Here is a 228494-nt window from a genome sequence, read left to right on the forward strand (position 1 = left end):
GCGGATCTCCGCCGCCGTCGTCGGCATCCTGATGGTGCTGATCATCACCCGGACCGCCCGCCGGCTGTTCCGTTCGACCGTGCTCGGTTGCATCGCGGGGCTGCTGTTGGCGCTGGACGGATTCCACCTTGTCCTGTCCCGGACCGCCCTGCTCGACATCTTCCTGGCGTTCTTCGTCCTGGCCGCGTTCGCCGCGCTGGTCGTCGATCGGGACTGGTCCCGGCGACGCTGGCTACGGGCCATGGAGAACGGCCTGGACCCGACCCGACCCGGCCGTGCCGGTCGGCCGCCCTTCGAGGTGCCGTGGTGGCGGCTACTCGCGGCGGTGCTGCTCGGCTGCGGCCTCGCGGTCAAGTGGAGCGCGCTGTGGTTCATCCCGGTCTTCGGACTGCTGGTGGTGTGGTGGGAGGTGGGGGCCCGACGGTCGGCGGGGGTACGCCGCCCGTGGCGGGACACCGTCATCGACGAGGCGGGTTGGCTGCTGCTCAGCGGCGTCCTGATCCTGGGCACCTATGTCGCCAGCTGGTCCGGCTGGCTGTCGACCGACGGCGGCTATCTGCGGCACTACCGGGCCGACAACGGCATGTCCGAGCCACCGTTCATCGGGGCGCTGCTCAATCTGTGGCACTACCACCAGCAGGCGTACGGCTTCCACAGCACGTTGGAGGTCGAGCACCGCTACCAGTCGTGGCCCTGGCAGTGGCTGCTACTGGGCCGTCCGGTCGCCTTCTACTGGTCCGACCAGACCGACTGTGGCGCGGCGAGCTGCACCGGTGAGGTGCTCCTGCTCGGTACGCCGCTGCTGTGGTGGTCGTTCCTGCCGGCGCTGGCCGCGCTGGTCTGGCTCGGTATCGCCCGCCGGGACTGGCGGGCCGGAGCGATCCTCGCGGCGGTGGCGGCCGGCTTGCTGCCATGGTTCTACTACGCCATGGAGGGTCGGACGATGTTCTCCTTCTACACCGCGCCGGCGCTGCCCTTCATGGTGCTGGCGGTGACCTACGTGCTCGGCGCGATCGCCACTCCGGCGAACGGCGCGACGGCACCGTCGAGTCCGGTCAACAGTGACCGGCGAATGATCGGCGCGGTCATCGTCGGTGCCTACGTGCTGCTGGTGGCGGTCTGCTTCGCCTACTTCTATCCGATCTTCGTCGGTCAGCCCTTGCCGTACGAGGACTGGTCTGCCCGGATGTGGCTCGGCGGCCGCTGGATCTGATCGGTCGGACGTCGGGCGGCCGGCCCGGATGCGCAGGACCGGGCCGGCGACACCAATGCGGGTGACCCAGACAAGCGGGTGACACGAAAAGCGCGCCCCGATCGCCTGCCACGGGGGAAGCGGGCGATAGGGGCGCGCGAACCAAGCTTAACCACGCAGCCGGTACGGCACAACGGGCGGACCGCAGGGAGTTTGCCCGTTAAGCACCGTACGGAAGAACCGACATAGCACCTTCGGTCTACACTATCCACATTCCAGTGCAAATACGACACGAGGTCGGCCGCCCCGAGGGGACACCTCCGGCCACCCGAGGTCAGCGAAACCGTTGCCGGAGACTGCGTCGGTTCTGTCCCGGCGCGCTCCCGTCGAGTCGCCGACGGGCCGACTCCGATTCCCTGCGCCGCAGTGCGGCCACGTCCCGCAGGTTCAGCACCAGGCCGCGTACCCCCTGCACCTGACGCAGATCGCGACAGCGCACCTCCAGCAGCACATGGCTGCCGTCCGGGCGGCGCAGAATCCACTGCGCACCGACCGCGCGGCCGGCACCCCGCTCGCTGGCGTCGGCGAGGGTCCGGGCCACCTGGGCGTGGTCGTCGGGGTGGATCAGATCACGCCAGTCGGCCAGAACCTGAAGGTCGACACCGAGCAACGGACCACAGGGCGAACTGGCGTACCGGATCCGATCATCGGAACCGACGATCATCACCGCTTCACCGGCGGTCCCCGCGATCAGGTCGAGGTAACGGTCCCGGTCCCGCAGGGCGGCTTCCTCCGCGACCGCCATCCGGTGCACCGCCGACACGGCCTGACCGGCGACCACCTCGACGGCGTCCCGGCTGGCCGCCAGCACGCCGTTCTCGGCGGCGACCAACAGGACCACGCCGGAGCCGGCGGACGGCACCGGGGCGGCCAGGGAGACCATCAGCGTCGCGGGCGCCGGCGTCAAGAGGTCGACCAGGTCCGGATGCAGCAGTCGGGTCGGCATCAGCCGGCTGCGGCGCTCGGCACCGACACCGCCCACCGGCAGGGCGTGGTCGACGACGATCTGCGGACGCCAGCCGGTCGGACCGGCCAGCGCGACGCCCGCCTCGGCGGCCGGGCGGCACACCGCGAACAGCAGCTGGTAGGCGGAGTCGACCGGTAGCAGCCGCGCCACGGAGCGCCGGATCGCGGCGGCCACCTCTTCCACGGTGGTGGCCGACAGCAACAGGGCACCGCTCTCCCGCAACGACTGTTCCCGGCGTATCGCGCGACGATGTCCCAGCACCGAGTCGGTGAACCGGATCACCGCGAGCACCATGGTCAGCGCGGTGACGGCAGCGATGACCAGGTCGACGGCGAGATCGGACGGGCCGCCGAGAAAGGCCCGGAACAGCAACAGGACGGGCACGGTCAGGCAGGTCAGCGTCACCATGCTGACCCGCATCGCCGCGATCTCGTCCGCGCTGGGCCGCGCCGGTGTCGCCAACCTGGCCATACTGTGGTGCAGACCGGCGGCACCCCAGGTCAGATAGAAGGTGAACCATCCCAGCTCGGCCAGGATCCCCGGTCGCCAGCCGTCGCCGAGCTGCGCGACGGTGTAGTAGAGGTCCGCCAGCAGCAGGCTCGCGGCACCGATCGCCAGCAGCAGTACGGACGGGTCGCGCCAGGCCGCGGCGGCCAGTCGCAGCATCACCACGACCACGAGTACGCCGCCGAGGCTCTGCAGGGACAGCAGTACCTTCGCGGCCGTCGGCAGGTCGACCGAGACCAACGCCGGGCCGACCACGAGTGTCCACGTGACCAACCCGGCGACCAGGAACAGGATCAGGGTGTCCAGCAACCCGGCCCGGTCCCGCAGCGCTACCGAAGTGCGGGTCAGGATCAGCACACCCGCCGCGAGCAGTCCGAAGTTGACCAGATAGAGACCTTCGGCGAGCAGGCCCAGGGAAGTGTCGGTGAATCGTGGGGAGAGCTCGTAGCAGACGTCACCGACGGCCAGCACGGCGACGCCGCCGGCCAACAGCAGCCACGGAACCCGCCGAGGTGGACGGTGGTGGTGGATTCCCCAGACCATCGCGGCGACACTGGCGACACCGGTCAGTCCCCACCACAGTGCGGCACCGGCGCGCACCGCGAAGACGGCGACACCGAGACATGCCAGCACCACGAGGTAACCGGTCAGGACGCGCCGCGGCACCGGAACTCCTTCAGCCCCGGGGGCCACATCGGACCAGCTGGACCGTACCGCCCCCGGTTCCCAGCATGAAGGCAGCGACCAGCCGGCACAACATCGCGTCGGTAAACAACCAGCACGACATCGCGCCGGTCGACGCGTCAGCCGCCGTCGACCGGCCGGATCCGCGGCGGCACCGGCCGGGCTCCGGTGCCCGGTATGGTCGCCGCGGCGACGTGGTCGAACATGACCCGGCCGAGCACGGCGTGTGCCTCGACCGCCGGGTGGGTGGCCCCGTAGTTGTCTTCGTCGCCCAGACCATCGGCGAAGAAGACGTACACCAGGGTGGGCGCGCCGTCGGCGGTGAACATGATCCCGACCTCGTGCCGGGCCGCCCCGCCCGGATCGTGGTCCGCGCCGTGCTTCGTGGCGGTCCGGCTGCGTTCGTTCGACGACATCACCCGCCGTACGCCGTCGTGGTAGCCGTCGACCCAGCGCAGGATGCCTAGCAGGAACCGGCAGGACGCGTCGCTGAGCAGGCGGTGGTCGGCGAGCCGGGTGAGCAGGTCGTGGGTCTCCCGGGCGGTCGTCGTGCCGAGGTGGAACGCGTTCTGGTTGGCGACCGGCTCGACCCGGGTGTGGGTGAACCCCTTCGCCGCCAGGATGTCGTTGATCTCCGTCGCCGGTGCGACCCGGCCGCACATCCGTACCGCCGTGTTGTCCGAGACCAACAGCATCGCGGTGAGGACGTTGGCGATGGTGATGTCGTCGCCCCAGACGCCGTGCAGGTGGTAGATGCCGCTGCCGCCCAGGACGAGGTCGGCGGTCAGGTGCAGCTTCTGGTCGAGCCGCAGCAGACCCCGGTCGACCTTGTCGAGTACGGCGGTGGCGACGGCCAGCTTCTGCACGCTGTAGCCGTGAACGATCCGGTCGGCGTCGTCGACGATCACCGGCTGCCACCGGCCGGCCGCGTCCCGCCTGGTCACGTACGAATGCCAGGTGCCGCCGGCCCTGGCCCGTTGCCGCAGATAGCCGCGCCGGATCCGTTCCACCGCGTCGATGGTGCCACCGGCTGATGGAATTCGACCCGACCGCTGCCCGATCCCGGTAGCGTGAGAAAAGGCCTGCGCGGCACGGTGTCCCTCTCCCCCGATCCGCGGTTGCCCGACATCGACCTGCTCGCCCAGCACTTCACCGGCCGGCCCTATGCCGACCGGGAGCATCCGAGAGTCACCGCCTGGCTGACGGTCGAGGCGTACCACGCCTGGGACTTCACCGGCTAACGGCCGAGCCGGCTGACAGCCGAGCCGCGCTCCCGCGCACAACCCGCTCGGCCCGCCAGCGGGTCGGTCCATAGAATTGCCGGTTGGAACCGACCGAGCCGCTGGCTGCCAGATCTCCGGCATGCCGGCCACGACCGACTTTGGGAGCATTTCGTGCTGACGATGCAGGACGCGCTGGCCCGCCTCGCGGCGTACTGGGCCGAGCAGGGCTGCCTCACGGTCCAGCCGATGAACACCGAGGTCGGCGCCGGTACGCTCAACCCCGCGACGTTCCTGCGGGTCCTCGGTCCCGAACCGTGGCGGGTCGCCTACGTCGAACCGTCGGTACGCCCGGACGACTCCCGGTACGGCGAGAACCCCAACCGGGTCCAGACGCACACCCAGTTCCAGGTGATCCTCAAGCCGGAACCGGGTGACGCGCAGGAGCTCTACCTGGGCAGCCTGGCCGCGCTCGGCATCGACGTCACCGCGCACGACGTCCGGTTCGTCGAGGACAACTGGGCCTCGCCCGCGCTCGGCGCGTGGGGGCTGGGCTGGGAGGTCTGGCTGGACGGGCTGGAGATCACCCAGTTCACCTACTTCCAGCAGGCGGGTGGGATCAACCTCGACGTGCCGTCGGTGGAGATCACCTACGGCATCGAGCGGATCATGATGGCATTGCAGGGGGTCCGCCACTTCAAGGAGATCGAGTACGCCCCCGGCGTCTCGTACGGGGAGATCTTCGGCCCGGGCGAGTACGAGATGTCGCGCTACTACCTCGACGACGCCGACGTCGCCACCAACCGGCAGCTGCTCGACCTGTACGCCGCCGAAGCGCAGCGCATGATCGACGCCGGGCTTCCGGTGCCCGCGCACAGCTTCGTCCTCAAGTGCTCACAGGCCTTCAACGTGCTGGACTCGCGCGGTGCCGTCTCCACCGCGGACCGGGCCACCGAGTTCGCCCGGATGCGCCGGCTCGCCGGCGAGGTCGCCCGGCTGTGGGCCCGCCGCCGCGAGGAACTCGGCCACCCGCTGGGCGTCGTGCCACCGGCACCGGCCGGCCAGGCGCACCCGTCGGCCGCGCCGGCCGAAGCGTCGGGCCCGGCCCGGCGGCTGGTCTTCGAGATCGGCACCGAGGAGATGCCACCGTCGGAGGTCCGTTCGGGCCGTCAGCAGGTGGCCCGGCTGCTCGCCGAGCGGCTGGCCGGCACCCGGCTGACGCACGGCCCGATCCAGGTGCTGGCCACGCCGCGCCGGCTGGTGGCGGTGGTCGACGGGGTCGCGGCCCGCGAGCCCGACCACACCCGCACCGTACGCGGTCCGAAGGTCGCCGCCGGGTTCCGCCCCGACGGCACCCCCACCCCGGCGGCGAGCGGCTTCGCCCGGTCGCAGGGTGTCGAGGTGACCGAGCTGGCTCAGGTCGAGATCGGCGGCGTACCGCATCTGGCGGTGCTGCGCGATGAGCCCGGCCGCCCCGCCGCGACGGTCCTCACCGAAGTCCTGGCCGGGGTGGTGACCGGTCTGCGGTCGGCCAAGAACATGCGCTGGCGGGATCCGCAGCTGTCGTTCACCCGGCCGATCCGGTGGCTGCTCGCCCTCTGGGGCGACGTGGTCGTGCCGGTCGAGGTGTCCACCCTGGCCGCGGGCCGGACCACGCGGGTGCACCGGACGGCGGCCGAGTCGACGGTCCCGGTGGCCGACGCGGAGAGCTACCTGGACACCGTCCGGGCCGCCGGGATCGTCGTCGACCCGGACGAGCGTCGCGAGATCATCTCGGCCGCCACCGCCGAGCTCGCCGCCTCCGCCGGCGGGCAGGTGGACCTGGCCGCCGAGGCCGGCCTGCTGACCCAGATCGTCGATCTGATCGAGCAGCCGACGCCGCTGCTCGGCGGATTCGAGGAACGCTATCTGGAGTTGCCCGAGGCGGTGCTCGCCACGGTGATGCGTAAGCACCAGCGGTACCTGCCGGTGCGCGACGCGAAGGGTGCGCTGCTGCCCAGCTTCGTGGCGGTCGCCAACGGCGCCATCGACCAGGACCTGGTCCGGGCCGGCAACGAAGCGGTGCTGCGGGCCCGCTACGAGGACGCGGCGTTCTTCTACCGCGCGGACCGGGAGACGCCGCTGCCCGAGCTACGGGCCCGACTGGCCCGGCTGACCTTCACCGACAAGCTGGGGTCGATGGCCGACCGGGCCGGACGGGTCGGCGGCCTCGCCGTCGAGCTGGCCGAGCAGGTCGACCTGTCCCCGACCGACCGGCAGGCCCTGGCGCGCGCCGCCGAGCTGGTCAAGTTCGATCTCGGCTCGCAGATGGTCACCGAGATGACCAGCCTCGCCGGGGTGATGGCCCGCGACTACGCCGCGCACGCCGGTGAGCCGGCGGCGGTGGCCGACGCGGTGTTCGAGGCCGAACTGCCGCGCAGCACCGGTGACCAGTTGCCGCAGACTCTGCCCGGTGCGGTGCTGTCGCTGGCCGACCGGCTCGACTTGGTGACCGGGCTGGCCGCCACGGTCGGCCTGCCGACGGGCAGCAGCGACCCGTTCGCCATCCGGCGGGCGGTGCTGGGCCTGCTGGCGGTGCATCGCAGCCAGCCGGTCCTGACCGGATTGTCGTTGACCGCCGGGCTCGCGGCGGCGGCCCGTCGGCAGCCGGTGCCGGTCAGCGACGCCGTACTCGACGAGATCGGCGAGTTCCTGACCCGCCGGGTGGAGCAACTGCTGACCGAGGAGAGTCAGCCGGTCGACCGGGTCCGGGCGGTGCTGCCGCACGCCGATCGGCCGCAGCTGGTCGACCGGCTGTTGGCGCAGCTCGACCGGCTCCTCGACGATCAGCAGTTCCGTGACCTGGCCGAGGCGTTGCAGCGGGCGCGGCGGATCGTGCCGGCCGACGTACCGCCGGGCTACGATCCGACGCTGCTCACCGAGCCGGCCGAGGTACGGCTGCACGAGGTGGTCAAGCAGGTCCAGGCCGATCTGGACCACGGCATCGATCTGGACCGGTTCACCGAGATCGCCGGTCGGCTCACCGGTCCGGTGAACGCGTTCTTCGACGAGGTCTTCGTGATGGCGGAGGACCCACGGCTGCGTCAGGCCCGGCTGGGTCTGCTCGCCACGGTCGCGGCGCTCTCGGCCGACGTGCTGGATTGGCCGCAGCTGCGGATGTGATCCGGCTGCGCCAACACAGTTATTCACCCAGAGTCACGTCTTCTTGACGAAGCGCGGTCGACCGACCGGGTGCGTCTGACCACGCCCCATCGCCACCCACTGCCACCATCACCACGTGCGGTTACACGATGACTTCAGGTAGTGGTACCAGCGGTCCCGTCGCCCTCTTCGATCACGCCCTTGACCAGCGGTTTCACCGCGCCGATGGCCCACCTCGGGCCACCGGCGGGAAACCTGCACGCCACCTCGGTTATGAAACTGTTACACAATCAACCCTTGCCGGAAACAGAGCCGACGGTCCCTAATTTGTCCAACGGCTTAACAAATCCCTCGGTGAGCGGGTCGTGGCAGCCCTCTCACCGAGGTCACAGGGACGGCCATCGGCGGGTCGGCCCAGGAAGACCCTGTTCACCAGGACGAGGAGACCACGTGTCCCGAACCCGCCAACGCCATGCACCGCGTGGCCCACTCACTGCCTCCCTACTCTCGCTCACTCTCGCGTCGACCGTCGTTCTCGGCGTACCCGCCGCGCACGCCGCACCGGGCACACCCGGCGGCCCGGCTCAGGCGGCCCCGGCCGTCGAGGCCGCCGCCGACCCGTACTCGGTGCTGGTCTTTTCCAAGACCGCCGGATTCCGGCACGGGTCCATCCCGTCCGGTATCGCGGCAATCCAACAACTCGGTGCCGACAACGGCTTCACCGTCGACACCACGGAGGACGGTGCCGCCTTCACCGACGAGAACCTCGCCAACTACGCGGCGGTGATCTGGCTCTCCACCACCGGTGACGTCCTCGACACCAACCAGCAGGCCGCGTTCGAGCGCTACATCCAGGGTGGCGGCGGATACGCCGGTATCCACGCCGCCTCCGACACCGAATACGACTGGCCCTGGTACGGCGAACTGGTCGGGGCCTACTTCTCCGGTCACCCCGCCAACCAGAACGCCACGGTCAAGGTCGAGGACCCGGCCCACCCGTCCACCGAGTCGCTGCCGGCCGAGTGGACCCGCTACGACGAGTGGTACAACTTCCAGACCAACCCGCGCGGTGACGTCCACGTGCTGGCCAGTCTCGACGAGACCACCTACACGGCCGGTGCCGGCGCGATGGGGTACGACCACCCGATCGCCTGGTGCCGCGACTACGACGGCGGCCGGTCCTGGTACACCGGTGGCGGCCACACCAACGAGTCGTTCGCCGAACCGGAGTTCCTCGACCACCTGCTCGGCGGGATCGAAACCGCCGCCGGGGCACGCGACGCCGACTGTGGCGCCTCGCTGACCGAGAGCTTCGAGAAGGTCACCCTGGACAGCAACACCAGCAACCCGATGGAGCTCGACATCGCGCCGGACGGCCGGGTCTTCTACATCGAACGCGACGGCCGGGTGCAGATCATCAAGCCGGACACCGGCAACACGGTCACCGCGATCGACCTGGACGTCTTCACCGGCAACGAGGACGGCCTGATCGGCATGCGGCTCGACCCGGACTTCGCCGACAACGGCTGGGTGTACCTCTACTACGCACCCGACGACGGCGTGGCCCGCAACCTGCTGTCGCGGTTCACCGTCACCGGTGACACCATCGACCCGGCCAGCGAAGAGGCCGTACTGCAGGTCGACACGCAGCGCAACACCTGCTGCCACGCCGGCGGCACGATGACCTTCGACAGCCAGGGCAACCTCTACCTGGCGACCGGGGACAACACCAACCCGTTCGAGTCGAGCGCCTACACCCCGATCGACGAGCGGGCCGGCCGGCAGGACTACGACGCGCAGCGTACCTCCGGCAACACCAACGACCTGCGCGGCAAGGTGATCCGGATCCACCCGGAGAACGACGGGACCTACACGATCCCGGAGGGCAATCTGTTCGCGCCGGGCACCGCGCAGACCCGCCCGGAGATCTTCGCGATGGGCTTCCGGAACCCGTTCCGGATCGGCGTCGACCTGGCCACCGACACGCTGTACGTGGCGGACTACGGCCCGGACGCCAACTCGGACAACCCGAACCGGGGACCCCGGGGTCTGGTCGAGTGGAACATCGTCGACACCCCCGGCAACTACGGCTGGCCGTACTGCACCGGGACGAACGAGGCGTACAACGACTACCAGTTCCCGTCCGGCCCGAGCGGCGCGAAGTTCGACTGCTCGGCCCCGGTGAACAACTCTCCCAACAACACCGGTCTGACCGACCTGCCGCCAGCGATCCCGGCCACCGTCGACTACGGCTACAGCGGTGACCCGCGTTACCCCGAAATCGGTGGTGGCGGCGCGCCGATGGGTGGCCCGGTCTACCGCTACGACGCCGACCTGGTCTCGGAGCACAAGTGGCCGGCCTACTACGACGGCAAGGCGCTGCTCGGCGAGTGGAACCAGTCCAAGATGTACACGATGCAGGTCAGTGCCGACGGCACCGAACTGATCGACATCAACCAGCTGCTGACCGGTATGAGCATGGTCCGGCCAATGGACTTCGAGTTCGGTCCGGACGGCGTGCTCTACATGATCGAGTGGGGCAGCGGCTTCGGCGGCAACAATGACAACTCGGGCGTCTACCGGATCGACTACATCGCCGGTGCCCGGGCCCCGATCGCGCAGGCCACCGCCAACCCGACCTCCGGGCCGGCTCCGCTGACCGTCGAGTTCTCCAGCGAGGGCTCGCGGGACCCGGACGGTGGCACGCTCACCTACGCCTGGACGTTCGGCGACGGCGGCACCTCGGACGAGGCCAACCCGACCCACACGTACGCCGAGGCGGGCAACTACACCGCGCAGCTCACCGTCACCAACCCGGCGGGACGCACCGCGGTGGCCAACGTACCGGTCACGGTCGGCAACACCGCTCCGACCCTCACCATCGAGTTCCCGCCCAACGGTGGATTCTTCGACTGGGGCGACCAGGTCCAGTACACGATCTCCGTGACCGACCCCGAGGACGGCGAAATCGACTGTGAGCGGGTGCAGCTGCAGGTGCTGCTCGGCCACGACGAGCACGCCCACCCGCTGGACCAGTACACCGGTTGCTCCGGCGTGGTGCAGACCCAGCTCGCCGACGGTCACGGCGCGGAGGCGGACGTGTTCACCGTCTTCGAGGCCACCTACACCGACAACGGCGGGGTCGGCGGCGCCAACCCGCTCACCGGCCGCTCGATCGAGCTGCTGCAGCCCAAGCGCAAGCAGGCCGAGTACTTCACCGCAACCGGTCGGATCTCCGGCGCGACCGGCGGCGGCGACCCGGGCGTGCAGCTGGAGACCACCAGCGACCCGCAGGGCGGCAACCAGAACATCGGCTTCATCGAAGACGGCGACTGGTGGTCGGTCGACCCGGCCAGCCTGACCAACATCGACGAGATCCGGTTCCGGGTCGCGTCGGCCGTCGAAGGCGGTCGGATCGAAGTCCGTAGCGACGCGGCCGACGGCCCGCTGGTCGCCTCGGTCGACGTGCCGGGCACCGGTGACTGGCAGGCCTGGACCGACGTCACCGCGCCGGTCACCGGCGAGCTGGACAGCGGAACGCTGTACTTCGTCGCCCGGGACCCGGCCGGCGGCACCGGTTCGCTGTTCAACGTCAACTGGATGGACTTCCTCGGTCGCGGCGTCACCGACAACGCGCCGCCGCAGGTCACCGTCACCGCCACACCGACGTCCGGCACCGCGCCGGTCACCGTCGCGTTCGGCGGTACGGCGACCGACGCCGAGGGCGACACCCCGCTGGCGTACGCCTGGGACTTCGGTGACGGCTCGACGGCCGACACACTGGAGGCCAGCCACACCTACACCACGCCGGGCACCTTCACCGCCGTGTTGACGGTGACCGACGCCCGGGGCGCGCAGTCCTCGGCGTACACCCAGATCCGGGTGGAGGCCCCGACCACGTCCTGCTTCGGGGCGCGTTCGGACGACTTCCTCGGTGACGCACTCGACCGCGACCGCTGGACGGTGGTCCGGGAGAGTCAGGTCTACTCGGTTGCGGGCGGCTCGCTGCTGCTGCCGACCGGCGTCGGTGACCTGTACGGCTCTCGTAACGACGCCACCGACCTGGTGCTGCAGCCCGCGCCGAGCGGTGCCTGGCAGGCCACTGTCAAGGTCACCCTGCCGGTGACCGCCAACTACCAGCAGGCTGGTCTGCTGCTCTACGGCGACGACGACAACTACGCCAAGGTCGACCTGCTGTACAACGGGTCGCGCCGGGTGGAGTTCATCCGGGAAACCGCCGGAACTCCGCGCAACGAGGGCGCCGACGCCACCGACGCACCCGTCGGTGACACCATCTACCTGCAGCTGACCAGCGACGGGACGAACCTGACGGCGGCCATGTCGGCCGACGGCCAGACCTTCACCCCGGTCGGCCGGTCGGCGGCGCTGGCAGGTATCACCGACCCGCGGATCGGGGTGTTCGCCCTCAACGGCGGCACCGAGGCACCGGTGGTGGACGCGGCGTTCGACTGGTTCCAGATCACCCCGGACGAGCCGGCCGGCCCGGTCGAGGCCTCCGACGAGTTCGACGGCTCCACGCTGGACAAGTGCCGGTGGGACGCCATCGTACGGGAGGACCCGTCCGCGTACCGGGTTGTCGACGGGTCGTTGCAGATCGACGTACCGAACGGTGACATCTACACGGGTGACAACTCCGGACCGACGAACTTCATCTTGCAGACCGCGCCCGAGGGCGACTGGACGATCGAGACGAAGGTCGACGGCAGCCTGCTCAACGAGCAGTACCAGCAGGCCGGTCTGCTCGTCTACGCCGACGACGACAACTACCTCAAGTTGGACTACATCACCGACAACGCGGCAGGTTCGGCGGTCAGCCGGCGGATCGAGTTCCGCAGCGAGATCGGCGCGACGGTCCAGAACCCGCAGCCGCAGGTCAGCGAGCTGACCTCGGGTGTGTGGCACCTGCGATTGTCCCGCGTCGGTGACACCTACACGGCCGCGTACTCGGCCGACGGCACCGAATGGACGGCGTTCGAATCGCTGACCAACACGGCCGTCGGGGCCACCCCGAAGGTCGGGTTGTTCACCCTCGGCGCCAACCAGACGGCGTCGAAGACCGCGTCGTTCGACTACTTCCGGTTGACCACCGAGGCGGTCGAGGAGGACACCACCGCGCCGGTGACCAGCGCGACCGTCACCGCGGCCGGTGAGCCGGTCGACGGCTGGTACGGCGGAGACGTCACGGTCGCCCTGACCGCCACCGACGAAGACGGTGGCAGCGGGGTGACGAGCACCGAGTACGCGCTCGACGACGACACCGAGTGGACCGCGTACACGGCGCCGGTGACGGTGACCGGTGACGGCAGCCACGAGCTGCGGTTCCGGTCGACCGACGCCGCCGGCAACGTCGAGGAGACCAAGTCGGTCACCTTCAACATCGACGGTACGGCGCCGGTCAGCTCGGCGGAGTTCGCTCCGGCGAACGACAACGGCTGGCACGGCGGCACCATCCCGGTGGTGCTCTCGTCGACCGACGCCGGTTCCGGCGTGGCGCTGCTGGAATGGGCGCTCGACGGTGGCGACTGGACGCCGTACACCGAGCCGGTGGCGATCAGCGGTGACGGTGAGCACGAGCTGCTCTACCGGGCCACTGACGCCGTGGGCAACGTCGAGGCGCTCAAATCCGCCGTGGTCAAGATCGACGGCACGAAGCCGACCCTGTTGATCTCCGGCCTGGCCGACGGCCAGCTGTACGGGGACAGCCAGGACGTGCGGGTGTCGTGGGAGGCGGTCGACCCGACCTCGGGGATCGCGACCGTGGTCGGCACGCTCGACGGCCAGCCGTACGCCAACGACACGCTGCAGGTGATGTACGACCTGCCGCTGGGGATGCACGAGCTGACGGTGACCGCGACCGACAAGGCGGGTAACGACACCAGCTCGACGGTCCGGTTCTTCGTCACCACGTCGTTCCGGGACATGCAGGCGTTGATCGACCGGTTCAAGGCGACCGGGCAGCTGTCCAACATCGCGCACCGCAAACTGTCCAACAAGTTGGACGCGGCGCGGCTGTCGGAAGCGGAGGGCAAGGACAAGCGGGCGACGCAGCAGTTGACCGCGTTCAAGGCGCTCGCCGCTGACCCCTCGTTGGTGACCGACACCGACGTACGGGACGTCCTGGTCCGGGACGCCGACGCGATGATCGTCCGCCTCGGCGGCACGGCCACCGCGGCCGGGGTGGCGGCGAACGGCGGTAAGCCGGTCACCGGCGCCGGTCGGCTCGACGAAGATCCGACCCGGGTCGAATCCGACCAGCAACTCTGACGGCACGGGTCCCGTCCGCGGTCCCGCCCAGCCTGATCTCCGGGCGGGACGGGGCGGGACGGGGCCCTTGCCCAAGGTCTCGAGGAGTGCATGATGCGTCTCACCCGTGGAGCGGTCGCCGTGCTGGTCGGCCTGTTGCTGGCGATCCTGCCGGCGGCCGGCGCGGCGCAGGCGCACGACAGAACGCTCAGGCTGGAAGTCGCCGGCGACGGCGCCACCGGAGTGACCGTGCAGGCCACCTACACCGACGGGCACCGGCTCGAGTCGGTCGTCCGGCTGGTGCTGACCGCTACCGCCGAGGGCGGGCGGACCGTGGGTCCGACCCAGCTCGAACCGGTCGGTGAAGGGCAGGGCTTCTACTTCAGCGGCCCGGTCCTCACCCCGGGAACCTGGCAGGTGACGGTCAGCGCGCCCGCGCCCTACACCGGTGCGACGACGGCAGAGGTACGGGCGGTCGAGGGCCAGGCGCCGCCGCCGGCCGAGCTGGCGGAACGGGCCGAAGCGGCGAACGGATCCTCGAGCGGGGCCGGTTGGTGGCGGTGGGCATTGCCGATCGGTCTCGCCGTACTGGCATTGGCCGTACTTGCGGTGGCGGTGTCACCGACTCGTCGCCGTACCGGCGGCAAGGTCTGAACCTGCGGCACGGCCGCACCAATCGCTGAGTCTCACAGCCCGGGTCGTCTTCGTGACGACCCGGGCTTTCCGTGGTCTCCATGACGGATACGGCTTTTGGTCGTCTTCGTACCGGCCGTAGCCGTTGGGCGGTCGGCTGGCGCGACCAGGCCGTCTGGTGGTTCACGGCAGGCTCCGCCATGTCGTCGACCACGCGATCCCGTGGGTGGGCGAACGCCGGCGGGCGCCGCTGCGTAGAATCCGCGTCCGACACGGATACACAGTGGAGTCTAGTGTCCAGACCGGACACGATGACCAACAGGGCTGGAGGGACGATGCGCCGACCTACGGTTCGGTACCAGAACGCGATCATGGACAGTGGCCGGTGGGAGGGATTCCCTTTCCGCGCCGGTGACATCGTGGTCTCGACACCCGCCAAGTGCGGCACCACGTGGACTCAGACGATCTGTGCCTTGTTGATCTTCCAAACGCCGGATCTGCCGCGCAAACTGGACGACATCACTCTATGGCCCGACATGAAGACGCGCAGCCAGGCCGACGTGTTCGCGTTCTACGAGACGCAGCAACACCGGCGCGTCATCAAGACCCACACCCCGTTCGACGGTCTGCCGATCCTCGACGAGGTCACCTACATCGCCGTCGGGCGGGACCCGCGCGACGTCGCGCTGTCCTGGGACGCCCACTTCCAGAACACCGACTACGACGTGGTGCTGAAGATGCGCGGCGAGGCGGTCGGCAACGACGACCTCACCGGTGATCTGACCGACGACGCGCCGCCACAGCTGGAGACCGAGTACGAGCGGTTCTGGGCCTGGATCGACAACCCCGACGTGCAGATCGGCCTGCCGTCGATGCTGCAGCACATGTCGAGCTTCTGGGCGGAGCGGGATCGGCCCAACGTGCTGCTGCTGCACTACGACGAGCTGAAAGCCGACCTGGAAGGCCAGATGCGGGCACTGGCCCGACGGCTCGCCATCGAGGTGCCCGAACAGCTCTGGCCGGAGCTGGTCCGGGCGGCGACGTTCGACTCCATGCGCAGTCGGGCCGACGAGTTCGCCCCCGTGCGCGCGATGTGGCGCGACCCGAAGCAGTTCTTCAACCGGGGGGTCAGCGGCCAGTGGCGTGACCTGCTCGACGACGCCGACCTGCGACGGTACGAGGAGCAGGTCGCCAAGCAGGCCGTACCGGAGCTGGTCGACTGGCTGCACCGGGGACCGATCACGACCGCCGCACCGATGCCCGGCCGCTGAGGCCGCTCGCGGTTCACGACCGTTCACCCGGCCCGGGGCCGCGTTGCGGCGGGGAATTCCCCGCCGCAACGCGGCCCCGGGCCGGACCACATCTGGTCCTGCCGTCTCGCTTTCAGGGCCCCTCCAGCCGCTGGGCGATCCGTTCCAGGGCGGCGAGGTCGGCCGGCGTGAGCCGGTCGACGAAGTGGCGCCGTACCGAGTCGACGTGGGCCGGCGCGGCGGCGGCGAGTGCGTCGAGCCCTTGGGCGGTGAGTTGCAGCAGACAACCCCGACCGTCGGCCGGATCCGGCGCGCGACGCAGCAGGCGGCGGGCCTCCATCCGGGTGGCGTGTCGGGACAGCCGACTGCGTGACCAGCCCATCTTGTCGGCCTGCCGACCCAGGGTGCTGGTGTGCCCGGGCTGTTCCGACAAGGTGCTCAGCACCTCGTAGTCGGGTCCGGAGAGACCCACCACGGCCAGGTCGCGTTCCGTGCCGACCTGAACGGCGACCATGATGCGCCGGAAGGCCCGCCAGGCTCGTTCCTCGTCAGGCCGCAGCCAGCGTACGGCATCGGCCGGCCGTTTCGTTGACATGTAATCAATCTAGCATCTACGCTCGTTTCCATGTCAACGAGCCAACTCCGCGTTCTCGTACTGATCTGCAGCAACCGCCCCGGGGCCCTCGGGCCGACAATCGGGCGGTGGCTCGTCGACGCGGCCGCCCCGCAGGCCACGCGGCTCGGCGCCGAACTCGTACCGGTGACCATCGACCTGCCGTTTTTCGACGAAGAGCAGTCCCCTTCGTCGGGTGTCTACCGCAATGAGCACACCCGCCGGTGGAGCGCGATCGTCGACGCGGCGGACGGGTTCGTCGCGGTCACCCCCGAGTACAACTACGGGATGCCGGCGACCCTCAAGAACGCGCTGGACTACCTCAACGCCGAATGGGCGTGGAAACCGATCGGCTTCGTCAGCTACGGCCACACCTCGGCCGGGACCCGTGCCGTCCAGCACGCCAAGCAGGTGGTGACCACGCTGCGGATGGTCCCGCTGGGTGGCACGGTCGCGATCCGCATCGGCGATTCCGTCCAGGATGGCCGACTGCGACCGGACCCGACCCGCGACGCCGCCGGCGTCGCGCTGCTCGACGAACTGGCCCGCCTCGCCCACGCGCTGCGTCCGATGCGCGAACGCGCGCGAGCCGGGGCCGTGCCCGGCTCGCCGGCCGGACCGCTGCCCGGCTCCTACGCCAGACGGCTGACCCCGGATGACGCGCCGGAGGTCACCGTTCTGCAGCGGTGCTGCTGGGTGGACGAGGCCGTGCTCAACGACAGACTGGACATCCCGGCACTGCACGAGACGCTCGACGACGTACGCGGATGGCTGGCCGACTGGCACACCACCGGCATCTGGCGGGACGGCCGGCTGCTCGGCATGGTGCGGACCCGCGCCGACGGCACAGACCTGCACCTGGGTCGGCTTGCGGTCGTGCCCGACCTGCGCGGCCGAGGCCTCGGCCGATGGCTGCTGCGGACGGCCGCCGAAGCCGCCGGGCCCGACATGCGCCGTATCGTGCTGGTCACCGGCGCCAGGAGCACCCACAACCTCGCGCTCTACCGCAGCGAGGGATACCAGCTGGCGCCCTTCCCCGGCCCCGACGGGACCATCAGCCTGGCCAGGGACCTGCCGGCCGGCCCGGCCTGCGCACAGCCCTGCTCGACGCGCTCGCCGCGCTGAACCCGGTCGCACCGACCCCGCCGACACCGAGGGCACGGTCATCGCAGCCGGCGCCGTCGACGCGATCCTGCGTGCTCCGGTGGCCGTCAGGTGAGCTGTTCGGCCAGCCCGACGATGATGCCCTCAGGGCCACGGACGTAGCAGAGCTTGTAGAGCTCCTCGTACTGTGCGAGCTCGCCGACGAGTTCGGCGCCGTGGGCGCGCAGCCGGGCGACGACGTCCTCGACGTCGTCCACGGCGAACATGACGCGACGAATGCCCAGCGTGTTGGCCGGTGCGTCCTTCGGCTCGGGCCTGATCGCCGTCGGGGTGTGGAACATGGCCAACTCGATCTTGCTGTGGCCGTCCGGGGTCCGCAGCATCGCGATCTCCTGTCGAACATCGTCGATCCCGATCACCCGCTCCACCCACCGCCCCTCGACCGGCCCCCGGCCCTCCAGCTCCATGCCGAGCTCGACGAAAAACGAGATGACGGCGTCGAGATCCTCGACAACGATGAGGACGTTGTCCATCCGCTGGATCGCCATGCACGTCCCCTTGAAGTGTGTGGAGCCACGTTGGACTCGGCCCGCAAAGGTTAACGCAACGCCACCCGCACACAGCACGTCGTGGTGGGAAACCTCGGACAGGGCGGTCATGATCTCCACAGCTGGGCGGGTCGTCCACGCCGTCGGATCCATCCCGGTACGCGGGTCAGCGGCGACGTAGCGCCGGGTCCAGCAGAGCGGGCGGGGTGTCATGCTTCTCGTGCGGAGCGAGGTCGACACCGGGTGCCACGATCCTGTCGATGGCATCGAGCACGTCCGCGGTCAGCACGACGTCGGCGGCGGCCAACTGCGAACGCAGGTGGTCGACGGTGCGCGGCCCGATGATCGCGCTGGTCACCCCGGGGTGCGCGGTGACAAAGCCGAGCGCGAGTTGGATCATGGTCAGGCCGGCGTCGTCGGCGACGGTGGCCAGCCGCTCGACCGCGTCGAGTTTGGCCTGGTTGGCGGGGACGGTGAGGTCGTACATCTGGGGCCGGAAGCCGGATCGGTTGGTGCTGATCTGCCGGTCGGCGCGGATCGCGCCGGACAGCCAGCCGGAGGCGAGCGGGCTCCAGGCCAGCACACCCATGCCGTACTCCTGGATCACCGGTAGGACGTGGGCCTCGATGCCGCGTTGCAGGATCGAGTACGGCGGCTGCTCGGTCACGTACCGGCTGGTCTTGTTGTCCCGCGCGGCCCACTGGGCCTGCGCGATCCGGTAGGCGGGGAAGGTCGACGAGCCGAAGTAGCGGATCTTGCCGGCCCGCTGCAGGTCGGTCAGCGCCGACAGGGTCTCCTCGTCGCTGGTGGTGGGATCCCAGCGGTGCATCTGGTAGAGGTCGACATGGTCGACGCCGAGCCGGCGCAGGCTGTCGTCCAGTGCGGTGACCAGCCAGCGGCGGGAGCTGCCCCGGTGGTTGCGCTCGTCGCCGATCGGCATGGTGGCCTTGGTGGCGAGCACGATGTCGTCGCGGCGACCGGCGATGGCCTTGCCGACCATCTCCTCCGACTCGGCAGGGCCGTACATGTCGGCGGTGTCGATGAGGTTGATCCCGGCGTCGAGGGCGGCGTCGACGATGGCGGTGGCCTCCTGCTGGCTGGTGCTGCCGGCGGTGCTGAAGTTCATCGCGCCGAGCACGAGTGTGCTGACCTCGACGCCGGTACGGCCGAGAGTGCGGTACTGCATGAGGGTGTCTCCTTGATCGGGGTCTACTGGTCTGGCACGCTGGAGCGGTAAGCGGAACAGTGTTCCGCCAAGAACGATACGGAACGCTGTTCCGTTTGCCAAGTGAGAAGTCTGAGGTGACCGCGCGTGATCGACACCGCCAGCTGCGACGGGCCCGGAGAGCAGCCGGCTCCGCCGCGGAAGCGGGCCGACGCCCGGCGCAACCAGCAGACACTGTTGGACGCCGCCGCCGCGGCGTTCGTCGCATCCGGCGTCGACGTGCCGGTACGCGACATCGCCGCCCGGGCCGGCGTCGGGGTCGGCACCATCTATCGCCACTTCCCCACCCGATCCGACCTGATCCTGGCCGTCTTCCGACACCAGGTCGAGTCCTGTGCAAGCGCCGGACCGGGCCTGCTGGCCAGCAGTGACACCCCGTACGCCGCGCTGACCCGATGGATCGACCTGTTCGTGGACTTCCTGGTCACCAAACACGGCCTCGCCGGAGCGCTGCAGTCCGACGACGCCGCCTTCCAGACCTTGCACCGCTACTTCACCGACCGGTTGGTCCCCGCCTGCGCCCAGCTGCTCGACGCCGCCGCCACCGCTGGCGAGGTCCGCTCGGACGTCGACGCCTACCAACTCCTGCGCGGCGTCGGCAACCTCTGCGTCGGCGACGACAGCGATCCCCGCTACGAGGCGCGGCGCCTGGTCGGCCTGCTCGTCGCCGGACTGCGCGTCGCCGAGAGCCGGTCCGCCTAGGGCCGACGCGCCGTCGTCAGTCAGGATGACGCGCCTGTCCAAGGATCGTCCGGGTTGTGGCCGGACGGTACGCTGGCCGCCCGTACGGCGGAAGACGCAGGTAGGGAGGCCGGGATGCCGTTGCCCCGCTGGCTGGCCCGGATCAACAGACGGGTCGTCAACCCGAGGGAGATCCGTCGGGGCGTGCGCCCGGTACTGACGCATGTGGGCAGGTCATCGGGCCGGACGTACCAGACTCCGCTCGACGCCCACCCGCTGCCCGACGGCTACCTTTTCACCCCGCTGTACGGGCCACGTACCGACTGGGTGCGCAACGTGCTCGCCGCCGGGCAGGCCCGCCTGACCGTCAACGGCGAAGAAAAGCAGCTGTCCTCCCCGCGGATGGTGCGCAAGCGCGATGTCTGGCCGCTGCTGCCGCCCGGCACCAAGGCCCCGCCGGGCGTCTCCGACGATTCCGAACTGCTGCGGATGGACGTGGACCAGGCGTACTGACGCCGGACCGTCAGCGCAGACCATCAGCGCAGACCATCAGCGCAGACCATCAGCGCAGAGCATCAGCGCAGACCATCAGCGCAGACCATCAGCGCAGACCGAAGACAGGTCCGCGTGGGGTGAAGGGCAAGCGCGCACCGTCCGGGACGAGGAAGGCGTGTTCGCAGCGGATCCGCAGCACATCGCAGTCACCGTCGGTGATGACCAGGATCGGCGCGGTCGAGGGAAAATCCGCCGCGCCCTCCAGCAGGCGAATCCCGGGCTGCAACACCGTGCCGCCGCGTCCCCGGATCCGGACCCGGCCGGCGATCTGCTCCACCGGCAGATACCCGGCGTCGTACGGGTGGGCGTCGCAGAACACGACGCGCGCGGCCGGCACGTCCCGGGCGGTGGCGTACGAGGCGATCGCACCGAGCGCCTTGCCGAGCAGTTCGTGGTTCATCGACCCGGAGGTGTCCAGCACCACTCCGAAGGTGCACCGGGACACCGGCTCGTCCGACCAGCGCCAGCCCGGGCGCGGGATGTCCGGTGTGCTGGCCTGCCGGCGCGACGGGCGGGCGTAGGACCGGGCCCGTTGCGGCGACGGTACGTACTCGTCGAACCAGTGGGCCAGTTTGGCGTCCCACGGCAGTGGCGGGTGCTGCAGCACCCGGATCTCGGCGACCAGCCCGGCCGGCAGGTGTCCCCGGCCGTCGCGCTGGTGGTAGGCGTACCCGTCGAGCAGCGCGCGCCGGTAGAAGTCGTCCAGGTCGGCCCGGTGGCCGGGACTGCCGGTGTACGGCAGGGGTTCGCCGAGCACGTCACCGAGCCCGGTGCCGCGCAGGGTGGCCAGTTTGCGCAGCCGGCGCAGGTCGGTGGCGATCTGGTCGTAGACCGCTTCGGCGGACAGGCCGGCCAACCGCGGATCGTGCAGCAGGCCGTCCGGCGGATCCCCGACCCCCATCTCGATCAGCCAGCCGTTGACGACGTAGTCGGCGGCCACGTTCCACAGGTACGGATCGCGTGCGCCGACCCGGTCGCCGTGGCGCAGCGCGGCGTGCAGCATCTCGTGCGCCAACACGAACCGCCATTGCGTGCTCGACAGCTGCCGCAGCGGATTGAGGTAGATCTCCCCGGCGGACGGGGACACGGCGGCGATCGTGATGTCCCAGCTGTGGGCAAGGTCGACGTCGGCGACCAGGGTGAACCGAGCCGCCAGAGCGCCGAGCAGCGGATACGACGACAGAAACCAGCTCATCGCCAGGTGCCAGGGCTGGCGGCGGGCGGCCGGGTCGGTCAACGAGGCGCGTGCCCCTCCGGCCACGTCGACCGCGGCCACCGCCGCCGCCGACAGACCGACCGCGAACTGGGCCGGCCAGTCCCACCCCGCCGCCGCCGTCGTCCCACCCGACGTCGTCCCACCCGACGTTGTGCCGGCCGCCGTCGTCCCACCCGACGGCGGGACCAGGTCGGAGGCGTTGCCGCCGGTGCCGCAGCCGACGTACTCCGCCGGTACGCCGGCCTGGCGCCATTGCCGCAGCAGCACCTCCTCGTCGGTGCTGGGCAGTTCGGCCGGCAGCGGCAACGGTTCGGTGCCGAGCTTGACCGCCCGCTGGAACCGGGCGACCGCCAGGCAGGCCACGTCGGCGTACGCCGGATCGGTGGCGTGTCGGTCGGCGGCGAGATGGCCGAACCCGAGGTGCAGCAGACAGTGTGCCAGCACCCACACCCACTGCTCCTCGTCCAGCCGATGCGCGGCGCTGGCCCGGATCTGGCCACGCGCGTCGACCACGGCGATCGCCTTGGCCGCGACGAGCCGGCCGTCGTCAACCAGCGCGGCGTGTGCGCCGGCGGTCTGCCACGGCCCGACCGGGAAGCTGCGCATGGGCGCGAACATCGGATGGCCGGCCAGCCGCCGCCAGGCCGCCGCGAACGCGGCGGCGTTCGGGTCGACCCGCGTCTGCTTCTTCCGGCTCATCGTTCCTTCGTCCCTGGCTCGGGTACAGGCGGCTCAGGTACGGGCGGCGACCAGCCGGGGCAGGTCCCGGCTCACCTCGACCAGGAACCAGGCGGGCAGCACCGGTGCGCCGTCCTCCCCGGTGGCGATGACCAGCTGGGCGCATTCCAGGGAGATCGCCGCCAACTCGACCAGCAGCGCCTTGGCCCGGTGCGCGAACTGCCGCATCGCCGCCGAGGCGTGTTCCTTGCTGGCCGGCAGCTCCTTGACCAGTCGGGCCCGGAACGCTTCGGCCAGGAAGTACAGCACGTCGCGGTCGGTGGCGGCGGCCGGCCAGCCGACGTCGCCCCGGACGACGGCGTCGAGACCGTACCGGTGTCGCACGATCTTCACGTACCCGCAGAACCCGGCCGCGTGCGCGGAGCTCAACGTCCCGGCGGCCAGCAGTCGCAGCGTGTCGTCGGCGATGTCGTCGCCGTAGGAGCGCAGCGCGTCGGAGAGCATGTGCCAGCTGCGCGGGGTGGAGAACACCTCCTCCACCTTGGGCGGATTCACCCACAGGTGGTCGGGGCGTTCGGTCAGGTAGGCGACCACCCAGTGGTGGACGCCGGCACCCACCGCCCAGGCCAACCAGTCGTCGACACTGGCCCGCAGATGGACGTGGACCAGCCGGTTGACCAGTGCCGACGCCATCGGCCGGGCGAGCGCGTTGTCGGTGGCCCGGTTGCCCGCCCCGATCACGATCGAGCCGGCCGGCAACTCGTACGCACCGATGCGCCGGTCCAGGATCAGGGAGTAGAACGCCTTCTGCACCTCCGGCGTGGAGGCGTTCAACTCGTCGAGGAACAGGCAGTACGGCTCGTCGCGGGCGATCGACTCGGGTGGCGCGAATCGGCTACGGCCGTCGCGCAGCTCCGGCACCCCGATCAGGTCTTCGGCGGCGAGCTGCGTGCCGACCAGGGTCACACAGTCCAGGCCGAGCGAGGCGGCGAACTGGCGTACCAGCGAACTCTTGCCGATCCCCGGGGCACCCCAGACGAACACCGGCCGGACCACCGCCACGTGCAGCAGGAAGTCCGGCAGCTGGGCCGGGGTGACGGCGATCGCGGAATGCACACCGATCATGGTGCCCGTTGTCCCGACCGCCGTACATCGAATATCCGGCGTGGACGGTGGCCTGGCCTGACCCCACGGCGAGGGTCGCGTCGTCAGGGCGGGGTGGACTCCCGGCGGTACGCGCTCGGGGTGAAGCCGAGGACGGTACGGAACTCGTTGGCCAGGTGGGCCTGGTCGGCGTAGCCGAGGCGCGCCGCCAACGTGGCCAGCTCGGTGTCCGGGTCGGTCCGCAGCAGGTGCGCCGCCTCCTGCAGCCGCCGCCGGCGGATCATCGTCAGTGGCGGCAGGCCGACGTAGCGGCGGCCCAGCCGCTGCACCGTACGGACCGAGACGTGCAGCCGGGCGGCGATGTCCTCGACCCGCAGCACCTGCGGATCGGTGTCGACCAGTTCGGCCAGGTCGTTGGCGTGCAGCGCCTCCGGGCCGGGCGGCCCGATCGTCGCGGCCAGCCAGTCGGTGAACGCCGCCACCGCGCGGGCGTGCCGTACCGTCGGATCGTCGGTGCCGTCCATCGCCTCGACCACCGCCCTGTGCAGTTCAGGCAGTTCGACGACGCGTGACGTGTCGCGCAGCAGTGCCGGATCGGGCGTGAAGTGCGGCACCGCCGCCGGACGCAGCAGGGCGCCGACGGCCCAGCCGACGCCGGTCAGATCACGGTGGGACAGCCGGGTCGTCGGCCCGGCCAGCTCCACCCCGGCCGGCCCGACCACCAGGTTGCAGGCGGGGAAGGCGATGATCTGCTGCCGGGAGGTGCGGCCCGGCGCGATCCGCCACTCGGGGATCCAGAACCAGCGGACCAGGGCCGCGACCGGTTCCGGCGGCGGCAGCCGGGCGAAGGTCGGCAGCCGGGCCGGGTAGAGAATGCCGCGCCGCGCCGGGCCCACGACCGTCAGGTTACGGCCCGCGACGCCGACGAGTCGCCGGCTGTACGGCCTTCGCCGCCGGCGAGCCGGTCGGCTGTCGCGTATCTTCAAGCACCCTGCCGGCCCGCTGCCTAGGGTCGGCACCATGACCGACACCTTCGCGGCCGCTGACGGCCAGCACACGGCCGCTGACGGCCAGCACACCACCAACGGCACGCCGCACGGCGTCACCAGCCTGACTCCGTTCCTGGCCATCCCGGACGCCCGGGGCGCGATCGCCTTCTACCGGGACGTGTTCGGTGCCCGGGTGGTGGACGTGACCGAGATGGGCGGCATCGTCGTGCACGCGGTGCTCGACTTCGGCAACGGCCATCTGCAGCTCGGCGAGCCGTCCCCGGCGTACGGCATGGTGGCACCGCCGGCCGGTGACGAGGACTGCTACTCGATGGGGCTGTACTGCCCCGACGTCGACGCGACGCTCGCCCGGGCCGTCACGGCCGGCGCGACGGTACGGGAACCGGCCGCGACGTTCGTCTCCGGTGACCGGTTCGCCAGCGTCCGGGACCCGTACGGGGTGCGCTGGTCGATCATGACCCGGGTCGAGGACCTGTCCGAGTCCGAGAGCGCCCGCCGGGTCGCCGAATGGGCCGCGCGGCAGGGCTAGTGCCAACGCCGCTCGGTTAAGCCGTTGCGGCAGCGGTCAAGGGTGTGTCGGTCGGACATGGGAAAGCGGAGTTCCTGTAACGAGGTGAGTCACTCCAAGACGCCTCGAGACCAGGAACTCCGCTTTGGTCGATCAGATTGCCATAACTCGGACGGTGCGGGTAGCCGCAGGTGTGTTCGCGCCGGGTCATCTGGGTGAGTTGACCCAGTTCCTGCCCTTCGAGATGGTCGATGAGGTCCTTGCCGCGACCCGTCGTACCCAGCAGCGGATCCGGCTACTCCCGGCCCGGGTCGTGGTCTACCTCGTCCTCGCAGGCTGCTTGTTCGCCGAACTCGGCTACGGGCAGGTGTGGCGGAAACTGACCGCCGGTCTGACCGGGCTGGATCTGACCGAACCGGCCTCAGGCACGTTACGGGAGGCGCGTCAGCGGCTCGGGTCGACGCCGTTGCGGGCCCTGTTCGATCTGCTGCGCGGCCCGGCGGTCACCACGGCGACGCACGCCGTGCGGTGGCGGGGCCTGCTGGTGACAGCGATCGACGGGACCACGATGTCGGTCGCCGACGCCGAGGCGGTCCGGGTCCGTTACCGCAAACAACGGGGTAACCACGGCGGCGCGGGCTACCCGGCACTACGGCTGAGTGTCCTGCTGACCTGCGGCACCCGCTCGATCATCGACGCCGTGTTCGCTCCACTCGGCACCAGCGAACTCGACCAGGCCCGCTCCCTGGCCCGGAGCCTGGCCGCCGGGATGCTGCTGTTGGCCGACCGTAACTACGCCGCCGCCGACCTCATCCAGACACTCGCCGCCACCAGGGCCGACCTGCTGATCCGCTGCAAGAACGGCCGCCGCCTGCCGGTGATCCGCCGGTACCACGACGGATCCTGGCTGTCGACCATCGGCACGGTACGGGTGCGGGTCGTGGACGCTGAGATCAGCGTCCAGACCATCGACGGCGTCCGCACGGGCGGCTACCGGCTGATCACCACCCTGCTCGACCCACGCACCCACCCGGCCGGCGAACTGATAAAGCTGTACCACCGCCGGTGGGAGGTCGAAACCGCCTACCTGGAGATCAAATCCAGCATCCTCGGCGGCCGGGTCCTGCGCGCGCGTACTCCCGACGGCATCGACCAGGAGGTCTACGCCCTGCTGGTCGTCTACCAGATCCTGCGTAACGCCATGACCGACGCCACCGACAGCCGGCCCGGCACCGGCCCTGACCGGGCCAGCTTCACCACCGCCCTGAACGCCGCCCGCGACCAGGTCACCCACGCCGCCGGCGTCCTCGCCGACACCGTCATCGACCTGGTCGGCGCCATCGGTCGTGCGGTTCTGGCCCACCTGCTACCTGAGCGTCGGATCCGGGTGAAGACCCGCATGATCAAACGCTCGAACTCCAAGTACCAAGCCCGCGGACCCAACGTAGACCGACGCAGCTACAAAGCCACCATAGCCATCGATATAATCACAAACACTTGCTAACCATCCACCCGCCCTAACCGAGCGGCGTTGGGGCTAGTGCTGTGACCACGAACGTTCAGGGTGTTGGTGTCAGGCTGCGCGGGTAGTGGGTTGGCCCCAGCGTTGTTGTCGTTCGCTGCGTATGCGGGCTCGTTCGCGGCGTTGGGCGGCCAGGACGTCGGGATGACGGGCGTTGGCGTTGCGCCAGCGTAGGTATGTCTGCAGCCTCCGGGTCAGGGCGGGGTGGTTGGGGTGGTTCGACCCGGCGATGACGAAGGTGCGCAGTGGCCCGAACTGGGCCTCGATCGGGTTGGCCCAGGAGGCGTAGGTCGGGGTGAAGCAGAGTTCGACCTTGTTCCGGGCCGCCCACCCGCGGATCGTGCGGCCTCTGTGCGCGGAGAGGTTGTCCAGGATGACGTAGATCGGTGCCCCGTCCGGACGGGCGGCGCGGATCGACTTTAGGGCGGCGAGGGTGTTCGCGGCGCTCTTGTGTCGTCGGACGACGCCCCAGAGTTGGTCGTCGCCGACGGAGTAGCAGCCGTGGAACTGTCGGACGCCGTGCAGCTTGTGATAGTTCGCGGGTAGCCGGCGCGGGTGTCCGGCCGGTGCCCATCCGGCGCCGGCCTGCGGACGGATCACCAGGGGCCCGAACTCGTCGAAAGCGAACACCCGGTGCGGGAACCGGGCGGTCACCTCCTCGATGCGGGCGAGCTTGGCGTCCCGGTCGGGGTCGGTGGACTCCTTCCACGTCTTCGTCCGTTGGAAGGTGATCTTGTGTCGGTGCAGGATCTGCCGAAGTCGTTCCCGCCCCACCTGGACGCGACGGGAGGCGTGCGAGCTCAGGTGGTCGGCGAGCTTGCGCACGCTCCAGCGGGTGAACGGCCGCCCCAGCTTCTCGGGGCGGGTGGTGGCCGTCTCGATGATGAACGTCTCGTCATCGGGACTGATCTGGCGGGGACGGCCACCCGCCCACCGAGGGTCCAGGCTGGCCATGCCCATCTCGTTGAACCGGTGGATGACCTGCCGGATCGTGTCCTCGTCGGCCTGTACCAGGCGGGCGATCGCCGGCACGGTGTTCCCGCCGGCCGAGGCGAGCACGACCATCGCGCGTCGCAGTCGGATCGGGGAACCGGTTCCCCTGCGGGTGATTCGCAGCAGCTGCTGACCTTCGTGGTCACTCAACCGCCGTACACGTACAAGATCTGCCACCACCACAGCCTGGCCGTCACGACGTCACCCGGCCGACAGGCCCGACGGCGTGTCATCCAACACCGTGAACGTTCGTGGTCACAGCACTAGGGACAGCGTCCGACGGCGCGTCGCCTGATGCGGCGGACACGGCGGAAGCCGGCAGACACGGCGGAAGCCGGCAGACACGGCGGAAGCCGGCAGACACGGCAGCTGGTCAGCCCCGGGACTTGCCGACCACGGAGCGGGCGATGATCCGGTCGACGCCGGGCAGTCCGGCGGCGGCCAGGGCGAGCCGGCGAACCCGTAGCCACCATTGGCGCTCCGGCACGAACCAGCGCACCCCGCGCCGGGCCGTTCGCTGCGTGTCGGCGACGATCGGCCGCATCGCGGTTTCGTAGCGGCGCAACGCGATCGCCAGCCGGTCGGTGGCGATCACGCGGGCGTCGGCGGCGGCCGTGCGCGGGTCGGCGGCCGTCCGGCCGGAGTGGGCACCGGGGTCGGGAACGGGGGTGGCCGACGCGCGGGACAGCTCGGCGGCGAGGGTCTCCGCCCCGGCGACGGCCAGCGAGGCACCCTGACCGGCGAGCAGGGACACGGCCTGGCAGGCGTCGCCGACCAGGACCACCCGGCCCTGGCTCCAGTGCGGTAGCTCGATCTGGGCCACCTGGTCGTAGTAGAGCTCGTCGGCCGGTGGGCAGGCCGCGAGCGCCTGCGGGGCGATCCAGCCGAGGTCGGCGTACTCGCGCTGGAGGGTGGTCCGGGGGTCGGCCGGCAGCGTCGGATCGGTGACCCGGTGTACGGCGAAGACCGCGACCCGGCCGTCGCGTAGCGCGTAGCAGCCGAGCTGGCGGCGGGTGCTGTCGGTGAGGGCGAATTCGTCGCCGACGGCCTCGCGTACGGTCGGGTCGTCGAACACCCAGGCGGCGGTGTGGAAGCCGAGGTGGCGCAGGAAGTGCCGTTCGTCGCCGAAGGTGAGCCGGCGGACGGTGGAGTGGACGCCGTCGGCGCCGACCAGCAGGTCGGCCCGGTGGACAGTGCCGTCGGCGGTGGTGGCGTCGACCCGGTCGGCGCGATGGTCGACGCGGGTCAGCCGGCTGCCGTAGCGCAGGGCGACTCGTGGGGGCAGGGCTTCGCGGAGCAGTTGTTCCAGGTCGGGGCGCATGATGCTGACGAGTCGGCCGTCGACCAGGTCGGCGAAGCGGGCGAAGCTGAGGCTGGCCCGGCGGTGGCCCTGGTCGTCGCGGTAGGTCAACGCCCGCACCTGGTAGCCGCGCTCGCGCAGGCGCGGCAGCAGCCCCATCCGTTCGATGGCGTCGTAGCCCGGACCGAAGAAGTCGATCATGTAGCCCTGGGTACGCGGAGCGGCTGCTTGTTCGAGGACCGTCACCGACCAGCCGTCGGCGTCCAGCTGGTGCGCTAGGGCCAGGCCGGCGATCCCGGCGCCGCAGACGACGGCTTTCATTCTCGGTCTCCTCCCGCCGCGGCGTCCCGGCCGAGCATCCTGGTGAGCGGTCCGGCGACCGCGTCCGCCATCGGGCCCGGCGACAGCGGACGGTGCAGCATCATGCCGTCGACGGCGGCGACCAGCGCGGCGGCGGTGGACGTCGGATCGACGACCCCGTGGCCGGCGAGCCAGCCGGACAGCCGTTCACGCACGCCGGCGAGGACTCCACTCAGGGCCTGCCGCAGGTCGTCGTGCCGAGCGGCGGCGAGGTAGGTCTCGGCGAACAGCAGTGCGGTCGGGTCGGTGCCGGAATGGCCGTCGAGGGCGGCGAGCATCGACCGTACGCCGGCCTCGGGGGTCGGCGCGGCGGCCAGCAGGGCGTCCAGTTCGCCGGCGAGATCGGTGATCGCGGCGACGGCCGCTTCGGTGAGCAGCGCATGTAGCGACGAGTAGTGGTAGTGGACCAGGCCGGGGGCGACACCGGCCCGCTCGGCGACGCCCCGGGTACTGACGCCGGACCAGCCGTGTTCGGCGATCGACTCGGCTGCTGCTGCCCGCAGCCGGGCCCGCACCTGCCGGCCGCGCTCGGCGGCGGTCCGAACCATCCGGAACCTCCTGTCTGCGGTCGGCCGATCGTGGGTCGGCCGTACGTGACTTATTGGTCGATTGCCCTGGGCGTTTGCCCAACACGATACCAAACGACACGACTCAGCCGAGATCCATCGACGAATAGGAATGAATGTCGATCCCCTCTTCGGGCCTCGTACGGCGTCTGGGCTGCGGCTACGCTCATCGGATGAGCGACCGGCGCTTCGTGGGCTCCGGCGGACTCGCCGGATTGACCCAGGCGGTCCGCGAGTCGCTCGTGCCCCAGACGATCAAGGCCCACGAGCCGGCGGCCTTCCGGGCCCGACTCCGGGACACCGAAATCGGCCACCTGCGGCTCGTCTCGGCCGCGCTCGGCCCGCTTCAGGCACACCGCACGGTCGCACCGGCCGCGACGGGAAGCGTGTTCCTGCTGCTTGGCGTCAATGCCCGGGGAGAGATCCGGCACCGACACGGCCGTGAGCCGATCACCCCGGGCCACCTGGTCGTGGTGCCCAGCTCCGAAGGCTTCACCGTCGAATACCCATCGCCGTCGCGGGTGCTGTTCGTGGTGCTATCCGAGCCGGTCGTCACCGACCGCTACCCGCTGCTGGACGGTCCGATCCGTTCGGCACCGCTGGAACCGGTGGCCGCCGTGCTGGTCCGCCAGCTGCCGCACCTGATGTCGGCCGCCGAGCGCGCGGGCGCGGTCGGACGATCCGGCGGGCCACCCGGCTCGGTCGGACGATCCGGCGGGCCACCCGGCGCGGTCGGACGATCCGGCGGGCCACCCGGCGCGGTCGGACGATCCGGCGGGCGGCCGGCTGAGCCACCTGGCGAACTGCCGGCCGAGCTGCCGGGGATCCTCGACGGACTGCTGCAGCTGACGCTGCGGAGCACGATCGGAGAGACCAGCGGGCAGCCGTTGCCGGCGCTGCGGGTGGCGGCCGAGCGGCTGATCGAGCAGGAACTGGCCCGTCCCGACCGTACGGTGCCGGAGTTGGCCGTACCGCAGCTGGCCGCAAGACTGGCGGTCTCCGTACGGCAGCTGCACCGGGCGTTCGAGCCGACCGGCCACACCGTCGCCGAATACGTCCGGCTACGTCGGCTGGCCGCCTGCGCGCACGCGTTGCGCGACACGTCGATGACGGTGACCGAGCTGGCCCACCGGTACGGGTTCGCGTCCGCTTCCCACCTCGGTGTGCTGTTCCGAGCCCGGTACGGGACCAGCCCCGGTCGGTGGCGCGGATCTGACGGAGACCCGGCACCGCGCTGATATCGCGGCCACGATCGCCGCCCATACCGTCTGGGGCACCCTAGCGGAGGAGACGATCATGCGGTTCGTCCTGATCCACGGATCCTGGCACGACGGCAGCTGTTGGGATGGGGTCCGCAGGCACCTCGAAGCGGCCGGACACGAGGTGTACGCGCCGACGCTGCCCGGCAACGGCGCCGGCGGCGATCCCACGGTCACCATGGCGCGGACGGTCGGCAGCGTCGTCGACCTGCTGACCGACAAGGATCTCCACGACGTGGTGCTCGTCGGGCACAGCTTCGGCGGAGCGGTGGTCCAGGCGGTGGCGGTGGCGGTGCCGCAGCGACTCGCCCGCCTGGTGTTCCACAACGCGTACGTACTCGGCGACGGCGACACAGTGCTACAACACCTGCCGCCGTCGGCGGCGGCCGCCTTCGGATCCCTGGCCACGGCGGACGGCACGCTGATGCTGCCGTACGAGGCGTTCCGCGCCACGTTCATCCAGGACGCCGACGAGGCCACCGCCCGCGCCGCGTACGCCCGGTTGACCCCCGAGCCGTTGGGCCGCTCCGGTGAACCGCTCCCACTGCCCGGCTTCACCGAACTACCGGTGCCGCGCAGCTACGTGTACGCCACCGACGACATCGCGTTCCCGGTCGAGGAGTTCACCTGGCACCCCGGCCAGTCCGCCCGACTCGGGCAGTTCCGCCTGGTGGAACTGCCGGGATCGCACGAGGTCCTGTTCAGCGACCCGGCGGCGCTGGCGCGGGCCCTCGGCGCGGCGGGACAGGCGGACTGAGGCGGTGCGGGAATCGCTGGACGGGTCGGTGCGGGAATCGCTGGACGGGTCGGTGCGGGAGTTGCTGGACGGGTCGGTGCGCGACCTGGCGGCGGCGGTCAACGGCGGCGCGGTCGACCCGGCGGAGATCGTACGGGCGGCAGCGGCCCGGATCGAGGCGCTCGACCCGGGGATCGGCGCGGTGGTACGCCTCGACCCCGACCGGGCGCTCCGCCGGTTGCGTGCCGGTCGACGGGTGACCGGGCCACTCGCCGGCCTGCCCTACCTGGTCAAGGACCTGCACGCCGAGGTCGACGGGTTGCCGCTGGCCCGAGGCAGCCGGTTGTTCGCCGGGCTCGACCCGGCCGGCACCTCGACGATGGTCGCCCGGTTGGAAGCGGCGGGCGCGCTGGTGATCGGCCGGACCAGTTCGCCGGAGTTCGGCCTGAACATCACCACCGAGCCGGTCCTGTACGGCCCGACCCGCAACCCGTGGAATCGGCAGCGCTCACCGGGTGGCTCCAGCGGCGGCGCGGCGGCGGCGGTCGCCGCCGGCATGGTGCCGGCCGCGCACGCCAGCGACAGCGGCGGGTCGATCCGGATCCCGGCGGCGTGGTGCGGGCTGGTCGGGTTCAAGCCGACCCGGGGCCGGAACCCGGCCGGCCCGTACCGGGTAGACGACTGGAGCGGGCTCAGCCACGAGCACGCGATCACGCGGACGGTGGCCGACTCGGCGCTGCTGCTCTCGGTCACCAGCGGGCCGGCGATCGGCGAGCCCTATCCCGCCCCGGCCGACCACACCCGGCCGCGCCCGTCGACGATCGGAGTGCTGGTCGACACCCCGTCCGGGGATCCGGTCGCGCCGGCGTACCTGCTCGCGGTGCGGGAATGCGCCGCCGCGCTGGCCGCGCTGGGGCATCGGGTCGTGCCGCTGCCGGCGGTGGAAGCCGCCGGCCGGATCGGGCCGGTGCTCGGCGCGGTGATCGCCGGGCACCTCGCGGCCACGGTGGACGACCTGGCCCGCACCACCGGCCGCCAAGCCGGGCCGGACACCGTCGAACCAGCCGTGCTCGACCTGATCGAGCGGGGACGGCGGGCCGACGCGACGAGCCAGGTACGGGCCACGTTGGAGCTGCGCCGGCTCGCCGGGGAGTTGGCCGGGGCGCTGGCGACCGTGGATCTCGTACTCAGCCCGACGACCGCTCGCCCGGCCCCGCCGTTGGGCACGCTGCACACCGACCGTACGGCCACCGAGCTGTTCCGGGAGATCTTCACCATCTCGCCGTTCGTCGGCATGTTCAACGTGACCGGCGGACCGGCGCTGAGTCTGCCCTGGGGTCTCGACGATGACGCGATGCCGATCGGGCTGCAGCTCGCCGGACACCCCGGCTGCGACCAGCTCGTGCTCGAGGTCGCGGCCGCTCTGGAAGAGGCCCAGCCGGACCGGGTACGGCTGCGGCGCGACGGGCGTCGCGGCGACGACGGTGCCGGCGTCCGGCCGGCGGTGGACCCACTCGACGCTCGCTGAGGCGGACGGCCGAAGGGCGGGTTCTCGATCTTGCGAGAACCCGCCCTTCGGCGATGCTGCTCTGTGGTGGAGCTGAGGGGATTCGAACCCCTGACCCCCTCGATGCGAACGAGGTGCGCTACCGGACTGCGCCACAGCCCCCTGAACGGGTAGCCCACCGCCCGAGAAACGCCAGCAGTGGACCGGCGACAAGGCTAACAGGTCGGGTACGGCCCACGCGAGGCGAGGGTCAGGACCGGCCGGTGTCGTGACCCCGCCCCGTCTCGGGGGCACGGCCCGCTTCGTAGGCACGGCCACGCAGGCCACCCGTACGCCGGTAGGAGACCGAACCACCGACGCCGCCGCTGGCCGCCGCCGGCAGGTCCCGTGGTCGGTCCAGACCCATCGCGGCCCGGCGTACCACCTCGCGTTGGGCCGCGAGACGGCGCTGGGCCTCCCGACGGGCCGCCGCCCGGCGGGCCTGCTCCCGGCGTACCTCGGCCTGCCGGGCGGCCAGCCAGGCGGCTTCCCGGGCCCGCTGCCGACGGCGTCGCCGCTCGATGACGGCCCGGTTGCGCAGGTGCACCAGGTAGACGGCGAGCAGCAGCGCGGTGACGGCGAAGCTGATCCAGAAGCCGGGGCCGACCACCAGCACGCCGATCAACTCGACCAGGTTGAGCAGGAGCAGCGCCGCGAAGACCCGCCGGCGACGGATCACGGCCGGGGTGTGCCGCCGGGGCTGCTGTCGGCGCTGCCGGGTGCCGCCGGGTGCGACGAGCCGCAGCCGGGCGCCGCGCCGGGCCGGCACCGCCGAGCCGGACGACGGCACCGCCGAGCCGGACGACGGCACCGCCGACGACGGCACGGCGGAGGACGGCACGGCGGAGGACGGCATGGCGGAGGACGGCATGGCGGACGCGGGGACCGCCGACACCGGGGACGACGTGTCGTTGAACGCTGCGGCGTCGGCTGCCGTATCACTGTGCGAGCCGACTCCGGCGCGGATGGTCAGCCGGCGGGCGCGCGGCGGATTGACCGGCCGACGGCCGGGCACGGTGCGACGACGGCGGCGGCGTTGCAGCACCCGCGCCGTCGACAGCGCCCGCTCCGCCACCAGGCGCTCGGTGGCGTCGTACCGGCGGACCAACGCTGGTGCGAGGGCGAGCAGCCCGGCGGCGGCGAGGACGGCGAGGAGCACCGACGTCGGCACCCTCATCCCTCCCGTCACCCCGAGGCAACCAGCTACCCGCACGCGGAACATGAAGGTGTGTTCGGTTGCCGTACCTTCTCGTTACTTGAGGTTACGGGCGTCCGACCAGGAATTTTGTGCGCCGCGCCGACCACGGCCGGCGGAACGGCCTAACGCGCGCTGGTGCGCAGTCGGCGCCAGCGGGCCAGCAAACCGCCTTCTGCCAGGACATCTTCACTGGTCAGCGCGTAGCCGACGTGGTCGCGCCAGGCGCCGTCGATGTGCATGTAGCGACGATGGTAGGCCTCCTCACGGAAACCCAACTTCTCCACTACTCGTCGTGATGGCACGTTCTCCGGCCGGATGTTCACCTCGATCCGGTGCAGCCCGCCGGCGACAAAGGCGTGATCCACCGCAAGGGCCAACGCGGTCGGCATCACTCCGCGTCCGGCCACCGCCGCGTCGATCCAGTAGCCGGCGTAGCCGGAGCAGAAGGCACGGCGGACGATGTTGCCGATATTGAGATGGCCGACCAGCCGCTGCCCGGTCGGCTCGACCAGACAGACCGCGAACGGCATGCTCTCGCCGCGCCGCGCCGCCCGACGCTGATCGCGGTAGAGGTAACGAAACGCGTCCGGCGAGTTGAGCTCGTGCCAGGGACCGGGCGGAGCGGACTCCCAGGGGGCCAGCCACGCCTGGTTGCGGCGACGCACCTCCGACCATTCGACGGCGTCGGTCCGCCGGTACGGACGCAGCAGCACCGGCCCGTCGGTGAGCACCACCGGCCAGCCGATCACGGCCTCACCCATCACCGTTGCCGGTCCAGCAACAACACGTCGACAGTAGAACCAGCGGCGGCGGTCGTCACCCGCTCGCCGAGCACCAGCAGACCGTTCGCCTCGGCCAGACCGGAAAGGGTGAACGGCCCGCCACGCAGCGGCTGGACCGTGTAACCGCCGCCGCGTCGCTCGGCGACGTGCGCCGGGCGGAACTCGCGCAGCCCGGCCGGCGAGGCGACCGTCTCCAGCAGGTGGGCCCGTACGCTCGGGCGGAAGACCGGCTCGGCGCCGGCCAACAGCTGGATCGCCGGACGGGCCAGCACCTCGAATCCGATCAGCGCGGAACCGGGCTCACCGGGCAGGCAGACCACGGGCACCTCCTCTGCTCCGACCGTACCGAAGCCGAGCGACGTCCCGGGATAGAGCGCGACCTCGGTGAAGGTGACCGGCCCCGCCCGGCCGCCTTCGCGTCGCGAGAATATCCGACGGACCATGTCGCCGGGCCCGGTGCCGGTGCCGCCGGTGGTGATGATCAGATCCGCGCGCATGGCCTGGTCCTCGAGCAGTCCCCGCAGCCCCTCCGGATCGTCGTCGCAGATCCCCACCCGGTACGCGAGCGCGCCCACCTCGGCGACAGCAGCGGTGAGCGCGTGCGAGTTCGCGTCGACCACCTGCCCCGGTTGGCTGCTGCGCCCCACGTCCACCAACTCGTCGCCGGTGGCGACGATGACGACCCGGGGGCTCGGGCGGACCACGACGTGCCCGATACCGGTCGCGGCGAAGATCGCCACCATCGCCGGGGTCACGTACGAGCCGGCGCGGGCGAGCACCGCGCCGGCCGGCAACTCCTCACCGGCCCGGCGCAGCCCGTACCCGCGCCGGGGCACCTGGAAGATCTCCACCGCCGCCATGCCCTGGTCGGTCCAGTCGATCGGCACGACCACGTCGGCGGCGATCGGCAACGGTGCTCCGGCCGCCACCGAGAAGCAGGTGCCCGGGGTGAGCCGGACCGGCCGCCAGCTCGCCGCGCCGAGGTCGCCCACCACGTTGAGCCGGACCGGCCGCAGTCGCGCCGGCGGCGCGACGCCGCGGCCGGTCGGGGCGGCCTTGCCGCCCCGACCGGCCGGCGCGATGTCCTCCCAGCGGGCCGCGTAGCCGTCGATCGCCGCCTGGTCGAACGCGGGGAAGGCATGCGGCGCCGCGACATCCTCGGCGAGGAGGTTGCCGTGGGCCTGGGTGAGGTCGAGGTCGAGCGGCGGCAGCGGCCGAATCCTGCGCAGCACGCTGCCCAGGTATTCGGCGAGCGGCGTCAGCTCGTTGAAGGCCGCCTCGGCGTCGGCCGTCGCGGTCATGTAGTGGGCACCCCGGGCGTGTCGGCGACGAACTCGCGCAGCCATGATCGGAACTCGTCGCCGAGCCCTTCCCGCTGGCAGGCGATCTGCACCACGGCCTGCAGATATCCCAGCGGCGCGCCGGTGTCGTAGCGCATGCCCCGGTAGACGATCCCGTGCACCGGCGTCCCCTCGGCGAGCAGCATCGCCATCGCGTCGGTCAACTGGATCTCGCCGCCGCTACCCGGCTTGGTCCGCTTGATCGCCTCGAAGACGCTGCCCGGCAGGACGTAGCGGCCGAGTACGGCGAGGTTGCTCGGGGCGTCTTCGGCGGAGGGCTTCTCCACCAGGCCGGTGACCCGGACGATCTCGGCGCCGTTCTGCACCGACTCGTCGGCCGGTTCGACCGAGGCGATGCCGTACCGCTTGGTCTCGGCCGGCGGGACCTCCATGAACGACAGCACGATCCCACCGGTACGGGCCTGCAGGTCGATCATCGCCGGCAGCAGCGGGTCGTTCTCGTCGACGAACTCGTCACCGAGCAGGACGGCGAACGGCTCGTCGCCGATGTGCGCCTGGGCGCAGCCGACCGCGTGGCCGAGGCCGAGCGGTTCGTGCTGGCGGCAGGTGTAGATGTCGGCCAGTTGGCTCGGCTGGCGGACCGCGTCCAGCCGCTGCTGGTCACCCTTTTCGGCGAGCCGGGCCTCCAGATAGGGCTGGCGGTCGAAGTGGTCGACCATCGAGGTCTTGCCCCGACCGGTGATCAGCAGGACGTCGCTGATTCCGGCCGCCGCCGCCTCCTCGACGATGTACTGCAGGACCGGGCGGTCGACCAGCGGGAGGAGTTCCTTCGGTACGGCCTTGGTCGCGGGCAGGAACCGGGTGGCGAGTCCGGCGGCGGGAATGACCGCCTTGACCGCCCGCCGTCGCGGCCCGGACGTGGGGGTCGTTGCTGGGGTGGCTGCATGCTCCGACATGCCGCGAGACTATCGGCCACGGCTCTGTCGCGGCGGGTGTGGCCCGAAAGACGCGCCGCTGGCGGGCGGCAGTCCACTCTCCGGGGCGCCCGCGCCGCCGCCGGTGGCGGTCGGTCGAACCCGCACCAGCGCCCGCTTCGCTACCTGGAACGTGTCCCGGCCAGCCGCTTTGGCGGCGTACAGCGCGTCGTCGGCCGCGTCGAGCACCTCCTCGCCGGTATCGGCGTGATCCGGGTAAACGGCAATCCCGATCGATACCGTCACCGAGATCGCGGTGCGGTCCCGACCACTCGTACCGGTGTGCGCGTCGACCCGGACCGGGCTGTCGCGGACCGCCGCGCAGAGCCGCTCGGCGACGATCGCCGCACCCCGTATGTCGGTCTCCGGCAGCAGCACGACGAATTCCTCGCCGCCTTGGCGGAAGGCGAGATCGACCTCGCGGATCTCCGCGCGGATCCGCCGGGCGAACTCGACCAGGACGCTGTCCCCGGCGGCGTGCCCGTGTGTGTCGTTGACGTCCTTGAAACGGTCCAGATCAAGCGCGAGTACGGCGAGCATCCGACCGAACCGGGTGGCCCGTTCGATCTCCCGGCGGATCGACTCACGCAGGTGCCGGTAGTTCCACAGCCCGGTCAGCGGATCGGTCACCGACAGCCGCTCGGCTTCCTTGTGCATCCGTACGTTGTGCACCGCCACCGCCGCGTGCCCGGCGAACGTCCGCAGGGTGATCAGGTCCGCGTCGTCGAACTCGTCGCCTCCGAGCCGGTCGTAGACGGCCAGTACGCCGAAGGCGGCCGGTGCGTTCGCGGGCCGCGTGCCGCCGGGCCGGCCCACCGCCGGGTCCATCGACAGTACGCCGGCCTCGGTGCTCCAGTCCGGCACCGAGAACGGCACCGCCACGTACGTCCGGCAGGACGGCTCGTACGCCGACAGCGGCGGACCGTCCCGTTCGATCCGGCCACGACGCGCCTGACCGCTCAGGGCAACCGTGCCGAGCAGTCCGCTGCCGAGCGGCACGTGCAGGACGCCAGGTGTGCCGGCGGACATGCCGGCTGGCGTCCCGGCTGGCGTCCCGGCCGGCGTCCCGGCGGAGACGGCACCGGAGACGGCACCTACCGACGATGTGCCCTCGGCGGCGGTCGTCGTGCCGTTGCCGGGCCGGGCCGGCGTGCTCTCCCCCACGGCTGGATCGTCGGCACCGCCGGAGGTGGTGGGCTGTCCGGCCGACGGGCTGGAGGACTGGCCGACGAGGACACCGGCGACCGGGTCCAGCACCAGCACGGCACCGTCGCGGGCGCCGGTGGCAGCGAGCGCGGTCTGCAGGATGACCCGCAGGATGCGTTGCAGGTCGTGGGTGCTCGACAGGGTGTCACCGAGGATGGTGAGCTGGCCGCGCAGCTGGTCCCGGCTGGCGGTGAGCGCCTGGACGTACGCCTGGGCTTCCCGGGTCATCCGATTGAAGATCGCCGCGAGCTCACCAACCTCGTCCGAGCCGCGTACCGGAACCCGGGCGGTCAGGTCGCCGTCGACGACCCGGCTGGCCGCGTCCGCGAGTTCCGCCAGGGGCTGGGTGGTGGACCGGGCCAGCCACCACGCCGCGATGACGGCGAGCAGTCCGGCCAGGACGATCGTCGCGATCAGGACCGCGTAGAGGCCGGGGAGCTGTTCCCGGGGCGTGGACAACGCCATTGGCAACGGCTGGTCGGCGCCGGGCCCGATCCACCGTACGTGTCGACCGTCGTGGGTCGAGGCGGTACTTCCCTCGTCGAGGCCACTGACGGCCTCGATCACCGCGCTGCGCGCGTCCGCCGGTTCGGTGCTGTGCACGATGGCCGAGCCGGTCGTGTCGCCGAACAGGGTCACCGCGACGCCGCTGGAGGCGGCGAGCCGGGCGACGAAGTCGGCGTCCAGCAGTTGCGCCGCGGCGACCCAGCCGATCATGGTGCCGTCCGGATCCCGCATCTCGACCCGCACGGACACGGCCGGTGCGGACTGTCGTAACCCAGGCACCCCAGCGGCCTGACCGGTGGAATCGGTGGAGATCGTGGGTACTGACGTCGGCTCGGCGGAGGTCGTGGGTGTTCCGGCGGAGGTCGCGGGTGTTCCGGTCGGCTCGGCGAAGCCGTCGTCGGCCCGCCCGACCGGGCAGCCGATCCAGGGCAGCTCGGGAGCGTCGGCGGTGACTGCGATCGGCGTCCCGTCCGGCTCGGTCACCCGGACGGCCGACGCCAGTTCGCGGGCCACCACCTGGTCGGCTGCGGCCTGGGCCTGCTCCGGATCCGACAGGAGGGCCACCGCCCCGGCCGCCGCCTCCAGCTGCCGGCAGAGGGCGCTGATCGAGGTACGGATGCTGGTCGCCGCCAGGTCGAGACGCTCGGTGGAGCGACTCTGCCCGACCGCGGCCACGGTGGCACCGACGAAGAAGGCACCCAGCAGGACCGGCCCGAGCACGACCGAGAGGAATGCAGTGGTCAATCGTCCACGCAGGGTCACTCTTCCCCCAGAGGCTTCTTCACCTGATGGTGCGATGCTGACACAACCCAGATATTTCGCAGCACGTGCCACAGGAGTGTTGGGTGTCGGATTTTCCCGATGGAGCTAATGCCTACTCGTTGCCCAAGGACAGACTCCGAACCGCCATTCTCGCCCGCCGCCGCAACCTGACCGCCGCCGACCTCATTGCCGCCCGCCAGTGCATACATGCTGAGCTGCGCAAACTGGTTCGTCGGTACGCACCGGGCCTGGTGGCCGGGTACGTCCCGATCGGCCGTGAGCCGGGCGGGGCCGACCTGCCGGACCTGCTGGCGGACGCGGTCGGCCCGGCGGGTCGGATCCTGCTGCCGGTCACCCTGCCCGATGGCGACCTGGACTGGGCACCCTACCGGGGAGCGGAGCGGCTCCGACCGGTCGGCCGTGGTCTGGTCGAGCCGGTCGGCGACCGGCTGGGTCCGGCTGTGGTCGCCGACGCCGCGCTCATCGTCGTACCGGCGCTCGCGGTCGACCGGCGTGGCGTCCGGCTGGGTAGGGGTGGCGGTTCCTACGACCGGGCGTTGGCGCGGGCCCGCGCCGACACCCCACTCGTCGCCCTGCTACACGACGGCGAGTTGCTGCCGGAGCTGCCCGCCGAGGCCCACGACCGACGGGTCACCGAGGTGATCACCCCGGCCGGCTGGCGGCCGGTGCCGGCGGCCGAATGAGCTACGGCACACTTTCGCTGGACGAAAACAGGTCCGATGACGCACCATTGGCACTCGAATAGGTCGAGTGCCAATGGCCAGCCACGTTCGGAGGAGACCGTGCCCACCTACCAGTACGCCTGCACCGCGTGCGGACACCAACTCGAGGCGGTGCAGTCCTTCACCGACGACCCGCTGAGCGAGTGCCCGGACTGCGCCGGGCGGCTACGTAAGGTCTTCAACTCGGTCGGCATCGTCTTCAAGGGCTCGGGCTTCTACCGGACCGACTCCCGTGGCGCCGACGGCAAGAACGCTGGCGGCGCGAACGCCTCGCCCACCGACAAGCCGTCGACCGGGAAGAAGGACTCCGCCACGTCGGCCGACGGCGCGGCCACGTCTGGTTCCGGCGGCTCCAGCTCCGGCGGCGGCGCGGGGGCGGCGGCGAGCTCGGGGGCGGGCGGTTCGGCCTCGCCCGGCGGTACGGGCAAGGCGCCGGCAGCGGCCAGTTCGACCACCACCTGACCTGGTACGGCTACCTCGCCGCCCGCAGGGCCAGCACGCTCAGCCCCAGTGCGGAGGGCGCTCGGCGAGCAGCCGTTCGTCGTTGGAGCCGATCTGGTCACCCCAACCATGGTCGGTGTCGTCGACGCTCCGCTCCGGCGGCAGCGGAAGATCGTCATCGCTCAGATCCACCAGGCGGTCGGCGTCCCCGCTACGCCTCTCGGGTACGGACTCGTCGAGATCACGCACGGGTCACAGGATACCCGTACCGGTCGGCCGGCTCGGCCCCCCGCGCCGGCCACGGCGATCCGGTACGCCGTCATTGGTAGCGTCGCCACTGTGAGCACAGATCGCGGCGAGCCCGACGACGGCTTCTGGCGGCGTCCCGCGTCGGCCCCACCGGGTGTCGGTCCTGACCCGGGCACCGGCTCTGGACCGGCGACCGGCCTCGGACCGACCGGCACCGGCGGTGGTCCGGCCGCGCCGACCTATCCCGGACCGCCCGCTGCCGCGCCTCCCCCACCTGGCTGGCGGCCGCCGTTGGTCGTTCGGCCGGCACCGCCGCGATCGTTGCCGCCCCAGGACATCGAGGCGGTGGAAAACGATGAACGCAACGCCCGGACGGTCACCTATGGCGTCGGGATGATCGCTGCCGCGGTACTGGTCATCGTGATCTGTCTGCTCTGCTCGCGGGTGCTGTTCTGAGCCACGTGCTGTGCCGAGCCACACCTGCTGGTCGGAGCCCGGCGGTCAGAAGTTCCCCCACACCGCCTGGGCACCGCTGTCGCCGGCCAGATAGGTGTAGACGGCGGTCATCCCGGCCAGGGCCACGACCACGACCACCAAGGCGATGGTCAGCCAGCCCGGTGCCTTGGTCGCCCGGCCCCGGGCACTGGTCAGGAAGATCAGCAGACCGGTGGCCAGCGCCAGGCCCAGGCTGAACCAGAACGTCAGGTCGCCGTACCGCTGATGCTCGGCGACCTGGTCCAGGATCTGCGCCGGATACCCTCGCTCCACGAGATCCTGCTGGAGTGCCTCACCGGTGGTGGTCGCCAGGCCGGCGGCGATCGGGGCGACGACCGCGAGCAGGGCGACCGCCCAGCCGATCCGGCGCCGTAGCCGGGGCACGAGCCCGTAGACGAGCGCACCGAGGACGAGCAGCGGCACGAACACCACGGCGGCATGCACCACCAGCGGATGGGCAGGAATGCCCTGGATCTCCTCGATCACCGGTCCTCCTCGGATCGTGCCGTGACCACGATAGTCGCCGACTCTATCTTGAACCCCGCTCACCTGCGTGTTTCGATGAAAGGATGTCGGCGGCGGAGCAACTGCGCAGCAGGGGTCTTCGGGTGACCCGGCCGCGCACCGCCGTGCTCGACGTGCTTGCCCAGGGTGGCCACCTGGGCGTCGCCGAGATCGCCCGGCAGGTACGCGGTCGGATCGATTCGGTCTCCACCCAGGCCGTCTACGACGTGCTCGACGCGCTGACCCGGGCCGGTCTGGCCCGACGCATCGAACCGGCCGGCGGCGCGGCCCGTTACGAGGCCCGCACCGGCGACAACCATCACCACCTGGTCTGCCGACGCTGCGGGGAGGTCAGCGACGTCGACTGTACGGTCGGTTCCGCGCCCTGTCTGGAGCCTGGCACCACCCACGGCTTCGACATCGACGAGGCGGAGGTCACCTTCTGGGGCCTCTGCCCGGCCTGCCAGGCCACCGGCGTGGAACGGCTGCCGACGGCGACCAGCAGCGCATGACGGCCAGCGGTACGTGACGGCCACCCGCCACCGGCCGGACCGGTCGGCCGCCACCAGCGAAGACCTCGGGCTGTTCGGGCCGGACTCGGTCACCTGGCGGGTCCACGACGAGCCGATCCTCATCGTCGCCGGCCTCCGCTCGCTCTACCTGCAGGCGCTGCACCCGCGCGCCATCGCCGGCGTCGCACAGAATTCCAGCTACCGGGCGGACCCGTTCGGCCGGCTGACGCGGACCTCGATCTACGTCGCGACCACGGTCTGGGGCACCACCGCCGAAGCGACCGCGGCCGGAGCACGAATCCGCCGGTTGCATTCCCGGCTACGGGCGACCGATCCGGATACGGGGACCGAGTTCCGCGTCGACGAACCCGAGCTGCTGCGCTGGGTGCACGTCGCCGAGGTCGAATCGTTCCTGACCACCGCCACCCGGGCCGGGCTGCGGCTGAGTCCGGACGAGGTGGACCGCTACTACGCCGAACAGCGACGGAGCGCGGCCCTGGTCGGCCTGGACCCGGACAGCGTGCCGGGCAGCGCCGCCGAGATCGCCGCCTACTACCGGCACATCCGGCCCCAGCTGAGGATCACCAAGGACGCCGCTGACACCGCGCTGTTCCTCACCGCTCCGCCCGTGCCCGCCGGGCTGAGCCTGCCGTGGCGGCTCGGCCTCGGGCTTGGCCCGCCACGGCTGGCGTACCTCGGCGTCGCGGCCACCGCCGCCGGGCTGCTGCCGTCCTGGGCCCGGCGCATGTACGGCGGGCTGGGTCTGCCGACCACCGACGTGTGCGCCGCGCTCTCGGCGCGCGGTCTGCGGCTGGCCCTGCGGGCTGTACCGCGCGATCTGGTGGAGGGCCCGCTCCGCAAGGCCGCCCGAGACCGGGCCGGCCGGCTCGACCCGTAGCCGGGCCCGGCCGGCAGCCCGAAGCAGGGGCCCGGCCGGCAGCCCGAAGCAGGACCAGCCGCTCACTCCGGAGCCGGACGCGGTCCCGGCGGATCGTCGACCGGAACCACCGCCGCCGGCCGATCGGCCGGTTCCGCCAGCATCCGTTCCACCGCCGCCCACTGTGGCTGCTCAGGCACCTGCCGGCCGGCGGGGCAGGTACGTCGGTAGTCGCACCAGCCGCAGAGGGTGCTCGGGGTGGTGGGAAACGCGGTGTCGGGATCGGCACCACGCGCGACCGCCTGCTCCGCCGTACCAATGTCCGCAGCGGTCGCCTCGGCCCGGGAAACCTGCCGGGCCAGTGAGTCCTCGGTGTGTTCGAAGGCGCTGACCGTACCGGTCGGCAGGTGGTGCAGCTCCACCCGGCGACACGGGCGGCGGAACACGCGCTGCGCGGCGAAGGCGTAGAGGGCGAGCGCCGACGACCCTCGGGCGTCGTCGTCGGTCAAGGTCGCCCGGCCGGTCTTGTAGTCGACGATGACCGCTTCCGGGCCGCGCGGGCCCGGCCGGGAGTCGATCCGGTCGGCCCGTCCGTTGAAGGCCAGAACGGCGGTCTTCACCGCGACCACCCGTTCGACACCGAGCGGCTCGTCGGTGGGGTCGATCGCCGACAGGTACGCCTCCAGCCACCGCGACGCCTGCCGGAACGCCGCTCGTTCCTGGGTTTCGTCGCGGTAGCCCTCCCGTACCCAACTGCCCTTGAGCAGGGTGGCCGCGCTCTCCGGCCGGCGGTTGCCCGGCGCGGCCGTGAACCAGCCACGTAGCGCGGTGTGCACGCTGGCCCCCAGCGAGTTGTGGGCCCAGGGCGGCCCTTTCGGCGGAGCCGGCCGATCCAGGTAGGTGTATCGGTATCGGCGGGGGCAATCGGTATAGGCCGACAGCTTGCTCGGGGTGCACACGAACAGCCGTTGCGGCATGCCGTCGAACCCGAGTTGCTCAGCCTGGGCCGGTCCGCGGTCGGTTCGGCGTCCAGTAGCGGCAGCGGGCCGGGCGGCGGCCCGGGCGGCGCCGGCCGGCCGCCACGATGCCGGATCGCCTGGGGAGGGAAGGCTTGGCACGAACCGATCCTGCCATCCCGGTCGGACATCGTCGCGGACGGCACCCGACGACGCGATCACCCGGCCGCCAGATAGGACCGGACGAACGCGGCGATCGCGTCGGCGATGAGCTGCACCGCGATCGCGGCGAGCAGCAGGCCGGCGATCCTGGTCAGGACTTCGATTCCGCCCGGGCGCAGTACCTTGACGATGACGCCGGAGAACTGCAATGTCAGCCAGACGACCACCATGACCGCGACGATGCCGAGCGCGATCGCCAGATAGTCGGGTGGGTCCGCCGCACGCTGCACGAACAGCATGGTCGCCACGATCGCGCCGGGCCCGGCCAGCAGCGGGGTGCCCAACGGCACCAACGCGATGTTCGACGTGGACTGTCGGCTCGGGTCGTCGGCCTTGCCGGTGAGCAGTTCCAGCGCCACCAGGATCAGCAGCAGCCCGCCCGCCGCCTGCAGGGCGGGCAACTCGACGTGCAGGTAGGCCAGCAGCGTCCGGCCGGCGACCGCGAACACCACGATCACGCCGAGCGCGAGCGCCACCGCCTGCCAGGCGGCGCGGCGGCGGTCGCGCACCGGCAGCGCACCAGTCAACGCGAGGAAGATCGGCACCATCCCGGGCGGGTCGGTGATCACCAGCAGGGTCACGAAGACCTCGCCGAACAGCGTGACGTTCACCTGGTCAACCTAGCGGCCGGCGGATGACCGGTTCCGGGGCGGGGACGATCGCGCGCCGCCGCCGGGTTGGACGCGGCGACCAGGATCAGAGCGGGGGTACGCCGTACGCCGCGTCGACGATTCGCTCGTACATCTGCGGACCGGTGGTGTACGCGCCCAGCCGGACGGTCTTGTGCGTGCCGTGGAAGTCGGACGATCCGGTCACCAGCAGATCGAGCTCGGCTGCCAGCCGCCGCACGTGCGCACGCTCGTCCGGCGAGTGATCCGGGTGGTCGGCTTCGAGGCCGGCGAGTCCGGCCGCGGCCAGCTCGACGATCAGCGAGTCGGGTACGGTCCGGCCGCGCCGGGTGGCTCGTGGATGCGCGAACACCGGGACGCCGCCGGCGTCTCGGACCAGCCGGACGGCGGTGAAGACGTCGATGTCGTCCTTGGGCAGCCGGTAGCGTTCGCCCAGCCAGTGCGGGGCGAACGCCTCGGTCGTGCTGCCGACCAGGCCGGCCCGGATCAGTGCCTGGGCGATGTGCGGCCGGCCGACGGTGCCGCCGGCCGCGTAGCCGAGGACCTCGTCCCAGCTGATGTCTACGCCATCGGCGCGCAGCAGGTCGACGATCCGCTCGCCGCGTACGACGCGTGCGGCCCGGACCCTGGCCAGTTCCGCCACCAGCGGCGGGTCTTCCGGGTCGAACAGGTAGCCGAGCAGGTGCAACGGGATCGATGGTTCGATGCCGTACCAGCGGCAGGAGATCTCGGCGCCCCGGATCAGGGTGAGCCCGGCCGGCCGGGCCCGGGCCGCGTCGGCCCAACCGCCGGTGGTGTCGTGGTCGGTGATCGCCACGACCCGCAGGCCGGTCTCGGCGGCGGCTCGGACCAGGGCCTGCGGCGTCGACGTGCCGTCACTGGCGGTCGAGTGGGTGTGGAGATCGATCTGTCCGGCACCGTCGTTGTCGGCGGCGGATGTCATCGGAAGTCCGTCAGGGCGCCGTCCACCAGAACCGGATGAGCATCGGACAGGTCGAACATATCGGTCGGGAGCTCGTACCGCTCGACCGCGCCGTCCTGCCCGGTGCTGATCCGGTCGACGTTGATCCGGACCAGTTGCTCGTCGTCGGCCACGTGCACCACCGTCTCCGCGTCGGCCCAGACCGCGGTTCCGGTCAGCCGCGGACCCGCCTCACGAATCGCCGCCGGCTCCTGATCGAACACCTCGCCGAGGTCGACCAGCATGGCGAGTTCGGTTTCGGTCGTGGACCGGGTGTCGGCCGTGCCATTGGCCATCAGCCACCGGCCGTCATGGGACACCGCGCCACGGCCGTCGCTGGTCAACGGCAGGGCGCAGACCGTCTTCGAGGCGGCCAGTTCACGTCGGACGTCGAGCAGGGCCAGGCAGGATCGTCCCGCGACGTCGTTGATCTGGGCGACGATGCTCTGTCCGTCCGGTAGGGAGCCGTAGACGGCGGTTGCCGTCTCGTTCCAGGTCGGCTGGAACTGGCCGCGTCCCGGCCACCAGACGTCGTACCCGGCGGGGTTGTCTTCGCCGTCCGCGCGGGCCATCAGCACCGCGTCCCCGGCGAAGCCGACCGGTCGGGTTTCCGGGGAGACAGCGGTGTGTTCCAGGTCGGCGAGTTCGCCGTCGACGAGCCTGGCGACGGCGACTTCGGCTCCGGTCCGCCAGGCGATCCGGGTGCCGGCCGGGTCGAACACGACTCCGTCGACGCCCGGGAGGACGACCCTGGGGGCGGCCGTGGCGGTGACGAACCAGACGCCGGTCTCGCCGGACGGCTGTTCCTCGACGAGCAGCCATCCGTCCGGGATCCGGCTGGCTTGGGAGACCGCGGCGATCGGCCCGAGGTCGATCCGCCGGCCGTCGCTGGTGTGCAGTCCGTCGGCCAGTACGACGTCGACCGGCGGTACCTGCGCCGCCGCCAAGGGTTGCCGGCGCAGGTCGTCGCTCAATGGCAGCGGAGCCGCTTGGGCGGCTGGTCCGGTGGTGGTGGCGCCGCTGGGCGTGACCATCAGCACCGGTGCTTCGGCGAGGAGCGCGGGAGCGGGAGTGGCCGCTGGCGCCAGCCCGGCCGCCAGTGCGCTCGTCGATCCCGCCAGGCAGACACCGGCCAACGTGGCGGCACCGATCCGGTTGCGGCGGACCCGTCGAGCGCGGCGGATGGCCCGCTCCGCTGGATCGACAAGGCTCGGTGCGCGGACCGTCTGGTCGACGAGACAGTCCCGCAGGGCTCGTTCGAGGTCGTCGGTGGCCACGACAGGTGGACGCCGCCGCAGGGCAGGATGGTTGTCGCGGGTCGGCCGCGAGACAGGCGTCACGGCTGCTCCGAACTGGTGCCCGCGTAGACGGGGAGCGGCAGGACGCATCCGGCGGGCAGGGCCGCCGGCGGTGCGTCGGCGCGACCGTCCATGGTCGCTGGTCTCGCGTTCGGGACCGGGGTCGTACCGCCGTCCGGTGCGGTGGTCGTCGCCGCCATGGCCGGTGCCGCCATGGCCGGCCCGGCAGGCGAGGTGGCAGGTGTCGCGGGGCTCGGTCTGATCGGGACATCCGGCCTGACTGCTACCGGCCTGACTGCTCCCGACCTGGTACGGGTGCTCGGCAGGGGCCCCGTGGTGGTGGCCGAGGCACCCGTCCCGGCGTCGCGGCGGAGCCGGGCGGCGGGGATGGTACGCCGGGCCGCGCCGGACGCCGACGCCCCGGCCGATTCGGCGACCCGCCGACGAACCTCGCCACCCTCGGCGGTCAGCTTCTTGCGTAGCGTCGTGAGAGCCCGCGAGGTCTGGCTCTTCACCGTTCCCGGCGAGATGTTCAGCAGCGCGGCGGTCTGCGCTTCGGACAGATCCTCGTAGAAGCGCAGCACCAGGACCGCCCGCTGTCGAGCAGGCAGGGCCTTGACGTGGCGCCAGAGGACGTCGCGGTCGAGCTGTTCCTGGATCATGTCGGGACCGGCCTGCTCCGGCAGGTTCTCGGTCGGGCGTTCGCCGTGCCAGCGGCGACGCCACCAGCTGGTCGCGGTGTTCACGAGCACCCGGCGGGCGTACGGCTCCACCGCTTCGATCTCACCGAGCCGTTTCCACGCCAGGTACGTCTTGGTCAGCGCGGTCTGCAGAAGGTCCTCTGCGGTCGCCCAGTCCCCAGCGAGCAGGTACGCGGTGCGGAGCAACGCTCCGGAGCGGGACGCGACGAAGTCGCGGAAATCGTCCTCCACCGACCTTTTGGGCGTCACCAGCGGCCTCCCCCGTCACCTGTGGATACCGTACGCCGGGCGGTCCACCGGCAGGAGCCCGCTCGCGGCACGCGTGGTGTGGTGTACAGCATCCGACATCGGACGGATCCGGCTGCGGTGATCGTCCCCGGCTGGTGCGGTCGTCTCCGGTCGGGGCGGTCTCATCCCCCGTCGTCTTTGGCCGCGGCTTCTTCCTTGCTCAGCCGTGCCTCGACAGCCTGCGGCTCGTACATCTCCTCGACGACCCGCAGGTAGAGCTCGTTGGGGTTGGGCAGGTTCTTGACCTCGCGCAGCGCCTGTTCCTGACCGGCGGACTCCAGGATGAACGTCCCGTAGTTGAGGAAGCGACCAAGCGGAGACTGTTCGTATTTCATGTCGGTGACCCGCAGCAGCGGCATCATCGCGACGTTACGGGTGATGATGCCGTTGACCACCATCACCCGTTTGTTGGTCAGGATGAAGCGGTCGAACCACCAGTCCGCGATCTTCCAGCCGACCCAACCGAGCACCCCGAGCCAGATCAGCACGGCCACCGTGGTCAGACCGCCGACGTCCTGACCGGCCAGGAACCCGGACAGGTAGCCCAGGACGAACGTGGCGACCACGCCGACCAGCAGCGGGGTAATCAGATGGATCCAGTGTCGCTTCCACTCGCCCCGGTAGCGTTCGGTCGGGAAGAGGTAGCGCGCCACCAGCGGGGTCGGCTCGTCTTCCAGCGGGAGAACCCGGCGCGGTTGCACCGGCATGCCGGAGGCGTCGGCCTGCAGTCCAGCGATCTCGTCGGCCGAGATGTCCGGCGGCGAGTAGCTGATGATCGGCTCTTCGCGCACCCGGCGGGTGCCGCCGCCAGGATCACCGGCGTAACCGGCGCCTCGCGAGTAGGACGGCCCGTCGGAGTACGCGGGACCGTCGGAGTAGGACGGCCCGTCACCGAAGTGTGGGCCGTCCTCTGGGCGAATCTGCGGAATCGGTTCGGTGTCACGCTGGCGGCGCCGACGTGCAGCTTCGTCGTCAGCGTCGAAGGGCTCAGAGGGGTTGCCCATGGGCGGCTAAGCGACGAGGCTGGTGAAGAAGTCGCCGAAGCCTTGCGCGATGTCGACGATGCCGCCGCCAACCGACTTGAAGACGTCGGCCGCCGAGTCGGGCCGGAACGCGACGAAGAAAATCAAGAACGCGATTCCGCCCCAGGTGAGGACCTTCTTGACCATTGCGGGCCATCCCCCTCCGTGTGGCGCGCCGCGACCCTCGTCCCGGCGATACTAGAATATCAGTCCTTCGTCCCGCAGTGGTGTAGTTGATCGTGGGAAAAGGTGTTCACGCTTTCCCGTGCAGGTACGGCGATGGTGCACCGTACACCAGAGCGGTCGGTGCCTCCTCGGCCAGGTCCCGCAACACCAGGTCCTCCGCCAACAGGTATCCGGCGCTGGCCGGCCACGCCACGGCGCACAACCACAGTCCACGTGCCTCGCCCGCGTACGCGCTGCGGTCCGGATCGGACCCGACCGACCACAGAGGAGTCGGGTGGCCACCGGCCCGTACCTTGGCATGCGGACCGGCACCGGCGAATCTCTCGCCGGTGAGGACCCCGGCCAGTACGTCACCCGGGTCCGGGCCGGGCAAGCCCGCGAAGCGGGTACCCAACCCGATCCCGGGTTCCTCGGCGACCAGCACCAGATCCGCCGGACCGCCGCTGACCGGCGCGGGACCGCTGAACGCGGTCACCGTCGCGCGGACCGCCCCGCGCTCCTCGCCGACCCAGCCGACCCCGGTCACCGTCCAACCCGGCAGCGGCGGCCAGATCGCCCACAGCGGCACCGGTACGGCATCGGTGGTCGCGCCGATCCGGGTCACCACGCTGGTCACGATGTCGGGTCCGATGTGTTCGGGGACGTGCAGCGGTGACACCGGGCCGCAGTCGTCGCACCGCGACTCGGTGTGCATCAGGTCGGGTGCCCGCACCGGACCACCACACCGGGGACAACTCACCATCACGCCCACCTCACCTACGGTGCTCGGCCACGGCCGAGCCGTCAAGCGAACCGGCTTTTTCGGTCTAAATTAGCTACGGGCGCTCCGCGCGCACCGCGTCGGGAGGTGGACCGGCGTGCGTCCGGATCCACGCGTGCATCGCGATACCGCTCGCGACGCCAGCGTTGATCGACCGGGTGGAGCCGTACTGCGCGATCGAGAACAGCAGGTCACAGCCGGTACGGGCGACGTCGGACAGCCCGGGGCCTTCCTGCCCGAACAGCAGGACGCACCGGCGGGGCAACTCGACGCTCTCCAGCGGCCGGGAGCCGGCGAGGTTGTCGATTCCGATCACCGGCAGCCCGGCGGCAGCCGCCCAGTCCAGCAATTGATCAATCGTGTCATGGTGCCGAACGTGCTGGTAGCGATCGGTGACCATAGCGCCACGACGGTTCCAGCGCCGCCGTCCCACGATGTGCACCTCAGCGGCGAGGAAGGCGTTGGCGTTGCGTACCACGGTGCCGATGTTGAGGTCGTGCTGCCAGTTCTCGATGGCGACGTGGAAGTCGTGCCGGCGCTGGTCGAGATCGGCGACGATCGCCTCTCGCCGCCAGTAGCGGTAGCGGTCGACGACATTGCGACGGTCCCCGTCCGCCAACAGATCGGGGTCGTACCGCGGGTCGATGGGCCAGTCGCCGGCCCACGACCCCACCCCGACAGGGTCGACCGCCGGTACGCCCGGACCTTCCGGTCGTCCCGGCGGGTGGGGTGCGCTGCGCTGGTCGTCCACGCTCTGCAGACAGTACGGCCAACGGGTCGGCCCGGTGTCGACCGGGTGCGGGGACCGGATCCCGCCAAGGCGCGATCCCGACAAGGCGCGCACTGAAGACGAAGTCCGGAGCCGGACGGACCCGACGAAAGGGCGTTTCCGAGCCTGGACGCAATGAACGGCGGGGCCCTCCCCGGCACCCGCCGTCCACGCTCTGATGCAGAGAATTCTGCCGGACCGACCATGGTGACAGGAAGACCAGAGACCGAGACGGAAGTCACAGTTATCCTTTTGTGACTTTACTCTACGTGACGACGCCGATCGCTCGGGCATTCGATGACGGCACGTGTTTGCCCTTTTCACCTGGGCACCGAGCAGGGCAGGCCGAGCCCACCCCGCAAATCGACTGGAAACGCTCCCATCACTGTCCGCAGCAGGCACGCAGCAGGCACAACGTGGGTTTTCGCGAACGCCAGACGGGAATGCAGGAGCGCGCCGAACCGTTTCCCCAGCAGGTACCCGAATCACGGACCCGAATCTGGCGATCGGAGACATCGATGGCAACCGTTGAGCTAACCGCGCAGAACTTCGACGAGACGACCACCGGCGACGGCATCGTGCTGGTGGACTTCTGGGCGAGCTGGTGCGGGCCGTGCGTTCGCTTCGCTCCGGTCTACGAACGCTCCTCCGGCAAGCACACGGACATCGTCTTCGGCAAGGTGGACACCGAGGCACAGCAGGAGCTGGCCGCCAAGTTCGACATCAGGTCGATCCCGACCATCATGGCGATCCGCGACGGTGTCGTGGTCTTCGCACAGCCGGGCGCTCTCCCGGAGTCCGCGTTGGAGTCCCTGATCGAGCAGGTACGAGCGCTGAACATGGACGACGTCCGCCAGCAGCTCGCCAGCCACAACCACTAGGTCGCACCGAGACCCGCATCCGGGCCGGCGGGTGAACCCGCCGGCCCGATCGATGTGGACCGACCCCCGATCCATGCGGACCGACCCTGGCGACGGACGCTCGCGTCACGCCGCCGACTCGTACCGCCGACTCGTACCGCCGACTCGTACCGCCGACTCGTCGCCCGTCGCTGGTATCCCTACCGCTCTCCGACCGAGGCCCGGTAGCCGGCGATCGTGGCGGCCAGTACATCCGGGCCGGGACGCGACCAGACCGCCTCGTGGAACACCTCGACCTCGATCGGGCCGGTGTACCCGGCGGCGTCCACCGCCACCGCGAACCGGTCCAACTCGACACAGCCCGAACCCGGGAGCCCCCGGCCCAGCAGGACACCCTCGGGCAAGGGCGTGATCCAGTCGGCGAGCTGGAAGCACGCGATCCGGCCGCTCGCGCCGGCCCGCCCGATCTGAGTCCACACCTGGTCGTCCCACCACACGTGATAGGTGTCGATCACCACGCCGACCGCCGCAGGCGGATACGGATCGGCCAGGTCCAAGGCCTGGCCGAGGGTCGCGACCACGCAACGATCCGCGCAGAACATCGGGTGCAGCGGCTCGATGGCCAGGGTGACCCCGACCTCAAGCGCGTGGGGCACCAGACGCCCGATCGCCTCGCCGACCCACGACCGGGCGGCGTCCACGTCGCGGCCGCTCGATCTGGTCGGCAGACCCGTCGGCCCGACCGGCAGACCACCGGAGACCAGTACCAGCACCGGAGCGCCCAGTTCGGCCGCTTCGTCGATGGCGCGCCGGTTGTCGTCGTACCAGTCCGGCGCGGAGAAGAAGCCACCTCGGCACAGCGACGTCACCGACAAGCCGGCACCACGGACGAGATCGGCGGTCTTCGCCACGCCGTGCGCCGTGGTCTCCTCCCGCCAGAGCCCGAGTCCGGTCACCCCGGCCGCCAGGCATCCCTCGACCAGCTCCGCCATCGGCCACCGCTTGGTGGTGGCGGCGTTGAGCGCGAACCGGGGCGGTGCCGGCGACGCCCGCCCGGTCGCCAGGTCGATCCCGGCGAACGGGTCACTCACCGGTCAGCTCCGGAATGTCGATCCGCCGGCCCTCGCGCGCCGACCGCAGGCCGAGTTCGGCCAGTTGCACGCCGCGAGCACCAGCCCAAAGGTCCCAACTGTACGGTGCGTCCTCGACGACGTGCCGCAGGAACAGCTCCCACTGGGCCTTGAACCCGTTGTCGAACTCCTCGTTGTCCGGCACCGGCTGCCACTGGTCGCGGAACAGCTCGGTCGCCGGAAGGTCGGGGTTCCACACCGGCTTGGGCGTGGTGGACCGGTGTTGGACGCGGCACTCGCGCAACCCGGCGACCGCGCTGCCTTCGGTGCCGTCGACCTGGAACTCGACCAGTTCGTCGCGGTAGACCCGGACCGCCCAGGACGAGTTGATCTGCGCCACGATCCGGCCGCCGCCCGGTCCGGGACGGTCGATCTCGAAGATGCCGTACGCGGCGTCGTCGGCGGTGGCGTCGTAGGGCTGACCCGCCTCGTCCCAGCGGCGGTCTATGTGGGTGGCCACGTGCGCGGTGACGGACGCGACCCGGCCGAAGATCTGTTCCAGTACGTAGTGCCAGTGCGGGAACATGTCGACGGTGATCCCCCCGCCGTCGGCCGCCCGGTAGTTCCAGGAGGGCCGCTGGGCGCCCTGCCAGTCACCTTCGAAGACCCAGTAGCCGAACTCGCCACGCACCGAGAGAATCCGACCGAAGAAACCCCCCTTGACCAGCCGGTCCAGCTTGCGCAGCCCGGGCAGGAAGAGTTTGTCCTGAACGACGCCGTGCTTGATTCCGGCGGCGTCGGCCAGCCGGGCCAGGTCGACCGCTCCGGCCAGGTCCTCGGCGGTGGGCTTCTCGGTGTAGATGTGCTTCCCCGCGTCGATCGCCAGCCGCAGCGCCTTCTCCCGCTGGGCGGTGACTTGCGCGTCGAAATAGATCCGTACGTCGGGGCGGGCGAGCGCCGCGGCAAGGTCGGTGGTCCACTCGGTGAGTCCGTGCCGCTGCGCGACCTCGCGCAGCTTGTTCTCGTTTCTCCCGACGAGTACCAGCTCCGGCCAGAGCCGGGTGCCGTCCCGCAGCGCGAGTCCACCTTGGTCACGGATGGCGAGCAGAGACCGGACCAGGTGTTGCCGGTAGCCCATCCGGCCGGTGACGCCGTTGAGGACGATCCCGATCGTGGTGCGGGACATGCCTCGCCTCCTTGGGTGCTGGTGCTCTCGCACGTTCCGCGCCGTCCGGCGGATTCGGCCAGGTAAGCGCTTTCCCGGCTACGGTACTGGCTATCGCCAATCGTCGGCAAGGGCTTTCCACCGGTTGGCCGGCCGCCACGGTATCCTCACCGCAAGCATCCGGACACCACGCGCGACGTCGCACGGGTTCCGGCCCTGGCAGGCCTCCGGCACCAGATCCCGCCGGGGAAGGAGCGGGAACGTGGCCACTCTGGCGGACGTCGCGAAACGGGCCGGCGTGTCCCCGGCCACCGCGTCCCGGATCATCAACGGCAGCAGCAAACCGGTCACCGAGGCGCTCCGGGAACGGGTCCTCGCCGCCGTCGAGGAACTGCAGTACGTGCCGAACGCACACGCCCAGTCGCTGGCCCGCGCCCACCGCAGCGCGATCGGGGTGATCGTGCACGACGTCTCCGACCCGTACTTCGCCGAGATCACCCGGGGCCTGCAAAGGGTGGCCACCGAAAACGGCCGCCTGGTCATCATCTGCAACAGCTACCGGGATCCGGACAAGGAACTGCAGTACGTCGAACTGCTCCGCGCCCACCAGGTGGCGGCGATCGTGCTCGCCGGATCCGGCTACCACGACGACGCGTTCACCGTCCTGCTGGAAAGCAAGCTCCGGGTCTACGAACGCACCGGTGGTCGGGTGGCGGTGATCGGCCGACACGAACACGCCGGCGACGCCGTGGTGCCGGACAACGAGATGGGCGGCTACCTGCTCGGGGCCGAGTTGTACTCGCTCGGACACACCGACATCGGCGTGGTGGCCGGCCCGAAGCTGCTCACCACCACCACCGACCGGTTGACCGGACTACGCCGGGCAGCCCGGGAACACGGCCAGAAGTTGCCGGCCCGCCGGGTGGCATACGGCGATTTCGACAGGTCCAGCGGAGCCGCCGCCGCCGCGAACCTCCTCGACGCCGAACCCGGCCTGACCGCGATCGCCGCGCTCAACGACTCGATGGCGATCGGGGTGCTCGCCCTGCTGCGGTCCCGGGGCATCGCCGTGCCGGACCAGGTCAGCGTGGTCGGCTTCGACGACATGCCGGTCGCCCGGGACGTGACACCCGCCCTGACCACCGTACGGTTGCCGTTGGCCGAGATGGGCGCCAGGGCGATGACCATGGCGTTGCAGCCCGCCTCCCCGCGACGAGCGGCGCTCGTCGAAGAGGTCGGCGCCGAACTCGTCCGCCGGGACAGCGCCGGCCCCGTCCCGTCCGGAAGATGACGATCGCGCGACCCGACCGCGCGCCACACCTTGCCAACGACTAGAACATGTGTTCGAATAAGACCCATGCGTTGGGACACTCTGGCGGCTCCCCACGACCAGGGCGTCCCTGGCCGGGCAGCGCCAGCGGCTCCACCCCTGCCGCTGGCGCTGCCCCATGCTGTGACCCGCACCTTCGACACCCCCGGCTTCGCCGGGATGACCTTCTACGAGATCCACGCCAAGTCGATCATCAACCAGGTGCGCGGCTCGTCCCGAGTGCCGTTCGAGTGGACGATCAATCCGTACCGCGGTTGCGGTCACGCCTGCTCGTACTGCTTCGCCCGCAACACCCACACCTACCTCGACCTCGACCCGGGGCGCGACTTCGACACCAAGGTCGTGGTGAAGGTCAACGCCGCCGCCCTGCTCCGCCGCGAACTGGCCGCACCCGGCTGGGCCGGCAACCCGATCGCGATGGGCACCAACGTCGACTGCTACCAGCGGGCGGAGGGTCGCTACCGGCTGATGCCGGAGATCATCCAAGCCCTGCGCGACGCCGCCAACCCGTTCTCGATCCTGACCAAAGGCACCTTGATCCTGCGTGACCTAACACCGCTACGGCAGGCCGCCGAGGTGACCCGGGTCAGTCTCGCGATGTCCGTGGGATTCGTCGACGAACCACTGTGGCGGGCGGTCGAGTCCGGTGCCCCGAGCCCGGCCCGCCGCCTGGACGCGGTCCGCGTCCTCACCGACGCCGGCTTCGCCGTCGGCGTACTCATGGCGCCGATCCTGCCCGGGTTGACCGACGGCGAGGAGGCGATCGACGAGACCGTCGCCGCCATCGCACGGGCCGGCGCGGCCAGCGTGACACCGTTGCCACTGCACCTGCGGACCGGCGCGCGGCAGTGGTACGCCGCCTGGCTGGACCGGACCTTCCCGGAGCTCGTACCGAGATACCGGGCCTTGTTCGGCGCGGGAGCCTACCTACCCCAGGCATACCAGCGCGAGGTCGTCGCGCGGGTCCGGCGCGCCGCCCGACGGCACGGCATCCCCACCGGCGGCGACGGCGACACCCGCCAGCCCGGCGACAGTGGCGACACCCGCCAGCCCAGCGGCGACGGTGCCGGGCGGCGCCCCACCGAGGCGACGGCCCGGCGGGCCGACCGGACGGACGGCCGTTCGTCGGCCCCCGCCACCGAGCAACTCGCCCTGCTCTGACGGCCGCCGGTCCACGAAAGCCCGGAACACCGGACTACTCTCGACGGGTGAGGACTCCACAGCAGATCCTGTCCGAGGCACGGACGATCGCGGTGGTCGGCGCGTCTCGTGACCCGGCCAAGCCGGCACACGCCGTACCGGCGCAACTGATCAGCCACGGATGGCGGGTGATCCCGGTCAACCCGTACGTCGACATGATCTTCGGCACGCGCTCCTACCCCAGCCTGGCCGACCTGCCCGAGGCGGTGGACCTGGTCAACGTGTTCCGGCCGGTCCCGGAAGCGATCGAGGTGGTCCGAGCCGCAGTCGCCATCGGCACCCCGGCGGTGTGGTTGCAGAGCGGCATCGCCTCCACCGAAGCCCGTGAGATCGCGACCGCCGCCGGCCTCGACTACGTCGAGGACCACTGCATCGCCGTCGAGCGCGCCCTCGGCGGACTCAGCGCGTAACCTGATCGGGTCGATCACCCGACGGAGGCCAAGTATGAGTCAGCCACAGCAGCCCTATCCCGGCTCGCCCGCCCGGGGCACGAACGTCATGGCGATCCTGTCGCTGGTCTTCGCGTTCGTCTTCGCGCCCGCCGGCATCGTCCTCGGCCACCTCGCCAAACGTCAGATCCAGCAGACCGGCGAGGACGGTGCGGCACTGGCCCAGTGGGGGATGATCCTCAGCTACATCTTCACCGCGCTCGGACTGCTGGCCTGCTGCGGTGGCATCGCCATCGCCGTCTGGGGTGCGGGCGCGAGCACCACGACGTACTGAGGACCGCCCGTCGCCCGGACCCGCACGGGTCCGGTCGGCGATCCCCGAAGCCAGCCAGCACCCGCGACGCGGACGACCGACCGACCAGTCAATGGTCGGCCGTCACCGGTACTGGGCCTCCCGGACGCTGTTGCCGCCGTCCACCACCAGCATCTGCCCGGTGATGTAGGACGCCGCAGGCGAGCAGAAAAACGAGATCGCCGCCGCCACTTCGTCCGGTGTGCCGGGTCGGCCGATCGGCGTACCCATGCCTTGTTTGAGCTCGGTGACCGTCGACGCGGCGGTGTAGATCGTGCCGGGAGCGACCGCGTTGACCGTCACCCCGTCGGCGACCATTTCCATGGCCAACGCCCGGGTCAGACCCACCACACCGGCCTTCGCCGCGGCATAGGCCGCCTCCGTCGGCAAGGCGTTGACCGGGCCGGCGGTAGCGGCGAGGTTGACGATCCGACCCCAGCCCCGCTCCGCCATCCCGCCGATGAAGGCCCGGCTGCACAGGAAGGCGGTGGTGAGGTTACGGTCGATCTCCGCACGCCACTCGTCGAAGCTGAGCTGCGCGACCGGGCGGAGCACCTCCGGACTCGCCCGGCTGGCGAGGCCGGCGTTGTTGACCAGCACCTGTACGTCGCCGAGCTGCTCGCTGATCGCGTCAGCCAACGCGGCCACCTCTGCCTCGTCGGTCAGATCGGCCACGAACCCGGTCGCGCCCAGTTCGGTGGCCCGGTCGTGAATCCGGCGGGTGGTCGACACGATCGCCACCCGCGCCCCGAGTTCACCCAGCCGGCGTGCGGTGGCGTAACCGATGCCGTCTGAGCTGCCGGCCCCGGTGACCAGCGCCACCCGGCCGTCGAGACGCAGCGTCACCGGGTCCGTCACCGGCCCGGCCGACATCCCGGGCGGGTCCGCCGCACCCGGCGCAGCGCCGTCCAGGGCGATCGATCCGCTCGGTACGCCACCCGACGAACCGTCGACGGTGGGATCCGGCGCGGCACCGACACCGGACCGGTCAGTGGCGCGTACGACATAAGCCATGTCCTGATCCTGCCCCTTGTCCGCGCTGCGGGCAATGACACACCGTTGATCGGCCAACCGTCGCCCTCGGGCCATGCACCGGCGGCCGTGGTGACCCCCCGCCGCAGCCGATCGAACGCCCGTCCCGGCCGATCGGGGGGTCCCAGCCGGTCCCAGCCGGTCGAGCCCTACTCGGGCCGGCGGCTCCTGGCAGCGAGCGACTACCCTGATCGCGCAACCCGCCGCTCCGACGGAGAGAGCGCCCATGAGCAACCCCCCACCGCCTGGCAATTGGAGCGATCCGTCCTGGCCAGGTCAGCCCGCCTCCGGTCAGCCCGACCCGGCCGGACCGGTCAGCGGCCAGCCCGGCTACGGCTACGGCTACCCGGATCCTGGCTACTCGCAGTCCGGCGCACCGGAGGCGTACCCCGGTTACCCGCCCGCCTATCCGGGTCAGCCCGGCCCTGGTTACCCGCCCCCCTACCCAGGCCATCCCGGCGGGTACGGCTACCCGATGCCGCCGCCCATGCCGATGAACGGTCGGGCGATCGCGGCCATGGTGATGGGCATCATCGGCATCCTCGCGCTCTGTGGCTATCTGGCGCCCGGCTTGATCGGCATCGTCGGAGCCCTGCTCGGGCACTCGGCCCGCCGGCAGATCCGGGACCGCGCCGCGCAGGGTCGTCCGGAACAGGGCGAGGGATTGGCTCTCGCCGGCATGATCACCGGCTGGATCGCGTTCGGGATCGGGCTCGCCGGGACCGTCGTCATCGCCATCGCCATCGCCATCAGCGTCAGCCAGAGCTGAGCACGCCTCGTACGGACAGGAGCAGGTCACGTGACAGATCCAGACGCCGACAAGGACGCCTCGCCGTCGACGTGGGCGGCATCGGGATCGACCGCCGGTGATGGTGGGTCTCTGCCGTCCGGGGCCGGCGCGGGCCAGCCGCCGGCCGGATACCCGCCGGCCGGCTATCCACCGGCGGGTTACGGCGGATACCCACCGTCTCGGCACACGAACAGCATGGCGCTCGCCTCGTTCATCGTGGCCCTGGTGAGTCTGTTCAGCTGTCCGCTGCTCGGTGCCGTCTCGATTTACCTCGGTCGGCGGGCCCGGCTGGAAATCAGTGGCTCCGGTGAGCAGGGCGACGGCCTGGCCCAGGCCGGGGTGATCATCGGCTGGTGCGCGGTCGGCCTTGCCGTGCTGTCGGTGCTGGTCATGATCGCCTACTTCGCGTTCTTCTTCATGGTCGTCGGAACCACCGCCAGCGCTTACTGACCGTCCGGATGAGGCCGGCCTCAGGCGGGCCGGCCTCAGGCGGGATCGACGGGGTGCGGGTCCGGGTGCCGCCGAGCACCACGATGGCGACGCCGAGCAGCAACAAACCGAGTCCGGGCAGTGCCGCCATCCTGGGTACCTGGCCGAGCCACCACCACGCGATCAGCGCGGCACCCGGCACCTCCAGCAGAATCAACACGCTGACGGTCGTCGCCGGGATCTTGTGCAACGCGTAACTGAACATCGAGTGCCCGAGCAGTTGTGCTCCGACCACCAGACCGATCACGGCCAGCCAGGTCGAGCTGGTGAACCCGGTGAGCGGAGTACGGCTCGCCAGGCAGACGACGAGCAGGACCAGCGCACACACGCCGTAGCAGATGGTCGTGTAGGTGGTGGTGCTGATCGTTCGTCGGGCCTGCTCGCCCAGCGCCGTGTAGGCCGCCGCGAAGACCGCACCGGCCAGCGCCAACAGGTCGCCGGCCACGGCACGGGCGTCGAAGCCGACGTCCGCGCCGGTCGCCAGCGCCGCCCCGAGCACCGCCACGGCGATGCCGATCCAGGTGAGCGCCGGCAACCGCCGTCCCTGGCCGAGAGCGATGAAGCCCTGCCAGACCGGCTGGGTGGCGACCAGTGCGGTGGCGGTCGCCACCGAGGTGAGCTGGGCGCTCGGCATCCAGGTGCCGAAGTGCGCGGCCAGCGCGAGCCCGGCGAGCACGCACCAGAGGGCCCGCCGTCGTCCCTCGGGCCGGGCCAGTGTCCGTAGCTCGGTGCGGCGTCGGACCAGTACGAACGGAGCGACCGCACCGGTGGCCAGCAGGTTTCGCCAGCAGGCGATCGCCAGTGCCGGTGCGGCGGCGTACGCGATCAACGGTGCGGAGGTGGCGACGGCCAGCACCGCCACGGCCGCCGCGCCGCTGGCGAGCAGTTCGGCCCGGCCCGAATGGCCGGGCGGTCTCGGGACGTGCTGGTCAGCGGAGGGCACGGGAAACGATCCTTACAGACCGGCGGTACGGGTCGGACGGCGGTGCGCCTCGGCCGGGGTCGCCGCGTCGGGTCGGGTCGGCCGTCGCGGCGCGAGTCCGGTGACCGGCCGGTCCGCGATCAGGCAGGATGGCAACGTGGCCGATGACTCCTCGACGCCTGCCTCGCCGACGCCTGCCTCCCCGATGCCGGTCTCCTCGACGCCCGCCTCGCCGACGCCGCTGATCGACGAGGCGATGAAAAAGGCAGCGGTGGCGTGGGTGTCGGTCGACCGGGCACCCGCCCGGGTGATGTGGTGCGTACCCGTCGACGGCGCGCTTCATCTCGTCACCGGACCAGGAGAACAACCGGCAGCCGGCCTGGCCCCCGGCGTCCCGACGACGGTCACCTTCCGGGGCGACCACGGCGGCCAGATCGTGACCTGGCCGGCGACCGTGGTCCAGGTCGATCCGAACAGCCCCGACTGGGAACCGATCGCCACGCAGGTGGCCGGCAAGCGACTCAACGCGACCAGCGCAGCGGCAGACCTGGTCGCCCGATGGGCCACCGAATGCGTGCTGTACCGGTTGAGCCCCGCCGGCCCACCGATCGCCGCCGGACCAGACCTGCCGGATGGCTCACTAGTCGCACCGCCGAGACCCACGACGGCCATCCGACCGGTCCGACGGCCGTTCCGGCTGCATCGGGTGCGCCGCCGCTGATCCGGGCTCCGGCGCGACGAGCCGAGGGACCAGCCGAGTCGACAGGTCAGCCGAGTCGACAGGTCAGCCGACGAAGGGCGGTACCGCGATCTGCCCGGCCGCAATCTGGACCACGTGGCCGCCGACGGTGGCCGTCCGGGCCCGGCCACCCAACGCGGTCACCGTACAGTCCAACGTCGACGGCCGACGAAGTTCGGAGCCCTGGCGGACCACGTACCGGGACTGACCGTTCGCCGGCAGTAGGCCACCCGCCACCGCCCACACCCCGAGTCCGAGCGCGGCCGACCCGGTGGCCGGATCCTCGCCCACCCCGGCACCCGGGCAGAAGACGCGGGCCTGCGCCACCGGGCCGTCCGGCTCCCAGGAGAAGACACTAATCTGCTCGATGCCGGCCCGCTGCGCCGCCGACCAGTCGAGCACCGCGCGCGACACCGCCGCCGGCCGTACGGCGAGGTAGTGGAACTCCAGCCCGCAGCCGGCGACGCGGGGCGCAGGACCGGTGTGGTCCGCCGCCGTCAGGCCGGTCGCGGCGAGCAGTCCGGTCGGGTCGACCGGATCACCGAGCGTCGGTTGACCGCCGGCGAGGATCGCGTACCCCGGCTCGGTGAGCCGGACCGGCAGCAACCCGGCGCCGCACTCCTGCACCACCTCGTCGCCGGTCAGCAGCCCGCGACGGGCGGCGGTCACGGCGGCTCCGATACTCGGGTGACCGGCGAACGGCAGCTCCTGCAACGGTGTGAAGATCCTCACCCGGTAGTCGGCGGTCACGTCGCGCGGCGGGAGGAGGAACACGGTCTCGGAGAGGTTGAACTCGCGCGCGATCGCCTGCAACTGGTCGCTGGCGAGGTGCTCCGCGCCGAAGACCACGGCGAGCGGGTTGCCGGCGAAGGGCCGATCGGTGAAGACGTCGACGATCTCGTAACCGAGGCTGGTCATGCCTCGAACCCTACGGGCCGTAGGCTGAACTGGTGACGACGGCGACCAGGGTGTACATCGCCCGGCTCGCCGGGCTCGCCGTCTTCGACCCCAACGGCGACCAGGTCGGGCGGATTCGCGACGCGGTGGTACGGCTGCGTACGACCAACCGCCCGCCCCAGGTGGTTGGACTGGTCGCGGAGATGCCGATGCGCCGGCGGATCTTCCTACCCATGGGCCGGGTGACCGCGATCGATCCGGAGTCGGTGCTGCTGAGTACCGGCACCCTCAACCTGCGACGTTTCGAGAAACGGCCCAACGAACTACTGGTCCTCGAAGACCTGCTGGATCGCCGGGTCCGGGTCGATCCGGGCGATCGACCCGGCACCGTGGTCGACGTCGCGATGGAAGCCAACCGCAACGGCGAGTGGTCGTTGTCGCGGGTGGCAGTACGGGAGATCACCGGGCGGCTGACCCGACGCGGTCAGGTGCATCAGCTCGACTGGCACCGGGTCCGGGATCTGATCGTCCTGCCGGACACGCAGGGCACCGCCGGGCTGCTCGCCGTACTCGATCAGATGCGGGCGGCGGACCTCGCCAACGCGTTGCAGGATCTGCCGGACAGCCGCCGGCACGAGATCGCCGCAGCGCTGGAGGACGAGCGTCTCGCCGACGTGTTGGAGGAGCTCCCCGAGAGCGATCAGGTGGCGATCCTCACCGCGCTCGACCGGGAACGCGCCGCCGACGTGTTGGAGGAGATGGATCCGGACGACGCCGCCGACCTGCTGGCCGAGTTGCCGCCGCCGGAACAGGACGTGCTGCTCGACCTGATGCAGCCCGACGAGGCGGACTCGGTCCGTCAACTCCTGCAGTACCAGGCGGGTACGGCCGGCAGCGTGATGACCTCGGAGCCGGTGATCCTCACCCCGGACGCCACCGTGGCCGAGGCGCTGGCCCGGATCCGGCAACCGCAGTTGCCACCGGCGGTCGCCGCCCAGGTCTACGTGGCCCGTGCGCCGATGGCGACACCCACCGGGAAGTACCTCGGGGTGGTGCACTTCCAGCGGCTGCTCCGCGAGCCGCCGGCGCAGCTGCTCGGCGGCGTGTTGGACAACGGCGTCGATCCGCTGCAGCCCGAGACACCCCTGCTGGAAATCACCCGCCGGATGGCAACCTACGACCTGGTGGCGATGCCGGTGGTCGACGCGGCGTACCGGCTGGTGGGGGCGGTGACGGTGGACGACGTGTTGGACCAGTCGCTGCCTCCGGACTGGCGGGATCGGGACAGCGCCCTCGGCAACGGCAGATCCGCAGGGAACGGGAACATGACAAGCAACGGGAACATGACAAGCAACGGGAACATCACCGGCGACGGAGACCGGAACGCCGATGGCTGACCAGCGCCGTACCGGCCGACTCGACCAACCGCGCGAGACCAGCCGCATCTCACTGCCCCGCTACGACGCCGAGGCGTTCGGCCGGTGGGCCGAGGCGATCGCCCGGTTCATGGGGACCGCCCGCTTCCTGGTCTACATGACCGTGGTGGTGCTCGGCTGGATCGCCTGGAACACCCTCGCTCCGGCCCATCTACGGTTCGACCCGTACACGTTCACCTTCCTCACGCTGATGCTCTCGGTGCAGGCGTCGTACGCCGCGCCGCTGATCCTGCTGGCGCAGAACCGTCAGGCAGACCGGGACCGGGTGTCGTTGGACGAGGATCGGCGTCGGGCCGCGATGCAGAAGGCGGACACCGAGTACCTGGCCCGGGAGATCGCCTCGTTGCGGGTCGCGGTGGGCGAGGTCGCCACCCGCGACTTCCTCCGTTCGGAGCTGAGCAGGTTGGCCGAGGAGCTCGACGAACAGGCGCACCGCCGACACAAGTTGGAACGCCGGTCCGGTAAACAGGCGAAGGCCGGTGACGGGGAGCGGCGACCGTCGGCGAGCGCGACGTAGCATGGCGGTCATGTCCGCGCCTACCAGTACCGTCAGTGAAGCCGTCACCGCAGCCCTGGCGACGGTCGACGATCCGGAGATCCGCCGCCCCATCACCGAACTCGGCATGGTGCGCGCCGCTACGGTCGACCCGGACGGCCGGGTACGGGTGGAGCTGCTGTTGACGGTGGCGGGTTGTCCGCTCAAGGACAAGTTGCGTACCGACATCACCGCTGCGGTCACCGCCGTCGCCGGAGTCACCGGTGTCGAGATCGAGTTCGGCGTGATGAGCCAGCAGCAACGCCAGTCCCTGCAGTCCCAACTGCGGGGCGGCAACGCCGGCGCCGAGCCGGTGATCCCGTTCGCCCAGCCCGGCTCGCGGACCCGGGTGTACGCGGTGGCCAGCGGCAAGGGCGGCGTGGGCAAGTCGAGCGTGACGGTCAACCTGGCCGCCGCGCTGGCGGCGCGGGGACTCGCGGTCGGGGTGATCGACGCGGACATCTACGGCCACTCGGTGCCCCGGATGCTCGGTGTGGACGCCCGTCCGACCCGGGTCGAGGAGATGATCATGCCGCCGCAGGCGCACGGCGTGAAGGTCATCTCGATCGGCATGTTCACCGCCGGCAACGCTGCGGTGGTGTGGCGTGGTCCGATGCTGCACCGGGCGTTGCAACAGTTCCTCGCCGACGTCTACTGGGGCGACCTGGACGTGCTCCTGCTCGACCTGCCGCCGGGCACCGGCGACGTGGCGATCTCGCTGGCCCAGCTGCTCCCCAACGCCGAGATCCTGGTGGTGACCACTCCGCAGGCGGCGGCGGCGGAGGTCGCGGAGCGGGCCGGGGCCATCGCGTTGCAGACCCACCAGCGGCTGGTCGGTGTGGTGGAGAACATGTCCTGGCTGGAGCTGCCGACCGGGGAACGGATGGAAATCTTCGGCACCGGCGGCGGGGCGACCGTCGCCGAGTCGCTCACCCGGACGATCGGTGCACAGGTACCGCTACTCGGACAGATTCCGTTGGACACCCGGGTACGGGAGACCGGCGACAGCGGACAGCCGATCGTGCTCGCTGAGCCGGCGGCGCCAGCGGCGAAGGCGCTCGGCGCGGTGGCCGACCGGCTTGCCGTACGCCGTGAGTCGCTACTCGGCAAGCCACTCGGCCTACGGCCCGCCGGCCGCTGATCTCGCCCGGCCGCTGATCTCGCCCGACTGCTGATCTCGCCCGGCCGCTGATCTCGCCCGGCTGCTGATCTCGCCCGGCTGCTGATCTCGGGCCGGGGTCGCACCGCGCCGAAGGCGGCACCGCGCCGAGGCCGGACCTGGCAGACGGACCGACTCGGATCGCCTCAGGTCGCGTCGATGTCGACCGCGTCCGGCTTGGCCGCGCCGGTCGCACCCGTCGCACCGACGCCCGCCGGCGAGCTCTTCGCCGGGGTCGGCTGCGGCGCGACCGCCGGCACCGAGGCGCTGGAAGAACGCAGATCGGCGGCTGCCGCCACGTCGCGCAGTTCCTCCCGGACGCCGCCGACGTCCTTGCGCAGATCGTCGTAGACCCCTTGGAGTGGCTTGCGCAGCGCCTCCTCCTCGTCCTCGCTGAGCAGATGCTTGCGGATGAACGCCTTGGGGTGCAGGTCTTCGAGCTGGATGTCGGTGCCGAGTTCCCGGCTGAGGTCGCTGGTGGCGCTACGGGCCATGTTGCGCAGGTTGCGCACCATCCGCAAACCGTCCGAGATCACCTGCGGTAGCCGGTCGCCAAAGATGAGCAGGGCGAGCAGCAGGATCAGACCGATCTCCCACCAGTTGAGGTTGTCGAACATGCTCCAAGCCTCCCTGCGCTGCCGTCGAAGGCAAGAGTACGCACGTCGCGGGCCCATCGGGAGGGCCGACCGGATGGTACTTACTTGGCGTCGGCGGCCAACGTCACCGAGGCGGAGCGGGTCTCGTTGCCCCGGCGGTACTCCACCGTCACCACCGAACCCGGGGCGTACTTGCGTACCAGCGCGATCAGGTCGGTCGCCTGGTCCAACGGTCGGCCGTCGATCCGCAACACGACGTCGCCGGCCCGCAGGCCGGCCGCGGCGGCCGGACCGTCGCCGTCCACCGCGGAAAGGCGTACCCCGGCGCCGGGGGTCCGGGCGACATCGGTCACCTGCGCACCGAAGATCGTCCGCCGGGCCGACCCGGTGTCGATGATCTCCTGGGTGAGGCGTTTGGCATGGTTGATCGGAATCGCGAAGGCCAGCCCGATGTTGCCGGCGGTCTCCTCGTCGGCGGCGAGCGACTTGATCACCGAGTTGACGCCCACCACCCGCCCCGCGCCGTCGACCAGCGGGCCTCCCGAATTACCCTGGTTGACGGCGGCATCGGTCTGGATGGCCGCATAGTAGCGCACCTGACCGCCCGGCTCGCCAGCCTGAATGGTCCGGTCGAGCGCGCTGACGATACCCGAGGTGACCGTGTTGGTCAGGGCGAGCGGTGATCCGAAGGCGAGGACGGGATCACCGACCGCGATCGCGTCGGAATCGCCGAACTCGACCGGTGTGAGCCCGGTCTGGTTGACCTTGAGCACCGCGATGTCCGACTCCGGCTCCTGGCCGACGACAGTGGCCTCGGCGGTGGTCCCGTCGCTGAACAACACCGTGGCCCGCGTGGCACCCACACCCACCACGTGATCGTTGGTGATCACGTAACCATCGGCGGTGGCCACGAACCCCGAACCGACGCTCTGCCCTCCCGAGCTGCTCACCTGGACCGTCACCACGCTGGGCAACACCCGGGCGGCGACCCCGGCGAAAGAGTCGGCGGGGCGTTGGACCGGACCCGGCGGGCCGCCGGGTGCCGCACCCAGCGTGGTGCCGACTCCCCCACCGCGTACGGCGAAGGCGAAGCCGAGCGCGCCGCCTAGACTGCCGGCCAGCAGGGCGGTGATGACCGACACCAGTAGTACGGGCGTGAGGCCCCGCCGAGGTGCCTGGTCCGGATCGCTCACCGGTTCGGGCGCGACACCAGAGGCCGGTCCGGCCGTGGGGACGTCGACCACCACCGCCGCCGGCGCGTACGGATCCCGCCACGGGTCGCGCAGGGCGTCCGACCACCAGGGCGACGGGTACGGCGGGCCGCCCGGTGGGGCCCAGGGGCGGTTCGGGGCCGCCACTGGTACGGGCTGTCCCGGTGTGGGGCTCCCGCCGGCCTGGCGCCAGTTCCCGCCGTCGGTCACGATTGCCTCCCTGTCCTTGCCTCAGCGCGAGGGTGCCAACCCGTACGGCGACATCGCTCCGAGTCCAGGATTACACGGATAATCGAAGAACATTCAGCGGTCGCCCGACGGCCGCCCGGTACGGTGCCCGACCGGTCCGCTCCGAACCGGCGCTCTAGGCTCATACCGGCAACCGCCACCGCCCGATCCCCCGCTGGAGGTGCACCATCACCCCGGTCACCCGACCCGTTGCCGCGAACACCGCCCAGAACGCTCAGTTCATCGCCGCCTACGCCACCGAGGACCTGGTGCTGCGCACCGCCCGCAGCCTGGCCGAAGAGGTCGGCCTGCGCGCGGTCAGCCCGGACACCGGTGCGGCGCTGCGGCTGCTCGCCGCCGCCGGGAGTGCTCGCGCGGTCGTCGAAATCGGCACCGGCACCGGCGTGAGCGGGGTGTGGCTGCTGCGGGGGATGCGTCCGGACGGTGTCCTGACCACGATCGATCTGGAGAACGAGCACCAGCGGATGGCCAAGCGGATCTTCGTCGAAGCAGGATTCGCCACATCCCGTACCCGGATCATCACTGGCCGGGCGTTGGACGTGCTGCCCCGGCTCGCGGACGCGGCGTACGACATGGTGTTCGTCGACGGCGACCACGCCGAGTCGGGCGCGATCGTGGAGGCCGCGCTCCGTCTGTTGCGGCCCGGCGGGATCCTGGCGATCAACGGCACCCTGGCCGGTGGCCGGATCGGTGACCCGGCGGCACGCGACGCCGAGACCGTCACCATCCGGGAGTTGCTCAAAGCCGTCCGGGAGTCCGAAGACTGGGTACCGGCGCTGTTGCCGGCTGGCGACGGCCTCCTGGCGGCCGTACGGCGCTGAACCACCCGGGCCGGCGCCGTACGGCGCTGAACCACCCGAACACGCGCCGTACGGCTCGGCGGCGGTCATGCCGCCGGCGCGGCGGTCACCGACGGATCGACGGCGGACAGCCACCGCAGCAACGTGCGAACACCCCAGCCGGTGGCACCCTTGACCAGATCGCCGTCGTCCTCGTCGGACCAGGCGGGCGCGGACATGTCGTAGTGTGCCCAGCGACCCCGCCCCGCCTGAGCGAACTCACGCAGGAACAGCGCGGCCACCACCGAACTCGCGCCCCGGTCCGGGGCGCTGAACAGATCCGCGATCTCACTGCCCAGATATTCGACGTAGTCGGCGGCCAGCGGCATGCGCCAAGCGCCTTCGCCGGCCGCCGCCGAGGCAGCCAGCAGCTCGGCGGCAAGCGCGTCGTCGTCGCTGTAGAGCGCGGCGGTCCGGCGACCCAGCGCCACCGCGTTGGCACCGGTGAGCGTGGCCAGATCGATCAGATAGTCCGGATCCAGCTGGGCCACCGCGTAGCTGATCGCGTCGGCGAGCACCAATCGGCCCTCGGCGTCCGAATTAGTGGTCTCACTGGTCAACCCGCCGTAGTGGCGGACCACGTCGCCGGGGCGGAACGCCGTACCGCTGACCATGTTCTCGGCGAGCGGGACCAGGACCGTCAACGTGACAGGTAGTCGTAATGCCGCCGCGCCCAGTGCGGTCGCCACCACCGCTGCCGCTCCGCCCATGTCCTTGCGCATCAGCCGCATTCCGTCCACCGGCTTGATGGAGATCCCGCCGGTGTCGAAGGTGATGCCTTTGCCGACCAGCACGACGTGCTGGCGGGCCTGCGGCGGCGCCCATCGCATTTCCACCAGTCGCGGACCGGCCGGCGAGCCGGTGCCGACCGCGAGCAGCCCGCCGAAGCCCTCGTCCGCGAGCTGATCAGGCTCGCGGACCGTGAGACTGAGGCCCGGGTACGCGGCCACGGCGGCTCGGACCTGCGCGGCGAACCAGGCCGGGTTCTTGATCGACGACGGGGCGTTCGTCAGATCCCGGGCGAACCAGGTCGCCGCCGTGGTGGTCCACGCCACCCGGAGCGCGTGCCGCGCCGCTTCCGTAGGCGGGTGATCCAGCACCAGCAGTGGGACGTCGGGCTGACCGGCGTGACGGTCCCCGGACTCCGCCGACTCACCCGCCGTCACACCGGTTGTCTCACCGGTTTTCTCACCGGCCCAGGCGGTCCGGAGCTGGTCGTCCGGGTCGAAGCTGTCGGTGGCGGTGAACCGGTAGCTGGCCAACCAGCAGCCCTCAGCGAACCCGCGAACCGCCGTCGGGCCGGCCGAGGTGAGCGCGACCAGACAGGTGCCGGCGGTGGTGCCCGCCGACGCGTCGTCGCGCAGGATCCGGCCGACCGCCGCGCCGGCGGCCCGCCAGCCGGCCTCGTCGCCGGACCCGATCCCGACCAGGATCACCCGGTACGGGGCCTGCCGTGGCCGGTGTAGCAGGACCACTGTGCCGGCACGTCCATCGTGGTTGGACCGGTGGAGCATCGCCGTGGCGTCCGCGCCGAGTTCGGTCGGGCCGCCCTCGACGGTCAGCGCGGGTGGGGTCGGTGCGGGTCGGACGCCAGCGGCACCGGCGACGTGCTCGACCGGCAGGACAAGGGTGTCGGCGGTGACGGGTGCGTCCACCAGCAGACGGATGACGAACACGCCGGGGTTACCTCCGGGTACGAGATGGTTGCTGCCCACGGGTTGCTGCCCACGGCGTACCGGGTCCGCCGATCCGGAACCACCGGACCGACGGACCCGTCAACCGTCGCTATGTCGACCCGTGGTCCGGCAGGGGCCCCGGGTCCGGCTCAGATCAGCCTGCGGCGGCCTTCAGCGCCTCACCGAGCGCGTTGGCCTCGTCCGGCGTCATCTCGACGACGAGTCGGCCACCACCCTCCAGCGGAACCCGCATGACGATGCCCCGGCCCTCCTTGGTGACCTCCAGCGGACCGTCGCCCGTCCGCGGCTTCATCGCCGCCATGTTGTCTCCCCTCAGACTTGCCCCAGGGCCGCTGGGTCTGCCCCAGCCACCTCGTCAGTCTCACCGCTTGCCACTGCCACGGTGCCGAGCAACGATTTTCCCTGATGAACACCGCCGGACCCAAACTGAGCCCACAATGCTGTGACAGCATCTAGCTTATCTTGAAGTGGGCTGTCACAATGTGCGGTCATGCAGGCACGGTCGGCTCTCTTCGACCTGTTCGGTGACCACATCCGCCCGCGAGGTGGTCGCGCGCCCGTCGCTGCGCTGGTCAAGCTCCTCGCCCCGCTCGGCATCGCGGCACCCGCGGTGCGCACCGCAGTGTCCCGGATGGTCCGGCAGGGTTGGCTGCATCCGCTGCGCCTGTCGGCTGGACCAGGCTATCTACTCACCCCGAAAGCCGCCCGCAGATTGGACGAGGCGGCAGCCCGGATCTACCGCACCAGCAAGGTTTCCTGGGACGGCAAGTTCGACCTGCTGGTGCTCGACCCGCCCGGTGGGCGGCGGGATCGACAGCGGCTCTGCGCCAATCTCACCTATCTCGGGTACGGCATGCTCGACGAGCGCACGTGGGTGGCGACCCGGACCGCTGACGAGGTCGACGGGCTGCTGATCGATTACGACGTCCGGTACGAACGATTCACCGCGGCGCACGCCGCCGGGACCGCCGGATCCGCCGCGCTGGTCCGCCGGGCCTGGAACCTGGCCGAGATCGGTCAGGCGTACGAGCGGTTCGTCGAGGAACAGCGCCCGCTGCTCGCTCGGGTCACCGTACGCAGCAGCGACGAGGAGGCGTACGCCGCGCGGTTTCGGCTGGTCCACGCCTGGCGCGGTTTCCTGTTCCGCGACCCGCAGCTGCCGCCGGCGCTGCTGCCGGAACGTTGGCCGGGTTCGAGCGCCGCAGCCTTCTTCGACCGGCACGCCGCCCGGCTCCGGCCAGCCGCTGACCGGTACGTCGATCTCTGCCTGGACCACAGCCAGCGAGGCTGATCGGGCGGCCACCGACCGGTCCTCCCCCGCCCCGACGACACCCGTTTCCTCGACCCTGACGAACACCAGCTGAAAGGTCCCGTCCGTGACTGAACCACTGCTCGTCGACCGTGCCGGCGCGGTCGTGACGCTGACGCTGCATCGCCCCGGCGCGTTGAACGCGCTCGACGTGGCGCTGAAGGAAGCCCTGCTGGAGACGCTGACCGAGCTGGACACCGACCCCGGCTGTCGGGCCGTGGTGCTCGCCGGGGCCGGCCGGGCCTTCTGCGTCGGACAGGATCTGCGGGAACACGCGGAGATTCTCGAATCCGGTGACCGGGAACCGCTGGCGACGGTGCGGGACCACTACAACCCGATCGCGGCTCGGCTCGGCGGCCTGTCGAAGCCGGTGGTGGCGGCGGTCCGGGGGATCGCGGCCGGCGCGGGTGCCTCGCTCGCCATGTTGGCCGACTTCCGCGTCGGAGGGCCGGGGACCAGCTTCCTGATGGCGTTCGCCAACATCGGCCTGGCCGCCGACACCGGCGCCTCCTGGTCGTTGCCCCGGCTGGTCGGCTATCCCAAGGCGGTGGAACTGATGCTGCTGGCCGAGCCGGTGCCGGCGGCCGAGGCGCACCGGATCGGCCTGCTCAACCAGCTGCGCGACGACGACGAGCAGATCCTGCCGGCCGCCCACGAACTGGCCGAGCGGCTGGCCGCCGGAGCGACGGTCGCCTACGGGGCGATCAAGCGCTCGCTCGCGGTCGGCGCGTCCGGCACGCTGGCCGACGCGCTCGCCGCCGAGCTGCTGGCCCAGGACACCTGTGGTGGCACCGTCGACCACCGCCAGGCCACCGCCGCGTTCGTCGCCAAGCGACGTCCGGTCTTCGAAGGCCGCTGACCCGACGGACCGGTCGCCTCAGTCGTCCTCCTCGGGATCCTGGTTGGCCTCGGCGCCGAGCACGAACGCCTGCATGGCGAGTTCGTTTCCGGAGGGGTAGACGAACGTGGGCAACTCGCGCGGGCCCAGCTCACGGACGTACGACCAGAACAGGCGAACCGCTTCCGCCGCCGTCGGCGCCTCGATCGGCAGGTCGATGCTCACCAGCCAGTCACGGCGGTCGCCGGCCGGAGCGAGCCGGCCGGCGAACGAACGGTAGGTGGACTCGTCGACCGGCGTCACCGGTCCGGTCAGGGTCAAGGTGGTCGCCGGCACCGGATCGTCGAAGGCCCGGCAGGTGTAGTGCACGACCAACGGTTGCGGGTCGGCGGCCCGGGTCTCGCCGCCTTCGGTGCCGCCGCCTTCGGTGCCGCCGCCTTCGGTGCCGCCGCCGGCGGGACCGACCCGGCCGAGAGCGACGACGAACGGCTGGTCGCCGCCGGTGACGACCAGCACCGGTGCGCCGAACGCCGGCCGTGGACCGGCATCGAGTCCGGTCAGTTCCAGCGTGTCGTGGTGAAACAGCCGCTCGGCCTCAATCCGCTGGGCGGGAATCACCACCGCCCAGGCGCCGACATCGGAGCGGGCCGCACCGACCACGGCCGGCCCGCCATCGAACTGGCTGATATCGCGCATGACACCTATCTCATCACGCCGGGAACCGGCGGCGGCACATGGCAGCCGGCAAGGTGGTCGTCGACCATGCCGGTCGCCTGCATCAGCGCGTACGCGGTCGTGGGGCCGACGAACCGGAACCCGCGCCGTTTGAGTGCCTTGGCCATCGCGACGGATTCGTCGGTCGTCGCCGGTACTTCGGCGACTGTGGCGGGCCGGGCCGCTCTGGACGGCGGGGCGAAGGACCAGAGCAGATCGGCCAGCCCGGTGGGCAGGTCCAGCGCCGCCCGGGCGTTCGCCACGGCGGCTTCGATCTTGGCGCGGTTGCGGACGATTCCGGCGTCGGCCAGGAGTCGGTCGACGTCGGCGGTGCCGTACGCGGCGACCTTGGCGATCCGGAACCCGTCGAACGCGGCCCGGAACGCCGCCCGCTTCCGTAGGATGGTCAGCCAGGACAGCCCGGACTGGAACGCCTCCAGGGTCAGCCGCTCGAACAGCGCGTCGTCACCGCGAACCGGTCGGCCCCACTCCTGGTCGTGGTAGCCGCGGTACTCGGCCGAGCCGGCTCCCCAGCCGCAGCGGGCCACCCCGTCCTCGCACGTGAGCAGCCCGGTCACGGCAGGTCACCCGCCTCGACCAACCGGCCGAACTTCTTCAACGCCTGGGTCAGGCTCACCTTGGAACCTGGCCAGAGCAACGGCCAGGTGATCCGCCCGGCGACGCCGCCGGGCAAGTGGAACCACTCGTGCCAGACGACCTGGGTACGGTCGTGATCCATCTGCGTGCACCGCAGCACCCCCGGTCCGCGCAGCAGGGTCCCGCAGTGCACCACCCGGACCTCGTACGGTGGGTCGAGCCGGACCACCCGCATCTCGTCTCGCAGCGCCATCGGACCGACCGTGGTGACGGCGACGATCAGACTTCCCTCGCCGCCATCGCCGGAGGCCACCTGCACGTCGGTGAACGGAATCCACTCGGACTGCCGTTCCCAGGCTGTGAAGGCGGCGTACACCCGGTGCGCGGGAGCCCGGACGATCACGGTCGCGGTCACCTCACCCGCGCCAGGAGTCGCGGCCCGGGCCTCCTCCGGCGTACTCATTCGGCGTCGCCGCCGGGTCGACGAGCGGGTGGCTCGGAAACACTGGTGTGGTTTCCGGCAGCTTCCGGGGTGGGGCCTTCGGCCTCGACGATGCCCCGAATCGCCGGCGCCTCGGCCGACCGCTGCGAGGCCGACCGCTGCGAGGCCGACCGCTGCGAGGCCGAACCGTCGGCGTCGGGGGTCGGGCGTACCGGCTTGGCGGGGGTGACCGGCTCGGCGGGCGTGACGGTCACGATCGGACCGGCGTCGTCGGCGACGGTGGCCGGCCCGACACCGCTCGACGGCGGGTGGGCCGACGTGGTCGCCGACAGGGCGGCGTCCCGCGCCTGGCGCAGCAGGTCGGCGTCGTGCGTACGGCCGTCCCGCAACGCGGCGACCTCGGCCTGCAACACCTCGATCAGTTCGTCCTTGTAGCCGATGTCGTACGCGGCGCGCCGCAACGCCTGGTCGACCTGCGCCATCCGGTAACCCCGCAGCGCGGTGTCGAACCGGACCTGGGTGACGTCCTGCTCCAGCAGCGGACGGGTCCCGGGCAGCGGCACGGATCGACCGTCCGGCTCCGCCGGCACCAGCCCGGGGTCGCCACCGGTGACCAGGACGGTGACCCCGAAAACGACCGCGGCGACGGTCACCGCGGCGACCAGAACGAGGAGAAACTGATCCATGACCGAATCGTGACATGCCGCGACGGCGAGGGCGACCCCCCATCGGCGAGTCGTGGTCCGCTGTGGCCGTACCGGCGGGCCGGGCAGGATCGGGCGGTCGGCCCGGCGGCCGGGTGCGGATCCGCACGTTAATCTCGGGAGCCGACGAACGGAAGGTACGTGATGGCAGGCGCGCTACGGCTGGGGCCGCGCATCTTCGCCCCCGGGGAACTCGCCGTGATGGCGATCGTCAACCGTACGCCCGATTCGTTCTTCGACCGGGGCGCGACCTTCGCGGCGGACGCCGCGTTGCGCGCGGTCGGGCAGGCGGTCGCCGAGGGTGCCGACATCGTCGACATCGGCGGGGTGAAGGCCGGGCCCGGCGTGGTCGTGGACGTCGCCGAGGAAATCGACCGTACGGTCGGCACGATCGCGGCGGTCCGGGCGGCCTTCCCCGACCTGGTCATCTCGATCGACACCTGGCGGGCGGAGGTCGCCCGGGAGGCGGTGGCCGCCGGTGCCGACCTGCTCAACGACACCTGGGCCGGAGCCGACCCGCGACTCGCGCAGGTCGCGGCGGCGACCGGGACCGGGTTGATCTGCTCGCACACCGGGGGCACCACGCCGCGTACCCGTCCGCACCGGGCCGCTTTCGACGACGTCGTCGCCGATGTGCTGCGGACAGTCACCACGCTCGCCGAGCGGGCCACCCGGCTCGGGGTGCGCCCGGACGGGATCCTGATCGATCCGGCGCACGACTTCGGCAAGAACACCCGGCACTCGCTGGAGGTGACCCGCCGGTTGGGTGAGCTGGTCGAGACGGGGTGGCCGGTGCTCGTCGCGGTCTCCAACAAGGATTTCATCGGCGAGACGCTCGACCTGCCGGTGGATCAACGCCTCGAAGGGACCCTCGCCGCCACCGCCGTATCGGCGTGGCTGGGCGCCCGGGTGTTCCGGGCCCATCAGGTGGCGGCGACCCGGCGGGCGCTGGACATGGTGGCCGCGATCCGAGGTGACCGCCAACCGGCGGTGTCCCGCCGGGCCCTGGCCTGACCGCGCGCACTGCCGCAGTCTGACCGCGCTCAGGTCCAGCGCAGGACGTTCTTGCGCCAGGCGTAGAGGATGCCCAGGGCGAGCACCCCGACGAAGATCCCCATCTCGGCGAGGGTGACCAGGCCGAACCCGGGCCGGTCGAAGATCACCGCCCAGGGAAAGAGGAAGACCGCCTCCACCGCGAACAGGACGTAGAGGAAGGCGTAGACGTAGTAGCGGATCTGCGCTTGGGCCCAGTCGCCGCCGACCGGATCGAGCCCGCACTCGTAGCTCGCCCGCTTACCCGGTGGGTCGGCCGGGCGTGCCGGACGCACCAGCCGGTTCGCGCCGTACGCGACCGCGAAGAACCCGACGCTCACCATCAACAGCAGCCCGAGCGTCGCGTACGAGCCCAGGTAGCCGGTCACGCCGGTCAGCTTATCGTCTCGGTCCTCTCGTCTCGGTCCTCCGGCCGGGGTGATTCGAGTCCCACCGGGCGGACCCGAGCCGGGGATCCACCCCGATCCGACGTAGGCTTTCAGGAAGATGTGGCGTGGACCGGTGGCCGGTACGGTTGCCGCCGGTACGGTTGCCGCCGGTACGGCGATCGCAGCACCCACCGCGCGGCGGCTCCCCCGCACCGGCGGCCGCCGCACGAGCGGGTCACCGGGATCCGCACCGCCAGCAGAACACGAGGAGGTCAGCTCACGTGGCCAAGCAGGTCCGTCAACTGGATCGGGTGGTCATCCGTTTCGCTGGCGACTCCGGTGACGGAATGCAGCTGACCGGCGACCGGTTCACCTCGGAGACCGCGCAACTCGGCAACGACATCTCGACCTTGCCGAACTTCCCGGCCGAGATCCGCGCACCGGCCGGCACCCTCCCCGGCGTGTCCAGCTTCCAGGTGCACTTCGCCGACTACGACATCCTCACCCCCGGTGACTCGCCGAACGTCCTGGTCGCGATGAACCCGGCGGCGTTGAAGGCCAACCTCGGCGACCTGCCACGCGGGGCGGACATCATCGTCAACACCGACGAGTTCACCCGGCGCAACCTGGCCAAGGTCGGCTACGCGGCCAGCCCGCTGGAGGACGGCTCGCTCGACGCGTACGCCGTACACCCGGTGGCGTTGACCTCGATGACGATCGGCGCGTTGGCCGAGCTCGACGTCTCGAAGAAGGACGCCGAGCGGGCCAAGAACATGTTCGCGCTGGGTCTGCTCTCGTGGATGTACTCGCGGCCGTACGAGTCCACCATCCGGTTCCTGGAGCGCAAGTTCGCCAAGCGCCCGGAGCTGGTCGCGGCAAACATCGCCGCGTTCAAGGCCGGCTGGAACTTCGGCGAGACGACCGAGGACTTCTCGGTCCGCTACGAGGTCAACCCGGCCCGGATGCGGCCGGGCACCTATCGCAACATCACCGGCAACGCGGCGCTGTCGCTGGGTCTGGTGGCCGCCGGCGTCCGGGCCAAGCTGCCCGTCTTCCTGGGTGCCTACCCGATCACCCCGGCCTCGGACATCCTGCACGAGTTGAGCAAGCACAAGCGCTTCGGTGTCGTCACGATGCAGGCCGAGGACGAGATCGCCGCGATCGGTGCGGCGCTTGGCGCGTCGTACGGCGGTGCGCTCGGCGTGACCACGACGTCCGGCCCGGGGGTGGCGCTCAAGGGCGAGACGATCTCGCTCGCGGTCGCGCTCGAACTGCCGCTGGTGGTCGTGGACGTGCAGCGCGCCGGACCGTCGACCGGCATGCCGACCAAGACCGAGCAGGCCGACCTCAACATGGCCCTGTTCGGCCGCCACGGCGAGGCACCGGTCGCGGTGATCGCTCCGCGCTCGCCGTCGGACTGCTTCCACGCGGCGATCGAGGCGGCCCGGATCGCGTTGACCTACCGCACGCCGGTGCTGCTGTTGTCAGACAACTACGTGGCCAACGGTTCGGAGCCATGGCTGCTGCCCGACGTCGATTCCCTGCCCGACCTGCGGGTCGAGTTCGCCACCGCGCCGAACGGCCCGGACGGCAAGGCCTTCCTGCCGTACCTGCGCGATCCGCAGACGCTGGCCCGGCCCTGGGCCATCCCGGGTACGCCCGGCCTGGAGCACCGGATCGGCGGCTTGGAGAAGGCCGACAAGACCGGCGACATCTCGTACGATCCGGCCAACCACGACTTCATGGTGCGCACGCGGGCGGCGCGGATCGAGGCGATCCCGGTGCCGGACGTCGAGGTCGAGGACCCGGACGGCGACGCCCGTACGCTGGTGCTGGGCTGGGGTTCGACGTACGGGCCGATCGGTGCCGCCTGCCGGACGCTGCGTCAGCGTGGCCTGTCGGTGGCGCAGGCCCATCTGCGGCACCTGGCTCCGTTGCCGGCCAACCTGGGCGACGTGTTGCGCTCCTACGACCGGGTGGTGATCCCGGAGATGAACCTGGGCCAGTTGGCGCACGTGATCCGGGCCCGTTACCTGGTCGACGCGATCGGATACAACCAGGTCCGTGGCCTGCCGTTCACCGCCACCGAGCTGGAGACCATGCTGGAAGAGGTCGTCAAGAATGTCTGAGTCCGCACCGAACGGACGCGCCGGCGGTACGCCGGTGGCGCTCAAGCTCACCGCCAAGGACTTCAAGTCCGACCAGGAGGTGCGCTGGTGCCCTGGCTGCGGTGACTACGCGATCCTCGCCGCCGTCCAGTCGTTCATGCCGGAGTTGAACATCCCTCGGGAACGGACCGTCTTCGTCTCCGGCATCGGCTGCTCCTCGCGGTTCCCGTACTACATGAACACGTACGGGATGCACTCGATCCACGGTCGGGCCCCGGCGATCGCCACCGGCCTGTCGGTCTCCCGGCCGGATCTGTCGGTGTGGGTGGTCACCGGTGATGGTGACGCGCTGTCGATCGGCGGCAACCATCTGATCCACGCGCTGCGCCGCAACGTCAACCTGAAGATCCTGCTGTTCAACAACCGGATCTACGGTCTGACCAAGGGGCAGTACTCGCCGACGTCCGAGCTCGGCAAGATCACCAAGTCGACGCCGGTCGGGTCGGCCGACTCGCCGTTCAACCCGCTGTCGCTGGCGTTGGGCGCCGAGGCGACGTTCGTCGCCCGGACGATCGACTCCGACCGTAAGCACCTGCAGTCGGTGCTGCGGGCGGCCGCCGAGCACTCCGGTTCGGCGTTCGTGGAGATCTACCAGAACTGCAACATCTTCAACGACGGCGCGTTCGAGCAGCTCAAGGAGCCGGCCACCCGGGACGACTACCTGATCCGGCTCGAACACGGGCAGCCGATCACGTTCGGCGCGCAGAGCCAGTTCTGCGTGGTGCACCCGCCCGGCGGTTTCGGGCTGGAGGTCCGCCCGACCGACTCGGTGCCGGCCGAGCAGATCGTCGTACACGACGCGACGGTCAGCGAGCCGGCGTACGCGTTCGCGCTGTCCCGGCTGCCGGGTGAGGATCTGCGGAACACCCCGATCGGAGTGTTCCGTCAGGTGCGGCGGCCGAGCTACGACAGCCTCATCCAGGGACAGGTGAGCCAGGCGGTGGCCTCGGCGGACGGTACGCCGGAGGAGCAGCTCGCCGGGCTGCTGCGCAGCGGGGATACCTGGTCGATCAGCTGATCGACGTCGGACCCACCGGGTTACGGTCGTCGCGCACGTAGACCAGCAGGTCTCCGGTCTCCACCTCGACGCTGCCCGGATCGGCGAGCGACACCACCCGGCCGCGCCGGATCAGCGCGATCACCAGCGGCTCCAACTGCCGTGGTGAGAGTCCGACCTCCTCGCGGTTGGCCGAGCGCATCGCCAACGCCATGCCCTGACCCGGGGTGAGCAGGTCCTCGACGACGTCGATCAGCGGCGGTGCCGACGTGGACAGACCGAGCAGCCGGCCGGCGGTGGCGGACGAGACGATGACGTGGTGCGCGCCGCTCTGCTTGAGCAGCGGGGCGTTCTCCGCTTCTCGCGCGGCGGCGATGATCCGGACCTTGCCGGCGGTCAGCTGCCGGGCGGTGAGGGTGACCAGGACCGAGGCGTCGTCGCTGTCCGTGGCGATGATCACCGCTTTGGCGTTCTTCACGTGCGCCTCGGCCAGCACCGACGAGCGGGTCGCCGATCCTTCGATGGCGACCAGGCCGGCGGCGGTGGCCTGCCGTAGGGCGATGCCGCTCTTCTCGACCACCACGATGTGCTGCTTGTCGAAGCCGTTTTCCAACAGGGCCGACACCGCGCTGCGGCCTTTGGTGCCGTAGCCGCAGATGATGACGTGGTCCTTCACGTTCTTTCTCCAGCGGCTCAACCGGAGACTGGTCCGGTACTGCTCGGTCAGCACCTCGAGGGTGGTACCGACCAGGATGATCAGGAACACCACCCGGGCGGGGGTGATGACGAGGACGTTGACCAGCCGGGCGGCGTCGGTGACCGGCGCGATGTCGCCGTACCCGGTGGTGGAGAGGCTGACCACAGCGTAGTAGAAGCAGTCGAGCAGCGAGACATCGTCGCCGTTGGCGTCCCGGTAGCCCTCCCGGTCGGCGTAGACGACGCCGACCACCCCGAACACCAGTGCGACCGCGGCCGCGAGGCGCACGCTCAGGGCCTTCAACGGCCCCTGACGTACGGCGGGAAAGTGAATCACCGCCGGTTCGACCTCGCTTTCATGTCCCCGTTCACGCCCACAACATAGCTGTTTGCCGGGCATCCGCCGGCTCGGCCCGGCCAACCTGACCGGTTCCGCCCCCGCGACGGAAAGCCCAACCGATTTCCACGCCTCAAATCTTGCTTAGAGACATTGCATCGGGACTGAGAGTTGTTGATGCTCTCCGGCGAGTCGCCCAACCGCCAGTCCCGGAGCCGCCAGTGAACCCGCCACGCCAGACCGCCCTTGCCCGCCAGACCGCCATTGCCCCTCAGACCGCCGTTGCCCCCCAGACCGCCGTTGCCCGTCCGACCACCATTGCGGATATCGCACCAGGCACCGTGCTGCGGCTCCGAAAGGAGGACTGGAAGTACGGCGGGCAGAACTTGCTCCTCCAGGTGGAACAGCTGCGACCCGACCTGTCGACCTACTACGACGACCAGTGGATATGGATCATCGGCCGATCGCTCGGGTCGGACGGCACCGGCCAGGAGCGAGTGATCGCACTGGTGCGGGTCGACGCTCTGCCAGCGGCGACCTCGGCGGCCCGGTGACCGGCCGCGACCGTCGATGGGCGAGCCGAGGCGGTACGTCTGTTTACGCACCCGTCGACAAAGCACCGGGCACACTAAAGATCGATGACAGATGATTCGATGAGACTGGGGACACGCTTGTGACCCACCGGTAACAAGCTGGCCCGACGCCCTACCACGGACCGTCCCCGGAGGTAACCGCGATGCCCCGTCGCCTGATCACCCTGCTCACCGCCGGACTACTCGGCATGGTCGCCGCCGTCACCGTCAGCGGCCCGGCGGCCGCCGTACCAGCCGACAAGCCAGCCGTGCTGTCGAGCTGGACCCAGACGAGCGCGAGCAGCTACAACGCATGGAACTCGGCCCGCGCCAACCAGGCCGCCTGGGCGGCGTACCGGTTCGACTGGTCGACCGACTACTGCTCGTCGAGCCCCGACAACCCCTTCGGGTTCGACTTCCGGCTCTCCTGCCACCGGCACGACTTCGGTTACCGCAACTACAAGGCCGCCGGGCAGTTCTCCGCGAACAAGGCCCGCGTGGACAGCGCCTTCTACGAGGATCTCAAGCGAGTCTGCGCCCGCTACGGCGGAGCCTCGAACGCGGCGTGTCTGAGTCTCGCCTGGACCTACTACCAGGCGGTACGGATCTTCGGCGCGCCCATCGTCGATCAGGCCGATCTGGACCGGGCGGCGCGCCTGCGCGCCGCCGGGCCGCAACTGGCCGGCTCGGTGTGACCCGCGCCGGCTGACCGGTAGCGACCAGCGACGCCCGGTCGGTACCGTCGTGCCCGGCCCGGGACGGACCACCTCATCCCGCGCCGGGCACTCCGCCCTCGCCCCGAACCGGCACTCCGCCGTCGCCCCGGACCGGCGCGCCACGGCCCTCGACGAGCCTGCCTGACGCCGACCCGCCGGCGAACCAGCGGACACCCGAGGCGAGATCCGGATGCTCCACCGCCAACGCCACCGCCGCCGCCTCCACCAGACTCATCCGACTGCCCTGGGCGTACCCGTCGTCGAAGGCCCGGTCACCGATCACCGACCGAACCCTGGCCTGCTCCGACGCCCAGTAGGGACCGAACATGCCGGCCGTGCTGCGCAGCGCCGAACGGGTGGCCTGCGCCGCGCCGAACAGTCGGGCGGCGGCCAGCGGATCGCCACCGAGCGCACAGCGCACCGCCATCGCGTTCAAGGTGTCGCAGGCGCGACGGTGGAAGCCGTACCGCATCCGGGACCGCAACGCGACCACCAGATGGTCGTGGGCGGCGACCAGGTCCCGCCGGGCCAGCGCCACCATGCCGAGCAGCATGTCGACGGTCCGCCGGCCACGTTCGGCCGGTCGGGCGGCCTCGGCCGGCCGGGCCGCGGCCAACAACTCGGCCGCCTCGTCCAGCGCGCCCCGATGGCAGAGCAACTCGGCGAGACTGTAGACGGCGAAGATCGCGTCGCCGGCCGTACCGTTGGCCGCCGCCCAGTCGATCACCTCCCGGCAGACCTGCTCGGCCTCGGCCAGCTGGCCGAGATCGATGAGGGAGGCCCCGCGGCCGGCCAACACCCGGGTCAGCAGGCCGGCGTCGCCGACCTGCCGGGCGACCGCCTCGGCGCGGTGCGAAAACCGCAGCTCCTCGCCGAACTCGCCGTCCGCGCCAGCGTGCTGCGAGTGCATGTGGTACGCCGCCGCCAGCTCGGCCTGCGGAACCAGCTCACCGGTCTCGGCGATCCGGCCGTACAACCGGAACAGCCACAGCCGTCCCTCCCGGGCCAGGCCGCGCTCGCGCCACCACTGGTCGAGCCCGCTGGCCAACTGCAGGCCCCGCCGCGCGCTACCGCCGGTGGCGCTCCACCGCAGCGCCGCCCGCAGCTCGTCGGCGAGGGGATCGAGGGCGTACAGCGACAGGGTCACCGGCTGGCCGTCCGGACCGAGGTACGCCCGTTGCAGCGCGTGCAGCGCCCAGTCCACGTGCCGACCCCGGGCGGCCTGTTCCTCCCCCGCCTCGGCCAGCCGGCGGGCGGCGTACGCCCGGATCGGATCCAGCATCCGATAGCTGGTACCGCCGCCGGCCGGTTCCGCCTGGATCATCGACTTGTCGACCAGCACGGCCAGCGGACCGAGCGGATCGTCGTCCAACAGCCATTCCACGGTGCCCAGGTCGACCGGGCCGGCGAAGACCGACAACCAGCGCAGCAGCCGGGCCGCCCGGGGAGCCAACGTCCGGTACGACCAGGTGACGGTCGCCTGCAACGTACCGTGTCGGCGGGCAGCCGTCGGGTCACCGCCGTCCCGGCCCGTGTCGCGGCTGTCCCGGCCCACGTCCCGGCTGTCGCCCCGATCGCCGTCAAGCACACCGAGCACGTCGTCGAGTCGTTCGACGAGTTGCTCGACGGAGAGCACCCGCAATCGGGCGGCGGCCAGCTCGATCGCCAACGGCAGGCCGTCCAGCCGGGCGGCCACCCGTTGCAGCTGCGCCGATTCGGCATGACCCGGACGCTGTCCACCACGCGCCGCGATGGTCCGGTCCAGCAGCAGCGCGACCGCGTCACTGGGAGCACCATCCGGCTCCGGCTCGGCCGACAGTGGCGGAATCCGCCAGACCACCTCACCTGGAACGCCGAGCGGCTCCCGGCTCGTGGCCAGCACCCGTACACCGGGCCCGCCCGCCAGTAGCCGCGTGATCACCTCGGCGCACGGTGCCAGCTGGGCATCGCAGGTGTCGAGGACCAACAGCAACTGGCGGGCGGCGGCGTACTCGACGACCGTGTCGAGGATCGGCCGTCCCGGCTCCGGTCGCAGCCCGAACACGGCGGCGATCGCGAAGACGACCAGGCCCGGATCGGTGACCGTGGCGACATCGACGAACCAGACTCCGTCCGGATGCCGGCCCTGCGGAGCGGCGGCGACTGCGGCCACTTCGATCGCCAACCGGGTCTTGCCGGCACCGCCCGCGCCGACCACCGTCACCAGCCGGTGCCCGGTGACCAGCTCGTCCAGTTCCCGCCGCTCGGCCTGTCGGCCGATGAAGGAGCTGATCTGACCGGGCAGGTTGTGGGTGGTGGCGTCGGCCGTACGGGGCCGTGGGAAGTGGCGTTCCAGTCCTGGCCCGATCAGCTGGAACAGTCGCTCCCGGTCGTCGAACCCACGCAGCCGGTGCAGTCCGAGGTCGAGGAGGGACACCGTGGCCGGCAGTGGATCGGCCGCCCGTGCGGTGGCCGCCGAGCAGAGCACCTGGCCGCCGTGGGCAGCGGCGGCGATCCGGGCGGCACGGTGGACCTCGGGGCTGGCGTACTCACCGCCGATCGGCTCGGCATGCCCGGTGTGCAGGCCCATCCGGACCCGGGGTACGGCCTCGGGCACCGGCCACTCGTGTGCGGCCAGCGCCCGTTGGGCGCGCAGGCACGCGTCCAGCGCGGCGGACGCGTCGGCGAACGCGACGAAGAACGAATCCCCCTCGGTGAACAGCTCGGTGCCTTCGCTGCTGGACAGGATCCGCCGCACCAACCGCCGGTGGTCGCTGAGCACCGGGCGGTAGTCGGGGCCCAGCAGCCGGGCGAGTCTGGTGGACCCTTCGATGTCGGTGAACATGAAGGTGACCAGACCACTCGGCAGAGCATTCGGTGCCGACACCCGTGGAACCTCCGCCCCGCTGGGAAGTCGCATTCATGCTGCCGCAGATCCGCGAACCGGCGTATCGGTGAAATGGTCGGAGCTGATCGCGGCACTGTCCGGACAGGTCAGCTCGGGACGCCGGTCAGCACCCGCAGCCGCCGCCGCAGCAACCACCGCCGCCGGTGGGCGGCGCCACCGGCATCGCGCTTGCCGCGCCCGGGCCGCGCCCGGTGAGCGCGACGGTGGAGAGCAGCTTGACCGTGTCGGAGTGGCCCTGCGGACAGGACGCCGGTGCGCTGGCCTCGATCATCGGACGGTTGACCTCGAAGGTGTCGCCGCAGGCGCGACAGCGAAATTCGTACCGGGGCATAGGAACAGGGTACGGCGGGAACCAGCGACGCCGGGTGGATGGGTAATACTCGAGGCATGGTCGAAGACGGGGCAGGTACGCCGGCGACATACCCGCTGCGGCCGGCCGCGCCCGCCAACGCCGGCGGGTCGACCACCAGCGGCCCCGGATCGACCGCTGACGCGACGGTCCCGACGACCGCTCCCGGCGACACCGGGTCGACCGCCGACGCGACGCCTCCCGTTCCGCCCACGGACGCGCCCCGACCTGGCCGACCGGCCGCTGCTCCCGCCCCGCCCACGGACGCGCCCCGACCTGGCCGACCGGCCGCTGCTCCCGCCCCGCCCACGGACGCGCCCCCGTCCGTCGGTGACTCCTCGGCCGCCGTCGTCGGCCGGCACCGTCGGGAGAACGCGCCGTTCGCCGGCGGCCGGGTCGGCCGGTTCCATCCTCGTCGCCTCCGCCCCACCCGGCAGGGCGTACGTCGGGTCGTCCACTCCGCCCAGGCCTGGTCGCGTCGACCAGCCGGCCGGCTGATCGTGCCCGGTGTGCTGATGCTCAGCTTGATCGCCGGCACCGGAACGGCGGGAGCGGTACTTGTCCCCGCGACCGCTGGCAGCCCCGTCCCGACCGCCGCACCGACGACGGCCGTACCGCGCCCGACCGCCGTACCGCAGCCGCCGACGGGCACCGATCCGGATCTGGTGGACCCCTTCGACGGTGAGCCGAACGGCCTGCCCGACGACGGACTCGATCCCGGTGACCAACGGCCCGCCTCGGTGCTGGCCGGCTGGGCCGCGCAGACCGGCGGCCGGTTGGGGATCCCGCCGGTCGCGATGGAGGCCTACGGCTACGCCGAACTCGTGCTCGCCAACACCTCGCCGAACTGCCGGCTGACGTGGACGACGGTGGCCGCGATCGGGATGATCGAGTCCACCCACGGGACCGCCAACGGCTCCAGATTGGACACGTCCGGACGGGCGAATCCGCCGATCGTCGGGCTTCCGCTGGACGGAGCGGGTGGACGGCAACGGATCGCCGATACCGATCGGGGCACGCTCGACAATGACCTGGCGTACGACCGCGCGGTAGGCCCAATGCAGTTCATCCCGACCACGTGGGAGGAATTCGCGGTGGACGCCGACAACGACGGGGTCGCCGATCCACAAGATATCGATGACGCCAGCCTCGCCGCCGCTAACTACTTGTGTCGAAACGGACGCGATCTGTCTACAGCCGAGGATTGGTGGAGTGCCATCCTTTCGTACAACAACGTCCAGCCGTACGCGCAGGCTGTCTTCGACACGGCCAACGAGTACGGCGTCCTCAGCCGTACTTAACGCAATCACATCGGCACGATTTCTCGGCCGAGCACTTCCGCAACAGGCGAGTTGACGGCAAGCTAGACAAGTGATGGTGCGCGAGTGGGACCCTCGAACCGCGTCGTCCGCCGAGATCTCCTCTCTGCTGGACTGTCTCAACCAGGTATTCCGGACGGACCTCCCGGGCGATCCGCTGTGGCGGCCGAACTACCTGCGGGAATACCTGACCGAGACGATGCCCGGGTCACGCCGCGTCTGTTGGCTGGCCGAGGAGCCGGCCGCCGACGGGTCCCCCCGCATCGTCGGCCACGTCAACGTACTACTGATCGGCGACATCGGCGTCCTGGAGGTCCTGGTCCATCCGGAGGTCCGCCGGACCGGGTTGGGCCGGCAACTGCTCGCGTTGGCCGTCCGCCGCGCCTATCACGAAGGCTTCAGCTCGGTCGGGGTCGAGGTGATCGGCGGAACGTCCGCCATCGAGTTCTACGGATCCCTCGGCTTCGACCGGGAGTTCCGCGAGATCCGCAGCGTCCTGCGGCTTTCCACCGTCGACTGGGCGGCGATCGACAAGATGGCCGGTGACGCCGAGCCGGGCTACCGGGTCGAGTTCTTCCCCGGCGGCCCGCCGGACGAGCTGATCGACGCGTACGCGCAGGCCAAGGCCGAGCAGCGGGTCCTGGAAGAAGCCGGCGAGCTGGACCTGCGGCCGAGTTCCTACGAGCCGGAGCGGTTGCGGGAGAGCCTGGACTGTCTGCACCGCCGGGGCATGAAACCGTACATCGTGCTGGCCATCCACGCCGCCACCGGCGAGGTCGCCGGACTGACCGAGGTCGTCGTCCCGGCCCAGCACCCCACGCGGGCCGACCAGTACGACACCATCGTGGTACGGGCGCACCGGGGACGCGGCATCGACCGGGCGATCAAAGCCCGGATGCTGCTGGAACTGCGCTCCGCCGAGCCGGAGCTGGCCGAGGTGCAGACCTGGAACGCCGAGGGCAACGAGACGATGCTCCGGGTCAACTCGGAGATCGGCTTCCAACCGGATCGGGACTGGTGGGACTGCGGCGCGGACATCGCCACCTTGCTGCGCCGCCTGGAGGCGAAGGGCTGACAGCGGGTCCGCTACCGGATCAGTCCAGTTCCCTCAGCGCGTGGGCGGCCTCGACCGCCCAGTAGGTGAGGATGATCTGCGCGCCGGCGCGCCGGATGGCGGTGAGCGACTCCATGATCACCCGATCCCGTTCCACCCAGCCGTTCGCCGCCGCCGCCTCGACCATGGCGTACTCGCCGGAGACCTGGTAGGCCGCGACCGGCACCTGCACCAAATCCCGGACGGCCGAGAGCACGTCCAGGTAGGGCAACGCCGGCTTGACCATCACCACGTCCGCGCCTTCGGCGACGTCGAGCTCGACCTCCCGCAACGACTCCCGCACGTTCGCCGGATCCTGCTGATAGGTACGCCGGTCACCGACCAGCGCGGACTCCACGGCGTCCCGGAACGGACCGTAGAACGACGAGGCGTACTTGACGGCGTAGGCCAGCAGGGCGGTGTCGGTGTGCCCGGCAGCGTCCAGCGCCTGCCGGATCACCCCGATCTGGCCGTCCATCATCCCGGACGGGCCCAGCATGCCGGCTCCGGCGTCCGCCTGGGCGACCGCCATCTCGGCGTACGCGGCGACGGTGGCGTCGTTGTCGACCGACCCGTCGGCGGCGAGCAGCCCACAGTGCCCGTGCGAGGTGAACTCGTCCAGGCAGAGGTCGCTCATCACCACCGTGACGTCACCGACCTCGGCGACCACGTCCCGGATGGCGACGTTGAGGATGCCGTCCGGGTCGAGGCCGCCGGATCCGGTAGCGTCCCGGCTGGCCGGCACCCCGAACAGCATGATCCCGCCGACGCCGGCCCGGACCGCCTCGGCGGCGGCCTTACGCAGCGACTCCCGCGAATGCTGGACCACACCGGGCAGCGAGGCGATCGGCCGGGGCTCGGCGAGCCCTTCCTTGACGAACATCGGTAGGACGAGTTCGGCCGGGGCCAGCCGGGTCTCCGACACCAACCGCCGCAGGGCGGCCGTACGGCGCAGCCGGCGCGGCCGGATCCGTGGGTACGTCATCGGAAGCGCAGCGCGGTCGGGCCCTGCACCTTGGATCCACGGCGCTGCTTGGCCGGCATCGCGACCAGCTTCTCCCGCAGTTCCACCGCGTACCCGGCGAGCGCCTCCACCAGATCCGGCACCGAGGCGTGCGACGGCTGCACGTCGACCCGCAGTCCGAACTCGGTGGCGGTCTCCGAGGTCTTCGGGCCGATCACCGCCACGACGGTCCGCGCGTGCGGCTTGCCGGCGATGCCGACCAGGTTGCGGACGGTGGAGGAAGAGGTGAACAGCACCGCGTCGAATCCGCCGGACTTGATCGCGTCACGGATCTCGGCCGGCGGCGGAGCGGCCCGGACGGTCCGGTAGGCGGTGACGTCGTCGACCTCCCAGCCCCGTTCGGTCAGTCCGGCGGCGAGCGTCTCGGTGGCGATGTCGGCGCGAGGCAGCAGCACCCGACCGACCGGATCGAGGATCTCGTCGTGCGGGGAGAACTCCGCCAGCAGGCCCTCCGAGGACTGCTCGCCGGCCGGCACCAGTTCCGGCTGGATGCCGAACGCCCGGACGGCGTCGGCGGTGGCCTCACCGATGCAGGCGATCTTGACCCCGCCGAAGTGCCGGGCGTCCAGGCCGTGCTCGGCGAACTTCTCCCAGACGGCGCGGACGGCGTTGACCGAGGTGAACACCACCCAGGCGTAGCGGCCGTCGACCAGGCCCTTGACCGCCCGTTCCATCTGCGCCGGGGTACGCGGTGGCTCCACCGCGATGGTCGGCACCTCGCACGGGATCGCGCCGTAGGCGCGCAGCTGGGCGCTCATCACCCCGGCCTGTTCCTTGGTCCGGGGAACGAGCACCTTCCAGCCGTACAGCGGACGGTTCTCCCACCAGCTGAGCTTGTCCCGCTCGGCGACGCCCGCACCGAGGGTGAGGACGACCCGGCCGGTGAAGCCGAGCGCGGCGGCGACGAAGCTGTCCACGGTAGACGAGGTGGTGTACTGCGTCTCCCCGGTACCGTCACCGGTGACCGCGACGGCGGTGGCACCGGACACCCCGGCGGCCAGCAGTCCGTCGCGGATCGCGGCGAGTTCACCGGCGTCCACCGCGAGGGCGAGCGAACCACGGCCGACCGCGCCGGCGAGGGCGTCGAAGTCCAGGCCGGCCGCGTCGTCGACGTCGGCCACCGTACGGACGCCGGGCAGCGGCACGCCCGCGTAGCTGGCCACTCCCTCGGCCTGGCTCACGCCGGGCACCACCTCGAACGGCACCGCGGTCCGGGCGACCGCCTGCACCTCGGTGACCACCGCCAGATGACCGAACGGGTCACCGGTGACCAGCCGCACCGCGGCCTGCCCGGACCGGGCCGCCGAGATCAGCACCTTGGCGACGTCGCCCGGAGCGCCCTCGGCCGGGCTCAACTGGGTGTCCGCCTTCGCGTTGGCGCGCACGACGGAGAGCAACGTCTCCGGAACACCACGGTCATACACCACCTGGTCGGCCTCGACCAGGGCGTCGTGCGCCCGGCGGGTCAGCAGGCCGGGGTCGCCGGGGCCAGCCCCGACGAACGCGATGTGGCCGGCGAGCTTACGGGTGCGAGTCATCTATGCTCCCCATGTTCTGGGTTGTCGCGCCGGACGGAAAAGGCGCTGAAGGTCGCTGGGTCACGACGCCGGCAGGCGCGGAACCCGGAAGTAGTGGGCCACCGGACGCAGCTCCCGGAAGGATGCTGTCGGCACCAGCGTCGAGCAACTCGGCGGCGAGTGCCTTGCCGATCTCCGCGGCGCCGGCCGGCGGACCGGTGCGGGACAGCCGGACCTCCCGGAGACCGTCCGGGCTGATCACCGCCCCGCGCAGGTAGATCTCGTCGCCGTCGTCCCCCTCGGCGACTTCGGCGTACGCCGCGACCGGTGCGCTGCACCCGGCCTCCAGCGTCGCCAACAACGACCGTTCCGCGGTGACCGCGGCCCGAGTCGGTGCGTGATCGAGCACGCTCAGCAACTCGACCAGGTCGGTGTCCTCGGCCCGGCACTCCACCGCCAGGGCACCCTGGGCAGGCGCCGGCAGCATCAGCATCGGGTCGAGCGTCTCGGTGATCTCGTCGGCCCGGCCCAGCCGGACCAGGCCGGCCCGCGCGAGGACGACCGCGTCGAGATCGGCGCGTGGCCCCCGTACCCGGCCGATCCGGGTGTCCACGTTGCCCCGGATCGGGATGACCGTGAACTGGCGGCCCAGGGCGTGCAGTTGGGCGATCCGGCGCAGCGCGCCGGTGCCGATGGTGGCCCCGGGTGACAACTCGGCGAGCATCCGGCCGTCGCGGGTGAGCAGGGCGTCGCGGGGGTCCTCACGGGCCGGGACCGCGGCCACCTGCAGCCCCACCGGGCCGGCGGTCGGCAGATCCTTGTACGAGTGGACCGCCAGGTCGATCCGACGGGCCGTCAGCGCGTCACGCAACGCCGACACGAACACGCCGACCCCGAGCGTGGCCACCGGCGCCGTGGACCGGTCGCCGGCGGTCACGATCTCGACCAGGTCGACCCGCCGTCCGGTCGCGGCCCGCAGCGCGTCGGCGACCCTGCCCGACTGGGCCAGGGCGAGCGCGCTGCCCCGGGTGCCCAGCCGCAGGGCGGTCACCGGTCACCGTCCAGGTCCGGCACCGACGCCACGTCGGCGCTGTTCGGTACGTCGAGATCGAACAGCCGGCGCAGCAGTTCGGTGTACTGGTCGCCGCCCGGCTCGGCGGCGAGCTGACGCACCCGTACGGTCGGCGAGTGCAGCAGCCGTCGCACCACCCGGTGCACCGTGTGCGCGACCTCGGCCCGTTGCGCGTCGGTGAGATCCGGGTTGCGCTGGGCCAGCCGGCGCAGCTCGGCGCCGACCACGTCGTCGGCCCGGCCGCGCAGCGCGGCCACGGTGGGGGCCACCTCGGTCCCCCGCATCCAGGTGCAGAAGGCGTCGACCTCGGCGGCGACGATCTGGTTGACGGCGGCGGTGTCCACCGCCGCCGGCTCGTCGGTGAGCGCTCCGGCCAGCGCGTCGATGTCGATCACCGCCACGCCGGGCAGCTCCCCGGCGGCCGGCTCGACGTCCCGGGGTACGGCCAGGTCCAGCAGGACCAGCGGGCCGGTCCGGTCGGCGGGACGCCGGCGCAGCACGTCGGCGACGGCGGCCCGGGTGAGCACCGGTTCGGCCGACGCGGTGGCGCTGATCACCAGGTCGACGCCGGCGAGGGTCCGTTTCAGTTCGGCGTACGGCACCGCGTCGGCGCCGTAGGTGCCGGCGAGTCGGACCGCCCGGTCGTCCCGGCGGTTGGCCACCATGATCGGGCCGACGCCGAGCCGCGCGAGCGTGGCCACCGCCAGCGCGCCCATCGCCCCGGCCCCCAACACCAGCACCGGCCGGCCGGCCAGGCCGCCGGGGAGCAGGTCCGCGCCCACCCGCAGTGCCGCGCTGACCACGCTCTGCCCGGCCCGGTCGATGCCGGTTTCGGCGTGTGCCCGCTTGCCGACCCGCAGCGCCTGCTGCATGAGTTCGTGCAGCAGGCGGCCGGTGGTGTCGGCTTCGTTCGCGGCGTGGTAGGCGTCCCGTAGCTGACCGAGGATCTGCGCCTCGCCGACGACCATCGAGTCGAGTCCGGCGGCCACCCGGAAGGCGTGTTCGACCGCCGCCTGACCGTGATGCACGTAGAGGTGCTCGGCCAGGTCGTTGGGCGCTCTGCCGGCACGCTCGGCGAGGACGCCGCAGATGTCGGCGAGACCGCCGTGGAAGCCGGTGACGGCGGCGTAGACCTCGACCCGGTTGCAGGTGGACAGAACAACGGCAGCGCCCACGTAAGGCTGGGCCATCAGCCGGCTCAGGATCTCGGCCAGGTCTGCCGGGGCGACCGCGAGTCGTTCCAAGGTGGCGACCGGCGTGGTCCGGTAGGACGCGCCGACGACGAGAAGGTTCATGAACCGACCGCCTCCGCAGGGCCGGCGGGCAGCGTCCCGCCACCGCGACGAAGTCGGGTCGCCGTCGGCGCATCGGCGGTGGCCGGGAAGCCGCCACCCTCGGTGAGTGCGGTGCCGTCGAGTGCGGTCGTGGTCGGCAGCACTGTGCCGTCGCGCCCGCCGGGCAGCGCGGTCAGCGCGGACTTGCGGTGCTCGTGGAACGACAGGATCTGCAGCTCGATCGCCAGGTCGACCTTGCGGACGTCGACGCCGTCGGGAACGGCGAGTACGCAGGGGGCGAAGTTGAGGATGCTGGTGACACCGGCGGCCACCAGTTGGTCGGCGACCTGCTGCGCGGCGATCGCCGGGGTGGCGATCACGCCGATGGCGATCGACTCTTCGGCGGCGACCTGCGGCAGTTCGGTGATGTGTCGGACGACCAGACCGTTGATCTGCTCACCCACCCGGGTGGTGTCGGCGTCGAACAACGCGGCGATTCGGAATCCCCGGCTGGCGAACCCGGCGTAGCCGGCGAGCGCGTGGCCGAGGTTTCCCACGCCGACCAGGGCGACCGCCCGTCGGTGGGTGAGCCCCAACACGTACTCGATCTGTTCGATCAGCAGGGCGATGTCGTAGCCGACGCCGCGGGTGCCGTACGAGCCGAGATGAGACAGGTCCTTGCGCAGTTTCGCGGAGTTGACCCCGGCGGCGGTGGCGAGTCCTTCGCTGGAGACGGTCTCGTGGCCGGCCTCGGCGAGGGCGTGCAGGGAGCGCAGGTACTCAGGAAGTCGGGCGACCGTTGCCTCAGGGAGGTCCGGCAGCGCCGGACCGGCGTCGATCCGGCCGGACACGCCTGGTTGGCGGTGCTGACTCATGTGTCTCCGTGCGGTGCGATCATGGACCCGCCAGATCCGGCCGGTCATACCGGTGCCCCCTGTGGCGACCGCCGTCACCAGTTGTGCTATCAGGGCTCGTGAGGGTTACAGCGTAGGCGCTTGTGAAGGCGTGCACAAATCGCGATCTTGATAGACCGGCGTGGAACGACCCAGTTCGAAGGGTCTGTCGCCGCGCCGCACCCCGGACAACGGCCAACAGGTTGATTATCCCCCAATTCTGCCTTTTCTGTCGGCACGGCGCGCGCGGGCGGTAGGGCCAGCCTCACCCGGCATCGGCACGTCGGCCGTACTGACCCGACGGCCACCCGCGCTCTAGCGTCAACCCATGACCAGCACCGCGACCGCCCGAGCCGGCACGCCGACCGCGTCCGGCATGATCACCCGCCGACTCGGCAGCGACTCGGTGTTCGTGCTCACCGGGCTGCCACTGGCCCTGGCCAACTTCGTGGTCAGCGTCGTCGGACTCGCGCTCGGGTTGGGCCTGCTGGTGACCGTGATCGGCCTACCGATCCTGAGCGGGGCGCTGCACGCCGCCCGGACCTTCGCCGATGTCGAGCGTCGCCGGATCGCCCCGGTGCTCGACACCCCGCAGGTGCAGCCCCGATATCGCGCCGTCGGCCCCGAGGCCGGCGCCTGGCGGCGGATCATGGTGCCCGTCCTGGAACCGCAGTCCTGGCTCGACCTGGCCTTCGGCATGCTGCGTCTGCCGGTGACGCTGATCGCCGTACCGGTGACGCTGGCCTGGTGGGTCGGTGCCGCCGCCGGTTCGCTCTACTGGCTCTACGACTGGCTGCTGCCGGTCGGGCAGGGCGATGGACTGGCGCCGCTGCTCGGCCTCGGCGACGCTCCGGCCGCCCGGATCGCGCTGCACACCGCCATCGGACTGTTCTTCCTGATCACCCTGCCGATCGTGGTTCGCGGTTGTGCCCTGCTCCAGGCGTGGTTCGCCCGTGGTCTGCTCACCGGCGTCGCCGAGATGCACGACCGGATCACGACGTTGGAGGAGCAGCGGCAGGCCGCCGTCTCCGCCGAGGCGATCGCCCTGCGGCGGCTGGAGCGCGACATCCATGACGGTCCTCAGCAACGGCTGGTCCGACTCGCCATGGATCTCGGTCGGGCCAGGGAACAGTTGACGATCGACCCGGAGGCCGCCGGCCGTACCCTGGACGAGGCGTTGAGCCAGACCAGGGAGACCCTCAACGAGCTCCGTACCCTCTCCCGGGGGATCGCGCCGCCGATCCTGGTCGACCGTGGCCTGCCCAGCGCGATCGCTGCCCTGGCCGGCCGAGGGGTGATCCCGGTCGATCTCGCCGTCGACGCGCACCTCGGCACCGCTGCCGGCCGGCCCGCCGCAGGAGTGGAGAGCAGCGTCTACTTCCTCGTCGCCGAGGCACTGACCAACATCGCCAAGCACAGCGGGGCCACCACCTGCTCGGTCACTGTCCGCCAGGACGGCGACCGGTTGATCGTGACGGTGAGCGACGACGGGGTCGGCGGGGCGCACGTCGCCAAGGGGCACGGGCTCGCCGGCATCGCCGACCGGGTTCGCGCACACGGCGGCACGCTCGTCGTCACCAGCCCGGCCGGCGGCGGCACCGCGATCCACGCCGAACTACCGATGTGACGGGCTGATGGTAGACATGGCACCCATGCGGGTAGTGATCGCGGACGACGCGGTGCTCCTTCGGGAAGGCCTGGTCCGTCTGCTCACCGAACACGGCCACCATGTATCGGCCGCGGTCGGCGACGGGCCGTCCCTGGTGGCGGCGGTCGTCGAGCACCGACCGGACGTCTCGATCGTCGATGTCCGGATGCCGCCGTCGCACACCGACGAAGGACTCCGCGCGGCGGTCGAGGCCCGCCGCCTGGTGCCCGGAACACCGGTCCTGATGCTGTCCCAGTACGTGGAGGTCTCCTACGCCGACGACCTGCTGGCCGATCGGGCCGGCGCGGTGGGCTACCTACTCAAGGACCGGGTCGCCGCGATCGCGGAATTCCTGGACTTGCTCGGACGGGTGGCCGCCGGCGGCACCGTGCTCGATCCGGAGGTGGTCAGCCAACTGCTGGTACGGCGCCGTCGCGACGATCCGCTCCGCGATCTGACGCCCCGCGAGCGCGAGGTGCTCGGGCTGATGGCCGAGGGCCGCTCGAACAGCGCCATCGCCCGCCTGTTGGTGGTCAGCGACGGCGCGGTCGAAAAGCACGTGCACAACATCTTCTGCAAGTTGCAGCTGCCGCCTGACACCGAGCAGCACCGGCGGGTGCTGGCCGTCCTCGCCTATCTGCGGAGCTGAGCGCGCTCACCCGCGACGCCGGCCGCTCGGCCCACGAGGGCCGGCCGCTCGCGGTGGTCAGCGGTACGCGGCCAGCCGTACGGCCTCGGTGAGGCTCTCCGCGACCGGCACGCCACGGGCCCGCAGCCGTTCTGAGTCGGTGATACCGCCGGTGTAGAGAACGCACCCGGCACCGACCTCGTCGGCCGCGTCGGCGTCGTCGAGCGTGTCGCCGATCAGAACGGTCTCGACGGGGTCGACGCCCAGTTCGGCGAGGTGCCGGCGCAGGTGACTGGCCTTGCGGTCACCGCCGACTGCGGCCCGCAGCCCGTCGATGCGCCGGAAGGTCGGCGTCAACCCGTAGGTCTCCACCAGCGGCACGAGTTCGTCGTGGAACCACATGGACAGCAGCGATTGAGTTCCTGACCAGCTCCGCAACGCCCGTTCGGCGTCGGCGGCGAGTGCGCAGGTGGTCAGCCCGGCTCGGTACGCGTCGTGAAATATCTGGTCGAGCCGGCCGAACTCCTCGGCGTCCACGATGCGGCCGAGCACCTGGGCGTAATAGTCGGCGACGGGACGCCGGAACGCGACCCGGTGTTGTTCGGAGGTGAGCACCGGTCCGTCGACCGTGGCCATCGCGTGGTTGGTCGAGGTGACCACCAGCGCCAGGTCGTTGAGCAGAGTGCCGTTCCAGTCCCAGACGAGATGGGTGTGCGCCGCGACCACGTCCAGCAGCCTACCGGCCGGCGCGCCGCAGGTCGTCGAGGAGCCGCTGCTCCTCGACCCGCCAGTAACCGTGTTCGCGGCCGTCGAGCAGGACGACCGGGAGCCGTTCGCCATAGTCGCGCTCCAAGGCGATATCAGCGCTGACATCCCATTCGACCCATTGATCACCAGTCTGCAGCGCCACCCGCTCCAGTGCCTCGCGGGCCACCTCGCAGAGGTGACAACCCGGACGGGTGATCAAGGTCAGTCGAGGCTCGCCCATAGTCTCCCCAGCATGCATCCACGCGACGCGAGTCGAATATCCTACGCCACCTTGGACCACCAGGCCAAAGGCGACACGCAGGACGCCACCTACGGCTTACCGACAATCGTTGCGTCAGGTAACCGACAGCGGACAGCGTGTGCGACGCACTCACCCTGCCTGCGGAAATACTTCGTCGCTGTGTAACGGACTCCACACGCGTGGGTGACGTTGGCCCTATTATCGCCATGGGTCGGCTCACCCGTTTTGCCGTGAGTCGCCACCCCTGCGCCCGAGGAGGCCGCTGTGCCCGTTGACGCACCGCATCAGCACCTCAGGGAGGTGTGTCGGGTGGTGGCGGCGCACGTCGCCATCCCGACAGACCGTGCCGGTGACGGCACCCATCCCACCGAGCCTGGTGCCCGTGCCATCCACCCGGCCGGGTCGCCACGGGCACGAATGGAGGACGCCCAGTGAGTGTCTACTCCCATCTCCCGCACCAGCCGGCGAGCCGGCAGGTGCACGCTGCCCGGATCGCGTTGACCGACGGACTGGAACTGTTACGCGATTCGATACGACGACAGCTCCGCGTCTCGATGCACGACATGCTCAGCATCACGATGCGGGGCGACGGCGGCACCAAACGGGCCAACCAGCGGCCCCAACCGAACGAGGCGCCGGTCCGGCCCCAGCCGAACGGCAACACCACCCCGCTGGGGGCCGGGGTGGCCACTCCGACCCGACCCACCATGCCGACCCAGCCGGGCGGCAACGACGCCGAGACCACGATCCTGCCGGTCATCCCGGATCAGGGCACCCGGTCCGGCGCACCACCAGGTCGGTACCCGGACCGTCCGGATCCGTCCGATCCGGCCCGCGAGGTCTGGGCGCTCGTCGAGCGAGCCCAGGCCGGCGAAACGGAGGCCTTCGGACTAATTTACGACCGGTACGTGGACACGGTCTTCCGGTTCATCTACTTCCGGGTCGGCAACCGGCAACTCGCCGAGGACCTGACCTCCGACACGTTCCTGCGCGCCCTCAAGCGCATCGGCAGTTTCACCTGGCAGGGCCGTGATCTCGGGGCCTGGCTGGTGACGATCGCCCGCAACCTGGTGGCCGACCACTTCAAGTCCGGTCGCTACCGGCTGGAAGTTACTACCGGTGACGTTATGGACGCGGAGCGCGAGGATCGCGGACCGGAGGGTAGCCCGGAAGCCGCAGTCGTCGACCACATCACCAACGTGGCTCTGCTCACCGCCGTCAAGCAACTCAACCCCGAGCAGCAGGAATGCATCGTTCTCCGTTTCCTCCAAGGCTTTTCGGTCGCCGAGACCGCCCGGGCGATGGGCAAGAACGAGGGTGCGATCAAGGCATTGCAGTACCGGGCGGTACGGGCGTTGGCCCGGCTGCTGCCCGACGGATTCCACGGGTGAGCGGACCGTACCGACACGTGTCGCCGGTCACGCTTGGTGATGGATTCTGCCCACCGACCCGTAACCCAACTGATGACTCAGCCGTTTCTTGTGGTGCGACCAGTGGCGCCGTCGATCGGCCAGTCACCGGACGGCGAGCCAGGGCACGTGCGGGTCACCTCCCCAGCGACTCTGGCCGCGGTCGCACCGACAGCGGCGACACCCGTCGCTGAAGCAGTGATCTGCGAAGGGAGGTGTCCGCGATGAGCAAACCCGATCTCTTTCGCCGCCGCCGCGCCGAACGATTCGCACGACTCCTCGACCGGGACGACGGCGGTGGGCGCCACCACGCCCGCGACCCGATGGACGACGACCTGGTCGCGCTCACGGCGCTCGGACGCCACATGTCCGAACTGCCACCGTCGACCGGTGCCCCGGATCCCGAGTTCCGGACCCACCTGCGCGCGGTGCTCATCGCGACCGCCGAGCGAGACGGTATCGGCGCTACCGCGATCGCCCCGAACGGCGTGGCGGCGCGGCCGACCCGTCCGGCGGGATCCACCCGCCGCGCCGCCGGCGTCCTGACCGGAAGCGGCGCGGGACGGGTCCGTACCCGGGCCGCCATCATCGCCACGGTCGCCGCCGGCGCCATCACCGTCTCCGGGATGTCCGCCGCCACCGAGCAGGCCCTGCCGGGCGACACCCTGTACGCGATGAAACGGTCGACCGAACGCGCCCAGCTCGCACTGGCCCACTCCGACCTCTCCCGGGGCCAACTCTTCCTCGGGTTCGCCGAGGTACGAATGGCCGAAGCGGTCACGGTGCACGACGATCCGGCCGCGCTGCGGGCCGTGCTCGACGACATGGACGGGCAGACCCGGCAAGGAGTCCAGCTGCTCGCTTCGGCCGCCACCCAACGCGGTGACCGCCTGCCGCTGGACGCGATCGACGCCTTCGTCGAGCAACAACGAACGGCGCTACGACAGCTCACCACCACCGGCGGAACCGCCAGTCTCGACCGGATCACCGAGTCGCTGGAACTCCTGGAGGCGATCCGCCACCGCACCCGGGCCCTGCGGGACGGCCTGACCTGCTCGGTGCCCGCGATCACCAACTCCGACGCGCTCGGTCCGCTACCGGCCGCCTGCGTGACCGGCGACCAGCAGGACGAAGCTCGCGAACAGCAGCCGACCGGACAATCCTCGCCGACGCCGGCCGGTGAGGCGGCGGCACCACCGGACACCACGGATGTCCCGCCGGCCCCGGTCGGCGTCGCCGACGGCGTACCCGCCGAAGTGCCCACCCACCCGGCGGCGAGTCCCGGCCGGCCGACCCTGGCCGAGCCGAACGTCGGCAGCGCCGAACCCGCCCTGCCGTACACCCCCCGCCCGCCGGTCAAGGACAACCCTGCCGGCATCCCGTGACCAAGCCCGTGAGTGCCGCCTCAAGCAGGGGCGACGGCCTGATCCGGTGACCGGTGCGGCGCGGCCGCACACCGCCGATCCGATTCCGGGGCTTCTGACGACACGGTCAGAAGCCCCGAACCACGTCACCCGCCGGTTAGTCTCGGCGGGGAGGCGGCCGAGCACCGGTCTCGCGGGGGCCGGAGCGCGGACCGCGCGGGACAGCGGCCGGAACGCGGATCGATGCCGCCGGAAGGAGTTCTTGCCGTGACCCGCACTCGAAGGGTGACCATCAGCACCGACACCGCCGGCCACACCACCGGCTGGGCGGCGACCGGTCTGGACGCCGCGCCGAGCGAGCCGGTCGAGCCCGGTGCCGCAGCCTTCTTCGATCTCGACAACACGATGCTGCGCGGGGCGTCGATCTACTGGCTGGCCCGTGGCCTCGCGGCCCGCAACTACTTCACCACCAGTGATCTCGCGCGATTCGCCTGGCGGCAGGCGCGGTTCCGGCTGCTCGCCACCGAGCACGCCGCCGATATGTCGCACGCCCGCGAAGCGGCACTGGCGTTCGTCGCCGGTTGGCGGGTCGACGACGTCGAACGGCTCACCGAGGAAATTTTCGACGAACTGATGGCCCACCGGATCTGGCCCGGCAGCCGGGCCCTGGCTGAGACGCATCTCGACGCCGGCCAGCGGGTGTGGTTGGTGACCGCCGCCCCGGTGGAGATCGGCCGGATCTTCGCCCACCGGCTCGGGCTCACCGGCGCGATCGGCACCGTCGCCGAAGTGATCGACGGCGCGTACACCGGACGGCTGGTCGGTGAGCTGATGCACGGACCCGCGAAAGCGGAGGCCGTCGGCCAGCTCGCCGCCGTCGAAGGCCTCGAACTGGCCAGGTGCAGCGCCTACAGCGACTCCGCCAACGACATCCCGATGCTGTCGTCGGTCGGGCACCCCATCGCCGTCAACCCGGACAGCGCGCTACGCCGACACGCTCGGGAGCGCGGCTGGGAGATCCACGACTTCCGGACCGGTCGCAAGGCCGCCCGGATCGCGGTACCGTCGACGGTCGCCGCCGGCTTCCTGGCCGGGGCGGTGACGGCGGGCCTGGCGATGCGCCGTCGCTGGACGGCCGGTTGACGTCGCCGGACGGCCGGTTGACGTCGCCGGACGGCCGGTCGACGTCGCCGCCGACGAGCCAGGCACCCCGCCACCACGTCGACGTCTCGACAGGAAAGGTCATCGGTGTGACGGTCACCGCACGCCCGGCACCACCGCCAGAGGCGACCATTCGCCCGCCGGGCCGTCATCGGCGGGCACGTCGATGGCACCTGGCTGGTCTGGTCGCCGCGCTCGCGGCCGCCGTCCTCCTGGTCGGGCTGCCGCAGGTCGGGCCGACCACGTCGGCGGAGCCGGATCGGCTGCGGACCCTCGCCGAGATCTGGCCCGACGCCGAGATCATCGAGCTGCCAGCCAACCTGACGGACGGGCCGGCGTACAGCCCGATGCTGTTCCTGGACGGCGCGACCTCGGTGGGCACCGCGCCGAGCCCGGACGGCACGGCGCTGCGCCTGGTGATCCGCCAGCCCGACGGAGCGATCCGCGAGCTACGCCGGCTGCCACTCGCCACGACCCCCCAGTACGGCGGATTCACCGTCGACGGGTCGACGCTGGCCTGGTCGGAGTCGGTGGCCGACGAAGCAGGTCGGGGCCGCACCGAGATGTGGGCGGTCGAATGGGACGGCGCGGCGGCACCCCGGCGGCTCACCACCGACACCGGCGACGTGGTCTTCTTCAATTCCCAGTACGACATGGTGATCGACACCGGGCGGCTGTACTGGGTGGCGGTGGCTCCGGATCCGGAGCCGGCCACCGAGCTGCGGTCGGTGACCTTGGCCGGCGGCGAGGTGACGGTCCGTACCGAGCCGGGTGCCTGGGCGCTGTCGGCCTGGCCGAAGATGGTCAGCGCGGGCAGCGGCGAGACCGGGCCGATCCGGGTACGGGACCTCGACCAGCGGCGGATCCTCGACGTCCCGGCGGGTCCCACCGAGCTGGTCACCTGCGGTCCCACCTGGTGTCGAGTGCTGGTGCTGGCGGCTGACGGGCCGGGCCGGATCGACCTGATGCGGCCGGACGGCAGCGATCGACGACGCATTGGTGACGGTACGGTGACCGCCAGCACGATCGACGTCGCGGTACTCGACCGGTTCGAGGTGTTGTCCCTGTCCTCCGCCCCGACGGCGTTGACCAGCAGCCAGCAGCTGCTCGTCTACGACCTGGAGCGCGACGAGCCGATCGTGGTGGCGGACGAGGTGGGCATGGTGCTCTGCCGTGGTGGGGTGCTGTGGTGGTCGACCGGTGACAACGAGACGACCTCCTGGCAGGTGTTGGACCTGCGTACGCTGCTGAGCTGAGCCGCGATCGGCCGATCAGTCGATCAGCGGCCGAACGGGTCGGGTCGGTCAACGGCCGAACGGGTCAGGTCGGCGTTCCAGCAACCGGTGCAGCGCCTGCTGGATCGTCTCGCGTACCTGGTCGGCGAGGTTGAACACGACCAGCGGATCGTCGGCGTGATCGGCCAGCTGGGTAGTCGGGATCGGCGGGCAGAACTCGATCAGCCACTTGCTCGGCAGCGGCACCAACCCCAACGGGCCCAGCCAGGGAAAGGTCGGGGTGACCGGGAAGTACGGCAGGCCGAGCAGCCGGGCCAGCGGCGCGATGTCGGCGAGCATCGGATAGGTCTCCTCGGCTCCCACGATCGCCACCGGCACGATCGGCGCCCCGGTCCGGATCGCCGCCGACACGAAGCCGCCGCGTCCGAACCGCTGCAGCTTGTATCGCTGGGAATAGGGCTTGCCGATCCCCTTGAAGCCTTCCGGGAAGACACCGACCAGCTCCCCGCCGCTGAGCAGCCGCTCGGCGTCCGGATTGCAGGCCATCGTCCCGCCGAGCTTGCGGGCCAGTTCGGAAACGAACGGCAGCCGGAACACCAGGTCGGCGCTGAGCAGGCGCAGGTGCCGCCGCTCGGGGTGCGCGTCGTACATGATCGCGGAAAGCACCATGGCGTCCAGCGCGACCGTACCGGAATGGTTGCCGACCACCAGGCCGGCGCCCTTCGGCGGCAGGTGCTCCACGCCGAGGATTTCGGCCCGGAACCACTCGCGGTACAGCGCCCGCAGCACCGGCTGGAAGACGCTCTCGGTCAGGTCGGGGTCGAAGCCGAACTCGTCGACTTCGTACTCGCCGGCCAGCCGACGGCGCAGGAACGCCAGTCCGGCCGCGACCCGCTGGTCCCAGACGTCTCCAGGTAGCTCCGGCACCGTCATCCCGACTCCCGCTGGGTGAGGTCCCGCTGGCTGAGGTCCGGCTCGTCGCGATCGCCCACGGTGTCGGCCGACCCGCGATCGACCACGCCGTCGGCCACCCTGCCGGCCATCGCACGAACCCGCCGGATGCCGTCCAGGATCGCCTGCTCGGCGGTACGCAACTGCTCGGCGGCCAGCACGGCCCGGTCGGTGTGGGCGGCGAGAAAGTCGTCGAAGGCGGCCGCGGTGGACCGGGGCAGAAAGCCGAACTCGTCGGCTAGTCGGCTGATGTCCACCACCCGGCCGTGCACGAACAGGTCGATCTGGTCGAGTCCGTACCGCCCCACCCCGAAGGTACGGGTGAAGCCGGCCGCCGTGGACAGGCCCGGCTCCAGGACGGGCAGCGGCACCCGGCCGGCCCGACGGATCGCCTGGGACAGCGTGAGCACACCCGGTCCGGCGACGTTGAACGTGCCGGGGTGGTCCTCGACCACCGCCCGGTGCAGCACCTCCAACGCGTCGTCGACATGGACGAACTGCAGTCGCGGATCCCGTCCGAAGATCGTCGGCACCACCGGCTGGGAAAAGTAACGGGTCAGGCTGGTCTCAGCGGTCGACCCGATGAACGGCGCGAAACGCAGGACGGTCGCGGTGACTTCCGGACGCCGACGGCGAAATCCACGGACGTACGCCTCGATGTCGAGGATGTCGCGGGCGAACCCGCCGCGCGGCACCTCACGCGGCTCGGTCTCCTCGGTGAAGACGGCCGGATCGCGAAACGAGGCACCGTAGGCGGCCGTCGAGGACCGCACGACCAGCTTGCGCAGCCGGGTCGCCTGCTGGCAGGCGGCGAGCAGCTGCATCGTACCGATGACGTTCTGCTCTTTCATCGCCGCCCGACCACCGTGCTGATGGTCCGGGCCGCTCACCACGGCCAGGTGCACGACGGCGTCCGCGTCGAGATCGGCGATGACGCTGGTGGCCGCGCCGGCATCGGCCCGGACATGGTCGACCTCGCGCAACAGCTCCGCGAAGTCCGGTGCTGGCGAGGCAGCGTCCAGCCCGATCACCCGACCCACACTGGGATCGGCGGCGAGCCGCGCGGCGACCCGGGCACCGATGAAACGGCTGATCCCGGTAACCACGACGGTCGGGGACCTCAGCATGCGGCCCTCCCTGTGCCGGCGGGTGACCGGGGTGTACGTGAGCCGGGCGTGCGCCCGGCCACGGTCACTTGCCGAGACGTCGACGCTGGACGCGGGTCTTGCGCAGCAGCTTGCGGTGCTTCTTCTTGGCCATACGCTTGCGGCGCTTCTTGACCACCGAGCCCATACGACAGCCTTCCCAACGAACGTGCGGGTCGATCCGTGCACCGTCTGGCGCGGCGACCACGAGGACCGATTTGGACAACCGGTCGGACCCGCAGGTGGCGGGTTGCCGCACGGGCTGGTTGCCCGCACGAGCGATCGTCCACGCCACAGGAAGTCACGACCGGAGTCAAGCCTATCCCGCACGTGTCATCAGCACCAACGCGGCCCCGGCGATCGCCGGCCGCCGCGCTGGCGCCCCACCTTCGACCACCGCCGCTACGCGGACTCCTGGAACGCTCCCCGTAGATAGTCGTGGACGGCGTGCTCCGGTACCCGGAACGATCGACCGACGCGCACCGCGGACAACTCACCGGAGTGCACGAGTCGATAGACCGTCATCTTCGACACCCGCATCACCTTGGCCACCTCGGCGACGGTCAGGAACTTGACCTCCGACAGCCTGTCCTCGGACTGTGGTGATCCTGCCATGGTTCACCAATCCATCCCATTCCCCGGCGCGTGCCGCCCGGCGGGTCGTTTCCACGCCGCGACGGGCAACGCACGTGTTACCAGTACCGTAACGGGGTAGCTGTGACCGGCGCGATGCGTTCCGTCATTTGATTCTCGCCGCCACCCATCCGAGCATCGTCACGCCTCGTCACGCCTCGTCACGCCACGCCACACCGCACCGCGCCGCTCAGCCGGCGGCCTGTCGTACGTAGTCGACACACGCCTGATGCAGCTCGTCCCAGTCGGCGGCGAACTCCGCGCGGGCCGCCGTGTCGAGACTCGCGTCGTCGTGCACCACCGCCCGGAAGAACGCCAGCACCCGCTCTTCGCCGAACCGGTCTACCAGGTGACGTACCGCCAGATAGCCCACCCCGTACCCGGCACTGACCTGCCAGTCCTCCGCCGCCACCGCCGGTTCCGCCGAGTCGAGCGGGCCCTGCCAGTCCTGCTGCAGCACCAGCCTGCGGACGTTGTCCAGCCCTTCGTAGCGGACCACCGGACGGCCACCGGCGGCGGCGTGTTCGGCCAGCCCTTCGATCAGCCACCAGGCGGACCGGTCCCGGTGGCCGCCGTCGGGCAGCGACGCGGCGTGGGTGAGTTCGTGCCGCAACAGACCGGGCCGCAGGGCGTCGCGCAGATTGGTGCCGTTGAGCACCACCTCGTAGTGCCCGCCGCCGACCGCCACGGCGTACCCGGCGGTCCATTCCGGGCGCTGCCCGCCGTACCAGGCCTGCCACTCGTCCGCACCCGCGTAGAAGATCCGGTACCGGTCCGGCGTCGTGCCGGTCACCGCGTACCGGTCGGCCACCACCGCCGCCTGCTCGGCGTCGCGCAGCAGCTCCGGTAGCAGATCACGGTACGCCGGGGTGGTCGCCACCAGCGTCCGGTTGCCGGTCGCCACGACCAGTTCGCTGATCTCCCAGGGACGCGGGCCGTCCTGCAGGGTGAGCGACGGTTCGACGGCGACCAGCCGCAGCCGGCCGCCCTCGGTGCTCCACCGTTGCCCGACCACGACCGGACTGGTGGTGCAGGACGGCACCACGAAGCAGTGCTGATAGCTGACCAGCAGCCGCCACTGGGTGGGAATCGCCGTCGGCGGTGCGCCGGTCGGGCTTCCCGGCACCGTCGGCACACCGTCGGCCGCTGGCGGGCTCGACGGGTTCGGCGTCGACGGGGTCACCGACGGCCCGACCGTCGCCGACGGCGGGTCGGTGCCCGGTGGTACGGCGGGCGTGCCCGGTGCCGGATCCGGCGAGCCGATCGGCGCGCGTGGCGCGGCCGGCGGCGCGGCCGGCGGCGCGGTCACCAGGCTCGTCGGCGCACCGGACGGCCCGGTCGTCGGCGTGCCGGAGGGTCCGACGCCGGGCGGAGCGGTCGTCGGACCGGTGGGGGTTGCGGTGGGCTGGCCACCGGGCCGCACGGTGGACGGCGCGGTCAGCCCGGCGTTCGGGTCGATCGCGGCGAGGGTGCTGATCGCCGGACGCCAGGCGGTGACCCGCATCGCGCGCAAGGTCCGATACTGGCGGGCGAGGTCCGCACGGGCCTGCGGCTCCGGCCCGACGACCGCCAGGAAGGTCCGCTCGTCGCCAGCGAGCAACGCGGCCGCCTGCTGCTCCAGCAGCGTGCCGAGCTGACTCCGCAGCCAGGCTTCGGTGGCGTCGATCGGATCGCCGGGCCGCGGGCTGGCCGGCGGCGCGGTCACGACGTGACCGGTGGGGTGCGGGACCGGGCGGTCGGGGCTCGGTAGCCGGTCGACCAGGACGACCGCCCCCGCGACCGGAGCCGCGCAGCAGAACACCGTGGCGATGATGCCGACCAGCGGCCAGATCGACCAACCACGGCGCATCGGTGCCTGCTGCCGGTCGGTCACCCGCCGGATGATACGGCCCACCAGGTCAAGCCCTTCCACCTGTGGTTCGGTCCTAACGGGACAGCGAAGGTCAGTCGCGGGACAGCATCGCCCGGCCGAGGAACGCCACGTTGGCCGGGCGTTCCGCCAACCGCCGCATCAGGTAGCCGTACCAGTCGGTGCCGTAGGGAAGGTAGACCCGGACCGTGTAGCCCTCGCCGACCAGGCGTAGCTGCTCCTCCGGGCGTACGCCGTACAGCAGCTGGAACTCGAACTCCTCCGGGGCGCGGTCGAACCAGCGCGCGCGGTCCTCGGCGATCGCTATCAGCCGGGGATCGTGGGTGGCGAGCATCGGGTAGCCAGGTCCGGAGAAGAGGATGTTGAGGCAGCGGACGAACGACTTGTCCACGTCGATCGCCGACTGGTACGCGACCGATTCGGGCTCGGCGTAGGCACCCTTGCAGAGCCGCACCCGCGACCCGGCGGTGGCCAGTTCCCGGCAGTCGGCCTCGGTACGCCGCAAGTAGGCCTGCAGGACCGCGCCCGTACCCGGATGGTCGGCCCGCAGCCGCTGCAGGGTGTCCAGCGTCGCGTCGGTGGTGGTGTGGTCCTCCATGTCCAGGGTGACCGTGCAGTCGACGGCGGCGGCCGCGGCGCAGATCACCCGCGCGTGCTCCGTGGCGGCCTGCTCGTCGAACCGTTGGCCGAGCGCGGAGAGCTTGACGCTGACGTCGGCTCCGGCGGCCAGGCCGGCCCGGTCGAGCGCGTCGATCAACGCCAGATATTCGGCGCGTACGGCGCTGGCCTGTTCCGGGGTCTCGGTGTCCTCGCCGAGGTGATCCACGCTGATGGTCAGGCCGGCGGTGGCGAGCGCGGCACCGGCGTCGAGCGCGTCGTCGATGGTGGTGCCACCGACGAAGCGACGGACCACGTCGCGGCTGAACGGTGCGGTGGCGACCAGCCGTTCGATCCGGGTCGACCGGGCCGCGGCGAGGATGACCGAGCGAAGCATGGGTCGAGCGTATCGTTCATCACTCGCGCCGGCCCGGTCAGCCGAGCAGTCGGGTCGCCGCCCCGGCCCGGTTGGCGGTGCGGCCGAGTGGTCCGGCCGCCGGCCCGATCAGCGGTACGCCGAGTGGTCCGGTTGGCTCGGACGTGCGCCCGTGCGCTACAACGAATGCCGTGGACAGGATCTCTCCCCGCCGGCTCCGGTCGGCCAGCGTCCAGCTGGGCGCCCTCACCGCGCTCGCGCTCACGCTCTCCGGCTGCAACATGGTTTCCGACGACGACTGTGACGACGACCGGTCGATGGGTGCCGGCGGTGCGGGCGGCACCGTCGTCGCGATGGCCGTCTCAGGGCCGGCGGTCTCGACTCGTACCGGCACCGACCAGGGCGAACGCCACGTCCCCGCGATGCTGCCCGATCGGGGCGGCTTCGGTACCCACCTCGCCTCCTGCGGCGGCTGACGATGCGCCGCGAGCTCAGCCGACTTCGCGCGGACTGGGACGCCACGGTACGGGCGCAGGGCCTCGTCTACGTCGACACCGAACTGCCCAGCGGCGGGGTGATGTCCTACTGGGACGAGTCCGCCTGCTACGCGTTCGACCTGGCCGAGGTGTTGCGGCTGGAGGAAGCGACCGAGGAGCTGCACCGGATGGCGGTGGCCGCCGCCGAACACGTCGTCGCCTCCGGCAGGTACGCCGAGTTCGGCATCCCGGCGTGGGCCGCCGACGGGGTGGCCCGGTCGCTCCGCGAGCAGCCACCGACCCTGTACGGCCGGTTCGACCTCTGGTACGACGGCTCCTGGCCGCCGAAGCTGCTGGAGTACAACGCCGACACCCCGACCGCGCTGGTCGAGGCCGCGATCGTGCAGTGGTACTGGTTGGAGGACCTCCACCCGCGCCTTGACCAGTGGAACAGCCTGCACGAGCGGCTGGTCGCCGCCTGGGCGCAGATCAAGACCGGGTTGTACAGCCCGGCGGTGCACGTGACGTGGTCGAGCGAGGAGGAGACCGGCGAGGATCTGATGACCGCCGGTTATCTCGCCGAGACCGCCCGGCAGGCCGGGTTGGCCACCGAGTTGCTGCCGATGCTGGACGTCGGCTGGGACGGCCGGCGGTTCGTCGACGCCGCCGATCAGCCGATCACCACCTGCTTCAAGCTCTACCCGTGGGAGTGGATGCTGGCCGAGCCGTACGGCCGGTTGGCGCTCGATCCCGGTACCCCGACGACCTGGATCGAGCCGGCCTGGAAGCTGCTGCTGTCCAACAAGGCGCTGCTGGCGGTGCTCTGGGAGCTGTATCCCGGCCATCCTTACCTGCTGCCGGCCTATCTCGACGGTCCTCGGGACATGCCGGAGTACGTGGCCAAGCCGCTGCTCGGTCGGGAAGGTGCGGCGGTGCGGATCGTCACCGGATCGGGCGAGATCGTCAACCCGGGCGAGTACGGCGACGAGGGCTGGTGCTTCCAGGAGTTCCGGGCGTTGCCGGCTTTCTCCGGCAATCATCTGGTGCTCGGCAGCTGGGTGGTGGCCGGCGAGTCCGCCGGTGCCGGACTACGCGAGAGCATGGGGCTGATCACCGACGGCTACGCTCGTTTCCTGCCGCACTACGTGGACGCCCAACGCGCGGCGTGAATCGTCTACCGTTGTCGGGTGGACTTCGACGCGTACGCGCGGACCGCGGTTGATCTGGTCAACGCACCCCTGGCCGACCTGGACGATCTGAAGGCCCTGTTTCACGGCGATCACGCCTGGATGCGGGACGAGGTGGCCGAACGGGACGTCGTGTTGTTCCGGCGGGCCAGCAGACGCCTGCGGGACGTTTTCGAGTTCGGGACCACCGGCCGGGACACCGACGCGGTCGCGGAGCTCAATTCGTTGCTGGCGGCCTTTCCGGTGCGGCCCCGGATCTCCGGCCACGAGGGTGCCCGGGACTGGCACATGCACGTGACCAGCCGGGGCGCCTCGGTCAGCGCCGAATATCTGGCCGGCGCTGTCTGGGGGCTGTCGGTCTGGCTGTGTCAGTACGGCAGTGCCCGGTTCGGGGTGTGCGCCGACGCCCGCTGCGGCAACGTCTACCTGGACACGTCGTCCAACTGCTGCCGGCGGTTCTGTTCGGAACGCTGCGCGACCAGGTCACACGTTGCCGCGCACCGGGCGCGTAAGCGGGCCGCCGTGGAGGACGAAGCCGGACTGGCCCGGGTTTCCTGACCCGGTCAGCGTCCGGACCGGGTCACCGGCCGGACGGCGACGGCGGGCCGGTCACGGAGGTCGTGGCCGACGCGGTCAGGTGCCGGCGGGCGAAGGCCAGCGCCTCGCGCAGGTCGGCTTCGCGCACCGTACGGCTGCGCGCGCCCCGGGTGGCCACTTCGACCGCCACGGCGCCACGGAAGCCGCGACCGGACAGCGAGCCCAGCAGTTCGGCGCAGGGTTGGTTGCCCCGTCCCGGGACCAGATGCTCGTCGCGGCCGAGGCCGCTGCCGTCGCCGAGGTGCACGTGATCCAGGCTGGCACCCATCGAGTCGGCCAGCGCCAGCGCGTCGGCCCGCGACGCGGCGCAGTGCGACAGATCCAGGGTGTACGAGTCGTAGCCGACCGCCGTCGGATCCCAGCCGGGCTGGTAGGGGACGAACTCTCGGCCGGCCATCCGTACCGGGAACATGTTCTCCACCGCGAAGCGCAGATCCGGATGGGCCGCCGCCAGGGTCCGCAGACCGTCGGCGAAGGTACGGGCGTAGTCACGCTGCCAGCTGAACGGCGGGTGGACCACCACGGTCGGTGCCCCGAGGGTCTCGGCCAGCACGGCGGAGCGCCGCAGCCGCTCCCACGGATCCGGACTCCAGACCCGTTGCGTGACCAGCAGGCAGGGCGCGTGTACGGCGAGCACCGGCACGCCGTAGTGCTCGGCGAGCCCGCGCAGCGCGCCGGCGTCCTGGCTGACCGCGTCGGTCCAGACCATCACTTCGAGGCCGTCGTAGCCCAGCGCGGCGGCCATCTCGAAGGCGGCTGCCGTCGGCTCGGGAAAGACCGAGGAGCTGGAGAGCAACACGGGGACCGCGAACTTCACGCCGCCCAGCCTAGCCCGGTCCGCACCGGCTCGCCGATCCGCGACCGTCACCCGGGGATCGGCTCCAACCGGGCCATCTGCCGCAGGATGACCCCTTCCCGGAGCGCCCAGGGGCAGATGTCCAGCGAGTCGATGCTTAACTGCCGCATCACCGACTCGGCCACCACCGCTCCCGCCAGCAGCTGATGTCCCCGGCTGGCGCTGACCCCCTCCAGCTCGGAGAGCTCGGTGGGCGGGATGTGCCGGATGAAACCGGTCACCTGCCGCAGTCCGGTCCGGGTGAGCCGGCGGGATGCCCACAGGCCGGCACTGGACGGGGCGGCACCGGCCAGCCGGGCCAGGGTGCGGAAGGTCTTGGAGGTGCCGACCGCCCGGTCCCAGCCCTGCGCCTGCAGCTGCGGGATCAGCGGCCTCACCTGGGCGTCAACGTGGTCGCGCAGCTCGGCGACGAACTCGGCGGACGGCGGGCTGAGGGTGTCCGGGGTGATGCCGAGCCGTTCCCGGGTCAGTCGGCCGGCACCCAGCGGCAACGACTGGGCCAGGTGCGGCTCCTCGTCGACGCCGGCCGCCAGCTCCAGCGACCCGCCGCCGATGTCGAGCACCAGCAGCCGCCCGGCGGACCAGCCGAACCAGCGCCGTACCGCCAGGAAGGTCAGTCGGGCCTCGTCGGCTCCGGAGAGCACCTGCAGGTGCACGCCGGTCTCGGCGCGTACCCGGGCCAGTACGGCGGCCGAGTTGGTGGCGTCGCGTACCGCTGACGTGGCGAACGCGATCAGTTCGCTGGTCTGCCACTCGATCGCCGCCGTCCGGGCCGCCGCGACCGCTTCGACCAGCGAGTCGGCTCCGGCAGCGGTGATCGCGCCGTCCGGTCCGATCTGTTCGGCGAGCCGCAGCAGGGTCTTCTCCGAGTGTGCCGGCCAGGGGTGGGCACCGGGGTGTGCGTCCACTACGAGGAGATGCACGGTGTTTGAACCGACGTCGAGCACACCCAGTCGCATGCGATCACCCTAGGACAACGTGCCGAGTCGCTCGCTCGAGCGGCCGGTGATCAGGTCGCGGCGTAGGCTGACCAGGTGGCACGCCGTGACGAACTCCGCGTACTGGTCGAGGATCCGGACGACCCCCGTAGTCGGGAGGTCGCGCTGGACTTCCCGCGTGAGTGGATCGAGTTCCTGGATCCGGACGACCCGAAACACCTGGTCCGGGCCGATCTGACCTGGCTGCTGTCCCGCTGGACGTGTGTGTTCGGCCAGTCCTGCCACGGCATCATCGCCGGTCGAGCCAGCGACGGCTGCTGTTCGCACGGTGCCTTTTTCACCGACAGCGACGACGAGAACCGGGTCCGGGCGGCGGCGAAGCGCCTTTCTCCGCAGACGTGGCAGCATCACCGGCGGGGGTTCAAGAACTACACCGAGATGGACACCGTCGACGGGGAGACGCCGGCCAGGCGTACCGCCACCCGCTCCGCGGACGGGCCGTGCGTCTTTCTCAACGACGCCGACTTCGCCGGTGGCGGTGGCTGTGCGCTGCACGCGCAGGCCCTTCGCGACGGGGTGCATCCGCTGGAGTACAAGCCGGACGTCTGCTGGCAGTTGCCGATCCGCCGGGATCAGGACTGGACCAAGCGTCCGGACGGCAGCAAGGTGCTGGTGTCGACGCTTACCGAGTTCGACCGGCGCGGCTGGGGCGCCGGCGGGCACGACCTGGACTGGTGGTGCACTTCGTCGCCGGAGGCGCACGTCGGCTCCGAGCCGATGTACCTGTCCTACGAACCGGAGCTGACCGCGCTGATCGGCAAGGCGGCGTACGCCCGGCTGGCCGAGCTGTGCACGGCGCGGGTCCGCCGTGGCCTGGTGGCCGCCCATCCGGCCACCCCGCGCCGCCGGACGCCGACGGCCCGCCGGGCCGACTGACCGATCAACCGGTACGCCCGACAACCAATCGTCGGGTACGCCCGGCGGGGAATCCTCCGGTACGCCCGGCGGCGGGTCGGCCGGCATCCGGACCACCGGGATCAGGGCTCGAACTTGTAGCCCAGCCCGCGCACGGTGACGATGTAGCGCGGTGCCGACGGCTCGGGTTCGATTTTGGAACGGAGCCGCTTGACGTGCACGTCGAGCGTCTTGGTGTCACCAACGTAGTCGGCCCCCCAGACCCGGTCGATCAGCTGCCCCCGGGTGAGGACCCGGCCGGCGTTGCGCAGCAGCAGTTCCAGCAGCTCGAACTCTTTGAGCGGCAACTGCACCGAGTCGCCGTCGACGGTGACCACGTGCCGTTCGACGTCCATCCGGACCGGTCCGGCGCTCAGCGTCGGCACCGACGGCTCGACCGCCTCGGTGTTCTGCCGCCGCAGTACGGCCCGGATCCGGGCGACCAGTTCGCGCGGCGAGTACGGCTTGGTGACGTAGTCGTCGGCGCCGATCTCCAACCCGACGACCTTGTCGATCTCGCTGTCCCGGGCGGTCACCATGATGATCGGCACCCGCGATCGTTGCCGCAGCTCGCGGCAGACCTCGGTGCCGGACATCTCCGGCAGCATCAGGTCGAGCAGCACGATGTCCGCGCCGGTGCGGTCGAACTCGGTGAGCGCCACGGTGCCGGTCGGCGCGACCGACACCTCGAATCCCTCTTTGCGCAGCATGTACGAGAGGGCGTCGGAGAACGACTCCTCGTCCTCCACCACGAGTACCCGGGCCAACTGATTTCCTTCCCTATGTCCGGCCTGATCGCTCAGACCTGCCGAGACTCGGCCGGACCGGCCTCGATCTCAACCGATTCCGGTAACGGTAGGACGGCGTCCGGCGGACTGGCCGGCAACCGCAGGGTGAACGTCGACCCCCCACCCAGCGTGCTGGACACGTCCACCCGTCCGCCATGGTTGGTGACGATGTGTTTGACGATGGCCAACCCCAGCCCGGTACCGCCGGTGGCCCGCGATCGGGCCTGGTCGGCGCGGTAGAACCGTTCGAAGATCCGGTCGACCTCGTCGGGTGCGATGCCGATGCCGTGATCGGCCACGGCGATGTCGACGTGGCCGTCGCCGGCGGACGTCGACACGGTGACCTGGGTGCCGCTGCCGGAGTAGGCGATGGCGTTCTCGACCAGGTTGGCCACGGCCGTGGCGATCTGGGCGTCACTGCCGTAGACCGTCAGGCCCCGCTCACCCTCGACGATCACTTCGATCTTGCGGGCGGCGGCCGGGGTCCGGGTCCGGTCCACCACCTCGGCGATCACCCAGTCGACGGCGACCGGATCGGGGGCGGGTAGCGGCTCGGCACCCTGCAGCCGGGTGAGTTCCAGGAGTTCGTTGACGAGGCGGCCCAGCCGGGTCGACTCGTGCTGGATTCGTTCGGCGAACCGGCGGGCGGCGGCGACGTCCTCCGACGGGTCGGCGACGGCGCTGTCCGGGTCGGTGGCGTCGAGCAGCGCCTCGGCGAGCAGTTGCAGCGCACCGATCGGCGTCTTCAGCTCGTGGCTGACGTTGGCGACGAAGTCCCGGCGGACCCGGGCGACCCGGTGCGACTCGGTGACGTCGGCGGCCTCGATGGCGACGTGGTTTCCGCTGAGCCCGACCGCGCGCAGGTGCACGCCGAGCGGGTCCTGCACGCCGCCCGGCCGGCCCCGGGGCAGGTCGAGTTCGACCTCCCGGCGCACCCCGGTCCGGCGCACCTGGCCGGCCAGGGTACGGATGATCGGGTGGGCGGCGATGCTGCCCGGGGTGGGTCCGGCGCGGAGCAGGCCCATCGCGCGGGCGGCGGGATTGACCAGTACCGGGACGTCTTCCGCGTCCAGCACGACCACGCCGACCCGCAGCGAGTCGACACTCTTGCGGGCCAGCGCGTCGATCAGGTTTCGGTCGGTGGCGGCCAGCCCGACCGGTGGTTGCGCGACGATCGGTGGCCTCCCGCTGCTGGGCGTACGCTCGACGGGCCGGCCGTCGTCCGGCCGGGACACCTGATGCCGTGCCCTCGCTCGCGCCAGGCCCAGCCCGGCGGCGAGACCGGCACCTGCACCGGCGGCCACGCCACCGGCTAGAACCGCCCACTCCACGCAGGCGATCGTAGGGTCATTGTTAACCTCGGCGGCCAGCTGAACAGGACATATCACGCCCGGATCCTCAGATGTTCACACTCCGGTCCGGCTCCGTTCATTCCCGTTCACCTTGGGGTCCCCCGGTCGACCTACGGTGTGGGCGGTATCGGACGAAGCCCGGTCCGGCACAGCACCGCCCCTGACGACGGAAGGTCGGTATGCGCGAGGAGTTCCAGGCCGAGCTGCAAGACATCACCAATCTACTAGTGTCCATGGCCGAAGCGGCTCAGGTCGCGTTGCGACGGGCCACCGTCGCTCTGCTGACCGCCAACCGCGAAGAGGGCGAACTCGTCCTGGTCAGCGACGCCGAGATCGACGCGCTCTACCGTACGGTCGAGGAGCGGGTGAGCGACCTGCTCGCCCGCCAGGCGCCGGTCGCTTCCGACCTGCGGATGGTGATCACCGCGCTGCACGTCTCGGCCGGCCTGGAACGGATGGGCGACCTGGCCGACCACGTGGCCAAGACCGCGTTGCGCCGACACCCGTCGCCCGCGGTGCCGGCCGAGTTGCGATCGGTGTTCTCCGAGATGGCACAGGTCGCCGACCGGATGATCGCGAAGGTGTGCGAGGTGTTGCGCACCCCGGACGCGGACACGGCGGCGGAGCTCGACCGCGACGACGACGCCATGGACGAGTTGCACAGCAGACTGTTCAAGATCCTGCTGGGCGCGGACTGGCCGTACGGGGCGGAGACGGCGATCGACGGCGCCCTGCTCGGCCGGTTCTACGAGCGGTACGCCGATCACGCGGTCAACGCCGGGCGACGAGTGGTCTACCACGTGACCGGCGTCAACCCGGCCGACTGACGGCGGATCACCACCGCCACGACACGACGTGGCACCGGGCCATGGGTACGCACGCACGTTCCGTCGTACCCATGGCCCGGTGTTCCGGGTCAGCGGCTGGTCAGCGGCCCTGGTTGGCGACGGCGGCGACCGCCTCGGCGGCGGCGTCCGGATCCAGGTAGTCACCGCCGACGTTGACCGGGCGCAGCGCACCGTCGAGGTCGTAACGCAGCGGGATGCCGGTCGGGATGTTCAGCTTGGCGATCGCCTCGTCGGAGACGCCGTCGAGGTGTTTGACCAGCGCCCGCAGCGAGTTGCCGTGCGCGGCGACCAAGACCTGCTTGCCGGCCAGCAGATCCGGCACGATCGCGTCGTACCAGTACGGCAGCATCCGTCGTACCACGTCGGCCAGGCACTCCGTCCGGGGCATCAGCTCGGGCGGCAGTTCCCGGTACCGCGGCTCGCCGACCTGCGACCAGTCGTCGTCGTCGGCGATCGGCGGCGGGGGGGTGTCGTAGGAGCGCCGCCAGAGCATGAACTGCTCCTCGCCGTACTCCTCCAGGGTCTGCTTCTTGTTCTTGCCCTGCAACGCGCCGTAGTGCCGCTCGTTGAGCCGCCACGATCGGCGCACCGGGATCCAGCCCCGGTCGGCGGTGTGCAGCGCCAACTCGCTGGTGCGGATCGCCCGCCGCAGCACGCTGGTGTGCACGACGTCCGGCAGCAGGTTGTGCTGCGCCAGCAGCTCACCGCCGCGCCGCGCCTCGGCCTCGCCCTTGGCGGTCAGATCCACGTCGACCCAACCGGTGAAGAGGTTCTTCGCGTTCCACTCGCTCTCTCCGTGCCGGAGCAGCACCAGTGTCCCCACAGTCATGGCCTTCATCCTGCCGGAACCGGCCGTCGGGGGCGCACCGGCCCGCGGTGACGACCACCACGTGGAAAATCCGATGCCCGATCATCTGGCCAGACCCTACGGTGTAAGGCGCTGGATGAATCCAGGTCATTACGTAACGGGGGTGTCGGTTGCTCGGCGCGCGAGCATGGTGGCGAGACACGACCGGCGGCCTGCCCCGGACGTTCTGGTATCTGTGGACCGGCAGCCTGATCAACCGGCTCGGGTCGTTCGCCATCATCTTCCTGGCCATCTACCTCACCTCCGCTCAGGGCCTGTCGGAAACCCAAGCCGGTCTGGTCGTCGGCGGCTGGGGTGCGGGCGGGGCGATCGGCACGCTCGCCGGCGGTGTGCTGGCTGACCGGTGGGGCCGCCGACCGACGCTGCTCACCGCCCACCTCGGTGCCGCCGTCATGCTGCTGGCGCTCGGCTTCGCCGACCAGCTCTGGCAGCTGGCCGGCGCGGCGGTGCTGCTCGGCGCGTTCAGCGAGGCGGCCCGACCCGCGTTCAGCGCGATGATGATCGACCTCGTTCCCGCCCGCGACCGGCTGAAGGCGTTCTCCCTCAACTACTGGGCGGTCAATCTCGGCTTCTCCTGCGCGGCGGTCCTCGCCGGCCTGGCGGCCCAGGTCGACTATCTCCTGCTGTTCGCGGTCAACGCGCTCACGACGGTGATCACAGCCGCCATCATCTTCACCAGGGTGGGAGAGACGCGGCCGGCCCGCCCGGCACCCACCGGGACGATCGCCGATCCCGCCGAGGTCCGGTCCGGCCTCCGCACGATCCTCACCGACCGGGTCTTCGTCGGCTTCGTCGGACTCAATCTGTTACTGGCTCTGGTGTTCATGCAGCACACGGCGATGTTGCCGATCGCGATGGCCACCGACGGGCTGACCCCCGCCGTCTACGGTGGGGTCATCGCCCTCAACGGCGTGCTCATCGTGACCGGCCAGCTGTTCGTCCCACGCCTGATCCGCGACCGGAGCCGCTCCCACGTGCTGGCGCTGGCCGCGCTGATCACCGGAATCGGCTTCGGGCTGACCGCCGTGGCCGACGCCGCCTGGTTCTACGCGATCACCGTGCTGATCTGGACCCTCGGCGAGATGCTCAACTCGCCGTCCAACGCCACCCTGACCGCCGAGCTGACGCCGGCTCCGCTGCGCGGCCGCTACCAGGGATTCCTCTCGCTGTCCTGGTCGATCGCCGCGTTTGTCGCCCCGATCGGCGGCGGATTCGTCCGGGAACACGGCAGCGACGTCACCCTGTGGGTCGTCTGCGGGGTGATCGGCGGCGCGGTCGCGGTCGGCCAGCTCGTGGCCGGACCGGCGCGGGAACGGCGGGCAGCCTCGCTGCGCGTCGGCGAGCACCCGACCGATCCGGACAGCCGGATCGCGAGCGAACGGGAAAGCCGGCGGCGGGAGGCGACGCTCACCCCCGTAAGCGTCGCCTCCACTCACCGCCGGTCTCGGGTGGCGCCGTCCCCCAACGGCCCAAGTGCCACCGATCCCCCGACACCGATGCCCGAACACACGGACCGAACCGGTCCGGTGGCCCCCGGCCATTCCGGGCCTCAGCGCGTAGGACAACCGTAGTTCTTCAGACTTCCCGTACACAACCTGAATTGGTTGTACCGCCAATCACATCATCCGACGGATCGGACAGGTTTGGCGACCGATCACACCTGCGCGTAGCGAAAAATGTACGCTCAGGCATCCTCGCGGTCGGGAGATTCGAGTCTGAAGAAATTGCTCTGCGTACCGTCGGTGCGCTGTTCCTGATAGATGAAGTTCAGCCGACGCTGATCGAACGTCGCAAACCACTCATTCCAGGTGATCGGTCGGAGGTTCGCCCCACCGTAACCGGGAAAGTCGATCCGCAGCACGCTCGGCCGCCCGTCGCGGGGCGTACCGACCGTCGCGGGCTGACCGCCCCGAGCCTCGGCCCACTGCCGGATTGCCTGGTGATCGGTGGTCACCAGGCTGCGCCCGGCGCGTTCCGCGTGCTCCTGTGGCCCGGCGATCCGCTGCGCGTACCGGAGCGAACGCGACGACGATTCACCCGTACGGATCGTGCCGGTGCCGGACGGAGACGACCGAGCCGTACCGGACGCACCCTTCGCGGATGATCGACCATTCTTCGCGCCGCTCGTCCGGTTTCCTGCTGATGTGGTGCCCTTCCGGGCGGACGGAGCGCTCCCGCTGCCCGACGGGGCGCTCTTTCTCGCCGACGAGGTGCTCTTGCTGGCCGATGGGCTGCTCTTGCGAGCCGACCCGGTGCCCGCGCGCGGACTGGCCGAGCTCTTTCCGGCGCTCGACGCGCTCTTGCGGGCCGGTGACGTGCTCTTGCCGGCGCTCGACGCGCTCTTGCGGGCCGACGGCGCGCTCTTGCGGGCCGACGAGGCCGCGCGCCCCCGAGCCGGCGTGGCGCTCTGCCGGGCCGACGGCGATCCGGCCCGGGGACGGGCCGCCTGCTGGGCCCGGGCCGGAGTGCCCCGGCGCATCGACCGAGCCAACGACTTGATCAGATCGCCCTTGCGCAGATTGGAGGTGCCGGTCACCCCACGCCTGCGCAGCTGCGCGCGCAGCTCGTCGACCCGCAGATGGCTCAGGTCGCTCTCCCTGATGGTGCCGTTCGCCGGCCGGATCGTCGCGGTCGCGGAACGGCTGCCCGTACCCCCGGAACGGCTGTTCGCGGCGCGCGACGAGCCGCTCGACCCACGCGACCGCGTGCGGGCCGACTGCGTACGTCCGGCCTGGCTACCGGCACGCTGGTCGCGTCCGCTCGACGCGGCACTACCACGGCGGGTCTTGGCTTGTTGTGGCATGGTCTGCTCACTCCCTTGACAGTCTCCCTGTTGGGGGGCGGCCGGTGACGGTTACGCCACCAATGCGAGCAGTACCCTGCTGGTCCTTTACAAACCCGGATCTTTCGGCTGTGCGGTCTCGAAAAGGTGCGCGAAGGCGGCAAGGTTCGTCAGCGATTCTCCCCGCTTCACTCGCCATTCCCACTCACGACGGATTGCCGTACCGAACCCGATCTCCAGCATGGTGTCGAATGATTCGTCGGCATAGGTGAGCACCGAGCCGAGAATCCGGTCCAGCTCATCCTCGGTCATCCCCGACAGCCCGACGCGTCCGGTGAGGTACACGTCACCCGCGGCGTCGACGGAAAACGCGACGACGTACATCCGGGCGTTGCGTCGCAACAGCCAGGTCCACAACTCCTCGCGCCGCTCGTCCGGTTGGCGCATGACGAACGCCTCGATCCGCAGCGCGTGCTCGCCGACAATCAGATTGCAGACCGTCTTCAACTTCCGCGTGCCCGGCAGGGTCACCGAGTACGAGAACTCTCCGGTGGTTTCCCACTCCAGCTCGCGGTCGGCGCAGACCGACTCGATCAGCCTCGCCACCTCGGCCCGTTCGCTCATGCTTCTCCCTCACCGAGGTGCCCGCTTGTCTCGGGTGCCTAGCTTCTCCCGCTGGCGGAGATGCCGTCAGTCGGGCCGATCAGCACGTCCGTCGGCGGGTCCCGTCAGCGGGTCCGTCAGCGGGTCCGTCAGCCGACACTCGCCGTCAGCGCGTCGGCCTGGCGGCGCAGTTCGGCGGCGACGGCTGCCCGATGTGCGCACACCGCCTCACCGTAAACGGTCAACAGGCCGGCCGCAGTGCGAGCCCAGGAGAACTGCCGGGCGTGCCGCACCGCGCCGAGGCTCAGCCTTCGACGCAGCCGGGGCGTTCCGAGCAGGTTGCCGATCGCCGCCGCCCAATCGTCCGGATCGTGTCCGTCGACCAGGACGCCGCTGCGCCCGTCCCGCACCGCGGTGATCAGGCCACCCACCGCAGCGGCGACCACCGGCGTGCCGCAGGCCTGGGCCTCCAGCGCGACCAGGCCGAAGGACTCGTTGTACGACGGCACCGCGACCAGGTCGGCGGCCTGGAACAGTGCCGGCAGGTCCGGCCCGCCCAGCGGCGGGAGAAAGCGCACCAGGTCGTCGATGCCGAGGCTGCGGGCCAGCTCGATCAGCGCGCTCGGCCGGTCCAGGCCGGTGCCGCTCGGGCCACCGGCGATCACCACGGTCAGGTCGGCGGCGGTCCCCGGGTCACGCCTGCGCAGCGCGGACACCGCACGCAGCAGCACATCCGGGGCCTTCAACGGCTGGATCCGGCCGACGAACGCGATCAGGTGACCCTGTTCCGGCAGGCCGAACCGGCGGCGCCCGGCCAACCGGGCGGCGGCCTCCTGACCGGCCACGGCCGGCCGAAACCGGTCGAGGTCGACGCCGGGCTCGACCACACTGACCCGGTCGGCTCCGGCCCCGTACCAGTCGATCAGCTCGCCGGCTTCGGTCCGGGTGTTGGCCACCAGGTGATCGGCCTCGGCCACCACCTGTTCCTCGCCGACGATCCGGGCGGCGGGTTCGGGGCGGTCACCGTCGGCGAGACGGGCGTTCTTCACCTTGGCGAGGGTGTGCGCGGTGTGCACCAACGGCACGCCCCAACGCTCCTTCGCCAGCCAGCCCACCTGGCCGGAAAGCCAGTAGTGGGAGTGGATCAGATCGTAGTAGCCGGGTGCCCGCGCGGCCTCGGCTCGCAGCACACCGGCGGTGAAGGCACAGAGCTGAGCCGGCAGATCCTCCTTGGGCAACGGCTCCAACGGTCCGGAGATCACCTGTCGCACCCGTACGCCCGGCGCCATCTCCACCACCGGCGGTACGCCGCCCGCCGTCGCTCGGGTGAAGATTTCCACGTCGACGCCGGCCTCGGCCAACCGCCGGGACACCTCGACGATGTAGACGTTCATGCCGCCAGCGTCACCAGTGCCCGGTTGGTCCAGCGGCGAGGTGTGCACCGACAGGGTCGCGATCCGGCGGGGTACCGGCCATTGTTGCGACGTCCGCCGCCCGGCCTCGCCAACCTGCACCACGTCCGCTCCCTTTTCGCCCGACTCCGCGACGCTCGACTCGGGCTTCGCCCGGCTCCGGCTTCGCTCGACACCGTGACAGCCACCGGCAGCAACCGAAACGACCAGTCACATCTTCCCGATCAGATGCGCGGCATGCCCAACTCAGGCCCCATCGAGGTGACGCACCTCTCCCGGCTGCCCGCCGCGCCGGTTCCGCCGACGGCGACAATGGCGGCATGAAGCCGATTGCCATCGTCACCGGAGCGTCCAGCGGGATCGGCGCGGCCAGCGCCCGCCGGCTGGCCGCCGAAGGATTCCACGTGCTCGCCGCCGCCCGCCGTGCCGACCGGCTGGCCGAACTTGTCGCCGGGATCACCAGCGCTGGCGGATCCGCCACCGCGACGACCTGCGACGTCACCGACGACGACTCGGTCGCCGCGCTCGCCCGCGTCGCCGACGAACTGCCCGACGCGGTGACGCTGCTGGTGAACAACGCCGGCGGGGCGCGCGGTCTGGATCCGATCGAGTCCGGCTCGGTCGACGACTGGCGCTGGATGTACGAGGTGAACGTGCTCGGCACCCTACGGGTCACCCAGGCGCTGCTACCCGCCCTCGAAGCCAGCGGCACCGGGACCGTGCTGGTCATCGGCTCGACCGCCGGTCAGACCGTCTACGAGGGCGGCGGCGGCTACACCGCGGCCAAGCACGGGCAGACCGCGCTGGCCGAGACGCTGCGGTTGGAGCTGTGCGGCCGGCCGGTCCGGGTGATCGAGATCGACCCGGGCATGGTCCGCACCGACGAGTTCAGCCTGCTGCGCTTCGGCGGTGACGCGGCCCGCGCCGACCAGGTCTACGCCGGGGTCGCACAGCCACTGGTCGCCGAGGACATCGCCGACTGCGTCGCCTGGTGCGCCACCCGCCCGCACCACGTCAACATCGACCGGCTGGTGGTCCGCCCGTTGGCGCAGGCGGCGCAGCACAAGGTGCACCGGGTGTCGACCGGGTGAGACCGGTCGATGGCCCATCGCCACCCGGCGGCTTCGGCCCTGTCGCCGGCCTGTCGCCAGGCGGCGGCTTCCGGCCAGGCGGCGGTCGGCCGGCCGGCGGCGGTCGGCCGGCCGGCGGCCAACCGTTCGGGGTGATCACCCGGGGCACCACGCACCCCAACCGACTGCGCCGGGTGGACCGGTGGATCGCCGACCGGTGCGGGTCGGTGGTCGCCGACGCGGCCGATCCACTCGTGGTGGACCTCGGCTTCGGCGCCAGCCCGGTGACCACGGTGGAGCTCTGGGACCGGCTGCGGGCCATGATCCGCCCGGACGTACGGGTGGTCGGGCTGGAGATCGACCCGGCCCGGGTGGCCGACGCCGCCCCGGCCGCCGTACCACCGCGCCTCACCTTCGCCAGAGGCGGCTTCGAGCTGGCCGGGCTGCGGCCGGTGCTGGTCCGCGCGTTCAACGTGCTGCGCCAGTACGCCGAGGAGGAGGTCGCCGCCGCGTGGTCGACGATGAGTGACGCGCTCGCCCCGGGCGGGATGCTGGTCGAGGGCACCTGCGACGAGCTGGGCCGGATCGCCAGCTGGGTGCTGGTCGACCGGTCCGGTCCCCGGTCGCTGACCGTGGCGGCCCGGCTGGCCGTGCTGGCCGACCCGGACGTGCCCGGTCCGGCGGTGCTCGCCGAACGTCTGCCGAAGGCGTTGATCCATCGCAACGTGCCGGGCGAAGGTGTCCACGCGCTGCTGCGGGCGCTGGACGACGGCTGGCATGCGGCGGCCGGCTACGCACCGTACGGGCCACGGCAGCGCTGGCTGCGGGCGGTGGCGGCGGTCACCGACGCCGGTTGGCCGGTGCTGGACCGGCCGGCGCGATGGCGGCTCGGCGAACTGACCGTGCCCTGGTCGGCCGTCGCACCCGCCGACTGAGCCGGGCCGGGGCGGTCAGTCGAGGGCGCAGTTGACCAGGATCGGCTCGGGACGCAGCTCGACGCCGAACCGGTCACCCACCCCGGCACGGATCGTCCGCGCCAGGTCGAGCAGTCCGGCGGTGGTGCCGCCGCCCCGGTTGGTCAACGCCAACGTGTGTTTGCTGGAGATCGCGACCGGCGCGTCCGGGCCGGGGAAGCCCTTGCCGAACCCGGCCCGGTCGATCAGCCAGGCGGCGCTGACCTTGAGTGATCCGTCCGCGCCCGGCCAGGCCGCCGGCTCGCCCGCACCATCGACGGTGGCGGCCCGGGCCCGGAACACCCGTGCGGCGGTGGCGTCCAGCACCGGGTTGGTGAAGAAGGATCCCACCGAACGGGTGTCCGGATCGGTCGGGTCGAGCACCATGCCCTTGCCGGCCCGTAGCCGCAGCACGGCGGACCGCGCTTCGGTCAGCGGCACCCGGTCGTCCGGGTCGGCACCGATGGCGCGGGCCAGTTCGGCGTACCGGATCGGGGTGGACAGCTCGCTTCGGACCAGCCGGAAGTCGACGGCGAGCACCAGGTAGCGGTCGTTGCGTTTGAACAGACTGTCCCGGTAGGCGAAGCGACAGTCGGCGGCCGACAGGGCGTACCGGGAGTCGGTGAGCCGGTCGTGGACGTGCACCGCCCGGACGGTCTCGGCGACTTCCTGGCCGTACGCGCCGACGTTCTGGATCGGGGTGGCGCCGGCCGCGCCGGGAATGCCGGACAGGCATTCCACGCCGGACCAGCCGTTCGCGACGGTGGTCGCCACCAGGTCGTCCCACGGTTCGCCGGCCTCGACCCGGATGGTGACGGTGGCCGGTCCGTCGACGGTCGCCGGTTCCTCGCCGATCACCCGGACGCCTCGGGTACGGACCAGCACGGCGGTGCCGGGGAACCCGTCGTCGCCGATCACCACGTTGCTACCGCCGCCGAGCACCAGCACCGGGGTGCGGCGCTGACCGGCGGCGCGCACCGCCCCGACCAGGTCGTCGACGGTGTGGGCTTCGACGAGTCGATCGGGCGGACCGCCGAGAGCGAGCGTGGTATAGCGTGCCAACGGCGTGAGGGCCGTTGGTCGGTCAGCGGATGGCGCATGGGCACTAACGTCAGGCACGCTGTTCACCCTAGGCTGGAAACCAACCGCGCCATGCCACTGGCTGTCGGCTCGACCCGGAGGATCGCGATGAGCAGGCTGCACGGCACCAAGGACTTCTGGCTCGGCGCGCTGCGTGCGGAAGGCCCCGCTTTCCGTACGGCGGTCGCCGAGGCACCACTGGATTCGCCGGTGCCGTCCTGCCCGGACTGGACCGTGCTGGAGCTGGTGCACCATCTGGGTGCGGTGTACGCGTGGGTCCGGGAACACGTGGTGCGGGGCGTCACCGAGCCGCCGGCGGGCCGGTCGGACATGACTGGTCGGCCGACCGGTGACGAGGCGCTCGTCTGGTGGCAGCAGGAGTTCGACGCGTTGGTCAACCTGTTGGACGGGCTCGATCCCGAGTTGCCGGCGTGGAACTGGGCGCCGCAGGCCAAAAAGGCGGTGTTCTGGTCCCGCCGAGTGGCCCACGAGACGGCGGTACACCGGTGGGACGCGCAGACGGCGATCGTCGGGGTGGAGCCGATCGAGACGAAGCTCGCCGTGGACGGGATCAGCGAGGTGCTGGACACCTGGCTTCCCGGGGGTCGGGGGCGTGGTCCACGGCCTGCGTACGGGGTGGTGCATCTCGTCGCCACCGACGCCGAGCAGGAGTGGTACGTGCGGTTGCGCGGCGAGGGCATGGCGTTGCTGGACACCGACACGATCCTGGATTCCGACGACCACCACACCCGGACCGTCGCCACCGGCACCGCCAGTGATCTGGTGCTCGGGCTCTGGGGTCGGATCAGGTTCGACATGCTGGAGGTCTCCGGCGACGCGGCGCTGCTCGATTCGCTGCGCACCGGCTGACCCGATCGTCGATCTCGGTTGACCGGCTGGTGTCGGTAACACCCCGGCAACTTTCTGAGAGCGCTCTCTTGACATTACGTCGGCTCAGGTCCCACTCTCGTGAGAGCGCTCTCACGGACTGGGGTCCGACCAGTCCGAAGCGCGGAATCACCGGCAACCACCGCACCCCACCATACCTGGACCTGGACCTGAGAGGGGTCATTCCATGGGCGCAAATCGATCTCGTCGCCGACTGGCGGTCGCGACCGCGGCGGCCGTCAGCGTGCTCGCCGCCGTCGCCGCCTGCGGCGGCGACGAAGCCAGCGACGACGGCACCATCACCCTCACCGTCGACGTGTTCGGCCAGTTCGGCTACGAAGAGCTCTACCGGCAGTACGAAGCCGACAACCCCGGCATCAAGATCGTCGAACGGGGCACCGGCACCAACCTCGACGAATACTCCCCCAAGCTGACCCAGTGGCTGGCCGCCGGCAAGGGCGCCGGTGACGTCGTCGCCATCGAAGAAGGCCTGCTGATCGAGTACAAGGCCAACCCGCAGAACTTCGTCAACCTGCTCGACCACGGCGCCGCCGAACTCGAAGGCAACTTCCTGCCGTGGAAGTGGGACCAGGCGCTCACCGCCGACGGCAGCCAACTGATCGGTCTCGGCACCGACGTCGGCGGCATGGCCATGTGCTACCGCACCGACCTGTTCGAAGCCGCCGGGCTGCCCACCGACCGCGACGAGGTCTCCGCGCTCTGGCCGACCTGGGAGGACTACATCTCGGTCGGCGAGCGGTTCGTCGAGGCCGACACCGGCGCGTCGTTCCTGGACGCGGCGACCCAGACGTTCAACACGATCGTGCTGCAGACCGCCGGCGCCGCCGAGGGCTACCACTACTACGACTTGGACGACAACCTCGTCGTCGACACCAACCCAGCCGTCAAGGACGCCTGGGACATCACCATGGACATCATCGACTCGGACCTGTCCGGCAAGTACGGCGCCTGGTCCGACGAGTGGGTGGCCGCGTTCAAGCAGGCCAAGTTCGCCACCATCGCCTGCCCCGCCTGGATGACCGGGGTCATCGAAGGCAACGCCGGCCCGGAGGCGGCCGGCAAGTGGGACATCGCCAAGGTGCCCGGCGACGGCGGCAACTGGGGTGGCTCGCACCTGGCGGTGCCGGCGCAGAGCGAGCACCAGGAGGAAGCCGTCAAGCTGGTGAAGTTCCTGACCAGCCCGGAAGGCCACATCGGGGCGTTCGAGGCCAAGGGCCCGCTGCCGTCGTCGCCGCAGGCGCTCGACGACCCGGCGATCCTGGAAGCCGGCAGCGCGTACTTCAACGACGCCCCGATCGGGCAGATCTTCGGTGAGGGCGCCAAGAACCTGAAGCCGGTCTACATGGGCCCGAAGAACCAGGCGGTCCGCACCGAGGTGGAGAACGCCGTCCGCACGGTCGAGCTGGGCCAGCGTACGCCGGCCGAAGGCTGGACCGACGCGGTGAACAACGCCAAGACGGCGGCCGAGAAGTGACCGGGGGCCGGGTGGCGCAGGTCGAGCCGGAGCAGCCGGCCGCCGACGCCACCCGGCCGGCCCGGCGACAGCCGAAGCCGCCACCGGCGCGGCCCCGGCTGTGGCTGGCCCGGCTGGACACCAAAGCCTCGCCGTACCTGTACATCGCGCCGTTCTTCGTGCTCTTCGCGATCTTCGGCGCCTACCCGCTGGGCTACACGTTCTGGGTGTCGCTGCACGACTGGGACCTGCTCGCCGCCGAACATCCCTTCGTCGGGTTCGACAACTACAGCCGGCTGCTCGGCGACGGCGACTTCTGGAACTCGGTGCTCAACACCCTGGGCATCTTCGTCATCTCGACGGTGCCGCAGCTGCTGCTGGCACTGTGGCTGGCGCACCTGCTCAACCGGCAACTGCGGGCCCGTACGTCGTTCCGGATGAGCATCCTGATCCCGAACATCACCTCGACGGCGGCCGTGGCGATCGTCTTCGGCCAGTTGTTCAGCCGCGAATTCGGCATGATCAACTGGGCGTTGGACCTCATCGGAATCGACGCCATCGACTGGCGCAACAACCGGATCGGCGCGTGGGTCGCCATCTCGACCATGGTCGACTGGCGGTGGACCGGCTACAACGCGTTGATCTTCCTGGCCGCGATGCAGTCCATACCGAAGGACCTGTACGAGTCGGCGTCGATCGACGGCGCCAGCCCGGTCCGGCAGTTCTGGTCGATCACCGTCCCGATGCTGCGACCCACCATCGTCTTCTGCGTCATCATCTCCACCATCGGCGGGCTGCAACTGTTCACCGAGCCGCTGCTGTTCAACTCCGGCCCCAACCCGATCCGGGGCGGGCCGCTGCGCGAATCGCAGACCATGACCATGTACATGTTCGAAAACGCGTTCGCGCCGCACTTCAACTTCGGTTACGGCTCGGCGATCGCCTGGATGCTGTTCGCCCTGATCGTCGTCATCTCGCTGATCAACGTGCTGGTGATCCGCCGGCTCGGCAACAGCACCCGGAAGGAGGACTGACCCATGGTCAACGCGACGCCGCCGGCCCCCGTACCGCCGGGCGCTGTCACCCCCGGTCGGGTGGCCGGCCGACGCGGCCGGCCCGGACCGGGTGCCAGCACCCACCTGTGGAGCGCCAGCAGACTGACGTACGCCACCTTGATCGTCGCCGGGCTGATGTCGATCTTCCCGATCTACTGGATGTTCGTGGTCGCCACCCGGTCCAGCGACGCCATGGGGCAGATCCCGCCGCCGCTCACCCCCGGCGGTAACCTGCCCGGCAACATCGAGAACCTGTTCAACAACCCGGACGCCTACTTCCTCACCGGCATGATCAACTCGGCGATCGTCGCCGGCACCGTCACCTTCTCCGTGGTGCTGTTCTCGTCGTTGGCCGGGTTCGCCTTCGCCAAACTGCGGTTCAAGGGCTCCAACGCCCTCCTGCTGGTGATCATCGCGACGATGATGGTGCCGACCCAGCTCGGCGTCATCCCGCTCTACATGCTGATGACCCGGCTCGACTGGAACGACCGGCTCGCCGCGGTGATCGTCCCGGCGCTGGTCACCGGCTTCGGGGTGTTCCTGATGCGCCAGTACGCCAGCCAGGCGGTCAGCACCGAGCTGATCGAGGCGGCCCGGATGGACGGGTGCTCCACGCTGAGGATCTACTGGAACGTGGTGCTGCCGGCGCTGCGCCCGGCCGCCGCCGTCCTCGGCCTGCTCACCTTCATGACCATGTGGAACGACTTCCTCTGGCCGTACGCGGTGCTCAACGATCCGGAGAACCCGACCGTCCAGCTGTCGCTGCGGGCCCTGTCCAACGGCTACTACAACGACATGTCGCAGGTCTTCACCGGTACGGCGCTCGCTACCCTGCCACTACTGATCGTGTTCCTCATTTTCGGCCGTCAGATCATCGGCGGCATCATGGAAGGTGCTGTCAAGGCGTGACGAACTCAAGTGAGCCGACCGTGAACGGACCCGTACGGTTCCCCGACTCGTTCATCTGGGGCGCGGCGACCGCGTCGTACCAGATCGAGGGCGCGGCCCGCGACGACGGACGCGGCCCGTCGATCTGGGACACCTTCTGCCGTACGCCGGGCAAGGTGCACGCCGGGCACACCGGTGACGTGGCCTGCGACCACTACCACCGCTACCGCGACGACGTGGCGTTGATGGCCGAGCTCGGACTGCACACCTACCGGTTCTCGATCGCCTGGCCGCGGATCCAGCCGGACGGCACCGGCCCGGTCAACCCGCGCGGGCTGGACTTCTACGACCGGCTCGTCGACGAGCTGCGCGGACGGGGCATCGAACCGGTCGTCACCCTCTACCACTGGGATCTGCCGCAGACCCTGGAGGACCGGGGCGGCTGGACCAGCCGGGAGACCGCCGAGGCATTCGCCGGGTACGCCCGGGCCGTGCACGCCCGGCTCGGCGACCGGGTCCAGACGTGGACCACGCTCAACGAGCCGTGGTGCTCGGCGTACCTCGGCTACGGGGCCGGGGTGCACGCCCCCGGGCGCGCCGATCCGGCCGCCGCCTTCCAGGCCGTACACCATCTGCTGCTCGGCCACGGCCTGGCCAACCAGGCGCTGCGCGCGGCCGGGGTGTCGACCGTCGGGATCACCGTCAACCCGACGGCGGCGTTCCCGGCCGATCCGACCAGCGACGCCGACGCGAAGGCCGTGGAACTGGTCGAGGATCTGCAGAACCGGATCTTCCTCGATCCGATCCTGCGCGGCGGCTACCCGCAGCGGATCCTGGACCACGTGAGCCGGTTCACCAACCTGGACCACATCCGCGACGGCGACGAGAAGATCATCGCGGAGCCGATCGACCTGCTCGGCATCAACTACTACGCCCCCGCCTACCTGGCGGCCCGCGACGGGGCGCCCGGCGGCGGCGGGGTGTTCCCCGGCACCGAGGGCATCGAGTTCGTCGCCCCGGAGCCGCCGCTGACCGACATGGGGTGGCAGATCCAGCCGTCCGGGTTGACCGCGCTGCTGACCAGACTGGGACGGGACTATCCGGGCGTACCGCTGATCATCACGGAGAACGGCGCCGCGTTCCCCGACCAGCTCGCCGCCGACGGCGACCGGGTCGACGACAGCGACCGGGTCGCCTACCTGGACGGGCACCTGCGGGCCGCGCACGCCGCGATCGCCGCCGGGGTCGACCTGCGCGGATACCTCGTCTGGTCGCTGCTGGACAACTTCGAGTGGGCGTACGGCTACGCCAAGCGATTCGGCATCGTGTACGTGGATTACCTGACCCAGCGGCGGGTGCCGAAGGCCAGCGCGCGGTGGTACCAAGAAGTGATCCGCCGCAACGGCATCGGCTGAGTCGTTGTCGTTCACGTAGGTGGCGGGACCTTGACAGACGGGGAGCAGGCGTGCGCGAGGCCAGGGAACGTCCGACGCTGGAGGCGGTGGCCCGCCGGGCCGGCGTGTCCCGGGCCACCGTCTCCCGGGTGGTGAACGGCTCCACCACCGTCGCCGGACCGATCCAGGACGCGGTCCGGCGGGCGGTCCAGGAGCTGGGGTACGTCCCCAACCTGGCCGCCCGCAGCCTGGTCACCCAGCGCACCGACTCGATGGGGCTGATCCTGCCCGAGACCGCCACCCGGGTCTTCTCCGACGACCAGGTCTTCCCCGGCATCATCCAGGGCGTCAGTCAGGAACTGGAGGCCGCCGACAAGCAGCTGGTACTGATGATGGCCGGCTCGGCGAGCAGCCACGACCGGGTCGAGCGGTACGCGATGGGCCGCCACGTCGACGGCGTCATGTTCGCCTCGATCCACGGCGTCGACCCGATGCCGGGCACACTGGCCCGCAGCGGTCTGCCGGTGGTGTGCAGCGGCCGGCCGATGGGGCAGGTCAGCGCCGGAGTGCCGTTCGTCGACGTGGAAAACGAGGCCGGTGCCGAGCGCGCGGTGCGCTACCTGTTGGCGTCCGGCCGGCGGCGGGTGGCGACGATCGCCGGGCCGCAGGACATGATCGCCGGCGTGGACCGGCTGGCCGGCTACCGTACGGTGATCCGGGCGACCGGCGGCCGGTCGCTGGTCGCCACCGGCGACTTCACCCGCGACTCGGGAGCGGTCGCGATGCGTCAACTGCTCGACGACGACCCGGCGTTGGACGCGGTCTTCGTCGCCTCCGACCTGATGGCCCACGGCGCGATCCGGACGCTGCGCGCCGCCGGCCGGCGGGTACCCGAGGACGTCGCCGTCATCGGCTTCGACGACATCGAGATGGCCCGCTACATGGACCCGGCGCTGACCACCGTGCGTCAGCCGATCCAGGAAATCGGTCGGACGATGGTCCGACTGCTGCTGCGGCTGGCCGACGGCGAGTCCGTCGAACCGGCCGTGGTGTTGCCCACCGAACTCATCCGCCGCGACTCGGCCTGACGCCTCGGCGACGACGGCCCGCCGTCCACGCCACTGGTCTCGGTGGTACCGCACAGCTATCCCGGCTGCCGAAGTCGCCTATGAGGGATGGCTGGCAAGCGAGAGAAGCGCAGGGAGGCGTCATGACCGGCACCGAAGCGTGGATCAGCGCGTTCCACCTCGCCGAGGAACGCAAGCGGCTAGGCCTGACGCAACGCGAGGTCGCCGAAGCATTTTCGATTACGGCAACGATCTCCGTCAGATCGCCTAGGAATGGCACGCGTCACCGCCACTCGACGGTGTCGGCGTCCACTTCGATGACGGTGGGCCGGTCCGCGTCGAGCGCGCGACGGGTGGCGTCGACGAGGTCGTCGATGCCGGTGACCCGCACGCCGTACGCGCCGAAGGCCCGGCCGAGAAGCGCGAAGTCGGGTGTCACGAGCTCGACCCCGACCGGGGCGATGCCGGCCGCCAGCATGCCGTCCCGGATCTCGCCGAACCCGTGGTTGTTGACGACGATGACCGGTAGCGCGATCCGTTGTTCGACGGCGGTCGCGAGTTCGGCGACGGAGAACATCAACGCGCCGTCGCCGACGAGCACGACCACGGGCGCTTCCGGTCGCCCGAGCTTGGCGCCGATGCCGGCCGGGAGCCCGTACCCGAGGGTGGCGTAGATCGTCGGATAGAGCAGCCGCATCGGCGCCCGCGCGGTCCAGTGGTGGGCGGTGCCGTAGTAGGTCACCTGTGAGCTGTCGCCGGCGACGATGGTGGTGGCCGGCAGGGCGGCGCTGAGCGCCTGGTTGAGGGGTGCCCACGGCCCGGCGTCCCGGGCGGCGACGGCCGCCGACGCGTCGCGGGCCTGGCCGGCCCGCGACCGCGCCGCGTGCAGTGTGGCCGGGTTCACCGCTGCGGCGTGGTCGTCGCTCGCGAGTCGCTCGGCCAGGGCGTGCAGCGCCGCGCTGGCGTCAGCGTGCACCGCAAGCGCCGGTACGAGGTTCTTGGTCAGCGAACCGGCGTCGATGTCGATCCTGATGACGGTGCCGGGCAGCTCGGGCCGCCACCCCCACAGCTCCGCGTCGGACAGCGTGCTGCCGACGACCAGGACCGTGTCGGCAGCGGTGAGCAGTTCCTGGGCGGGCCCGAGCCGTACCGACGCACCGACCGACAGCGGATGCGTTTCGTCGAGTACGCCTTTGCCGGTGACGGTGGTGACGACGGGGGCGGCCAGCAGTTCGGCCAGGTGGCGGACTTCGCGCGCGGCACCGATGGCTCCGCGCCCCACGAGCAGGGCCGGCTGGCCCGCTGCGGCCAGCAGCTCGGCGGCGCGGGCCAGGTCGTCGGACGAGGCGGCCGGCCCTGGTGGGGGCGACGGCCGTGGCGGGTGTTGGCCGTCCCAGGCGGCGTCGAGGACATCCAGCGGCACCTCCAGGAACACCGGTCGCTGCCGGGCGGTCCGCCAGCGGGCGAACGTTTCGTGGATGACGGTCGCGGCCTGCGCGGCGCTGTCGACCCGTACGCTGCGTTCGGCCACGCCGGCCATGTGACCACGCTGGTCACGCATCTCGTGCAGGCCGCCGATGTCGGCGCCCTCCTGTCCGCGCGGCGGCCCCGGTGCGACGACGAGCAGCGGGATCGAGTCGGCGTGAGCGGTGCCGACGGCCGAGGCGATGTTGTTGACCGCCGGACCGCTGGTGACGAAGCAGACGCCGGGGTGCCCGGTGGCGCGGGCGTAGCCGTCGGCGGCGTAGCCGGCACCCTGCTCGTGGCGGGTCGTGATGTGGCGGATCGGCGTGTCCGCCAGAGCCCGGTAGAGCTCCAGGTTGTGGGTGCCCGGGATGCCGAAGACGACCTCGACGCCCTCGGCCGCCAGGGCGGAGACCACGGCGGTGCCGCCGTTGCCGGCTTGGCGCGTCTCGGTGCCGGTCCGGCCCGTCTCAGGGCCGGCCGTCGCGCCGACGCCCGTCGCCGCGACGTCGAACGGGAACATGGTCATGGTGGTCTCCCTGCGACTTCATCCGCCGCACACACTTCGGCAGCCAGTGGCCAGACGTGCTTCCCGCAGCTTGCGGTTGTGTTACGTCCTGCGGAACCAGGGCGCTGTGACCAGGTCATTCGGGTCAGCGAGCTCACGTCGGGATCGGAAGGGAGAGCGCGAGCGCCGAGAATGCTCCGCATGTCGTCGCTGAACCTGCGCCGCTCGGTCCGCGCGATCATCCTCACGTCCGACGATCACGTCCTGCTCTGTCGGCACGCCGTCACCGGCCCGCCAGCGGGATTCGTCTGGGCAGCCCTCGGCGGTGGCATCGAGAGTGGCGAGACACCACTCGCAGCGCTCCGTCGCGAATTGTGGGAAGAGGTCGGACTCGCCCTCGACGCCGCCCCGCCCCACGTATGGCATCAGGAGGTCGTCAGGCCCGGGCACCCGCCGGGCTTCGACGGCGCGATCAACGACTACTTCCTGGTCCGTACGGAGGTGTTCGTCCCACGAGGCACTATGTCCGACGACGAACTCGCCGCCGAGAACATCAGCGAACTGCGATGGTGGCCCTTACCCGACATCGTCGACTATCGCGGCCCTGACCTGTTCGGACCCCGCGACCTGGCCACACTGTTGACGGTCCTGGTCGCCGATGGCGCTCCGGCCACACCAGTGTCAATCGGCTAGGGCTTCGCTACCGGGCTGGGCCGAACCAGCGGGTCAGGGCGCCGTGCGGCCAAACTCTTCGGCCCCGAGGTGGCGCTGGCCGCCGGCGCCGAGTTCGTCGTCCCGGACTAAGTTCGCGTCACCGGAGCCAGTGCTAGCATTGCTGTCAGACCACGGACGACGCAGCGATCTGGAGCACGATGATGGCGGCTCTGAGCATCCGAGACCTGGATGATTCCGTGAAGGAGAAGCTCCGTATCCGCGCAGCTCGGCACGGTCGGTCGATGGAGGCAGAGGTCCGCGCGATCTTGACCGCAGTCGTCACTGAGGAGCCGACCCACGCGGATCTCTTCAGCGCACTCACCGAACGGTTCGCGCAACTCGGCGGCGCCGATCTGGACATCCCCGCTCGAGCCTCCCGACCCCGCGCGGCCGACTTCACCGCGCGATGATCGCCCTCGACACCAACGTCGTCTCCGAGCTCATGCGCGCCGAGCCGACGCCCTCCGTTCTTCGGTGGCTACGGCGAAACCCGGCCGGCGGCCTATACACCACGACCGTCACCGTTGCCGAGATCCGTTACGGCATCGCTCGGCTGCCGGAGGGCCGCCGCCGCGAGTCGCTACAGCAGGCCGCCAACGAGATCTTCGCGGCGTTCCCCCGCCAGGTCCTCCCTTTCGACCTGGCCGCCGCCAACGCGTACGCCGACATCGTCTCCGGCCGGGAAGGGCTCGGTAACCCGATCGACGGCTTCGACGCCCAGATCGCCGCCATCTGCCGATCCCGGGGAGCGACCCTCGCCACCCGCAACGCCAAAGACTTCCTCGACACCGGCATCACAGTCGTCGATCCGTGGCAGGAAACTGCAAGCTGAGATGGTCTCGGCGAGCCAGAGGGTCAGTACTGCCGGGATGCGGCGACGATGATCACTCACCGGCGACGAGCCCGGGAAGCCGTGGACGATTTCGTGACCTGAACGCTCCCTCGACGACCGCGATTGTTCTAAAATCGAACAGTGAGCATCGGCGAGCGGGTGGCGGCGGCCCGGGCTGCGGCTGGGCAGACCCAGGAGGACCTGGCCACCCAGGTCGGCATCCAACGCAGCGCTCTAGCCAAGATCGAAACGGGCGATCGACGGGTGTCGGCGCTTGAACTGGTGGCGATCGCTCGGACGTTGGGACGCAGCGTCGAGTGGTTCGTCGAGCCAGGGCCGCCAGCCCTCGTCTCCTACCGCCAGTCTCGGTCCGGGCTCGCGACGCAGCCCATCGACGACGAGTTGGACCGCATCGCCCGCGACGTCGAGTTCGTCATCAGCGAAAGTCCCGGCCTCGCCGACGGGCAGCCCGAGCCCTTTCCCACGCCGGCAACCATGTCGGCGGCGGACAGCCTCGCTGCCGAGGCACGCCGCCTCCTGTGGCTCGATCCCCAGGAACCCGCGCGGGATCTGTCCCGCCTGGTGACCAAAATCGGGCTACTACCCTTCTCCGTACGGTTGGGCGAAGGCGCTGACGCAGCGACCGTACTGCTGGGTGCAGGTGGGGTCAGCGTCATCAACGGCGATCAGAAGGTGGGTCGTCGCCGGCTGGCACTCGCACACGAGCTAGGGCATTACCTGGTCGCCGATCAGTACACCCTGGACTGGCGAGTGGCCGCCACCGAGGCTGATGAGATCGAGGCACGCCTGGACCGGTTCGCGCGCGCCCTGCTGCTGCCCGAGGCCGACCTACGGGAACGGTGGTCCGGGTGGTCGGCGATCCCCGATGAGGTCATGCGAGACACGGCAGTACGGGCCGGCAGCCACTATCAGGTCGACATGGCCACTCTGGCCCGCCGGTTGACCGAGCTAGGCCTTGTCGACCAAGCGGAGGCCGACAGGATTCGTACGGTCCGCACCACCAAGGCGGACATCGAGGAGAAGAACCTGCTGCCCAGCCAGGACCTGGCACCGGTGTCGTTGCCACGCAGCTACACCCGTGCGGTCCTGCGGCTCTACCGGCGCGAGGTCGTCACCCTCGACCGGGCGCTTGGTCTGCTGCTCGGCACGTTCGGCCCGGACGACCTACCCGAGCTGCCCCCGGCGAACGAGGCCGAGATCTGGGCCTTCACCTCGTGAATCCCGACCGACAGACGTACGTCCTCGACACCGGTCCGCTGAGCCATTTCGCTCGCAGCCAGTGGCTCGGCGTGTTGAAGGCGGTCCTCGCAAACGTCACCGTGGTGATACCTGACGTCGTCGAGGCCGAGCTACGCGACGGGACAGCCCGGCATAGCTACCTGCAGATGGTGCTCGACGCCGACTGGGTCGGCGTGGTCCGACTCGATCAATCAGCCCAGATCACCGCCTTCACCTACTACAAGCAGCGGCTCGTCGGATCGGACGGCAGGAACGTCGGTGAGTGCGGAGTTCTTGCCCTGGCCGAAGCCACACCCCGAGCGGTCGCCATTGTTGACGACCGAGTTGCGAGGAACGCGGCGAAGTCACGCAAGGTCGAGGTCCGCGGGACTCTGGGACTGTTGTGTGACGCGATCCGACAGGAGTTGCTCACCGTTCCGTTGGTCTCCGCGCTCGCCGATGATCTCCTGCAGAACTCGTACCGGCTGCCCTTCGGCCCAGGGGATTTCGCGAAGTGGGCCAGCGACGAAGGGCTTCTCTGACCTGCGGGCCGAGACAGCGCGTGAGGGCACTTGGTGGGACCGATCGAGCAGGCACATCAGCCGAGGTCCGGCGGCCGGGCCAGATCACGTGATGGCGCAACTTCGAACTCGACGTCGCCTTCGTTCGGGGACAACCCGATCAGGTCGACGATGTTCCGTGGCGGCCGGTCAACCGCTGGTAGTCCTCGATCGTCAGCAGCACATAACCCGGGCGACCCCGATCGGTGATGAAGACCGGCCCACTGCGAGCTGCGATCTTCGCCCGTCCCGTGTCGTGCTTGAACTCACGACTCCACACCATCGTGACGACCATTGCTACCACCTCCCAACGACCAGCAAGTAGCGATGAGGTAGCACCACCCCGGACCCGTCGCTACGACGGCATGCGCTAGAGTCCGTTCGAGTAGGACTGTGCAGTGAGGATGCCCACCTCCTTGCGCACCGAGGCTGGCAGGTCGCCGCCTCGGCGCGGAGGGAGGTAAGCGCCTATGCAGACACAAACGCAAGGCGACCCGTCGGACAGTGATCCGAAGAGGCTCAACCGACGGGTCAGCGGGCGGCAGATCTCGTGCTGAGACTGCTCAGCCTGGCGGTGCGGCTCCTGGAAGCACTAACTTCCTGGAGCGGCGGTTCGGCGTAACAGCTCGCCGAGCCTGCCCTCGTTTCAAGTTGGCGCTTGATGCGAGGGCACCGTTCACGTAAAACGGATCGTTGAACGATCCGTTATCCGCAGGGCGGAATATCCCACTCGTCGGACGTTTTGTCAACCGGGATCGGTTGACAGTGAGCTCGGCGCACTGGCTACTCGGGAGCAGGACGAGGTGTCGAGCGGGCAGTCACGAGGTCAGGGGTGGGTGGGGAGGTGGGTGACGAAAGTGGACCAGGCGGCGGGGGCGAAGGTCAGCACCGGGCCGGTCTGGTCCTTGCTGTCGCGTACCAGCACCGTGCCGGGCAGGTTGTCGGCGACCTCGACACACGCGCCACCGGCACCGTTGGACCGGGTCGACTTGCGGAAACGAGGGGTGCCGGTCAGCTCCATGTCAGCGCCGCTTTCTCGATCAGGTCGCGGGACTCCGCGATGGGCAGGGCGTGGCTACGGACATCTTCCCACACCTGTTCGAGTCGCAGCACGCGTTGCGGGTCATCGATGGGCTCGCCGCCGAAGTGGGTGTCCAGGTAGCCCACCCTCCGGCCGTGCACTGTGCCGAGCACGAATGGGCCGTTGAGCCCAGCGTACGCTCCGGCGGTCGCCGGCACGACGTGCACCATTACGTTGGGCCGGTCGCAGGCGGCGGCGAGCGCGGTCAACTGCTCCAGCATGACGTCCGGCGAGCCGACCTGCCGGTGCAGCACCGACCGGTCGAGCACCGCGACCAGGTATGCAGGGTTGTCCGCTCGGGTGATGGCCTCCTGCCGGGCCAGCCGGGAAGCGAGCGCGGTCTCGACGTCGTCGACCGGGCCGACGTCGGTGAGCAAGTGTCGGGCGTACGCCTCGGTCTGCAACAGCCCTGGCACGACGGACAGCTCGAAGTAGCGCAGGATGCTGGCCTGCGCTTCGTTTTCGGCCCACGAGCGCAGGAACGGCGCGATCGACTGCCCGCGCGCCTGAGCGGCCAGCCGCTGGATCCGGTCGCCGGTCTCGAAGACGCCGTCGAGGGCCGTGGCGATCGCCGACACCGGGATCAGCCGCCCCGACTCGTAGCTGCCGATCGACGACCCGCTCACCCCGACCAGCGCGCCGAGCTGCTCCTGCGACATCCCCCGCCCGGTCCGCTCCTTGCGGATGGCCTCCTGCAAGTCGATCATTATCCGACCCCTTATCAGATTCGTAGGAACTCTCCGACATTCCTCCGACTCCAACATCTTCCATCGGACCGGATAGATAGTCCAGGGTGGAGGGGTAGCAAGATTGAGAACGTGATCCACGGAGGATGGAGCCCCCGGGGCGCGTGTGAGAACCATTTCACGGTCACAGCCGTCGACCGTCCGGAACCCGCCCGGGAGCCCCCGTACCAGGGCTGATCCGGCGCGCCGGCTGATGGCCGAAACGCGGCCGACACCGCGTTCCCGCAAGCACCACCGAAATGGCGTACGCACGCGTCCCGGGCCGATCACCTGACGGATCGTTGTGTCGTGAAATCGATGACTGCCCTGGTTGCCGTACCGCCGATGAGGGCTGCGGTGATTGGGGCGGGGTGGCCCTGCCGATCGGCAAACGGCAGGGCCACCCCTTCCATAGCCGTCTGATGTCCGAGGGAGGAAATGTGATGCGAGAACTGTGGCGACGGTGGCGCGTCCGGTGGCAACGGCGGCGGATGGCGTCGACCCCACCACACCAATGGCCGAGCGGCAGCGGCGTGTACCGCGTACCCGGAAACCACCGTAACCAGCGACCGGCCGCGTACCGTCCGATTCGGCCCTGGCAGGTCCGCAGCCAGCACTTTCGCACCGCCAGCCGGCGCTCCCACGGACGCGGCCTCGACCCGGCCGACGTCGCCGCGTTCCTCGACCGCGTCGCCCACGACCTCGGCATCCTCTACGCCGAACTGGACCGCACCTACGAACAGAACGACCGGATCAAGGACGCCTTGCGCCGCTGGCAGAGCAGCCACGCGGCCAGCGTCACACCGTCGGGCTATCACTGATCGCCAGACGTCGTCAGCCACATACCCATGATCGTCTATGAGGTCTATTCACAGGCCATCCTGTAGAAGTGCAACCCGATAACACAGGAGATCGTTTCTGTGAAGGTCGCGAGCGGTCTGCGGTAGTCGGTGTGCAGGATCCGCCATGTCTTCAGGTTCGCGACGACCTGTTCCACAACCCAGCGGATCTTGTTGACCTGCCTGTTGTATTCCTTCTGCCATTCCGCGAGCTCGCCACCTTTGGGCTTCTTGTACGGGGTGATCATGCCGTTGCCGACGTAGCCCTTGTCACCGATCCAGTCTCCGGGATTCAGGGTGACGAGGACCCCGGTGTCGTTGATCGCGTACGAGTCGTGGTGGTTGCCGGTGACGGGATCGGAGATCCAGGCGAGCGCGCCGTCGAGGGTGCAGGCGACCTGGACGCTCATGCCCGTGGTCTTGTGCTTGCCGGAGTACAGACAGCGGTGCGTGCGCCATGACCAGCAGGGAAGCAGGGTGCCGTCGACGATGTACTGGTCGGTCGGGCTGAGGTCGTCGGCTGTCGGTACGAACTCCGTCAGCACGCGATCGAGGACCGGGGTGATGCCGGTGACCGCTCGCGAGATCGTCGGCTGGGAGACGCCGTGTGCTTCGGCGATCTCCGCTTGGACGCGGTTGCGACGCATGTAGGTCAACGCGACGACGACAGCGCGGTAGAGACCAAGGACCGGGGGCCACGGCTCCACATCCAGATCCTGGCATTCCGCTCGGACCAGCACGCAGAGGTCGCGGATCTGGTCCGTGGTGAAGCCAGTGGTATGATACATGTTCGGCGGTCCGCTTTTCTTTGTGATGTTGTGTGGTAACTCCATCCTACGGAAGAGCGGATCGTCCTTTTATTGGGGGTCTACTGTAGCGGGTCGGAGGCCTGCTGAATAAGCCTCTATGGACACCATTATCATCGGTCCGATGACCGATGACTTCTACTGCGAACAGGCGCTCAGCGGCAACACCCCGGTCCAGGTCGTGGCCGAAACGGCCCACGTGCTCGCCTTCCACCACACCCGGCCTTTCTGGCCCGTCCATATCGTCGTCATCCCGAAACGCCATATCCCGTCGCTGGTGGACCTGGGTGACGCCGACATCTCCGAGGTTCATCAAGTCCTGGCCGTCGTCCGCGATATCGCGGCACAGGTCAGCGCCGAACACGGCGCGGCTCGCGTCCTGACCAACCTCGGCGCATACCAGGACTCCAAACACCTGCACTTCCACGTCAACAGCGGCGAGCCGTTGCGTCACGACTGACGACGACCGCCGCCAGCACGATCATCATTGACCGACGCCGCTAGCCCGCCTGGTCGCCGAGCAGCCGGCGGGCGACTCGCAGCGCGTCGGCGCCCTCGGTGTCCGAGCCGGCAGCCGCGCTCGCTGCGAACGCTTCGATCTGATCCAGGTGCTCCGGTTGGAGCCCACGATTCGGCAGCGGAGCGATCAGCAGGGCACGCCCGCTGGCGGTGAGTTCCTCGTGCACAGGTCCGCTGGTTGGCGTCTCGGCGTCGTCGGTCCAGATCAGCGGCTGTCCCTGCGCGACGACCTCCCGTGCGGCAGCGAGCTTCGCCACCGCAGCGGTCGACGTGGACATCTCGTGGGTCCAGCTGCGTCCGAGACGAGGCAGGCCGAAGAGACGCTCCACCTGGTCCGCCTCGACGCACCAGGTGCTGCACCAGCGGATCTCGACCGCGCCGGCGCGGTGCATCGACCGGATGCGGTCGATCAGCGCCGGCGCCCACCGCAGCCGGTATTCGACCGCGCCGACGTGTGCGGTGCCGTTGCGCGGCGCCGCGCCCCAGCCGGGGCGGGTCACGTTGACGACTCCGTCGACGTCGAGCAGCCACACAGCTCGTCGCACTGGGTTACCTCCGTAGCGCACCACCCAGGTTTGACCGCACCGTCGTCCGCGAGGTGAGGCTCATCCACGTCACCCGTCGATCGAGACGTGGACCAGCCTCACCTCGGTGTGGGACCGGACGACCAACCCGTGGTGGTGCGCTAACCATAGACTGAGGCGCATGCCGGACCAGCGGAAAACCGTCATCGACCTGGACGAGGAATTACTGGACCGCGCCCGTCGTGAACTCGGCACCAGCACCAAGGAGGAGACGATTCACGAGGCGCTGCGCATAGTCGCCGAACGCGGGGGCCGACTGGCCGCGGTCCAGGAACTCATGTCCATCGACCGGGATTGGGACGGCATCGTCGACGATGGCAATACGCCGACCAGCGACAGAGACGCGATGTGAACGCCTCCTGGAGTTACCCGGGCTCGCGTTGTCTCAGTGAGTCGCGGGGTTGGCGGCGAGCATCGCGCAGAACAGGGCACCCTGCTCGATCGCGTCGTCCAGGGCGACATGCTCGTGCGGGTGGTCGCCGAACCACTCGCGGGGCATGGTCCGCTTCGACGTCGTCCGGTAGCCGGTGCCCAGCAGCGCCATGGCGTACGTCTTGATGTCCAGCGCCGAGTGGGAGAACGGACTCGATCCGGTGAAGCGGATCAGGTACCAGTAGACGAACATGAAGTCGTACGCCGCCGGGTAGCCGATGAACACCGGCCGCCCCGGCAGCTGGGCCAGCCACTCGCTGTAGCGGGCCATCGCCGCCGCCGGTTCCTGCTGGTCGGCCCGGCACGCCGCCCACGCCTCCGGCTGCGTCTCCCACCACGCCATGGTCTGCGGGGCTCCGGTCGCATCGGGCAGGGTGACCAGGTTGGCGCTGAACGTGCCGACCAATTCCTTGCCCGCCGTGTACGCCGCCGAGGCGAAGCTCAACATCGAGTGCGGGCCGGGAATGGGTCCGTCCGCCTCGACGTCCGTGCTGACGTAGATCTCCGCTTGTGCCACATCCGGCACCGTACGCCCAGCCGGTGGCGGGCTGTCGTGCGGTGCCGGGCGTGGGGCGCGGTCGGTCGGTCAGGTCAGGTCAGCTGACGGCGAAGGTGGCCGAGGCGCGGCCGGCGGTATCCGGTACGGCTTCCAGGTAGAGCAGGCCGTCGCGGTGGCGGACGTACTGGCCGGGGAAGTTGACCGACTCCAGCGACAGTTTGCCGGCGTCGGCCAGCCCGGAGCGGGCCATGAACGTGGCGTCCTGCCGGAACAGGTTGGACCCGTCGTTGGCCTCCACCCAGATCTGGTGGTTGCGGTGCCGCAGGTAGTAGCCGGGGAAGTTGGTCGACTCCAGCGAGATGCCGGCCGAGTTGGCCAGCCCGGGCACGACCCGGAACTGCGAGTCGGCCAAATTAGCAACGTTCGCTTCCAGCCGGACCCGGTACTCCCAGTGCCGCAGGTAGCGGTCGGGCTGGTCGTGGGCGGCGAGCCGGATCGGGGTGCGGCCGTCCGGCACCGGTACGCCGAAGTTCGGTGTGCCGTCGGCGTTCCAGTAGATCTTCTGCACCCGGGTACGCCGATTCGGGTCGTTGAGCGGGTCGTAGCCGTTGCCGAGGTAGCGTTCGTAGTTGCGGGAGTGGTAGACGATCACGTCGCTGCCGTCCTCGGCGACGGTGAACGAGTTGTGCCCCGGCCCCCACTGGCCCGTACGGCTGTTGCTGGCCAGCACCGGGTTGGGGCTCTTGGTCCACGACGACGCGTTCAGCAGGTTGCTGCCGGCCGGGGCGGTGAGCAGCCCGACGGCGTAGTTGGCGTCGGTGGCGCTGGCCGAGTAGGTCATGAAGACCCGCCCATTGCGGATGATCACCGCCGCGCCTTCGTTGACCCGGTAGCCGCGGGTCTCCCAGGCGTACGTCGGGGTGCTGATCATGACCGGGGTACCGGTGTAGGTCCACGGGTTGACCATCCGGGCCAGGTAGATGTTGGAGTTGTTGCCGGCGTACTCGGCCCAGGCCAGGTAGCGCACTCCGTTGTGGACGAAGGTGGTGGCGTCCAGCGAGAAGCTGTTGCGGGGCGGCTGGATCTGGCCGCGTTCGATCCATGGTCCGTCGAGCGGGTTGGCGGCGGAGGATTCCAGCACGTACGGGCGGATGGCCCAGATGTCGTCGGCCCGGCCGGCGGCGAAGTGGATGTACCACTTGCCGTCGATGAAGTGCAGCTCAGGTGCCCAGATGTGCGCGCCCATCTCGCCGGTGGCGTGCTTGCGCCAGATGACTCGTTCACTGGCGCTGGCCAGGCCCTGCAAGGTGGTGGCTCGGCGCATGACGATCCGGTCGTACTCGGGGACGGTGGCGACGAAGTAGTAGTAGCCGTCGGTGTGCCGGTGGACGTGCGGGTCGGCGCGCTGCTCGGCGATCGGGTTGGTGAACTGGGCGGTGGGTGGGACCGCCGCGAGTGCGGCCGGGGCGGCGATGACAGCGGTGGTCGTGGCGGTCAGCAGGATGGTGGTTGCCGCCGCCAGCCAGCTGGCCGTGGATCGCGGTCGTCTCATGGTCGTCACCCTTCACACTCATCGTCATCGATTCGATAAGTGTTAGCGTTAACAGGATCGGAGGTCAAGAGGCTGCGTCATCTTGACGAAACAATCCGGCCGGGTGGGGAGTTCCCCACCCGGCCGGATGCCGTCCGATGTGCTCGGCTACTCGCCGTCTCCGACGTGTCCGGTTACTCGCCGCCGAGGTTCACCAACGCCTGCGCGGTCCGGAAGTACGGGTTGCGGCCGAGGTCGCCGACGGTGACGATGCCGAAGGCGTCCTTGAGCAGCTTGGCGTCGCTCTCGCTCACCCCCTTGAGCGCGGCGACCGGCGCGGCCACGATCTCGGTCAGGGACTTGTCCTGGTAGGCCTTGTCGACCAGGGTGGTCAGGTCAGCGGTGACCGGCATTTCTGTCTGTTCTCCTTACGGGTCGGGGCATGACCCGGCCCATGCCGGGCCGGGCCGTCGATCTGTCCACCGCGCGGTTGGTCTACCGCTCGGTTGGTCTACGGTCTGGTTGGCTCATGGCGCGGCGCCCGACGAGGGCGGCTGTCACTCTTCCGGCTCTTCTTCCTCCGGCCCTTCTTCCTCCGGCCCTTCCTCCGGCTCTTCTTCCTCCGGCTCGCCGCCCTGGTCGTCGTCGCCGAACGCATCGAACGCCTGCTCGGCGAGCATCCCGGCACCGAACCCGAGCGCGGCACCACCGACGGCACCGGCGACCACACCACCCATTCCGGAGCCACGGTCCTCGTGCTCACCGTGGTGGCCATCGTGGTGTCCGCCGTACCCGCCGAGCAGTGCGTGCCGCTGTTCCAGCGACTGCCGCAGCCACGAGTCCACCAGGCTGATCCAGTCGATGCTCTCCGCGTCCGCGTGCGCGATCCGATAGTGGCCGTACGAGTCGTGGCCGGGGGTGAACAGTCCGGACTTCTTGTCGAACTCCAGGACCACGGTCACCCCGTGCGGGTCGGCGACGAACGTCAGTTCGATCTGACTGACCCCCGGATACCGTGGCGACGACCCGTACTCGATCTCCTGATAGAACGGCATCGTCTGGGGCGCACCGGCCAACTGGCCGTGCTCCAGGTCGGCCCCGGTGAACGGTAGGCCGAGCGCGGCGAACGCCTCCAGGATCCGTTCCTGCACCGGCAGGGGGTAGACGTGCACGTCATCGAGGTCGCCGGGATCGATGGCACCGCGTACCCAGATCTTGGTACGTAGGCCCATCGTCATGCCGGGCAGCCGCTGACCGTACACATCGGTGACCGGGGTTTCCCAGGGCACGTCGATCTCGAACGGCAGCGACAGGTGCTGGCCGGCGGCCAGCCGAAACTCGCCGCAGACCGGCACCCGGTGGAACTCGACCGTACCGTCGTATTCTTCGTCGTCGGTCTCCATCTCGACCCGGGTGACCAGTGCGACGGTGATCTGGTCGATCTCCACCTCATGGTCGCCGCCGGTGATGTCGACCTGGCCGACCAGGTTCAGACCGGGCCGGGTGCTGGGGTTGGACAAGATGGTGTCGACACTCGGCCCGCCGACTCCGAAGGCGCGGAGCATCCGTTTGAAGACCACGTAACTATCTCTCCCTGGCGGTACGCTGGCGCGTTCCCCGGAGCACGCTGATCGTTGCCGCACAAGATGATCAGATATGTCTATTTTGGAACCGGGGTTGTCGACGATGCTAGCGGGACACCCTGAGAGGTTCCTGAACACCAGATATCAGATACGCAAAGTAATTTTGCGAACACTTCTCGTTGAGTCTCTCAGTAAACTCGCAGGTTGCCGCGACGCCTGCCTGTCTATGCTGAGAACCATGCCGACTACCAGCGACCCTCCCAGTCCGGGCCGCCCCGCCGCTCACGACCCCGCGGCGAGGCGGTGATGGAATGGATACTGCTGGGCGTCGCGGTGCTGCTGATCGCCGCCAACGCGCTCTTCGTAGCCGCCGAGTTCGCGTTCGTCACGGTCGACCGGGCAACTGTGGAGCGGCAGGCCGCCGCCGGTGACCGTCGCTCGGCCAGCCTGCTGCGCGGCCTACGGACCCTGTCGACCCAACTGTCCGGGGCTCAGCTCGGCATCACCGTGACCAGCCTGGTCGTCGGCTTCCTGGCCGAGCCGTCGCTGGCCACCCTGCTGCGCGGCCCGCTCGGACTCACCGGCCTGCCCGACGGCGCGACCACCGCGATCTCGCTGACCCTCGCGCTGATCCTGGCCACCGGCTTCCAGATGATCTTCGGCGAGCTGGTGCCGAAGAACTGGGCGATCGCCGAACCCCTGCGGGTCGGCCGGGTCGTCGCCGGAGCCCAGCGCGGCTTCACCACCGCCGCCGGGCCGCTGATCCGGTTCCTCAACGGTACGGCGAACCGGATCCTGCGGGCGCTCGGCATCGAGCCGACCGAGGAACTCGCCTCCGCCCGTACGCCACAGGAGCTGGCGTCGCTGGTCAGCCGCTCCGGCGAGGAAGGCACCCTGGACGCGGAGACCGCCGAACTGGTCTCCCGGTCGATCGACTTCGGCGAGCGGACCGCCGCCGACGTGATGACCCCCCGACCCCGGGTACGGTTCGTCGCCGCCGACGCGCCCATCGCCGAGGTCCTGCGGCTGGCCGCCGCGACCGGCCACGCACGGTTCCCGGTGACCGGTGACGGCGTCGACGAGGTGCTCGGAGCGGTGCACTTCAAGCACGCCCTCGCCGTACCGGCCGAGCGGCGCGACAGCCGGCCGGTCCGCTCGGTCATGGTCGAGTTGCCCGAGGTCCCGGAGACCGCCGAGCTGGACCCGCTGCTCGCCACGCTGCGCGGCCAAGGGCTGCAGATGGCGGTGGTGGTCGACGAGTACGGCGGCACCGCCGGCATCGTCACCCTGGAGGACCTGGTCGAGGAGATCGTCGGTGAGATCGCCGACGAGCAGGACCGCCCGACCGGCCGACACCAGCAGGTGGCGGACGGTTCGTGGCAGCTTTCCGGCCTGCTGCGCCCCGACGAGGCGGCCCGGTTGACCGGGCTCGACCTGCCGGAGGGCCGGATCTCCGACACCCTCGGCGGGGTGATCATCGAGGAACTCGGCCGGCTGCCCCGGGTCGGCGACACCGTCACCGTGACCGCCGACGACCGGGAGCACCCGGACAGCGACGGGCTGCCGATGCCCGTACCGGTGGAACTGACCGTGACCCGGGTCGACGGCCGCCGGGTCGACCGGCTGCTGCTGCGCCGCACCAACGCGACCGCCGGTGCCGGTGCCGGCACCGGACACACCCGCCGCGAATCGAACGGAACCGGATCATGAGCGACGGCGTGGCGATTCTCATCGGCGTGCTGCTGCTCGCCGGCAACGCCTTCTTCGTCGGCGCCGAGTTCGCGCTGATCTCCGCCCGCCGGACACAGATCGAGCCCCGGGCCGCCGCCGGTTCCCGGCTGGCCCGGCTCACCCTGCGGGCGATGGAGAACGTGTCGCTGATGATGGCCGGTGCCCAACTCGGCATCACCGTCTGTTCACTCGGCCTCGGCGCGATCGGCGAGCCGGCCGTGGCGCACCTGATGGAGCCGGGGTTCGCCGCGCTGGGGGTGCCGGACGCGCTGGTGCATCCGATCGCGTTCGCCATCGCGCTGGCGATCGTGGTCTTCCTGCACATGGTGATCGGCGAGATGGTCCCGAAGAACATCGCACTCGCCGGTCCGGAGCGCTCCGCGATGGCCCTCGGCCCGGTGCTGTACGGCGTCGTCACCGTCCTGCGGCCGCTGATCTGGCTGCTCAACCAGATGGCGAACATCGTGCTGCGGCTGCTGCGGGTCCAGCCCAAAGACGAGGTGACCTCCGCGTTCACCCGGGAGGAAGTCTCCGGGTTCATCGCCCAGTCCCGCCGCGAGGGCCTGATCGACGAGCACGAACACCGGCTGCTGACCGGGGCGCTGGCGTTCAGCGATCAGCCGACCGCGAGGGTGGCGATCCCGCTGGACTCGCTGATCACGGTGCCGGCGAGCAGCACCCCGGTCGAGTTGGAGCGGCGCTGCGCGGACACCGGCTACTCCCGGTTCCCGGTCGTCGACGGCGACTCGACGGTGACCGGCTATGTGCACGTCAAGGACGTGCTCGGCGCGCCGGCGACCGACCGCGACCAGCCGGTCGACGCCCATCTGATCCGGCCGCTGGTCACAGTGCGGGCCGCCCAGCCGATGCGGGACACGCTCACCGTGATGCAGCAGCAGGGCGCGCACCTGGCCCGGGTGGTGAACGCCGACGGACGGTTGACCGGACTGGCCGCGTTGGAGGACGTGATCGAGGAGCTGGTCGGCGAGGTCCGCGACGCCGCCCAGACCGCCAGCCGCTGACCGACGGTCAGCCGACCGATGACTGGCCTCCGGTCGGCTGGCCTCCGGTCGGCTGGCCTCCGGTCGGCTGCCCGCCCGGCAGCGGACCGCCGGTCGGCTGGCCGAGCGACTGACGGGCGAGCAGGGTCGCGCCGGCCACCGCCGCCGGCATGATCAGGACAGCGCCGAGTGGGATCAGGCAACAGCAGAAGACCGCCACACCGAAGCCGATCGCCCGGGGGCGGTTGGTCCGCAGCGCCGCCCGCCGATCGGGCAGCCGCAGGCCTCGCCGGTAGAAGGCGGAGCCGACCAGCTCCAGGGCGAGCCGCCAGCCACCGAAGAGAGCGGCCAGCACCGGCACCACGATCTGACCGACGATCGGGACGAAACCGAAGATGAACAGCGGGATCCCGATCAACACGCCGAACGCGATCAGCCGGGACGAGTCGAGCAGGCTGTGCCACAGCGACCGCCACCAGGGCACGTCGACAGCGTTGGGCACACCGCCGTGGCGTTCCTCGACCCACTCGGAGATCTTCTCGTAGAACGGGTCACCGACGAACAGCGTCACAGCGGTGAAGGTGAGCACGCCGAGCAGACCGCCGAGGGCCAGCAGGGCGATCGCGACGGCGCCGCGTACCGCCTCCTGCGGGCCCGCCGACCAGCCGTCGGCGAACGGGGTGAGCCAGCCGGCGACGTCGACCACGACGTTGACCCAGCCGATGAAGGCGGCGACGAAGAGCGCGCCCGAGATCACCGCGGGGATCAGGCCGAGCAGCACCATCCTGGGGTTGCGGGCGTACGTGACGAAGCCACGCAGGAACAGCCGCACACCGTCGACGAACGAGCGGAACACCCCGCCTTGTTCTTCCACGAGGCGGAAGCCTAGTACCTGACGTCCACGCCGACTGATTCGACAAGTGTCGAACTTGACTGTCGTCGAATCAACCGGCATCGTGATGCTAGTTCGACGATCATCAAGACAACGCGTGCCCGTCCAAGAGGGGATCCATGATCACCGAAGAACTACCGGTCGTCGTCATCGGCGCCGGCCCGGTCGGCCTGGCCGCCGCCGCCCACCTGCACGAACGCCGGCTACCCGCCCTCGTGCTGGAGGCCGGCGACAGCGTCGGCGCGGCCGTACGCCAATGGGGTCACGTCCGGCTATTCTCCCCCTGGCGCTACGACGTCGACGCCGCCGCCCGGCGACTTCTGGACACCGCCGGCTGGGCCGCGCCGGACCCCGAGAACCTGCCCACCGGCGCCGAACTCGTCGGCGACTACCTCGAACCGCTGGCGAAGCTGCCCGCCCTTGCCGCGCGGATCCGCTACGGCGCGCGGGTGGTCGCGATCGGCCGCGCCGGCATGGACCGGGTCCGCACCGCCGGCCGGGAGCAGACGCCCTTCGTGGTCCGACTGGCCGACGGTACGGAGCTGAACGCTGGCGCGATCATCGACGCGACCGGCACCTGGGGCACGCCGAACGTCCTCGGCGGCAACGGACTGCCCGCCCACGGTGAACCGCAGGCAGCACACCTGATCAGTTCCGCCCTGCCCGACGTGCTCGGTGCCGACCGGGCCGAGTACGCCGGCCGGCACACCGTGGTGGTCGGCGCCGGGCACTCCGCCGCGAACACCCTGCTCGCCCTCGCCGAACTCGCCGGACAGGAGCCGGGTACCCGGCTCACCTGGGCCGTCCGGGGCACGTCGATCGACCGGGCGGTCGGCGGCGGCGACGCGGACGCACTCCCCGGCCGTGGTGAACTCGGCACCGGGCTGCGGTCGCTTGTGGAGTCCGGCCGGGTCGCGCTGGTCACCGGGTTCGCCGTACACGCGGTCCGGGTCCTGGACGGTCGTGGCGACGACGGCGGTGCCGGCGGCGAGCCGGGCAGCGGCGCCGTCGGCGGCGAGCCGGGCAGCGGCGCCGTCGGCGGCGAGCCGGGCAGCGGCGCCGTCGGCGGCGGCGGCGATGACGCGGGCGTCGAGGTCGTCGCGGCCGACGGCCGAACGCTGACCGCCGACCTGATCGTGTCGGCCACCGGCTTCCGACCCGACCACCGGATCGCCGACGAGCTGCGGCTCGACCTGGACCCGGCGCTCGGCTGCACCCGGCTGCTGGCCCCGCTGATCGACCCGAACGAGCACTCCTGCGGCACCGTACGGCCGCACGGCGTGGACGAGTTGACCCAGCCGGAGCCGGGCTACTACCTGGTCGGCATGAAGAGCTACGGCCGGGCGCCGACGTTCCTGCTGGCCACCGGATACGAGCAGGTCCGCTCGATCACCGCCGCCCTGGCCGGGGACGGGACGGCCGCTCGCGCCGTAGCGCTGGACCTGCCGGAGACCGGCGTCTGCTCGGCGAGGCCGGCGTCGACGTCGCGCCAAGGGCCGGGCTGAGGTCAATCCGGGTCGTTGAGGAAGCCGGACACCCGCTGTCGCAGGTCGGTCCGATGGTTCCACAGCACGCCCGGCCGGTCGTACACGTGCAGGGTGGCGTCCGGCAGCGCGGCGGCGAGCCGTTCGGCGACCTCCACGGGGTGCAGGTCGTCTCCCTGGGCGGCGATCACCAGGGCGCGGGCGGTGACGGCACGCAGCGCGGCGGGTTTCGGGATCGGAACCGCGCCGGCCAGGTCGACCAGTTCGGCGGCGAGTCCGTCGCGCAGCAGCTGGTCGATCCGGGTACGCAGGTAGGCCCACGCGGCCGGCGTGTTGCGGACCTGCACGGGAGTCTCCGCGGCGATCACCTCGGCCACCCCGGAGACGTCGCCCTCGGTGACCGCCGTGACCAGTTCGGCGAGCCGGTGCCGGGTCGACGCCGGCCGGATGGTGTCGAACACCGCCGGCAGGAAGAAGACCACCCGGTCGAATCGTTCGGGACTCTCGACCAGCAGCCGGCCGAGCGCACCGGCGCCCAGGCTCATCCCGACGGCCCGACGGGCACCGGACAGGTCGGCGACCGCCCGCAGGTCCCGGGCGAGATCGGGGTAGCTCCACGGGCCGGCGGGCGCGTCCGACCGGCCGTGGCCACGGAACTGGAAGAAGATCTTCCGGCCGGCCACGCCGCTACCCAGTGGTCGGGTGGTGGCGATGCCGTGCGCGAGCCCGTGCGCGAACACCGTCCCCGGTTCACCGGAGCCGGTGATCAGCCGTTCCAGCCGCACCCCGTGCGGGGTGGCCACCACCTCGGTCTCCGGTTCCGGCAGCGCCGGCCGCCCGGTCCGGGGAGCCGACGGACCCGGACCGTAGGTGCGTGGGCCGCCGTCAGGAGGTGGCGGCCAACGGAAATCCCTCACCAGGAGCCTTTGCCGTCGGTGATGTCACGCAACCCGACCCGTACGTCCAGCAGGTAGACCAGACCGGCGGCGATCCCGATCAGGCCGAAAAGACTGACCTGGAACAGCAGGGTGAGTAGGAGACAGACGCCGAGGATCGCCAGCCACGCACCCTTGGGCAGGGTGCCGATGGCGGGGAACGCGTCCGACCGCTGGGTGACACAGTGCACCAGGGCGACGGCCTGGACCACGAGTGCGAAGACGAACACGGCCAGGTCAAGTACGTACCGGACGTCGTTGTAGAAGATCGGCGCTGCAGAGCCCATGGACAAAGCTTATGCCGCACGCCCCGGATGCGTGCCACCTGCATCCGGGGCGTGCGGTCACTCGACCTACGTGGCCGAGGGTCGGTTGCGCTTCGCCGGCTTGGCCGGGCCAGCGTCGGTGCTGCCGGTGTCGGTGCCGCCGGCATCGGTGGTGCTGAGGTCGGCGGTTAGGTCGGCGCTGGTCGCGCCGTCGACCGTCGCGCCGTTGGTGGCGGCGGCGGTTGCGGCGGCCGACGCCGTCGGGGTGGCGGCTACCTGAGCTGGCGCCTCGGTGGCCTCCATGTCAGCGTTCACGGTGTCGGCGGCCCGGACCACACCGGTGCCGACGACCCGCTCGCCGTGCGCGACCAGCGTGCCGTAGAGCCGCACCGCCCGCTGTCCGGCGGTCTGGGCTCCGGCGAGCACCGCGTCCCGGTTGCGCGACGCGATGACGCGCAGCCGGTCCAGGTCGGCCCGGCTGGCGGCCCGCTCCCGCAGTTCGGCGGTGCCCTGCACGGCCTTGTCCCGGATGCCGGTCGTGGTCAGGCTGGCCCGGCCGGTCAGCTGGGTCATGGCCACCGGCAGCTTGCGCAGCTTCTGGTACGCCAGGTCACCGGCTCCGGCGACGGCGTAGATCGGTGCGGGAATACGACTTGTCTTGGGCTTCGGCTGGCTCATCGGTTCTCCTCCTCGGCGGCCGGCGGTGCGGCCTGCTCGGTCGTCCCGGCGCGGGGCGTACGGCGCCGGGAACTGGTCTTCGCCGTGGTCGGGGCTGACGGGTCCACTGGTCCGGCCGGTCCGGACTCGGACTGTTCGGCGGCACCGGGGGTGGGCGGCGGGGCGGCGCCGGCTTCGGTGACCGCGACCGACCGCAGAGCCTGTCCCTCAGCGGTGTCGGGGTCTGCCGAATCGACGATCTCGGCGGCGGACGCATCGGTGCCGGGAGCGCCAGAGTCGAGAGTACCGGGAGTGCCGGCGGTGGCCGTACCGGTGGTCGGCTCGCTCGCGTCACCGGGCGTCCCGGCGGCGTCGCCGTGCCGGGCGTTCTCCCGGCGGAAGGTCTCGTAGATCTGGCTCAGCGACTGCTTCTGGGCCATCGTCAGCTCGTGGTCGGCGGCGATCGCGGCGAGCACGCCCTGGCCGTCCTTGTCGTCGAGCAGGCCGGCCCGCAGGTACATCACCGGCGTGGAGACCCGCAGCGCGCTCGCCAACTGCTGGAGCACCTCGGCGCTGGGCTTGCGCAGGCCCCGCTCGACCTGACTCAGGTACGGATTGCTGACCCCGGCCTGTTCGGCGAGTTGACGCAGCGATATCCGTGCGTTGTGCCGCAGGTCGCGGATGAAGCCCCCGATGTCGCGAGGGAGGTCCTTGGGTGTGGACATGCCTCGACGGTAACCCCTGGCGCTTGCAACTGCTAGCGTTTGCTTGCGGGAGTTAGCAGGGTCACCGAAAAGTGGTAGCCCGCCGTATCAGCGGGCACCTAAGCTCCCCGCGATGACTTCCATCCGGGTAGGCGACGCGACACTCAGCTACGACGACGAGGGATCCGGACCACCGGTCCTGCTGCTCCACGCCGGGATCGCCGACCGTCGGATGTGGCGACGCCAGATCCCAGCCCTGCGCGACCGCCACCGACTGATCGCGATGGACCTGCGCGGGTACGGCGAATCCGAGCTGCCGTCGGCTCCGTTCGCCCACCACGACGACGTCATCGGCCTGCTCGACGCACTCGACATCGACCGCGCCGCGCTGATCGGCTGCTCGTTCGGCGGTGCGGTGGCGATCGACACCGCCCTCGCCCACCCCGACCGGGTGACCTCGCTCGCCCTGTTCGGATCGGCGTTGTCCGGACACGACTGGTCCGAGGCGTCCGAGCGACTCTGGGTCGACCTGGTCGGCGAGGTCGATCCGACCGACCTCGACGCGATGGCCCGGGCCGAGGTCCGGTTCTGGGTGGTCGGTCCGGGACGGCGAGCAGCGGACGTCGACCCGGCACTGCTCACCCTGGCCCTGGAAATGGATCGCCGGGCGCTCGCCGCCGAAGCCGCCCTCGGCGGCGTCACCCAACACGAACTCGACCCACCTGCCGCCGCCCGGCTACCGGAGATCGCCGTACCGGTGCTGGTCGCCGCCGGAGCGCTGGACCTACCGGACATCCACCTGTTGGCCGACCGGTTGGCGGCGGAGATCCCCGCCGCCCGGCGGCTGCCGAACGTGCCCGGCGCCGCCCATCTGCTCCCGTTGGAATGCCCCGACCCGGTCAACGTCGCGGTGCGCGAGTTCCTGGCCACGACGGCCTGACACCGTACCGCGAGGGACTCCCCCACATCGACCAAACGGGCTCGCCGCCGGCACCGACGGAACCAGGCTCAGCCGAACGGCAGCGCGCGCAGTGCCCCGACCGGCTGGCCGCCGCCGAGCACCGCCGGCTCCGCCAGCTCGGCCAGGGCCGGGGCGGCCGATTCGTCGTCGGTCACGCCCAACCGGCGCAGTGCCGCGACCACCGGGGGGACCGTGCCCCGCGCACCACCGTCGTCGATCTTGACCGCGATCGCGCCGACGTCGGCCACCGCCACCGCGAGGACACCCTCGGCACCGCTCTTGGCCAGCAGGCCGGGCACCGCCCGCATCAACCGGGCGTCCACCGCGCCGGTGCCGGACATCAGTTCCGGATAGCCGCGCATCGCGTCCGCCACCGTCCGCTCCACCGACCCCGCAGACCCGGTGACCAGCCGGAGAAACGCCCGGGCCAGGCCGGTCAACGACAACGCCAGCACCGGGGCACCGCAGCCGTCGACGCCGACCGCGCCGGCCGGCTCGCCCGCGAACTCCTCGACGGTGGCCCGGATCCGTTCCTGCAACGGATGCTCCGGATGCCAGTACTCCTCCAACGGCCAGCCGGCCGCCCGACAGGTCACCAGCATCCCGGCGTGCTTGCCGGAACAGTTCATCTGCAACCGGGTCGGTCCGCCACCGGCCCGCAGCACGGCCGCCGCCGCGTCGGCACCGATCGGCAGATCCGGCGGGCAGCGCAACGCCGCCTCGGTCAGCCCGGCGGCACGCAACAGCGCGGCGATCCGGGCCAGATGCGCTTCTTCCCCGTAATGGCTGGCGCAGACCACGGCCAGATCGGCCGGATCGGCCAGCCGCAGCCCGCCGCGGAGCATCCCGGCCGCCTGCATCGGCTTGTTGGCCGAGCGGGGAAAGACCGGCGCGGTGACGTCGCCAGCGGACCCGCGTACCGCCCCGCTGGCGTCCAGCACCACCAGGGACCCGTGGTGGATGCCCTCCCGCAGGCCGGATCGGACCACCTCCACCAGCGGGACACCACCGGCGTAGGGTCGCCGGACCAACGGGTCGGTGACGGCTGCTCCGGTCACCCGACACCCACCCCGAGCAGCTCCCGCGCCTGGCGCACCGTCGCCGCCGGACGTTGCGCCAGCTGGGCCAGGCTCACCGCGCGGGCGACCAACTGCATGTTCGACTCGACAGGCTGCCCCTTGGCGTAGTTGAGCGTGTCCTCCATGCCGACCCGCAGGTGGCCGCCGCCGGACAACGCGGCGAGCATCACCGGCACACTGGACCGGCCGATCCCGGTGGCCGAGAACGTGGTTGCCGCCGGCAGGTCCCGCAGCGCCTGTCGGCAGGCCGCCAGCGCGTCGATGGTGCCCGGCATCCCGCCCGGCACCCCCATCACCAGGTCGACGTGTACGTGTCCGCCGGCCGGCAGCCCGTACCGGGACAGCAGCCGCTGCAACGCGGCCAACTGACCCAGGTCGAAGATCTCGTATTCCGGCACGATGCCGCGATCCTGCATCCGGGTGTGCAGCTCGATGATGAACTCCCACCGGTTGAGGAAGACGTCGTCACCGAAGTTGACCGTCCCCATGGTGCAGGAAGCCATGTCCGGACCGGCGTCGAGGACGGCGAGCCGGTCGTCCTCCGAGTCGGTCACCGCCCCGCCGGTGGACAGCTGCACGATCAGGTCGGTCCGCTGCCGCAACGCCGCCACGGTCGCCCGCAGCCGACCCGGATCGAGGGTGGGCGCGGCGTCGTCGTCTCGGACGTGGACGTGGATCACGGACGCGCCGAGAGCGGCGCATTCCGCCGCCGTGTGCACCAGTTCGTCGAGCGTGACCGGCAACCCCGGCACGTCGCTCTTGGCTGATTCGGCACCGGTCGGCGCGACCGTGATCACCGTCGTCGTCATGCGGCGATCCTCGCACACCGCGCCCCCGGTTGATCACGACTCGATCGGGATACGTGGATCGGACCGACTCCCGACCGGGATCCGTGGATCGGATCGACCGTGACCGGTGGGTCAGGGCTCGATCGCCGCCACGAACTCCCCGACCAGCAACACCGCGTCGTCCGGCACGTTGCGCTTGACCACCGCGAGACCGATCATGCCGAGTTCGTAGTGGCGCACCGCAGTGCCGAGGAACCCGACCGTCCGCCCGTCTGCGGTGATCGGCGTACCGGCCGACGGCGGCATGTCGCTGGCCACCCCGTCCAGGTGCACCAGCACCAGCCGACGCGGGGGACGACCCAGATTGTGCACCCGGGCCACCGTCTCCTGCCCCCGGTAGCAGCCCTTGTCCAGGTGGACCGCCGGTCCGAGCAGCCCGATCTCCGCCGGGATGGCCCGGTGGTCGGTCTCCCGACCCACCCTGGGCGTACGGGAGGCCACCCGTACCGCCTCGTAGGCCCACAGCCCGGCCGGCGCGACACCCGCCCCGGTCAGCTCGGCGACCAGCTGCGGCAGGGCGACCCGAGGCACCAGCAGGTCCACGCCGAGCGGCACCCGCCGGGCCCAGCCGCCCGCGTACGGACCGTCGGCGGGCAGGGCGGCGACGGCGTACCGGGCGGTCGGGCGACCGGGGACCGACCCGGCGACGAACTTCGAACCCGGCACCGGCAGCAGGTCCGGCTCGGCCAGCCCGGTGACGCCGAGAACACCGGCGGCGTCGGTGGCGCGCGGACCGACCAGCGACGCCGCCGCCCAGTCGGCGGTCACCTCGGCCGGGTCGACCTGGGTGAAAAACCGCATCTTGAGCAGGTACGCCAGAAGTTCACCGGCCAGCTGCGGCTCGGTGTCCAGCCAGGTGGTGGTGCCGTCCTCGGCGACCATGGCGTGCTGCTCGACGTGCCCGTGCGGGGAGAGCACCAGCAACTCGGTGCCCTGTCCGGCCCGCAAGGTCGCCAGGTGCTGGCTGGTGAGCGTGTGCAGCCAGCCGATCCGCTCCGCACCGGGCACCGCCAGCACTCCCCGGTTGCCCCGGTCCACCAGACCGACCTCGGTGTCCAGCAGCCGCTGCTCCCGCATCGGGTCGCCGTAGTGTGCCGCCACCCCGGCGTCGGATGATCCGGGCTCGATGGCGGCGACGTCGACCGCGCCGGCGATGTCAATCACGACTGTGCTCCGCATTTCTGGCAGGTGCCGAAGAGTGCCATGTGCCCGATGTCGACCTGGAAGCCACGTTCCTTGGCGAGTGCGTCGATCAGCGGCTCGGCGAGCACCGGATCCATTTCCGAGACCGATTTGCAGGACCGGCAGACCAGGTGCACGTGCTGCTCGTCGGTGACCGAGTGGTAGGTCGGTGATCCGTGCGACAGATGGGTGTGGGTGACCAGTCCGAGCTCTTCGAGCAGTTCCAGGGTGCGGTAGATCGTGGTGATGTTGACGCCGGCGGCCACTTCGCGGACCGCGTGGTGCACCTGTTCCGGAGTGGCGTGCCCGAGGTCGTGTACGGCTTCCAGGATCAACTGACGCTGCGCCGTGAGCCGCAGCCCGCGCGAACGCAGCATCTCAGCCAGGGAAGGTTGCGCCACCATTCACATCCTACGTCGTGCCGGTACGGTGATCGCCCGGCGCGCACGCCGGTTGCACCGTCGGTCAGCCGGCGACCCGGGTCAGCCGGGCCGACAGGTGTGGGGAGAGCGGCTGTCCGACCGCGGACATCTCCTGGGCGTAGAGCAACGCCCCGTCGACGATCCCGAACAGCCGGTGTCCGCCGGTGACCTCCTTGGCGGTCGCCGTCCGGACCACCGCGTCGGTGGCCAGTTCCACCTGCACTCCGGTCACCCGACCCAGATGGAGTTCCATCACCCCGGTCGGGTTGATCATCAACGCTTCCAGTTCGCCGGTGCCCCGGCCGTCCGGATCGGTCACCGCCCGCCACCAGCCGAGTTCCCGGCCGGCCGGGCGCACCGGTTGGCTCTGCTCGTCGAGCAGCCAGGCCCGCGACTCGTACTGCAGGAACGGGCGGCCGTCGTGGCTGATCCGGATCTCCTGCGCGTAGTCGAAGTCGTCGATGGTGGGATAGCCGCCCCGTCCCCGACCTCGCCACACCCCGATGTACGGCAGCAGAGCGTTGAGCGCGGGGTGCAGCTTCGGGCCGACCCGCAGGTCGTGGCTCTCCTCGAACGGGTACGGATCCACCGGCGGCGCGTCCAACCACGGCGGTCGTACCGCCTCGCCGGTCGTGTCCGGGCCCTGGGATCCGGTCGCACCGGACGCGCTGCTCGCGCTCATCGATCCTCCACCTCGTGCAGTCGTGTTCGTCGGACGCGAGCGCCGGTCGGCCGGACCGCTCACCGCCGGAGCACTCACCATCGCCCGCGACACAGGCGGACCGCGAGGTAGACCAGGCCACCGGCGAGCGCACCAAAGCCGGCGACCAGCAGGCTGACGAACCCGATCTCGGTAACCATGACAAGGTCATCCTATGCTGGCCGGATGGCTCGCACTCTCGTCGTCAAGGCGACCGCCGGCTCCGACGAACCGGAGCGATGCGCCCAAGCGTTCACCGTAGCGGGCACCGCCGCCGCGGCCGGCGTCGAGGTGTCGCTCTGGCTCACCGGTGAGTCGACCTGGTTCGCCGTACCCGGTCGGGCGGCCGAATTCGAGTTGCCGCATTCGGCGCCGCTGCCGGATCTGCTGGACGCGGTCCTGGCCGCCGGCCGGGTGACGGTCTGCACCCAGTGCGCCGCCCGTCGCGGCATCGGTCCGGACGACGTGCTCGCGGGCGTACGGATCGCCGGTGCGGCGGTTTTCGTCGAGGAGATCATGGCCGAGGGCGTCCAGGCACTCGTCTACTGAGGACCGCCGTACGCGGACGTCGGCCGCGCTGGTCAGCAGCCGGTGGTGACGACCGCCCGGACCTCGCCGCCGTCGGCCTCGACGACGACCCCGCCGAGTCCGTCACGCTGGACGAACAGCGGTGCCTGGTCGGAGAGCACCGTCGTGTCGGGGCGGGCGAGGCTGTCGAGCGCCTCCCCGATCCACTCGGCCGCCTCAGGGCTCGTCACGCCGGTCGCCACTCTGGTGCGCAGCCAGCCACCGGCCGGGCAGGGCACCACGGCCGGCGGTGTCACCTCGACCTGGTCGGCCCCGAGCGCCGCGAGCAGGGTGCCCGGGTGCGACTGCGGCACGGTGTCGGCCGTCGGGGCGTCGTCGTCCACCGGTTGGCTCGGCTGTGGGCGGCAGCCGGTGCTGATCCGCAGGTGCACCACTCCGGGCCCGACCAGTTGACCGCGCACGCTCACGAACTCTCCGGCGTCGGCGACGAACCGGACGTCGTCCGGCGAGTTCTGCCGGGTCCGCGCCGCGTACCGGGCTGGTAGTCGTCGGGCGATCTGATCGAGCAGCGCCGGGCCGTCGTCCGGTGCGGTGTAGGCGGTCAGCATCCGGGTCAGCTGGGCACCCGGCCGGATCGGGGTGATCCGGCAACCTTCGACGATCTCCTCCGGACCGATCTCGATCACCCCCGCCGCGCCGATGGCCGTGGCCAGGTCGGCGACCGACCGATCGGCGACCGGTCGCGCCTCGTCGATGCCGCGCTGTTCCCGTACGGTCGGCGCGTCCTCGCCGGTGGAGACCACCGCGAGGCCGGCGAGCAGGGCGATCCAGAGCACCGCCGCGCCCGCCAGCGCCCAGCGCCGCCAGCGCGGGGGTGGCGGTACGGCGGGCGGCTGCGGCGGGTACGCCCCGAAGGGCGGTCCGGCGGTGGTGGGTGGGCCAGGACTCACCCGGCCATCGTGCCAGGTGCCGGCCAGCGCCCGTAGCGCGCGACCCGGTCGACTCGCGTCCCCGACTGGCGTCCCCGCTTTCGTCCCCGACTCGCGTCCCGTCGTGCGTGCCGACTTGCGCACGGCCGCACCGAGGTCTAACGTACAACCATATGGTTGTAGGTGAACTCGAACCGGCAGCTGCGGACCGCGTCTTCCATGCCCTGGCGGACGCCACCCGGCGCGACATCGTCACCCGGGTGATCCGGCACGAGCAGTCGGTGTCCGCGATCGCCCGGCACTACCCGATGAGCTTCGCGGCAGTACAGAAGCACGTGGCGGTCCTGGAGCGGGCCGCGCTGGTCACCAAACACAAGCGCGGAAGGGAACAGGTCGTGTGCGCCAACCTGACCACGCTCAACCGGGCCGCCCGGCTGCTCGACGCGTACGAGCGGCTCTGGCGGGAACGCGTCGACCGGATCGCGACGATCCTGGCGGAAAACGAAGAAGGGTGAATCGATCATGACAGTGATCAGTTCGATCAAAGACGAAAAGGCGTTGACCCTCACGGTCGTCGCCGAGTTCGACGCGAGCGTCGAACGGGTCTGGCGAGTGTGGTCCGACCCGCGTCAGCTGGAACGGTGGTGGGGGCCGCCGTCCTGGCCGGCGACCTTCGAGCAGCACGAGTTCGTCGTCGGTGGACGCTCCCACTACTACATGACCGGGCCCGAGGGCGAAAAAGCCCGTGGCCTGTGGACGATGACCACCATCGCGCCGCCGCACCGGCTGGAGTTCGAGGACAGCTTCGCCGACGACGACGGCAACCCGTCGACCGACATGGCGCCCATCCAGATGGCCGTCACGATCGAGGCGGACGGCGCGCGGACCCACATGACGATGATCTCGACGTTCGACAGCGTGGAGCACCTGGACAGCGTCCTGGCCATGGGCATGGCGGAGGGGCTCGGCGAGGCGCTCGGCCAGATCGACGACCTGCTCGCCGAGGCCACCAGCTGAACCAGGCCGCGCCTCGCGGCGAGCGCACCGGGGGGTGCCGGTACGGGCGTGACCCGTACCGGCACCGCCGGTAGCGGAACTACCCGGACATGTCCGCCGTGCTCAGCGCACCGTGACGACCGTTGCGCTCGGCCCGGTTCAACCGGTCGACCCGGTCGACCCGGTCGAGGGCGTCCAGCGGATCGAGGGCGAAGGCCGGCTGTCCATTGGCCGCCGCGTCCCCATGTGCGCCGTTCGTCGGACCCGGCGCCGCCGAAGGATCAGCCACCGACGGATCGACCGTCGACGGATCGACCGCCGACGGATCAGCTGTCGATGGATCGGCTGTCGACCGGTCCGGCCCGGCCACCGAGGTCGCGGCGATTGCGCTGGACGCCAGCCGATAACCGACGCCGCGTACGGTCTGCACCTCGAGACCGCCGCCGAGGCTGCGCAACTTGCGGCGCAGCCGCTTGACGGCGGAATGCAGGATCGCCGTGTCCCCGAGATAGGCACCGCCCCAGACGGTGCCGAACAGCCGTTCGTAGGTCCAGACCACGACCGGCGGGCTTGCCAGCCGGGCCAGCAGTTCACGTTCCAGCCGGGTCAACGCCAGGGGTTTCCCCTGCCAGGTGACCAGATGACCGGGCACGTCGACGACCAGGTCGCCGAGCACGATCGGAGCTGCCGGAGCTGCTGTCTCAGTAGGTGTCGGCGGAAAGAGCATCGCTCTCAGCTCCGCCATGTCCGTACAGATGACTACTGTGCCGCAGTCGTCGAGCCGTCGAACCACTCGTTCACGTACCGCGACGTCAGCGGTGACACACACGACCAGTGGCACCTCACCGTTGACCACGCATTCCTCCCCAGGTTGCTGCGTGTCATCAGACAACGCCGTTTAGTCGTCGGAGTCAACAGCGACAGACGCCGATACCGGCCATGCCCGAGTCTCGACCAGGTTCTGTTGGCGTACTGCCCGAAAACTGCCCGACAGACCCCATTGATCACCAACGTTGCCCACTAAACCATGACTCGTAGCCGTCGTGCGAGGACTGTCAGTAGGCCGATTCTCCACACGTATGGCGGAATCCGGGCTTTCCGGTCCGCCGGTTTGGCTGGTCCGGCTGACCGGACCGCCACGAGCATGGGGGGACCCGCGATGGTCGACCTGCCAGACCGCGACACCTCGACACACCATCACCCGAGGCCACACCATCACCCGAGTCCGGAACCGGATCACGGTCGACGCGGACACCGACGTCCCCGACCACACCACGGCCGGCTGTGGAACCGCACCGGCGTCCTGCGTCGCGTCCTGATCGGATGCGCCGCCGCCCTGCTGGCGGCGACCGCCCAACCCGCCGCCGCCGGCGCCACACCCGCCGGCACCCCGACCGCACCCGGCGGCAACCAGGCCGCAGTGATCAGCACCGAACTGTCCGCCAGCCTCGACCGCGACGGCACCGTGGACTTCCTGGTCTACCTGCGGGAACGAGCGGATCTCCAGCGCGCCGCCGACGCCGCCCAAGCGGGTCTGCCCGCCGGCTCGGCCCGCGCGGACGCCCGGGCCGACGCGGTCTTCCAGGAGCTCACCACCACCGCCGAACGCAGCCAACGCTCCCTGCGCGACACGCTGGACGAGCGGAAGGCCCCGTACACCCCGTTCTGGATCGCCAACGCCGTCCACGTCACCGGCGACCGCGACCTGGTCGACGTCGTCGCCGCGCTCCCCGAGGTGGAGCGGCTCGAACCGGTCCGCGACCGTCCACTGCTCACCCCGGAACCAGCCGCCCCGATCGCGCCCGACGGCACGACGCCCGGCGACGCGACGACGAGCGACGCGACGACCGGCGACTCATCGGTCAACGCCGTCGAGTGGAACCTCACCAACATCGGAGCCCCCCGGGTCTGGTCCGAATTCGGCACCCGTGGCGACGGCATCGTGGTGGCCACCATCGACAGCGGCGTCCAGTACGACCACCCGGCGCTGGCCGCCAGCTACCGGGGCGCCGACGGCACCGGCGGCTACCACCACGCGTACAACTGGCTGGACCCCACCGGCATCTGCCCGGCCGGCACCCCCTGCGACAACAACGGCCACGGCACCCACGTCACCGGCACCATCGCCGGCGACGACGGCGGCGCCAACCAGATCGGTGTCGCGCCCGGCGTACGGTGGATCGCCGCCAAGGGCTGCGAGGTCGACACCTGCTCCGACCCCTCGCTGCTCGCCGCCGGACAGTTCGTGCTCGCCCCGACCGACGCCAGCGGCGCCAACCCCCGGCCCGACCTGCGCGCCGACGTGGTCAACAACTCCTGGGGCGGCGGCCAGGACGACCCGTGGTACCAGCAGACCGTCGACGCCTGGGTGGCCGCCGGCATCTTCCCCGTCTTCGCCATCGGCAACGAGGGACCCGCCTGCGACACCGCCAGCTCCCCCGGCGACTACCCGCAGGCCTACGCCGTCGGCAACTACGACGTCAACAACGTGATCGCCGCCCGGTCCAGCCGGGGCCCGTCCCGGGTCGACGGCGCGGTCAAGCCGAACATCTCCGCCCCCGGCACCGCCGTGCGCTCCAGCGTCCCCGGCGGCGGGTACGCGGCGTACAGCGGCACCTCGATGGCCAGCCCGCACGTCGCCGGCGTGGTCGCGCTCGCCTGGTCGGCGGCACCGGCCCTGCACGGCGACCTCACCGCCACCCGGGCCCTGCTCGACGGCACCGCCATCGACACCGACGACACCAGCTGCGGCGGAACCGCCGCCGCCAACAACAACTTCGGCGAAGGCCGGCTCGACGCGTACGCCGTGGTCGACCAGGCCCCGCGCGGACCCGCCGGGCGGGTCGAGGGCGTGGTCACCGGCGACGGTACGCCGTTGAGCGGCGCGGTCGTCGGCACCGCTGACCGCAGCGTCCGCACCGCCGCCGACGGCAGCTACACCCTCACCCTGCCGGTCGGCGAGCACACCCTCACCGCCAGCGCCTTCGGCTACACACCGGTGACCGTCACGGTCGACGTGGCCGAGGACGACACCATCGAACAGGACTTCGCGCTCGCGGCCACCACCCTGGTCACCCTCAGCGGGCGGGTCACCGACGGCTCCGGCCACGGTTGGCCGCTGTACGCCCGGGTCGAGGTCGACGGGGCACCACAAACGTTCACCTACACCGACCCGGCGTCCGGGCGGTACACGTTGACCGTGCCCGGCCAGACCGCCGTGACGTTGACCGTGGCCGCCGAACTGCCCGGCTACCGCGACGTCCAGGTCGACGTACCGGCCGGCGAGCGCGACCGGACCGTCAACGTCGCGGTGCCGGTCGACGCCGAATGCGTCACCCCCGGCTACGCGGCGAGCTTCGGCACCCCGCTGCTGGCCGAGAACTTCGCCACCACCGACACCCCGGACGGCTGGTCGGTGGTGAACCGGACCGACGGCGGCGGCTGGACCTTCACCGACCTCGGCGCCCGGGGCAACCTCACCGGCGGTACGGGCGGCTTCGCCATCATCGACAGCGACCAGCTCGGCGTCGGCGCGACCCAGGACACCGACCTGGTCACCCCGACGCTCGACCTGTCCGGGTCGGCCGCGCCCTACCTGCGGTTCGCCAGCGACTGGCGGGCGGTCGGCTTCACCGACAGCGCCGAGATCGGCGTCTCCGTCGACGGCGGGACCAGCTGGACCACGGTATGGCGCCAGACGACCAGCCGACGCGGCCCCCGGGTCGAGGAGATCCCGCTCGACGTGGCCGCCGGTGCCGAACAGGCCCTGATCCGGTTCCGCTTCCAGGGCTCGTACGCCTGGTGGTGGCAGCTCGACGACCTGGAAGTGGTCAACCGGACCTGCGCGCCGCTGCCCGGCGGACTGCTGGTCGGCACCACCACCGACCACAACACCGGCACCGCGCTCAACGGGGTCACCGTCACCAGCAGCGCCGACCCCACCGTACGGGCGGTCTCCGCGCCCACCCCTGACGACCCTGCCCTGGCCGACGGCTTCTACCAGCTCTTCTCACCGCTGACCGGGGAGCAGGAGTTCACCGCGACGCGGGCGCCGTACCAGCCTCGGGTCCGGACCGTCACGGTGGTGGCCGACGCCGCCCGGCGGGCCGACTTCTCGGTCAAGGCCGGCCGGCTGGTCGTCGAGCCGACCACCCCGATCGTCTCCCACCAGCCGTACGGCAGCAGCCGCAAGGCCACGGTGACGGTGACCAACACCGGTAGCGCACCGGCCACCGTGGAGGCGCTGGCCACCGGCGGCGACGTCGAGCTGCTGTCCCGCGCCGGTGCGGCGCTGGCCGAACACCGGGTCAAGGGGATCAGCAAGGCGTGGACCGGCCACGCGTACGGGTCCCCGGCCGACGCCGCGCCGACCAGGGTGTCCGCCGCGCCGGTGGCCACCGCCGCCGACGAGGCCTGGACGCGGACGCCGGACCATCCGACCGCAGTCTTCGACAACGCCGCCGCGACCCTGGACGGCAAGGTCTACTCGGTCGGCGGCGGCAGCGGCAGCGGCACCGAACGCGACGCCTGGGTCTACGACCCGGTCACCGACGCCTGGAGCGCCCTGCCCGATCTGCCGTCGGCCCGCAGCAAGCCGGTGCTGGCGGCGGTACAGGGCAAGCTGTACCTGTTCGGCGGCTGGGGTCCCGGCGGCACGCCGGTGGCGACGGTGGACGTGTTCGACCCGGCGGTCGAGGCCTGGACGACCCTGTCCGGCGTGACCAGCCCGGCGCCCCGGGCGGCGGCTGGTGGCGCGGTGGTCGGCGGCACCGTCTATCTGATCGGCGGCTGCGTCGACAGCACCTGCACCGACTCGTCGACGGTGCTCGCCTTCGACACCGGATCCGGGGCGTTCCGGTCCGGCGCCGACTATCCGGTGGCCGCCTCCTGGCTGGCCTGCGGCGGCATCGGTGAGCAGGTCTACTGCGCGGGTGGCGCCGGTGCCGTCGAGTACTCCACGGCCTGGACGTACCGCCCGGCGACCAACGCCTGGAGCCCGCTGCCGGACCTGCCGCTGGACCTGTGGGGCGGCCAGTACGCCGCCGCGGGTGGGCTGCTGGTGATCGCCGGCGGGGTGACCGCCGCGTCGACGACGGTGACCAACCGTACGGTCGGCTACGACCCGGTGGCCGGCAGCTGGCGGAACCTGCCGAACACCCAGTTCGCCCGCTACCGGGGTGCCGGGGCGTGCGGGGCGTACAAGATCGGCGGATCGCCGACCTCGTTCGTCGGGTCGACGCAGGTGGAACGACTCGGTGGGCTGGAACTGTGCGACACCGGTGCCGACGTCGAATGGTTGTCGGCCGCTCCAGGCACCTTCACCCTGGCTCCGGGTGCGTCCCGTACGGTCACCGTCACGCTGACGGCCACCGCCGAGGTCGGGGTGGATCAGCCCGGTCGGTACGCCGCCACGCTGGGCCTGCGTGCGGACACGCCGTACCCGGTGAGTGCGGTCGAGGTGGCGATGAACGTGTCCCCGCCGGCGTCCTGGGCCAAGGTGCAGGGCACGGTGACCGGGGTGACCTGCGCCGGGGTCGAGGTGGGGGTGGCCGGGGCGACGATCCGGTTGAACTCGCTGACCGAGCCGGGCACCGGGTACACGTTGCGTACCGACGCGGCCGGTGGCTACGCCTACTGGCTGCCCCGGGGGCAGTACCAGATCATCACCGCCAAGGACGGCTGGATTCCGCAGGCCGGTGAGCTGCGGCTGCCGGCCGGGATCGTGACCACCGTCGACACGGTGCTGGAAGCGGTCGATCCCTGTCCGGCCCGGCTCGGCGGGATCTGATCTGTCGGATCGACGGAGTCTGATCCGTTGAGGAAGTGGGTGCCGGGCCGGCCCAGCTCCGGCCCGGCACCCACGGCGGTCAGCCCGCGACGGTCACGGGCTGACCGGGCAACGCACCCAGTCCCGGTCCTTTACAAAGGTCCAGGAACAGGTGTGCACGGTCCGACCTTTACGGTCACGCAGGAACACCTTGTCGCCGTCGGCGCCCCAGACGAATGCGTCGTTGTTCCAGTAGTAGCTGCGCGCGGTGTCGTCTCCGGAGCCGGAACGGAGCCACAGCCGCCCGCCTTTTCCGGCAATGGTGACGTCGCCGAACCGATAGGTCTTGCCGGCGCTGTTGTGTACGGTGTAGCCGCGCAAGCGCAGCGGTTCTTTTCCGCGGTTGATCAGTTGCACCCATTCCCGGTTGAGCAGTGCTCCGCTGCCGTCGTCCAGGCCTTTCGGGTCGTACTGGACGCTGTGCACCCGCAGGTCGGGCGCGGCGCTGTCCGCTCCGGCCAGGGCTGCGTCGGACGCTGCGGTGTCGGGCGCCGCCGCACCGGCCGCCGTACCTGGCACGGCCAGCGCGATCGAGGTGGCCAGCCCCATCACGCCGGACAGCAGAATTCTGACGGTTCTGCGCATGATTCCCCCCATGGGACGAACGATTTTCGCGAGCCTGCCGAGTTGTGAATGCAATCCGCCGGACTCGCTCCCGTACGAAGAATTCTGCGCCGAACCGCGCCGGTCACACCAGCCACTGACGTCATCAAGTCAGTTCGTCATCGGCGCCGGAGGGCGTGCGTCGACACACCTCATCGGCTCAGCGGGCGCGCGTAGCGAACGGGGTGACGCCGACAGACAGTTCTTTTCGGTGTCGACAGGACGACACAATGGCTTTCGGGGATCTTGAAAGCGTCCGGATAACGACAGACCGCCGCCGGAGCGCGCTCCGGCGGCGGTCTGTCGGGTCGTGCGGTGGGCACCAGCGGTGCCGCGTGGCGGGACGGTATATCCCGCGAACCCCGACGCTGCGAGTGCACGATCTGCACCGCCCGCGCACCCGACGCCGTCTTCACCGTCCGCACGTACGCCACGCCGACACCGTAGAACCCGACCCGTTTAGTGCGTGCCTCCCGACACAACACCCCAGGTCACAGCCCCGTAGACCCCAAAATCAGCCAACCGTGAGCCAAGTCGGGCTACACGCGAGCGCAGGCGGTCGCGCCCACAACTCACATCCCACAGCACGCATCACCAGGTGGATCGCCAGCGACAGCTGGATATGCGGACATGCAACTGAACAAAAGCCCTTACCTTCTCTTTCTTACTTTTTACACAAATTTATGGTGAACTATTCGTAAAGAAGACGTATATAAAAGTTTCTTTACTTATAACATTCGCACCCTTGACCACTTTTATGATCTTGTGCCAAAATTGTCCATAGTCAGACAACGGAGCGGAGGCCAATTCATTCACTGCGCAAACCTCACCCAAACGTCCTCGCAGGAGGATTCAGCGAAAGGAAACAAGTTGTCGAAGACAGTCGCGAAACGGCCGAAGACCACGCTCGCCGCAATCCTGATCGCCACCATTGCACTCCTTCTCGGCACATCACTCCCTGCTTTCGCTGACGCCGGCGACGTCACCTACAGCATCAATGACCGCGAGGTTGAGTTCGGGTCGAACCAGTGCAGCACCGCACTGGTTTATACAGGGATATCAGGGGGCCCAGTTCCGAACCCCACTAATCTAGCGGTGTATGCAAAGGGCTATGCGTCAGGGTGCGCAGTCCGCGCACGTCTGGTATTCGTTGACACTTCCGGAGTGCTTCGCACCACACCCTACATCTATGCCTACAACACCGCACTTGTAGGCTCATCGAATTACTATGGGCGACGGTGCTACACCGAAGCTGGAGTTCGCCGAAACAACGGCACCTACTACCCCCGCTTCATGTTCAACCCAAGCCCGCCCGGCAACTGCCCTTCCTGACTTCACGCCCAGATCGACTCGGATGATAAACAAAGCTAACCCGCAGACGATCCGATTCGATTGACCGGTACAACCGTTAGCTGACAGCATCGCTCGGGCGATACAAATCCCAACCAATGACTGGGCCGCCGCCCCGACACTAATCCGGGGCGGCGGCTAGTCGTATCGATTCAAGACCTGAGGTCGTCGAGGGCGGCTCAGCCGCCGACGGTGACGCCCACCTCGTTGACGCCTTGGGCGGCGGTCACCGGGGTGTCGCCGTTGCCGTGGCGGGACAGCGCCCGCAGCGTCCACGAGCCCGGTGCGGCGAAGAACCGGAACTGGCCGGCCGGCGACGTGACCACCTCGGCGGTGAACTCACCGGAGGCGTCCAGCAGCCGGACGTAGGCGCCGGCGATGGCCTCTCCCGCCGCCGACCGTACGGTGCCGGTGATCACGGTCTCCTTGTTCAGGTCGACGCTGGCCGGCAGCGGAGCGGACTGGTCCGGGGCGGCGCAGCCGGCCGCCGTGGATGTCGCGGCGGGGCTCGACGATGTCGCTGTGCTCATGGTCACGCCTTCCCTGGCTCGTCACCGAGCACCACGGGTACGCCGATCAGCGAGCCGTACTCGGTCCAGGAGCCGTCGTAGTTCTTCACGTTGGAGTGGCCGAGCAGCTCCTTGAGCACGAACCAGGTGTGCGAGGAACGCTCGCCGATACGGCAGTAGGCGATGGTGTCCTTGCTGTCTTCCAGACCGGCCTCGGCGTAGAGCGCGCGCAGCTCGTCGTCGGACTTGAAGGTGCCGTCCTCGTTGGCGGCCTTGGACCACGGCACGTTGACCGCCGTCGGGATGTGTCCGGCCCGCTGCGCCTGCTCCTGCGGGAGGTGGGCGGGGGCGAGCAGCCGACCGGCGAACTCGTCGGGCGAGCGGACGTCGACCAGGTTCTGGGTGCCGATCGCGGCGACGACCTCGTCACGGAAGGCCCGGATGGAGGTGTCCGGCTCCTGGGCGACGTACTGGGTGGCCGGCCGGGAGACCACGTCGGTGGTCAGCGGGCGGGCGTCGAGCTCCCACTTCTTGCGGCCGCCGTCGAGCAGCTTGACGTCACCGTGGCCGTACAGCTTGAAGTACCAGTAGGCGTAGGCGGCGAACCAGTTGTTGTTGCCGCCGTAGAGCACGACGACGTCGTCGTTGCTGATCCCGCGCTCGGAGAGCAGGGCCTCGAACTGCGACTTGTTGATGAAGTCGCGGCGCACCGGGTCCTGCAGGTCGGTCTTCCAGTCGATCCTGATAGCGCCGGCGATGTGCCCACCGTCGTACGCGCTGGTGTCCTCGTCGACCTCGACGAAGACGACGCCCGGGGCGTCGAGGTTCTTCTCGGCCCAGTCGGCCGAAACGAGTGCGGTGTCGCGACTCATCAGATCACTCCCTGGTTGGTTCTCCCCGCACCGGCGGCAGCCGGTCGGAGGCGAGTTGGCGGTGAGTCCACGCCGCAGGTGTCGCACCAGCGCGCGGACCCTGGAGGACGGATCACGGACGTGCGACGGCGCCGCTGTCGGGCGATGGTGCGAGATCTTCGGGCTCCACGTCCGACCCGCGAAAGGGGTCGGCGAAGCCTGCCAGTCAGCCCGCCGTCAGATGACCGGGCGACACAGGCAGGTGGCCACACGGCACAGGTCGACCGCGCGCCTCTTGGTGAGGAACTTCCCCATGGGTACGGAGGTTACCAGCCTTTTTCCGGCTGGTCACCGGTGCGACCACGCACTGAGATGGCGACCACCCGTACCGGTGACCGCGCTCGGCCACCGTCGCTGCCACCTCGGCGACTCACGCCACCTGGTTGAGCGGCACGTCCTGTGCGGTCGCCGTGACGACCAGACCGGCCGGCGCGACCTCGACCTCCTGCAGGTCGAGCTGGAACGGAAGCTCCGGCAACGGCACCGCGATGGAGATCTGCTGCGCGTACGCGTCGATGAAGACACGAGCGGCGTCGTTGCCGGGCAGCCCTTCGGCGTTGAGGTCGTCGAACCGGAGCAGGACCTCGCCGTCGGCGACCTCCAGGTCGGCGACCCCGGTCAGGGTGACCTGCTGGCCGAGGATCTCCACCGGGGCGGTCACCCCGAGCCGACCATCCTGTTCGGCCAGTCGCAGACCGGGCTGTTCGATCAGCTGCACCACGCTGTCGTAGGCGATCGTGGCGTTGCCGTGCACGGTCGCGGCGGTGATCTCTCCCTGCCCGGTCCGCAGTGAGTCGAGCGAGGCGCGCACGTCTCGGGCGTCGACGTCGAGCTCGGGCAGCCGCACACTGTTGCCGTTGACCGCTCCCGTGACATCGCGCAGCACGATGGACACCGACTGGTAGCGCCCGCCGGCCACCTGGGTCAGGAACGGGAACCCGCTGATCGACACCTCCGGCGGGGACGATTCGATGTTCTGCCGGGCGATTTCCTGACTGACCTGCTCGGCGACGGCGCGTTCGGCGTAGGCGATCGCCACCCGGTCGGCCACCACCAGCAGGATCGCCAGGATCAGCAGGAGAACGACGCCGACCGCGAGCAGTCGGCGACCCCAGCGCCGCCGTGGTCGAGCTGGATGAGCCAGATCATCCGAGTACGCCGGATAGGTCGACACCGTGCCTCCTCGCCCAACCGTCGCACCGGTCGACCGACCGATGCGCGTCCGACGGTATCTACCCGATCCGAGAACGACTCACGCCAGGGCGGGGAGTCAGTTGAGCGGCGGTCAGTTGAACAGCGGTCAGTTGAACAGCAGGACGCCGAGCGCGTACGACAGCGGGGCGGCGAGGGCGAACCCACCGAGCGGTCCCTGCATGTACCGGGCGACCCACATGGTCGGCGGGTCACCGGCCATCTGCCGGCTCGCCTCGGCGTAGCTGGTCGCCAGGTCGGTCAACACCGCGGCGCTGGCCGCGACGAGACCGACGACCGCCGCGGTCACCGGGGTGAACCCGACCACGTAGACGCCGAGGATGGCGCTGGTCAGGGTGCCACCCATCGCGCCGAGCACCACCCCCGCCGCACCGCGCGGCACCTGCGGGGCGAGCCTGGGCCAGGGCAGTACGGCATCGGTCAACCGGGCGATCATCAGCGCGCTGCCGGTGCCGGCGAGCGCCACCACGATGGTCTGGGTGCCGCCGAGCTGCAGTCGGCTCAGCACGATCAGGGTGGCGAACGCGACCACCCCGACGACGATCTGCGCGGTGGCGCCGAGGGATTCGGTGACCCGGGTACGGTCCGCCGGACGTACCAACTGGGTGAGGATGGCGACGACGAACCCGCCGGCGGCGGCGTAGCCGACCGGGGCGAGCGACGCCACCGTCGGCAGCAGGGCGCCGATGTCGGCGGCGGCGGCGGCCAGCAGGCCGATCGCGCCGATGACCAACATCGCCGGGGGGCGGATCGCCATCGTCCAGGCCAGGACGTACAGCAGTTGCACGCCGAAGACGACGATCGCGAACGGCACCCGGGCCGCACCCGGCCCGGCGGTCTGGCCGCCGAAGATCAGTCCGAGCGCGAGCAGCACCGAGAACCCGGCCACGGCGAGCGAGATGGTCCGGCTCACCGGTACCGGGGCGGCCGGCTTGCCCTTACCCGGATCGGTCCGGTCGACCGGGCCGGTGCCCCGCTCGGCACCGGGGGCACGCTCGGGATCGGACGGACGGCCGGCACCGGACGGGCGCGCGTCGCCGCCCTGGCCGGCGGGTCCCGGACCAGGTGCCGGTGCCCGCCCGGGAACCGGGGCGGCACCCGGCGGCGTCGCCCGACCAGGAACCGGGGCGGCACCCGGCGGCGTCGCCCGACCAGGACCCGGGGCAGCACCCGGCGGCGTCGCCCGACCGGGTGCCGGGGCACGGCCCGGCGCTGCTCCCGGGCCGGGCGCGGGAGCGCGTCCCGGCGCCACCCCTGGTTGCGTGCCGGGGCGGGGGCCAGGGCCAGGACGGTCGCCGGGCCGTCCGCCCGGTGGCGGACCACCAGGGCCGCCCCGGTCACCGTGGGGCCACGGTCCGCGACCAGTCTCGGATGGCGTGGAGGGATACACGCACCTGATCGTGCCAGACGCACCGGACCGACCGCTGACGACGGCACGGTTGGTCAAGGCCTCAACCGGATTTCCCGGGTTGGTGCAACACTCAACTGTTATGGCGGATCGCACAGATGAACGGACGGCCGCCTGGGTGTTTCGGGCACCTAATCGGTTAAGCTCATGACTTAACTGCCCGTCAGCGACGCCGGGGTCCGACGCCACTGTCTGCGGTGACGGCCATCAGGCCGGATACCGCGGTCACCACGCGCGGCTGAAGAAGGGCCGCGAGGACGGAGGTGATGTGTGGAAATCCTGCTGTTGGTGACTGCCCGCGCGGGCGAACCGTCGGTCGTGCTTCCCGCATTGGACCTACTCCCCCATTCGGTGCGGACCGCGCCCCGAGACGTCCGCACGCTGGTGTCCGGGCCGAGCCCGGACGCCGTACTGGTCGACGCCCGGTCGGAGCTGTCCGAGGCCCGTGCGACCTGCCGGATGCTGCATGCCACTGGTCTGGGCGTCCCGCTGGTCGCGGTGGTCACCGAGGCCGGCCTGATCGCGCTCAACGCGGACTGGGGGGTCGACGACGTCATCCTGGCCAGCGCCGGACCGGCGGAGGTCGAGGCGCGACTGCGGCTGGCCGTCGGGCGACTGACCAACGCCACGTCCGGTGCCGGTGGACTGATCCGGGCCGGCGAGTTGAGCATCGACCCCGACACGTACGCGGCCAAGCTCAAGGGCCGCCCGCTCGACCTCACCTACAAGGAGTTCGAGCTGCTCAAGTTCCTCGCCCAGCACCCCGGCCGGGTCTTCACCCGTGACCAGTTGCTGCGCGAGGTCTGGGGCTACGACTACTTCGGTGGCACCCGTACCGTCGACGTGCACGTACGGCGGTTGCGGGCCAAGCTCGGCTCGGAGTACGAGTCGATGATCGGCACGGTCCGCCAGGTCGGCTACAAGTTCGTGGTGCCGCCGAGCCGCGCCGCCCTGCCGGATTCCGAGCCGGCTCCGCTGCCGGTCTGACCGGTCGACACCGGTCCGACTAGCGCAATCCGTTCGATCGTTCAGCTAGTTCGCGGAATATCAACCAGGGCGCCATCCGGTTTCGGCCGGTTGGCGCCCTGTCATTTAACCGAATTGGTCTGATTTGCTGGCTTATTCGGCTTCTGGCGTACTTCAGGATGTGAGTCCTTCTAACCTCGGCGCGACAGCCAAGGGACGGAAGGGCGGTGGTGGCGGTGCTCGCAGGTCCCCGAGGGACGACCCTGGCAGCCCTGACCGCCGTGGCGATCCTGACCAGTGCCTTCCTGGTCGGGTTCCGCTCGGCGCCGACCGACCGGGCCAGCCCGGCCCCCACCCCGGCCCCCGGGCCGGTCCCGACACCCGGCCCGACGCCCGGTTCGACGTCCCAGCGGCACGATCCCGATCTCGGCCCGCCGCCGACGGCCGGCCCCACACCGGCCACCCCCACGCCGGCCACGCCGGACGTCCCGGCACCACCCACCTCGACCTCCCCGGCGCGCCCTACGCCGTCGACCTCAGCGACCGCCAGCGATCCACCGCCGGCGATGGTCACCCCCCGGCGACCCCCGCTCGCCCCGGACCGCAGCGGCCCATACGGCACCAGGCGGACCAGCGGAAGCGCGGCGGTCGCGCTCACCTTCGACGACGGACCGCATCCGGTGCACACCCGGCAAACCCTCGACGTGCTGCGTCAATACCAGGTCAAGGCGACGTTCTGCCTGGTCGGCCGCAACGCCGTGGCCCACCCCGAGCTGGTACGGGCGATCGCCGCCGAGGGACACACCCTGTGCAACCATTCCTGGAGTCACGACTTCGACCTCGGTAGCTATCCGGTCGAGGCGATCCGGGCCGATCTCACCCGTACCTCGGACGCGATCCGGGCCGCCGCCCCCGGCCACCCGGTCTCCTACTATCGACAACCCGGCGGTTTCTGGACCCCGGCGGTGGTCGAGGTCGCGCAGGAACTCGGCATGGTCTCCGTGCACTGGAGCATCGACCCGGCCGACTACTTCCAGCCCGGTGCGGGCAGTATCACCGCAACGGTCACCGCGCAGGCCGTACCCGGGTCGATCGTGTTGTTGCACGATGCCGGCGGCAACCGGACCGGGACGGTGCTGGCGCTGCGGACGATCCTGCCCAACCTGCGACAACGCCTCCTGGTCGACGCGCTGCCACCGTTGGCCGAGCGGGCCGATCAGCGTAGCCGCCGGCTGCACCTGAAGACCGGACAGATCTGAACACGGACGGCCCGGTTACCGTAGAGCCATGCCCGATCCGGTGCCGACGCCCGACCCGGTCCCTCCCGTCGCCGTCGTCGAGCGGCTGGACCGCCTCGACACCGGACAGATCCGCCAGGTGCTGGCGCTGGCCGGTGCGGCGAGCGCCACCGACGGTACGGATCCGCTGCCGGAGCAGGTGACCATCGCGCTCGACAGCGCGGCTCCGGCCCGGCATCTGACGCTCGCCGACACGCACCGCACTCTGGTCGGCTACGCCCACCTCGACCTGGCCGATCCCGCCGCACCCGTGGCGGAACTGGTCGTCCACCCGGCGCACCGACGACGCGGGTACGGTCGGCGGCTGCTCGCCGAGTTGCTCGACGCCGTCGACCCGGCCGCCCCGCTGCGGATCTGGGCACATGGCGACCACCCATCGGCCGCCGCACTCGCCCTCGACCACGGGTTCACCCGCGACCGGGTGCTGCTGCAACTGCGCCGCCGGCTGACCGCTCCGCTGCCCGAGCCAACCCTGCCGGCCGGGGTACGGCTGCGGGCGTTCGTCCCGGGCCGCGACGACGCCGCCTGGGTGGCGCTCAACGCCACGGCGTTCGCCGACCACCCGGAGCAGGGCCGCTGGGGCCTGCCGCAGTTGCGGGCCAGGATGGCGCAGCCCTGGTTCGACCCGGCCGGTTTCCTGCTCGCCGAGGACACGGCCGGCCGGCTGCTCGGCTTCCACTGGACCAAAGTGCACGCCGACGCGGCGGTCGGCGAGGTCTACGTACTCGGGGTCGATCCGACCGCCCACGGCGGCGGTCTCGGCCGCGCGCTCACCCTGGCCGGGCTGCGGCATCTGGCCGGGGCCGGCCTGCCCCGGGCGATGCTTTACGTCGACGAGTCGAACACCGCAGCAGTGCGGCTCTACACCCGGCTCGGTTTCCTGCGCTGGTCGGCGGACGTCAGCTACCGCCGGCCCTGACCCGGTCGGTCAGGCCGGTCGGGTCAGGGCCGGTCGGGCCACGCGCCGGTCAGCCGAACCGGCCGGTGATGTAGTCCTCGGTCGCCTTGACCTTCGGATTGCTGAAGATGCGCTGCGTGTCGTCCATCTCGATCAGCTTGCCGGGCTGGCCGGTGCCGGCGATGTTGAAGAAGCCGGTGCGATCGCTGACCCGTGCCGCCTGCTGCATGTTGTGCGTGACGATCACGATGGTGAACTCGGCCTTGAGCTGGTGCATCAGGTCTTCGATGGCCAGCGTCGAGATCGGGTCGAGCGCCGAGCAGGGCTCGTCCATCAGCAGCACGGCCGGCTTGACAGCGATCGCCCGGGCGATGCAGAGTCGCTGCTGCTGGCCGCCGGAGAGGCTGGATCCGGGTCGGTTGAGCCGGTCCTTGACCTCTTCCCAGAGGTTGGCGCCGCGCAACGTCTGCTCGACCAGCTCGTCGAGCGACGCCTTGCGCATCCGGCCGCCGTTGAGCTTGACGCCGGCCGCCACGTTGTCGTAGATCGACATCGTCGGGAACGGGTTGGGTCGCTGGAACACCATCCCGACCTGCCGCCGTACGGCGACCGGGTCGACGCCGACGCCGTACAGGTCTTCGCCGTCCATGTCGACCTTGCCGGTCACCCGCCCGCCGGGCACGACCTCGTGCATCCGGTTGAGCGAGCGGAGGAAGGTCGACTTGCCGCAGCCGGACGGCCCGATCAACGCCGTCACGGAACGCGGCTCGATGGTCATGTTGACCTGTTCGACGGCTTTGAACGCGCCGTAGAAGATGTCCAGGTCGGTGACTTCGATTCGCTTGGCCACTTGAGGGGTCCTTTCCGCGGTCAGCGGCTGTTCGGCAGGGAGAAGAACCGGGAGATGAGGCGGGCCACCAGATTCAGTGCCATGACGAGGAGGAACAGGGTGAGCGCGGCGGCCCAGGCACGATCGACTCCGAACTCCGGCCGCGCCCCGGGGATGCTGTAGGAGTAGTAGGTGAACACCGGCAGCGACGCCATCCGGCCCTCGAACAGGTTGGTGTTGAGGGCGGTGGTGCTGCCGGCGATGATCAGCAGCGGTGCGGTCTCCCCGATCACCCGGGCGATCGACAGGGTGACCCCGGTGGCGATGCCCGGTGCGGCGGTCCGCAGCACCACCCGCAGCACGGTGCGCCACTTGGGCACCCCGAGGGCGTACGACGCCTCGCGCAGCTCGTTCGGCACCAGCTTGAGCATTTCTTCGACCGACCGGACCACAACCGGCACCATCAGCACCGACAGCGCGACCGCACCGCCGAGGCCGAACCGGATGCTCGGGCCGAAGAAGATCGCGAAGAAGGCGAACGCGAACAGACCGGCCACGATGGACGGGATGCCGGTCATCACGTCGACCAGCAGGGTCACCCAGCGGGCCAGCCGACCCTTGCCGTACTCGACCAGGTAGACGGCGCACATCACGCCGACCGGGACCGAGATGAGCGCCGCCGCGCCGGTCATCAGCAGGGTGCCGACGATGGCGTGCAGCGCGCCGCCGCCCTCGCCCAGCACGCCCCGCATGTCGCTGGTGAGGAAGGTCGCGTCGAGCCGGTTGACCCCGTTCTGGGTGACGGTGATCACCAGCGAGAGCAACGGCAGGATGGCCAGCCCGAAGGCGATCGAGACCAGCACGGTGACGAAGCGGTCCTTGGCCCGGCGGCCGCCCTCGACGCGCCAGGAAACTGCCGGCAGCGCCACCAGGGTCAGCAACACACCGAGCACGATCGACAGCGGAATGCCGAAGCCCAGGGTGAGCCCACCGAGCAGGCCGACCGACAGGCTGACGCCGACCACCGACCAGGGTGCCCAGTTGGGCAGCACGCCGCTGGTCAACGAGTTGGGGGCCACCGCCTGGGGTGGGGTGATGGTGGTCATGCGTTCGCTCCCGAGAAGTCGCGCCGACGGGCGATGACCGCTCGGGCGGCGAAGTTGACGACGAAGGTCAACGCGAACAGCACCAGACCGGAGGCGATCAACGTGTTGACCGCGAGACCGCTGGACTCGGGGAAGTCGAGCGCGATGTTGGCGGCGATGGTACTGCTGTTGACCGAGTCGATCAGGTTGATGGTGACCACGTCGTAGGCCGAAAGGATCATCGCCACCGCGAGGGTCTCGCCAAGCGCCCGACCGAGCCCCAGCATGCTGCCGCTGATGATGCCGGACCGGCCGAACGGCAGCACGGTCATCCGGATCATCTCCCAGCGGGTGGCACCGAGCGCCAGGGAAGCTTCCTCCTGCAGGCGCGGGGTCTGCAGGAAGACCTCCCGGTTGACCGCCGTCATGATCGGCAGGACCATCACCGCCAGCACCAGCCCGGCGGTGAGCATGGTCCGGCCGGTAACCGAGGCAGGGCCGGCGAAGAGCGGGATGAAGCCGAGGTACTCCTCCAGCCAGCGGTAGACCGGGACGACGTTCGGCGCGAGGAAGAAGATGCCCCACAGTCCGTAGACGACGCTGGGCACGGCGGCGAGCAGATCGACCAGGTAGCCGAGTCCGGCGGCGATCCGGCGGGGTGCGTAGTGCGAGATGAACAGTGCGATGCCGATCGCCAGCGGGGTCGCCACGACCAGCGCGATCACCGCGGCGAGCACCGTGCCGAACAGCAACGGGGTGACGTACGCCAGGAATCCCTCACCGCCGGGCAGGTCCTCGGCGTCGGCGGTGAGCGCGGGGAAGCCTTCGTAGAGCAGGAAGGCGGCGACGGCCGCGAGCGTGACAAGGATCAGAACGCCGGCGCCGACGGCCGTACCGGAGAAGATCTGGTCACCGATCCGTTTGCCGGATCGGCCGCGCAGCTTGGGGGTGTCGGGCAGCCCGTCCGATGACGTGCCGCGCGGCGGTCCACCACTGGTGGGTGGGTCGCTGGAGGGGGTACCGCTCGTCGCGGTGGCGGGCTTTGTCACGGATTACGCCTCCTCAGGCCGTGTCGTGACGGGCTGTGCCAGATACGCCGCAGGTCCGGACGGCCACCGGGTGACCGTCCGGACCTCGGGGATCAGCAGCCTAGACGTGACCGCTGTGATCAGGCGACGCTGATCGCGTCGATCGCCGTCTGGGCCTGGCTGCGCAGCTCGGCGGAGATCGGCGCGGAGCCGGCGTTCCCGGCGGCGGCCTGCTGGCCTTCCTCGCTGATCAGGTAGTTGAAGAACGCCTTGACCAGGTCGACCTTCTCCTGGCTGTCGTAGTTGACGCAGGCGAGCTGGTAGGAGACCAGCACGATCGGGTAGACGCCGGACTCGGTGGTGTCCCGGGGCAGGTCGATCGCGTAGCTGAATTCCGGACGGCCGGAGACGGTCTCGGCGGCGTCGACCACCTTGGCGGCGGCCTCGGCGGAGTACTCGACGAACTCCTCGCCGACCTGGACCGCGGCGACGCCGAGGTCGGTCGCCTGGGAGGCGTCGATGTAGCCGATGGTGCCCTCGCCACCGCGCAGCGCGGCGGCCACGCCCTGGGTCTGGGCGGCGGCCTCACCGGTCTGGGTCGGCCAGTCGCCGGAGACCTCGTACGGCCAGTCGGCCGGGGCGGCCTTGGCCAGGTAGTCGACGAAGTTCTCGGTGGTGCCCGACTCGTCCGAGCGGTGCACGGCGGTGATCGCCAGGTCCGGCAGGGTGGCGTCGGCGTTGAGCTCGGCGATCGCCGGGTCGTTCCAGTTGGTGATCTTGTTGTCGAAGATCCGGGCGATCACCGACGGCGAGAGGTTCAGCGTGTCGACGCCCGGCAGGTTGTACGCCACAGCGATCGGGCTGATGTAGCCGGGGAACTCGATGAAGCCCTGCTCGCCGCAGGTCTCCAGGGCCGCCGCGATCTCCTCTTCGTCGAGGTAGGCGTCCGAACCGGCGAAGTCGGCACCACCGGAGGTGAACTGCTCACGGCCACCGCCGGAGCCGATCGGGTCGTAGGTGACGGTGGCGTCGGGGGCCACGGAGGTGAATCCGGCGATCCACGCCTCCATCGCGGCACCCTGCGAGGAGGCGCCGGCGCCAGCGAGGTCGCCGCTGACCGAGGTCTCGGAGCCGGTGTCGGTGTCCGAGCCGCTGTCGCTGTCGCTGCCACAAGCGGCCACGCCAAGGGTAAGCATGACGGCGACCGGCAGGGCGGCCAGCCGGAGGGTCGTACGATTCACGGTGCGTTGCCTCTCTGAGGTCGGGTGGCGACTCACCGCCCATGGGTGGGGGGCGAGTCACCGTCTCGAACGCGGTGGACGGTACGAGCCGTGGCTAAACTGCCGACCGGGACATGGTGAACAGAAGGTGAACGAGACTTGTCGGATCGCACTCGATCCCCCGGTTCGCGCTCCGGAGTGACGCACGTCCCTCCGACCCGCCACCGGTAGCTGCGGTTCGCGGCTAATCGGCCGACTCGACGCCCGACGTCTCCCGTACGGTCCGCCAGCGCCGGGCCTGCTCGGCGGTGACCTGGTAGGACACCCCGGCCGGCCGACCCGACTCCACGCGGGGCACTCGCTGTAACGGCAGTCCCCAGGTCGGATAGTCGTGGTAGGCCTTCACGATCCGGGTCAGGCCGCCCAGGGCGCCGATCACCTTGTCCACCGGGCTGCCGAGCTCGGCCGCCAGATCACCGACGGGCAGGGCCTCGCCCGGCCGGGCGGACAGCAGGTCGAGGATGGCGCAGACGGTCTGGTGGGTCCGGGACCGGCCCTGGGCGAACCGGCGCAGCTCCTCGACCGGCCATTCCTTGGCCGAGCGGGTGTTCGACCGGCGTCGCCGGGCGGGCTTGGCGAGCGGCTTGGTCCGCTGGTCGAGTTCTTCGATCAGGCGCGCGATGTGGTCGACGTATTCGGCCGGAACAGCGAGGTGGACGAGGTCACTGCCGGATGGCGGGGTGTCGTTCGCGGATGATGTCCCTGATCGTGGAGCCATGTGTCCCGTCCGATAGCGCGGCGCCGGACGTCGTCCGGGCACCCAGGATCGCGTTGTGCGCGCCAAAGTATCACCGCTCGGTAACGCAAGATCATCTCAGCGCATCGACGCTGAGGAATCGACGTGGGCGCGGGACAGGGTCCGGGTCCGGATCTCCGTACCGGAAAGTGCAGGTCAACCGCCCTGTCGGGCGACCGGGACCGCGAAGCGGACGGTGCCGTCGGGGTCGACCCGTAGATCGGGGGTGACCGGCGTCGACGAATCGCGACGAGACGCGGCGGCGAACACCGCACCGATGTCCGGACAGCCGCCCACCTCACCCAGAGTCACCCGAGTCGGCGGCAGCAACGCCCACTCGCCCCGGGCGGCGTGATCCAGCGCCAGCTCCGGGTAGGTCCACAGTGTCTGATCCGCCTCGCCGGAGACATCCCTGGTCAGCTGCCCGACCGGCAACCGGGCCACGAAGAAGTACGTGTCGAACCGGCGCGGTTCGAACTCGGGCGTGATCCACCGGCTCCACGGTGCCAGCAGGTCGGCGCGCAACGTCAACCCCCGCCGACGAAGCAGTTCACCGAAGCCGAGCCGCCGGTCGAGCAGGGCCCGCCGGTCCGCCTCCCAGTCCGCCCCGGCGACGTCGCTCACCACCGTCCGCCCGTCCGGTCCGGCGAGCAGCACCCCGGCCTCCTCGAACACCTCCCGCGCGGCCGCGCAAACCACCGCCTGGGCCTCGGCCGCCGGGCAGCCGAGCCGCGCGGACCACCACTGCGGATCCGGACCGGCCCAGTCGAGATCGGCGACGGCGTCGGACGGGTCGACTCCGCCGCCGGGGTACGCGTACACACCGCCGAAGGCCACCGCCGCGACCCGGCGGATCAGGTAGACCTCGAACGTCGACGAGACCGGATCGGCCGACGAACCCGGACCGGGATCGGCCGACGGACCGGGATCCACCGACGGACGCAGCAGCAGCACCGTCGCCGCGACCCGGGGCGGCACCGGCGTCCGCCCGGCGGCGTAGAACCGGCTGGCCTGCTCGATCATCGCCTCGGGGACCGGGAACAGAGCCACGCCGGTCGGCGCGGATGCGGCCGATGCCGCAGGCGGATCGTCGTCGGTGGGCACCCCCGTCAGGGTAGGCGGCGACCCGGCCGGTCTCCAGTTCGCCCCGCCGACGTCGGCTAGCGTGCCTGATCATGACACGTTGGGGAATTCTCGCCACCGGCGGCATCGCCGCCCGATTCGTCGAAGACCTACGACTGCTGCCCGACGCGGAGGTGCTGGCGGTCGGCTCCCGCTCGGCACCCAGCGCGCAGGCCTTCGCCGACCGCTACGGCATCCCGCAGGCGTACGGCAGCTGGGCCGAACTCGCCGCCGACGACAAGATCGATGTGATTTACGTCGCAACGCCGCATTCGGCGCACCACGCGGCGACCCTGACCTGTCTGCGGGCCGGGCGGGCGGTGCTGTGCGAGAAGCCGTTCACCCTGGACCTGGCGACCAGCACCGAGCTGGTGCAGACCGCCCGTGACCAGGATCTGTTCCTGATGGAAGCGATGTGGATGCGGTGCAATCCGACCGTACGGCGGGTGGTGGAGCTGATCGGCGACGGCGCGATCGGTGAGGTCACCGCGGTGCACGCCGACTTCGGCCTGGCCGGGCCGTTCGCCCCGGAGAGCCGGCTGCGAAATCCCGCGCTCGGCGGTGGCGCGCTGCTCGACCTCGGGGTCTATCCGATCAGCCTGGCGCATCTGATCCTCGGCCGGCCCGACGAGATCCGGTCCTGGGCGAAGTTGACGCCGGAGGGGGTGGACGAGAACACCGGCGTGCTGCTCGGCTACGACTCCGGCGCGGTCGCCGCGTTGACCTGCGGTCTGGTCGGCGCGACCCGGGTGGCGGCCACGGTCACCGGCACCACCGGCCGCATCGAGCTGCCGGATCCGTTCTTCTGCCCCAACGAGTTCACCATTCGGCGCGGCGACGGCGAGCCGGAGGCCGTCCGGGTGGTCGAGCCGGCCGGCAACGGCTACCAGTACGAGGCGGCCGAGGTGCACCGCTGCCTGGCCGCCGGGCTGCGGGAAAGCCCGCTGGTGCCGCACGCGGTGACCCTCGAGGTGATGGAGCTGCTGGACACGATCCGTAACCAGATCGGGGTCGACTACCGCTGATCCACGGGTACGGCTGGGCCGTCGGCTCGCCGCCACCGGGTGAGCCAGGCTTGACGCCGCCATATGCCTCAGTAATCATTGAGTCAATGAACACTGAGGCAATGGCGGCAGACAGCGGATGGCAGTCTCCACGACTGCTCCGCCGCGCACGGGTGCACGCCGCTCTCGGCGATCCCGCCCGCCTCGCCATCGTCGACCTGCTCTGCCTCGGCGACGCCGCCCCCGGCGAGCTGGGTCGACGACTGGGGCTGCCCAGCAACCTCGTCGCGCACCACGTCAAGGTGCTCCAGTCGGCCGGCCTGCTCCGCCGTACCCGGTCCGAAGGTGACCGCCGCCGCAGCTACCTGCGCCTCGTGCCGGAAGCCCTCGACCAGCTGGCGCCGACGCCGCTGCCGGCGGTACGGCGGGTCGTCTTCGTCTGCACGCACAACTCCGCTCGTTCCCAGCTCGCGGCGGCCCTGTGGCGCAGATCCGGCCCGACACCCGCCGCCTCCGCCGGCACCACCCCGGCGACCCGGGTCCACCCCCGGGCGGTGGCGGTCGCCGACCGTCACGGGCTCGAGCTGGATCCCCGGCAGACCGCCCACGTGGGCGACGTGGTCACCGCAGACGACCTGGTGATCGCCGTCTGCGACAACGCCCACGAGGAACTCACCGGCCCGAGCGCCCCGGATCTGCACTGGTCGGTGCCGGATCCGGTCCGGTCGGACACCGACGCGGCGTTCGACGCCGCGTACGCGGACATCGCCGGCCGCATCGACCGGCTCGCACCTGCCGTCACCCCCGGAGGCCACCATGTCTGACGTCGCCGACGTCGTCCGTCCCGACCTGTCCATCGACCAGCAACTCGCGCTGCGGACCGCCGCCACCCGGTTGGCCCGCGAATTCGACGGCACCTACAACACCGAGACGATCGAGCGGTTCCTGGCATCCAGCTACGACCAGTTCGCCACCGGTAGCACCATCCCTAACTATCTGCCGCTGCTCGCCGAACGCTTCGCCCGGCAACGGCTGCAGGCACTGGCCCGGGTGGAGGGTCTGCACTCCGACGGCCGGCCGGTGGTGCTCTTCCTCTGCACGCACAACGCCGGCCGCAGCCAGATGGCGCTCGGCTTTCTCACCGAGCTCGCCGGCGAGCGGGTCGTCGCCTGGTCCGGCGGCAGCGAGCCCGGCCACGAGGTCAACCCGGCCGCGATCGCGGCGATGGCCGAACGCGGCATCGACATCTCCGGCGAATACCCGAAGCCGTGGACCGACGAGGTGGTCCGCGCGGCTGACGTCGTGGTCACCATGGGCTGCGGCGACGCCTGCCCGGTCTTCCCCGGCACCCGCTACGAGAACTGGGAGCTGGACGACCCGGCCGGGCAGGGCGTCGAAGCCGTACGCCCGATCCGCGACGAGATCGAACGCCGGGTCCGCCGGCTGCTCGCCGAGCTGCCCGTCCCGACCAGCTGACCGACCACCCGTACCGCACGATCCCACCGAACATCGGAGATCACGTGAACCCGATCGCACTCTGGCGACGGCTGCTGGCCGAGTTCGCCGGCACCGCCCTGCTGGTCACGTCGGTGGTCGGCTCCGGGGTGATGGCCCAGACCTTGTCGCCGGACGACGTCGGGCTGCAGTTGCTGGAGAACTCGGTCGCCACCGCTTTCGCGCTCGGCGCGCTGATTTTGATCTTCGGCCCGGTCTCGGGCGGGCATTTCAACCCGGTCGTCTCGGCCGCCGACTGGTTCCTCGGGCGGCGCAGCCGCACCGGCCTGGCCGTGTCGGAGCTGGGTGGCTACGTGGCCGCCCAGATCAGCGGTGGGATCGCCGGGGCGATCCTGGCGAACCTGATGTTCGCGCTTCCGGCGGTCACCTGGTCGACGAAGGACCGCTCGGCGGGCAACCTGTGGCTCGGCGAGGTGGTCGCCACGGCCGGCCTGATCCTGCTGGTCTTCGCGTTGGCCCGGTCGGGTCGGGCCAGCGCCGCGCCGGCTGCGGTCGGCGCGTACATCGGTGCCGCCTACTGGTTCACCTCGTCGACGTCGTTCGCCAACCCGGCCGTGACGATCGGTCGAGGATTCACCGACACCTTCGCCGGTATCCACCCGGCTTCGATCCCGGCGTTCCTCGTCGCCCAGGTCATCGGGCTCGCCGTCGGGGTGGCGCTGCTGCTGGCGCTCTACCCCGGCGTCGGCCGCGCCGCCGACCAGGTGGTGGTCCCGGCCGAGCGGGCCGAGCCGGCCGGGCCGACAGAGCCGGCTGAACGGGCCGGCGCGACGGACGACGCGCTGACCGACGCCCGCCGCTGACACCCGCCCCACCCCTCGAAGGAGACCCTCGTGAGCAAGCCCAGTGTGCTGTTCGTCTGCGTGCACAACGCGGGCCGGTCCCAGATGGCCGCCGGCTGGCTGCGTCACCTCGGCGGTGACGCGGTCGAGGTCCGCTCGGCCGGGTCGGCCCCGGCCGAGACGGTCAACCCGGCGGCGGTCGAAGCGATGCGGGAGGTCGGCATCGACATCACCGACCAGACCCCCAAGAAGCTGGAGTGGGAGACGGCCGAGTCCTCCGACGTGATCGTCACCATGGGTTGCGGCGACGCCTGCCCGGTCTTCCCCGGCAAACGCTACGAGGACTGGGCCTTGACCGACCCGGCCGGCAAGGGCGTCGAGGCGGTCCGGCCGATCCGCGACGAGATCCGGACCCGGGTCGAAGCACTGCTGGCCGACCTGGTCCCGGCGGCCAACTGAGCCGGGTCACGCCCGGCGGTTCAGCTGAACAGCGGACGGACGGCGAAGTACATCAGCGCGCCGATGCTGCCCGCCGCCGGGAAGGTCAGGATCCAGGCGCCGACGATGTTGCCGGCGACGTTCCACCGTACGGCCGACAGGCGCTTGGTCACCCCGACGCCCATGATCGCCGAGGTGATGGTGTGCGTGGTGGAGATCGGCGCGCCGAGCACCAGGGCGTTGAAGTAGAGCACCGAGCTGGCCACGGTCTCGGCGGCGAAGCCTTCCGGCGGTCGCAGGTCGATGATCTTGCGACCGAGGGTACGGATGATCCGCCAGCCACCGGCGTAGGTGCCCAGCGCCAGCACGGTCGCCGAGGTCCAGAAGACCCACTCGGGGATGGTCTCGGCGTCGGACTGATAGCCGCCGACGAACAGGGCCAGCACCACAATGCCGATCGTCTTGGCGGCGTCCTGCATGCCGTGGCCGACCGACATGGCCGCCGCCGAGATCGACTGGGCGATCCGGAAGCCCCGGTTGAGTTTGCCCGGCTGGCCGTTGCGGAAGATCCACTGGACGGCGAGCATGACGAGGAAGCCGAGGACGAAGCCGACCATCGGGGAAAGGATCATCGGTGCCACCACGTCGCCGGCGATGCCGCCCCACAGCACCGTGCCGGAGGCGGCGATGGTCGAGCCGACCAGGCCGCCGATCAGCGCGTGCGACGACGACGACGGCAACCCGAAGTACCAGGTGATCAGGTTCCAGGTGATCGCGCCGACCACCCCGGCGAAGACGATGCCGAGGCTGGAGACCCCGGCCGGCAGTTCGACCAGGCCGCTGCCGACGGTCTTGGCGACCTCGGCGCCGAAGTGGGCGCCGATGAAGTTGCCGACCGCGGCCATGATCAGGGCGACCCGGGGGGTGAGCGCCCGGGTGGAGATGCTGGTGGCGATGGCGTTCGCCGCGTCGTGGAAGCCGTTGGTGTAGTCGAAGACCATCGCGACGGCGATCACCGCGAGGACGGCGACGAGTTCGGGGCTCACGCGGCTCAGGACTCCTTGACCGCGATGGTCTCGACGGTGTTGGCGACGTGCTCGAAGGCGTCGCAGGCGGCTTCCAGCTCGTCGGCGACCTCCTTCATCTTGAGTACGGTGAGCGCGTCGTACTCGCCGGAGAAGAGGCGCACCAGCAGCATCCGATACGCCCGGTCGCCTTCGTTCTCCAGCCGGTTGCACTCGATCCAGTAGTCCTCGAGGTTCTTCATCGCGCGCAGCCGGGGCATGGCGTCGGCGGTGACCCGGGCCTGCTGGTCGAGGACGGCGATCAGCTCGTGCATCTCGCGGGGCAGCGATGGCAGCTGGGTGAGCCCGTACAGGTAGAGCAGGCTGCCGACCGCCTCCAGGTGGTCCATCACGTCGTCGAGCTGGCTGCCGAGCCGGTAGATGTCCTCCCGGTCGAACGGGGTGATGAACGCCGAGTTGATCTTTTTGTAGAGGTCGTGGGTGATCTGGTCGCTGTCGTGCTCGACCTCGGTGAGTCGTTCGCTGACCGACTGGACGTCCACCCCGGTGAGGGCGAGTTCGTTGAGCAGTTCGGTGCCGCGTACGAGGTTCTGCGCGGCTTTGGTGAACAGCTCGTAGAAGGCGCCCTCGATCGGGCGGAAGGAGAACCTCACGGCACGGACCTCGATCGGGACGGTGAACAGGGGTTGGCCACGGCAAACGAGCCCGTGCGCTCCGAGGGAATGGTAGGTAACCGCGAATCTCGTCTGCTGGCGGCCCACCCCTGGACACCTGTTAGCCAGCTTCTGTTTACCTCTCGTTCACCAAGTGGCCATCGCCGGCGAGTAGGCGGGCCTGCTCGGCCCGCAGGTCGAACCGGGCCGGCGGATAGCTCAGGTCCAGCTCCGCGAAGTGCTCCCGCAGCAGGTGCGCCAGCGCCCAGTCGCGATACCACTTGCGGTCGGCCGGCAGCACGTACCAGGGAGCCGCCTCCGTGGCGCACCGGCTCAACGCCTCCGCGTACGCCGCCTGGTAGTCGGGCCATTTGGCGCGGGCGTCGACGTCCCCCGGGTGGTACTTCCAATGCTTGGTCGGATCGGTCAACCGGGCCAGCAGACGCTCCCGCTGCTCCTCGTACGAGATGTGCAGGAACACCTTGATCACCACGAAGCCGTCGTCGACCAACTCGGCCTCGAAGGCGTTGATCTCGTCGTACCGGGGTCGCCACTCCTGCTCCGGCACCAGCGACTCGACCCGGACCACCAGGACGTCCTCGTAATGTGACCGATCGAACACCCCGACCTGGCCGGCGTCGGGCAACGCCCGGCGGATCCGCCACAGGAAGTGGTGGCTCAACTCCTCGGCGGTCGGCGGGCCGAACGCCTGGATCCGCAGGCCGAGCGGGTTCATCGCGCCGGCCACCCGCTTGACCGCACCGCCCTTGCCGCCGCAGTCCATCGCCTGCAGCACCAGCAGCACCCGCCGGCCGGCGGCGGCACCAGCGACCGCCTGAGCGTGCAGCATTTCCTGCTGCTCGGCCAGGTCGTCACCGAGGCGGCGGAGCTCGGCCCGGGCCCACGACTTACGGTCCGGGCCGGTCACCGGCAACCCCGGCAGGCCCGGTGTCGACCTCGGGTCGATCGCCGACAGGTCCACCGGCCGGCCGACCTTCATCCGCAGCAGATCCCGGACGGACACCTCGCTCAACGCAGCAGTCATCCGCCGATCATCACCCAGCGGACGGCCCGCTGCCCACCTCCCGAACCAGGCAACCGGTCCGGCCGGGCCGGGCCGGCTAACGCGCGACCGTCAGGAGACGAGGGCGAGCCACTTACGGTAGGTCGAGGCGAACGGCTCGGTCCCGTCGCCGAGCGCGTCGAGCAGCCACCGGGCGGCGGCCCAGGCCGACTCGACCACGTCGTCCGGGTAGCCGAACCGGACCCGGTGCTCGGCGAACTCGTCCTCGTCGCGCAACTCGACCAGGCCGGTCGCCCGCCGCCGGACCACATCAAGATCAAGATCAATCAGGTGTACGGTGTCCTCGCCGTCCCACCGGGCCGGGCTGGCGATGTCGCAGTAGACCTCACTGGTACGCGGCGGCGGGTTGAACATGCAGGTCCACCACTGCTCTCGCGGCACCAGCAGAACGAACGGGATCTGCTCCACCGACGGTCGACCGTGATAGATCGACTGAGTGCCCTTGGCGACGCCCAACCAGACGCCGAGGTCGTCCTCGGTGAGCCGACGCGCCGGATAGTCGCGGTGGGCCGAGCCGTCGAATTTGCGATAGATCACCCGGACGACATCGCTCGACATGTTCCGCACCCTAACCGATCGGATCCCGTCAGCAGGCAACGCGCAGGTGACGTCGGCACGGCGGACACCGGCCAGGTGTCGGCCGTACTGACCGACCCGATCGGTACTGTCGGGCGGTGACCCGGACCACCGCGACGACAAGCACCGTCACCGCCGAGGACGCGCCGACCGGATCGGACGCCGACCGCCCCGACGAGGCCGAGCACACCGCCGACGCCGGACAGTCGACGGCCGGACAGTCGACGGCCCGGCGGCCCGCCAACGCCGGGCGGCCCAGCGGCAGCGAACTGCTGGCCGCCGCCGTCGGCGCGGTGCCCGGCGGGTCCGCCCGACCCGGCCAGCAGCAAATGACGGCGGCGATCAGCGAGGCCATCCGTACCCGCACGCATCTGCTGGTGCAGGCCGGCACCGGCACCGGCAAGTCCCTGGCGTACCTGGCCCCGGCGCTCACCGTCAGCGGCCCGGTGGTGGTCTCCACCGCGACCCTCGCCCTGCAGTCCCAACTGGTCGAACACGACCTGCCCCGGCTGGCCGACGCCGTCGAACCGATCCTGCGCCGCCGCCCCACCTTCGCCGTCCTCAAGGGACGACACCACTACCTGTGCCTGGCCCGGCTGGAAAACTCCGCCGAGGAGGAACCGGAAGACCTGTTCGACTCGCCGGGCGGCGGCGGGACCCAGTGGCTGGGTGCCGCCGGCCGGCTCGGCAAACAGGTGCAGCGGCTACGCGACTGGGCGATGGAAACCGAGACCGGCGACCGAGACGAACTCGACCCCGGCGTCGACGAACAAGCCTGGCGGCAGGTGTCGATGCCGGCCCGGGAGTGCGTCGGCGCGGCCCGCTGCCCGTACGGCGAGGAATGCTTCGCCGAAGCGTCCCGGCTGCGGGCCCGCGAGGCCGACATCGTGGTCACCAACCACAGCCTGCTCGCCATCGACATGCTCGCCGGCCGGCACATCGTGCCGCCGCACAAGCTGCTCATCGTCGACGAGGCACACGAACTCGCCGACCGGGTCTCGTCCGCCGCCCAAGCCGAACTCACCCCGGACGCCATCGACCGGGCCACCCGCCGGGCCCGGACCGTCCTGCCGCCGGAGACCGCCGAGGCGCTGACCGAGGCCGGCGACGCCCTCGCGGTCGGGCTGGCCGAGGCCCCCGCCGGGCGGATCACCGGTGGGCTGCCGGCCGCGTTGCACGAAGCGTGCACCCTGCTGGACGCGGCGACCCACCGCGCCTTGGACACCATCGGCGACATCAAAGCCGACGACCCCGACCCGGTCCGCAAACAGCAGGCCAAAGCCGTACTCGACGAACTGTCCACCACGGCCCAGCGGCTACTCGAACAGGACGAGCACGACGTGGCCTGGGTGGAGAAGCCGGACGGGCCGGGTGCCGGCCGGCGTGCCCTGGTCGTCGCCCCGCTGTCGGTCGCCGGCACCCTGGCCAACCACCTGTACGAGGAGCGGACCGTGGTCGCCACGTCGGCCACCCTCACGCTCGGCGGCCGGTTCGACACCGTCGCCCGGTCGCTGGGCCTCGACGCCGCACCGCCACCGAACCAACCGGCGGCGACGTCACCGCCGGCCCCGGCCGCGTCGGCGGTTCAGGCCGACTCCGGCGAGGACTCCGACTGGCGGTCCCTCGACGTCGGATCCCCGTTCGACTACGGCAAGCAGGGCATCCTGTACGTCGCCGCGCACCTGCCCCGACCCACCGTCTCCGGGTTGCCCGCCCAGGCCGGCGAGGAGCTGCTGTCGCTGATCGGCACGCTCGGTGGCCGTACCCTCGGATTGTTTTCGTCGCGGCGGGCCGCGCAGCAGGCCGCAGAGCTGGTGCGGGCGCGGACCGGACTGACCGTGCACGTGCAGGGCGAGCAGGCGCTGCCGCTGCTGGTCCGCCGTTTCCGGGAAGACCGGGCCAGCTGCCTGTTCGGGGTGATGTCGCTGTGGCAGGGCGTGGACGTGCCCGGTGACGCCTGCCAGCTGGTGGTGATCGACCGGCTGCCGTTCCCCCGTCCGGACGAGCCGCTCGCGGCGGCCCGCGCCGCCGCCGTGGACTCCGCCGGTGGTTCCGGATTCGCGTCGGTCAGCGTGCCGATCGCCGCGATCCGGCTGGCGCAGGGCGCCGGCCGGCTGATCCGGTCCACCTCCGACCGGGGTGTGGTGGCCGTGCTCGACTCCCGGTTGGAGACCGCCCGGGGGTACGGCGCGTTTCTGCGCCGGTCGCTGCCGCCGTTCTGGTACACCACCCGGCCGGAGGTCGTGCAGGGCGCGCTGCGCCGGCTGGCGGCCAGCTGACGCGACGCGCGACGCGGCACCGCGACGCGACGCGCGACGCCGTCGACCTCAGGTCGCCCGGACCGCCCCTGCCTCCGGCGGCTGCGGAGGCGGAGCCGTTGGCGTCGGCGACGGCGGCGTGACCAGTTGCGGTCGGCGGGCCAGCCGACGCACCGCCGTGTTGAGCACGGCGATCAACGGCACGGCGACCAGCGCGCCGACGATGCCGGCGAGCACCACCCCGGCGGTGACCGCCAAGACCACGGCGAGCGGATGGATGGCCACCGCCTTGCCCATGATCAGCGGCTGGAGCACGTTGCCTTCCAGCTGCTGCACGCCGATCACGACCCCGAGGATGATCAGCGCGGTGACCCAGCCGCTGTCGACCAGCGCCACCAGGATCGCGACCGCCCCGGACAGGGTGGCCCCGACGATCGGGATGAACGCGCCGAGGAAGACCAGCGCGGCCAGCGCGAAGGCGAACGGCACGTCGAACAGCACCAGGAAGATGCCGATGCCGACCGCGTCGATGAACGCCACCAACACCGTCGCCCGTACGTAGGCGACCAGTGTGGTCCAGGAGGCCCGGCCGGCGTCGTCGACCCGCCACCGAGCCCCGACCGGGAACAGTCCGACGATGAACCGCCAGATCCGCTGGCCGTCGCGGAGGAAGAAGAAGGTCGCGAAGAGCACCAGCAGGATGCCGGTGAACACCTCGACGACCGTACCGGCGGTGGAGACCGCGCCGCTGGTCAACGTCTGCGTGTTCTCGTTGATCCAGTTCTGCCCGGACTCGATGTATTCGTCGATCTTGCCGTCGGAGAGGTTGAGCGGCCCGTCCCGCAGCCACTGCTGGATCTCGCCGATGCCCGCGCCGGCCTTGACCGACAGATCCGGCAGGCCGGTGATGAACTCGTTGACGACCATGGTGAGCGTGCCGACCACACCGGCGAGGCCGGCGATCAGCACCACGGCGGTGGCCAGCGTCCGGGGGAACCGGGCCCGCAACAGCCAGCCGACGAACGGGGCGAGCAGTGCCGCCAGCAGCAGCGCCACCAGCAGCGGAATGATGACGATCCGGACGCTGCCGACGACCCGCAGCAGGGCCCAGCCGAGGATGCCGATGACGATCAGCCGCCACGCCCAGGCGGCGGCGATCCGCAGTGCGTGCGGCACGTCGGCGTCGTCGCGGCTCGTGGTCGACAGGTGACCGTCGCCGGGCGGCGGCGTGCCGCCCTCCAGCTCGGGCGTCAACGGGTCGAGATCGTCGGAACCCGCCTTGGCGGCACCGGCCGCGCGCCGGGCCCGTTCGCGCTCGCGCGCCGTCCGCACCGACTCGCGTCCGGCCTCGTACGCCTGACGGAGCCGTTGCCTGACCTGCTCTAGCCGGCTCAAGCGCACCCCCACTCGGATAACTCAGTGCTGTTCACGGTAGCGGCAAGTACCCAGTGGTAGCGGCGTACCTCTGCCCTGATCTCTCCCCGATGTGCCCCGTACGGATCTGGTGTAACCCACCTGACGGACAGCGCGCCGGGCGGCACGCGGTACGGTTCGCTCGTGACCGCCGACTCACCGCTCGACAACGGCCTGCCGATCCGCCTGCTGCACGACCGGGTGCTGGTCAAACTCGAAGGCGCCGAGGGCGAACGCCGCTCCACCGCCGGCATCGTCATCCCGGCCACCGCCTCGATGGGGCGGCGGCTCTCCTGGGCCACGGCGGTCGGGGTGGGACCCAACGTACGCTCGATCGTCAACGGCGACCGGGTGCTGTTCGACCCGGAGGACCGCTCCGAGGTCGAGTTGCAGGGCCGCGACTACGTCCTGCTCCGCGAACGCGACGTGCACGCCGTCGCCGCCCAGCGCGTCGAACCCGACTCCACCGGCCTATACCTCTGACTCTGCGCTGACTCCTCGACCCTGCCGTTCACCGGGGCCGCTGGCGTTTGGCGTCGCCTTGATCCACTGCGCCCCATCAACTCGACACTCCGACGCCGTGTCAGATCACCCGCATCCGATCACGGATCGGCCCGCTTCCCGCTGGTCAGGTCGCTTCCTGCGCTGCGGCTCGTTCCTGGCGTACCTGTTCCAACATGGCGGTGTCAGAGGCGAGGTCCGGGTGGTCGACTTGGCGGTCGAGCTCGACGACGAGTTCCAGTTCGCCGATCGCCTCGTCGAGATTCCCCTCCGCCCGGTGGACCATCGCGATGTTGTACCGGGTGACCGCCTCACCAACCCGATCACCCACCTCCCGCGAAATCGGCAACGCCTCCTCATAAAACACCAACGCCCGCCGCCGATCCCCCAACCCGTCATACACGTGCCCCATATTATTCAACGTGACCGCCTCACCAGCCCGATCACCCACCTCCCGCGCAATTGGCAACGCCTCCTCACAAAACCCCAACGCCCGCCGCCGATCCCCCAACCCGTCATACACGTGCCCGATATTGTTCAACGTGGTCGCCTCACCAGCCCGATCATCACCTCCCGCCGAATGGGCAACGCCTCCTCATAAAACCCCAACGCCCGCCGCCGATCCCCCAACCCGTCATACACACCACCGATATTATTCAACGTGACCGCCTCACCAGCCCGATCACCCACCTCCCGCACAATCGGCAACGCCTCCTCATAAAACCCCAACGCCCGCCGCCGATCCCCCAACCCGGAATACACCAGGCCGATATTGCTGAGCGTGGCGGCTTCGTTGCCACGGCTGCCGGCCTCCCGGTACAGACGCAGCGCCTGCTCGTAACTGGCCAGTGCCTGCCGAGGCTGCCCGGTAGCCCTTTGGGCCCAGCCCAAGTCATAGAAGGCGCCCGCATCCTCGCCTAGCGTCAAGGTCACAGTCGCCAAGGCCGTCACATCGGCGAAGCGGGACGTACGCAGCCACACCCTCGCCACCCGGTGCCCGACATCGCGGGCGATCGTTGCCTCCCGGCCGGCCACCGCGAGCCGGTGGACCTCCACCCACTGAGCCAGCGTCGTCATGACGCGGGCTCGGACTCGGCGGGGCCGGTGACCCAGAGTTCGTAGAGAGATCGTGCAGCGGCGGCGCAAGCCTGGGTGTACTCGTCGTCGGTGAGTAAGGGGCGGACGAGCGGTCGCAGGACGTTGGAGACGTAATAGCGGGGTTCGCGGGTCTCCGGGTCGATGCCTGCTTCGATCAGGCCCAGTTGAACTGCACGGTCGATGTGGCGGGCGGCGTTGGGGTGGTCGTGGACGGCGAGGACTGTCTCGGCGGGGACGGGCAGCTCGATGACGTTGACCTTGGCGAGCATCCGTTGCAGCTCGGGGTCCTGTGAGTGCAGGAGGTTCTGCGCGAGGATGGTTTCCCGACGGAACCGGTCGGCTTCCTGCTCGATCGAGCCGATAAGTCCGTCGACATCGAGGCTGGTGTCCGCGACGATCAGGTCCAGCCAGTCGAGCAGTCGCGGATTGCCAGCTGAGGCGTCGATGGCGCGCTGGCGGATCTCGGGGTCGATGCGGGAGCCGGGGCGCAGGTTCGGCAGGTTCGCCAGCTTCTTGTCCTGCTCGTTCCTGGTAAGGGTTTCGAGTGACTCGAAGGCAACGGTGGTCGCGGCAGGGGCGGGGAATCGGTAGCGGCTGGTGATGATCACCCGGCTGGGGCTGCCGGTGTCGCGGATGGCGGTGAGCAGGGCCGGGAGGATCTCGGCCATCTCGGCAGAAAGCACGTAAGCGCCGTCGCGTTTGTCGAGGTTGCCGTCCTCGAAGTCGTCGAACACGAACAGGCAGGGCGTCTGCCCGAGCGGCCCGTCGACGTGCAGCATGCGGCGCAGGCGAGCGAGCAGGGATGCCTGGTCGTTGTCGAGCAGCTTGGTCGCCTCGATTTGCTGCTCCAGCGTGTCGAAGATGTTCCTGTCGGTGAGTTCCCGGAACTTGGCCAGGTCGACGCGGCCGTACCAGACGACGCGCCGGTGGGTGGGCATGCGTTCCAGCAGCCGGGCGGCGAGGCTGCTCTTGCCAAGGCCGCCCATTCCCGACAGGACCAGGGCCTGTGCCGCGCCGTCGCTACCGAGCGGCTGCTTGAGGGTACGTAGACAGCGCTGGATGATCCGCCGTCGCCCGACGAAGGCGGAGCGGGCGGCGACCCGGGACAGTTGGGTCCTCGGGTCGAGGAACTCCTGGTCGGCGTGGCGGAGCTGGATCCGGGCCCGTCCCTTGGTGTTCAGGGGGGTGACCATAGGGGCGAGTGGGGATCGGTTGGCGTAGACGCGCAACAGGTGCCAGTTGCCGCGCTTGTTCGCGTACAAGTGCTGTCGGGCCTCGACGACGGCCCGGTCGATGGGCTGCCCGTCGGCCAGTGACCGGTAGAGTTCGGCGGCGAACTCGGTCGCGGAGACGTCGCCGACGGGCAGCGCCCACCCCAGCACGGTCGGAGCCCCGGCCCGGACCAGGCTTTCGCTCATCGGCGGAAACGCGCCAGCGTCCGGGGCGTTGCCGGTGAGGCAGCCGGAGACGAACACCAGGCGGGGCCAGTGCCCCGCCATGGCCTGGGCGATCTGGTCGGCGGTGGCGTAGGCGAGCCCACCGAACTCGTTCTCCACCAGGAAGACGGGTTGACCGTCGGAGTTGATGGTGGCGTGGCCGCTCAGGTGCAGGACGTCGAAGTAGCCGGCACCGTAGTCCCGGGTGAGGAAGCGAAGACCTTCCAAGGTGCCGCTCTCCTCGACGACCAGTTCGGTGCCGGTGCGGGTCGTGGCGGCCAGGATCGACGCCTCCTCCGCCTCGAAGTTGAGCACCGGCTCGACACCTTCCGGGGAGGTGGCCATGAACAGCACCCGCAGGGGGCGGTTCGCCGGCACGGCCTCCTTGAGTGCCGTGTTGGTGCCGACAGCCCGTACCGGAAGCAGCGGCGCGTGACCGGAGACGGACAGGTACGAGTCGTCTGCGGCGAGCAGCTCCCACGGCAGGTGCCGCAGCCGTCCCGCCGTGGTGATCCGCAGTGTGGTGCCGGGAGGGTTGCCCAGGACCGGGGTCAACCATCGTTCGTCGCCGTCGAGGAAGGTGGCCAGTTTCGCGCCGAGTTCGCGCAACTGCGGTGCGCCGAACACGTTCTGCGCCACAGCGTTCAGGCTGTAGTCGCGTTCCACCGCACCGATCAGGCCCTCGACGGCCGCCTGATCCACGCCACGGGTCTTCGGTCGGCCGCCACCGGTCGACAGGCGCAGCTCAGAGTAGTCGGAGGTCTGCTCGAAGATCTCCAGCTCGTACGCGTGCAGTTCGGCCATTGTGGTCTCCGCCCTCAGCGCTGCTTTGATTCGACCTGCTGGAAGGCAATCTCCAGCTCCCCCTGGCTGACGTTTGAGACTTCGACCCGGGTGCCGTCGTTGAGCACGACCCTGACAGTGACGCCGTCAGGGCGGCGGGCTTGGCACCAGTCCCAGATCGTCTTGGCCGTGCCGACACCGGCGAACACCAGCCCGATGACAGCGATCACCACCTCAGCGGATCGCTGCACCTCGACCGGCGACACCACCTCGCCAGGCTGGGCGCTCGCGCCAAGAGCACCGTGCAACCCGGCAGCCCACTGCGCGGCGTCCGGTCCCGAAACCTCAAGCATGGCAGTGCCCATCGCCTATCCTTCCGTCATCTGCTCAAGCTGTGCGAGAAACGCCCGCATTTCCTCTAGGGCCGGATGCTCTGTCTGCTCGGCCAAGGCGATCGCTCGGCACTGAGTTTCTATCGCTTCGTCAACCTGATCCATCTGCTGAAGCAGGACGGCCATATTGAATCTAACTATCGCCTCTGATCCGCGATCGCCAATGAGGCGAAGAATCTCAAGAACGTCATCGAACGTCTCCTTCGCCCCGACCAGATCGCCCTGCGAATATCGAACTCCGGCGACGTTGTTCAACGTCACCGCCTCACCAGCCCGATCACCCACCTCCCGCAAAATCGGCAACGCCTCCTCGTAAAACACCAACGCCCGCCGCCGATCCCCCAACCCGTCATACACCAGCCCGATATTGTTCAACGTGGCCGCCTCACCAGCCCGAGCACCCACCTCCCGCAAAATCGGCAACGCCTCCTCAAAAAACGCCAACGCCCGCCGCCGATCCCCCAACCCCGCATACACACCACCGATATTATTCAAGGTGACCGCCTCACCAGCACGATCACCCACCTCCCGCCGAATAGGCATCGCCTCCTCGTAAAACACCAACGCCCGCCGCCGATCCCCCAACCCGTCATACACACGACCGATATTGTTCAACGTGGCCGCCTCACCAGCACGATCACCCACCTCCCGCCGAATAGGCATCGCCTCCTCGTAAAACGCCAGCGCCCGCCGCCGATCCCCCAACCCTGCATACACACGACCGATACTGCTGAGCGTGGCCGCTTCATTCCAGCGGTTGCCGGCCTCACGGTACAGACGCAGCGCCTGCTCGTAGCTGGCTAGCGCCGGCCGCAGCTGTCCGGTAGACGACTGGGCCCAGCCGAGGTCGTAGAAGGCACCCGCGTCCTCGCCAAGCGTCAAGGTCGAGGTCGCCAGCGCCGCGACGTCCGCGAACCGGGACGCGGGTAGCCACACCTTCGCTACCCGGTGCTCGACGTCACGGGCGATCGCCGCCTCTCGGCCGGCCACCGCGAGTCGGTGCACCTCCACCAACTGGCTGACGGTTGCCGTCGACCTGCCACGTGCCGGCGTTTCCGGTTCCCCGAGACGACCAACCGACGCCGCTGAGGCTGGATCATCTGTCAACCCGGCACCGTCCCTGCCCGTGTGGGTGATCGTGTCGACACCGCCATCGGTCGCCAGCAAGCCGAAACCCTCTACAACGGCCAGCAGGATATGGCCGGCACCGATTCGACGGCCAGAAATGACCATGATCTGACATCGCGAGCTGACCATGATTCAACAAGGACGACGTTGATCAGGCTTGACGGCTATCGGCGATTCTGGATGGCGGCAGGTAGGCGGAGTACCGTCTGGTGTGGTGGTGTGCCGGGCTCGTGGGCTGGTGTGCCGCTATCCAGACCGTTGACGGGGAAGGGCTACCCGATGGCCACCATCGGCGACAACATCGCGCAGGTCAGGCGCCGGCAGTCGATCACTCAGGAGCAACTCGCGGCTGCGGCCGGAGTGAGTACGGAGACGATCCGCAAGCTGGAGACGAATCAGCGTACGACGCCTCGGATCGCGACGCTGCATGCGATCGCACGGGCGTTGGGCGTACCGACGACGACTCTGCTCGGCGATGCGAGCACCGGGGCGGCCCGCCGGGAGCCCGGCCATCGTCCGTTGGCGTTACTCGACCTGCGTCGGGTGTTGATCCCTGCCCGTGGACCGGCCGGCTACATCGCTGACGAGGTGCCGGCGCTGCCAGCGGCGGGCGTACCGGGTCGGCTCGCCGAGGCGGACCGTGCCTACCACCGAGGCGACTACGCCGCCGCGTTGGCCGTGCTGCCACAGCTGATCGCCGGAGCCCGGCACGCCGCCGAGAACGCTGACGATGCCAACAGGCCATCCGCGTACCGGACCCTGGCCCGCACCTACGACCTGACCTGCAGCGTGCTGATCCAGGTGCGGGCGGTCGACCTCGCATACCAGGCGGTGAATTCCGCCTTGGACGCTGCGGCTTCCGCCGGGGACGAACTGCTGAGCGCGGTGACGGTCAAACGCATGTCGTGGCTGTTGCTGCGCCAAGGCCGGCTGACCGATGCGGAACGGCTAGCGGTCACCACCGCCGACCGGATCGAGCCTCGGTTTTCCCGCGCTACTCCGGACGAGCTGGCGGCATGGGGCTGGCTGATGGTAGCCGCAGCTGCTGCTACGGCCCGGGACAATCGGCCGGACGAGGCGGTCGCCCAGCTCGACGCGGCGGCGGCTGCGGCAGCCCGGCTGGGCACCCGGCCGGTCAGTCCTGATCAATTGACGATCGTCGGCGGGATGCGGTCGAGCATGGTCGACATGATGCGGGCCGAGGCGGCCGGGGTCGGTGGCGAGCCGCGCCGAGTGCTCGACCTGGCCGCCAACGTCAGTCGTAGCGGTGTCGAGAAGACGACCTGGCGGCGGCACCGGCTCGACGTTGCTCGCGCGCACGCCGAGCTGCGGGACTGGTCGGAGGCGACGGCGGTGCTCGGCGAGCTGGCCGCCGACGCTCCAGTGTGGTTGCGGCACCAGCGGTACGCCCGCGAGACCGTCCGCATGATCACTACCAGTCGACGTCGGGCGATGGGCCAGGAGCTGGCGAAGCTCGCCGCGTTGATGGACGGCCAGGCGGCCTGACCTGCACAACCAGCACCGGGAGTACCGGTTTCGGGGTCTGCCGCACAACGGGCACCACCCTTGCATTCACTCTCAGTGATCAACTCGGCATCCTTCTACGTAGGACGGCCGAGCCGGGTCCCGCACCATCACACACTGCGGAACACCGCCCGGCCCGCCGTCCGCCCAGCTGGGCCCGACGCGTACCCGTGATCGCCTTCCCGCGTCGGGCCCGCCTGCGGCGGCGGCCTCGGGGTTGACGTGGAGAGCCACCTCGGGGTCGCCGCCTTCCAACTCTCACCGTTGAGGGGGGCCGTGGCGTGCTCGGGAAGTGGTTTCAGCGTGCGGACGTACCGGTGGATGTGGTGTATCCGGTGCCGGGTCGGCGGCGGTACGCCGAGGTGAGCGCACTGCCTGCGGATCGGCGGCCGGCGACCCGTACGGATCGGGCGCAGCGGCGGGGCGGTAACGCCGGCCGGCACTACCTGCCGTGAAGAAGATTGATGCCAGTGGTGGGAAGCCGGTGCACGAGCCGGTACGGCCGTCCTGGTGGTGCGCGGTGTGTCCGGACGGTACGCCGTGGCCGTGCCCACCAGGCCGGGTCCAGCTGGCCGAGGCGTACGTGGACGAGCCGGTGGCGCTGTCGGTCGACGTCGGTGAGCTGCTGCCGGTGGCCGCTGAGGAAGCCGGCATCAGCGACCCGGCCGAGTTACACGAGCGCTTCGTCTCCTGGACCTGGATCGGAGTCGACCGGCCGTGACCGTGGCGATCGGACGCCGGGTGGCCCAGTGGCGGGTACGGCGACGGATGACCCAGCAGGTGTTCGCCGACCGGATCGGCCGGTCGAAAAGCTGGGTGGACAAGGTCGAACGCGGCGTCCGAACGCTCGACAAGTTCTCGCTGATCCAGCAGGTCGCCGACGTGCTGCGAGTGGACCCGACCGAACTGCTCGGCGGCGACCGGACGCCGCCGCCATCGCACACCGCGCCGGCCAGCGGTGTCGACGCGGTCCGGGCGGCACTGGCCCGCTACGACGTCTTCGCCGCCGACCCGCCCCGGCCACCATCTGACCCCGAGGACGTATCCCGGCGGGTGGAGCATGCCTGGTCGACGTACCGCCACGGCGACCATCCCCGGCTGCTGCGGACCCTGCCCGACCTGCTCGACGCCGCACGACGGCTGCCCGCCGCGCGACCCGGACACGGCATCCGGCCGCTGACGCAGGCGTACCAGGTCACCGCCCACACGCTGGTCAAAGTCGGCGAACCGGACCTGGCCTGGCTGGCCGCCGACCGGGCACTCGCCACCGCCGGCACCGACCGGCTGCTGGCGGCCTCGGCGGCGGTGCCGCTCGCCCAAGCGCTACGCGGCCTCGGCCAGCACCGGCTGGCGATGACGGCGGCGATCACCGCCGCGCACCAGGTCGCCACCGCGCACCAAGTCGCAACCGCCGCCGGCCGGCACCCGCCGCCGCACCGACAACCGGTGTACGGGACGCTGCTGCTCCAAGCCGCGTACGCCGCCGCCAGCTGCGGCGACACCGCCGCCGTGGCCGAGCTGATCAGGCAGGCCGCCGACCTCGCCGGACAGGCCGGCGACGACCCCGATCCCGGTACGGCGAGCTTCGGCCCCGCCGCCGTCGAATGTGCCCGCGTGAGCACGGCCGTCGAGTTGGGCGACGCCGCCGACGCCGCCGGACGGCACCCGGCGATCGTCCGGTGCGACGGCTGGCTCCGGCTGCCCGCCGAGCATCGGGCGGCGTACCTGATCGACGTCACCCGCGCGTACCTCGACCTCGGCGACCTGGTGGCGGCCGGCGGCACGCTGGTCGAGGCCGACCGGGTCGCACCGGCCGAGGTCCGCTGCCGACCTGCCAGCCGTACGGTCGTGGCCGAGGTTGCCCGCAGCGGACCGGGATCGGCGGGCGTCGCCCGACTGGCGACGGCCCTCGGCCTGACCCACTGACCGCCCGGCCGACCGATACTGCGATCGGGCGTGATCCCCCTGCGGGATCATGATCCCGCAGGGGGATCAGCCGCGAAACACCATTGGGTTCCCGGGGCGGACGGCGGATTCGTACTGCTATTTGGGCGGTGGGCCGTAGTGGCCGGGCCGGACCTCATAGTCCGACGGCGGACGGTAGTCCGACGGCGGCGAGCTGTAACCGGGCGGCGGAGCGCCGTAGCCCGGCGGGGGTCCGTAGTTCGGTGGAGCGCCGTAGCCGGGCGGAGGGCCGTAACCAGGAGGAACACCGTATCCGGGCGGGGGCCCGTATCCCGGTGGCGGGCCGTAGCCGGGAGGCGGGGGGCCGTAGCCGGGAGTCGGGCCGTAGCCGGGAGTCGGGCCGTAGCCGTACGGCGCGAACGCGGGTGGGGGTGGCGGCGGCGGGGGTGCGGTGAGCACCACCGGGATCGGTACGACCGGCTCGTCAGGGGCGGCGACCGCCCGCTGGCTGCCATCCGGGAAGGTCATCTGATAGGACTCGCCGTCCCACACCGCCTGCGGAGCCTGCGGGTCCCGGCCCACGAAGACCTGACGGTAGCCGGCGAGCGCGGCGAGCAGCCGATGCTCCTCCTTGGCGTGCCGGGCCAAGTCCTTCGGTTTGCGCTCCAGACCACGCACGAACCCGTCGCGCAGCAACGCCAGCTTGGTCGCGGCGGCCTGGAAGTCACGCATCGCCCGCGCACCCGGCTCACCGGCCACCCGGCGGGCCCAGCGGCGGGCCGAATGCCGGCGACCCAGAGAGCCCAACGCCGCCACCTCCGGCGGGGTGAACCAGCCGGCGTGCACGTAGTCGGGCAGCACCCGCTCGGTGAGCCGCCCCTCCCAGCTGCGCAGCCAGATCGCCAGCCCGACCATGCCGAAGAAGATCGGCACCATCAGGCCCAGGTAGCCGTACAGCATGATCAGGGTCTGTCCGGTCGCTTCGACCAGCGTCGGCATCAGGTTCCAGGCACCGTGCAGCATCATCGCCAGCAGCAGGCCGGCGAGCGGCGCGGCCAGCCGGATCCGGCGGTCGGCGCTCCGGGCAGCCACCCCGAGCCCCACCCCGGCGAACGACGTGAACAGCGGGTGCGCGAACCCGGTGAACAGGATCCGCACGATGAAGATGGCGAAGACGTTCTGCGCCCCGGTAGCCGGCCCGTACTGCTCGGCACCGGCCGCGTAGCCGTAGCCGCCGAGGTAGAGGATGTTTTCCACCATCGCGAACCCGATCGCCGACAGACCGCAGTAGACGATGCCGTCGGTGATCCCGGACCATTCCCGCCGCCGGGTCAACAGCAGCAGGATCGGGCCCAGGGTCTTGGTCAGCTCCTCGATGAACGGGGCGACCAGCACCGCCACCAACGACTCCGGATAGCCCCACCAGTCGAGCAGGATCGCCGAGAAGTTGTTGACCACCAGCGACACCGACGTGGCGACGAACGCTCCCCAGGCGAAGCAGAACACCAGGTAGCGGATCGGTTCGGGTTCGTAGCGGTCCAGCCACAGGAAACAGGCCACGAGCACCGGTACGGGCAGCACCGCGGCGACCATGCCGACACTCAGTGCCGCGATGCCGATCTGCATGCCGAGATAGCTGAGGATGGCGACGCCGCAGCCGGCGATGAAGACGATGATGCCGAGCAGGACCAGCCACCGCTTCCAGACGCTCTGCCGGGGTCGCTCCGGCGCACCGACCGACGCGGGCGGCCCGGCCGGCGGCGGCGCACTGACCGGCGCGGGCTGATCACCTGGCGGCGGCGAGCTGACCGGTACGGGCGGCCCGGCCGGCGGAGACGAGCTGACCGGTACGGGCGGCCCGGCCGGCGGAGACGAGCTGACCGGCGGCGGCGCACTGACCGGCGCGTCAGGCGTGGGGTGCGGTTCGGGGTGCCCGCCGCCGGAAGCAGAGTCGACCATCCCGTCAGCGTAGCCAGCGGCGCCCCGGCGCGGGGCGCTGCTCCCGCCCCCGACCGGCATCCGAGGGTCGGCTCAGCCGGCGTCCCGCTTGCCGAACGCGTCGCTCACCAGGCGATCCACCTCGTCGGCGTCGGCCCCGCTGGCCCGGACCAGGTCGCTCGCGGCGGCCCGGATCTGGGCCACCACCACACTGCCGTTGAACCCCACCCCGGCTTCGTACGCCGTACCCGCGCCGTGGGCCGCCTCCAGCGCCCGACGTCGGGTGTGCAGCGGCTCGGTCCCGGCGTCCAACTCCTGGCGCAGCACGCGCACCGCTTCACCGAGCCGGCAGATCGCCTCCGGCAGGGCCGGTGGCACCGGTTCGTTCTCGGCCAACACCGACGCCACCCGGCGGGTCAGCACCCGCGAGTTGCGCAGCCCCCGCGTCACGTACTCGGCGCTCTCGGCGTACTGGGCCAGCGGGCCCCGGGCCCGCCACCGGGCCGGGGCCAGCACGGCGGTCTCGTGTCCGGCCTGCACGGCGTCGCGGAACGCGGACAGTTCCTTCTCCGCTTCCAGGAGTCGACGGGCCGCCGACTCGGCCTTGCGGCGGTTTCCCTGGATCAGCGCTCTGCCGCTGCGGATCAGCATGTCGGCGAGGACGTCGAGGGCCGGGTCGGCGGCCCGGCGAACCACCGTCAGCGGGTTCAACGGCAGCAGCAGGACCAGCACCACCAGCCCGACCAGCCCGCCGACCAGGGCGTCGATGAACCGGTCCGGGTAGAAGCTCTGCGTCGTCGGCAGCAGGGTGGCGACCAGGACCCCGGACGACGCCGCCTGGGTGACCAGGGCCGATCCGCCGCCGAGGAAGACGGCGGCGATCACCGCGAGCGGCACGATCAACGCCAACTGCCAGGTGCCGGTACCGATCGCGATGACGATGGCGTCGCCGACCGCGATCCCGATCGCGACGCCGACGACCAGTTCGGCGGTACGTTTCAGCCGCTGGCCGATGGACGCGCTGAGGATGACGACCGCCGAGATCGGAGCGAAGATCGGCAGCTCGTGGCCGATCACCCGGTAGGAGATGAACCAGGCCAGCGCGGCGGCCAGGCCGGCCTGCAGGGCGAGCACCAGGTTGGCGCGGACCCGTTGGGACCGGTCGTGGAACTCGACGGAGGCGCGGCTGCGCACCACGGTCAGGACCCCGGCGAGGCGTGGACCCGCCGCCGTGCCCGACGGCTTCCCGGCAGCGGCCATGTCAGCAGCCTACGAGGCAGATGACCGCATACGTGGCTGTTCCTGCTACTTGGTGTGATTCGCTGCGGGCTGCCGTGAACTGGTCGACCGGCCGGCGTACTGGCTAGCCTGCGACCCATGTCCGACCTCATCGACGCGCTCCGTGCCGAGCTGCCCGACGCCGCCGTGTTGACCGACCCGGACCTGCTGCGCGGTCACCAACGCGACGAGGCCGACCTGTGCGCCGCAGGCACCCCGGCCGTCGTGGTCCGGCCCCGCACGACCGCCGAGGTCGTCGCCACCGTCACAATCGCCGCCCGGTACGGCGTACCGGTGGTGCCGCAGGGGGCGCGGACCGGGCTGGCCGGCGCGGCGAACGCGATCGACGGCGCGGTGGTGGTCTCCACCGTCGCGATGGACCGGATCGTCGACGTCGACCCGGTGAACCGGACCGCCGTGGTCCAACCGGGAGTGGTCAACGCCACCCTCGCCGGTGAGGTGGCCCGGCACGGGCTGCGTTACCCGCCGGACCCCGGTTCGTGGGAGTCGTCCACCATCGGCGGCAACGTGGCCACCAACGCGGGCGGCATGTGCTGCGTCAAGTACGGCGTGACCGGCGAGTACGTCATCGGCCTCGAAGTGGTGCTGGCCAGTGGCGAGGTGCTGCGGACCGGTCGCCGTACCGCCAAAGGGGTCGCCGGCTACGACCTGACCCGGCTGTTCGTCGGCTCCGAAGGCACCCTCGGCGTCATCACCGAGGTGACCGTGGCGTTGCGGCCGGCCGCCGACCCCGCGCTGACCCTGGTCGCGGTCTTCGACTCCACCGCCGCCGCCGGCACCGCCGTGGCCGGGATCGCCTCCGGTGGGCTCAGCCCCAGCCTGCTGGAACTGCTGGACCGGACCCATCTGCGGGCGATCGAGGCGTACCGGCCGATGGGGTTGCGGACCGACGCCGCCGCGCTGCTGCTCGCCTCGGTCGACACCGGCGACGCCGCCGCAGCCGACCTGGACCGGATCGCGCAGGTCTGCACGGCGGCCGGTGCCGACGAGGTGTACGCCGCCACCGACGCGGTCGAGGCCGCCGCGCTGCTGCAGGCCCGCCGGCTGGCGCACCCGGCGATGGAACGGTTCGCCGCCGAATCCTGCCCCGGTGGCAGCGGCGGGCTGATCATCGACGACGTGGCGGTGCCTCGGTCCGCGCTGGCGGTCATGCTGGACGGGATCGATGCGGTCGCCGCCGAACACGCGGTACCGATCGGCGTGGTCGGACACGCCGGCGACGGCAACCTGCACCCCAACATCGTGGTCGACCGGGCCGACCCGGACAGCGTCGAGCGGGGCCGGGCCGCGTTCGACGCGATCCTGCGGCTCGGGCTGTCCCTCGGCGGCACCTGCACCGGCGAACACGGCGTCGGCCTGCTCAAACGGGACTGGCTGGCCGAAGAGGTCGGCCCGGTGGGCCTGCGCGTGCATCGGGCGATCCGGCAGGCCCTGGATCCGACCGGACTGTTCAACCCGGGCAAACTGTTCTGACTCCCGGGCAGACGGTTTCGACTCACGCCGTGAGTCAGTGCACCTCGATGCCGGTGTCCGTCGGCCAGTCCACGCCACGGTCGGCGGCGAAGCCCCGCACGTCGGCCGCGCCCAACCGGGCGGCGTCGGCGGTCGCGTCGTCCGGCATCCGCTGCGACTGCAACTCGGCCGCCACCCGCGCCTGGTAGTGCTCCACCTCGCGGGCCCGGACCGCGTCGTCCCAGCCGAGCACCGTACCCATGATCTCGGCGGTCTGCTCGGCGGAGTCGTTGCCCCGGTGCGGGGTCTCGATCGAGATCCGGGTACGGCGGGTGAGCACGTCGTCGAGGTGCAGCGCCCCTTCGGCCCGCGCCGCGTACGCGATCTCGGCCGCCAGGTATTCCGGAGCGCCCGGCACCGCGCTGGCCAGCAACGGATCCTTGTCGATCATCGACAGCACCTCGACCGCGAGGGTGCCGTAGCGCTCCAGCAGGTGCTCCAGCACCCCCGCCGGTACGCCGTGCCGGCGGGCCACGTCGGCCCGGTCCCGCCACATCGCCGCGTACCCGTCGGCGCCGAGCAGCGGCAGGTCGGCGGTACGTGACGGCCGGGTCACGCCGAGCCGGGCCGCCGCCCGGTCCACCACGTCGGCCGCCATCACCCGGTACGTCGTGTACTTGCCGCCGGCCACCAGCAGCAGCCCCAGCATCGGCTCGACGACGGCGTGCTCACGGGACAGCCGGGACGTCGAATCCGCCTCACCGGCCAGCAGCGGCCGCAGCCCGGCGTACACGCCTTCGATGTCACGTGGCGTCAACGGCCGGTCCAGCACGGTGTTGACCTGGTCGAGCAGGTAGCCGATGTCGCGTTCCGACGCGGCCGGGTGGGACCGGTCGAGCCGCCAGTCGGTGTCGGTGGTGCCGATGATCCAGTGCCCGCCCCACGGCAGCACGAACAGCACCGAGGTGGCGGTCCGCAGGATCAGCCCCGCCTCGCCGGTGATCGCCGAACGGGGCACCACCAGGTGCACGCCCTTCGACGCCCGTACCCGCAGACCGGGCCGGACCCCGACGTCGCCGAGCATCCGCGACACGTCGTCGCTCCACACCCCGGTGGCGGCGATCACGGTACGGGCCCGTACCTCGAACTCGGCGTCCGGATCGCCCTCGCGGGCCTCCATGTCGCGCACCCGCACCCCGGTGACCTCGCGCGCCTGGCGTAGCAGCCCGACCACCCGGGCGCTGGTCACCACGGCCGCGCCGAGACTGGCGGCGGTGCGGGCCAGGGTGATCACCAGCCGGGCGTCGTCGACCTGCCCGTCGTAGTAGCGGATCGCGCCGGAGACCACGTCCGGGCGCAGACTGGGGAAGATCCGGCGGGTGCCCTCGTGGGACAGGTGCCGGTGCAACGGCATGCCGCGACCGCCGCCGAACACCCCGGCGAACGCGTCGTAGGCGGCGACACCGGCCCCGTAGTAGGCCCGCCGCCAGGCCCGGCCGGGCAGCGACCGCAGGCCGGACGCGCCGTTCTTGGGCAGCGGAACCAGGATCGGCACCGGCCGCACCAGGTGCGGGGCGATCCGGGTGGCCAGCAGACCGCGTTCGGTCAACGCCTCGTGGACCAGGCCGAGCTCCAGCTGCTCCAGGTAGCGCAGCCCGCCGTGGATCAGCTTGCTGGACCGGCTGGAGGTGCCGGCGGCGACGTCGCGGGCCTCGATCAGGGCGACCTTGAGGCCACGGGAGGCGGCGTCCAAGGCGGCACCGGTGCCGGTGGCACCACCGCCGATCACCAGTACGTCGAACCGCTCGCTACGCAAGCGGCGAAGGTCGGCTGCGCGGCGGGCCACGGAGAGCTGGCCGGCGGCGTACCGGGAGACGGCAGGGTCACGCACCTCTCCACGGTAACCGGCCGCCTATCGTGGCGGCATGACGCAGGACCCTGGCTCTCCTGGGCAGCCCGGCCAGCCGTATCCCGGCACCCCGTATCCCGGCACCCCGTACCCCGGTCAGCTGTATCCGGGCTATGCCTATCCCCCGCCGCCAGCGCCCACGCGGTCCGGTCCGTGGCCGGCCGTGGCCGCCGTGGTGATCGGGATCTTCGCGCTCGCCGTCACCGCGTTCGCGCAGGCCGGCGGCTGGTTGACCGACCAGGTACTACTGGCCAGCGGGCTACCCACGCCGGCGCTGGTTTGGCCGCTGGTCGGACTGGGCAACGCGCTGCTGGTCGGACTGGCGGCCATGCTGCTGGCGCTGGTGCCCCGCTCGGCGTCGGTCCGGGCGACCGGCCGGGCCTGGTTGGTCGGTGCGGTCGCCCTGGGCGGGTTCGGTCTGCTGCGTGCCGTCCCGGGTGCCCGGCATGAGCTGTACCTGCTGGCGCTCGCCGTACTGGCCGCCGGTGGCGCGCTCGCCCTGCGGGCGCTGCGGCGGCGGACCGGATCGGACCCCGCCGCCGGAGAAGGCACCGCCGCCTCACCGGGCACCAGGAGGGTCGGCCGGGACCGGCTGACCGCGCTGTTGCTCGCCGGCGCGGCCGGGCTGGTCATGCTGCTGCCCTGGCTGTGGTTCGGCGCGCTGGGCGGGACGGTGGAGACGGTCCTGGCCGTCGCGGCGGCGGCCGCGCTCGGCTGGTACGCCGCCGAGCTGCTGCCGCCCGGCTACTGGACGGCGATCGGCACCTCGGGCGACGGCCCGGCCAGCGGCCCCTCGGCGACCCGTACGGTGCTGCTCGGCGGGACGGTCGCCGGGGTCGGGTTGGCGTTGCTCGCCGCCGGCACCGGTCAGGCCGGTGTCCAACTGGTCACGCTCGCGGTGCTGCCGCCGATCGGGTACGCCCTCGCCGCGATCGTCTGGGCCGCCGGCCGGACCAGTGGCGGCACCACCGCCACCGACCAGGCCGGCGGTGCGCCGGTCGCCGTACTGGCGGGGCTGACCGTCGTCGGGCCGCTGGCCTTCCTCGACGGTGAGGAGGTCTCCCTGATCCTGGCGTTGGGCCGTGACCTGCCGTTCTGGGCGGCGGCCGGGGCTGCCACCGGCCTCGGGCTCGCCCTCGTGCTGGGTCTCGGCTTCGGGTTCGGACTCGGCCGGGCCCGGGCCGGCTGGCCACGCCGGTGGGTCGCGGCGGCCACGGTCGCGGTCGTCGCGGTGGCCGGCGCCGCCGTCTACCTCACCGCCGGCCAGCCCGGCTGGTACGGCGAGCGGCTGTTCGTGGTGATGAGCGAGCAGGCCGACCTGTCGGACGTGACCCGCGACACCGGTCCGGCGGCCCGCGACACCCGGGTCCGTGAGGTCTACCAGCGGTTGGTCGACACCGCCGATACCAGCCAGGCCGACCTGCGTCGCGACCTCGACCGGTGGGGGCTGTCCTACACGCCGTACTACCTGGTCAACGCGATCGAGGTGGACGCCGGGCTGGCGGTCCGGGCGTGGTTGTCCCGGCGCGCCGACGTCGACCGGGTACTGATCAGTCAGCAGCTGCGACCACTACCGGCCACGATCTCCGGATCCACCGGCGACGAGCCCGCCCCGGATTCGCCACAGTGGAACATCACGATGCTCGGCGCCGACCGGGTCTGGTCGCAGCTCGACGTCGACGGCGACGGGATCGTCGTCGGCTCCTCCGACTCCGGTGTGGACGGTAGCCATCCCGCGCTGTCCGACGGGTTCCGGGGCGGTGACGACTCCTGGTTCGACCCGTGGAACGACACCCGTACCCCGACCGACAACAACGGGCACGGCACCCACACCCTCGGTTCGGCGGTGGGGGACACCGATGTCGGGGTCGCCCCGGGGGCGTCCTGGGTGGGTTGCGTCAACCTGGACCGCAACCTCGGCAACCCGGCACGCTACCTGGACTGCCTGCAGTTCATGCTGGCCCCGTTCCCGCCCGGCGGTGACCCGCTCACCGACGGACGACCGGAGCGGGCCCCGCACGTGCTGACCAACTCGTGGGGCTGCCCCGAACTCGAAGGCTGCGACCTCGACTCGCTGCGCCCGGCGGCCGAGGCGCTGGCCGCCGCCGGGCTGATGATGGTCGCCGCCGCCGGCAACACCGGGCCGTTCTGTGACTCGATCGACGATCCACCGGCCCCGTACGCCGACGTGTTGACCGTCGGCGCGGTCGACAGTGACCGCGAGGTCACCGATTTCTCCAGCCGAGGGCCGGCACCGGACGGCGAGCCCAAGCCGGATCTGGTGGCGCCGGGTGCCGGGGTGTTGTCGGCGATGCCGGGTGGCGGCTACGCGGCCCTGGACGGGACGTCGATGGCGGCCCCGCACGTGGCCGGCGTGGTGGCGTTGATGTGGTCGGCGAACCCGGCGTTGATCGGCGACGTGGATCAGACCACCGAGATCCTGCGCGACACCGCCGGTGCGGCGACGCCGGGCGGGGTCGACACCTGCGGGGATCCGGCGAACCTGACCGGTGCCGGCCTGGTCGACGCGTACGCCGCGGTGCGGGCGGCGCGGGCCGCCGGTTAGGGTCGGCGGTCGTGGAGCAGGAGTTCTCGATCGAGGAACTGTCCGAGCGGCACCGGCCGGCCGTCGTGGCGCTCTGCCGCGCCGCGCTCGACCTGTCGGAGGACGCAGCCGAGGGTGAGCAGATAGTCACCAGACTGCACGGGCCGGTCGTCCCCGATCATCCGTCGGGGGTGGGACCACGGCAGACGATCGGTCTGGTCGCGGTGGTCGACCAGGCGGTACGGGGAGTGGTGCTGGGCTCGGTGGCGCACCGGGACCCGTCGGTCGGTCACGTGGACCTGATCGCGGTGGATCCCGGTTGGCGTCGGCAGGGTCTGGGGCGGGCGTTGCTCGGCCGGGCGGAAAGCGTGCTGGCGGCCCGGGGCGCCGGTGAGGTGCTGTTGGCCGGTAATCCGCCGTACTACGCCTGGCCGGGGGTGGACGTGCGCTACACGCCGGCGGTCTGCCTGGCGATCGCGCTCGGCTACCAGCAGGACCGGACCGCGTGGAACATGACGGCCGACCTGGCGTCGGCGGGGTCCCCGGCGTTGCGGGACACCGACGACGCGCAGCGCCGCCTCGCCCAAGCCGGGATCACCGTACGGCGAGCCGACTGCGACGACGTCGCGGCGCTGGTCGCGTTCACCCAGGCGACGTTCGGCGACGCGTGGGCGGGCGAGGTGGCGCAGTCGGTGGGCCGGCCCGGCGCCGGCTGCCATCTGGCGGTCCGTACCGACGATCCGAGTGAGGTGCTGGGCTTCGCCGCGTACGGGTCGTCGCGGCCGAGCTGGTTCGGTCCGATGGGTACGGCCCCGACCGCGCAGGGGCTCGGCATCGGCGCGATCCTGTTGCGGCGCTGCCTGCGGGACCTGGCGGAGGCCGGCCATCAGCGGGTCGAGATCGGTTGGGTGGGCCCGGTGCCGTTCTACGCCTCGGCGGCGGGTGCCCGCATCGAGCGGGTCTTCTTCCTGTACCGCAAGCAGCTCTGACCGGCCTTTCGACACGCCGCAGGGGCGGTCACCGGCGAGCCGGTGACCGCCCCTGCGGTCCGTGCTTGTGTTACGCGTCGCGTGTGTCGCGCGTCGCGAACGATCGAGCTGGACTCAGAAGTCCATCTCGCCGCCGCCGGGCGCGCCGGCCGGGGCCGGGTTCTTCTCCGGCTTGTCCGCCACCACGGCCTCGGTGGTCAGGAACAGCGCCGCGATCGACGACGCGTTCTGCAGCGCCGACCGGGTCACCTTGGCCGGGTCGATGATGCCGGCCTTGAGCAGGTCGACGTACTCGCCGTTGGCGGCGTTGAGGCCGTGGCCCGGGTCCAGGTTGCGGACCTTCTCCACGACGACGCCACCTTCGAGGCCGGCGTTGACGGCGATCTGCCGCAGCGGGGCGTCCAGCGCGATCTTGACGATCTGGGCACCGGTGGCCTCGTCGCCGACCAGGTCGAGCTTGTCGAAGGCGGTCTTGCCGGCCTGCACCAGGGCGACGCCACCACCGGGGACGATGCCCTCTTCGACGGCGGCCTTCGCGTTGCGGACCGCGTCCTCGATGCGGTGCTTGCGCTCCTTGAGCTCGACCTCGGTGGCCGCGCCGACCTTGATCACCGCGACGCCACCGGCCAGCTTGGCCAGCCGCTCCTGCAGCTTCTCGCGGTCGTAGTCGGAGTCGCTCTTCTCGATCTCGGCCCGGATCTGGTTGACCCGGCCCTGGATCTGCTCGGCGTCACCGGCACCGTCGACGACCGTGGTCTCGTCCTTGGTGACCTGGACCTTGCGGGCCCGGCCCAGCATGTCGATGGTCACCGCGTCGAGCTTCAGGCCGAGTTCCTCGCTGACGACCTGGCCGCCGGTGAGGATCGAGATGTCGGTCAGCATCGCCTTGCGGCGGTCACCGAAGCCGGGGGCCTTGACGGCAACCGACTTGAAGGTGCCGCGCACCTTGTTGACGATCAGGGTGGCCAGCGCCTCGCCCTCGACGTCCTCGGCGATGATCAGCAGCGGCTTGCCCGACTGCATGATCTTTTCCAGGATCGGGAGCAGGTCCTTGACCGACGAGATCTTGCTGTTGACGATCAGGATGTAGGGGTCGTCGAGGACGGCCTCCATCCGCTCCGGGTCGGTCCAGAAGTAAGGCGAGATGTAGCCCTTGTCGAAGCGCATGCCCTCGGTGAGCTCGAGCTCCAGGCCGAAGGTGTTGCTCTCCTCGACGGTGATGACGCCTTCCTTGCCGACCTTGTCCATCGCATCGGCGATGATCTCGCCGACGTTGGAGTCACCGGCGGAGATCGACGCGGTGGACGCGATCTGCTCCTTGGTCTCCACGTCCTTGGCGAGCTTGCTGAGTTCCTCCGCGACGCTCGACACGGCGGCCTCGATGCCCCGCTTCAGGGCCATCGGGTTCGCGCCGGCCGCGACGTTGCGCAGGCCCTCGCGGACCAGCGCCTGGGCCAGGACGGTCGCCGTCGTCGTGCCGTCACCGGCCACGTCGTCGGTCTTCTTGGCGACCTCCTTGACCAGCTCAGCGCCGATCTTCTCGTACGGGTCCTCGAGCTCGATCTCCTTGGCGATGCTCACACCATCGTTGGTGATGGTGGGGGCACCCCACTTCTTTTCGAGCACGACGTTGCGGCCCTTGGGGCCGAGCGTCACCTTGACGGCGTCGGCGAGGGTGTTCATGCCCCGCTCAAGGCCGCGGCGCGCCTCTTCGTCGAACGCGATCATCTTGGCCATACGGCGTTGTCCTCCTGGACGCTCGCGGCACCGGAGCCGGTCGGCTCCGCTATACCGCCTGCTTACGCACCTTCGGACGTCACTACCTGGCGACAGTGACGTCCGCCGGCCGGGCCGGATAGCCCGCGACGACCGGCCATCTCCGCAGTCTCCTCGGGGAGGAGACGACGGCGGTGGCCCCACCGCCCCGACCATTGGCACTCCCGGTTGGCGAGTGCCAATCCTTGTTTAGCACTCTCCCCTGTCGAGTGCAAGCGAACAGGAGCTTGCCCACCCGGGACAAATCGGGCGTACGGCCGGCGGCGGCCGAGACCTCGGTCGTCGGCTGCCCGCCGGGGCCAAGGACGACGGCCCGCCGAGGTCGAGGAGGACGACGCGCCGGGACCAAAGACGATGAAAGGCGCCGGTTCGACGAGAACCGACGCCTTGGGTGGTAGATGTGTCCGGTCCGGCGGCTGGGGGCCGACTACCGGCGGCTAGGCAATGAGTCGGACCCTTTCCGCCTGCGGGCCCTTCTGCCCTTGGGCGATCTCGAACTCGACGCGCTGTCCGTCATCGAGCGCCTTGTAGCCGTCCATCTCGATCGCGGAGAAGTGGACGAAGACGTCCTGCCCTCCGTCGACCGCGATGAAACCGTAGCCCTTCTCGCTGTTGAACCACTTCACGGTGCCCTGCGCCACGGTGCACTTCCTCACTTCTGTCGTGCTGGGCCTGAGCCGACCCCCGCCAGGCGCGTTCGCCTGACGGAGCCGCCGATCGGCGACCCGTTTCCGGTCCCCGAATGCGGTAGCCGAAATCGCACGCTACACGAGGTCCGAGCCCGCCGCACTATCCCAAAAGGGGACAATAAGCACTGCTCAAGTCTCATCCGAGCCCCGTCTCGTTGACCACGTGTGTCCCGTACACCGCAGAACGTGAGGTCTGGACGCCATCGTTCCCCCAGCGGACGGGCCGTCCGGCACCCGGCCAGACCCAGACCACGCCATGACCACGGTCGATCACGACAGCGCCATCCCGCGTTCGCCGCCATCGGACTGCTCGTCGTACTCCTGGCGAGCGGCACCGGACTGCACAATGACGCCGGAAAACCGCGCCCGCGCCAGGCCGGCTGGACCGTATCCGACGACGACCAACGCACCGTGCTCCTGCGGGAAGGCCATGTCGTGATGCCGACCGACGGATTCTTTTCGTGGGCCGCGCTCAATCGGCGTACCGGCCGGATGACCGGATCACCCAACATCGGCGCGCAGAGCGACACCATGTCGTTGATCAAAGCGTGGCTCGCCGCAGACGACCTCCGCCGCGCCGACGAGCAGGGTCAGCTTCCCCGGGCACCGCACCTGGCCGCGCTCTCCGCGATGCTGCGGGACAGCGACAACCCGGCGGCCGACGCCACCTACGCCCGGGTCGGGCGACGCTCCTCCATCGAACGGATGGTCCGCGTCTGCGGCCTGACCGACAGCGCGCCCGTACTCGACCGGTGGAGCAACACGGTCGTCTCGGCCAGGGACCTGGTCCGCCTCGGCCGCTGCCTCGCCGACGGCCGGGCCGCCGGCCCGCAGTGGACGGCGTGGCTGCTGGCCGAGATGCGCGCCGTACGCGGTGAAGGCGACTTCGGGCCACGGGACGCGCTGACCCCCGAGTACGCGGCGACCGTGGCCATCAAGAACGGCTGGCTGCTGCGCGACGAGGACGACCTGTGGCACGTCAGCTGCCTGGCGATCGGCGAGACCTGGGTGATCGGCGTACTGGCCCGATATCCGGGAGAGCGCGGTCTCGACTACGGCGCCGGGCTCTGCCGGCAGGTCGGCGCGGCCCTGCTCCTGGTCGCCTGAGGTGGGTCCGTCGGCCCCGGACCGGCTGACAGGATCGCGGCGGCTGACGGAATCGCGGTTGTCGGTGCGGACCACCACCGGTATGCATGCCGGCATGGATCCACTCCCCGTCGGCCCGCGCCCCGCCGGCCCACTCCCCGCCGGCCCACTCCCCGCCGTCCGGCGCATCCGCCCCGAGGACGCCGCCCGGATGCGGGCGCTGCGGCTGGAAATGCTCGCCGACGCACCGTTGGCGTTCATCGAACGGCTCGCCGACGCGGCGGCCCGCCCGCATCGGGAATTCGCGGACCGGGTGGCCCAGGCCGCTGTCGGAGATCGGCTCGCGCAGTTCGTCGCGGAGGCCGACGGACGGTTCGTAGCACACGCCGGCGGGCTCGCCGCCCGTGACGACCCCGCCCTGACGGTGATCTTCGCGGTGTACCTCAGTCCGCCCTGGCGCGGGCAGGGGCTACTGGCCCAACTGGTCGACGCGGTCGGCGCCTGGTCCCGGTCCGCCGGGCGGCCGCATCTGATGTTGGAGGTCCTGGTCGGCAACACCCGGGCGATCCGGGCCTATCAGCGCCTCGGCTTCGTCGACACCGGGGTTCGGGTGCCGCACCCCAAGATCCCGGTGCTGACCGAACTGCAGATGCGCCGACCGGCCTGACACGTCACGCTAGTGCCCGTCGCCGGCGACCAGCGCGGATCTGCGGCGTACCGCCCGCAGGTGGGTCGGTGCCGTCGACGTCTCCAGGTCGGCCAGCATCGTACGCAGGTAGTCCCGAATCCGTGGCTGCTCCCGCCCGGCCTGCCACACCTCGTCGACAGCGATGGTGAGGAAGTTGTCGAAGGTCTGACGCGGCGCGACCGCCCGGAGCACGCCGTCCGAGTCCCGGACGGTTCGTGGTGTGTCGGGTCGTCCGGCGAGCCGGCGCAGCAGATCGTGCATCTCCTGCGTCGCCCGCAACGCGGTGGTGACGTCGTTGCTGGCCGGTGAGAGCGACCTCGTCGCGATGTCCGAGAGTTGTCGGAACCCGAAGCCCACGTCCATCCCGGGGGCGCGTTCGGCGCTGATGCTGATCGCGGTGACCAGATCGTCCGGGTCGAGCTCCGCCGGTTCCTCACCGGATAGCCGGTGTACGGCCAGCAGCGGGCCGCCCTCGACGACAAAGTCGCCCGGCGTCGCGGTCACCGAGATGGTGCAGTGCCGCCGGGCGGCGAGCCGGCTGATCGCGTCGAGGTCGATGTCGGTGACGATGCCGGGGTGCGACGCCGGTATCTCCGCGACGACCGGACCAGGCACCGGCGGTTCGGCCGTCAGCTCACCGGGCGGGTGATAACTGTCGATGCCTTTACGGGTCTGCCCACCGATCGTGGCGATGATCGTGGCGACCTGCATGATCGTGGTGATGTGGAACAGGTAGTAGATGAAGGCGGCCACGCTGGCCAGCACCAGCAGCATGGCCAGGATGAGCGACACGGCGGGCAGGTCGGCGTCGGCACGGGCGGGCAACGCGGCGAGCACCACCATCGCGAACAGGAACGTCGCGATGAACGTACCGAGGGTGAACTGGGTGACCCGGTCCTGCAGGAAGTTGCGCAGGATCCGGGGCGAGTACTGGGTGCTGGCCAACTGCAGCGCCACCACCGTGATGGAGAAGACCAACGCGGTGAAGGAGATCATCGCGGTGATGATCGAGGAGAGCACGGACCGGGCACCGGCCGGCCCGCCGGGCAGCAGGCCACCCAGGTCCAGGTCGGCCCGCACCTCCAGCACCGACAGACCGACAGCCAGCAGCACCGCGCCCAGGCCGAACGACCCGGGTACGAACCAGAGGCTGCCGGTCACCGCGCGGATCCGCGACGATCGGGTGTTGGGCCGCGCCACGGCGGCGGCATACCCCGCCGGGCCGGCCGGCACACCTGCCAGCCGGCCCCTTTGGCGGGTCAGGTGTGCCGGCGGGACTGAACGATCCGGAACCGGCCCGCCACGTACGCTCCGTCGGTCAGCGCCGCGTTGGCCGCCGGGTTGGCGCCACTGGCGTGGAAGTCGGAGAACGCCGCCGACTGGTTGACGAACACCCCGCCGGTGAGGTTCACCGACAGGTGTACGCCGACGTCCAGCGCCGCCGACTCGACCTGCGTCAACACCTGCTCGTCGGTGCTGTACACCCCGGCGGTCAACGCCCCGCGCGCGCCGACCGTCCGGCGGAAGATCCGCACGCTCTGCTCGGTCGACCCGGTGGCGATCACGAACGCGATCGGGCCGAACCACTCGCGCCCGTACACGTCGTCGGCGTCCGCGTCGAGCGTGACCAGCAGCGGGGTACGGACGACCGCGTCCGGGTGGGCCGGATGGGTCACCTCGCGCGATTCCAGCACCGGGTCACCGAGTTTTGCCGCCTCGGTCAGCCGGGCCAGCACCCCGTCGTTGACGATCGCCCCGATCACTTCGACGGCCCGCGCCGGGTCGCCGGTGAGTTTGCCGATCGCCGTGGCGATACCAGCGGCCACCTCGTCGAGGCTCTTGTGTCCTTGGTCGGTCTCGATGCCGGCGGCCGGCACCAACAGGTTCTGCGGGGTGGTGCACATCTGTCCGCTGTAGAGCGACAGGGAAAAGGCGATGTTGCGGCACATGCCGGCGAAATCGCTTGTGGAGTCCACGATGATCGTGTTGACGCCGGCCTTCTCGGTGTAGACGCTGGCCTGCCGGGCGTTGGCTTCCAGCCAGTCGCCGTACTCGGACGATCCGGTGAAGTCGATGATCCGTACCTCGGGGCGGGTGGCGAGGACGCTCGCCAGCCGGTCGTCCGGCGCCTCGGCGGCTAGCTGGATCAGGTCGGGGTCGAAGCCGGCCTCGGCGAGCACCTCCCGGGCGTACCGGACGGTGATCGCCAGCGGCAGGACCGCGCCCGGGTGCGGCTTGACCAGCACCGGGTTGCCGGTGACCAGCGAGGCGAACAGTCCCGGGTAGGAGTTCCAGGTCGGGAAGGTGTTGCAGCCGATCACCAGGGCCACCCCGCGCGGCACGACGTGGAAGGTCTTGGTCATCCGCAACGGCTCGCCCCGGCCGGCGGGCTTCTCCCAGCCGGCGGTACGCGGGTGGCGGGTCATCTCGGCGTACGCGTAGGCGATGGCTTCCAGGGCCCGGTCGAAGGCGTGCGCCGCGCCGGCCTGGAAGGCCATCACGAACGCCTGGCCGGTGGTGAACTGCACCGCGTTGGCCAGTTCGAAGCTGTGGGCGTGCAGCCGGGCCAGGATCTCCAGGCACACCCCGGCCCGCGTCTGGGCGCTGGCGTCGCGCCAGGCCGGCATCGCGGCCCGGGCCGCCACGACGAGCTGGTCGGGGTCGAGGCGCGGGTACCGGACGTCGAGGTCGACGCCGTACGGACTGCGTTCGGTCGCCACCCGGGCGAGCGAGCCGGCGTGGTCGAGGGGGAAGTCCTGGCCGAGGTAGGCCCGGAAGGCGGCTTCTCCCTCGGCAGCGGCGTGTTCGCCGTACACCCGGGGGCTCGGGGATTCCGGATACGCCGACCAGTAGCCGCGTTCGGTGATCGCGGTCAGCGCCCGGGCGAGGGTGTCGGCGTGCGTGACGTACAGGGGGTGCGGGGTCTCCGTCATGCCGTCATCATGCCTGACGCCCGGGCCGGCACGGTCGGACCGATCCGTGCCCCGGCCCCGTACGGCGAGACCGATCCGGCCCGTACGGACGTCAGATGGTCTGCTGCCAGTTGTGCCAGATGTCGACCGGCCGGAAGCCGATCGCCTCGTTGATGGCGATCATGTGGCTGTTGCTGTCGGCGTTCCAGGTGTCGATCACGCGCAGCGCCGGTTCGTGCCGCAACGTCAGCTTCAGGTTTTCGACCTTGACGATGAGGCCGAGCCGGTGTCCGCGATGGTCCGGATCGACGATGGTGATCTGCTGGTACGCGTGCCAGTCCGGTTCGGCATGCGGGGTGATGTTGGTCCAGGCGACGATCCTGCCGCTGTCGGTGTCCTGGACGGCGGTGTGGTAGCTACGGGTGCCCGCCGCTTCCCTGGCCACGTCGACCTCGTGAATCCGGTCGGCGTCTACCTTCTCCGGCTCCCATTCCAGGTCCCCCATGGGGGCGTCGGTGACCATCCGTCCGTCGAGGTAGGCGAGGTCGTCCCGGTGTTCCACCGGACAGACTCCGATCCAGGTGAGCAGTTCGTAGCCGGCGGCTCGGCTCCAGCCGTCGGTGAGCATCTCGTCCAGCGCGGCGTGATCCGCCGTGCCGATGTCGAGTCGGCGGCGCGCGTCGACCAACGCGGACTTGGCACCCATGGCGAGCGCGAAGGCGGTGGGAGCCGGGTCCCGGACCACCCCGCCGGGCAGTGTGTCGCACGACTGCCCCATCAGCCGGGTCCGGCCCTCGGCACGAATTCGGTCCACCGCGTAGGCGTAGAGGGCTCGACCGACGCCCCGCCGACGGTGGTCGGGCAGCACCTGGACTTCGAGGCCCGCGTTGTCCAGGTTGTCCAGCATCGGATATTCGATGGTGGCCAGCCCGACCGGGACGCCGTCGAGGTAGGCGAGCGCGGCCTCGTGCCGCACGCTGCGCCGTTGATGGCGGAACAGGGCTTCGAACCAGGGGCGGGAGGCCGTCGGGATGTCGGGCACGAACGGCGCGGCGGCTTTGATCTCGAACGCCTGGTCGAGGGCGACCGGGTCGGCGGGGTCCACGAGAGAAACGGTGAGGTCCATGCCGTCGAGGGTGACGGGGGGCAGCGGCTCGCGCGACCGAATTATCGACCCCGGCGGCCGGGATCATCGAGACCCAGGGGCGACTGGATGCATCGGCCTGGGGCCGAAGGCTGCCCCGGCTCGTTGGTCGGGAGGACGCTCGCACAGCGCCTCCGGCGCCGTTGGTCGTTGGGATCCGAAGGTGAGATTGTTACCAAGCTCTGTCGGTGCCCTTACGGCGAGTCGTCCTCCCGCACGGAGCATCCTGCGCGTTGCAAATGCAGCCGTCAAGACCCGGCTGGGGTGTTTTATCGACCTATGGCAAAAACCCGACTACGCGCTGCACACACGAGATCGGCCGATCGGAGGACACCGGCCGGCCGATTCGTACGATGATGTGCTGGTAGAGCGGGTCAGCCGAGCAGCCCGGCCGCGCGAACGGACCGCAACGACGGCTTGACCTGATGCGTCGGTCCCACCAGGCCGGCGACGGCATCGATCGTCTTGAGACCTTCGCCGGTGTTGTAGACGACCGTTTCCGCCTGCGGGTCGAGGTGCCCGCCCTCCACCAGCTTCTTCAGCACGGCCACCGTCACTCCGCCGGCGGTCTCGGCGAAGACCCCGGTGGTACGGGCCAGCAGCTGGATGCCGGCGCGGATCTCGTCGTCGTCGGCGTAGTCCATCCAGCCGCCGGTACGCCGGACCGCCTCGATGGCGTACAGGCCGGCGGCCGGGTCGCCGATGTTGAGCGACTTGGCGATCCCGGTCGGCTTGACCGGAACGATGGTGTCGGTGTCGGCGTGCAGCGCGGTGGCGATCGGGTTGCAGCCGGCGGACTGCGCGCCGAACACCCGCCAGCCGTTGGCCGGCGCCTCGACCAGTCCGATCTCGACCAGCTCGGCGAACGCCTTGTCGATCTTGGTCAGCAGTTCGCCACTGGCCATCGGGATCACCACCTGCTCCGGGATCCGCCAGCCGAGCTGCTCGGCGACCTCGTACCCGAGGGTCTTGGAGCCCTCGGCGTAGTAGGGCCGGACGTTGACGTTGACGAACGCGGTGTCGGCGAACTCGTCGGTCTCCACCAGCTCGCCGCAGAGCCGGTTGACGTCGTCGTAGGAGCCCTCGATCGCGACCAGGTCGCCGCCGTACACCGCGGTGGTGACGATCTTGCCGGCTTCCAGGTCGCTGGGGACGAAGACGATCGACGGTACGCCGGCGCGGGCCGCGTGCGCGGCGACCGAGTTGGCCAGGTTACCGGTGGAGGCACAGGCGAACCGGGAGAAACCGAGCGTACGGGCGGCGGTGAGGGCGACCGAGACGACCCGGTCCTTGAACGAGTGGGTCGGGTTGGCGCTGTCGTCCTTGACCCACAGCGGCGCCCGGATGCCGAGTTCGGCGGCGAGCGCGGCGGCGGAGATCAGCGGGGTCAGTCCAGGATCCAGGCTGATCCGGGTCGCCGGGTCCTGTCCGGCCGGCAGCAGCGGGGCGTACCGCCAGATGTTGGCCGGGCCCGCCTCGATGTCGGCCCGGGTGACCCGCGCGAGAGCCGCCGGGTCGTAGGCCACCTCCAGCGGCCCGAAACACTCGTAACAGGCGTGCTGCGCGACGAGCGGATACCGGGCGCCGCAACCACGGCAGACCAGGGCGCGCGCCGGGCTGGCGTCAGCGGTGCCGGCTGCGGATTCGGTGGTGGTGGTCGCGTCGATCAGTGACGTCATGCGAGGAGTCCTCTCATCTTTCCCCTACGCCGCGCGGTGCGGTGGGGACGGAATTGGCACCTGCCCTGCCTGGCGACTCTGCGTCGAGTCGCGCGGGGTGGTTGCCGGGGCTTCGTCGGGCCGTGTCCCTCTGCCCCTCTGGATGAGGTATTCAGTTGTTTCGAGCAAGTGTACGGGCGGCCGGCAGGCAGCTCACCTCCTGATCCCAGGGTGTGAGCAAACCCGCACCCATCGGTGCCGGTACGTCCGGCCCGCCGGAGAAGCGGCCGAGCAGCGGCGGACAGCTGCCAGAAAACTGCCGGAAACCTGACGTCCATTTCTCGCTCAGCATGGTCAGCCGGACGGCATTCGAGACCCGTACGGGTGGTTTGCGTCTCACCAACGGGCCGTTATAGTCACCGAATTCCGGAGTTCAGGAACGGGGTAAACGGTGACGAACGGTCGTATGTGTCCGGTATGTCGACGGTCGGTCGACCAGTTCGAGCCCGGCCCCCGCAACCGGCCCGACGCCCGCTGCGGCGGCTGCCAGAGCCTCGAACGGCACCGGTTCCTGGCCCTGCTGCTGCACGCGCACGCACCGACGATCACCTCCGCCGGCCTGCTCGTCGACATCGCCCCCAGCCGGCAGACCAGCGGCCTGTTCCACAAGCCGCTGCGACCGAAACGCTACGTCCGGATGGATTTCGACCCCGGCGCGGACGGCCGCGACGTCGACGTGCAGGCCAGCCTCACCGACCTGCCGTTCCGGTCCGGTGCCGCCGACGTGGTGATCTGCTACCACGTGCTCGAACACATCCCCGACGACGCCACCGCGATGAAGGAACTGCACCGGGTGCTCGCACCCGGTGGCATGGCGTTCGTGCAGGTGCCGTTCCATCCCGGTCGGGCCACCGACGAAGACCCGTCGGCACCGACCGAGGAACGCATCCGGCGGTTCGGCCAGGCCGACCACGTCCGGGCGTACGGCGACGACTTCGAAACCCGGCTGCGCGCCGCCGGCCTGGAAATCGTCCGGATCACCCCACGCGAGATCGCCGGTAGCGCCGGAGTCGAGCTCTACCGGCTGCAGCCCGAGGAGGCGACCTGGCTGGTGTGGCCCGCCGGCGCCGACCGGCCCGCCTTCGATGCCAAGTCGCTGCGGCGCACCATCCGCGACCAGGTACGCGCCGACTCCCGGCCGACGCCCGCCCCGTCGGTCCCCACCCAGTCCCGCCGGCCACGGCCGATGTCGGCCCGGCTCCGCTGGGCGGCCACCCACCCGCTGGAAGCCACCCGCCGGGTGACCCGCCGGATCTCCGGCGGACGCTGACCACCGGCTGACCGGCTGACCTGCCAGGTCAGCCGGCGGCGCGCAGGGCCACGTCGACGACCGCGAGCACCTCGTCGACGATCCCCGGCGGGGCGGCGATCGTCGCGGACGAGTCCAGGGTGTGCGGCGTACCGTCGACGTCCACGACAGCCGCGCCGGCCTCCCGGGCGATCAGCGTGCCGGCCGCCATATCCCACGGCTTGTTCGACAACGCGATCGACACGTCGGTCCGCCCGTCCGCCACCCAGACCAGGTCGATCGCGGCCGAACCGAGCATCCGTACCCGCAGGGCGTCGCGGGCGACGCCCTCGGCGAGGGCGAACCGGGCCGCGTTGCGCCGCTGCGCGTCCTCGCCGACCGCGTAGTCCCCGAGGTTGACCATGGCGTCGTGCAGCCGGGCCGCGTCACGGATCCGGATCGGCCGGCCGTCGCGGTGCGCGCCACCACCGGCCGTCGCGGTGTAGCGGCCGGCCAGGAACGGCAACTCGACCACGCCGAGCACCGGACGCCGGTCGCGGACCAGCCCCAACGACACCCCACACAGCGGTACGCCGTGCGCGAAGTTGACCGTACCGTCGATCGGGTCCAGCACCCACTGCTCGCCGTCGCCGACGCCCGACGTCCCTTCTTCCTCGCCGAGGAACCCGATGTGCGGGGTCGCCTCGGCGAGGAAGGCCCGCAGGTCTCGTTCCACGGCGAGATCGACCTCGGAGGCGTAGTCCCGGTCGCCCTTGCCGGAAAGCTGTCCCGGATCGCGGGTGCGCATCAGCTCGGTCCCGCGTGCGGTGGCCCGTACGGCGATGGCGAGCAGATCGTCGAGAGAGTCGATAGCCATGCCGGCAGCCTAGGCCGGCTGGCCGACGGCGGGCCGGACCGCGGTGGTCAGAAGCTGGCCGCGTACCCCCGGCTCGACTCGATCGCGCTCTGCGCCAGCGCCGCCGCCTCGGCCAACTTCTGCTTGGCCTGTTCCACCTTGGCGATCGTCTCGGCGACCTGGGAGTGGCTGGACCCGCTGGTGATCGCCCGCAGCGCCGCCCCGCTGCTGCTCAACGCCTCGGCGCTGGACCGGATCGCCCCCACCTGCTGACCGACCTCGTCGCTGAACCGGGCAACCCCCGCCTTGACCTCTTCGACCGAACTCACGCCGGCATCCTCCCCATCGGACTGTCGTCTACCGCTGCGACGGTACCCGACGCCGGCCACCGCCCCGGCACGACGGGTTACCGACCGTGTCGGCGTACGGAATGATGGCGCACATGACGACGACGGCGGCGGTGTGGCGGGCGGCGGATGTGCGGCGGCGGCTCGCCCTGCTCCTGCGCTTCGGCTGGATCGAGGCGAAGTCGTGCGGATTCGCGGTCGCCGTCTTCACCTGTCTGGCGCTGACGTCGGTCGTTCCGCTGCCGATCCCCCGGTACGACGCCCTGCTGATCTGCATGGTCGTCGTCACGGTCGGGCTGTGGCGGGTCGGCTGGGAGACCGGCCGTGAGGTCGCGGTGATAGCCGGCTTCCACCTGGTCGGGCTGGCGTTGGAGTTGTACAAGGTGCGGGTCGGTTCCTGGTCGTACCCGGAGGACGCGGTCACCAAGATCGCCGGGGTGCCGCTCTACTCCGGGTTCATGTACGCGGCCGTCGGCTCCTACATCTGTCAAGCGTGGCGGCGGTTCGACCTGCGGGTCACCGGCTACCCGGCGGTCACGGTCACCGTGCTGGCCGTCGCCGTGTACGCCAACTTCTTCACCCACCACAACCTGCCCGACGCCCGCTGGGTGCTCGCCGCGCTGCTGCTGGTCGCGCTGCGGCGTACCTGGGTGTATTTCACCGTCGACGACGCCCGGCTGCGGATGCCGCTGGCGCTGGCGTTCGTGCTGATCGGGTTCTTCCTGTGGGTCGCGGAGAACATCGCGACGTTCCTCGGTGCCTGGACCTACCCGGACCAGCAGCACGTCTGGACGTTCGTGCACGCCAGCAAGTTCGGCTCCTGGTCGCTGTTGGTGACGCTGTCGTTCGTCCTGGTCGCGACGGTCAAGGCGGCCGAAGGCCGGTTGTACGGCGACCGCCCCCGCCCCACCGTCACCTGACCGTGGGGCGGGCTGCGACTACTTGCCGCTGATCTTGACGGCTACTCCCACCTGATCTTGACGCAGTTGCCGGTGGTGTAGCTGCCGTTGTCGTGCTGCGCCAGGTTGTGGTTGGAGCTGGCGATCCGGGCGCACACCTTCGGTTGGTCACCGATCGCGTTGACGAAGGCCGGGTCGTCGGTCCAGATCACCGACGGTTCCTCGTCTTCGACGTACCAGAAGCCCTGCTGCGCGGACGGGACGTGCGCACCCATGATCTCGTCCGGCGGGTTGGTGCCGTCGCTGCCGTAGATGTGCAGATGCCAGCCGCCCTGGACCGAGGGCTCGTTGTCGCCGAACTCCGCCTCGTACTCGATGGTCAGCCGGCCCTCGGCGACCCGCGCCGAGGTGAGACACACCCAGGTCCAGTTGCTCTTGATCTCGTCGGTGCACTGCTCGTCCGCCGGCACCTCGGGCACGACCGGCTCGGTCGGCTCCGGCTCCGCCACCAAAGTCGGCTCGCCGGTACCCGCGGCGACCTGCTGCCCGTCACCGCCGTCATCGTTGTTGCTGGTCACCGCGTAGGTCACGCCGGCTCCGGCGAGCAGAACCACCAGTACCGCCCCGGCCACGATCAGTGGACCACGTCCGCGCTTGGCCGGCGACGTGTCCGACCGACGCGGCGGCGGGCCGCCGGAGTCGCCGGCCGGAACCGATCCGGCCGAGGCGAACGTCTCGGTGGACGACGGGTAGGTCGACCCGACGCTCGCGCGTGCCGAACCACCGCTACCGGCCGTGCCGGTCCTGCCGTCGGCACCGACCGAGGCGACCCCGGTGGACGGCGCCGCACGGTAGGTCGCCGGGGTCGCCGGGGACACCGGGGCGGGTGCCGGCACCGGCTGCGTGGGTGGGACCCGGTAGGTCGCCGTGGACGCGGTCGCCGCCGGCGCACCCGGCATCCCGGACGCCGGCATCGGCGGCTGCCCGCCCGTCCCGCCCCGCCCGGCGATTCCCTGGCTGGCCAGCCAGGCCGCGCCGAGCGATACCGAGTACTTCGGATGCGCGTCGACCGCCACCGGCCGGCCCAGCTCCGAGCCGACCAGCTGGGCGACGATCGGCATCCGGGACGAACCGCCGACGAGCAGCACCGAGTGCAGCTGCTCCGGCGCGCAGCCGGCGGACCGGACGGCCCGGTGCAGCGCCTCGATGGAGCCGTGCAGCACCGGGCGGACCATCGCCTCCAGCTCGGCGCGGGTGAGGCGGATCTCGGTGGAGATGTTGGGCAGCAGCACCGGGATGGACGTGTCGGTGTCCGACGACAGCGCCTCCTTGGCCTGGACGCACTCGTCGCGCAGCCGCGCCACGGCGGCGATCGCGGCGGGGTCGTCCTCGTCGAGCTCTTCGAGCTTGCCGCCGAGCGCGGTACGGACGTGGTTGAAGACTGCGGCGTCGAAGTCGATGCCGCCGAGCCGTTCGATACCTTCCGGCTGGCCCAGGATCTCGAACCCGGTCGGGGTCTTGCGCAGCACCGCCGCGTCGAAGGTGCCGCCGCCCAGGTCGTACACGGCCACCACGGCACCGGGTTCGATCCGCTGCTGCTCGGCGTAGTTGACCGCCGCCGCTTCCGGCTCCGAGGTGTAGCTGACCGGCAGGTCGAGGTTCGCCATCCGGACCGCCTGGCGAAGCAGGTCCAACTTGTACGGACCCCAGTTCGCCGGGTGGGAGACGCAGATGCTGGCGGGTGGGCCGCCTTCGCGCCGGGCGACCTCGTCGACCACGGATCGGAGCAGGCGTGCCATCAGCGCCTCGGCGGACCAAGGGGGACATCCCCGCGCCATCCCCTAACCGCCGGGCCGGTGCGCCGGACCGGCGTCGCCGGCCCACGCCGGTCACCTCGTCACGCCGGTCACCTCGTCAGGCCGGTGACCTCGTCACGCCGGTCACGACGTCACGTCCTTGCGGGTAAACCGCCAGAAGGCCAGGGACAGGAAGACCGTCGCGTACGCCAACGCCGACACGCAGCCGCGTACGACATCGTCGGTCTGCGTCGGCGTCGACAGCAGCCCCAGCCAGGCACCGCTGAAATGAGTCGGCAGGAACTCCCGCAGCACGCCGAGGGCGGTGATCTGGTCCAGGATGCTGGACAGGATCCACAGCAGCACCGCGCCACCCACCGCGCCGAGCGCCGCGTCGGTCGACACCGACAGCAGGAACGCCAACGACGCCACGATCAGCAACACCACCGCCAGGTAGCCCAGGATGGCGAGCAACCGCAGCACCCCTTCGCCGGCCGGGATCTCGGCGGCCACCGTCGAGCGCAGCGGCGACCAGCCGTACCGCAGCGTGCCGACCAGCAACGCGGTGCCGGCCAGCAGCACGATCGACAATCCCGAGTACGCCAACGCGACGAGCAGCTTCACTGCCAGCAGCCGGGACCGGGGCACCGGTACGGCCAACAGATAGCGCAGACTCCCCCAGCTCGCCTCACTGGCCACTGTGTCGCCGCAGAACAGCGCCACCGCCACCACCAGCAGAAACGTCGACGACACCAGGATGGTGAAGAGGGTGAAGTTGAGCCCACCGGAGGTCGCCAGGTCGACCAGGCTGCCGAACTCACCGCCACCGTTGTCGTCGTCGTCACCGGAATCGAACTCGAAGGCGATCAGCACGATCAGCGGCAACAGCACCATGAACCCGAGCGTCAACTGGGTCCGGCGGCGCGCCGCCTGTCGGCGTACCTCGGCCCACAACGGCAAGGTGGCGCGGGCCCGGTAGCCGGCGGCGGCGCCGGACGGGTCGACCGGCCGGTCCGGCTGCCGCGTATCCGGTGCTTCGACGGTAGCCATCAGCGGTCCCCGCTTCCCCGTGAGTTCTCGCCGACCAGGGCGAGAAAGGCGTCCTCCAGCCGGCGGCGGGGCACCACCCGGTCCACCGCCACCCCGGCCCGGACCAGTTCGGCCACCACCTCGCTGCGCGCGGTGCCGTCGACGTCGACGATCAGCCCGCCGTTGACGGACGCGACCGCCCGTACCCCGGACAGCCGGTCCAGCACCGCCTCGGCGGCGGCCACGTCGGAGACGTCGAACTGCACGCTCGGCGAGTCACCGACGATGTCGTCGACCGGACCGGACGCCACCACCCGGCCCTTGTTGACCACCACCGCGTGGGTACAGGTCTGCTCCACCTCGGCCAGCAGGTGGCTGGAGACCAGCACCGCCCGCCCGCCGGTCGCGTACCGCTTGAGGACCCGGCGCATCTCGGCGATCTGCGGCGGATCGAGCCCGTCGGTCGGTTCGTCGAGGACCAGCAGCTCCGGCAGCCCGAGCATGGCTTGGGCGATGGCCAGCCGTTGCCGCATGCCGTGGCTGTAGTTACGGATCCGGCGGTGCACCGAATCCCCCAGGCCGGCGATGTCGAGGGCTTCGTCGAAGTGGGCGTCCGCCGCCGGGCGTCCGGTGGCCTGCCAGTACGCCCGCAGGTTGTCGATGCCGGACAGGTGCGGCAGGAAGCCGGGTCCTTCGACGAGCGACCCGATCCGGGACAGCACCGGCGCACCCGGCACAAGCCGGTGTCCGAAGACCAGGATCTTCCCGGTGGTTGGCTGGGTCAGCCCCATCAACACCCGCAGTGTGGTGGTCTTGCCGGCGCCGTTGGGCCCGAGCAGCCCGACGACCTGACCGCGCTCGACAGTGAAGTCGACCCGTTCGACCGCGACGAACCCGTCGCCGTACTCCTTGCGGAGGTCGCGCACCACCAGCGGGGTCTGGGCGTGCTCCGCGACCACCGTGTGGTCGGCTCGCCGCTGCCGCAGCCGGACGACGGTGACCACCACGATCAACCCGATCACGATCGCGGCGACCAGCCCGGCGAGCACCCAGCGCCACAACGCCGCCGAGGTGGCAATCGGTTCACCCGCCACCTGCGGCAGGCTCAGCTGCGCGGCGGCGCCGGACCCGATCCCGACGGTGTAGACG

At 70.8% G+C, this 228494-nt stretch carries 218 protein-coding genes, 1 tRNA gene, 8 pseudogenes and 1 riboswitch (2 of these 228 only partly in view); of the genes and pseudogenes, 99 read left to right on the plus strand and 128 right to left on the minus strand.

From position 1 onward, the window contains the following. Nucleotides 1–1213 carry the 3' portion of a phospholipid carrier-dependent glycosyltransferase gene (locus O7632_RS28865; RefSeq protein WP_278120483.1) on the plus strand. Its footprint begins 299 nt before the window's first position, so the window shows 1213 of its 1512 coding nt (coding positions 300–1512); the start codon falls outside the window, past its left edge; it ends in the stop codon at nucleotides 1211–1213. 313 nt (nucleotides 1214–1526) lie between these two features. Here the strand turns inward: O7632_RS28865 and O7632_RS28870 are convergent, their stop codons facing one another. Beyond that, nucleotides 1527–3392, minus strand: a complete 1866-nt coding sequence (locus O7632_RS28870; RefSeq protein WP_278118896.1) for a PAS domain-containing protein — start codon at nucleotides 3390–3392, stop codon at nucleotides 1527–1529. Nucleotides 3393–3529: 137 nt separating this feature from the next. Next, the gene (locus O7632_RS28875) at nucleotides 3530–4420 is read right to left on the minus strand and encodes a serine hydrolase (RefSeq protein WP_278118898.1); all 891 of its coding nucleotides are present in this window, start codon (nucleotides 4418–4420) and stop codon (nucleotides 3530–3532) included. Nucleotides 4421–4480: 60 nt separating this feature from the next. Here O7632_RS28875 and O7632_RS28880 point away from each other — a divergent pair, with 60 nt between their 5' ends. From O7632_RS28880 to O7632_RS28900, 5 genes are all read left to right on the plus strand, one after another. After that, nucleotides 4481–4651, plus strand: a complete 171-nt coding sequence (locus O7632_RS28880; protein ID WP_278118899.1) for a hypothetical protein — start codon at nucleotides 4481–4483, stop codon at nucleotides 4649–4651. 162 nt (nucleotides 4652–4813) lie between these two features. Beyond that, on the plus strand, nucleotides 4814–7792 hold the full coding sequence (locus O7632_RS28885) for a glycine--tRNA ligase (protein WP_278120485.1): 2979 nt from the start codon (nucleotides 4814–4816) through the stop codon (nucleotides 7790–7792). 429 nt (nucleotides 7793–8221) lie between these two features. After that, nucleotides 8222–14056 carry a ThuA domain-containing protein gene (locus O7632_RS28890; RefSeq protein WP_278118901.1) on the plus strand — a complete coding sequence of 1945 codons (5835 nt, stop codon included), beginning with the start codon at nucleotides 8222–8224 and terminating at the stop codon, nucleotides 14054–14056. A gap of 93 nt (nucleotides 14057–14149) precedes the next feature. Then, entirely contained in the window at nucleotides 14150–14689 is a 540-nt protein-coding gene (locus tag O7632_RS28895) for a hypothetical protein (RefSeq protein WP_278118903.1), read from the plus strand. Between the two features lie 350 nt (nucleotides 14690–15039). Continuing rightward, the gene (locus O7632_RS28900; RefSeq protein WP_278120486.1) at nucleotides 15040–15939 is read left to right on the plus strand and encodes a sulfotransferase domain-containing protein; all 900 of its coding nucleotides are present in this window, start codon (nucleotides 15040–15042) and stop codon (nucleotides 15937–15939) included. A 112-nt stretch (nucleotides 15940–16051) separates the two neighbouring features. Here O7632_RS28900 and O7632_RS28905 read toward each other — a convergent pair whose 3' ends face one another. Beyond that, nucleotides 16052–16513: a MarR family winged helix-turn-helix transcriptional regulator gene (locus O7632_RS28905; protein WP_278118904.1), complete on the minus strand. Its 462-nt coding sequence runs from the start codon at nucleotides 16511–16513 to the stop codon at nucleotides 16052–16054. 30 nt (nucleotides 16514–16543) lie between these two features. Here O7632_RS28905 and O7632_RS28910 point away from each other — a divergent pair, with 30 nt between their 5' ends. Then, a complete protein-coding gene (locus O7632_RS28910) occupies nucleotides 16544–17656 on the plus strand; it encodes a GNAT family N-acetyltransferase (protein ID WP_278118906.1) in 1113 nt (370 codons plus the stop codon). An 86-nt stretch (nucleotides 17657–17742) separates the two neighbouring features. Here the strand turns inward: O7632_RS28910 and O7632_RS28915 are convergent, their stop codons facing one another. Together O7632_RS28915 and O7632_RS28920 are read right to left on the minus strand one after the other, a co-directional pair. Then, nucleotides 17743–18183 (minus strand): VOC family protein, encoded by a 441-nt coding sequence (locus O7632_RS28915; protein WP_278118908.1) that lies wholly within the window; start codon nucleotides 18181–18183, stop codon nucleotides 17743–17745. A 166-nt stretch (nucleotides 18184–18349) separates the two neighbouring features. Then, nucleotides 18350–19369 (minus strand): aldo/keto reductase, encoded by a 1020-nt coding sequence (locus tag O7632_RS28920; protein WP_278118910.1) that lies wholly within the window; start codon nucleotides 19367–19369, stop codon nucleotides 18350–18352. 129 nt (nucleotides 19370–19498) lie between these two features. On the opposite strand from O7632_RS28920, the gene O7632_RS28925 reads away from it, so the two are divergent. Both O7632_RS28925 and O7632_RS28930 read left to right on the plus strand, forming a co-directional pair. Then, nucleotides 19499–20110, plus strand: a complete 612-nt coding sequence (locus tag O7632_RS28925; RefSeq protein ID WP_278120488.1) for a TetR/AcrR family transcriptional regulator — start codon at nucleotides 19499–19501, stop codon at nucleotides 20108–20110. A 114-nt stretch (nucleotides 20111–20224) separates the two neighbouring features. After that, complete coding sequence (locus tag O7632_RS28930) at nucleotides 20225–20602, plus strand: hypothetical protein (protein WP_278118912.1); 378 nt, start codon at nucleotides 20225–20227, stop codon at nucleotides 20600–20602. A gap of 88 nt (nucleotides 20603–20690) precedes the next feature. Here the strand turns inward: O7632_RS28930 and O7632_RS28935 are convergent, their stop codons facing one another. From O7632_RS28935 to O7632_RS28945, 3 genes are all read right to left on the minus strand, one after another. Next, entirely contained in the window at nucleotides 20691–22559 is a 1869-nt protein-coding gene (locus O7632_RS28935; RefSeq protein WP_278118914.1) for a hypothetical protein, read from the minus strand. Nucleotides 22560–22592: 33 nt separating this feature from the next. Beyond that, nucleotides 22593–23654 carry a MoxR family ATPase gene (locus O7632_RS28940; RefSeq protein WP_278118915.1) on the minus strand — a complete coding sequence of 354 codons (1062 nt, stop codon included), beginning with the start codon at nucleotides 23652–23654 and terminating at the stop codon, nucleotides 22593–22595. A 92-nt stretch (nucleotides 23655–23746) separates the two neighbouring features. Then, nucleotides 23747–24481, minus strand: a complete 735-nt coding sequence (locus tag O7632_RS28945; protein WP_278120489.1) for a helix-turn-helix transcriptional regulator — start codon at nucleotides 24479–24481, stop codon at nucleotides 23747–23749. Nucleotides 24482–24662: 181 nt separating this feature from the next. Between O7632_RS28945 and O7632_RS28950 the strand changes: the two genes are divergently transcribed. Both O7632_RS28950 and O7632_RS28955 read left to right on the plus strand, forming a co-directional pair. Beyond that, nucleotides 24663–25181, plus strand: coding sequence for a VOC family protein (locus tag O7632_RS28950; RefSeq protein ID WP_278118916.1), 519 nt, complete (start codon nucleotides 24663–24665; stop codon nucleotides 25179–25181). A 124-nt stretch (nucleotides 25182–25305) separates the two neighbouring features. Next, complete coding sequence (locus O7632_RS28955) at nucleotides 25306–26664, plus strand: IS4 family transposase (protein WP_278112971.1); 1359 nt, start codon at nucleotides 25306–25308, stop codon at nucleotides 26662–26664. A gap of 69 nt (nucleotides 26665–26733) precedes the next feature. Here the strand turns inward: O7632_RS28955 and O7632_RS28960 are convergent, their stop codons facing one another. The 3 genes from O7632_RS28960 to O7632_RS28970 all read right to left on the minus strand — a co-directional run bounded on the left by O7632_RS28960 (nucleotide 26734) and on the right by O7632_RS28970 (nucleotide 29883). Beyond that, nucleotides 26734–27852 carry an IS630 family transposase gene (locus O7632_RS28960; protein WP_278112501.1) on the minus strand — a complete coding sequence of 373 codons (1119 nt, stop codon included), beginning with the start codon at nucleotides 27850–27852 and terminating at the stop codon, nucleotides 26734–26736. A 196-nt stretch (nucleotides 27853–28048) separates the two neighbouring features. Beyond that, a complete protein-coding gene (locus O7632_RS28965; RefSeq protein WP_278118918.1) occupies nucleotides 28049–29296 on the minus strand; it encodes an FAD-dependent oxidoreductase in 1248 nt (415 codons plus the stop codon). Further along, complete coding sequence (locus O7632_RS28970) at nucleotides 29293–29883, minus strand: TetR/AcrR family transcriptional regulator (RefSeq protein WP_278118919.1); 591 nt, start codon at nucleotides 29881–29883, stop codon at nucleotides 29293–29295. The genes O7632_RS28965 and O7632_RS28970 overlap by 4 nt, the downstream gene beginning before the upstream one ends. Before the next feature lie 191 nt (nucleotides 29884–30074). Here O7632_RS28970 and O7632_RS28975 point away from each other — a divergent pair, with 191 nt between their 5' ends. The 3 genes from O7632_RS28975 to O7632_RS28985 are packed head-to-tail and all read left to right on the plus strand — an operon-like array spanning nucleotide 30075 to nucleotide 33424. Beyond that, nucleotides 30075–31139 (plus strand): AraC family transcriptional regulator, encoded by a 1065-nt coding sequence (locus tag O7632_RS28975; RefSeq protein ID WP_278118921.1) that lies wholly within the window; start codon nucleotides 30075–30077, stop codon nucleotides 31137–31139. A 58-nt stretch (nucleotides 31140–31197) separates the two neighbouring features. Then, the gene (locus O7632_RS28980) at nucleotides 31198–31917 is read left to right on the plus strand and encodes an alpha/beta hydrolase (RefSeq protein WP_278118923.1); all 720 of its coding nucleotides are present in this window, start codon (nucleotides 31198–31200) and stop codon (nucleotides 31915–31917) included. A 4-nt stretch (nucleotides 31918–31921) separates the two neighbouring features. Then, the gene (locus tag O7632_RS28985) at nucleotides 31922–33424 is read left to right on the plus strand and encodes an amidase (protein WP_278118925.1); all 1503 of its coding nucleotides are present in this window, start codon (nucleotides 31922–31924) and stop codon (nucleotides 33422–33424) included. Between the two features lie 64 nt (nucleotides 33425–33488). On the opposite strand, the gene O7632_RS28990 is transcribed toward O7632_RS28985, so the two are convergent. From O7632_RS28990 to O7632_RS29015, 6 genes are all read right to left on the minus strand, one after another. Next, nucleotides 33489–33565 (minus strand) — tRNA-Ala (locus tag O7632_RS28990). A gap of 88 nt (nucleotides 33566–33653) precedes the next feature. Beyond that, the gene (locus O7632_RS28995) at nucleotides 33654–34619 is read right to left on the minus strand and encodes a hypothetical protein (RefSeq protein WP_278118926.1); all 966 of its coding nucleotides are present in this window, start codon (nucleotides 34617–34619) and stop codon (nucleotides 33654–33656) included. Nucleotides 34620–34762: 143 nt separating this feature from the next. Further along, nucleotides 34763–35401, minus strand: a complete 639-nt coding sequence (locus tag O7632_RS29000; protein WP_278118928.1) for a GNAT family protein — start codon at nucleotides 35399–35401, stop codon at nucleotides 34763–34765. Next, nucleotides 35401–36723, minus strand: coding sequence for a gephyrin-like molybdotransferase Glp (gene glp, locus O7632_RS29005; RefSeq protein WP_278118930.1), 1323 nt, complete (start codon nucleotides 36721–36723; stop codon nucleotides 35401–35403). The genes O7632_RS29000 and glp overlap by 1 nt, the downstream gene beginning before the upstream one ends. After that, a complete protein-coding gene (locus O7632_RS29010; RefSeq protein ID WP_278118932.1) occupies nucleotides 36720–37679 on the minus strand; it encodes a UTP--glucose-1-phosphate uridylyltransferase in 960 nt (319 codons plus the stop codon). The genes glp and O7632_RS29010 overlap by 4 nt, the downstream gene beginning before the upstream one ends. Nucleotides 37680–37688: 9 nt before the next feature. Further along, complete coding sequence (locus tag O7632_RS29015; protein WP_278118933.1) at nucleotides 37689–40154, minus strand: diguanylate cyclase; 2466 nt, start codon at nucleotides 40152–40154, stop codon at nucleotides 37689–37691. Between the two features lie 101 nt (nucleotides 40155–40255). Between O7632_RS29015 and O7632_RS29020 the strand changes: the two genes are divergently transcribed. Then, a complete protein-coding gene (locus O7632_RS29020) occupies nucleotides 40256–40876 on the plus strand; it encodes a 5-formyltetrahydrofolate cyclo-ligase (RefSeq protein ID WP_278118935.1) in 621 nt (206 codons plus the stop codon). A gap of 99 nt (nucleotides 40877–40975) precedes the next feature. Next, on the plus strand, nucleotides 40976–41377 hold the full coding sequence (locus tag O7632_RS29025) for an FmdB family zinc ribbon protein (protein WP_278118937.1): 402 nt from the start codon (nucleotides 40976–40978) through the stop codon (nucleotides 41375–41377). 39 nt (nucleotides 41378–41416) lie between these two features. Here O7632_RS29025 and O7632_RS29030 read toward each other — a convergent pair whose 3' ends face one another. Beyond that, entirely contained in the window at nucleotides 41417–41605 is a 189-nt protein-coding gene (locus O7632_RS29030) for a hypothetical protein (RefSeq protein WP_278118939.1), read from the minus strand. Between the two features lie 90 nt (nucleotides 41606–41695). Between O7632_RS29030 and O7632_RS29035 the strand changes: the two genes are divergently transcribed. Next, entirely contained in the window at nucleotides 41696–42061 is a 366-nt protein-coding gene (locus O7632_RS29035; RefSeq protein ID WP_278118941.1) for a translation initiation factor 2, read from the plus strand. 45 nt (nucleotides 42062–42106) lie between these two features. On the opposite strand, the gene O7632_RS29040 is transcribed toward O7632_RS29035, so the two are convergent. Then, nucleotides 42107–42586, minus strand: coding sequence for a DUF2231 domain-containing protein (locus O7632_RS29040; RefSeq protein ID WP_278118942.1), 480 nt, complete (start codon nucleotides 42584–42586; stop codon nucleotides 42107–42109). Nucleotides 42587–42669: 83 nt separating this feature from the next. Here O7632_RS29040 and O7632_RS29045 point away from each other — a divergent pair, with 83 nt between their 5' ends. Then, the gene (locus tag O7632_RS29045; RefSeq protein WP_278118944.1) at nucleotides 42670–43116 is read left to right on the plus strand and encodes a Fur family transcriptional regulator; all 447 of its coding nucleotides are present in this window, start codon (nucleotides 42670–42672) and stop codon (nucleotides 43114–43116) included. Between the two features lie 13 nt (nucleotides 43117–43129). Further along, on the plus strand, nucleotides 43130–44014 hold the full coding sequence (locus tag O7632_RS29050) for an oxygenase MpaB family protein (RefSeq protein ID WP_278118946.1): 885 nt from the start codon (nucleotides 43130–43132) through the stop codon (nucleotides 44012–44014). A 62-nt stretch (nucleotides 44015–44076) separates the two neighbouring features. On the opposite strand, the gene O7632_RS29055 is transcribed toward O7632_RS29050, so the two are convergent. From O7632_RS29055 to O7632_RS29095, 9 genes are all read right to left on the minus strand, one after another. Then, nucleotides 44077–44970: a PD-(D/E)XK nuclease family protein gene (locus O7632_RS29055; protein ID WP_278120490.1), complete on the minus strand. Its 894-nt coding sequence runs from the start codon at nucleotides 44968–44970 to the stop codon at nucleotides 44077–44079. Nucleotides 44971–45167: 197 nt separating this feature from the next. Continuing rightward, nucleotides 45168–45782, minus strand: a complete 615-nt coding sequence (locus O7632_RS29060) for a MarC family protein (protein WP_278118947.1) — start codon at nucleotides 45780–45782, stop codon at nucleotides 45168–45170. A gap of 85 nt (nucleotides 45783–45867) precedes the next feature. Next, entirely contained in the window at nucleotides 45868–46743 is an 876-nt protein-coding gene (locus tag O7632_RS29065; protein WP_278118948.1) for a PHP domain-containing protein, read from the minus strand. Beyond that, nucleotides 46740–48101, minus strand: coding sequence for a hypothetical protein (locus O7632_RS29070; protein WP_278118950.1), 1362 nt, complete (start codon nucleotides 48099–48101; stop codon nucleotides 46740–46742). Before O7632_RS29070 ends, O7632_RS29065 begins: the two co-directional genes overlap by 4 nt. Then, nucleotides 48098–49009 (minus strand): SigE family RNA polymerase sigma factor, encoded by a 912-nt coding sequence (locus O7632_RS29075; protein WP_278118952.1) that lies wholly within the window; start codon nucleotides 49007–49009, stop codon nucleotides 48098–48100. Before O7632_RS29075 ends, O7632_RS29070 begins: the two co-directional genes overlap by 4 nt. Before the next feature lie 161 nt (nucleotides 49010–49170). Further along, the gene (locus tag O7632_RS29080; protein WP_278118953.1) at nucleotides 49171–50052 is read right to left on the minus strand and encodes a PH domain-containing protein; all 882 of its coding nucleotides are present in this window, start codon (nucleotides 50050–50052) and stop codon (nucleotides 49171–49173) included. Nucleotides 50053–50058: 6 nt separating this feature from the next. After that, nucleotides 50059–50217: a hypothetical protein gene (locus tag O7632_RS29085; RefSeq protein WP_199757972.1), complete on the minus strand. Its 159-nt coding sequence runs from the start codon at nucleotides 50215–50217 to the stop codon at nucleotides 50059–50061. A gap of 106 nt (nucleotides 50218–50323) precedes the next feature. Then, nucleotides 50324–50998 carry a TFIIB-type zinc ribbon-containing protein gene (locus tag O7632_RS29090; RefSeq protein ID WP_347403610.1) on the minus strand — a complete coding sequence of 225 codons (675 nt, stop codon included), beginning with the start codon at nucleotides 50996–50998 and terminating at the stop codon, nucleotides 50324–50326. Between the two features lie 73 nt (nucleotides 50999–51071). Beyond that, nucleotides 51072–51689, minus strand: coding sequence for an RNA methyltransferase (locus tag O7632_RS29095; protein WP_278120494.1), 618 nt, complete (start codon nucleotides 51687–51689; stop codon nucleotides 51072–51074). Nucleotides 51690–52303: 614 nt separating this feature from the next. Between O7632_RS29095 and trxA the strand changes: the two genes are divergently transcribed. Further along, nucleotides 52304–52666, plus strand: coding sequence for a thioredoxin (gene trxA / locus O7632_RS29100; RefSeq protein WP_278118957.1), 363 nt, complete (start codon nucleotides 52304–52306; stop codon nucleotides 52664–52666). Nucleotides 52667–52845: 179 nt separating this feature from the next. Here trxA and O7632_RS29105 read toward each other — a convergent pair whose 3' ends face one another. Then, nucleotides 52846–53736, minus strand: coding sequence for a sugar phosphate isomerase/epimerase family protein (locus O7632_RS29105; protein ID WP_347403611.1), 891 nt, complete (start codon nucleotides 53734–53736; stop codon nucleotides 52846–52848). After that, nucleotides 53729–54901 (minus strand): Gfo/Idh/MocA family oxidoreductase, encoded by a 1173-nt coding sequence (locus tag O7632_RS29110; RefSeq protein WP_278118958.1) that lies wholly within the window; start codon nucleotides 54899–54901, stop codon nucleotides 53729–53731. Before O7632_RS29110 ends, O7632_RS29105 begins: the two co-directional genes overlap by 8 nt. 241 nt (nucleotides 54902–55142) lie before the next feature. Here O7632_RS29110 and O7632_RS29115 point away from each other — a divergent pair, with 241 nt between their 5' ends. From O7632_RS29115 to O7632_RS29130, 4 genes and pseudogenes are all read left to right on the plus strand, one after another. Beyond that, nucleotides 55143–56171, plus strand: a complete 1029-nt coding sequence (locus O7632_RS29115; RefSeq protein WP_278118960.1) for a LacI family DNA-binding transcriptional regulator — start codon at nucleotides 55143–55145, stop codon at nucleotides 56169–56171. Between the two features lie 66 nt (nucleotides 56172–56237). After that, complete coding sequence (locus tag O7632_RS29120) at nucleotides 56238–57371, plus strand: Rv2578c family radical SAM protein (RefSeq protein ID WP_278118962.1); 1134 nt, start codon at nucleotides 56238–56240, stop codon at nucleotides 57369–57371. Between the two features lie 47 nt (nucleotides 57372–57418). Then, on the plus strand, nucleotides 57419–57820 hold the full coding sequence (locus tag O7632_RS29125) for a CoA-binding protein (RefSeq protein ID WP_278118964.1): 402 nt from the start codon (nucleotides 57419–57421) through the stop codon (nucleotides 57818–57820). 73 nt (nucleotides 57821–57893) lie between these two features. After that, a pseudogene (locus O7632_RS29130) lies at nucleotides 57894–58133 on the plus strand (DUF4190 domain-containing protein); the annotation flags it as partial. Nucleotides 58134–58235: 102 nt separating this feature from the next. Here the strand turns inward: O7632_RS29130 and O7632_RS29135 are convergent. Further along, nucleotides 58236–59024, minus strand: a complete 789-nt coding sequence (locus tag O7632_RS29135; RefSeq protein WP_278120497.1) for an SDR family NAD(P)-dependent oxidoreductase — start codon at nucleotides 59022–59024, stop codon at nucleotides 58236–58238. 385 nt (nucleotides 59025–59409) lie between these two features. Between O7632_RS29135 and O7632_RS29140 the strand changes: the two genes are divergently transcribed. Both O7632_RS29140 and O7632_RS29145 read left to right on the plus strand, forming a co-directional pair. Beyond that, nucleotides 59410–59952 (plus strand): DUF4190 domain-containing protein, encoded by a 543-nt coding sequence (locus O7632_RS29140; protein ID WP_278118965.1) that lies wholly within the window; start codon nucleotides 59410–59412, stop codon nucleotides 59950–59952. 30 nt (nucleotides 59953–59982) lie between these two features. Next, on the plus strand, nucleotides 59983–60423 hold the full coding sequence (locus O7632_RS29145; RefSeq protein WP_278118966.1) for a DUF4190 domain-containing protein: 441 nt from the start codon (nucleotides 59983–59985) through the stop codon (nucleotides 60421–60423). Here the strand turns inward: O7632_RS29145 and O7632_RS29150 are convergent. Next, the gene (locus O7632_RS29150) at nucleotides 60389–61348 is read right to left on the minus strand and encodes a DMT family transporter (protein ID WP_278120499.1); all 960 of its coding nucleotides are present in this window, start codon (nucleotides 61346–61348) and stop codon (nucleotides 60389–60391) included. The two genes, O7632_RS29145 and O7632_RS29150, sit on opposite strands and share 35 nt — an antisense overlap. Nucleotides 61349–61589: 241 nt before the next feature. Here O7632_RS29150 and O7632_RS29155 point away from each other — a divergent pair, with 241 nt between their 5' ends. After that, nucleotides 61590–62105, plus strand: coding sequence for a hypothetical protein (locus O7632_RS29155; protein ID WP_278120500.1), 516 nt, complete (start codon nucleotides 61590–61592; stop codon nucleotides 62103–62105). 63 nt (nucleotides 62106–62168) lie between these two features. Here O7632_RS29155 and O7632_RS29160 read toward each other — a convergent pair whose 3' ends face one another. Next, entirely contained in the window at nucleotides 62169–63041 is an 873-nt protein-coding gene (locus O7632_RS29160; protein ID WP_278118968.1) for a PhzF family phenazine biosynthesis protein, read from the minus strand. A 32-nt stretch (nucleotides 63042–63073) separates the two neighbouring features. Here O7632_RS29160 and O7632_RS29165 point away from each other — a divergent pair, with 32 nt between their 5' ends. The 3 genes from O7632_RS29165 to O7632_RS29175 are packed head-to-tail and all read left to right on the plus strand — an operon-like array spanning nucleotide 63074 to nucleotide 66132. Further along, nucleotides 63074–64417, plus strand: a complete 1344-nt coding sequence (locus O7632_RS29165) for a CBS domain-containing protein (RefSeq protein WP_278118970.1) — start codon at nucleotides 63074–63076, stop codon at nucleotides 64415–64417. Continuing rightward, a complete protein-coding gene (locus O7632_RS29170) occupies nucleotides 64410–64973 on the plus strand; it encodes a DUF1003 domain-containing protein (protein ID WP_278118971.1) in 564 nt (187 codons plus the stop codon). The genes O7632_RS29165 and O7632_RS29170 overlap by 8 nt, the downstream gene beginning before the upstream one ends. Nucleotides 64974–64983: 10 nt before the next feature. Then, the gene (locus O7632_RS29175; RefSeq protein WP_278118973.1) at nucleotides 64984–66132 is read left to right on the plus strand and encodes a P-loop NTPase; all 1149 of its coding nucleotides are present in this window, start codon (nucleotides 64984–64986) and stop codon (nucleotides 66130–66132) included. Nucleotides 66133–66296: 164 nt separating this feature from the next. Here the strand turns inward: O7632_RS29175 and O7632_RS29180 are convergent, their stop codons facing one another. Both O7632_RS29180 and O7632_RS29185 read right to left on the minus strand, forming a co-directional pair. Further along, on the minus strand, nucleotides 66297–66767 hold the full coding sequence (locus O7632_RS29180; protein WP_278118974.1) for a preprotein translocase subunit TatB: 471 nt from the start codon (nucleotides 66765–66767) through the stop codon (nucleotides 66297–66299). Nucleotides 66768–66847: 80 nt separating this feature from the next. Beyond that, nucleotides 66848–68167: a trypsin-like peptidase domain-containing protein gene (locus tag O7632_RS29185; protein WP_278118975.1), complete on the minus strand. Its 1320-nt coding sequence runs from the start codon at nucleotides 68165–68167 to the stop codon at nucleotides 66848–66850. Nucleotides 68168–68427: 260 nt separating this feature from the next. Here O7632_RS29185 and O7632_RS29190 point away from each other — a divergent pair, with 260 nt between their 5' ends. Further along, on the plus strand, nucleotides 68428–69027 hold the full coding sequence (locus O7632_RS29190) for an O-methyltransferase (protein ID WP_347403650.1): 600 nt from the start codon (nucleotides 68428–68430) through the stop codon (nucleotides 69025–69027). Between the two features lie 65 nt (nucleotides 69028–69092). Here O7632_RS29190 and O7632_RS29195 read toward each other — a convergent pair whose 3' ends face one another. Further along, a complete protein-coding gene (locus tag O7632_RS29195) occupies nucleotides 69093–70721 on the minus strand; it encodes a leucyl aminopeptidase family protein (protein WP_278118979.1) in 1629 nt (542 codons plus the stop codon). A gap of 154 nt (nucleotides 70722–70875) precedes the next feature. Continuing rightward, a complete protein-coding gene (locus O7632_RS29200) occupies nucleotides 70876–71043 on the minus strand; it encodes a DUF3117 domain-containing protein (protein ID WP_229402742.1) in 168 nt (55 codons plus the stop codon). 189 nt (nucleotides 71044–71232) lie between these two features. On the opposite strand from O7632_RS29200, the gene O7632_RS29205 reads away from it, so the two are divergent. After that, entirely contained in the window at nucleotides 71233–72033 is an 801-nt protein-coding gene (locus tag O7632_RS29205; RefSeq protein ID WP_278118982.1) for a PaaX family transcriptional regulator C-terminal domain-containing protein, read from the plus strand. Between the two features lie 85 nt (nucleotides 72034–72118). Beyond that, entirely contained in the window at nucleotides 72119–72910 is a 792-nt protein-coding gene (locus O7632_RS29210; RefSeq protein ID WP_278118985.1) for an enoyl-CoA hydratase-related protein, read from the plus strand. Between the two features lie 18 nt (nucleotides 72911–72928). Here the strand turns inward: O7632_RS29210 and O7632_RS29215 are convergent, their stop codons facing one another. The 4 genes from O7632_RS29215 to O7632_RS29230 are packed head-to-tail and all read right to left on the minus strand — an operon-like array spanning nucleotide 72929 to nucleotide 75328. Next, on the minus strand, nucleotides 72929–73585 hold the full coding sequence (locus O7632_RS29215; protein WP_278118986.1) for a hypothetical protein: 657 nt from the start codon (nucleotides 73583–73585) through the stop codon (nucleotides 72929–72931). A 5-nt stretch (nucleotides 73586–73590) separates the two neighbouring features. Beyond that, nucleotides 73591–74181: a DNA-3-methyladenine glycosylase I gene (locus O7632_RS29220; RefSeq protein ID WP_278118988.1), complete on the minus strand. Its 591-nt coding sequence runs from the start codon at nucleotides 74179–74181 to the stop codon at nucleotides 73591–73593. Then, the gene (locus tag O7632_RS29225) at nucleotides 74178–74663 is read right to left on the minus strand and encodes an SRPBCC family protein (RefSeq protein ID WP_278118990.1); all 486 of its coding nucleotides are present in this window, start codon (nucleotides 74661–74663) and stop codon (nucleotides 74178–74180) included. The genes O7632_RS29220 and O7632_RS29225 overlap by 4 nt, the downstream gene beginning before the upstream one ends. Next, nucleotides 74660–75328, minus strand: a complete 669-nt coding sequence (locus O7632_RS29230) for a DivIVA domain-containing protein (RefSeq protein ID WP_278118992.1) — start codon at nucleotides 75326–75328, stop codon at nucleotides 74660–74662. The genes O7632_RS29225 and O7632_RS29230 overlap by 4 nt, the downstream gene beginning before the upstream one ends. A gap of 162 nt (nucleotides 75329–75490) precedes the next feature. Between O7632_RS29230 and folP the strand changes: the two genes are divergently transcribed. Next, nucleotides 75491–76360 carry a dihydropteroate synthase gene (gene folP / locus O7632_RS29235; RefSeq protein WP_278118993.1) on the plus strand — a complete coding sequence of 290 codons (870 nt, stop codon included), beginning with the start codon at nucleotides 75491–75493 and terminating at the stop codon, nucleotides 76358–76360. A 29-nt stretch (nucleotides 76361–76389) separates the two neighbouring features. Here the strand turns inward: folP and O7632_RS29240 are convergent, their stop codons facing one another. Beyond that, nucleotides 76390–76767 (minus strand): NADH-quinone oxidoreductase subunit A, encoded by a 378-nt coding sequence (locus tag O7632_RS29240; protein WP_278118994.1) that lies wholly within the window; start codon nucleotides 76765–76767, stop codon nucleotides 76390–76392. A gap of 281 nt (nucleotides 76768–77048) precedes the next feature. Between O7632_RS29240 and O7632_RS29245 the strand changes: the two genes are divergently transcribed. Then, complete coding sequence (locus O7632_RS29245; RefSeq protein WP_278118996.1) at nucleotides 77049–78896, plus strand: 2-oxoacid:acceptor oxidoreductase subunit alpha; 1848 nt, start codon at nucleotides 77049–77051, stop codon at nucleotides 78894–78896. Next, nucleotides 78889–79953: a 2-oxoacid:ferredoxin oxidoreductase subunit beta gene (locus O7632_RS29250; RefSeq protein WP_278118998.1), complete on the plus strand. Its 1065-nt coding sequence runs from the start codon at nucleotides 78889–78891 to the stop codon at nucleotides 79951–79953. Before O7632_RS29245 ends, O7632_RS29250 begins: the two co-directional genes overlap by 8 nt. Here the strand turns inward: O7632_RS29250 and O7632_RS29255 are convergent. After that, nucleotides 79946–80965, minus strand: coding sequence for a potassium channel family protein (locus O7632_RS29255; protein ID WP_278118999.1), 1020 nt, complete (start codon nucleotides 80963–80965; stop codon nucleotides 79946–79948). The genes O7632_RS29250 and O7632_RS29255 overlap by 8 nt on opposite strands. Nucleotides 80966–81186: 221 nt before the next feature. On the opposite strand from O7632_RS29255, the gene O7632_RS29260 reads away from it, so the two are divergent. Together O7632_RS29260 and O7632_RS29265 are read left to right on the plus strand one after the other, a co-directional pair. Continuing rightward, entirely contained in the window at nucleotides 81187–81519 is a 333-nt protein-coding gene (locus O7632_RS29260; RefSeq protein ID WP_278119001.1) for a hypothetical protein, read from the plus strand. 182 nt (nucleotides 81520–81701) lie between these two features. Beyond that, nucleotides 81702–82232, plus strand: coding sequence for a phospholipase (locus O7632_RS29265; RefSeq protein WP_278119003.1), 531 nt, complete (start codon nucleotides 81702–81704; stop codon nucleotides 82230–82232). Between the two features lie 73 nt (nucleotides 82233–82305). Here the strand turns inward: O7632_RS29265 and O7632_RS29270 are convergent, their stop codons facing one another. After that, nucleotides 82306–85152, minus strand: coding sequence for an adenylate/guanylate cyclase domain-containing protein (locus tag O7632_RS29270; protein ID WP_278119004.1), 2847 nt, complete (start codon nucleotides 85150–85152; stop codon nucleotides 82306–82308). A gap of 91 nt (nucleotides 85153–85243) precedes the next feature. Then, nucleotides 85244–85471, minus strand: a complete 228-nt coding sequence (locus O7632_RS29275; protein ID WP_278119005.1) for a zinc ribbon domain-containing protein — start codon at nucleotides 85469–85471, stop codon at nucleotides 85244–85246. 38 nt (nucleotides 85472–85509) lie between these two features. Between O7632_RS29275 and O7632_RS29280 the strand changes: the two genes are divergently transcribed. Continuing rightward, nucleotides 85510–86790, plus strand: a complete 1281-nt coding sequence (locus O7632_RS29280) for a lytic murein transglycosylase (protein WP_278119007.1) — start codon at nucleotides 85510–85512, stop codon at nucleotides 86788–86790. Nucleotides 86791–86863: 73 nt separating this feature from the next. Continuing rightward, the gene (locus tag O7632_RS29285) at nucleotides 86864–87883 is read left to right on the plus strand and encodes a GNAT family N-acetyltransferase (RefSeq protein WP_278120502.1); all 1020 of its coding nucleotides are present in this window, start codon (nucleotides 86864–86866) and stop codon (nucleotides 87881–87883) included. A 19-nt stretch (nucleotides 87884–87902) separates the two neighbouring features. On the opposite strand, the gene hemB is transcribed toward O7632_RS29285, so the two are convergent. The 5 genes and pseudogenes from hemB to O7632_RS29310 form a co-directional block, all read right to left on the minus strand. Continuing rightward, the gene (gene hemB / locus O7632_RS29290; RefSeq protein ID WP_278119009.1) at nucleotides 87903–88886 is read right to left on the minus strand and encodes a porphobilinogen synthase; all 984 of its coding nucleotides are present in this window, start codon (nucleotides 88884–88886) and stop codon (nucleotides 87903–87905) included. Then, nucleotides 88883–90463, minus strand: coding sequence for a uroporphyrinogen-III synthase (locus tag O7632_RS29295; RefSeq protein ID WP_278119010.1), 1581 nt, complete (start codon nucleotides 90461–90463; stop codon nucleotides 88883–88885). The genes hemB and O7632_RS29295 overlap by 4 nt, the downstream gene beginning before the upstream one ends. Before the next feature lie 118 nt (nucleotides 90464–90581). Further along, nucleotides 90582–91493: pseudogene (gene hemC / locus O7632_RS29300) on the minus strand (hydroxymethylbilane synthase); the annotation flags it as partial. After that, nucleotides 91490–92809: a glutamyl-tRNA reductase gene (locus O7632_RS29305; RefSeq protein ID WP_278119011.1), complete on the minus strand. Its 1320-nt coding sequence runs from the start codon at nucleotides 92807–92809 to the stop codon at nucleotides 91490–91492. The gene O7632_RS29305 and the pseudogene hemC, both read right to left, overlap by 4 nt. Before the next feature lie 161 nt (nucleotides 92810–92970). Beyond that, a pseudogene (locus O7632_RS29310) lies at nucleotides 92971–93663 on the minus strand (redox-sensing transcriptional repressor Rex); the annotation flags it as partial. A gap of 346 nt (nucleotides 93664–94009) precedes the next feature. Here O7632_RS29310 and O7632_RS29315 point away from each other — a divergent pair. Together O7632_RS29315 and O7632_RS29320 are read left to right on the plus strand one after the other, a co-directional pair. Beyond that, complete coding sequence (locus O7632_RS29315) at nucleotides 94010–95308, plus strand: sensor histidine kinase (RefSeq protein ID WP_278119012.1); 1299 nt, start codon at nucleotides 94010–94012, stop codon at nucleotides 95306–95308. Nucleotides 95309–95333: 25 nt separating this feature from the next. Further along, nucleotides 95334–95978 (plus strand): response regulator transcription factor, encoded by a 645-nt coding sequence (locus O7632_RS29320; RefSeq protein WP_278119013.1) that lies wholly within the window; start codon nucleotides 95334–95336, stop codon nucleotides 95976–95978. A 57-nt stretch (nucleotides 95979–96035) separates the two neighbouring features. Here O7632_RS29320 and O7632_RS29325 read toward each other — a convergent pair whose 3' ends face one another. Then, nucleotides 96036–96683: an HAD hydrolase-like protein gene (locus O7632_RS29325; RefSeq protein ID WP_278119014.1), complete on the minus strand. Its 648-nt coding sequence runs from the start codon at nucleotides 96681–96683 to the stop codon at nucleotides 96036–96038. 10 nt (nucleotides 96684–96693) lie between these two features. Then, the gene (locus tag O7632_RS29330) at nucleotides 96694–96945 is read right to left on the minus strand and encodes a glutaredoxin family protein (RefSeq protein WP_278119016.1); all 252 of its coding nucleotides are present in this window, start codon (nucleotides 96943–96945) and stop codon (nucleotides 96694–96696) included. 285 nt (nucleotides 96946–97230) lie between these two features. Between O7632_RS29330 and O7632_RS29335 the strand changes: the two genes are divergently transcribed. The 5 genes and pseudogenes from O7632_RS29335 to O7632_RS29355 all read left to right on the plus strand — a co-directional run bounded on the left by O7632_RS29335 (nucleotide 97231) and on the right by O7632_RS29355 (nucleotide 102156). After that, on the plus strand, nucleotides 97231–97401 hold the full coding sequence (locus O7632_RS29335) for a hypothetical protein (RefSeq protein ID WP_278119017.1): 171 nt from the start codon (nucleotides 97231–97233) through the stop codon (nucleotides 97399–97401). 128 nt (nucleotides 97402–97529) lie between these two features. Next, on the plus strand, nucleotides 97530–98357 hold the full coding sequence (locus O7632_RS29340; RefSeq protein WP_278120504.1) for an ECF subfamily RNA polymerase sigma factor, BldN family: 828 nt from the start codon (nucleotides 97530–97532) through the stop codon (nucleotides 98355–98357). Nucleotides 98358–98599: 242 nt separating this feature from the next. Then, nucleotides 98600–99493 (plus strand): annotated as a pseudogene (locus O7632_RS29345) (DUF5667 domain-containing protein); the annotation flags it as partial. A gap of 489 nt (nucleotides 99494–99982) precedes the next feature. Continuing rightward, complete coding sequence (locus O7632_RS29350) at nucleotides 99983–100882, plus strand: HAD-IB family hydrolase (protein WP_278119019.1); 900 nt, start codon at nucleotides 99983–99985, stop codon at nucleotides 100880–100882. Between the two features lie 107 nt (nucleotides 100883–100989). After that, a complete protein-coding gene (locus O7632_RS29355; protein WP_278119020.1) occupies nucleotides 100990–102156 on the plus strand; it encodes a hypothetical protein in 1167 nt (388 codons plus the stop codon). A 48-nt stretch (nucleotides 102157–102204) separates the two neighbouring features. Here O7632_RS29355 and O7632_RS29360 read toward each other — a convergent pair whose 3' ends face one another. From O7632_RS29360 to O7632_RS29385, 6 genes and pseudogenes are all read right to left on the minus strand, one after another. Then, nucleotides 102205–103068, minus strand: coding sequence for a lysophospholipid acyltransferase family protein (locus O7632_RS29360; protein ID WP_278119021.1), 864 nt, complete (start codon nucleotides 103066–103068; stop codon nucleotides 102205–102207). A gap of 98 nt (nucleotides 103069–103166) precedes the next feature. After that, nucleotides 103167–104213 (minus strand): annotated as a pseudogene (locus O7632_RS29365) (NAD-dependent epimerase/dehydratase family protein); the annotation flags it as partial. Between the two features lie 64 nt (nucleotides 104214–104277). After that, complete coding sequence (locus O7632_RS29370) at nucleotides 104278–104379, minus strand: AURKAIP1/COX24 domain-containing protein (protein ID WP_007465623.1); 102 nt, start codon at nucleotides 104377–104379, stop codon at nucleotides 104278–104280. Between the two features lie 254 nt (nucleotides 104380–104633). Then, nucleotides 104634–104846 carry a helix-turn-helix domain-containing protein gene (locus O7632_RS29375; RefSeq protein ID WP_278119023.1) on the minus strand — a complete coding sequence of 71 codons (213 nt, stop codon included), beginning with the start codon at nucleotides 104844–104846 and terminating at the stop codon, nucleotides 104634–104636. 208 nt (nucleotides 104847–105054) lie between these two features. Then, on the minus strand, nucleotides 105055–106737 hold the full coding sequence (locus tag O7632_RS29380) for a hypothetical protein (RefSeq protein WP_278119024.1): 1683 nt from the start codon (nucleotides 106735–106737) through the stop codon (nucleotides 105055–105057). Nucleotides 106738–106807: 70 nt separating this feature from the next. Further along, the gene (locus O7632_RS29385) at nucleotides 106808–107728 is read right to left on the minus strand and encodes a proline dehydrogenase family protein (RefSeq protein WP_278119026.1); all 921 of its coding nucleotides are present in this window, start codon (nucleotides 107726–107728) and stop codon (nucleotides 106808–106810) included. Between the two features lie 170 nt (nucleotides 107729–107898). Between O7632_RS29385 and O7632_RS29390 the strand changes: the two genes are divergently transcribed. The 3 genes from O7632_RS29390 to O7632_RS29400 are packed head-to-tail and all read left to right on the plus strand — an operon-like array spanning nucleotide 107899 to nucleotide 109928. After that, the gene (locus tag O7632_RS29390; protein WP_278119028.1) at nucleotides 107899–108183 is read left to right on the plus strand and encodes a hypothetical protein; all 285 of its coding nucleotides are present in this window, start codon (nucleotides 107899–107901) and stop codon (nucleotides 108181–108183) included. Nucleotides 108184–108185: 2 nt separating this feature from the next. Beyond that, complete coding sequence (locus O7632_RS29395) at nucleotides 108186–109352, plus strand: glutathionylspermidine synthase family protein (protein ID WP_278119029.1); 1167 nt, start codon at nucleotides 108186–108188, stop codon at nucleotides 109350–109352. 18 nt (nucleotides 109353–109370) lie between these two features. Further along, nucleotides 109371–109928: a CGNR zinc finger domain-containing protein gene (locus tag O7632_RS29400; protein WP_278119031.1), complete on the plus strand. Its 558-nt coding sequence runs from the start codon at nucleotides 109371–109373 to the stop codon at nucleotides 109926–109928. Between the two features lie 22 nt (nucleotides 109929–109950). Here the strand turns inward: O7632_RS29400 and O7632_RS29405 are convergent, their stop codons facing one another. Together O7632_RS29405 and O7632_RS29410 are read right to left on the minus strand one after the other, a co-directional pair. Further along, entirely contained in the window at nucleotides 109951–110784 is an 834-nt protein-coding gene (locus O7632_RS29405; protein ID WP_278119033.1) for a sugar phosphate isomerase/epimerase, read from the minus strand. Nucleotides 110785–110831: 47 nt separating this feature from the next. Then, nucleotides 110832–111782, minus strand: coding sequence for a Ppx/GppA phosphatase family protein (locus O7632_RS29410; protein WP_278119035.1), 951 nt, complete (start codon nucleotides 111780–111782; stop codon nucleotides 110832–110834). Nucleotides 111783–111857: 75 nt separating this feature from the next. Here O7632_RS29410 and O7632_RS29415 point away from each other — a divergent pair, with 75 nt between their 5' ends. Beyond that, nucleotides 111858–112697, plus strand: a complete 840-nt coding sequence (locus O7632_RS29415; protein WP_278119037.1) for a hypothetical protein — start codon at nucleotides 111858–111860, stop codon at nucleotides 112695–112697. Between the two features lie 101 nt (nucleotides 112698–112798). Here the strand turns inward: O7632_RS29415 and O7632_RS29420 are convergent, their stop codons facing one another. Beyond that, on the minus strand, nucleotides 112799–113482 hold the full coding sequence (locus O7632_RS29420) for a response regulator transcription factor (protein ID WP_278119039.1): 684 nt from the start codon (nucleotides 113480–113482) through the stop codon (nucleotides 112799–112801). Between the two features lie 32 nt (nucleotides 113483–113514). After that, nucleotides 113515–114834 carry an ATP-binding protein gene (locus O7632_RS29425; protein ID WP_278119041.1) on the minus strand — a complete coding sequence of 440 codons (1320 nt, stop codon included), beginning with the start codon at nucleotides 114832–114834 and terminating at the stop codon, nucleotides 113515–113517. A 200-nt stretch (nucleotides 114835–115034) separates the two neighbouring features. Here O7632_RS29425 and phoU point away from each other — a divergent pair, with 200 nt between their 5' ends. Next, nucleotides 115035–115682, plus strand: coding sequence for a phosphate signaling complex protein PhoU (gene phoU / locus O7632_RS29430; RefSeq protein WP_278119043.1), 648 nt, complete (start codon nucleotides 115035–115037; stop codon nucleotides 115680–115682). Nucleotides 115683–115782: 100 nt separating this feature from the next. On the opposite strand, the gene O7632_RS29435 is transcribed toward phoU, so the two are convergent. Further along, nucleotides 115783–116541: a phosphoglyceromutase gene (locus O7632_RS29435; RefSeq protein ID WP_347403612.1), complete on the minus strand. Its 759-nt coding sequence runs from the start codon at nucleotides 116539–116541 to the stop codon at nucleotides 115783–115785. A 140-nt stretch (nucleotides 116542–116681) separates the two neighbouring features. On the opposite strand from O7632_RS29435, the pseudogene O7632_RS29440 reads away from it, so the two are divergent. Continuing rightward, nucleotides 116682–117905, plus strand: a pseudogene (locus O7632_RS29440) (MFS transporter); the annotation flags it as partial. 350 nt (nucleotides 117906–118255) lie between these two features. Here O7632_RS29440 and O7632_RS29445 read toward each other — a convergent pair. Beyond that, nucleotides 118256–118525, minus strand: a complete 270-nt coding sequence (locus O7632_RS29445) for a hypothetical protein (protein ID WP_278119049.1) — start codon at nucleotides 118523–118525, stop codon at nucleotides 118256–118258. 100 nt (nucleotides 118526–118625) lie between these two features. Between O7632_RS29445 and O7632_RS29450 the strand changes: the two genes are divergently transcribed. Next, entirely contained in the window at nucleotides 118626–119393 is a 768-nt protein-coding gene (locus tag O7632_RS29450) for a hypothetical protein (protein WP_278119051.1), read from the plus strand. A 68-nt stretch (nucleotides 119394–119461) separates the two neighbouring features. Here the strand turns inward: O7632_RS29450 and O7632_RS29455 are convergent, their stop codons facing one another. After that, nucleotides 119462–119977 (minus strand): YbjN domain-containing protein, encoded by a 516-nt coding sequence (locus tag O7632_RS29455; protein ID WP_278119053.1) that lies wholly within the window; start codon nucleotides 119975–119977, stop codon nucleotides 119462–119464. Between the two features lie 128 nt (nucleotides 119978–120105). Then, nucleotides 120106–121473 (minus strand): D-inositol-3-phosphate glycosyltransferase, encoded by a 1368-nt coding sequence (mshA, locus tag O7632_RS29460; protein ID WP_278119054.1) that lies wholly within the window; start codon nucleotides 121471–121473, stop codon nucleotides 120106–120108. A 215-nt stretch (nucleotides 121474–121688) separates the two neighbouring features. Between mshA and O7632_RS29465 the strand changes: the two genes are divergently transcribed. Next, the gene (locus tag O7632_RS29465; RefSeq protein ID WP_278119056.1) at nucleotides 121689–122459 is read left to right on the plus strand and encodes an SDR family oxidoreductase; all 771 of its coding nucleotides are present in this window, start codon (nucleotides 121689–121691) and stop codon (nucleotides 122457–122459) included. A 131-nt stretch (nucleotides 122460–122590) separates the two neighbouring features. Continuing rightward, nucleotides 122591–123373, plus strand: coding sequence for a class I SAM-dependent methyltransferase (locus O7632_RS29470; RefSeq protein WP_278120506.1), 783 nt, complete (start codon nucleotides 122591–122593; stop codon nucleotides 123371–123373). A gap of 15 nt (nucleotides 123374–123388) precedes the next feature. Here the strand turns inward: O7632_RS29470 and O7632_RS29475 are convergent, their stop codons facing one another. Beyond that, a complete protein-coding gene (locus O7632_RS29475) occupies nucleotides 123389–124510 on the minus strand; it encodes a UDP-N-acetylmuramate dehydrogenase (protein ID WP_278119058.1) in 1122 nt (373 codons plus the stop codon). Between the two features lie 69 nt (nucleotides 124511–124579). Between O7632_RS29475 and O7632_RS29480 the strand changes: the two genes are divergently transcribed. The 6 genes from O7632_RS29480 to O7632_RS29505 all read left to right on the plus strand — a co-directional run bounded on the left by O7632_RS29480 (nucleotide 124580) and on the right by O7632_RS29505 (nucleotide 131258). After that, on the plus strand, nucleotides 124580–125341 hold the full coding sequence (locus tag O7632_RS29480) for a maleylpyruvate isomerase N-terminal domain-containing protein (RefSeq protein WP_278119060.1): 762 nt from the start codon (nucleotides 124580–124582) through the stop codon (nucleotides 125339–125341). 205 nt (nucleotides 125342–125546) lie between these two features. Next, nucleotides 125547–126854 (plus strand): extracellular solute-binding protein, encoded by a 1308-nt coding sequence (locus tag O7632_RS29485; RefSeq protein WP_278119062.1) that lies wholly within the window; start codon nucleotides 125547–125549, stop codon nucleotides 126852–126854. A 98-nt stretch (nucleotides 126855–126952) separates the two neighbouring features. Then, on the plus strand, nucleotides 126953–127867 hold the full coding sequence (locus O7632_RS29490) for a sugar ABC transporter permease (protein WP_278120508.1): 915 nt from the start codon (nucleotides 126953–126955) through the stop codon (nucleotides 127865–127867). 156 nt (nucleotides 127868–128023) lie between these two features. Next, a complete protein-coding gene (locus O7632_RS29495; RefSeq protein WP_278120509.1) occupies nucleotides 128024–128797 on the plus strand; it encodes a carbohydrate ABC transporter permease in 774 nt (257 codons plus the stop codon). 20 nt (nucleotides 128798–128817) lie between these two features. Further along, on the plus strand, nucleotides 128818–130191 hold the full coding sequence (locus O7632_RS29500; protein ID WP_278120510.1) for a GH1 family beta-glucosidase: 1374 nt from the start codon (nucleotides 128818–128820) through the stop codon (nucleotides 130189–130191). A 50-nt stretch (nucleotides 130192–130241) separates the two neighbouring features. Further along, the gene (locus tag O7632_RS29505; RefSeq protein WP_278119064.1) at nucleotides 130242–131258 is read left to right on the plus strand and encodes a LacI family DNA-binding transcriptional regulator; all 1017 of its coding nucleotides are present in this window, start codon (nucleotides 130242–130244) and stop codon (nucleotides 131256–131258) included. A gap of 262 nt (nucleotides 131259–131520) precedes the next feature. Here O7632_RS29505 and O7632_RS29510 read toward each other — a convergent pair whose 3' ends face one another. Next, nucleotides 131521–133230: a 5-guanidino-2-oxopentanoate decarboxylase gene (locus tag O7632_RS29510; RefSeq protein WP_278119066.1), complete on the minus strand. Its 1710-nt coding sequence runs from the start codon at nucleotides 133228–133230 to the stop codon at nucleotides 131521–131523. Between the two features lie 180 nt (nucleotides 133231–133410). Between O7632_RS29510 and O7632_RS29515 the strand changes: the two genes are divergently transcribed. From O7632_RS29515 to O7632_RS29535, 5 genes are all read left to right on the plus strand, one after another. Further along, nucleotides 133411–133902 carry an NUDIX domain-containing protein gene (locus O7632_RS29515; protein ID WP_278119067.1) on the plus strand — a complete coding sequence of 164 codons (492 nt, stop codon included), beginning with the start codon at nucleotides 133411–133413 and terminating at the stop codon, nucleotides 133900–133902. Between the two features lie 182 nt (nucleotides 133903–134084). After that, nucleotides 134085–134333: an Arc family DNA-binding protein gene (locus O7632_RS29520; protein ID WP_278119068.1), complete on the plus strand. Its 249-nt coding sequence runs from the start codon at nucleotides 134085–134087 to the stop codon at nucleotides 134331–134333. Then, nucleotides 134330–134755: a type II toxin-antitoxin system VapC family toxin gene (locus tag O7632_RS29525; protein ID WP_278119069.1), complete on the plus strand. Its 426-nt coding sequence runs from the start codon at nucleotides 134330–134332 to the stop codon at nucleotides 134753–134755. Before O7632_RS29520 ends, O7632_RS29525 begins: the two co-directional genes overlap by 4 nt. Nucleotides 134756–134896: 141 nt before the next feature. Beyond that, entirely contained in the window at nucleotides 134897–135994 is a 1098-nt protein-coding gene (locus O7632_RS29530; protein WP_278119071.1) for an XRE family transcriptional regulator, read from the plus strand. Further along, entirely contained in the window at nucleotides 135991–136536 is a 546-nt protein-coding gene (locus O7632_RS29535) for a nucleotide-binding protein (protein ID WP_278119073.1), read from the plus strand. Before O7632_RS29530 ends, O7632_RS29535 begins: the two co-directional genes overlap by 4 nt. Before the next feature lie 139 nt (nucleotides 136537–136675). Here the strand turns inward: O7632_RS29535 and O7632_RS29540 are convergent, their stop codons facing one another. The 3 genes from O7632_RS29540 to O7632_RS29550 form a co-directional block, all read right to left on the minus strand. Continuing rightward, nucleotides 136676–136849, minus strand: a complete 174-nt coding sequence (locus tag O7632_RS29540) for a type II toxin-antitoxin system prevent-host-death family antitoxin (RefSeq protein WP_278119074.1) — start codon at nucleotides 136847–136849, stop codon at nucleotides 136676–136678. 531 nt (nucleotides 136850–137380) lie between these two features. Then, complete coding sequence (locus O7632_RS29545; RefSeq protein ID WP_278119075.1) at nucleotides 137381–137575, minus strand: DUF397 domain-containing protein; 195 nt, start codon at nucleotides 137573–137575, stop codon at nucleotides 137381–137383. Continuing rightward, entirely contained in the window at nucleotides 137566–138342 is a 777-nt protein-coding gene (locus O7632_RS29550) for a helix-turn-helix transcriptional regulator (protein WP_278119077.1), read from the minus strand. Before O7632_RS29550 ends, O7632_RS29545 begins: the two co-directional genes overlap by 10 nt. Nucleotides 138343–138803: 461 nt before the next feature. Between O7632_RS29550 and O7632_RS29555 the strand changes: the two genes are divergently transcribed. Continuing rightward, nucleotides 138804–139181, plus strand: coding sequence for a DivIVA domain-containing protein (locus O7632_RS29555; RefSeq protein WP_278119078.1), 378 nt, complete (start codon nucleotides 138804–138806; stop codon nucleotides 139179–139181). A gap of 44 nt (nucleotides 139182–139225) precedes the next feature. Here O7632_RS29555 and O7632_RS29560 read toward each other — a convergent pair whose 3' ends face one another. Next, entirely contained in the window at nucleotides 139226–139987 is a 762-nt protein-coding gene (locus tag O7632_RS29560) for a transposase family protein (RefSeq protein WP_278111118.1), read from the minus strand. Between the two features lie 142 nt (nucleotides 139988–140129). Here O7632_RS29560 and O7632_RS29565 point away from each other — a divergent pair, with 142 nt between their 5' ends. Continuing rightward, entirely contained in the window at nucleotides 140130–140465 is a 336-nt protein-coding gene (locus O7632_RS29565) for an HIT domain-containing protein (RefSeq protein ID WP_278119079.1), read from the plus strand. A 40-nt stretch (nucleotides 140466–140505) separates the two neighbouring features. On the opposite strand, the gene O7632_RS29570 is transcribed toward O7632_RS29565, so the two are convergent. Beyond that, on the minus strand, nucleotides 140506–141069 hold the full coding sequence (locus O7632_RS29570) for a hypothetical protein (RefSeq protein WP_278119080.1): 564 nt from the start codon (nucleotides 141067–141069) through the stop codon (nucleotides 140506–140508). A gap of 160 nt (nucleotides 141070–141229) precedes the next feature. On the opposite strand from O7632_RS29570, the gene O7632_RS29575 reads away from it, so the two are divergent. After that, nucleotides 141230–141460, plus strand: coding sequence for a type II toxin-antitoxin system VapB family antitoxin (locus tag O7632_RS29575; protein WP_278119082.1), 231 nt, complete (start codon nucleotides 141230–141232; stop codon nucleotides 141458–141460). A gap of 33 nt (nucleotides 141461–141493) precedes the next feature. On the opposite strand, the gene O7632_RS29580 is transcribed toward O7632_RS29575, so the two are convergent. The 4 genes from O7632_RS29580 to O7632_RS29595 all read right to left on the minus strand — a co-directional run bounded on the left by O7632_RS29580 (nucleotide 141494) and on the right by O7632_RS29595 (nucleotide 145150). Continuing rightward, nucleotides 141494–142057, minus strand: a complete 564-nt coding sequence (locus tag O7632_RS29580; RefSeq protein ID WP_278119083.1) for an exonuclease — start codon at nucleotides 142055–142057, stop codon at nucleotides 141494–141496. Between the two features lie 79 nt (nucleotides 142058–142136). Then, nucleotides 142137–143591, minus strand: coding sequence for a family 43 glycosylhydrolase (locus tag O7632_RS29585; protein WP_278119085.1), 1455 nt, complete (start codon nucleotides 143589–143591; stop codon nucleotides 142137–142139). 173 nt (nucleotides 143592–143764) lie between these two features. Continuing rightward, entirely contained in the window at nucleotides 143765–143983 is a 219-nt protein-coding gene (locus tag O7632_RS29590) for a hypothetical protein (protein ID WP_278119086.1), read from the minus strand. A gap of 144 nt (nucleotides 143984–144127) precedes the next feature. Then, the gene (locus tag O7632_RS29595) at nucleotides 144128–145150 is read right to left on the minus strand and encodes a sporulation protein (RefSeq protein WP_278119087.1); all 1023 of its coding nucleotides are present in this window, start codon (nucleotides 145148–145150) and stop codon (nucleotides 144128–144130) included. 309 nt (nucleotides 145151–145459) lie between these two features. Between O7632_RS29595 and O7632_RS29600 the strand changes: the two genes are divergently transcribed. After that, entirely contained in the window at nucleotides 145460–146863 is a 1404-nt protein-coding gene (locus tag O7632_RS29600; RefSeq protein ID WP_278119088.1) for a hemolysin family protein, read from the plus strand. Beyond that, nucleotides 146860–147906 carry a hemolysin family protein gene (locus O7632_RS29605; RefSeq protein WP_278119090.1) on the plus strand — a complete coding sequence of 349 codons (1047 nt, stop codon included), beginning with the start codon at nucleotides 146860–146862 and terminating at the stop codon, nucleotides 147904–147906. The genes O7632_RS29600 and O7632_RS29605 overlap by 4 nt, the downstream gene beginning before the upstream one ends. A gap of 7 nt (nucleotides 147907–147913) precedes the next feature. On the opposite strand, the gene O7632_RS29610 is transcribed toward O7632_RS29605, so the two are convergent. After that, on the minus strand, nucleotides 147914–148759 hold the full coding sequence (locus O7632_RS29610; protein ID WP_278119092.1) for an EI24 domain-containing protein: 846 nt from the start codon (nucleotides 148757–148759) through the stop codon (nucleotides 147914–147916). A 137-nt stretch (nucleotides 148760–148896) separates the two neighbouring features. On the opposite strand from O7632_RS29610, the gene O7632_RS29615 reads away from it, so the two are divergent. Then, complete coding sequence (locus O7632_RS29615) at nucleotides 148897–150282, plus strand: NAD(P)-binding domain-containing protein (RefSeq protein WP_278119094.1); 1386 nt, start codon at nucleotides 148897–148899, stop codon at nucleotides 150280–150282. Between the two features lie 2 nt (nucleotides 150283–150284). Here O7632_RS29615 and O7632_RS29620 read toward each other — a convergent pair whose 3' ends face one another. From O7632_RS29620 to O7632_RS29635, 4 genes are all read right to left on the minus strand, one after another. Then, the gene (locus O7632_RS29620) at nucleotides 150285–151178 is read right to left on the minus strand and encodes an alpha/beta hydrolase (protein ID WP_278119096.1); all 894 of its coding nucleotides are present in this window, start codon (nucleotides 151176–151178) and stop codon (nucleotides 150285–150287) included. After that, nucleotides 151175–151483: a DUF2516 family protein gene (locus O7632_RS29625; protein WP_278119098.1), complete on the minus strand. Its 309-nt coding sequence runs from the start codon at nucleotides 151481–151483 to the stop codon at nucleotides 151175–151177. Before O7632_RS29625 ends, O7632_RS29620 begins: the two co-directional genes overlap by 4 nt. A 66-nt stretch (nucleotides 151484–151549) precedes the next feature. Then, nucleotides 151550–152140, minus strand: coding sequence for a hypothetical protein (locus O7632_RS29630; protein WP_278119099.1), 591 nt, complete (start codon nucleotides 152138–152140; stop codon nucleotides 151550–151552). Beyond that, nucleotides 152137–152844 carry a helix-turn-helix transcriptional regulator gene (locus O7632_RS29635; protein ID WP_278119100.1) on the minus strand — a complete coding sequence of 236 codons (708 nt, stop codon included), beginning with the start codon at nucleotides 152842–152844 and terminating at the stop codon, nucleotides 152137–152139. The genes O7632_RS29630 and O7632_RS29635 overlap by 4 nt, the downstream gene beginning before the upstream one ends. 112 nt (nucleotides 152845–152956) lie before the next feature. Here O7632_RS29635 and O7632_RS29640 point away from each other — a divergent pair, with 112 nt between their 5' ends. Continuing rightward, entirely contained in the window at nucleotides 152957–153763 is an 807-nt protein-coding gene (locus O7632_RS29640) for an alpha/beta hydrolase (RefSeq protein ID WP_278119101.1), read from the plus strand. A gap of 68 nt (nucleotides 153764–153831) precedes the next feature. Here O7632_RS29640 and O7632_RS29645 read toward each other — a convergent pair whose 3' ends face one another. The 6 genes from O7632_RS29645 to mtfM form a co-directional block, all read right to left on the minus strand. Then, nucleotides 153832–154842, minus strand: coding sequence for an asparaginase (locus O7632_RS29645; protein ID WP_278119102.1), 1011 nt, complete (start codon nucleotides 154840–154842; stop codon nucleotides 153832–153834). Further along, the gene (locus O7632_RS29650) at nucleotides 154839–155672 is read right to left on the minus strand and encodes a 3-keto-5-aminohexanoate cleavage protein (protein ID WP_278119103.1); all 834 of its coding nucleotides are present in this window, start codon (nucleotides 155670–155672) and stop codon (nucleotides 154839–154841) included. The genes O7632_RS29645 and O7632_RS29650 overlap by 4 nt, the downstream gene beginning before the upstream one ends. A gap of 111 nt (nucleotides 155673–155783) precedes the next feature. Further along, complete coding sequence (locus O7632_RS29655; protein WP_278119104.1) at nucleotides 155784–156875, minus strand: folate-binding protein; 1092 nt, start codon at nucleotides 156873–156875, stop codon at nucleotides 155784–155786. After that, on the minus strand, nucleotides 156872–157297 hold the full coding sequence (locus tag O7632_RS29660) for a Fur family transcriptional regulator (RefSeq protein WP_278119105.1): 426 nt from the start codon (nucleotides 157295–157297) through the stop codon (nucleotides 156872–156874). Before O7632_RS29660 ends, O7632_RS29655 begins: the two co-directional genes overlap by 4 nt. Nucleotides 157298–157358: 61 nt before the next feature. Further along, nucleotides 157359–157997, minus strand: a complete 639-nt coding sequence (locus O7632_RS29665; RefSeq protein ID WP_278119106.1) for an FABP family protein — start codon at nucleotides 157995–157997, stop codon at nucleotides 157359–157361. Nucleotides 157998–158071: 74 nt separating this feature from the next. Continuing rightward, the gene (mtfM, locus tag O7632_RS29670; protein WP_278119107.1) at nucleotides 158072–158176 is read right to left on the minus strand and encodes a small membrane protein MtfM; all 105 of its coding nucleotides are present in this window, start codon (nucleotides 158174–158176) and stop codon (nucleotides 158072–158074) included. Nucleotides 158177–158201: 25 nt separating this feature from the next. Between mtfM and O7632_RS29675 the strand changes: the two genes are divergently transcribed. Next, a complete protein-coding gene (locus O7632_RS29675) occupies nucleotides 158202–158564 on the plus strand; it encodes a DsrE family protein (protein WP_278119108.1) in 363 nt (120 codons plus the stop codon). A gap of 32 nt (nucleotides 158565–158596) precedes the next feature. Here O7632_RS29675 and O7632_RS29680 read toward each other — a convergent pair whose 3' ends face one another. Continuing rightward, nucleotides 158597–159493 carry a hypothetical protein gene (locus tag O7632_RS29680; protein ID WP_278119109.1) on the minus strand — a complete coding sequence of 299 codons (897 nt, stop codon included), beginning with the start codon at nucleotides 159491–159493 and terminating at the stop codon, nucleotides 158597–158599. 152 nt (nucleotides 159494–159645) lie between these two features. Here O7632_RS29680 and O7632_RS29685 point away from each other — a divergent pair, with 152 nt between their 5' ends. Together O7632_RS29685 and O7632_RS29690 are read left to right on the plus strand one after the other, a co-directional pair. Continuing rightward, nucleotides 159646–159987, plus strand: a complete 342-nt coding sequence (locus O7632_RS29685) for a helix-turn-helix domain-containing protein (protein WP_278119110.1) — start codon at nucleotides 159646–159648, stop codon at nucleotides 159985–159987. A 7-nt stretch (nucleotides 159988–159994) separates the two neighbouring features. Continuing rightward, on the plus strand, nucleotides 159995–160489 hold the full coding sequence (locus O7632_RS29690) for an SRPBCC domain-containing protein (RefSeq protein ID WP_278119111.1): 495 nt from the start codon (nucleotides 159995–159997) through the stop codon (nucleotides 160487–160489). 376 nt (nucleotides 160490–160865) lie between these two features. Here O7632_RS29690 and O7632_RS29695 read toward each other — a convergent pair. Beyond that, nucleotides 160866–161324, minus strand: a pseudogene (locus O7632_RS29695) (winged helix-turn-helix domain-containing protein); the annotation flags it as partial. Nucleotides 161325–161627: 303 nt separating this feature from the next. Between O7632_RS29695 and O7632_RS29700 the strand changes: the two are divergent. Beyond that, the gene (locus O7632_RS29700) at nucleotides 161628–166256 is read left to right on the plus strand and encodes a S8 family serine peptidase (RefSeq protein ID WP_278119112.1); all 4629 of its coding nucleotides are present in this window, start codon (nucleotides 161628–161630) and stop codon (nucleotides 166254–166256) included. Nucleotides 166257–166349: 93 nt separating this feature from the next. Here O7632_RS29700 and O7632_RS29705 read toward each other — a convergent pair whose 3' ends face one another. From O7632_RS29705 to O7632_RS29730, 7 genes are all read right to left on the minus strand, one after another. After that, nucleotides 166350–166880, minus strand: a complete 531-nt coding sequence (locus O7632_RS29705; protein ID WP_278119113.1) for a lamin tail domain-containing protein — start codon at nucleotides 166878–166880, stop codon at nucleotides 166350–166352. 1547 nt (nucleotides 166881–168427) lie between these two features. Beyond that, nucleotides 168428–168778 carry a DUF1416 domain-containing protein gene (locus O7632_RS29710; protein ID WP_278119114.1) on the minus strand — a complete coding sequence of 117 codons (351 nt, stop codon included), beginning with the start codon at nucleotides 168776–168778 and terminating at the stop codon, nucleotides 168428–168430. A gap of 2 nt (nucleotides 168779–168780) precedes the next feature. Next, nucleotides 168781–169629, minus strand: coding sequence for a sulfurtransferase (locus O7632_RS29715; protein ID WP_278119115.1), 849 nt, complete (start codon nucleotides 169627–169629; stop codon nucleotides 168781–168783). Between the two features lie 216 nt (nucleotides 169630–169845). Next, nucleotides 169846–169923: an Ms5788A family Cys-rich leader peptide gene (locus O7632_RS32325; RefSeq protein WP_347403651.1), complete on the minus strand. Its 78-nt coding sequence runs from the start codon at nucleotides 169921–169923 to the stop codon at nucleotides 169846–169848. 115 nt (nucleotides 169924–170038) lie between these two features. Next, a complete protein-coding gene (locus tag O7632_RS29720; protein ID WP_278119116.1) occupies nucleotides 170039–170842 on the minus strand; it encodes a DUF2993 domain-containing protein in 804 nt (267 codons plus the stop codon). A gap of 126 nt (nucleotides 170843–170968) precedes the next feature. Next, complete coding sequence (locus tag O7632_RS29725; RefSeq protein WP_278119117.1) at nucleotides 170969–171793, minus strand: hypothetical protein; 825 nt, start codon at nucleotides 171791–171793, stop codon at nucleotides 170969–170971. After that, nucleotides 171790–172221, minus strand: a complete 432-nt coding sequence (locus tag O7632_RS29730) for a hypothetical protein (protein ID WP_278119118.1) — start codon at nucleotides 172219–172221, stop codon at nucleotides 171790–171792. Before O7632_RS29730 ends, O7632_RS29725 begins: the two co-directional genes overlap by 4 nt. A 337-nt stretch (nucleotides 172222–172558) precedes the next feature. Here O7632_RS29730 and O7632_RS29735 point away from each other — a divergent pair, with 337 nt between their 5' ends. From O7632_RS29735 to mshD, 3 genes are all read left to right on the plus strand, one after another. Then, nucleotides 172559–173275, plus strand: a complete 717-nt coding sequence (locus O7632_RS29735; RefSeq protein ID WP_278119119.1) for a response regulator transcription factor — start codon at nucleotides 172559–172561, stop codon at nucleotides 173273–173275. A gap of 209 nt (nucleotides 173276–173484) precedes the next feature. Beyond that, the gene (locus O7632_RS29740) at nucleotides 173485–174513 is read left to right on the plus strand and encodes a polysaccharide deacetylase family protein (RefSeq protein WP_278119120.1); all 1029 of its coding nucleotides are present in this window, start codon (nucleotides 173485–173487) and stop codon (nucleotides 174511–174513) included. Nucleotides 174514–174541: 28 nt separating this feature from the next. Further along, entirely contained in the window at nucleotides 174542–175471 is a 930-nt protein-coding gene (mshD, locus tag O7632_RS29745) for a mycothiol synthase (protein ID WP_278119121.1), read from the plus strand. A 49-nt stretch (nucleotides 175472–175520) separates the two neighbouring features. Here the strand turns inward: mshD and pstB are convergent, their stop codons facing one another. From pstB to O7632_RS29775, 6 genes are all read right to left on the minus strand, one after another. Beyond that, on the minus strand, nucleotides 175521–176300 hold the full coding sequence (gene pstB / locus O7632_RS29750; RefSeq protein ID WP_278119122.1) for a phosphate ABC transporter ATP-binding protein PstB: 780 nt from the start codon (nucleotides 176298–176300) through the stop codon (nucleotides 175521–175523). 20 nt (nucleotides 176301–176320) lie between these two features. Continuing rightward, nucleotides 176321–177385: a phosphate ABC transporter permease PstA gene (gene pstA, locus O7632_RS29755; protein WP_278119123.1), complete on the minus strand. Its 1065-nt coding sequence runs from the start codon at nucleotides 177383–177385 to the stop codon at nucleotides 176321–176323. Further along, a complete protein-coding gene (gene pstC / locus O7632_RS29760) occupies nucleotides 177382–178413 on the minus strand; it encodes a phosphate ABC transporter permease subunit PstC (protein WP_278119124.1) in 1032 nt (343 codons plus the stop codon). The genes pstA and pstC overlap by 4 nt, the downstream gene beginning before the upstream one ends. A gap of 119 nt (nucleotides 178414–178532) precedes the next feature. Beyond that, a complete protein-coding gene (pstS, locus tag O7632_RS29765; RefSeq protein ID WP_278119125.1) occupies nucleotides 178533–179633 on the minus strand; it encodes a phosphate ABC transporter substrate-binding protein PstS in 1101 nt (366 codons plus the stop codon). A gap of 223 nt (nucleotides 179634–179856) precedes the next feature. After that, nucleotides 179857–180390, minus strand: a complete 534-nt coding sequence (locus tag O7632_RS29770) for a hypothetical protein (protein ID WP_278119126.1) — start codon at nucleotides 180388–180390, stop codon at nucleotides 179857–179859. A gap of 174 nt (nucleotides 180391–180564) precedes the next feature. Continuing rightward, a complete protein-coding gene (locus O7632_RS29775) occupies nucleotides 180565–181431 on the minus strand; it encodes an NUDIX hydrolase (protein ID WP_278120511.1) in 867 nt (288 codons plus the stop codon). A 152-nt stretch (nucleotides 181432–181583) separates the two neighbouring features. Here O7632_RS29775 and O7632_RS29780 point away from each other — a divergent pair, with 152 nt between their 5' ends. The 5 genes from O7632_RS29780 (at nucleotide 181584) to O7632_RS29800 (ending at nucleotide 185290) form a co-directional block, all read left to right on the plus strand. Beyond that, nucleotides 181584–182555 carry a Gfo/Idh/MocA family oxidoreductase gene (locus O7632_RS29780; RefSeq protein WP_278119128.1) on the plus strand — a complete coding sequence of 324 codons (972 nt, stop codon included), beginning with the start codon at nucleotides 181584–181586 and terminating at the stop codon, nucleotides 182553–182555. 86 nt (nucleotides 182556–182641) lie between these two features. Continuing rightward, entirely contained in the window at nucleotides 182642–183358 is a 717-nt protein-coding gene (locus tag O7632_RS29785) for a helix-turn-helix domain-containing protein (protein ID WP_278119129.1), read from the plus strand. Then, entirely contained in the window at nucleotides 183351–184010 is a 660-nt protein-coding gene (locus O7632_RS32330; protein ID WP_347403613.1) for an arsenate reductase ArsC, read from the plus strand. Before O7632_RS29785 ends, O7632_RS32330 begins: the two co-directional genes overlap by 8 nt. Before the next feature lie 44 nt (nucleotides 184011–184054). After that, nucleotides 184055–184852: an MIP/aquaporin family protein gene (locus tag O7632_RS29795; RefSeq protein WP_278119131.1), complete on the plus strand. Its 798-nt coding sequence runs from the start codon at nucleotides 184055–184057 to the stop codon at nucleotides 184850–184852. An 84-nt stretch (nucleotides 184853–184936) separates the two neighbouring features. Continuing rightward, nucleotides 184937–185290: an arsenate reductase ArsC gene (locus O7632_RS29800; protein ID WP_278120513.1), complete on the plus strand. Its 354-nt coding sequence runs from the start codon at nucleotides 184937–184939 to the stop codon at nucleotides 185288–185290. Nucleotides 185291–185310: 20 nt separating this feature from the next. Here the strand turns inward: O7632_RS29800 and O7632_RS29805 are convergent, their stop codons facing one another. The 4 genes from O7632_RS29805 to O7632_RS29820 all read right to left on the minus strand — a co-directional run bounded on the left by O7632_RS29805 (nucleotide 185311) and on the right by O7632_RS29820 (nucleotide 188589). Further along, on the minus strand, nucleotides 185311–186315 hold the full coding sequence (locus O7632_RS29805) for an inorganic phosphate transporter (protein WP_278119132.1): 1005 nt from the start codon (nucleotides 186313–186315) through the stop codon (nucleotides 185311–185313). Nucleotides 186316–186320: 5 nt separating this feature from the next. After that, on the minus strand, nucleotides 186321–186947 hold the full coding sequence (locus tag O7632_RS29810; RefSeq protein ID WP_278119133.1) for a DUF47 family protein: 627 nt from the start codon (nucleotides 186945–186947) through the stop codon (nucleotides 186321–186323). Between the two features lie 136 nt (nucleotides 186948–187083). Next, nucleotides 187084–187992 carry a PPK2 family polyphosphate kinase gene (locus O7632_RS29815; RefSeq protein WP_278119135.1) on the minus strand — a complete coding sequence of 303 codons (909 nt, stop codon included), beginning with the start codon at nucleotides 187990–187992 and terminating at the stop codon, nucleotides 187084–187086. Nucleotides 187993–188082: 90 nt separating this feature from the next. Next, nucleotides 188083–188589: a DUF402 domain-containing protein gene (locus O7632_RS29820; RefSeq protein ID WP_278119137.1), complete on the minus strand. Its 507-nt coding sequence runs from the start codon at nucleotides 188587–188589 to the stop codon at nucleotides 188083–188085. A 239-nt stretch (nucleotides 188590–188828) separates the two neighbouring features. On the opposite strand from O7632_RS29820, the pseudogene O7632_RS29825 reads away from it, so the two are divergent. Then, a pseudogene (locus O7632_RS29825) lies at nucleotides 188829–190886 on the plus strand (ATP-dependent DNA helicase); the annotation flags it as partial. A 48-nt stretch (nucleotides 190887–190934) separates the two neighbouring features. On the opposite strand, the gene O7632_RS29830 reads toward O7632_RS29825, so the two are convergent. Next, the gene (locus O7632_RS29830) at nucleotides 190935–192266 is read right to left on the minus strand and encodes an AI-2E family transporter (RefSeq protein ID WP_278119139.1); all 1332 of its coding nucleotides are present in this window, start codon (nucleotides 192264–192266) and stop codon (nucleotides 190935–190937) included. 156 nt (nucleotides 192267–192422) lie between these two features. On the opposite strand from O7632_RS29830, the gene O7632_RS29835 reads away from it, so the two are divergent. Next, a complete protein-coding gene (locus O7632_RS29835) occupies nucleotides 192423–192761 on the plus strand; it encodes a co-chaperone GroES (protein ID WP_278119140.1) in 339 nt (112 codons plus the stop codon). Between the two features lie 145 nt (nucleotides 192762–192906). Here O7632_RS29835 and O7632_RS29840 read toward each other — a convergent pair whose 3' ends face one another. The 5 genes from O7632_RS29840 to O7632_RS29860 are packed head-to-tail and all read right to left on the minus strand — an operon-like array spanning nucleotide 192907 to nucleotide 197721. Then, complete coding sequence (locus tag O7632_RS29840; protein ID WP_278119141.1) at nucleotides 192907–193302, minus strand: tetratricopeptide repeat protein; 396 nt, start codon at nucleotides 193300–193302, stop codon at nucleotides 192907–192909. A gap of 14 nt (nucleotides 193303–193316) precedes the next feature. Next, nucleotides 193317–193856, minus strand: a complete 540-nt coding sequence (locus O7632_RS29845; RefSeq protein WP_278119142.1) for a tetratricopeptide repeat protein — start codon at nucleotides 193854–193856, stop codon at nucleotides 193317–193319. Further along, entirely contained in the window at nucleotides 193853–196117 is a 2265-nt protein-coding gene (locus O7632_RS29850; protein ID WP_278119143.1) for a CHAT domain-containing protein, read from the minus strand. Before O7632_RS29850 ends, O7632_RS29845 begins: the two co-directional genes overlap by 4 nt. A 14-nt stretch (nucleotides 196118–196131) precedes the next feature. Further along, a complete protein-coding gene (locus O7632_RS29855; protein ID WP_278119144.1) occupies nucleotides 196132–196461 on the minus strand; it encodes a hypothetical protein in 330 nt (109 codons plus the stop codon). Between the two features lie 3 nt (nucleotides 196462–196464). Further along, complete coding sequence (locus tag O7632_RS29860) at nucleotides 196465–197721, minus strand: tetratricopeptide repeat protein (protein ID WP_278119145.1); 1257 nt, start codon at nucleotides 197719–197721, stop codon at nucleotides 196465–196467. A 174-nt stretch (nucleotides 197722–197895) separates the two neighbouring features. Between O7632_RS29860 and O7632_RS29865 the strand changes: the two genes are divergently transcribed. The 4 genes from O7632_RS29865 to O7632_RS29880 all read left to right on the plus strand — a co-directional run bounded on the left by O7632_RS29865 (nucleotide 197896) and on the right by O7632_RS29880 (nucleotide 201066). Beyond that, the gene (locus O7632_RS29865) at nucleotides 197896–199122 is read left to right on the plus strand and encodes a helix-turn-helix domain-containing protein (protein ID WP_278119146.1); all 1227 of its coding nucleotides are present in this window, start codon (nucleotides 197896–197898) and stop codon (nucleotides 199120–199122) included. A 335-nt stretch (nucleotides 199123–199457) separates the two neighbouring features. After that, nucleotides 199458–199595 carry a hypothetical protein gene (locus O7632_RS29870; RefSeq protein WP_278119147.1) on the plus strand — a complete coding sequence of 46 codons (138 nt, stop codon included), beginning with the start codon at nucleotides 199458–199460 and terminating at the stop codon, nucleotides 199593–199595. After that, a complete protein-coding gene (locus tag O7632_RS29875; protein ID WP_278119148.1) occupies nucleotides 199592–199861 on the plus strand; it encodes a flavin reductase in 270 nt (89 codons plus the stop codon). Before O7632_RS29870 ends, O7632_RS29875 begins: the two co-directional genes overlap by 4 nt. Next, entirely contained in the window at nucleotides 199858–201066 is a 1209-nt protein-coding gene (locus tag O7632_RS29880; RefSeq protein ID WP_278119149.1) for a helix-turn-helix domain-containing protein, read from the plus strand. The genes O7632_RS29875 and O7632_RS29880 overlap by 4 nt, the downstream gene beginning before the upstream one ends. A gap of 117 nt (nucleotides 201067–201183) precedes the next feature. Here the strand turns inward: O7632_RS29880 and O7632_RS29885 are convergent, their stop codons facing one another. Both O7632_RS29885 and O7632_RS29890 read right to left on the minus strand, forming a co-directional pair. After that, nucleotides 201184–203004, minus strand: a complete 1821-nt coding sequence (locus O7632_RS29885) for a PrsW family intramembrane metalloprotease (RefSeq protein WP_278119150.1) — start codon at nucleotides 203002–203004, stop codon at nucleotides 201184–201186. A gap of 72 nt (nucleotides 203005–203076) precedes the next feature. Next, a complete protein-coding gene (locus O7632_RS29890) occupies nucleotides 203077–204243 on the minus strand; it encodes an FUSC family protein (RefSeq protein ID WP_278119151.1) in 1167 nt (388 codons plus the stop codon). A gap of 117 nt (nucleotides 204244–204360) precedes the next feature. On the opposite strand from O7632_RS29890, the gene O7632_RS29895 reads away from it, so the two are divergent. Continuing rightward, nucleotides 204361–205755 carry an FAD-linked oxidase C-terminal domain-containing protein gene (locus tag O7632_RS29895; RefSeq protein WP_278119153.1) on the plus strand — a complete coding sequence of 465 codons (1395 nt, stop codon included), beginning with the start codon at nucleotides 204361–204363 and terminating at the stop codon, nucleotides 205753–205755. Nucleotides 205756–205789: 34 nt separating this feature from the next. Here the strand turns inward: O7632_RS29895 and O7632_RS29900 are convergent, their stop codons facing one another. Then, nucleotides 205790–207625: a glycerol-3-phosphate dehydrogenase/oxidase gene (locus O7632_RS29900; RefSeq protein ID WP_278119155.1), complete on the minus strand. Its 1836-nt coding sequence runs from the start codon at nucleotides 207623–207625 to the stop codon at nucleotides 205790–205792. Between the two features lie 34 nt (nucleotides 207626–207659). Here O7632_RS29900 and O7632_RS29905 point away from each other — a divergent pair, with 34 nt between their 5' ends. Together O7632_RS29905 and O7632_RS29910 are read left to right on the plus strand one after the other, a co-directional pair. Next, nucleotides 207660–210209, plus strand: a complete 2550-nt coding sequence (locus tag O7632_RS29905) for a S8 family serine peptidase (protein WP_278119156.1) — start codon at nucleotides 207660–207662, stop codon at nucleotides 210207–210209. Between the two features lie 11 nt (nucleotides 210210–210220). Further along, nucleotides 210221–211177 carry a GNAT family N-acetyltransferase gene (locus O7632_RS29910; RefSeq protein WP_278119158.1) on the plus strand — a complete coding sequence of 319 codons (957 nt, stop codon included), beginning with the start codon at nucleotides 210221–210223 and terminating at the stop codon, nucleotides 211175–211177. 114 nt (nucleotides 211178–211291) lie between these two features. Here O7632_RS29910 and groL read toward each other — a convergent pair whose 3' ends face one another. From groL to O7632_RS29925, 3 genes are all read right to left on the minus strand, one after another. After that, nucleotides 211292–212914, minus strand: coding sequence for a chaperonin GroEL (gene groL, locus O7632_RS29915; RefSeq protein ID WP_278119159.1), 1623 nt, complete (start codon nucleotides 212912–212914; stop codon nucleotides 211292–211294). Between the two features lie 476 nt (nucleotides 212915–213390). Beyond that, nucleotides 213391–213594 carry a cold-shock protein gene (locus O7632_RS29920; protein ID WP_132264918.1) on the minus strand — a complete coding sequence of 68 codons (204 nt, stop codon included), beginning with the start codon at nucleotides 213592–213594 and terminating at the stop codon, nucleotides 213391–213393. Nucleotides 213595–213912: 318 nt separating this feature from the next. Beyond that, on the minus strand, nucleotides 213913–214074 hold the full coding sequence (locus tag O7632_RS29925; RefSeq protein WP_278119163.1) for a hypothetical protein: 162 nt from the start codon (nucleotides 214072–214074) through the stop codon (nucleotides 213913–213915). 6 nt (nucleotides 214075–214080) lie between these two features. Here O7632_RS29925 and O7632_RS29930 point away from each other — a divergent pair, with 6 nt between their 5' ends. Further along, on the plus strand, nucleotides 214081–214749 hold the full coding sequence (locus O7632_RS29930) for a serine hydrolase (protein WP_278119164.1): 669 nt from the start codon (nucleotides 214081–214083) through the stop codon (nucleotides 214747–214749). A 94-nt stretch (nucleotides 214750–214843) separates the two neighbouring features. Then, nucleotides 214844–215395 carry a GNAT family N-acetyltransferase gene (locus O7632_RS29935; protein WP_347403614.1) on the plus strand — a complete coding sequence of 184 codons (552 nt, stop codon included), beginning with the start codon at nucleotides 214844–214846 and terminating at the stop codon, nucleotides 215393–215395. Nucleotides 215396–215404: 9 nt separating this feature from the next. Here the strand turns inward: O7632_RS29935 and O7632_RS29940 are convergent, their stop codons facing one another. The 4 genes from O7632_RS29940 to thrC all read right to left on the minus strand — a co-directional run bounded on the left by O7632_RS29940 (nucleotide 215405) and on the right by thrC (nucleotide 221151). Further along, entirely contained in the window at nucleotides 215405–216616 is a 1212-nt protein-coding gene (locus O7632_RS29940; protein WP_278119166.1) for a DUF2254 domain-containing protein, read from the minus strand. A 59-nt stretch (nucleotides 216617–216675) separates the two neighbouring features. After that, nucleotides 216676–218349 (minus strand): phenylacetic acid degradation protein PaaN, encoded by a 1674-nt coding sequence (gene paaN, locus O7632_RS29945; RefSeq protein WP_278119168.1) that lies wholly within the window; start codon nucleotides 218347–218349, stop codon nucleotides 216676–216678. 91 nt (nucleotides 218350–218440) lie between these two features. Continuing rightward, nucleotides 218441–219454 (minus strand): GNAT family N-acetyltransferase, encoded by a 1014-nt coding sequence (locus O7632_RS29950; RefSeq protein ID WP_278119170.1) that lies wholly within the window; start codon nucleotides 219452–219454, stop codon nucleotides 218441–218443. A 392-nt stretch (nucleotides 219455–219846) separates the two neighbouring features. Beyond that, nucleotides 219847–221151, minus strand: a complete 1305-nt coding sequence (gene thrC, locus O7632_RS29955) for a threonine synthase (protein ID WP_278119171.1) — start codon at nucleotides 221149–221151, stop codon at nucleotides 219847–219849. 10 nt (nucleotides 221152–221161) lie between these two features. Next, nucleotides 221162–221300, minus strand: a riboswitch (SAM riboswitch). Between the two features lie 281 nt (nucleotides 221301–221581). Here thrC and O7632_RS29960 point away from each other — a divergent pair. Beyond that, a complete protein-coding gene (locus O7632_RS29960) occupies nucleotides 221582–222460 on the plus strand; it encodes a class I SAM-dependent methyltransferase (protein WP_278119173.1) in 879 nt (292 codons plus the stop codon). 28 nt (nucleotides 222461–222488) lie between these two features. Here the strand turns inward: O7632_RS29960 and O7632_RS29965 are convergent, their stop codons facing one another. Further along, nucleotides 222489–223295, minus strand: coding sequence for an inositol monophosphatase (locus tag O7632_RS29965; protein WP_278119176.1), 807 nt, complete (start codon nucleotides 223293–223295; stop codon nucleotides 222489–222491). Between the two features lie 47 nt (nucleotides 223296–223342). Next, on the minus strand, nucleotides 223343–223603 hold the full coding sequence (locus O7632_RS29970; protein WP_278119177.1) for a hypothetical protein: 261 nt from the start codon (nucleotides 223601–223603) through the stop codon (nucleotides 223343–223345). Between the two features lie 113 nt (nucleotides 223604–223716). On the opposite strand from O7632_RS29970, the gene O7632_RS29975 reads away from it, so the two are divergent. Continuing rightward, on the plus strand, nucleotides 223717–224541 hold the full coding sequence (locus O7632_RS29975; RefSeq protein WP_278119179.1) for a DUF817 domain-containing protein: 825 nt from the start codon (nucleotides 223717–223719) through the stop codon (nucleotides 224539–224541). Between the two features lie 41 nt (nucleotides 224542–224582). On the opposite strand, the gene O7632_RS29980 is transcribed toward O7632_RS29975, so the two are convergent. The 3 genes from O7632_RS29980 to O7632_RS29990 all read right to left on the minus strand — a co-directional run. Next, nucleotides 224583–226358, minus strand: coding sequence for an Hsp70 family protein (locus tag O7632_RS29980; protein ID WP_278119181.1), 1776 nt, complete (start codon nucleotides 226356–226358; stop codon nucleotides 224583–224585). 102 nt (nucleotides 226359–226460) lie between these two features. Continuing rightward, nucleotides 226461–227366 carry an ABC transporter permease subunit gene (locus O7632_RS29985; protein ID WP_278119182.1) on the minus strand — a complete coding sequence of 302 codons (906 nt, stop codon included), beginning with the start codon at nucleotides 227364–227366 and terminating at the stop codon, nucleotides 226461–226463. After that, nucleotides 227366–228494 carry the 3' portion of an alpha/beta fold hydrolase gene (locus O7632_RS29990; protein ID WP_278119184.1) on the minus strand. The gene runs 1748 nt beyond the window's last position, so 1129 of the gene's 2877 nt are visible here — the last part of the coding sequence; the start codon falls outside the window, past its right edge; the stop codon is at nucleotides 227366–227368. The genes O7632_RS29985 and O7632_RS29990 overlap by 1 nt, the downstream gene beginning before the upstream one ends.

The organism is Solwaraspora sp. WMMD406 (assembly GCF_029626025.1).
Lineage (GTDB): Bacteria > Actinomycetota > Actinomycetes > Mycobacteriales > Micromonosporaceae > Micromonospora_E.

Excerpts from the sequence above, each read along its gene's own strand:
- O7632_RS29180 (WP_278118974.1), bottom strand. The coding sequence starts at position 66,767 with ATGTTCGACAACCTCAACTGGTGGGAGATCGGTCTGATCCTGCTGCTC.
- O7632_RS29285 (WP_278120502.1), top strand. The coding sequence starts at position 86,864 with ATGGTGCGCGAGTGGGACCCTCGAACCGCGTCGTCCGCCGAGATCTCC.
- O7632_RS29625 (WP_278119098.1), bottom strand. The coding sequence starts at position 151,483 with ATGGGCTCTGCAGCGCCGATCTTCTACAACGACGTCCGGTACGTACTT.
- O7632_RS29010 (WP_278118932.1), bottom strand. The coding sequence starts at position 37,679 with ATGTCGGAGCATGCAGCCACCCCAGCAACGACCCCCACGTCCGGGCCG.
- O7632_RS28885 (WP_278120485.1), top strand. The coding sequence starts at position 4,814 with ATGCAGGACGCGCTGGCCCGCCTCGCGGCGTACTGGGCCGAGCAGGGC.
- O7632_RS29590 (WP_278119086.1), bottom strand. The coding sequence starts at position 143,983 with ATGCCGGTCACCGCTGACCTGACCACCCTGGTCGACAAGGCCTACCAG.
- O7632_RS29935 (WP_347403614.1), top strand. The coding sequence starts at position 214,844 with ATGGATCCACTCCCCGTCGGCCCGCGCCCCGCCGGCCCACTCCCCGCC.
- O7632_RS29635 (WP_278119100.1), bottom strand. The coding sequence starts at position 152,844 with ATGTCCACACCCAAGGACCTCCCTCGCGACATCGGGGGCTTCATCCGC.
- O7632_RS29865 (WP_278119146.1), top strand. The coding sequence starts at position 197,896 with ATGGCCACCATCGGCGACAACATCGCGCAGGTCAGGCGCCGGCAGTCG.
- O7632_RS29770 (WP_278119126.1), bottom strand. The coding sequence starts at position 180,390 with ATGGCTCCACGATCAGGGACATCATCCGCGAACGACACCCCGCCATCC.
- pstA (WP_278119123.1), bottom strand. The coding sequence starts at position 177,385 with ATGACCACCATCACCCCACCCCAGGCGGTGGCCCCCAACTCGTTGACC.
- O7632_RS29265 (WP_278119003.1), top strand. The coding sequence starts at position 81,702 with ATGCCCCGTCGCCTGATCACCCTGCTCACCGCCGGACTACTCGGCATG.
- O7632_RS28995 (WP_278118926.1), bottom strand. The coding sequence starts at position 34,619 with ATGAGGGTGCCGACGTCGGTGCTCCTCGCCGTCCTCGCCGCCGCCGGG.
- O7632_RS29855 (WP_278119144.1), bottom strand. The coding sequence starts at position 196,461 with ATGGGCACTGCCATGCTTGAGGTTTCGGGACCGGACGCCGCGCAGTGG.
- O7632_RS29540 (WP_278119074.1), bottom strand. The coding sequence starts at position 136,849 with ATGGTCGTCACGATGGTGTGGAGTCGTGAGTTCAAGCACGACACGGGA.
- O7632_RS29375 (WP_278119023.1), bottom strand. The coding sequence starts at position 104,846 with ATGGCAGGATCACCACAGTCCGAGGACAGGCTGTCGGAGGTCAAGTTC.
- O7632_RS29305 (WP_278119011.1), bottom strand. The coding sequence starts at position 92,809 with ATGAACCTTCTCGTCGTCGGCGCGTCCTACCGGACCACGCCGGTCGCC.
- O7632_RS29630 (WP_278119099.1), bottom strand. The coding sequence starts at position 152,140 with ATGAGCCAGCCGAAGCCCAAGACAAGTCGTATTCCCGCACCGATCTAC.
- O7632_RS29710 (WP_278119114.1), bottom strand. The coding sequence starts at position 168,778 with ATGAGCACAGCGACATCGTCGAGCCCCGCCGCGACATCCACGGCGGCC.
- O7632_RS28970 (WP_278118919.1), bottom strand. The coding sequence starts at position 29,883 with ATGGTTCGGACCGCCGCCGAGCGCGGCCGGCAGGTGCGGGCCCGGCTG.
- O7632_RS29950 (WP_278119170.1), bottom strand. The coding sequence starts at position 219,454 with ATGGACCTCACCGTTTCTCTCGTGGACCCCGCCGACCCGGTCGCCCTC.
- mtfM (WP_278119107.1), bottom strand. The coding sequence starts at position 158,176 with ATGGTTACCGAGATCGGGTTCGTCAGCCTGCTGGTCGCCGGCTTTGGT.
- O7632_RS29845 (WP_278119142.1), bottom strand. The coding sequence starts at position 193,856 with ATGACGACGCTGGCTCAGTGGGTGGAGGTCCACCGGCTCGCGGTGGCC.
- O7632_RS28900 (WP_278120486.1), top strand. The coding sequence starts at position 15,040 with ATGGACAGTGGCCGGTGGGAGGGATTCCCTTTCCGCGCCGGTGACATC.
- O7632_RS29550 (WP_278119077.1), bottom strand. The coding sequence starts at position 138,342 with ATGATCGACTTGCAGGAGGCCATCCGCAAGGAGCGGACCGGGCGGGGG.
- O7632_RS28965 (WP_278118918.1), bottom strand. The coding sequence starts at position 29,296 with ATGAAAGCCGTCGTCTGCGGCGCCGGGATCGCCGGCCTGGCCCTAGCG.
- O7632_RS29370 (WP_007465623.1), bottom strand. The coding sequence starts at position 104,379 with ATGGGCTCGGTGGTCAAGAAGCGCCGCAAGCGTATGGCCAAGAAGAAG.
- O7632_RS28905 (WP_278118904.1), bottom strand. The coding sequence starts at position 16,513 with ATGTCAACGAAACGGCCGGCCGATGCCGTACGCTGGCTGCGGCCTGAC.
- thrC (WP_278119171.1), bottom strand. The coding sequence starts at position 221,151 with ATGACGTCACTGATCGACGCGACCACCACCACCGAATCCGCAGCCGGC.
- mshD (WP_278119121.1), top strand. The coding sequence starts at position 174,542 with ATGCCCGATCCGGTGCCGACGCCCGACCCGGTCCCTCCCGTCGCCGTC.
- O7632_RS29090 (WP_347403610.1), bottom strand. The coding sequence starts at position 50,998 with ATGGTGAGTTGTCCCCGGTGTGGTGGTCCGGTGCGGGCACCCGACCTG.
- O7632_RS29085 (WP_199757972.1), bottom strand. The coding sequence starts at position 50,217 with ATGGTCAAGAAGGTCCTCACCTGGGGCGGAATCGCGTTCTTGATTTTC.
- O7632_RS28950 (WP_278118916.1), top strand. The coding sequence starts at position 24,663 with ATGACCGACACCTTCGCGGCCGCTGACGGCCAGCACACGGCCGCTGAC.
- O7632_RS29565 (WP_278119079.1), top strand. The coding sequence starts at position 140,130 with ATGACCGATGACTTCTACTGCGAACAGGCGCTCAGCGGCAACACCCCG.
- glp (WP_278118930.1), bottom strand. The coding sequence starts at position 36,723 with ATGACCGCGACGGCCGACGCCGAGGCGGCCTTCAACGAGCTGACGCCG.
- O7632_RS28975 (WP_278118921.1), top strand. The coding sequence starts at position 30,075 with ATGAGCGACCGGCGCTTCGTGGGCTCCGGCGGACTCGCCGGATTGACC.
- O7632_RS28935 (WP_278118914.1), bottom strand. The coding sequence starts at position 22,559 with ATGAGCCGGAAGAAGCAGACGCGGGTCGACCCGAACGCCGCCGCGTTC.
- O7632_RS29605 (WP_278119090.1), top strand. The coding sequence starts at position 146,860 with ATGAGCGACGGCGTGGCGATTCTCATCGGCGTGCTGCTGCTCGCCGGC.
- O7632_RS29800 (WP_278120513.1), top strand. The coding sequence starts at position 184,937 with ATGGCCGCCGGCTGGCTGCGTCACCTCGGCGGTGACGCGGTCGAGGTC.
- O7632_RS29295 (WP_278119010.1), bottom strand. The coding sequence starts at position 90,463 with ATGACTCGCACCCGTAAGCTCGCCGGCCACATCGCGTTCGTCGGGGCT.
- O7632_RS29980 (WP_278119181.1), bottom strand. The coding sequence starts at position 226,358 with ATGGCGCGGGGATGTCCCCCTTGGTCCGCCGAGGCGCTGATGGCACGC.
- O7632_RS29080 (WP_278118953.1), bottom strand. The coding sequence starts at position 50,052 with ATGGGCAACCCCTCTGAGCCCTTCGACGCTGACGACGAAGCTGCACGT.
- phoU (WP_278119043.1), top strand. The coding sequence starts at position 115,035 with ATGCGCGAGGAGTTCCAGGCCGAGCTGCAAGACATCACCAATCTACTA.
- O7632_RS29455 (WP_278119053.1), bottom strand. The coding sequence starts at position 119,977 with ATGAGCGAACGGGCCGAGGTGGCGAGGCTGATCGAGTCGGTCTGCGCC.
- O7632_RS29495 (WP_278120509.1), top strand. The coding sequence starts at position 128,024 with ATGTCGATCTTCCCGATCTACTGGATGTTCGTGGTCGCCACCCGGTCC.
- O7632_RS29160 (WP_278118968.1), bottom strand. The coding sequence starts at position 63,041 with ATGACCAGCCTCGGTTACGAGATCGTCGACGTCTTCACCGATCGGCCC.
- O7632_RS29465 (WP_278119056.1), top strand. The coding sequence starts at position 121,689 with ATGAAGCCGATTGCCATCGTCACCGGAGCGTCCAGCGGGATCGGCGCG.
- O7632_RS29815 (WP_278119135.1), bottom strand. The coding sequence starts at position 187,992 with ATGACTGCTGCGTTGAGCGAGGTGTCCGTCCGGGATCTGCTGCGGATG.
- O7632_RS32330 (WP_347403613.1), top strand. The coding sequence starts at position 183,351 with ATGTCTGACGTCGCCGACGTCGTCCGTCCCGACCTGTCCATCGACCAG.
- O7632_RS29715 (WP_278119115.1), bottom strand. The coding sequence starts at position 169,629 with ATGAGTCGCGACACCGCACTCGTTTCGGCCGACTGGGCCGAGAAGAAC.
- O7632_RS29820 (WP_278119137.1), bottom strand. The coding sequence starts at position 188,589 with ATGTCGAGCGATGTCGTCCGGGTGATCTATCGCAAATTCGACGGCTCG.
- O7632_RS29385 (WP_278119026.1), bottom strand. The coding sequence starts at position 107,728 with ATGCTTCGCTCGGTCATCCTCGCCGCGGCCCGGTCGACCCGGATCGAA.
- O7632_RS29905 (WP_278119156.1), top strand. The coding sequence starts at position 207,660 with ATGACGCAGGACCCTGGCTCTCCTGGGCAGCCCGGCCAGCCGTATCCC.
- O7632_RS29700 (WP_278119112.1), top strand. The coding sequence starts at position 161,628 with ATGGTCGACCTGCCAGACCGCGACACCTCGACACACCATCACCCGAGG.
- O7632_RS29200 (WP_229402742.1), bottom strand. The coding sequence starts at position 71,043 with ATGGCGGCGATGAAGCCGCGGACGGGCGACGGTCCGCTGGAGGTCACC.
- O7632_RS28895 (WP_278118903.1), top strand. The coding sequence starts at position 14,150 with ATGCGTCTCACCCGTGGAGCGGTCGCCGTGCTGGTCGGCCTGTTGCTG.
- O7632_RS29000 (WP_278118928.1), bottom strand. The coding sequence starts at position 35,401 with ATGGGTGAGGCCGTGATCGGCTGGCCGGTGGTGCTCACCGACGGGCCG.
- O7632_RS29925 (WP_278119163.1), bottom strand. The coding sequence starts at position 214,074 with ATGGCCTTCCCGCAGGAGCACGGTGCGTTGGTCGTCGTCGGATACGGT.
- O7632_RS29650 (WP_278119103.1), bottom strand. The coding sequence starts at position 155,672 with ATGACGACGACGGTGATCACGGTCGCGCCGACCGGTGCCGAATCAGCC.
- O7632_RS28930 (WP_278118912.1), top strand. The coding sequence starts at position 20,225 with ATGCCGTTGCCCCGCTGGCTGGCCCGGATCAACAGACGGGTCGTCAAC.
- O7632_RS29230 (WP_278118992.1), bottom strand. The coding sequence starts at position 75,328 with ATGGATCAGTTTCTCCTCGTTCTGGTCGCCGCGGTGACCGTCGCCGCG.
- O7632_RS29250 (WP_278118998.1), top strand. The coding sequence starts at position 78,889 with ATGTCTGAGTCCGCACCGAACGGACGCGCCGGCGGTACGCCGGTGGCG.
- O7632_RS29110 (WP_278118958.1), bottom strand. The coding sequence starts at position 54,901 with ATGTCCCGCACCACGATCGGGATCGTCCTCAACGGCGTCACCGGCCGG.
- O7632_RS29170 (WP_278118971.1), top strand. The coding sequence starts at position 64,410 with ATGGCTGACCAGCGCCGTACCGGCCGACTCGACCAACCGCGCGAGACC.
- O7632_RS29560 (WP_278111118.1), bottom strand. The coding sequence starts at position 139,987 with ATGTATCATACCACTGGCTTCACCACGGACCAGATCCGCGACCTCTGC.
- O7632_RS29520 (WP_278119068.1), top strand. The coding sequence starts at position 134,085 with ATGGCGGCTCTGAGCATCCGAGACCTGGATGATTCCGTGAAGGAGAAG.
- O7632_RS29280 (WP_278119007.1), top strand. The coding sequence starts at position 85,510 with ATGGGTAATACTCGAGGCATGGTCGAAGACGGGGCAGGTACGCCGGCG.
- O7632_RS29585 (WP_278119085.1), bottom strand. The coding sequence starts at position 143,591 with ATGAGACGACCGCGATCCACGGCCAGCTGGCTGGCGGCGGCAACCACC.
- O7632_RS28915 (WP_278118908.1), bottom strand. The coding sequence starts at position 18,183 with ATGGCGATCCAGCGGATGGACAACGTCCTCATCGTTGTCGAGGATCTC.
- O7632_RS29545 (WP_278119075.1), bottom strand. The coding sequence starts at position 137,575 with ATGGAGCTGACCGGCACCCCTCGTTTCCGCAAGTCGACCCGGTCCAAC.
- O7632_RS29850 (WP_278119143.1), bottom strand. The coding sequence starts at position 196,117 with ATGGCCGAACTGCACGCGTACGAGCTGGAGATCTTCGAGCAGACCTCC.
- O7632_RS29555 (WP_278119078.1), top strand. The coding sequence starts at position 138,804 with ATGCGAGAACTGTGGCGACGGTGGCGCGTCCGGTGGCAACGGCGGCGG.
- O7632_RS29225 (WP_278118990.1), bottom strand. The coding sequence starts at position 74,663 with ATGAGTACGCCGGAGGAGGCCCGGGCCGCGACTCCTGGCGCGGGTGAG.
- O7632_RS29270 (WP_278119004.1), bottom strand. The coding sequence starts at position 85,152 with ATGCGACTTCCCAGCGGGGCGGAGGTTCCACGGGTGTCGGCACCGAAT.
- O7632_RS29885 (WP_278119150.1), bottom strand. The coding sequence starts at position 203,004 with ATGGTCGACTCTGCTTCCGGCGGCGGGCACCCCGAACCGCACCCCACG.
- O7632_RS29975 (WP_278119179.1), top strand. The coding sequence starts at position 223,717 with ATGACGACGACGGCGGCGGTGTGGCGGGCGGCGGATGTGCGGCGGCGG.
- O7632_RS29965 (WP_278119176.1), bottom strand. The coding sequence starts at position 223,295 with ATGGCTATCGACTCTCTCGACGATCTGCTCGCCATCGCCGTACGGGCC.
- O7632_RS29340 (WP_278120504.1), top strand. The coding sequence starts at position 97,530 with ATGCTCAGCATCACGATGCGGGGCGACGGCGGCACCAAACGGGCCAAC.
- O7632_RS29640 (WP_278119101.1), top strand. The coding sequence starts at position 152,957 with ATGACTTCCATCCGGGTAGGCGACGCGACACTCAGCTACGACGACGAG.
- groL (WP_278119159.1), bottom strand. The coding sequence starts at position 212,914 with ATGGCCAAGATGATCGCGTTCGACGAAGAGGCGCGCCGCGGCCTTGAG.
- O7632_RS29480 (WP_278119060.1), top strand. The coding sequence starts at position 124,580 with ATGAGCAGGCTGCACGGCACCAAGGACTTCTGGCTCGGCGCGCTGCGT.
- O7632_RS29775 (WP_278120511.1), bottom strand. The coding sequence starts at position 181,431 with ATGATCGAGCAGGCCAGCCGGTTCTACGCCGCCGGGCGGACGCCGGTG.
- O7632_RS29275 (WP_278119005.1), bottom strand. The coding sequence starts at position 85,471 with ATGCCCCGGTACGAATTTCGCTGTCGCGCCTGCGGCGACACCTTCGAG.
- O7632_RS29615 (WP_278119094.1), top strand. The coding sequence starts at position 148,897 with ATGATCACCGAAGAACTACCGGTCGTCGTCATCGGCGCCGGCCCGGTC.
- O7632_RS29155 (WP_278120500.1), top strand. The coding sequence starts at position 61,590 with ATGCCGGTCTCCTCGACGCCCGCCTCGCCGACGCCGCTGATCGACGAG.
- O7632_RS29705 (WP_278119113.1), bottom strand. The coding sequence starts at position 166,880 with ATGCGCAGAACCGTCAGAATTCTGCTGTCCGGCGTGATGGGGCTGGCC.
- O7632_RS29120 (WP_278118962.1), top strand. The coding sequence starts at position 56,238 with ATGCGTTGGGACACTCTGGCGGCTCCCCACGACCAGGGCGTCCCTGGC.
- O7632_RS29315 (WP_278119012.1), top strand. The coding sequence starts at position 94,010 with ATGACCAGCACCGCGACCGCCCGAGCCGGCACGCCGACCGCGTCCGGC.
- hemB (WP_278119009.1), bottom strand. The coding sequence starts at position 88,886 with ATGACGTACCCACGGATCCGGCCGCGCCGGCTGCGCCGTACGGCCGCC.
- O7632_RS29575 (WP_278119082.1), top strand. The coding sequence starts at position 141,230 with ATGCCGGACCAGCGGAAAACCGTCATCGACCTGGACGAGGAATTACTG.
- O7632_RS29985 (WP_278119182.1), bottom strand. The coding sequence starts at position 227,366 with ATGGCTACCGTCGAAGCACCGGATACGCGGCAGCCGGACCGGCCGGTC.
- O7632_RS29330 (WP_278119016.1), bottom strand. The coding sequence starts at position 96,945 with ATGGGCGAGCCTCGACTGACCTTGATCACCCGTCCGGGTTGTCACCTC.
- O7632_RS32325 (WP_347403651.1), bottom strand. The coding sequence starts at position 169,923 with ATGGGGAAGTTCCTCACCAAGAGGCGCGCGGTCGACCTGTGCCGTGTG.
- O7632_RS29065 (WP_278118948.1), bottom strand. The coding sequence starts at position 46,743 with ATGACATCCGCCGCCGACAACGACGGTGCCGGACAGATCGATCTCCAC.
- O7632_RS29690 (WP_278119111.1), top strand. The coding sequence starts at position 159,995 with ATGACAGTGATCAGTTCGATCAAAGACGAAAAGGCGTTGACCCTCACG.
- paaN (WP_278119168.1), bottom strand. The coding sequence starts at position 218,349 with ATGACGGAGACCCCGCACCCCCTGTACGTCACGCACGCCGACACCCTC.
- O7632_RS29045 (WP_278118944.1), top strand. The coding sequence starts at position 42,670 with ATGTCGGCGGCGGAGCAACTGCGCAGCAGGGGTCTTCGGGTGACCCGG.
- O7632_RS29205 (WP_278118982.1), top strand. The coding sequence starts at position 71,233 with ATGCAGGCACGGTCGGCTCTCTTCGACCTGTTCGGTGACCACATCCGC.
- O7632_RS29660 (WP_278119105.1), bottom strand. The coding sequence starts at position 157,297 with ATGGTGGCGCAACCTTCCCTGGCTGAGATGCTGCGTTCGCGCGGGCTG.
- O7632_RS29525 (WP_278119069.1), top strand. The coding sequence starts at position 134,330 with ATGATCGCCCTCGACACCAACGTCGTCTCCGAGCTCATGCGCGCCGAG.
- folP (WP_278118993.1), top strand. The coding sequence starts at position 75,491 with ATGGCAGGCGCGCTACGGCTGGGGCCGCGCATCTTCGCCCCCGGGGAA.
- O7632_RS29215 (WP_278118986.1), bottom strand. The coding sequence starts at position 73,585 with ATGCGCGATATCAGCCAGTTCGATGGCGGGCCGGCCGTGGTCGGTGCG.
- O7632_RS29665 (WP_278119106.1), bottom strand. The coding sequence starts at position 157,997 with ATGAGCGCGAGCAGCGCGTCCGGTGCGACCGGATCCCAGGGCCCGGAC.
- O7632_RS28980 (WP_278118923.1), top strand. The coding sequence starts at position 31,198 with ATGCGGTTCGTCCTGATCCACGGATCCTGGCACGACGGCAGCTGTTGG.
- O7632_RS29435 (WP_347403612.1), bottom strand. The coding sequence starts at position 116,541 with ATGAAGGCCATGACTGTGGGGACACTGGTGCTGCTCCGGCACGGAGAG.
- O7632_RS29395 (WP_278119029.1), top strand. The coding sequence starts at position 108,186 with ATGCGCCGCGAGCTCAGCCGACTTCGCGCGGACTGGGACGCCACGGTA.
- O7632_RS29360 (WP_278119021.1), bottom strand. The coding sequence starts at position 103,068 with ATGACGGTGCCGGAGCTACCTGGAGACGTCTGGGACCAGCGGGTCGCG.
- O7632_RS29675 (WP_278119108.1), top strand. The coding sequence starts at position 158,202 with ATGGCTCGCACTCTCGTCGTCAAGGCGACCGCCGGCTCCGACGAACCG.
- O7632_RS29890 (WP_278119151.1), bottom strand. The coding sequence starts at position 204,243 with ATGGCCGCTGCCGGGAAGCCGTCGGGCACGGCGGCGGGTCCACGCCTC.
- O7632_RS28920 (WP_278118910.1), bottom strand. The coding sequence starts at position 19,369 with ATGCAGTACCGCACTCTCGGCCGTACCGGCGTCGAGGTCAGCACACTC.
- O7632_RS29510 (WP_278119066.1), bottom strand. The coding sequence starts at position 133,230 with ATGACCATGTTCCCGTTCGACGTCGCGGCGACGGGCGTCGGCGCGACG.
- O7632_RS29600 (WP_278119088.1), top strand. The coding sequence starts at position 145,460 with ATGGAATGGATACTGCTGGGCGTCGCGGTGCTGCTGATCGCCGCCAAC.
- O7632_RS29930 (WP_278119164.1), top strand. The coding sequence starts at position 214,081 with ATGCCGACCGACGGATTCTTTTCGTGGGCCGCGCTCAATCGGCGTACC.
- O7632_RS29860 (WP_278119145.1), bottom strand. The coding sequence starts at position 197,721 with ATGGTCATTTCTGGCCGTCGAATCGGTGCCGGCCATATCCTGCTGGCC.
- O7632_RS29785 (WP_278119129.1), top strand. The coding sequence starts at position 182,642 with ATGAACACTGAGGCAATGGCGGCAGACAGCGGATGGCAGTCTCCACGA.
- O7632_RS28910 (WP_278118906.1), top strand. The coding sequence starts at position 16,544 with ATGTCAACGAGCCAACTCCGCGTTCTCGTACTGATCTGCAGCAACCGC.
- trxA (WP_278118957.1), top strand. The coding sequence starts at position 52,304 with ATGGCAACCGTTGAGCTAACCGCGCAGAACTTCGACGAGACGACCACC.
- O7632_RS29780 (WP_278119128.1), top strand. The coding sequence starts at position 181,584 with ATGACACGTTGGGGAATTCTCGCCACCGGCGGCATCGCCGCCCGATTC.
- O7632_RS29055 (WP_278120490.1), bottom strand. The coding sequence starts at position 44,970 with ATGCCGCAACGGCTGTTCGTGTGCACCCCGAGCAAGCTGTCGGCCTAT.
- O7632_RS29140 (WP_278118965.1), top strand. The coding sequence starts at position 59,410 with ATGAGCAACCCCCCACCGCCTGGCAATTGGAGCGATCCGTCCTGGCCA.
- O7632_RS29320 (WP_278119013.1), top strand. The coding sequence starts at position 95,334 with ATGCGGGTAGTGATCGCGGACGACGCGGTGCTCCTTCGGGAAGGCCTG.
- O7632_RS29175 (WP_278118973.1), top strand. The coding sequence starts at position 64,984 with ATGTCCGCGCCTACCAGTACCGTCAGTGAAGCCGTCACCGCAGCCCTG.
- O7632_RS29515 (WP_278119067.1), top strand. The coding sequence starts at position 133,411 with ATGTCGTCGCTGAACCTGCGCCGCTCGGTCCGCGCGATCATCCTCACG.
- O7632_RS29410 (WP_278119035.1), bottom strand. The coding sequence starts at position 111,782 with ATGCGACTGGGTGTGCTCGACGTCGGTTCAAACACCGTGCATCTCCTC.
- O7632_RS29485 (WP_278119062.1), top strand. The coding sequence starts at position 125,547 with ATGGGCGCAAATCGATCTCGTCGCCGACTGGCGGTCGCGACCGCGGCG.
- O7632_RS29350 (WP_278119019.1), top strand. The coding sequence starts at position 99,983 with ATGCCGCCGGAAGGAGTTCTTGCCGTGACCCGCACTCGAAGGGTGACC.
- O7632_RS29895 (WP_278119153.1), top strand. The coding sequence starts at position 204,361 with ATGTCCGACCTCATCGACGCGCTCCGTGCCGAGCTGCCCGACGCCGCC.
- O7632_RS29685 (WP_278119110.1), top strand. The coding sequence starts at position 159,646 with ATGGTTGTAGGTGAACTCGAACCGGCAGCTGCGGACCGCGTCTTCCAT.
- O7632_RS29135 (WP_278120497.1), bottom strand. The coding sequence starts at position 59,024 with ATGTCGGCCGGGCCGGTGACGGACCCGGTGACGCTGCGTCTCGACGGC.